This window comes from Halovulum marinum (assembly GCF_009697225.1).
GTDB lineage: Bacteria > Pseudomonadota > Alphaproteobacteria > Rhodobacterales > Rhodobacteraceae > Halovulum > Halovulum marinum.
Window position 1 is genome coordinate 217,960 of sequence record NZ_WIND01000001.1, and the last position, 223,511, is coordinate 441,470.

At 70.5% G+C, this 223,511-nt stretch carries 214 protein-coding genes, 2 tRNA genes and 1 pseudogene (2 of these 217 only partly in view); 125 read left to right on the plus strand and 92 right to left on the minus strand.

Features of this window, described 5'->3' with window-relative positions:
- Positions 1 to 415: the 5' portion of an N-acetyltransferase DgcN gene (dgcN, locus tag GE300_RS01170; RefSeq protein WP_154444073.1), read on the minus strand. It extends 581 nt beyond the left edge of the window; only the first 415 of its 996 coding nucleotides appear in the window; it begins with the start codon at positions 413 to 415; its stop codon lies off the left edge, out of view.
- An 88-nt stretch (positions 416 to 503) separates the two neighbouring features.
- The gene (locus tag GE300_RS01175; RefSeq protein ID WP_154444075.1) at positions 504 to 779 is read right to left on the minus strand and encodes a hypothetical protein; all 276 of its coding nucleotides are present in this window, start codon (positions 777 to 779) and stop codon (positions 504 to 506) included.
- 299 nt (positions 780 to 1,078) lie between these two features.
- Here GE300_RS01175 and GE300_RS01180 point away from each other — a divergent pair, with 299 nt between their 5' ends.
- A complete protein-coding gene (locus GE300_RS01180; protein WP_154444077.1) occupies positions 1,079 to 2,065 on the plus strand; it encodes a glutathione S-transferase family protein in 987 nt (328 codons plus the stop codon).
- A gap of 3 nt (positions 2,066 to 2,068) precedes the next feature.
- On the opposite strand, the gene GE300_RS01185 is transcribed toward GE300_RS01180, so the two are convergent.
- Positions 2,069 to 2,479: a hypothetical protein gene (locus GE300_RS01185; RefSeq protein ID WP_154444079.1), complete on the minus strand. Its 411-nt coding sequence runs from the start codon at positions 2,477 to 2,479 to the stop codon at positions 2,069 to 2,071.
- A gap of 185 nt (positions 2,480 to 2,664) precedes the next feature.
- On the opposite strand from GE300_RS01185, the gene GE300_RS01190 reads away from it, so the two are divergent.
- Positions 2,665 to 3,675, plus strand: coding sequence for a GGDEF domain-containing protein (locus GE300_RS01190; protein WP_154444081.1), 1,011 nt, complete (start codon positions 2,665 to 2,667; stop codon positions 3,673 to 3,675).
- Between the two features lie 132 nt (positions 3,676 to 3,807).
- Positions 3,808 to 4,989 carry a beta-ketothiolase BktB gene (gene bktB, locus GE300_RS01195; protein ID WP_154444083.1) on the plus strand — a complete coding sequence of 394 codons (1,182 nt, stop codon included), beginning with the start codon at positions 3,808 to 3,810 and terminating at the stop codon, positions 4,987 to 4,989.
- Positions 4,990 to 5,018: 29 nt separating this feature from the next.
- On the opposite strand, the gene GE300_RS01200 is transcribed toward bktB, so the two are convergent.
- Positions 5,019 to 5,801, minus strand: a complete 783-nt coding sequence (locus GE300_RS01200) for an alpha/beta fold hydrolase (protein WP_154444085.1) — start codon at positions 5,799 to 5,801, stop codon at positions 5,019 to 5,021.
- 160 nt (positions 5,802 to 5,961) lie between these two features.
- Here GE300_RS01200 and GE300_RS01205 point away from each other — a divergent pair, with 160 nt between their 5' ends.
- The 5 genes from GE300_RS01205 (at position 5,962) to GE300_RS01225 (ending at position 10,659) form a co-directional block, all read left to right on the plus strand.
- Positions 5,962 to 6,186, plus strand: coding sequence for a hypothetical protein (locus tag GE300_RS01205; RefSeq protein WP_154444087.1), 225 nt, complete (start codon positions 5,962 to 5,964; stop codon positions 6,184 to 6,186).
- Positions 6,187 to 6,651: 465 nt separating this feature from the next.
- Entirely contained in the window at positions 6,652 to 7,476 is an 825-nt protein-coding gene (locus GE300_RS01210; protein ID WP_154444089.1) for a sulfotransferase, read from the plus strand.
- Between the two features lie 6 nt (positions 7,477 to 7,482).
- Complete coding sequence (locus tag GE300_RS01215) at positions 7,483 to 8,313, plus strand: sulfotransferase (RefSeq protein WP_154444091.1); 831 nt, start codon at positions 7,483 to 7,485, stop codon at positions 8,311 to 8,313.
- A gap of 69 nt (positions 8,314 to 8,382) precedes the next feature.
- Positions 8,383 to 9,615 (plus strand): argininosuccinate synthase, encoded by a 1,233-nt coding sequence (locus tag GE300_RS01220; RefSeq protein ID WP_154444093.1) that lies wholly within the window; start codon positions 8,383 to 8,385, stop codon positions 9,613 to 9,615.
- A 246-nt stretch (positions 9,616 to 9,861) separates the two neighbouring features.
- Positions 9,862 to 10,659 (plus strand): GNAT family N-acetyltransferase, encoded by a 798-nt coding sequence (locus GE300_RS01225; RefSeq protein WP_154444095.1) that lies wholly within the window; start codon positions 9,862 to 9,864, stop codon positions 10,657 to 10,659.
- A 101-nt stretch (positions 10,660 to 10,760) separates the two neighbouring features.
- Here the strand turns inward: GE300_RS01225 and GE300_RS01230 are convergent, their stop codons facing one another.
- On the minus strand, positions 10,761 to 11,240 hold the full coding sequence (locus GE300_RS01230; RefSeq protein WP_154444097.1) for a DUF302 domain-containing protein: 480 nt from the start codon (positions 11,238 to 11,240) through the stop codon (positions 10,761 to 10,763).
- Positions 11,241 to 11,399: 159 nt separating this feature from the next.
- On the opposite strand from GE300_RS01230, the gene msrA (GE300_RS01235) reads away from it, so the two are divergent.
- Positions 11,400 to 12,020, plus strand: coding sequence for a peptide-methionine (S)-S-oxide reductase MsrA (gene msrA, locus GE300_RS01235; RefSeq protein WP_154444099.1), 621 nt, complete (start codon positions 11,400 to 11,402; stop codon positions 12,018 to 12,020).
- A gap of 3 nt (positions 12,021 to 12,023) precedes the next feature.
- On the opposite strand, the gene chrA is transcribed toward msrA (GE300_RS01235), so the two are convergent.
- From chrA to GE300_RS01250, 3 genes are all read right to left on the minus strand, one after another.
- Positions 12,024 to 13,262, minus strand: coding sequence for a chromate efflux transporter (gene chrA, locus GE300_RS01240; protein ID WP_325063053.1), 1,239 nt, complete (start codon positions 13,260 to 13,262; stop codon positions 12,024 to 12,026).
- Positions 13,259 to 13,690: a rhodanese-like domain-containing protein gene (locus GE300_RS01245; RefSeq protein WP_154444101.1), complete on the minus strand. Its 432-nt coding sequence runs from the start codon at positions 13,688 to 13,690 to the stop codon at positions 13,259 to 13,261. Before GE300_RS01245 ends, chrA begins: the two co-directional genes overlap by 4 nt.
- A gap of 170 nt (positions 13,691 to 13,860) precedes the next feature.
- Positions 13,861 to 14,139: a YggT family protein gene (locus GE300_RS01250; RefSeq protein ID WP_154444103.1), complete on the minus strand. Its 279-nt coding sequence runs from the start codon at positions 14,137 to 14,139 to the stop codon at positions 13,861 to 13,863.
- Between the two features lie 133 nt (positions 14,140 to 14,272).
- Between GE300_RS01250 and GE300_RS01255 the strand changes: the two genes are divergently transcribed.
- From GE300_RS01255 to GE300_RS01280, 6 genes are all read left to right on the plus strand, one after another.
- On the plus strand, positions 14,273 to 14,878 hold the full coding sequence (locus tag GE300_RS01255) for an acyl-CoA thioesterase (protein WP_154444105.1): 606 nt from the start codon (positions 14,273 to 14,275) through the stop codon (positions 14,876 to 14,878).
- Positions 14,879 to 15,359: 481 nt separating this feature from the next.
- A complete protein-coding gene (locus tag GE300_RS01260) occupies positions 15,360 to 15,854 on the plus strand; it encodes an RcnB family protein (protein ID WP_154444107.1) in 495 nt (164 codons plus the stop codon).
- A gap of 178 nt (positions 15,855 to 16,032) precedes the next feature.
- Positions 16,033 to 16,905, plus strand: a complete 873-nt coding sequence (locus GE300_RS01265; RefSeq protein ID WP_267905411.1) for a DMT family transporter — start codon at positions 16,033 to 16,035, stop codon at positions 16,903 to 16,905.
- Between the two features lie 38 nt (positions 16,906 to 16,943).
- Positions 16,944 to 18,266: an MFS transporter gene (locus tag GE300_RS01270; RefSeq protein WP_154444111.1), complete on the plus strand. Its 1,323-nt coding sequence runs from the start codon at positions 16,944 to 16,946 to the stop codon at positions 18,264 to 18,266.
- Positions 18,263 to 19,114, plus strand: a complete 852-nt coding sequence (mepA, locus tag GE300_RS01275; protein WP_154444113.1) for a penicillin-insensitive murein endopeptidase — start codon at positions 18,263 to 18,265, stop codon at positions 19,112 to 19,114. The genes GE300_RS01270 and mepA overlap by 4 nt, the downstream gene beginning before the upstream one ends.
- Complete coding sequence (locus GE300_RS01280; protein WP_154444115.1) at positions 19,093 to 20,064, plus strand: esterase-like activity of phytase family protein; 972 nt, start codon at positions 19,093 to 19,095, stop codon at positions 20,062 to 20,064. Before mepA ends, GE300_RS01280 begins: the two co-directional genes overlap by 22 nt.
- A 21-nt stretch (positions 20,065 to 20,085) precedes the next feature.
- On the opposite strand, the gene GE300_RS01285 is transcribed toward GE300_RS01280, so the two are convergent.
- Positions 20,086 to 20,901 (minus strand): LOG family protein, encoded by an 816-nt coding sequence (locus GE300_RS01285; RefSeq protein ID WP_154444117.1) that lies wholly within the window; start codon positions 20,899 to 20,901, stop codon positions 20,086 to 20,088.
- An 89-nt stretch (positions 20,902 to 20,990) separates the two neighbouring features.
- On the opposite strand from GE300_RS01285, the gene dapD reads away from it, so the two are divergent.
- The 6 genes and pseudogenes from dapD to GE300_RS01315 all read left to right on the plus strand — a co-directional run bounded on the left by dapD (position 20,991) and on the right by GE300_RS01315 (position 25,770).
- Positions 20,991 to 21,818, plus strand: coding sequence for a 2,3,4,5-tetrahydropyridine-2,6-dicarboxylate N-succinyltransferase (dapD, locus tag GE300_RS01290; protein WP_154444119.1), 828 nt, complete (start codon positions 20,991 to 20,993; stop codon positions 21,816 to 21,818).
- Between the two features lie 170 nt (positions 21,819 to 21,988).
- Positions 21,989 to 22,246: a GlsB/YeaQ/YmgE family stress response membrane protein gene (locus tag GE300_RS01295; protein WP_154444121.1), complete on the plus strand. Its 258-nt coding sequence runs from the start codon at positions 21,989 to 21,991 to the stop codon at positions 22,244 to 22,246.
- A gap of 64 nt (positions 22,247 to 22,310) precedes the next feature.
- Positions 22,311 to 22,625, plus strand: a pseudogene (locus GE300_RS01300) (hypothetical protein); the annotation flags it as partial.
- Between the two features lie 350 nt (positions 22,626 to 22,975).
- Positions 22,976 to 23,569, plus strand: coding sequence for a bifunctional nicotinamidase/pyrazinamidase (gene pncA, locus GE300_RS01305; protein WP_154444123.1), 594 nt, complete (start codon positions 22,976 to 22,978; stop codon positions 23,567 to 23,569).
- Complete coding sequence (pncB, locus tag GE300_RS01310; protein ID WP_154444125.1) at positions 23,566 to 24,858, plus strand: nicotinate phosphoribosyltransferase; 1,293 nt, start codon at positions 23,566 to 23,568, stop codon at positions 24,856 to 24,858. Before pncA ends, pncB begins: the two co-directional genes overlap by 4 nt.
- A 378-nt stretch (positions 24,859 to 25,236) precedes the next feature.
- On the plus strand, positions 25,237 to 25,770 hold the full coding sequence (locus tag GE300_RS01315) for a cupin (RefSeq protein ID WP_154444127.1): 534 nt from the start codon (positions 25,237 to 25,239) through the stop codon (positions 25,768 to 25,770).
- A gap of 13 nt (positions 25,771 to 25,783) precedes the next feature.
- Here the strand turns inward: GE300_RS01315 and GE300_RS01320 are convergent, their stop codons facing one another.
- The gene (locus GE300_RS01320; RefSeq protein WP_154444129.1) at positions 25,784 to 26,059 is read right to left on the minus strand and encodes a hypothetical protein; all 276 of its coding nucleotides are present in this window, start codon (positions 26,057 to 26,059) and stop codon (positions 25,784 to 25,786) included.
- A 104-nt stretch (positions 26,060 to 26,163) separates the two neighbouring features.
- Here GE300_RS01320 and GE300_RS01325 point away from each other — a divergent pair, with 104 nt between their 5' ends.
- The 5 genes from GE300_RS01325 to thiD all read left to right on the plus strand — a co-directional run bounded on the left by GE300_RS01325 (position 26,164) and on the right by thiD (position 30,989).
- Positions 26,164 to 26,820: an HAD hydrolase-like protein gene (locus GE300_RS01325; protein ID WP_154444131.1), complete on the plus strand. Its 657-nt coding sequence runs from the start codon at positions 26,164 to 26,166 to the stop codon at positions 26,818 to 26,820.
- 40 nt (positions 26,821 to 26,860) lie between these two features.
- On the plus strand, positions 26,861 to 27,898 hold the full coding sequence (locus tag GE300_RS01330) for a TIGR00341 family protein (RefSeq protein ID WP_233416692.1): 1,038 nt from the start codon (positions 26,861 to 26,863) through the stop codon (positions 27,896 to 27,898).
- 41 nt (positions 27,899 to 27,939) lie between these two features.
- On the plus strand, positions 27,940 to 29,082 hold the full coding sequence (gene dapE, locus GE300_RS01335; RefSeq protein WP_154444135.1) for a succinyl-diaminopimelate desuccinylase: 1,143 nt from the start codon (positions 27,940 to 27,942) through the stop codon (positions 29,080 to 29,082).
- Positions 29,075 to 30,016 carry a DMT family transporter gene (locus GE300_RS01340; protein WP_154444137.1) on the plus strand — a complete coding sequence of 314 codons (942 nt, stop codon included), beginning with the start codon at positions 29,075 to 29,077 and terminating at the stop codon, positions 30,014 to 30,016. The genes dapE and GE300_RS01340 overlap by 8 nt, the downstream gene beginning before the upstream one ends.
- A 166-nt stretch (positions 30,017 to 30,182) precedes the next feature.
- On the plus strand, positions 30,183 to 30,989 hold the full coding sequence (thiD, locus tag GE300_RS01345; RefSeq protein WP_154444139.1) for a bifunctional hydroxymethylpyrimidine kinase/phosphomethylpyrimidine kinase: 807 nt from the start codon (positions 30,183 to 30,185) through the stop codon (positions 30,987 to 30,989).
- Between the two features lie 149 nt (positions 30,990 to 31,138).
- Here thiD and GE300_RS01350 read toward each other — a convergent pair whose 3' ends face one another.
- The 3 genes from GE300_RS01350 to GE300_RS01360 all read right to left on the minus strand — a co-directional run bounded on the left by GE300_RS01350 (position 31,139) and on the right by GE300_RS01360 (position 34,906).
- Positions 31,139 to 31,924, minus strand: a complete 786-nt coding sequence (locus GE300_RS01350; RefSeq protein ID WP_154444141.1) for an FAD binding domain-containing protein — start codon at positions 31,922 to 31,924, stop codon at positions 31,139 to 31,141.
- A gap of 32 nt (positions 31,925 to 31,956) precedes the next feature.
- Positions 31,957 to 34,326 carry a xanthine dehydrogenase family protein molybdopterin-binding subunit gene (locus tag GE300_RS01355; protein WP_154444143.1) on the minus strand — a complete coding sequence of 790 codons (2,370 nt, stop codon included), beginning with the start codon at positions 34,324 to 34,326 and terminating at the stop codon, positions 31,957 to 31,959.
- Positions 34,327 to 34,423: 97 nt separating this feature from the next.
- Positions 34,424 to 34,906 (minus strand): (2Fe-2S)-binding protein, encoded by a 483-nt coding sequence (locus GE300_RS01360; protein WP_154444145.1) that lies wholly within the window; start codon positions 34,904 to 34,906, stop codon positions 34,424 to 34,426.
- A 230-nt stretch (positions 34,907 to 35,136) separates the two neighbouring features.
- On the opposite strand from GE300_RS01360, the gene mce reads away from it, so the two are divergent.
- From mce to GE300_RS01375, 3 genes are all read left to right on the plus strand, one after another.
- Positions 35,137 to 35,541, plus strand: a complete 405-nt coding sequence (gene mce / locus GE300_RS01365) for a methylmalonyl-CoA epimerase (RefSeq protein ID WP_154444147.1) — start codon at positions 35,137 to 35,139, stop codon at positions 35,539 to 35,541.
- A complete protein-coding gene (locus GE300_RS01370) occupies positions 35,538 to 35,810 on the plus strand; it encodes a DUF1467 family protein (RefSeq protein WP_154444150.1) in 273 nt (90 codons plus the stop codon). The genes mce and GE300_RS01370 overlap by 4 nt, the downstream gene beginning before the upstream one ends.
- An 88-nt stretch (positions 35,811 to 35,898) precedes the next feature.
- Positions 35,899 to 36,090, plus strand: a complete 192-nt coding sequence (locus tag GE300_RS01375) for a hypothetical protein (protein WP_154444152.1) — start codon at positions 35,899 to 35,901, stop codon at positions 36,088 to 36,090.
- A gap of 174 nt (positions 36,091 to 36,264) precedes the next feature.
- On the opposite strand, the gene GE300_RS01380 is transcribed toward GE300_RS01375, so the two are convergent.
- The 6 genes from GE300_RS01380 to GE300_RS01405 form a co-directional block, all read right to left on the minus strand.
- A complete protein-coding gene (locus GE300_RS01380; RefSeq protein ID WP_154444154.1) occupies positions 36,265 to 36,957 on the minus strand; it encodes an EI24 domain-containing protein in 693 nt (230 codons plus the stop codon).
- A 10-nt stretch (positions 36,958 to 36,967) separates the two neighbouring features.
- On the minus strand, positions 36,968 to 37,546 hold the full coding sequence (locus GE300_RS01385; RefSeq protein ID WP_154444156.1) for a nitroreductase family protein: 579 nt from the start codon (positions 37,544 to 37,546) through the stop codon (positions 36,968 to 36,970).
- A gap of 99 nt (positions 37,547 to 37,645) precedes the next feature.
- Positions 37,646 to 38,215 (minus strand): FMN-dependent NADH-azoreductase, encoded by a 570-nt coding sequence (locus GE300_RS01390; RefSeq protein ID WP_154444158.1) that lies wholly within the window; start codon positions 38,213 to 38,215, stop codon positions 37,646 to 37,648.
- 147 nt (positions 38,216 to 38,362) lie between these two features.
- Complete coding sequence (locus tag GE300_RS01395; protein WP_154444161.1) at positions 38,363 to 39,043, minus strand: GNAT family N-acetyltransferase; 681 nt, start codon at positions 39,041 to 39,043, stop codon at positions 38,363 to 38,365.
- A gap of 31 nt (positions 39,044 to 39,074) precedes the next feature.
- The gene (locus GE300_RS01400; RefSeq protein WP_154444163.1) at positions 39,075 to 40,265 is read right to left on the minus strand and encodes a DUF1501 domain-containing protein; all 1,191 of its coding nucleotides are present in this window, start codon (positions 40,263 to 40,265) and stop codon (positions 39,075 to 39,077) included.
- Positions 40,266 to 40,275: 10 nt separating this feature from the next.
- Positions 40,276 to 41,634 (minus strand): DUF1800 domain-containing protein, encoded by a 1,359-nt coding sequence (locus GE300_RS01405; protein ID WP_233416693.1) that lies wholly within the window; start codon positions 41,632 to 41,634, stop codon positions 40,276 to 40,278.
- A gap of 179 nt (positions 41,635 to 41,813) precedes the next feature.
- Here GE300_RS01405 and GE300_RS01410 point away from each other — a divergent pair, with 179 nt between their 5' ends.
- Entirely contained in the window at positions 41,814 to 43,307 is a 1,494-nt protein-coding gene (locus tag GE300_RS01410) for a carboxypeptidase M32 (RefSeq protein WP_154444167.1), read from the plus strand.
- On the opposite strand, the gene GE300_RS01415 is transcribed toward GE300_RS01410, so the two are convergent.
- Complete coding sequence (locus GE300_RS01415; protein ID WP_154444169.1) at positions 43,301 to 43,906, minus strand: methyltransferase domain-containing protein; 606 nt, start codon at positions 43,904 to 43,906, stop codon at positions 43,301 to 43,303. The two genes, GE300_RS01410 and GE300_RS01415, sit on opposite strands and share 7 nt — an antisense overlap.
- Positions 43,907 to 44,075: 169 nt before the next feature.
- On the opposite strand from GE300_RS01415, the gene GE300_RS01420 reads away from it, so the two are divergent.
- Positions 44,076 to 44,342, plus strand: coding sequence for a hypothetical protein (locus GE300_RS01420; protein ID WP_154444171.1), 267 nt, complete (start codon positions 44,076 to 44,078; stop codon positions 44,340 to 44,342).
- Between the two features lie 82 nt (positions 44,343 to 44,424).
- Here the strand turns inward: GE300_RS01420 and dapB are convergent, their stop codons facing one another.
- Positions 44,425 to 45,240: a 4-hydroxy-tetrahydrodipicolinate reductase gene (dapB, locus tag GE300_RS01425; RefSeq protein WP_154444173.1), complete on the minus strand. Its 816-nt coding sequence runs from the start codon at positions 45,238 to 45,240 to the stop codon at positions 44,425 to 44,427.
- A 106-nt stretch (positions 45,241 to 45,346) separates the two neighbouring features.
- Here dapB and rbfA point away from each other — a divergent pair, with 106 nt between their 5' ends.
- Both rbfA and truB read left to right on the plus strand, forming a co-directional pair.
- Positions 45,347 to 45,772 (plus strand): 30S ribosome-binding factor RbfA, encoded by a 426-nt coding sequence (rbfA, locus tag GE300_RS01430; protein ID WP_154444175.1) that lies wholly within the window; start codon positions 45,347 to 45,349, stop codon positions 45,770 to 45,772.
- A 4-nt stretch (positions 45,773 to 45,776) separates the two neighbouring features.
- Positions 45,777 to 46,715 carry a tRNA pseudouridine(55) synthase TruB gene (gene truB, locus GE300_RS01435; RefSeq protein ID WP_154444177.1) on the plus strand — a complete coding sequence of 313 codons (939 nt, stop codon included), beginning with the start codon at positions 45,777 to 45,779 and terminating at the stop codon, positions 46,713 to 46,715.
- 318 nt (positions 46,716 to 47,033) lie between these two features.
- On the opposite strand, the gene aspS is transcribed toward truB, so the two are convergent.
- Positions 47,034 to 48,899, minus strand: a complete 1,866-nt coding sequence (gene aspS / locus GE300_RS01440; protein WP_154444179.1) for an aspartate--tRNA ligase — start codon at positions 48,897 to 48,899, stop codon at positions 47,034 to 47,036.
- Positions 48,900 to 49,083: 184 nt separating this feature from the next.
- Here aspS and GE300_RS01445 point away from each other — a divergent pair, with 184 nt between their 5' ends.
- Positions 49,084 to 50,346 (plus strand): glycosyltransferase family 87 protein, encoded by a 1,263-nt coding sequence (locus tag GE300_RS01445; protein ID WP_154444181.1) that lies wholly within the window; start codon positions 49,084 to 49,086, stop codon positions 50,344 to 50,346.
- On the opposite strand, the gene GE300_RS01450 is transcribed toward GE300_RS01445, so the two are convergent.
- Complete coding sequence (locus GE300_RS01450) at positions 50,322 to 50,984, minus strand: CPBP family intramembrane glutamic endopeptidase (protein WP_233416694.1); 663 nt, start codon at positions 50,982 to 50,984, stop codon at positions 50,322 to 50,324. The two genes, GE300_RS01445 and GE300_RS01450, sit on opposite strands and share 25 nt — an antisense overlap.
- Positions 50,985 to 51,109: 125 nt before the next feature.
- On the opposite strand from GE300_RS01450, the gene GE300_RS01455 reads away from it, so the two are divergent.
- The 5 genes from GE300_RS01455 (at position 51,110) to carB (ending at position 59,333) form a co-directional block, all read left to right on the plus strand.
- Positions 51,110 to 52,342 (plus strand): SAM-dependent methyltransferase, encoded by a 1,233-nt coding sequence (locus tag GE300_RS01455; RefSeq protein ID WP_154444183.1) that lies wholly within the window; start codon positions 51,110 to 51,112, stop codon positions 52,340 to 52,342.
- Positions 52,343 to 53,027: 685 nt separating this feature from the next.
- A complete protein-coding gene (locus GE300_RS01460; protein WP_154444185.1) occupies positions 53,028 to 54,668 on the plus strand; it encodes a TadE/TadG family type IV pilus assembly protein in 1,641 nt (546 codons plus the stop codon).
- Positions 54,668 to 55,204 (plus strand): TadE/TadG family type IV pilus assembly protein, encoded by a 537-nt coding sequence (locus tag GE300_RS01465; RefSeq protein ID WP_233416695.1) that lies wholly within the window; start codon positions 54,668 to 54,670, stop codon positions 55,202 to 55,204. Before GE300_RS01460 ends, GE300_RS01465 begins: the two co-directional genes overlap by 1 nt.
- 10 nt (positions 55,205 to 55,214) lie before the next feature.
- A complete protein-coding gene (locus tag GE300_RS01470) occupies positions 55,215 to 55,868 on the plus strand; it encodes a TadE/TadG family type IV pilus assembly protein (RefSeq protein ID WP_154444189.1) in 654 nt (217 codons plus the stop codon).
- A 114-nt stretch (positions 55,869 to 55,982) separates the two neighbouring features.
- Positions 55,983 to 59,333, plus strand: coding sequence for a carbamoyl-phosphate synthase large subunit (gene carB / locus GE300_RS01475; RefSeq protein ID WP_154444191.1), 3,351 nt, complete (start codon positions 55,983 to 55,985; stop codon positions 59,331 to 59,333).
- A 34-nt stretch (positions 59,334 to 59,367) separates the two neighbouring features.
- On the opposite strand, the gene GE300_RS01480 is transcribed toward carB, so the two are convergent.
- Positions 59,368 to 59,856, minus strand: coding sequence for a hypothetical protein (locus tag GE300_RS01480; protein WP_154444193.1), 489 nt, complete (start codon positions 59,854 to 59,856; stop codon positions 59,368 to 59,370).
- Between the two features lie 2 nt (positions 59,857 to 59,858).
- A complete protein-coding gene (locus GE300_RS01485) occupies positions 59,859 to 60,263 on the minus strand; it encodes a helix-turn-helix transcriptional regulator (RefSeq protein WP_154444195.1) in 405 nt (134 codons plus the stop codon).
- 904 nt (positions 60,264 to 61,167) lie between these two features.
- Here GE300_RS01485 and GE300_RS01490 point away from each other — a divergent pair.
- The 3 genes from GE300_RS01490 to GE300_RS01500 all read left to right on the plus strand — a co-directional run bounded on the left by GE300_RS01490 (position 61,168) and on the right by GE300_RS01500 (position 62,700).
- Positions 61,168 to 61,347: a hypothetical protein gene (locus tag GE300_RS01490; RefSeq protein ID WP_154444197.1), complete on the plus strand. Its 180-nt coding sequence runs from the start codon at positions 61,168 to 61,170 to the stop codon at positions 61,345 to 61,347.
- 169 nt (positions 61,348 to 61,516) lie between these two features.
- The gene (locus tag GE300_RS01495; RefSeq protein WP_154444199.1) at positions 61,517 to 61,759 is read left to right on the plus strand and encodes a hypothetical protein; all 243 of its coding nucleotides are present in this window, start codon (positions 61,517 to 61,519) and stop codon (positions 61,757 to 61,759) included.
- Positions 61,760 to 62,103: 344 nt separating this feature from the next.
- Positions 62,104 to 62,700 (plus strand): thymidine kinase, encoded by a 597-nt coding sequence (locus tag GE300_RS01500; RefSeq protein ID WP_154444201.1) that lies wholly within the window; start codon positions 62,104 to 62,106, stop codon positions 62,698 to 62,700.
- Here GE300_RS01500 and GE300_RS01505 read toward each other — a convergent pair.
- The 3 genes from GE300_RS01505 to GE300_RS01515 form a co-directional block, all read right to left on the minus strand.
- Positions 62,679 to 63,641, minus strand: coding sequence for a 2-hydroxyacid dehydrogenase (locus GE300_RS01505; protein WP_233416696.1), 963 nt, complete (start codon positions 63,639 to 63,641; stop codon positions 62,679 to 62,681). The two genes, GE300_RS01500 and GE300_RS01505, sit on opposite strands and share 22 nt — an antisense overlap.
- Positions 63,641 to 63,979: a tRNA-binding protein gene (locus tag GE300_RS01510; RefSeq protein WP_154444203.1), complete on the minus strand. Its 339-nt coding sequence runs from the start codon at positions 63,977 to 63,979 to the stop codon at positions 63,641 to 63,643. The genes GE300_RS01505 and GE300_RS01510 overlap by 1 nt, the downstream gene beginning before the upstream one ends.
- A gap of 93 nt (positions 63,980 to 64,072) precedes the next feature.
- Positions 64,073 to 64,537 carry a phasin family protein gene (locus tag GE300_RS01515; RefSeq protein WP_154444205.1) on the minus strand — a complete coding sequence of 155 codons (465 nt, stop codon included), beginning with the start codon at positions 64,535 to 64,537 and terminating at the stop codon, positions 64,073 to 64,075.
- 274 nt (positions 64,538 to 64,811) lie between these two features.
- Here GE300_RS01515 and GE300_RS01520 point away from each other — a divergent pair, with 274 nt between their 5' ends.
- Positions 64,812 to 65,024 (plus strand): hypothetical protein, encoded by a 213-nt coding sequence (locus GE300_RS01520; protein ID WP_154444207.1) that lies wholly within the window; start codon positions 64,812 to 64,814, stop codon positions 65,022 to 65,024.
- A 2-nt stretch (positions 65,025 to 65,026) separates the two neighbouring features.
- Complete coding sequence (locus tag GE300_RS01525; RefSeq protein ID WP_154444209.1) at positions 65,027 to 65,479, plus strand: baeRF12 domain-containing protein; 453 nt, start codon at positions 65,027 to 65,029, stop codon at positions 65,477 to 65,479.
- Between the two features lie 13 nt (positions 65,480 to 65,492).
- On the opposite strand, the gene GE300_RS01530 is transcribed toward GE300_RS01525, so the two are convergent.
- From GE300_RS01530 to GE300_RS01545, 4 genes are all read right to left on the minus strand, one after another.
- Positions 65,493 to 66,005: a GNAT family N-acetyltransferase gene (locus GE300_RS01530; RefSeq protein WP_325063054.1), complete on the minus strand. Its 513-nt coding sequence runs from the start codon at positions 66,003 to 66,005 to the stop codon at positions 65,493 to 65,495.
- A 75-nt stretch (positions 66,006 to 66,080) separates the two neighbouring features.
- The gene (gene rpmG, locus GE300_RS01535; protein WP_008330537.1) at positions 66,081 to 66,248 is read right to left on the minus strand and encodes a 50S ribosomal protein L33; all 168 of its coding nucleotides are present in this window, start codon (positions 66,246 to 66,248) and stop codon (positions 66,081 to 66,083) included.
- Between the two features lie 87 nt (positions 66,249 to 66,335).
- A complete protein-coding gene (locus GE300_RS01540; RefSeq protein WP_154444213.1) occupies positions 66,336 to 67,025 on the minus strand; it encodes an NUDIX hydrolase in 690 nt (229 codons plus the stop codon).
- A 41-nt stretch (positions 67,026 to 67,066) separates the two neighbouring features.
- A complete protein-coding gene (locus GE300_RS01545; protein WP_154444215.1) occupies positions 67,067 to 67,474 on the minus strand; it encodes a DUF983 domain-containing protein in 408 nt (135 codons plus the stop codon).
- 214 nt (positions 67,475 to 67,688) lie between these two features.
- Between GE300_RS01545 and GE300_RS01550 the strand changes: the two genes are divergently transcribed.
- The 3 genes from GE300_RS01550 to GE300_RS01560 are packed head-to-tail and all read left to right on the plus strand — an operon-like array spanning position 67,689 to position 69,164.
- On the plus strand, positions 67,689 to 68,264 hold the full coding sequence (locus tag GE300_RS01550) for an RNA polymerase sigma factor (protein ID WP_154444217.1): 576 nt from the start codon (positions 67,689 to 67,691) through the stop codon (positions 68,262 to 68,264).
- A gap of 7 nt (positions 68,265 to 68,271) precedes the next feature.
- A complete protein-coding gene (locus GE300_RS01555) occupies positions 68,272 to 68,637 on the plus strand; it encodes a hypothetical protein (protein WP_233416697.1) in 366 nt (121 codons plus the stop codon).
- The gene (locus tag GE300_RS01560) at positions 68,634 to 69,164 is read left to right on the plus strand and encodes a periplasmic heavy metal sensor (protein WP_154444221.1); all 531 of its coding nucleotides are present in this window, start codon (positions 68,634 to 68,636) and stop codon (positions 69,162 to 69,164) included. The genes GE300_RS01555 and GE300_RS01560 overlap by 4 nt, the downstream gene beginning before the upstream one ends.
- 196 nt (positions 69,165 to 69,360) lie before the next feature.
- Here GE300_RS01560 and GE300_RS01565 read toward each other — a convergent pair whose 3' ends face one another.
- Positions 69,361 to 70,758: a diguanylate cyclase gene (locus tag GE300_RS01565; RefSeq protein WP_154444223.1), complete on the minus strand. Its 1,398-nt coding sequence runs from the start codon at positions 70,756 to 70,758 to the stop codon at positions 69,361 to 69,363.
- Positions 70,759 to 70,870: 112 nt separating this feature from the next.
- Here GE300_RS01565 and GE300_RS01570 point away from each other — a divergent pair, with 112 nt between their 5' ends.
- The gene (locus GE300_RS01570; RefSeq protein ID WP_233416698.1) at positions 70,871 to 71,161 is read left to right on the plus strand and encodes a DUF3572 domain-containing protein; all 291 of its coding nucleotides are present in this window, start codon (positions 70,871 to 70,873) and stop codon (positions 71,159 to 71,161) included.
- Between the two features lie 4 nt (positions 71,162 to 71,165).
- Here GE300_RS01570 and GE300_RS01575 read toward each other — a convergent pair whose 3' ends face one another.
- Complete coding sequence (locus GE300_RS01575; protein ID WP_154444225.1) at positions 71,166 to 71,678, minus strand: acyl-CoA thioesterase; 513 nt, start codon at positions 71,676 to 71,678, stop codon at positions 71,166 to 71,168.
- 197 nt (positions 71,679 to 71,875) lie between these two features.
- Between GE300_RS01575 and GE300_RS01580 the strand changes: the two genes are divergently transcribed.
- The 4 genes from GE300_RS01580 (at position 71,876) to GE300_RS01595 (ending at position 76,048) form a co-directional block, all read left to right on the plus strand.
- Positions 71,876 to 72,622, plus strand: a complete 747-nt coding sequence (locus tag GE300_RS01580) for an HAD family hydrolase (protein ID WP_154444227.1) — start codon at positions 71,876 to 71,878, stop codon at positions 72,620 to 72,622.
- A gap of 29 nt (positions 72,623 to 72,651) precedes the next feature.
- Positions 72,652 to 74,208: a trimethylamine methyltransferase family protein gene (locus GE300_RS01585; RefSeq protein WP_154444249.1), complete on the plus strand. Its 1,557-nt coding sequence runs from the start codon at positions 72,652 to 72,654 to the stop codon at positions 74,206 to 74,208.
- 152 nt (positions 74,209 to 74,360) lie between these two features.
- On the plus strand, positions 74,361 to 75,287 hold the full coding sequence (locus GE300_RS01590) for an ABC transporter ATP-binding protein (RefSeq protein ID WP_154444251.1): 927 nt from the start codon (positions 74,361 to 74,363) through the stop codon (positions 75,285 to 75,287).
- Entirely contained in the window at positions 75,287 to 76,048 is a 762-nt protein-coding gene (locus GE300_RS01595) for an ABC transporter permease (RefSeq protein ID WP_154444253.1), read from the plus strand. The genes GE300_RS01590 and GE300_RS01595 overlap by 1 nt, the downstream gene beginning before the upstream one ends.
- Before the next feature lie 12 nt (positions 76,049 to 76,060).
- Here the strand turns inward: GE300_RS01595 and GE300_RS01600 are convergent, their stop codons facing one another.
- The 6 genes from GE300_RS01600 to GE300_RS01625 all read right to left on the minus strand — a co-directional run bounded on the left by GE300_RS01600 (position 76,061) and on the right by GE300_RS01625 (position 83,798).
- Entirely contained in the window at positions 76,061 to 76,504 is a 444-nt protein-coding gene (locus GE300_RS01600) for a hypothetical protein (RefSeq protein ID WP_154444255.1), read from the minus strand.
- A 139-nt stretch (positions 76,505 to 76,643) separates the two neighbouring features.
- Positions 76,644 to 76,718: transfer RNA gene (locus tag GE300_RS01605), tRNA-Gly, on the minus strand.
- 77 nt (positions 76,719 to 76,795) lie between these two features.
- Complete coding sequence (locus GE300_RS01610; RefSeq protein ID WP_154444257.1) at positions 76,796 to 78,112, minus strand: MFS transporter; 1,317 nt, start codon at positions 78,110 to 78,112, stop codon at positions 76,796 to 76,798.
- A gap of 99 nt (positions 78,113 to 78,211) precedes the next feature.
- Positions 78,212 to 81,655: a pyruvate carboxylase gene (locus tag GE300_RS01615; RefSeq protein WP_154444259.1), complete on the minus strand. Its 3,444-nt coding sequence runs from the start codon at positions 81,653 to 81,655 to the stop codon at positions 78,212 to 78,214.
- A gap of 148 nt (positions 81,656 to 81,803) precedes the next feature.
- Entirely contained in the window at positions 81,804 to 82,691 is an 888-nt protein-coding gene (locus tag GE300_RS01620; RefSeq protein WP_325063055.1) for a GntR family transcriptional regulator, read from the minus strand.
- 81 nt (positions 82,692 to 82,772) lie between these two features.
- A complete protein-coding gene (locus tag GE300_RS01625) occupies positions 82,773 to 83,798 on the minus strand; it encodes a zinc-binding alcohol dehydrogenase family protein (RefSeq protein ID WP_154444261.1) in 1,026 nt (341 codons plus the stop codon).
- Positions 83,799 to 83,957: 159 nt separating this feature from the next.
- Between GE300_RS01625 and GE300_RS01630 the strand changes: the two genes are divergently transcribed.
- Positions 83,958 to 85,103, plus strand: coding sequence for a mannitol dehydrogenase family protein (locus tag GE300_RS01630; protein ID WP_233416699.1), 1,146 nt, complete (start codon positions 83,958 to 83,960; stop codon positions 85,101 to 85,103).
- Here the strand turns inward: GE300_RS01630 and GE300_RS01635 are convergent, their stop codons facing one another.
- Complete coding sequence (locus tag GE300_RS01635) at positions 85,104 to 87,149, minus strand: cation:proton antiporter domain-containing protein (RefSeq protein ID WP_325063056.1); 2,046 nt, start codon at positions 87,147 to 87,149, stop codon at positions 85,104 to 85,106.
- 3 nt (positions 87,150 to 87,152) lie between these two features.
- Complete coding sequence (locus GE300_RS01640; RefSeq protein ID WP_154444265.1) at positions 87,153 to 87,773, minus strand: NAD(P)H-dependent oxidoreductase; 621 nt, start codon at positions 87,771 to 87,773, stop codon at positions 87,153 to 87,155.
- Between the two features lie 142 nt (positions 87,774 to 87,915).
- Between GE300_RS01640 and GE300_RS01645 the strand changes: the two genes are divergently transcribed.
- Positions 87,916 to 90,303 carry an ATP-dependent helicase gene (locus GE300_RS01645; protein WP_154444267.1) on the plus strand — a complete coding sequence of 796 codons (2,388 nt, stop codon included), beginning with the start codon at positions 87,916 to 87,918 and terminating at the stop codon, positions 90,301 to 90,303.
- 244 nt (positions 90,304 to 90,547) lie between these two features.
- On the opposite strand, the gene GE300_RS01650 is transcribed toward GE300_RS01645, so the two are convergent.
- Positions 90,548 to 90,769: a DUF1127 domain-containing protein gene (locus GE300_RS01650; RefSeq protein ID WP_154444269.1), complete on the minus strand. Its 222-nt coding sequence runs from the start codon at positions 90,767 to 90,769 to the stop codon at positions 90,548 to 90,550.
- 396 nt (positions 90,770 to 91,165) lie between these two features.
- Between GE300_RS01650 and GE300_RS01655 the strand changes: the two genes are divergently transcribed.
- The 6 genes from GE300_RS01655 (at position 91,166) to GE300_RS01680 (ending at position 97,880) form a co-directional block, all read left to right on the plus strand.
- Complete coding sequence (locus tag GE300_RS01655) at positions 91,166 to 92,437, plus strand: MFS transporter (protein ID WP_233416700.1); 1,272 nt, start codon at positions 91,166 to 91,168, stop codon at positions 92,435 to 92,437.
- Between the two features lie 149 nt (positions 92,438 to 92,586).
- Complete coding sequence (locus GE300_RS01660) at positions 92,587 to 93,771, plus strand: ABC transporter substrate-binding protein (RefSeq protein WP_154444273.1); 1,185 nt, start codon at positions 92,587 to 92,589, stop codon at positions 93,769 to 93,771.
- 88 nt (positions 93,772 to 93,859) lie between these two features.
- Complete coding sequence (locus tag GE300_RS01665; RefSeq protein WP_325063079.1) at positions 93,860 to 94,642, plus strand: ABC transporter ATP-binding protein; 783 nt, start codon at positions 93,860 to 93,862, stop codon at positions 94,640 to 94,642.
- A gap of 223 nt (positions 94,643 to 94,865) precedes the next feature.
- Positions 94,866 to 95,570, plus strand: a complete 705-nt coding sequence (locus GE300_RS01670; RefSeq protein WP_154444277.1) for an ABC transporter ATP-binding protein — start codon at positions 94,866 to 94,868, stop codon at positions 95,568 to 95,570.
- Position 95,571: 1 nt separating this feature from the next.
- A complete protein-coding gene (locus GE300_RS01675) occupies positions 95,572 to 96,585 on the plus strand; it encodes a branched-chain amino acid ABC transporter permease (protein ID WP_154444279.1) in 1,014 nt (337 codons plus the stop codon).
- Positions 96,582 to 97,880: a branched-chain amino acid ABC transporter permease gene (locus GE300_RS01680; protein WP_154444281.1), complete on the plus strand. Its 1,299-nt coding sequence runs from the start codon at positions 96,582 to 96,584 to the stop codon at positions 97,878 to 97,880. Before GE300_RS01675 ends, GE300_RS01680 begins: the two co-directional genes overlap by 4 nt.
- On the opposite strand, the gene GE300_RS01685 is transcribed toward GE300_RS01680, so the two are convergent.
- Positions 97,843 to 99,063: a Bcr/CflA family efflux MFS transporter gene (locus GE300_RS01685; RefSeq protein WP_154444283.1), complete on the minus strand. Its 1,221-nt coding sequence runs from the start codon at positions 99,061 to 99,063 to the stop codon at positions 97,843 to 97,845. The genes GE300_RS01680 and GE300_RS01685 overlap by 38 nt on opposite strands.
- A gap of 26 nt (positions 99,064 to 99,089) precedes the next feature.
- Positions 99,090 to 100,103 (minus strand): LysR family transcriptional regulator, encoded by a 1,014-nt coding sequence (locus tag GE300_RS01690; RefSeq protein ID WP_154444285.1) that lies wholly within the window; start codon positions 100,101 to 100,103, stop codon positions 99,090 to 99,092.
- A gap of 279 nt (positions 100,104 to 100,382) precedes the next feature.
- Here GE300_RS01690 and GE300_RS01695 point away from each other — a divergent pair, with 279 nt between their 5' ends.
- The 4 genes from GE300_RS01695 (at position 100,383) to GE300_RS01710 (ending at position 102,275) form a co-directional block, all read left to right on the plus strand.
- On the plus strand, positions 100,383 to 100,817 hold the full coding sequence (locus tag GE300_RS01695; RefSeq protein WP_154444287.1) for a hypothetical protein: 435 nt from the start codon (positions 100,383 to 100,385) through the stop codon (positions 100,815 to 100,817).
- Between the two features lie 67 nt (positions 100,818 to 100,884).
- Entirely contained in the window at positions 100,885 to 101,523 is a 639-nt protein-coding gene (locus GE300_RS01700; RefSeq protein WP_154444289.1) for a GNAT family N-acetyltransferase, read from the plus strand.
- Positions 101,524 to 101,535: 12 nt separating this feature from the next.
- Positions 101,536 to 102,090, plus strand: a complete 555-nt coding sequence (locus GE300_RS01705) for an isochorismatase family protein (RefSeq protein WP_154444291.1) — start codon at positions 101,536 to 101,538, stop codon at positions 102,088 to 102,090.
- Positions 102,091 to 102,101: 11 nt separating this feature from the next.
- Positions 102,102 to 102,275 carry a hypothetical protein gene (locus GE300_RS01710; RefSeq protein ID WP_154444293.1) on the plus strand — a complete coding sequence of 58 codons (174 nt, stop codon included), beginning with the start codon at positions 102,102 to 102,104 and terminating at the stop codon, positions 102,273 to 102,275.
- 552 nt (positions 102,276 to 102,827) lie between these two features.
- Here the strand turns inward: GE300_RS01710 and pbpC are convergent.
- Together pbpC and GE300_RS01720 are read right to left on the minus strand one after the other, a co-directional pair.
- Positions 102,828 to 104,852: a penicillin-binding protein 1C gene (gene pbpC / locus GE300_RS01715; protein ID WP_154444295.1), complete on the minus strand. Its 2,025-nt coding sequence runs from the start codon at positions 104,850 to 104,852 to the stop codon at positions 102,828 to 102,830.
- The gene (locus GE300_RS01720) at positions 104,849 to 110,299 is read right to left on the minus strand and encodes an alpha-2-macroglobulin family protein (protein ID WP_154444297.1); all 5,451 of its coding nucleotides are present in this window, start codon (positions 110,297 to 110,299) and stop codon (positions 104,849 to 104,851) included. The genes pbpC and GE300_RS01720 overlap by 4 nt, the downstream gene beginning before the upstream one ends.
- A 176-nt stretch (positions 110,300 to 110,475) precedes the next feature.
- On the opposite strand from GE300_RS01720, the gene GE300_RS01725 reads away from it, so the two are divergent.
- From GE300_RS01725 to GE300_RS01740, 4 genes are read left to right on the plus strand one after another with little or no spacing between them, the layout of a single operon-like run.
- Complete coding sequence (locus GE300_RS01725; RefSeq protein WP_154444299.1) at positions 110,476 to 111,117, plus strand: ABC transporter ATP-binding protein; 642 nt, start codon at positions 110,476 to 110,478, stop codon at positions 111,115 to 111,117.
- Positions 111,114 to 113,546, plus strand: a complete 2,433-nt coding sequence (locus tag GE300_RS01730) for an ABC transporter permease (RefSeq protein ID WP_154444301.1) — start codon at positions 111,114 to 111,116, stop codon at positions 113,544 to 113,546. Before GE300_RS01725 ends, GE300_RS01730 begins: the two co-directional genes overlap by 4 nt.
- Positions 113,536 to 114,603 (plus strand): lipocalin-like domain-containing protein, encoded by a 1,068-nt coding sequence (locus GE300_RS01735; RefSeq protein ID WP_154444303.1) that lies wholly within the window; start codon positions 113,536 to 113,538, stop codon positions 114,601 to 114,603. The genes GE300_RS01730 and GE300_RS01735 overlap by 11 nt, the downstream gene beginning before the upstream one ends.
- Positions 114,596 to 114,991: a DUF2237 family protein gene (locus tag GE300_RS01740; RefSeq protein WP_154444305.1), complete on the plus strand. Its 396-nt coding sequence runs from the start codon at positions 114,596 to 114,598 to the stop codon at positions 114,989 to 114,991. The genes GE300_RS01735 and GE300_RS01740 overlap by 8 nt, the downstream gene beginning before the upstream one ends.
- A gap of 24 nt (positions 114,992 to 115,015) precedes the next feature.
- Here the strand turns inward: GE300_RS01740 and GE300_RS01745 are convergent, their stop codons facing one another.
- From GE300_RS01745 to GE300_RS01780, 8 genes are read right to left on the minus strand one after another with little or no spacing between them, the layout of a single operon-like run.
- Positions 115,016 to 115,780, minus strand: a complete 765-nt coding sequence (locus GE300_RS01745) for a crotonase/enoyl-CoA hydratase family protein (protein WP_154444307.1) — start codon at positions 115,778 to 115,780, stop codon at positions 115,016 to 115,018.
- Complete coding sequence (locus GE300_RS01750) at positions 115,777 to 116,640, minus strand: hydroxymethylglutaryl-CoA lyase (protein ID WP_154444309.1); 864 nt, start codon at positions 116,638 to 116,640, stop codon at positions 115,777 to 115,779. Before GE300_RS01750 ends, GE300_RS01745 begins: the two co-directional genes overlap by 4 nt.
- A complete protein-coding gene (locus GE300_RS01755) occupies positions 116,633 to 118,594 on the minus strand; it encodes an ATP-binding protein (protein WP_154444311.1) in 1,962 nt (653 codons plus the stop codon). Before GE300_RS01755 ends, GE300_RS01750 begins: the two co-directional genes overlap by 8 nt.
- 8 nt (positions 118,595 to 118,602) lie before the next feature.
- Entirely contained in the window at positions 118,603 to 120,177 is a 1,575-nt protein-coding gene (locus tag GE300_RS01760) for a carboxyl transferase domain-containing protein (protein ID WP_154444313.1), read from the minus strand.
- Positions 120,174 to 120,617 carry a hypothetical protein gene (locus GE300_RS01765; RefSeq protein ID WP_233416701.1) on the minus strand — a complete coding sequence of 148 codons (444 nt, stop codon included), beginning with the start codon at positions 120,615 to 120,617 and terminating at the stop codon, positions 120,174 to 120,176. The genes GE300_RS01760 and GE300_RS01765 overlap by 4 nt, the downstream gene beginning before the upstream one ends.
- The gene (locus GE300_RS01770; protein ID WP_154444317.1) at positions 120,614 to 121,375 is read right to left on the minus strand and encodes a flavodoxin family protein; all 762 of its coding nucleotides are present in this window, start codon (positions 121,373 to 121,375) and stop codon (positions 120,614 to 120,616) included. Before GE300_RS01770 ends, GE300_RS01765 begins: the two co-directional genes overlap by 4 nt.
- Positions 121,362 to 121,766: a DUF1622 domain-containing protein gene (locus GE300_RS01775; protein WP_154444319.1), complete on the minus strand. Its 405-nt coding sequence runs from the start codon at positions 121,764 to 121,766 to the stop codon at positions 121,362 to 121,364. Before GE300_RS01775 ends, GE300_RS01770 begins: the two co-directional genes overlap by 14 nt.
- 6 nt (positions 121,767 to 121,772) lie before the next feature.
- Entirely contained in the window at positions 121,773 to 122,936 is a 1,164-nt protein-coding gene (locus GE300_RS01780) for an isovaleryl-CoA dehydrogenase (protein ID WP_154444321.1), read from the minus strand.
- A 183-nt stretch (positions 122,937 to 123,119) separates the two neighbouring features.
- Here GE300_RS01780 and GE300_RS01785 point away from each other — a divergent pair, with 183 nt between their 5' ends.
- The 3 genes from GE300_RS01785 (at position 123,120) to hisH (ending at position 124,827) form a co-directional block, all read left to right on the plus strand.
- A complete protein-coding gene (locus GE300_RS01785; protein ID WP_154444323.1) occupies positions 123,120 to 123,452 on the plus strand; it encodes a GYD domain-containing protein in 333 nt (110 codons plus the stop codon).
- Positions 123,453 to 123,595: 143 nt separating this feature from the next.
- A complete protein-coding gene (gene hisB / locus GE300_RS01790) occupies positions 123,596 to 124,189 on the plus strand; it encodes an imidazoleglycerol-phosphate dehydratase HisB (protein ID WP_154444325.1) in 594 nt (197 codons plus the stop codon).
- Positions 124,186 to 124,827: an imidazole glycerol phosphate synthase subunit HisH gene (gene hisH, locus GE300_RS01795; RefSeq protein WP_154444327.1), complete on the plus strand. Its 642-nt coding sequence runs from the start codon at positions 124,186 to 124,188 to the stop codon at positions 124,825 to 124,827. The genes hisB and hisH overlap by 4 nt, the downstream gene beginning before the upstream one ends.
- 27 nt (positions 124,828 to 124,854) lie before the next feature.
- Here hisH and GE300_RS01800 read toward each other — a convergent pair whose 3' ends face one another.
- Positions 124,855 to 126,228, minus strand: a complete 1,374-nt coding sequence (locus GE300_RS01800; protein WP_325063057.1) for a multicopper oxidase family protein — start codon at positions 126,226 to 126,228, stop codon at positions 124,855 to 124,857.
- Between the two features lie 12 nt (positions 126,229 to 126,240).
- Positions 126,241 to 128,046 (minus strand): PHA/PHB synthase family protein, encoded by a 1,806-nt coding sequence (locus GE300_RS01805; protein ID WP_233416702.1) that lies wholly within the window; start codon positions 128,044 to 128,046, stop codon positions 126,241 to 126,243.
- A gap of 68 nt (positions 128,047 to 128,114) precedes the next feature.
- On the opposite strand from GE300_RS01805, the gene GE300_RS01810 reads away from it, so the two are divergent.
- From GE300_RS01810 to GE300_RS01845, 8 genes are all read left to right on the plus strand, one after another.
- A complete protein-coding gene (locus GE300_RS01810) occupies positions 128,115 to 128,444 on the plus strand; it encodes a hypothetical protein (RefSeq protein ID WP_154444329.1) in 330 nt (109 codons plus the stop codon).
- 77 nt (positions 128,445 to 128,521) lie between these two features.
- A complete protein-coding gene (locus tag GE300_RS01815) occupies positions 128,522 to 129,760 on the plus strand; it encodes an LL-diaminopimelate aminotransferase (protein ID WP_154444331.1) in 1,239 nt (412 codons plus the stop codon).
- Positions 129,757 to 130,095, plus strand: coding sequence for a hypothetical protein (locus GE300_RS01820; RefSeq protein ID WP_154444333.1), 339 nt, complete (start codon positions 129,757 to 129,759; stop codon positions 130,093 to 130,095). The genes GE300_RS01815 and GE300_RS01820 overlap by 4 nt, the downstream gene beginning before the upstream one ends.
- A gap of 75 nt (positions 130,096 to 130,170) precedes the next feature.
- Positions 130,171 to 131,460 (plus strand): homoserine dehydrogenase, encoded by a 1,290-nt coding sequence (locus GE300_RS01825; protein WP_154444335.1) that lies wholly within the window; start codon positions 130,171 to 130,173, stop codon positions 131,458 to 131,460.
- Positions 131,461 to 131,546: 86 nt separating this feature from the next.
- Positions 131,547 to 132,509 (plus strand): class II fructose-bisphosphatase, encoded by a 963-nt coding sequence (gene glpX, locus GE300_RS01830; protein WP_154444337.1) that lies wholly within the window; start codon positions 131,547 to 131,549, stop codon positions 132,507 to 132,509.
- Positions 132,506 to 132,811, plus strand: coding sequence for a hypothetical protein (locus GE300_RS01835; RefSeq protein ID WP_154444339.1), 306 nt, complete (start codon positions 132,506 to 132,508; stop codon positions 132,809 to 132,811). Before glpX ends, GE300_RS01835 begins: the two co-directional genes overlap by 4 nt.
- 68 nt (positions 132,812 to 132,879) lie before the next feature.
- Positions 132,880 to 134,559, plus strand: coding sequence for a single-stranded-DNA-specific exonuclease RecJ (gene recJ / locus GE300_RS01840; protein ID WP_154444780.1), 1,680 nt, complete (start codon positions 132,880 to 132,882; stop codon positions 134,557 to 134,559).
- A 76-nt stretch (positions 134,560 to 134,635) separates the two neighbouring features.
- Positions 134,636 to 134,711, plus strand: a tRNA-Glu gene (locus GE300_RS01845).
- A 477-nt stretch (positions 134,712 to 135,188) separates the two neighbouring features.
- Here GE300_RS01845 and GE300_RS01850 read toward each other — a convergent pair.
- Positions 135,189 to 135,887 carry a cyclic nucleotide-binding domain-containing protein gene (locus tag GE300_RS01850; protein ID WP_154444341.1) on the minus strand — a complete coding sequence of 233 codons (699 nt, stop codon included), beginning with the start codon at positions 135,885 to 135,887 and terminating at the stop codon, positions 135,189 to 135,191.
- A 255-nt stretch (positions 135,888 to 136,142) separates the two neighbouring features.
- On the opposite strand from GE300_RS01850, the gene GE300_RS23650 reads away from it, so the two are divergent.
- From GE300_RS23650 to GE300_RS01890, 8 genes are all read left to right on the plus strand, one after another.
- On the plus strand, positions 136,143 to 138,866 hold the full coding sequence (locus tag GE300_RS23650; protein WP_154444343.1) for a nitrate/nitrite transporter: 2,724 nt from the start codon (positions 136,143 to 136,145) through the stop codon (positions 138,864 to 138,866).
- A 64-nt stretch (positions 138,867 to 138,930) separates the two neighbouring features.
- A complete protein-coding gene (locus tag GE300_RS01860; protein ID WP_154444345.1) occupies positions 138,931 to 142,677 on the plus strand; it encodes a nitrate reductase subunit alpha in 3,747 nt (1,248 codons plus the stop codon).
- Positions 142,674 to 144,200 (plus strand): nitrate reductase subunit beta, encoded by a 1,527-nt coding sequence (gene narH, locus GE300_RS01865; protein ID WP_154444347.1) that lies wholly within the window; start codon positions 142,674 to 142,676, stop codon positions 144,198 to 144,200. The genes GE300_RS01860 and narH overlap by 4 nt, the downstream gene beginning before the upstream one ends.
- A complete protein-coding gene (gene narJ, locus GE300_RS01870; RefSeq protein ID WP_233416703.1) occupies positions 144,200 to 144,922 on the plus strand; it encodes a nitrate reductase molybdenum cofactor assembly chaperone in 723 nt (240 codons plus the stop codon). The genes narH and narJ overlap by 1 nt, the downstream gene beginning before the upstream one ends.
- Before the next feature lies 1 nt (position 144,923).
- Positions 144,924 to 145,709, plus strand: a complete 786-nt coding sequence (gene narI / locus GE300_RS01875) for a respiratory nitrate reductase subunit gamma (RefSeq protein WP_154444349.1) — start codon at positions 144,924 to 144,926, stop codon at positions 145,707 to 145,709.
- A gap of 5 nt (positions 145,710 to 145,714) precedes the next feature.
- Complete coding sequence (locus GE300_RS01880) at positions 145,715 to 146,509, plus strand: peptidylprolyl isomerase (RefSeq protein WP_154444351.1); 795 nt, start codon at positions 145,715 to 145,717, stop codon at positions 146,507 to 146,509.
- Positions 146,510 to 146,663: 154 nt separating this feature from the next.
- A complete protein-coding gene (locus tag GE300_RS01885; RefSeq protein ID WP_154444354.1) occupies positions 146,664 to 147,944 on the plus strand; it encodes a molybdopterin molybdotransferase MoeA in 1,281 nt (426 codons plus the stop codon).
- 11 nt (positions 147,945 to 147,955) lie between these two features.
- Entirely contained in the window at positions 147,956 to 148,468 is a 513-nt protein-coding gene (locus GE300_RS01890; RefSeq protein ID WP_154444356.1) for a DUF2478 domain-containing protein, read from the plus strand.
- A gap of 890 nt (positions 148,469 to 149,358) precedes the next feature.
- On the opposite strand, the gene GE300_RS01895 is transcribed toward GE300_RS01890, so the two are convergent.
- The 3 genes from GE300_RS01895 to GE300_RS01905 form a co-directional block, all read right to left on the minus strand.
- Positions 149,359 to 150,426, minus strand: a complete 1,068-nt coding sequence (locus GE300_RS01895) for a LysM peptidoglycan-binding domain-containing protein (RefSeq protein ID WP_233416704.1) — start codon at positions 150,424 to 150,426, stop codon at positions 149,359 to 149,361.
- An 85-nt stretch (positions 150,427 to 150,511) separates the two neighbouring features.
- Entirely contained in the window at positions 150,512 to 151,975 is a 1,464-nt protein-coding gene (locus tag GE300_RS01900) for a PstS family phosphate ABC transporter substrate-binding protein (RefSeq protein WP_154444360.1), read from the minus strand.
- A gap of 221 nt (positions 151,976 to 152,196) precedes the next feature.
- Positions 152,197 to 152,700 carry an MOSC domain-containing protein gene (locus tag GE300_RS01905; protein ID WP_154444362.1) on the minus strand — a complete coding sequence of 168 codons (504 nt, stop codon included), beginning with the start codon at positions 152,698 to 152,700 and terminating at the stop codon, positions 152,197 to 152,199.
- 74 nt (positions 152,701 to 152,774) lie between these two features.
- On the opposite strand from GE300_RS01905, the gene rimO reads away from it, so the two are divergent.
- Positions 152,775 to 154,166: a 30S ribosomal protein S12 methylthiotransferase RimO gene (gene rimO / locus GE300_RS01910; protein WP_154444364.1), complete on the plus strand. Its 1,392-nt coding sequence runs from the start codon at positions 152,775 to 152,777 to the stop codon at positions 154,164 to 154,166.
- Positions 154,167 to 154,170: 4 nt separating this feature from the next.
- Here the strand turns inward: rimO and GE300_RS01915 are convergent, their stop codons facing one another.
- On the minus strand, positions 154,171 to 154,878 hold the full coding sequence (locus GE300_RS01915) for a M48 family metallopeptidase (protein ID WP_154444366.1): 708 nt from the start codon (positions 154,876 to 154,878) through the stop codon (positions 154,171 to 154,173).
- A 117-nt stretch (positions 154,879 to 154,995) separates the two neighbouring features.
- Between GE300_RS01915 and GE300_RS01920 the strand changes: the two genes are divergently transcribed.
- Positions 154,996 to 155,235 carry a hypothetical protein gene (locus GE300_RS01920; protein ID WP_154444368.1) on the plus strand — a complete coding sequence of 80 codons (240 nt, stop codon included), beginning with the start codon at positions 154,996 to 154,998 and terminating at the stop codon, positions 155,233 to 155,235.
- Here the strand turns inward: GE300_RS01920 and GE300_RS01925 are convergent.
- The gene (locus GE300_RS01925; protein ID WP_233416705.1) at positions 155,208 to 155,504 is read right to left on the minus strand and encodes a DUF167 domain-containing protein; all 297 of its coding nucleotides are present in this window, start codon (positions 155,502 to 155,504) and stop codon (positions 155,208 to 155,210) included. The genes GE300_RS01920 and GE300_RS01925 overlap by 28 nt on opposite strands.
- A gap of 116 nt (positions 155,505 to 155,620) precedes the next feature.
- On the opposite strand from GE300_RS01925, the gene cobS reads away from it, so the two are divergent.
- The 13 genes from cobS (at position 155,621) to GE300_RS01990 (ending at position 166,204) form a co-directional block, all read left to right on the plus strand.
- Entirely contained in the window at positions 155,621 to 156,376 is a 756-nt protein-coding gene (cobS, locus tag GE300_RS01930; protein ID WP_154444370.1) for an adenosylcobinamide-GDP ribazoletransferase, read from the plus strand.
- Positions 156,367 to 156,891, plus strand: a complete 525-nt coding sequence (locus tag GE300_RS01935) for a histidine phosphatase family protein (RefSeq protein WP_154444372.1) — start codon at positions 156,367 to 156,369, stop codon at positions 156,889 to 156,891. Before cobS ends, GE300_RS01935 begins: the two co-directional genes overlap by 10 nt.
- A 63-nt stretch (positions 156,892 to 156,954) precedes the next feature.
- Complete coding sequence (parA, locus tag GE300_RS01940; RefSeq protein WP_154444374.1) at positions 156,955 to 157,569, plus strand: ParA family partition ATPase; 615 nt, start codon at positions 156,955 to 156,957, stop codon at positions 157,567 to 157,569.
- A gap of 10 nt (positions 157,570 to 157,579) precedes the next feature.
- A complete protein-coding gene (locus GE300_RS01945) occupies positions 157,580 to 158,695 on the plus strand; it encodes a class II histone deacetylase (RefSeq protein WP_154444376.1) in 1,116 nt (371 codons plus the stop codon).
- Positions 158,696 to 158,829: 134 nt separating this feature from the next.
- Positions 158,830 to 159,441: a hypothetical protein gene (locus GE300_RS01950; RefSeq protein WP_154444378.1), complete on the plus strand. Its 612-nt coding sequence runs from the start codon at positions 158,830 to 158,832 to the stop codon at positions 159,439 to 159,441.
- An 82-nt stretch (positions 159,442 to 159,523) separates the two neighbouring features.
- Positions 159,524 to 160,222 (plus strand): CoA transferase subunit A, encoded by a 699-nt coding sequence (locus GE300_RS01955; RefSeq protein WP_154444381.1) that lies wholly within the window; start codon positions 159,524 to 159,526, stop codon positions 160,220 to 160,222.
- 9 nt (positions 160,223 to 160,231) lie between these two features.
- The gene (locus GE300_RS01960; protein WP_325063058.1) at positions 160,232 to 161,305 is read left to right on the plus strand and encodes a GSCFA domain-containing protein; all 1,074 of its coding nucleotides are present in this window, start codon (positions 160,232 to 160,234) and stop codon (positions 161,303 to 161,305) included.
- A complete protein-coding gene (locus GE300_RS01965) occupies positions 161,302 to 162,135 on the plus strand; it encodes a hypothetical protein (RefSeq protein WP_154444383.1) in 834 nt (277 codons plus the stop codon). The genes GE300_RS01960 and GE300_RS01965 overlap by 4 nt, the downstream gene beginning before the upstream one ends.
- Positions 162,135 to 162,764 (plus strand): CoA transferase subunit B, encoded by a 630-nt coding sequence (locus GE300_RS01970; protein ID WP_154444385.1) that lies wholly within the window; start codon positions 162,135 to 162,137, stop codon positions 162,762 to 162,764. Before GE300_RS01965 ends, GE300_RS01970 begins: the two co-directional genes overlap by 1 nt.
- Positions 162,761 to 163,051: a GNAT family N-acetyltransferase gene (locus GE300_RS01975; protein WP_154444387.1), complete on the plus strand. Its 291-nt coding sequence runs from the start codon at positions 162,761 to 162,763 to the stop codon at positions 163,049 to 163,051. The genes GE300_RS01970 and GE300_RS01975 overlap by 4 nt, the downstream gene beginning before the upstream one ends.
- A 114-nt stretch (positions 163,052 to 163,165) precedes the next feature.
- A complete protein-coding gene (locus GE300_RS01980; protein WP_154444389.1) occupies positions 163,166 to 164,152 on the plus strand; it encodes a lysylphosphatidylglycerol synthase transmembrane domain-containing protein in 987 nt (328 codons plus the stop codon).
- On the plus strand, positions 164,142 to 165,470 hold the full coding sequence (locus GE300_RS01985) for an FAD-binding oxidoreductase (protein WP_154444391.1): 1,329 nt from the start codon (positions 164,142 to 164,144) through the stop codon (positions 165,468 to 165,470). The genes GE300_RS01980 and GE300_RS01985 overlap by 11 nt, the downstream gene beginning before the upstream one ends.
- Positions 165,467 to 166,204, plus strand: a complete 738-nt coding sequence (locus tag GE300_RS01990) for an SDR family oxidoreductase (protein WP_154444393.1) — start codon at positions 165,467 to 165,469, stop codon at positions 166,202 to 166,204. The genes GE300_RS01985 and GE300_RS01990 overlap by 4 nt, the downstream gene beginning before the upstream one ends.
- A gap of 10 nt (positions 166,205 to 166,214) precedes the next feature.
- On the opposite strand, the gene GE300_RS01995 is transcribed toward GE300_RS01990, so the two are convergent.
- Positions 166,215 to 167,642 (minus strand): UbiA family prenyltransferase, encoded by a 1,428-nt coding sequence (locus tag GE300_RS01995; RefSeq protein ID WP_154444395.1) that lies wholly within the window; start codon positions 167,640 to 167,642, stop codon positions 166,215 to 166,217.
- Positions 167,639 to 168,487, minus strand: coding sequence for a lytic transglycosylase domain-containing protein (locus tag GE300_RS02000; protein ID WP_154444397.1), 849 nt, complete (start codon positions 168,485 to 168,487; stop codon positions 167,639 to 167,641). The genes GE300_RS01995 and GE300_RS02000 overlap by 4 nt, the downstream gene beginning before the upstream one ends.
- A 423-nt stretch (positions 168,488 to 168,910) precedes the next feature.
- Here GE300_RS02000 and GE300_RS02005 point away from each other — a divergent pair, with 423 nt between their 5' ends.
- The 12 genes from GE300_RS02005 (at position 168,911) to GE300_RS02060 (ending at position 179,708) form a co-directional block, all read left to right on the plus strand.
- Entirely contained in the window at positions 168,911 to 169,096 is a 186-nt protein-coding gene (locus tag GE300_RS02005) for a Flp family type IVb pilin (RefSeq protein ID WP_154444399.1), read from the plus strand.
- A gap of 102 nt (positions 169,097 to 169,198) precedes the next feature.
- Positions 169,199 to 169,393: a pilus assembly protein gene (locus tag GE300_RS02010; RefSeq protein WP_154444401.1), complete on the plus strand. Its 195-nt coding sequence runs from the start codon at positions 169,199 to 169,201 to the stop codon at positions 169,391 to 169,393.
- An 86-nt stretch (positions 169,394 to 169,479) separates the two neighbouring features.
- On the plus strand, positions 169,480 to 170,322 hold the full coding sequence (cpaB, locus tag GE300_RS02015; RefSeq protein WP_154444404.1) for a Flp pilus assembly protein CpaB: 843 nt from the start codon (positions 169,480 to 169,482) through the stop codon (positions 170,320 to 170,322).
- A 332-nt stretch (positions 170,323 to 170,654) separates the two neighbouring features.
- A complete protein-coding gene (locus GE300_RS02020) occupies positions 170,655 to 172,049 on the plus strand; it encodes a type II and III secretion system protein family protein (protein WP_154444406.1) in 1,395 nt (464 codons plus the stop codon).
- Positions 172,050 to 172,054: 5 nt separating this feature from the next.
- Complete coding sequence (locus GE300_RS02025; protein ID WP_154444408.1) at positions 172,055 to 172,657, plus strand: OmpA family protein; 603 nt, start codon at positions 172,055 to 172,057, stop codon at positions 172,655 to 172,657.
- A gap of 390 nt (positions 172,658 to 173,047) precedes the next feature.
- A complete protein-coding gene (locus GE300_RS02030) occupies positions 173,048 to 174,274 on the plus strand; it encodes an AAA family ATPase (RefSeq protein WP_154444410.1) in 1,227 nt (408 codons plus the stop codon).
- Between the two features lie 18 nt (positions 174,275 to 174,292).
- Positions 174,293 to 175,720 carry a CpaF family protein gene (locus GE300_RS02035; protein ID WP_154444412.1) on the plus strand — a complete coding sequence of 476 codons (1,428 nt, stop codon included), beginning with the start codon at positions 174,293 to 174,295 and terminating at the stop codon, positions 175,718 to 175,720.
- A gap of 28 nt (positions 175,721 to 175,748) precedes the next feature.
- Positions 175,749 to 176,711, plus strand: a complete 963-nt coding sequence (locus GE300_RS02040; RefSeq protein ID WP_154444414.1) for a type II secretion system F family protein — start codon at positions 175,749 to 175,751, stop codon at positions 176,709 to 176,711.
- Positions 176,712 to 176,730: 19 nt separating this feature from the next.
- Complete coding sequence (locus GE300_RS02045; protein ID WP_325063059.1) at positions 176,731 to 177,696, plus strand: type II secretion system F family protein; 966 nt, start codon at positions 176,731 to 176,733, stop codon at positions 177,694 to 177,696.
- A 31-nt stretch (positions 177,697 to 177,727) separates the two neighbouring features.
- Positions 177,728 to 178,267: a tetratricopeptide repeat protein gene (locus GE300_RS02050; protein WP_407647670.1), complete on the plus strand. Its 540-nt coding sequence runs from the start codon at positions 177,728 to 177,730 to the stop codon at positions 178,265 to 178,267.
- A gap of 54 nt (positions 178,268 to 178,321) precedes the next feature.
- Positions 178,322 to 179,167, plus strand: coding sequence for a tetratricopeptide repeat protein (locus tag GE300_RS02055; protein ID WP_325063060.1), 846 nt, complete (start codon positions 178,322 to 178,324; stop codon positions 179,165 to 179,167).
- 34 nt (positions 179,168 to 179,201) lie between these two features.
- Positions 179,202 to 179,708 (plus strand): A24 family peptidase, encoded by a 507-nt coding sequence (locus GE300_RS02060; RefSeq protein ID WP_154444422.1) that lies wholly within the window; start codon positions 179,202 to 179,204, stop codon positions 179,706 to 179,708.
- Here GE300_RS02060 and GE300_RS02065 read toward each other — a convergent pair.
- Positions 179,674 to 181,302 (minus strand): hypothetical protein, encoded by a 1,629-nt coding sequence (locus GE300_RS02065; protein ID WP_154444424.1) that lies wholly within the window; start codon positions 181,300 to 181,302, stop codon positions 179,674 to 179,676. The genes GE300_RS02060 and GE300_RS02065 overlap by 35 nt on opposite strands.
- Positions 181,303 to 181,431: 129 nt before the next feature.
- Here GE300_RS02065 and GE300_RS02070 point away from each other — a divergent pair, with 129 nt between their 5' ends.
- The 4 genes from GE300_RS02070 to pdeM are packed head-to-tail and all read left to right on the plus strand — an operon-like array spanning position 181,432 to position 186,726.
- Positions 181,432 to 182,736 carry an ATPase gene (locus tag GE300_RS02070; protein ID WP_154444426.1) on the plus strand — a complete coding sequence of 435 codons (1,305 nt, stop codon included), beginning with the start codon at positions 181,432 to 181,434 and terminating at the stop codon, positions 182,734 to 182,736.
- 1 nt (position 182,737) lies between these two features.
- Positions 182,738 to 183,541 carry an NAD(P)-dependent oxidoreductase gene (locus tag GE300_RS23655; RefSeq protein WP_325063061.1) on the plus strand — a complete coding sequence of 268 codons (804 nt, stop codon included), beginning with the start codon at positions 182,738 to 182,740 and terminating at the stop codon, positions 183,539 to 183,541.
- A gap of 6 nt (positions 183,542 to 183,547) precedes the next feature.
- Complete coding sequence (locus GE300_RS02080) at positions 183,548 to 186,004, plus strand: ligase-associated DNA damage response DEXH box helicase (RefSeq protein ID WP_154444428.1); 2,457 nt, start codon at positions 183,548 to 183,550, stop codon at positions 186,002 to 186,004.
- Positions 186,005 to 186,048: 44 nt separating this feature from the next.
- Entirely contained in the window at positions 186,049 to 186,726 is a 678-nt protein-coding gene (pdeM, locus tag GE300_RS02085) for a ligase-associated DNA damage response endonuclease PdeM (RefSeq protein WP_154444430.1), read from the plus strand.
- Between the two features lie 18 nt (positions 186,727 to 186,744).
- On the opposite strand, the gene folD is transcribed toward pdeM, so the two are convergent.
- From folD to GE300_RS02145, 12 genes are all read right to left on the minus strand, one after another.
- Positions 186,745 to 187,647, minus strand: coding sequence for a bifunctional methylenetetrahydrofolate dehydrogenase/methenyltetrahydrofolate cyclohydrolase FolD (gene folD / locus GE300_RS02090; protein ID WP_154444432.1), 903 nt, complete (start codon positions 187,645 to 187,647; stop codon positions 186,745 to 186,747).
- 3 nt (positions 187,648 to 187,650) lie between these two features.
- Positions 187,651 to 188,370 carry a sulfotransferase family 2 domain-containing protein gene (locus GE300_RS02095; protein WP_154444434.1) on the minus strand — a complete coding sequence of 240 codons (720 nt, stop codon included), beginning with the start codon at positions 188,368 to 188,370 and terminating at the stop codon, positions 187,651 to 187,653.
- Positions 188,371 to 188,419: 49 nt separating this feature from the next.
- Positions 188,420 to 190,096: a formate--tetrahydrofolate ligase gene (locus tag GE300_RS02100; protein WP_154444436.1), complete on the minus strand. Its 1,677-nt coding sequence runs from the start codon at positions 190,094 to 190,096 to the stop codon at positions 188,420 to 188,422.
- 249 nt (positions 190,097 to 190,345) lie between these two features.
- The gene (gene ftsH / locus GE300_RS02105; RefSeq protein WP_325063062.1) at positions 190,346 to 192,268 is read right to left on the minus strand and encodes an ATP-dependent zinc metalloprotease FtsH; all 1,923 of its coding nucleotides are present in this window, start codon (positions 192,266 to 192,268) and stop codon (positions 190,346 to 190,348) included.
- Positions 192,269 to 192,347: 79 nt separating this feature from the next.
- The gene (tilS, locus tag GE300_RS02110) at positions 192,348 to 193,598 is read right to left on the minus strand and encodes a tRNA lysidine(34) synthetase TilS (protein ID WP_154444438.1); all 1,251 of its coding nucleotides are present in this window, start codon (positions 193,596 to 193,598) and stop codon (positions 192,348 to 192,350) included.
- A 4-nt stretch (positions 193,599 to 193,602) separates the two neighbouring features.
- Positions 193,603 to 194,730 (minus strand): tol-pal system protein YbgF, encoded by a 1,128-nt coding sequence (gene ybgF / locus GE300_RS02115; protein WP_154444440.1) that lies wholly within the window; start codon positions 194,728 to 194,730, stop codon positions 193,603 to 193,605.
- A gap of 34 nt (positions 194,731 to 194,764) precedes the next feature.
- A complete protein-coding gene (gene pal, locus GE300_RS02120) occupies positions 194,765 to 195,307 on the minus strand; it encodes a peptidoglycan-associated lipoprotein Pal (RefSeq protein ID WP_154444442.1) in 543 nt (180 codons plus the stop codon).
- 128 nt (positions 195,308 to 195,435) lie between these two features.
- The gene (tolB, locus tag GE300_RS02125) at positions 195,436 to 196,773 is read right to left on the minus strand and encodes a Tol-Pal system beta propeller repeat protein TolB (RefSeq protein WP_154444444.1); all 1,338 of its coding nucleotides are present in this window, start codon (positions 196,771 to 196,773) and stop codon (positions 195,436 to 195,438) included.
- Complete coding sequence (locus GE300_RS02130) at positions 196,767 to 198,077, minus strand: hypothetical protein (RefSeq protein WP_154444446.1); 1,311 nt, start codon at positions 198,075 to 198,077, stop codon at positions 196,767 to 196,769. Before GE300_RS02130 ends, tolB begins: the two co-directional genes overlap by 7 nt.
- Before the next feature lie 13 nt (positions 198,078 to 198,090).
- Complete coding sequence (gene tolR, locus GE300_RS02135) at positions 198,091 to 198,558, minus strand: protein TolR (protein ID WP_154444448.1); 468 nt, start codon at positions 198,556 to 198,558, stop codon at positions 198,091 to 198,093.
- A 2-nt stretch (positions 198,559 to 198,560) separates the two neighbouring features.
- Positions 198,561 to 199,265: a protein TolQ gene (gene tolQ, locus GE300_RS02140; protein WP_154444450.1), complete on the minus strand. Its 705-nt coding sequence runs from the start codon at positions 199,263 to 199,265 to the stop codon at positions 198,561 to 198,563.
- Positions 199,266 to 199,380: 115 nt separating this feature from the next.
- A complete protein-coding gene (locus GE300_RS02145) occupies positions 199,381 to 199,779 on the minus strand; it encodes a YbgC/FadM family acyl-CoA thioesterase (RefSeq protein WP_154444452.1) in 399 nt (132 codons plus the stop codon).
- 188 nt (positions 199,780 to 199,967) lie between these two features.
- On the opposite strand from GE300_RS02145, the gene GE300_RS02150 reads away from it, so the two are divergent.
- The 4 genes from GE300_RS02150 to GE300_RS02165 are packed head-to-tail and all read left to right on the plus strand — an operon-like array spanning position 199,968 to position 204,802.
- Positions 199,968 to 200,600 carry a paraquat-inducible protein A gene (locus GE300_RS02150; RefSeq protein WP_154444454.1) on the plus strand — a complete coding sequence of 211 codons (633 nt, stop codon included), beginning with the start codon at positions 199,968 to 199,970 and terminating at the stop codon, positions 200,598 to 200,600.
- Complete coding sequence (locus tag GE300_RS02155) at positions 200,597 to 201,235, plus strand: paraquat-inducible protein A (RefSeq protein ID WP_325063063.1); 639 nt, start codon at positions 200,597 to 200,599, stop codon at positions 201,233 to 201,235. Before GE300_RS02150 ends, GE300_RS02155 begins: the two co-directional genes overlap by 4 nt.
- Positions 201,232 to 204,237 carry an MlaD family protein gene (locus tag GE300_RS02160; RefSeq protein WP_154444456.1) on the plus strand — a complete coding sequence of 1,002 codons (3,006 nt, stop codon included), beginning with the start codon at positions 201,232 to 201,234 and terminating at the stop codon, positions 204,235 to 204,237. Before GE300_RS02155 ends, GE300_RS02160 begins: the two co-directional genes overlap by 4 nt.
- Before the next feature lies 1 nt (position 204,238).
- Positions 204,239 to 204,802 carry a PqiC family protein gene (locus tag GE300_RS02165; protein WP_154444458.1) on the plus strand — a complete coding sequence of 188 codons (564 nt, stop codon included), beginning with the start codon at positions 204,239 to 204,241 and terminating at the stop codon, positions 204,800 to 204,802.
- 127 nt (positions 204,803 to 204,929) lie between these two features.
- Here GE300_RS02165 and GE300_RS02170 read toward each other — a convergent pair whose 3' ends face one another.
- From GE300_RS02170 to ruvC, 8 genes are all read right to left on the minus strand, one after another.
- Entirely contained in the window at positions 204,930 to 206,543 is a 1,614-nt protein-coding gene (locus GE300_RS02170; RefSeq protein ID WP_154444460.1) for an ABC transporter ATP-binding protein, read from the minus strand.
- A gap of 1 nt (position 206,544) precedes the next feature.
- Positions 206,545 to 207,681, minus strand: a complete 1,137-nt coding sequence (locus tag GE300_RS02175; RefSeq protein ID WP_154444462.1) for an ABC transporter permease — start codon at positions 207,679 to 207,681, stop codon at positions 206,545 to 206,547.
- Positions 207,674 to 208,597 carry an oligopeptide ABC transporter permease OppB gene (oppB, locus tag GE300_RS02180; protein ID WP_154444464.1) on the minus strand — a complete coding sequence of 308 codons (924 nt, stop codon included), beginning with the start codon at positions 208,595 to 208,597 and terminating at the stop codon, positions 207,674 to 207,676. Before oppB ends, GE300_RS02175 begins: the two co-directional genes overlap by 8 nt.
- Positions 208,598 to 208,687: 90 nt before the next feature.
- Positions 208,688 to 210,277 carry a peptide ABC transporter substrate-binding protein gene (locus GE300_RS02185; RefSeq protein ID WP_154444466.1) on the minus strand — a complete coding sequence of 530 codons (1,590 nt, stop codon included), beginning with the start codon at positions 210,275 to 210,277 and terminating at the stop codon, positions 208,688 to 208,690.
- A gap of 254 nt (positions 210,278 to 210,531) precedes the next feature.
- Entirely contained in the window at positions 210,532 to 211,212 is a 681-nt protein-coding gene (locus GE300_RS02190; protein ID WP_233416706.1) for a hypothetical protein, read from the minus strand.
- Between the two features lie 79 nt (positions 211,213 to 211,291).
- Complete coding sequence (gene ruvB, locus GE300_RS02195; RefSeq protein ID WP_154444468.1) at positions 211,292 to 212,371, minus strand: Holliday junction branch migration DNA helicase RuvB; 1,080 nt, start codon at positions 212,369 to 212,371, stop codon at positions 211,292 to 211,294.
- A gap of 4 nt (positions 212,372 to 212,375) precedes the next feature.
- On the minus strand, positions 212,376 to 213,077 hold the full coding sequence (gene ruvA, locus GE300_RS02200; RefSeq protein ID WP_154444470.1) for a Holliday junction branch migration protein RuvA: 702 nt from the start codon (positions 213,075 to 213,077) through the stop codon (positions 212,376 to 212,378).
- Complete coding sequence (ruvC, locus tag GE300_RS02205; protein ID WP_154444472.1) at positions 213,074 to 213,580, minus strand: crossover junction endodeoxyribonuclease RuvC; 507 nt, start codon at positions 213,578 to 213,580, stop codon at positions 213,074 to 213,076. The genes ruvA and ruvC overlap by 4 nt, the downstream gene beginning before the upstream one ends.
- Positions 213,581 to 213,836: 256 nt before the next feature.
- On the opposite strand from ruvC, the gene GE300_RS02210 reads away from it, so the two are divergent.
- Positions 213,837 to 214,064, plus strand: a complete 228-nt coding sequence (locus tag GE300_RS02210) for a DUF1127 domain-containing protein (protein ID WP_154444474.1) — start codon at positions 213,837 to 213,839, stop codon at positions 214,062 to 214,064.
- Positions 214,065 to 214,106: 42 nt separating this feature from the next.
- On the opposite strand, the gene GE300_RS02215 is transcribed toward GE300_RS02210, so the two are convergent.
- Positions 214,107 to 214,979: a 50S ribosomal protein L11 methyltransferase gene (locus GE300_RS02215; RefSeq protein WP_154444476.1), complete on the minus strand. Its 873-nt coding sequence runs from the start codon at positions 214,977 to 214,979 to the stop codon at positions 214,107 to 214,109.
- A gap of 149 nt (positions 214,980 to 215,128) precedes the next feature.
- On the minus strand, positions 215,129 to 215,785 hold the full coding sequence (gene msrA, locus GE300_RS02220; protein WP_154444478.1) for a peptide-methionine (S)-S-oxide reductase MsrA: 657 nt from the start codon (positions 215,783 to 215,785) through the stop codon (positions 215,129 to 215,131).
- A 316-nt stretch (positions 215,786 to 216,101) separates the two neighbouring features.
- On the opposite strand from msrA (GE300_RS02220), the gene GE300_RS02225 reads away from it, so the two are divergent.
- Positions 216,102 to 217,697, plus strand: a complete 1,596-nt coding sequence (locus GE300_RS02225) for a phosphate ABC transporter substrate-binding/OmpA family protein (protein ID WP_154444480.1) — start codon at positions 216,102 to 216,104, stop codon at positions 217,695 to 217,697.
- Positions 217,698 to 217,717: 20 nt separating this feature from the next.
- Here GE300_RS02225 and GE300_RS02230 read toward each other — a convergent pair whose 3' ends face one another.
- From GE300_RS02230 to GE300_RS02245, 4 genes are all read right to left on the minus strand, one after another.
- Entirely contained in the window at positions 217,718 to 218,695 is a 978-nt protein-coding gene (locus GE300_RS02230) for an NAD(P)H-dependent flavin oxidoreductase (RefSeq protein ID WP_154444796.1), read from the minus strand.
- 361 nt (positions 218,696 to 219,056) lie between these two features.
- The gene (rpsD, locus tag GE300_RS02235) at positions 219,057 to 219,677 is read right to left on the minus strand and encodes a 30S ribosomal protein S4 (protein WP_325063064.1); all 621 of its coding nucleotides are present in this window, start codon (positions 219,675 to 219,677) and stop codon (positions 219,057 to 219,059) included.
- Between the two features lie 195 nt (positions 219,678 to 219,872).
- Positions 219,873 to 220,799, minus strand: a complete 927-nt coding sequence (locus GE300_RS02240) for a lipid A-modifier LpxR family protein (RefSeq protein ID WP_154444482.1) — start codon at positions 220,797 to 220,799, stop codon at positions 219,873 to 219,875.
- Between the two features lie 137 nt (positions 220,800 to 220,936).
- Complete coding sequence (locus GE300_RS02245; RefSeq protein ID WP_154444484.1) at positions 220,937 to 221,401, minus strand: Lrp/AsnC family transcriptional regulator; 465 nt, start codon at positions 221,399 to 221,401, stop codon at positions 220,937 to 220,939.
- A 128-nt stretch (positions 221,402 to 221,529) separates the two neighbouring features.
- Here GE300_RS02245 and GE300_RS02250 point away from each other — a divergent pair, with 128 nt between their 5' ends.
- Positions 221,530 to 223,511: the 5' portion of a transketolase-like TK C-terminal-containing protein gene (locus GE300_RS02250; RefSeq protein WP_154444486.1), read on the plus strand. The gene runs 376 nt beyond the window's last position; the window shows 1,982 of its 2,358 coding nt (coding positions 1-1,982); its start codon is at positions 221,530 to 221,532; its stop codon lies off the right edge, out of view.

The window sequence follows — 223,511 nt, forward strand, 5'->3', positions numbered from 1 at the left end:
TGCCGCTGCGCTTCCTGCCGTTGGCGATCGGATAGGCTTCGGACGGCACGCGCACGTCGTGCAGCCCCCGGCCGGTGCGCTCGGCCGCGGTGACCAGGTCGGGCTCGTCGCGCAGCAGCTTGTGCAGCCCGGACGCCAGGTCGAGCCCCGCCTCCAGCGCCTCGACCAGCACCTCTTTCCAGGCCGGAGAGATCACCCCGCCGCGGTTCGCCACGCCGATCACCATCGTCCTGGCCCCGGCGGCGGCGGCCTCGGCGGGCGTCATGTCGGGCAGCTTCAGGTCGGCCTTGCAGCCGTCCATGCGCAGCTGGCCGACGCAGTGTTCGGGGCGCCAGTCGCGGATCCCCTGCGCCACCTTGGCCGCCAGCGGGTCGGGCGCGTCCCCGAGAAACAGCAGATAGGGCGTGTCGATCATCGGCGCCTCCGGGATGGTCAGGATGCGCGCAGATGAACAGTTTCGCCCCAAAATGCCAAGGCGTTAAATCGGCCGGTACCGGAAATCCTCAGAACCGCGACGGGATCAGCGCCACCGGCGCGTCGGCGCCGCGTTCGTAGTCGCGCGGCGGCTCGTCGCCGGCGACCTGACGGGTCTTGAAGGCGAAGGTGCGCAGCGCGCCGCTTTCGCCCGTCGGATAGGCCAGACCGTGGAACAGGTGGCGGCTGCCGTCGTACACGTCGACGAAGCCGCGGCGGAACCGCGGCGCGTCGGCCTTGATCGAGAATCCGCCCTGCCAGATCTCGACGACGTCGATCTCGTCACCCCCGGCCCGCAGCCGCAACCGTCGCCTGCCTTTTGCGGCAACCCCGCGCGCGCCCTCGATCGCTGAGCGAACATCGCTCGGCAAATGGCTGTCCATCGTTACGCTTCCCCAACTTCACGCGTCGGCGCGGGTGGCGCCGCCGTACCCAACTCACTCCCCGGTTCACGGTAGTACGCACCCCATGCCCTGTCGAAGATTCTTTGCGCGCGCACCGATTGTTCACGGACCGTGAACGGAGCGGATCGGCCGGACCCCGTGCATTCTGGCCGGGAAGGACCTAGCTGGTCAGAAAACGGACACCGCAACGGGAGAATCGAATGGGCCAGCTGATCGACGGAACCTGGACGAGCGAACCGGCCGCCGCGGATACGGACGGCAGCTTCCGGCGCGCGCCGTCCACCTTTCGCAACTGGATCACCGCCGACGGCGCGCCCGGCCCCTCGGGCACCGGCGGGTTCGCCGCGGAAAGCGGGCGCTACCACCTTTATGTCAGCCTGGCCTGCCCGTGGGCGCACCGCACGCTGATCTTCCGCCGGCTGAAGGGGCTGGTGCAGCATGTCGGCGTCGACGTCGTGCACCCCGATCTGCTGGATCGCGGCTGGAGCTTCGCGACCGACTTCCCCGGCGCCACCGGCGATAGCGTCAACGGCAAGGCCTGGCTGCAGGAAGTGTACCTCAAGGCGGACCCGCGGGCCACGACCCGGGTGACCGTGCCGGTGCTGTGGGACAAGCGCAGCGGCCGCATCGTCTCGAACGAAAGCGCCGAGATCATCCGCATGTTCAATTCCGCATTCGATCATCTCACCGGCAACAAAGAGGATTTCTACCCTGCCGCGCTGCGGCCCGCGATCGACAGCCTGAACGCGCGGATTTACGAAACCGTGAACAACGGCGTCTACCGCGCCGGCTTCGCGCGCTCGCAGCGGGCCTACGACGCGGCGGTGACGGCACTGTTCGACACGCTCGACTGGCTCGAGGACCGGCTGTCCCGCCAGCGCTATCTCGCCGGCGACCGGGTGACCGAGGCCGACTGGCGCCTGCTGACCACGCTGCTGCGCTTCGACGTCGTCTACCACGGCCATTTCAAGTGCGCCCGCAACCGGCTGGTCGACTTCCCGTCGCTCTGGGCCTATGCGCGCGAGCTTTACCAATGGCCGGACGTGGCCGCGACCGTGGATTTCGACCACATCCGCCGCCACTACCACTACAGCCACGAGTCGCTGAACCCGCAGCGCATCGTGCCGATCGCGCCGCGGATCGACTGGACGGCGGCGCACGACCGCGACCGGCTGGCCGCGGCCTGATCCTCAGGCGCCGCGGATCCGCGCGCGGCCCGGCTGCGCCTCGCCCGGCGCGTGCCGGGCGTGGAAATGCTGCAGATAGGCCAGCAGGTCGTCGGGGCGCATCGGCGTGTGCATCACGCCGCAGGCGTTCGGGATCAGATCGAAGATCGACCCCTCGGTGAAGAACCGCGAGCCGGTCACCGCCAGGATGATGATGTCCGGATTGCGGAAGGTGGCGAGGTCCGCCACCGGCAGACCGCCGCCGCGCCCGTCCAGCACCGGATCGATCACCAGCGCGTCGTAGTCGCCGTCCTCCAGCGCGGCCAGCGCCTGGCGCTGGGTGCCGGCATAGTCGGCGGCGACCCCGTGACGGCGCAGGAACCGGCACCAGATGCGGCCGAGGTCCTCGCTTTCCTGGACCAACAGTATTCTCATGCTCAAGCCCCCCCAAAACGCGGAGCGATATCCGCAGGCTCAATGTGAACAATTTTCCAAAAATGCGCCCGAAACGTTAACGCACCGTTAATGCACCGGTACGGCCATCCCCTTTACCGTTTGGTCATGGGCCGGAGGTTACACCCAAGAACAGAGGATTGTATTGCGTATGCGCCGGGGGGCACATGATCGAAGACCGCAGGATCGCCAGTTCAGTCAAGGCCCGGCAAGCCATCGACCTGGCCGAGGAGCATGGCATCGCCGTCACCCCCGAGGTGTTCGAGATCCTGTCGCGACACATCGACGGGTCCAGCGCCGAGCTGTGCGCCGAGGTCGAGACCGCGCTGGCCGCCCCTGCCGATGAGCGGACGGCGCGGCTGATGCGCGTCCGTGCCGATCACTGCGGCGAGCAGAATTTCCCGAAGGAGCTGGAACGGGTGCGCGCGATGCTGGCCACCGAGCTGTCCGAGGTCAGCGCCCGGCTGACCGAGGGGATCCGGGGCAATCTGCGCATGACCGACGAGCTGCGCCGCAGCCTGCGCGACCTCGCCGGCTTCGTCACCCGCGAGGAGCTGCAGATGCTCTGCCGGCATCTCGTGCTGTCGGGGCGCGCGCATCTCGACGACACCCGCTCGGTCTCGGACCAGCTGGAACGGACCCGTGGCCAGCTGAAGTCGATGGAGCGCGAACTGGCGACGCTGCGCGAGGCCGCCTCGAAGGACCATCTGACCGGCCTGCCGAACCGCCGCAGCCTGGAGGAGCGGCTCGATATCCTGCTGGCCGAGGCCGATCCGTTCTGCCTGGCGCTGATCGACCTCGACAACTTCAAGGCGGTCAACGACGGCTGGGGACACGCCGCCGGCGACAACGTGCTGCGCGGCATCGGGCAGATCCTGCGGCGCGACACCAAGGGCAAGGATTTCGCCGCGCGCCTGGGCGGAGAGGAGTTCGTGCTGGTGCTGCCGGACACGCCCCTGCCCGGCGCCGCCAAGCTGTGCGAGTCGATCCGCGACGCCTTCGGCGAGATCATGTGGGTCAGCCAGTCGACGCGGCAGCAGATCGGCCATCTGACCCTGTCCGCCGGCGTCACCCGGCGGCGGCAGACGGACGACGCGCTGTCGCTGCTGGCGCGTGCCGACGGCTATCTCTACGAAGCCAAGAACGGCGGCCGGAACCAGATCTGCGCCGGCCCCTGACGCCGACCGGCCCCTGAAGCCACCCCTGACGCCGGCCCCTGACCGCGCGTCAGCCGCCCTTGTCCCCGCCCGCCCCGCGCCGCAGACTGGCGCCGGGACCGCCCCAGCGGCCCGCACCGGGAGGGACGAGACATGACCGACGACATCGTGATTCTGGACGGCGCCCGCACCGCCATCGGCACCTTCGGCGGCGCCCTGGCGGGAACGCCGCCGATCGCGCTGGCGCGCACCGTGGCGCAGGCCGCGATGGAGCGGTCGGGCATCGCGCCGGACCGGATCGGCCACGTGGTCTTCGGCCACGTCATCAACACCGAGCCGCGCGACATGTACCTCAGCCGCGCCGCGGCGATCGAGGCCGGGATTCCGGACAGCGTGCCGGCGATGAACGTCAACCGGCTGTGCGGCTCGGGCGCGCAGGCGGTGGTCTCGGCGACACAGGCGCTGCTGCTGGGCGAGGCCGACTTCGCCCTCGCCGGCGGCGCCGAGAGCATGTCGCGCGCGCCGCACGTCCTGCCCGCCGGCCGCTGGGGCGCGAAGATGGGCGACGTGGGCGCCCTCGACATGATGCTGGGCGCGCTCAGTTGCCCGTTCGGCACCGGCCACATGGGCGTCACCGCCGAGAACGTCGCGACCGAGCACCGGATCGGCCGCGAGGCGCAGGACGCCTTCGCGCTGGAATCGCAGACCCGCACCGCCCGCGCCCAGGACGAGGGCCGCTTCGACGCCCAGATCGTGCCGGTGGAAGTGACGGTCAGGCGCCAGACGGTGGCGTTCGACCGCGACGAGCACCCCAAGCAGACCACGGCCGAGGCGCTGGCCGGGCTGCGGCCGGCGTTCCAGAAGAACGGCACCGTCACCGCCGGCAACGCCAGCGGTATCAACGACGGCGCGGCGGCGCTGGTGCTGGCGCGGGCCGGCGCGGCCCGGGCCGCGGGGCTGAGGCCGCGCGCGCGCATCGCCGGCTATGCCCACGCCGGTGTCCGCCCCGAGGTCATGGGCCTCGGCCCGATCCCGGCGGTGCGCACCCTGCTGGAGCGCACCGGCTGGAGCCTGGATCAGGTCGACGTGATCGAATCGAACGAGGCGTTCGCGGCGCAGGCGCTGGCGGTGTCGGCGGAACTGGGGCTGGACGCCGCCCGGGTGAACCCCAACGGCGGCGCCATCGCGCTGGGCCATCCGGTCGGCGCCACCGGCGCGATCCTGGTGATCAAGGCGCTGGCCGAACTGCAGCGCGCCGCCAGCCGCCGCGCGATCGTCACCATGTGCATCGGCGGCGGCCAGGGCATCGCGCTGGCGCTGGAGCGGCTGGACTGACCGGGCGCGCGCCGCGCCCACCCGGGGAATCAGTCCAGGATCCGGCGCAGTTCCGCCTCGAAGCCGCGCGGATCCTCGGCGTGCGGCCAGTGGCCGAGCCCGTCCAGCGTCACCACCTCGACCCGCGGCAGCAACGCGCGCACCGCCGGCAGGCGGGCGTCGCCGACATAGTCCGACGCGCCGCCGCGCAGCAGCGCCGCCGGGCCCTCGAACGGACGCACATTCGCCGGAAAACCCATGATCAGCGGTATCTGCCCGGCCAGCGCCGCAAGATTCAGCTTCCAACGCGCGCCGCCATTCTCGATCGCCAGGCTCTGCAGCAGGAAGGCGCGCAGCGCCGGCTCCTCGACATGCGGCTTCAGCTGGGCGTCGGCGTCGGACCGGCGGCCCACCCGTCCGAGGTCGACCGCCTGCATCGCCGCCACCATCGGCGCCTGGCTGTGGGCGTAGGCCACCGGCGCGATGTCCGCGACGATCAGCCGGCGCACGCGGTCCGGCGCCTGCCCGGCCAGCACCATCGCCGCCTTGCCGCCCATCGAATGGCCCAGCACGTCGGCCACGCCGCCGAACCGGTCGATCACCCCGGCCAGATCCTCGGCCATCGCCGGGTAGGAATGGTCGTCCGACCACGGGCTGTCGCCGTGATTGCGCATGTCGACCGCGACCACCGGCCGGGCATCGCCGAGGCGCTTGGCGATGACGTTCCAGTTCCGCGCCGACCCGAACAGCCCGTGCGCGATCACCAGCGGCACGGCGCCGGGACCGGCGCCGGTTCCGCCGCCGGGACCGGGATACTCAAGAAGGTTCAACATCCGCGCGCTCCTCTGCCTGGGCGTCTGGCGGGGGCGGGCCTAGCACGTCGCCGACCGGACCGCCAGAACGGGACCGCGGCGCAACACCGCCATATTTGTCACCGGATTGTGCGCGACATTACTTCGGGAACCGTCGGGCAAGCTGGTACGTTACCTGAACATGTTGGAAGCCGCATTCATCATTCTGGTCTCGGGCTGCAGCCACGACGGCGCAACCTGTACCCCGGTCGACCGGATCGAGGTCGCCGCAAGCACGCGTGCAGCCTGCGAGCAGCAGCTGGACGCCGCGCTCGGCAGCGCCACCGCCGACTGGCCGGTGTTCACGGCAGAGTGCCGCCGCGCCGACACGTTGCCGCCCCTGCTGGTGGCGGAGCTTCCCGACTGAGCCACCGCTCCGCCGTCCGTCCGCCGCGGCGCGTGGACTTTGCCGGCCCGGGGTGTGACGATTGCTACATGCAGCCGGCGGGGTTCGCCTTACCATCGGTCCATCGACGCGCACCCGGGCGAACGCCCTTCCCGGTTCGGACGCACGGGCGGCATACCGGCGCATCGGTGTTCATACCGGACAGGCAACTGTCCACAATCATATTTTCAAGCTGCCGGACGGGGGGTCATTGCCGGCCCGCGACAACACCCGCCCGGCACCCCGGCGGTGTCAAGCGACGCCGCCGGGGCTCGCCGCGCTTCGGGTCGCGTTCCCAATCGCCGCAGCCCCGACCGGGCGCGTTTCCTCCGCCCGCCTGTCGCCGCAGGTGCGACACCGCCGCCGACGGCCCGCGCGGCGTCGGCAATGGTGCGTAAACCCGGAATGGGGTAAGCAATCTGCGATTCACCCGGACACGGATGCCCAATGCCGTCACAAGACAACATAACGCGCCCCATCTCGCTGATATCGCACGGCCGCTCCGGCACGTCGCTGGTGATGAACATCCTGCGCGGCCACCCCGGCATGGTCACCGTGGGCGAGACCGCGCAGATGATCTTCGGCATCTGGCATTCGCTGGAAAAGGCCAAGGGCATCATCCGCCCCGACCCCGAACTGGGCGGCGCCGACAACCACGACGCCCGCTGCGCCAAGGCGGTCCGCGCGGCGATGCTGGCGACATTTCCCGACACCGGTCACAAGGACTGGATGCAAAAGCCCATCAACCTGCCCTGGGTGATGCGCCACTTCCCGAAGACGATGAAGATGAGCGCCCGCTGCGCCTGGTACTGGAACGCCTTCAACACCTGCTTTCCCGACAGCCGCACGATCACCATCCTGCGCCATCCCTACGACGTGGTGCTGTCCTCGGCCGAGTACTGGAACGTGCCGCACCGCCGGGCCTGGCAGGGCGTGGTGCAGATGGCCGAAATCATCGATCACCCCGAATCGAACATCGACTTCGCGATCTCGCACGCGCGGCTGGCCGCCGACCCCGACCCCGAGATCGCCCGCCTGCTGGACCACCTGGGGCTGGAGCGCGCCGCAGCCTGCTTCCAGGCCGCCGACAAGGTCTACGTCCCGCGGCGGAAAGAGAACAACGTGCCCAAGAACGAACTGCCGGACCATGTCAGCCGCGGCTTCTCGCGCAAGGCCGACTGGGACAAGATCGACGTCTCGCAGTTCAGGGAAAACGAGCGCGAGATCGTCGAGCGGATGTGGGCCCGGTTCGGCGAATCCCTGGAGTTCTGAGCGCACGTGCCCAACCCCGACAACATCACGTCGCCGGTCACGCTGGTGTCCTACGGCCGGTCGGGCACCTCGCTGGTCCACCGCGTGCTGGGCGCGCACCCAGAGGTCGACGCCTGTGGCGAGACGCAACCGCTGATCTTCGGCACCTGGGAGGCGACCAGCCGGGTGCGCCACGTGATCCGCCGCGACACCCACCTGCCCGGGGGCGTCGATTTCGACGCGCGCTGCGCCAAGGCGGTGCGGGCGGTGTTCCTGGCCCATTTCGACGCGCCGGAAAAGCCGCGCTGGGCGCACAAGCCGATCAACCTGCCCTATACCTTCGACCGGCGGCAGAAGGACAACCCGCGCAAGATGGCACGCGCGCTGGACAGCTACTGGCCGATCATGAACGCCTGCTTCCCCGACGCCGCCAACATCACCGTGCTGCGCCACCCCTATGACGTGGCGCTGTCGGCGCAGGCCTATTGGGGTCACCCGATCGAGCGGATCTGGCGCCACATCGTGCGCATGGCCGCGGTCATCGACCACGCCGACAGCCCGATCCGCTTCGCCGTCAGCCACGCCCGCATGTCGCAAGAGCCCGAGGCCGAGATCGCCCGGCTGCTGGACCATGTCGGGCTGAGCCAGGACCCGGCCTGTTTCGCCGCCTCCGAAATGGTCTATGTCAGCAAGCGGGGCGCGGGGGCGAAGCCGAAGGCGAAGATGACCGACCACGTCGCGCGGGCGTTCTCGCACAAGGACCGCTGGTCCGAACTCGACCGGTCGAGCTTCACCGACGCGGACCACGAGGTGCTCACCGCCATGTGGGCGCGCTTCGGCGAGACCCTGACCTTCTGAGCCGCCCCCTTGCAACCGGGGCCAATCTTGACTACTCCGCAGCCCGTCCCGATCCGAAGGCGCAATTCCATGTCCACGCCCAAGAAAGTCGTCCTGGCCTATTCCGGCGGCCTCGATACCTCGATCATCCTCAAATGGCTGCAGACCGAATACGGCTGCGAGGTGGTGACCTTCACCGCCGACCTCGGCCAGGGCGAGGAGCTGGAGCCCGCGCGCAAGAAGGCCGAGCTGCTGGGGATCAAGCCCGAGAACATCTATATCGAGGACGTGCGCGAGGAATTCGTGCGCGACTTCGTGTTCCCGATGTTCCGCGCCAACGCGGTGTACGAGGGGCTGTATCTGCTGGGCACGTCGATCGCGCGGCCGCTGATCTCCAAGCGACTGGTCGAGATCGCCGCCGAGACCGGCGCCGACGCGGTCGCCCACGGCGCCACCGGCAAGGGCAACGACCAGGTGCGGTTCGAACTGTCGGCCTACGCGCTGAACCCGGACATCAAGGTGATCGCGCCCTGGCGCGAGTGGGATCTGTCCAGCCGCACCAAGCTGCTGGCGTTCGCCGAGGCGAACCAGATCCCGATCGCCAAGGACAAGCGCGGCGAGGCCCCGTTCAGCGTCGACGCGAACCTGCTGCACACCTCGTCCGAGGGCAAGGTGCTGGAGGACCCGGCGCAGGAAGCGCCCGATTACGTCTACCAGCGCACCGTCGATCCCGAGAAGGCGCCGGACACGCCGGAATACGTCGAAATCACCTTCAGGACCGGCGATCCGGTGGCGATCGACGGCGAGGCGCTGTCGCCCGCCGCGCTGCTGACCCGGCTGAACGAGCTGGGCGGCAAGCACGGCATCGGCCGGCTCGACCTGGTCGAGGGCCGTTTCGTCGGCATGAAGTCGCGCGGCATCTACGAGACGCCCGGCGGCACCGTGCTGCTGGAGGCGCACCGGGGCATCGAGCAGATCACCCTCGACCGCGGCGCGGCGCACCTGAAGGACGAGCTGATGCCGCGCTATGCCGAACTGATCTACAACGGCTTCTGGTTCAGCCCCGAGCGCGAGATGCTGCAGGCCGCGATCGACGCCAGCCAGGCGCACGTCGAGGGCACGGTACGGGTGAAACTGTACAAGGGCCGCGCGTCGGTCGTCGGGCGCCGGTCGGAGGCGACACTGTATTCCGAGGCGCATGTCACCTTCGAGGACGACGCCGGCGCCTACGACCAGAAGGACGCCGCCGGTTTCATCAAGATCAACGCCCTGCGGCTGAAGCTGCTGGCGGCCCGCGCCCGGCGCCTGTCCGGCAAGGGCTGAGCCCGGCCGCTCGGCCTCCCGCAGGAACCGGCCGAAAGATCCGGGCAGCCGCGCCGGCGCCGGTTCCGGGGCAGCCGCGCGCCCGGATGGAGACCCCGGCCCGGCGGCGGCGGTGCGGCATCGTCCGGATCGGAGACTGCCGTCGCGGTAGCGACCCGCGGCAGTTTCGCCGCTCGCGGCCGGAATCGCGTTTTTGGCTTTCCCGCCCGCGCGCATGCTGTGCTAGCCTTGGTCGGAAGCTCCGCCATGACCGTCGTTCTTGCACATCCGCCGATCCTGACCCCGCGCCTGCGGCTCGATCCGCTGGCGCCGGGCGATATCGAGCCGCTCGCCGAAACCGTGTTCTCCGACCCGGAGGTCATGCGGCACCTGGCCCATGACATGCGTGCGCCGGACGCCGCCCGGCACGCGGCGGCGCGATGGGCCTGCGGCCCGGGCAGCCCGTTCGCCGCGGTCTGGAACGGTGGCGGCCTGGGCCCGTTCGCGATCCGCTCGCGCAGCCCCGCGCTCGCCCCCCCCGGCCGGTTTCTCGGGGTGTCCGGCTTCTACCTGCCGCGCGACGGCGACCGGCTGTCGGGCGAGTTCTTCCACGCCCTCGGCCGCGCCTGGCACGGCCGCGGGATCGGCACCGAGGCGGCCCGCGCCGCCGTCGCCGCGGCGCGCCGCCGGGGCCGGCTGGGCACGGTCTATGCGGTGTGCTGGGACCGGCAGAACCCGGCCTCGGTACGGGTGCTGCGCCGCGCCGGGTTCCGGCCCTCGGGCCGGATCGAACTGCTGGAGGAATACAGCGCCGAGCGGCTGGAGGGGATCCGCGCGTGGGAGCTGGCGCGCTTCGCCGCGCAGCCGGCGGCGGCGCGGACGCGGGACGCGGCGGTCACCGCCGGCAAGCTGGCGATCATCGGCCGCGAGCTGGGCGCGGCGCGCGCGTGGCTGGACCGGCTGCTGGAGCTGACGCCGACGGCGGGGCACGACGCGGCGCGGCAAAGCTTCGCGGTCGAGGTGCAGACCGTCGGACTGGCCTATCTGCTGCTGCCGCCGCGCTGAGCCGGCCGGTGATCCTGCGGAGTCGCGGCGGTGCCGCGACACGCCCCCGAGCCCGCGCCGCCGGGGCGGCACGGGCGGCGGGTGGCGGCGCGACGCCCTACTCACTCGGCGGTCGCGGCCTCGGCCACGCCGGCGAACAGCGCGTCCAGCTCGGCCGCCAGCGACTCGAGCTCGGCGCCGCCCTCATCGGCGTAGGGTGCGAACACGAAACTGGGCTTCTTGTAGGACAGCGTCGCCGAGCCGTCCTCGTTCTCGGTGACGTAGAACCGCACCGGCGCCTCGATCATCGCCGCGGTCGACAGGTTCAGGATCTTCACCGCGTAGTCGTTGTTGAAGGCGCCGATCACCAGGTTGCCGGGAATCTCGACGCCCCGCTTCGCGGCGGCACCGGTGGGCCCGGCCTGGGTGACGACCGCCAGATCGGATTCGCCGATGGCGGCACGGGTCGCCGCGACCAGCTCGTCATGCGACTTCGGCGTGGGGCGCACCTCCCACCCGTCGCGCGGGGTCAGGTCGGCGGCGTCGGCGGTGGCCAGGCTCAGGGCAAGCACGGTTGCGGGGGCCAGCAGGTGGCGCAGCATCGGTGTCCTCCTCGGTCTGTGGGTGCGGGCGGGGCCCGCGTTGCGGTAAGACTAGCGCCCCGCGGCTCGCGCGCAGTGACAAAGCCGTGAGACGGCGGCGGCGGCGCTTGCCGCGGCGGCGCGCGGGCCGCAGTCTTTGCGCAAAGAGGGAGGACACCGATGAACCCGCTGCTCGCGACGCTGCCGATGCCGGTTCTCGTGCTGGCGCTGATGCTGGGAGCCGCGCCTGCGGCGCAGGCCGAGGATCTGCGCAAGATCGTCGTCGCCGGCGGCTGCTTCTGGTGCGTCGAGGCCGATTTCGATCAGGTCGAGGGGGTGACCGCCACCGTCTCGGGCTATGCCGGCGGAACCCTGGACGCGCCGACCTACAAACAGGTGGTCCGCGGCGGCACCGGGCACCTGGAGGTGGTCGAGATCAGCTACGACGCCGATGTCGTCAGCCACGAGCGCATAGTCGAGCTGTTCCTGCGCTCGATCGACCCGACCGACGCCGGCGGGCAGTTCTGCGACCGCGGCCACAGCTACACCACCGCGGTGTTCGCCGCCACGCCGGAGGAACGCGCCACCGCCGAGGCCGAGATCGCCGACGCGGCGGCGCTGATCGGCGCCGAGATCGTCACCCCGGTGCGCGACGCCGTCACCTTCTGGCCGGCCGAGGAGTATCACCAGGACTACTACCGCAAGAACCCGCTGCGCTACAAAAGCTACCGCCAGGGCTGCCGGCGCGACGCGCGGGTCCGGCAGCTCTGGGGCGACGAGGCGCCGTTCGCCGGCAGCTGAGCCTCAGATCGCCCCGGCGCCGAGCAGGGCCAGCCCGGCAACGGCGCCGGCGAGTACCAGCACGTGCATCGGCCAGGGCCGCCACAGCGCCGCCGCGGCGAACAGCGCCAGCAGCGCCAGCTTCGGCCGCTCCAGGCTGGCCGGACCGGCCGGCATCAGCGCCGCCTCGGCCAGGTAGACCGCAAGGTTCAGCACCACGCCGACCACCGCCGCCGAGACCCCGGCCAGCGCCCGGCGCAGCAGCGGCTGGCGCTCGACCGCGGCGACGTAGGGCGCGACCGCCAGGATCAGGGTGAAGCTGGGCGCGAAGGTGTAGAAGGTCGCCAGCGCCGCGGTCAGCGCGCCCTGCCCGCTGCCGGCCCCGGCGAAGAAGCCGGCATAGGTGGTCACCAGGATCAGCGGCCCCGGCGTCGCCTCGGCGATGGCCAGGCCGTTGAGCATCTGCGCCGGCGTCAGCCAGCCGTAGATCTCGACCGCGCGCTCGGCGACATAGGGCAGCAGCGCGTAGGCGCCGCCGAAGGACACGAACGCGGCGGTGGTGAACAGGTAGGCGATGCCGTCGAAGGGATCGGCGCCGAACAGCGCCCGCACCCCCAGCCAGACGGCGGCGATCAGCCCCAGCCCCGCCGCCAGCGTGCGCGCCACCTGGCCGGCGCTGAACGGGGCACCCGCCACCGGCTGCGGCGGCGCCTTCGGCGGCAGCAGCAGCCCGGCCAGCGCCGCCAGCCCGATGATCAGCGGAAACGGCAGCCCCGCGCCCCAGAGCAGCCCGAACGCCGCGCCCGCCAGCGCCCAGTCCGCCGGCCGGGCGAGCGCGCGCCGGCCGAGGTTGACCACTGCGCGGGCGACGATCACCAGCACCGCCGGCTGGATGCCGTAGAACACCGCCGCCACCAGCGGCATCTGCCCGTGCGCCGCGGCGATCCACGCCAGCAGGATCATCAGCGCCGCGCCCGGCAGGATGAACGCCAGCCCCGCCGCCAGCCCGCCGGCAAGCCCGTGCAGCCGCCAGCCCAGCCAGGTCGCCAACTGCTGCGCCTCGGGGCCGGGCAGCACCATCGCCACGCTCAGCCCGTTGGCGAAGTCGCCGTCGCGGACCCAGCGGCGGCGCTCGACGATCTCGTCGTGCATCAGCGCGATCTGTCCGGCCGGACCGCCGAAGGACAGCAGCCCGATCTTCAGGTAGATCGCCAGCGCCTGCGCAAGCCTGATCTTGCGCTCCGGCTCGCTCGCCGCGCTCACCGTCGCCCCTCCGTATCCGCCACCGGCGCGGGCTCCGGCAGCGGCGTCATCTGCGCGCCGGCCGCCGCCAGCGCCGCGAACCCGCCCCTGACATAGCGCGCCTCGCAGCCCGCCACCAGCGCCAGCGCGGTGGCGAAGCGGCTGACCTCGTGGCCGTGAACGCAGAAGAACGCCAGCGGCCCGGCCGCCAGGATCGGGTGGCCGAAGCCCAGCGTCAGCGGGTCGATCCACGCCGCCCCGTCGAGCCCCTGCCGCGACGCCGCCCGCACCGCCGCCTTGCGCACGTCCAGCAGGCGGACGCCGCCCGGTGCGCCGCGCAGCACGTCACCGGCCGAGACCGAGGGCAGCCGGAAGTCGTCACCGGCCGCCTCCGTGACGGCCGCATGTGGCAAGGTCGCGTTCGGGAGGTTCGCATCGTCGCACGTCATGGCGCACCCTTCGGTTCAGGGTTGCGCGATGCTTGGGCGCATGCCGGTGTCCAGGGGATCGCTGGCCCCGCGCGCCGAGTATCGGCCCGGCGCGGCCGGCGTGCAAGTCCCGTGGCGGCGTCTCGGGCGGACCGACCCGCGATCGGGCCCCGCCCGCAGGCGAACCCGCGTCAGAAGAAGTTCTGGGCGATGACGATGCGCAGCGCGTAGATCGCGACGATGACGATCAGCGGGGTGATGTCCAGCCCCGACATCTGCGGCAGCACGCTGCGGATCGGGCGGTAGATCGGCTCCAGCAGGCGGTTCAGCCCGGACCAGAACTGGTAGACCAGCGGCTGGCGCAGGTTCAGCACCTCGAAGCTGACCAGCCAGCTGATGATCACCTGCGCGAGCACCAGGAACCAGACGATGTCCAGCACCAGCAGCAGGATCTGTCCCAGCGATGTCATGCCCGTTCTCCTTGCGTCGGCCCGTTGCCCATGTAACCCCGGCCCGGCGGGCAGGCAAGCCCGCCCGGAAGCGGCGGGAAGGTGACGCGACGGCGCGCTTGACACCGGGCCGCCGCCGGCATCGCTTCGGCGCATGTACCCCGTCGGCCGCGCCCTTCTGGAACTCGCCCTGTCGCGTCGCCTGCCTCCGCTGGGGCTGGACCGGCCGCATGTCTCGCACCATCGCTGCTGGCCGTGGGACCTGGACATGCTGGGCGAGCTGAACAACGGCCGCACGCTGACGCTGTTCGACCTCGGCCGGCTGCCACTGTTCCAGCGCAGCGGCATGTGGCACGCGGCGAAGCGGCAGGGCTGGACAATGACCATGGCCGGGGCCAGCGTGCGCTACCGCCGCAGGGTGCGGGCGTTCGACCGGCTGAGCATGGTCAGCGGCTTTGCCGGCCGCGACGCGCGGTTCTTCTACATCACGCAAAGCTTCTGGCGCGGCGACGAGGCGACGACCTCGGCGCTGTACCGCGCGGCGGTGACGGATGCGGCGGGCGTCGTGCCACCGGACCGGGTGCTGCAGGCGATGGGCCGGCCGGGCTGGAACCCGGCGCTGCCGCGCTGGATCGTCGACAGGACCGAGGCCGAGGCCGCGCCTGTTCATGCGCGCTTCTTTTCACCGGATGTGACGGCTGTCAAGAACAGGGATCGTCACAAATTGTATGTTTACGAGTGCGGCCGCGAATGCAACTAAGAACGGCATGATAGACAGGCCCGACTACAGCGATATCGCCTTGAGATTGCGTGCGCTTCGCGAGGCGCACAACATGCCGCTGGCGACGTGGGCAGAGGTGAACGGCTTCAACCGGACCCAATATCACAACTGGGGAAAGCGGCGTTCGCCGGATCTCGCTCGACTGCGCCTACAGGCTGTGCGACCGGTACGGGGTCGACCTAGACTGGATATATCGCGGCAGGATGGACGGGTTGTCGGCTAGCGCACGGAAGCTGCTCTCATCGGTCAGGCCGGCGTGAGCGCCCCTGGCCGCCGGCGCCCGGCCCGGATCCGCGGCGGAATGCCGCGCTGGCCGCGCAATAGCCGAAACCGACTGCCCTCCGCGCGCGTTGGGCCGTATCAGGCGACGTTCCGCGCGTGCGCTGCGCTCCGCACCGCGCCCGCTTGCGCCCGAAGCGCCGCCGCCGCACTGTCGCGCCGACCCTTGAGGAGACACCGAATGCTCGTCCGCCCGATCCTGGCCCTGGCGCTCGCCCTGGCCCCCGTCTCGCTTCCCGCCGTGTCGCTGACCGCGGCGCACGCCCAGCCCGGCGGCTGCCCGCCGGGGCTGGCCAAGAAAAACCCCCCGTGCGTGCCCCCCGGGCAGGCCAAGAAGCGCGGCTATGTCGACCGCGACGATGACCGGGTGCGCTATCGCGACCGGCACGACGACGACGACCGGCACGACGACAACGACCATCACGACGACGATAATGGTCATGACCGCTGGCTGACGCGCGGCGACCGGATCATCGGCCCGGACGGCCGGGTCTACACCGTCGGCGATCGGCTGCCCGGCGGCTACATCGTGCTCGACCGCGACGACTGGGACCGCTACGGCGACCTGCCGCGGCTGCCCGAGGGTCACCGCTATGTGCGCATCGACAACGAGATCGTCGAGGTGATCGAAGCGACCAACACCATTGTCCGCTTCCTGCGCCTGCTGAGCAACTGAGCCGGCGCCCCTGGGCCGGACCCGGCGCCGTGACGGAAAAGGGGCGATACCGCCCCTTTTCCTTTCTTGCCGATGTGATAGGCCGGGCCCACGCATTTCCGCGGAGGCCGCGCTGACCGCCCCACCTGCATATTCTTCCGAACCCGCGCCGTTCGCCGACAACCTGCGCGGCGCGGCGCTGATGACCGCCTCGATGGCGGGCTTCGCGTTCAACGACGGCATGATGAAGATGGCGATGCAGACGCTGCCGCTGCTGCCGGCGATCCTGCTGCGCGGGCTGCTGATGTGCGCGCTGCTCGCCGCGATCTGCCTGGCCACCGGCGCGTTCCGGGCGCGGACGACGCGCCGCGACCGCCGCCTGATCGCGCAGCGCTCGGCGGCCGAGCTGGGCGGCACGCTGTGCTTCCTGACCGCGCTCAACAACATGCCGATCGCCAGCGCCACGGCGATCCTGCAGTCGCTGCCGCTGGCGGTGACGCTGGCCGCGGCGCTGTTCCTGGGCGAGCCGGTGGGCTGGCGGCGCGGGCTGGCGCTGGTGGTCGGCTTCGCCGGCGTGCTGCTGATCGTGCGTCCGGGCGCGGACAGCTTCGACCTCTACGCGCTGCTGGCGCTGGCGGCGGTCGGCTTCATGCTGGTGCGCGACCTGACGACGCGCGGCCTGTCGCCGGACCTGCCGTCGTCGCTGGTGTCGCTGGCGACGGCGGCGACGCTCAGCGTCGCGGCGGCGGTCGGCAGCCTGTTCGTCGACTGGCCGCCGGTCACCGCCGGCACGCTGGGCTGGATCGTCGCCGCGGCGCTGTTCCTGATCGTCGGCTACATGGCCGGCGTCGCCACCATGCGCGTCGGCGAGATCGGCTTCATCTCGCCGTTCCGCTATTCGATCCTGGTGTTCGCCGGGCTCACCGGCATCGCGCTGTTCGACGAGATCCCCGACGCGCTGTCGCTGGCCGGCGCGGCGCTGATCGTCGGCTCGGGGCTGTTCACCTTCTGGCGCGAGCAGCGCGTCGCCGCCCGCTTCCGCGCCGGCGCGCAGCCGCCGGCCCGAACGTGACGACGCCCGCGCGCCCGGCGCCCCGGCAGGCGGCCGCGATGTCCCCGGCCCGCGCCTGGATGCTGTTCGACTGGGCCAACCAGCCGTTCTACACGCTGGTGATCACCTTCGTCTTCGGGCCCTATTTCGCCACGCAGTTCGCCCCCGACCCGGTGAGCGGCCAGGCGCTGTGGGCCGACATGCAGCTTTACGGCGCGCTGGCGGTGGCGGCGCTGGCGCCGCTGCTGGGCGCGATCGCCGACGAGGCCGGGCCGCGCAAGCCGTGGATCGGCGGCTTCTCGGCGGTGTTCGTGCTGGGCTGCGCCGGGCTGTGGCTGGCCGCGCCCGGCGCGCCGCTGTGGCCGGTGATGCTGGCCTTCGTGCTGGCCTTCGCCGCGTCCGAGTTCAGCCTGGTGTTCGTCAACGCCATGCTGCCCGACCTCGGGCCGCGGTCCGAGCTGGGCCGCATCTCGGGCTCGGGCTGGGCGCTGGGCTACGTCGGCGGCGTGGCGGCGCTGCTGCTGGTGCTGGCGCTGCTGGCGCCGGCGGGCGACGGGCCGACGACGCTGGCCGGGATCGCGCCGCTGTTCGGGCTGGACCCGGCGCTGGGCGAGCCGGCGCGCGCCACCGGGCCGCTGACCGCGCTGTGGTTCGCGATCTTCGCGCTGCCGCTGTTCCGCCACTGCCCGGACGCGCCGCGCCGCAAGGGGCTGGCCCGCGCCGCCCGCGACGGCGCGCGCACGCTCGGCCGCACGCTGCGGGCGCTGCCCGGAACCGGCGGGCTGCTGCCCTACCTGATCGGCTCGATGATCTACCGCGACGGGCTGGCGGGGCTGTTCGCCTTCGGCGGCATCTACGCCGCCGGGGTGCTGGGCTGGGGGATCACGCAGCTGGGGATCTTCGGCATCGTCGCGGCGGCGGTCGGCGCGCTGGGCGCCTGGCTGGGCGGGCGCGCCGACCGCGCCTTCGGGCCGCGCCCGGTGATCGCCGCGGCGATCGTGCTGCTGATCGCGGTCTCGGTGGTGGCGCTGACCACCTCGCGGCAGTTGGTGCTGGGGGTGCCGGTGGCCGCCGGCAGCGGCCTGCCCGACCTGGTGTTCATGATCTGCGGCGGGCTGATGGGCGCCGGCGCCGGCGCGCTGCAGGCCGCCTCGCGCACGCTGCTGGTGCACCTGGCCGAGGGCCGGCTGCCGATGACCGAGGCGTTCGGCCTCTATGCGCTGTCGGGCAAGGCGACCGCCTTCCTGGCGCCGCTGCTGATCGGCCTGGCGACGCAGATCAGCGGCGATCAGGCACTGGGCGTCAGCCCGGTAATCGCCCTCTTCGCGGCGGGGCTGGTTATGCTACACTGGGCAAAACCCGCAAAAGAGGCACGAGCATGATCCGCACAGTCCTGGCCGCGCTGGCGTTGCTGACCGCCGCCGGCGCCGCCCCCGCGCAGACCCCCGCCAAGCAGCTGTTCGGCGCGATGCCGAACGCGTCCGAACACGCGTCGGCGGCCTTCGGCAGCTATTCCAGGGGCTGCCTGGCCGGCGCCGCGCAACTGCCCGAGACCGGGCCGACCTGGCAGGCGATGCGGCTGTCGCGCAACCGCAACTGGGGCCACCCGGACATCCTCGCCTTCATCCAGCGGCTGTCGATCGCGGCCAGCCGCGCCGGGTGGAACGGGCTTTACATCGGCGACATCAGCCAGCCGCGCGGCGGCCCGATGCTGACCGGGCACGCCAGTCACCAGGTGGGGCTGGACGTCGACATCTGGATGAAGCCGGCGATGGACCTGACGCTCGGCCGCACGGCGCGCGAAAGCCTGTCGTCGATCTCGGTGCGCAGCGCCGACCAGCGGCGCGTCAACGGCAACTGGACGCCCGCGCATCACCGCATCCTGCGCGCCGCCGCCAGCGATCCGGCGGTGGCGCGGATCTTCGTCACCGCCCCGGTCAAGCTGCAGATGTGCGCCGACGAGACCGGCGACCGCGGCTACCTGCGCAAGATCCGACCGTGGTGGAGCCACCAGTACCACTTCCACGTCCGGCTGAACTGCCCGGACGGCGACGGCGCCTGCCGCGAGCAGGATCCGATCCCGCCCGGCGACGGCTGCGACGAGGCGATCTGGTGGGTCACCGACGCGCTGAAGCCGGCCAAGCCCGACCCGAACGCGCCGCCGCCCAAGCCCAGGCCCGAGCTGACGCTGGCCGACCTGCCGCAGCAATGCGCCGCCGTCCTGCGTTGATCGCCGCGTTCGCCACCCTGCTGCTGGGCGGGCTGGGGCTGTGGGGCGAGGCCGCCACCGCCGAGGGCCCGCGCCTGGTCGAGGAGGCCGCCGTCACCTGGCGCGACCCGGCGGCGGGCTTCGGCTCGTGGTCGGGGATCGTGCTCGACGCCGACGGCGGCGGGCTGATCGCGGTCTCGGACAAGGGCAACTGGGGCCGCGCCACGCTCGAGCGCGCGCCCGGCGGCACGCTGACCGGCGTGCGTCTCGACGCGATCGGCCCGCTGCTCGACTCGCGCGGCCAGCCGGTGCGGCGCTTTGACGTCGACGCCGAGGGGCTGACGATCGGCGGCGACGGCCGGATCTACATCTCCTACGAGGCCAACCACCGCGTCGTCGTGCACGAGCGCATCGACGGGCCCGCGACGCTGCTGCCGCGCCCGGCCGAGTTCCGCGCGCTGCAGAACAACTCCGGGCTCGAGGCGCTGTTCACCGGCCCCGACGGGCGGGTGCACGCGATCCCGGAACGCTCCGGCGCGCTGGCGCGCCCGTACCCGGTGTTCCGGCTGGACGGCGAAGGCTGGTCGGTGCCGTTCAGCATCCCGCGCAGCGCGCCGCACCTGGTCACCGGCGCCGACCTCGGCCCCGACGGGCGGCTCTACCTGCTGGAGCGGGACTTCTCGGGGCTGCTGGGCTTTTCCACCCGCGTGCGCCGGTTCGAGCTGACGCCGGACGGGCTGAGCGGCGGCGAGGTGCTGCTGGACAGCCGCACCGGGCGCTTCGACAACCTCGAGGGCATCGACGTCTGGCGCGATGCGCAGGGCCGGATCCGCGCGACGATGATCTCGGACGACAACGGCAGCTTCTTCCAGGTCACGCAGATCGTCGAGTTCCTGCTCGAGGGCGACAGCGACGCGCCCGGGCCGCGGTCGACCTCGGCGCCGCGCCCGCGGCCGCGCCCGGACGGCTGAGCCGGCGGCGCGCGGGCGCCCTCAGCCCTTCCAGTCGCGGACGATCTCGAACGCCTCCTCGGCGGTCTCGACATAGCGGAACAGGTCCAGGTCGCGCGGGCCGATGGTGCCGGCCTCGGCCAGCGCCTCCCAGTTCAGGATCTTGTCCCAGAACTCCTTGCCGAACAGCAGGATCGGCAGCGGCGCCATGCGCCCGGTCTGCACCAGGGTCAGTGTCTCGAACAGCTCGTCCAGCGTGCCGAAGCCGCCGGGGAACACGGTGATCGCCTTGGCCCGCATCAGGAAATGCATCTTGCGGATCGCGAAATAGTGGAAGTTGAAGCAGAACTCCGGCGTCGCGTACAGGTTCGGCGCCTGTTCGTGCGGCAGCACGATGTTCAGGCTGATCGACTTGCCCCCGGCCTCGTCGGCGCCGATGCAGCCGGCCTCCATCACGCCCGGGCCGCCGCCGGTGATGATGACGTTCTCGTGGCCGCCGCCGCGCACGCTCTCCTCGGTGCAGAGCCGCGCGAACTCCTTCGCCTGGTCGAAATACTTCGCCAGCCCGGCCAGCGTCTCGGTGCGGGCGCCGTCGGCGTCCGCGGGCGCCGGGATGCGGGCGCCGCCGAACATCACGATGGTCGAGCGGATGCCGGCCTCGACCAGCGCCATCTCGGGTTTCAGTAGCTCCAGCTGCAGGCGCACGGGGCGCAGCTCGTCGCGCAGCAGGAAGTCCTGGTCGGCAAAGGCCAGCCGGTAGGACGGCGACTGCGTCTGCGGCGTCTGCGGCACGGTGGCGGCGGTCGACTTGTCCCGCTCGGCGTCGGGAAAACGCCGGTGCGACAGGCTTTCTGACATGCGAACCCTCCTCTGGCAGACAATTGCGCCCGCGTCCCCACCGGCTTATAGCCTGTGCTCGACTTTCACCAGCCCAACCGAGGATGCCCATGGACGTCGCCGCTCTGGAAACCGCCATCGAGACCGCCTGGGAGAACCGCGCCCAGATCACCCCCGAAACCGGGGGCGAGACCCGCGACGCCATCGAACATACGCTCGACGCGCTCGACAGCGGCAAGCTCCGCGTCGCCGAGCGCGGCAGCGACGGGAACTGGACCGTGAACCAGTGGGCCAAGAAGGCGGTGCTGCTGGGCTTCCGCATCAAGGACATGGAACCGCAGTCGGGCGGCCCGCAAGGCGCCGGCTGGTGGGACAAGGTCGACAGCAAGTTCCTCGGCTGGCAGGCCGACGACTGGAAACGGGCCGGCTTTCGCGCGGTGCCGAACTGCGTGGTGCGCAAGTCGGCGTACATCGCACCGGGCGTGGTGCTGATGCCCAGCTTCGTCAACCTCGGCGCCTATGTCGACGAGGGCACCATGGTCGACACCTGGGCCACCGTCGGCTCCTGCGCGCAGATCGGCAAGAACGTGCACCTCTCGGGCGGCGTCGGCATCGGCGGCGTGCTGGAGCCGATGCAGGCCGGCCCCACCATCATCGAGGACAACTGCTTCATCGGCGCCCGCTCCGAGGTGGTCGAGGGCTGCATCGTGCGCGAGGGCGCGGTGCTGGGCATGGGCGTCTACATCGGCAGGTCCACCAAGATCGTCAACCGCGAGACCGGCGCGGTCACCTTCGGCGAGGTGCCGCCCTATTCGGTCGTGGTCTCGGGCTCGATGCCGTCGAAGGGCGGCGTCAACCTCTACTGCGCGGTGATCGTCAAGCAGGTCGACGAGGGCACCCGCGCCAAGACCTCGATCAACGACCTGCTGCGCGACTGACCGCGCAGACCGGCCCGGCCCGCGCCTGACCGCAGTTCGCGGCGAGGCTCGATGCGCCGGGGCCGGTTTGCGTCGATCTGCCCGCGGACGGGAACAAATTCCGCCTCCCGCGACTGAGTCCGCGACGGGCGGCGCCGCCGCGCCGTCCCGCAACGCACAGGAGGACACCAATGTCGGGTATCGGTTGGATCGGGGCGATCATCATCGGCGGGCTCGCCGGCTGGGTTGCCGAGAAGGTGATGAACGCCGACCACGGGCTGCTGACCAACATCCTGCTCGGGATCGCCGGCGCGCTGGTGCTGAACGCCATCCTCGGCCTGCTGCTGGGCGGCACGCTGGGCGGCTGGATCGGCCAGTTCATCGTCGCCCTGGTCGGGGCCATCCTGCTGATCTGGGGCTGGCGCATGCTGCGCGCCCGCAGCAGCTGACGGCGGCGCGCCGCCGCGCGCAAACCGCTTGCTCCCGGCGTCCGCCTCTGGCAACGGGGGGCGCATGAAACAAGCGAAGAAACCGCAGCAGGTCTATACCCTGCTGGTCCAGGTCGGGCGCAGGCCCGGCGACGGCCTGCCCGACGACTGCGCCGGCGCCGGACTGCTTTGCTACGCCTCCGGCGTGGACGAGGACGAGGCCGTGCGCGAGACCGTCGCCATCCTGCGGCAGGCCGATCTCGCGCCGCTCGACGTGACCGGCTACGGCACCCTCGCCGAGCGCCTGGCCGAAGGCCATGAAATCGACGACGAGGAGCGCGCGCTGATGCAGCGCGCGCACGACGAGAACAGCGTGATCGTCGCGCAGATGACCCCGTTCGGCCCCGAGGAGGGGCTGGCGGGCGATCTCGAACCCGGTCCCGCGCCGGATCGGAAGCCGCACAAGACCCCGCACAAGACCCCGGACGCGCACGCCGCGCCGCGCCGCGGCCGCCGGCACTGAACGACCGGCGACGGCCGCGCCAGCACGCCGGCTCTCCGCCCCCGGCCCGACACGCGCGCCCCGGGCGCCCGCGGCGCCCCCGGCCGAAGGGGGCTCGATGCCCCCGCCCGGCCGGCGCCCCCCCGGTGCCGGCCGGTCTCTCCCTGTCCGCCCCCGCCCTTGACGCGCCCGGCGCCAGCGGCGAAAACCGCCCGGTGCCCGCCGGCGCGGGCTCTGGGAGGACGCGCATGAGCCAGGCCCTGCTGGTGATCGACGTGCAGAACGACTTCTGCCCCGGCGGCGCGCTGGCGGTCGCGGACGGCGATGCCGTCGTGCCGGCGGTGAACGCGATGATGGACCGGTTCGAGACCGTGCTCTACACCCAGGACTGGCACCCGGCCGACCATCTCAGCTTTGCCGACAACCATCCCGGCGCCGCGCCGTTCTCGACCACCGACATGCCGTACGGACCGCAGGTGCTGTGGCCGGCGCATTGCGTGCAGGGCACCGGGGGCGCGGCATTCCACCCCGACCTGCGGCTGAACGGCGACCTGATCCTGCGCAAGGGCTTCCGCGCCGGGATCGACAGCTATTCCGCCTTCCACGAGAACGACCGCACCACCCCCACCGGCCTCGCCGGCTACCTGCGCGAGCGCGGCATCACCGAACTGACCCTCGCCGGCCTCGCCACCGACTTCTGCGTCGCCTGGTCCGCGCTCGACGCGGTGCAATGCGGCTTCCGCGCCAGCGTGGCGCTGGACGCCTGCCGCGCGATCGACCTCGACGGCTCGCTCGACGCGGCGCTGGCCCGGCTGCGCGACGCCGGGGTGACGCTGGCATGATCGACCTCGCCAAACGCGTCCACGACCACACCTGGAAGATCGACCCGGTGGTGCGCTCGCTGCTGGACACGGATTTCTACAAGCTGCTGATGTGCCAGACGGTGCAGAAGCGGCACCCGGACGTGCGCGTCACCTTCTCGCTGATCAACCGCTCGGCGCATGTGCCGCTGGCGGACCTGATCTCCGAGCAGGAACTGCGCGAGCAGCTCGACCACGTCCGCACCCTGCGCCTGACCCGGGGCGAGATCACCTGGCTGCGCGGCAACACCTTCTACGGCAAGCAGCGCATGTTCACGCCTGAATTCATCGAGTGGTTCCGCACCTTCCGGATGCCCGAGTACCGGCTGGAGCGTGTCGGCGACCAGTACGAGCTGACCTTCGAGGGCCCCTGGGCCGAGGTCATGCTGTGGGAGGTGCCGGCGCTGGCGATCCTGATGGAGCTGCGCTCGCGCGCCGTGCTCCGCCGGCTGGGCAAGCTGGACCTGCAGGTACTCTACGCCCGCGCCATGACCCGCGTGTGGGAAAAGATCCAGGCGCTGAAGGACCTGCCCGACCTGCGGATCTCGGATTTCGGCACCCGCCGCCGCCACGGCTTCCTGTGGCAGAACTGGTGCGTGCAGGCAATGATCGAGGGGCTGGGCCAGTGCTTCACCGGCACCTCGAACTGCCTGATCGCGCTGCGCCGCGAGGTCGAGGCGATCGGCACCAACGCGCACGAGCTGCCGATGGTCTACGCCGCGCTCGCCAATTCCGACGCCGACCTTGCCGCCGCGCCGTACCAGGTGCTGGAGAACTGGCAGAAGGACTACGACGGCAACCTGCTGATCATCCTGCCCGACACCTATGGCACCAAGTCCTTCCTGGCGCGCGCGCCGGCGTGGATGACCTACTGGACCGGGATCCGCATCGACTCGGGCGATCCCGCGACCGGCGCGCAGACCGCGATCGACTGGTGGACGGCGAACGGCCAGGATCCGACCCGGAAGCTGGTGATCTTCTCGGACGGGCTGGACGTCGACAAGATCGAGGAGCTCTACGCCCGCTTCCACGGCAGGGTGAAACTGGCGTTCGGCTGGGGCACGCTGCTGACCAACGATTTCCGCGGCCTCGGCCCCGACGACGGGCTGGCGCCGTTCTCGCTGGTGTGCAAGGCGGTCTCGGCCAACGGCCGGCCGACGGTCAAGCTGTCCGACAACGTCGGCAAGGCGATGGGCCCGCCGGACCAGATCGCCCGCTACAAGCGCGTGTTCGGGATGGAATCGCAAAGCGACGAGGCGCTGATCGTGTGACCGGCACCCGAAGGATCACCGGGTGCGAGCGATGCCGCAGCCTGCCGGCCCAGTGCCAAGTGTTCGGGTAGCGGAATTTTCTCAGCAAAATACAGATCCGGAAGATCGGTCGGCGCGCGGCCACCCACGCGCGCCAGATTGGTGAACGTCAAAGTCTTTCGGAAAGCTCTCCAAAAAAATGTTCAATACCGCTTATCAGCGCCTTCTGGCGAACACTGGGCCACATTTACCTGCGCAACCGATATACTTCATACATGACCCAACGTCAGGTTGATAAGTACATGGCAACTGCTACACTCTATGGTTGACGGATTGAACCCATTGTGTGATCTAATGGAAAAAAAATTCATGCATGAATGAATCAGGGGAGTGTATCGTATGACTTCGGACAACACCGAAGCGCACATACTTTACTTTGCTCAGAACGGCTCTGTGCCGAACAATCCGTCGCTGCCGGTGATGCTGCTGCGCGGCGCATTTACCCCCGGTGCAGACTGTGCGCAAATCCGGCACCGCTTCGCCCGCAACGGCTGGGGCGGGGCCTGGGCCTGGCGGATCTTCGATCACCACCACTATCACCTCTCCGCGCACGAGGCGCTGGTCGTCCGGTCGGGTGCGGCGGACCTGTTGCTGGGCGGGCCGGGCCAGCAGGCGGTGCACCTGAAGGCGGGCGACGCGCTCGTCCTGCCGGCGGGCACCGGGCGCTGCCGGATCGCGGCGACCGGCGACTTCCAGGTCTGCGGCGCCTATGCGCCGGGACAGGACCGGTCCGAGGTGGTCGCCGCGTGCGGCCAGGTTCCGCGCCCGGGCGACCGCGACACCATCAGCAGCCTTCGGGTGCCGGCGATCGATCCGCTGTTCGGCGCCGACGGGCCGCTGGCGCAGCACTGGCGCTGCAGCGCGGCGGCCTGAGCCCGGCGCGGCGTCAGCCCTTGCGCGCACCGCCCCGCAGCGGGCCGGCGCCGGGGCCGGCCGGCGGCGCGGGCTTGCGCGGCGCGGCTGCGGAATAGTCGGTCATCATCTGCCGATGAGCCTCGCCCAGCCGCACGTTCAGGATGTCGAGCAGCATCCGCCGCCGCTCGGCGACGCGCGTCACGTCCTCGTCACCCTGCCGGTCCATCGCCCGCCCCGTGCTGCCCGCGCCGGTCCGCCCGGCGCCCGCGTCGTCCCGCAGTCTGGTGCCCTCGACGGCGGTCCGCAAGGCCGCTCGCGCCAACCCGTTAGCGCCGCGTTAACCCGCGGCCTTGCCGTCGGCGGTGCCGGCCTGTATCCGGGACGGGGCGCAGGCGGGGGGCGAACGATCACATGCTGACGGTCTTTCTGGACCTGGACGGGACGCTGATCGATTCGCGCGAGGGGATCGTGACCAGCCTGCTGCACGCCCTGCGCGAGATGGACGCCGAACTGCCGGCCCCGGCCGAGCTGATCTGGACCATCGGCCCGCCGATCTGGGAAAGCCTGGGCGTGCTGCTCGGACCCGGCGCCGATCTCGACGCCGCCGTCGCTGCCTACCGCGACCGCTTCGGCACCGTCGGCCTATACGAGGCGGACGTGTTCGACGGCGTGGGCGAGATGCTGTCCGACCTGCGCGACATGGACGCGCGGCTGTTCCTGGCCACCTCCAAGCCGCAGATCTACGCCGAGGAGATCGTCGCCCACTTCGGCCTCGGCCCCTGGCTCGACGGCGTCTTCGGCTCCGAGCTTGACGGCACCCGTGCCGACAAGCCCTCGCTGCTGGCCCACGCCCTGGCCGCGACCGAAACCGACCCCGCGCACGCGGTGATGGTCGGCGACCGCCGCCACGACATCGAGGGCGCCAAGGCCAACGATGTCTTCTGCATCGGCGCGCTGTGGGGCTTTTCCGACGAGGGCGAGCTGCACCTGGCCGAGGCCGACGCGCTGGCCGCCGAACCGGAGGAGGTACCCGACCTGGTGGTCGACCTGCTGGGCCTGGCGCCGTGAGCGCGGCACCGCCGGCGCGACTTGCTGCGGAGCGGGGCCGATGGCCACGCGGCTGATCCAGCTTCTGGTGCCGCGCGACGCGGTCGACGCCGCCTGCGGCGCGCTCGGCGACATCGACGCCGCGAACTGGTGGGTGACACCGCTGGCGGCCGACGCCGGGGGCGACGGCGACAACGGCAATGACGGCGACAACTTCCCGCATCGGCGACAGATCTTCGTGCTGCTCAAGCCGGGCCAGGCGCAGCAGGTGATGGACGCGCTGCAGGACGCGCTCGACGACCGCGAGGACTGGCGCCTGCTGCTGCTGCCGGTCGAGGCGATGGCGCCCGAGATCCTGACCGAAGAGGAACAGGAGGAGATGCAGCAGAGCGACCAGCTGCAAGTCCGCGAGGAAATGGTCAGCGAGGTGCAGGGCAACGCCACCCTGAACCGGAACTTCCTGCTGATGTGCGCGCTGTCGACGCTGGTCGCGGCGATCGGCCTGACGCTGGACAACATCGCCGCGGTGATCGGCGCGATGGTGATCGCGCCGCTGCTGGGCCCGCTGCTGGCGTTCTCGCTGGGCAGCGCGCTGGGTGCGCACCGGATGATGGGCCGGGCGCTGATGGCCACCGCCGCCGGGCTGGGCACCTGCATCGCCGCCAGCGCCACGCTGGCGCTGCTGCTGCCGTTCAACGAAGAGGCGCGGATGCTGGACTATTCCCAGCCGATCCAGCTGCGCACGCTGATCCTGCCGCTGGGCGCCGGCGCGGCGGCGGCGCTGCTGACCTCGGCGAACCAGTCCTCGGTGTTCGTCGGCGTCGCCGTCGCCGCCGCGCTGCTGCCGCCGATCGCCGCCGCCGGTCTGCTGATGGGCGCCGGCAACTGGCACGCCGGAGCGCGCGCCGCCTTCCTGGTGCTGACCAACGTCGTCGGCATCACGGTGGCGGCGCAGATCGTGTTCATGGCCAGCGGCGTCCGCCCGCGGCGCTGGTCCGAGCTGAAGGCGGCCGAGACCTCGCGCTGGATCCACCTCGGGGCGATGGCCGCGCTGGTGCTGGCGATGATGGCGCTGGTGTTCTTCTCGAACTGGGTCTGAGCCCGCTTCCCCCCCGCTCGCGGCGCTGCTAAGCACGGCCCATGACCACCGATCCCGTCGATCTCACCGCCCGCCTCGTGCGCTGCCCCTCGGTCACGCCCGAGGACGCCGGCGCGCTCGACGTCCTGGACCGGGCGCTGTCGGCCGCCGGCTTCGCCACCACCCGAGTCGACCGCGGCGGCATCCGCAACCTCTACGCGCGCTGGGGCGAGGGCCGGCAGGGCCGCCGCTTCGGCTTCAACGGCCATACCGACGTGGTGCCGGTGGGCGACCCGGCCGACTGGACCCACCCGCCGTTCGGCGCCGAGATCCACGACGGCTGGCTCTACGGGCGCGGCGCGGTGGACATGAAATCCGGCGTCGCCGCCTTCGCCGCCGCCGCCATCGACTTCGTGACCGACACGCCCCCGGACGGCGCGGTGATCCTGGCGATCACCGGCGACGAGGAAGGCGACGCACGCGACGGCACCCGCGCCCTGCTCGACTGGATGGACCAGGCCGGCGAGCGCATGGACGTCTGCCTGGTGGGCGAGCCGACCTGCCCCGAGCGCATGGGCGAGATGATCAAGATCGGCCGCCGCGGCTCGCTGTCGGCGTTCGTCACCGCGACCGGGGTGCAGGGCCACGCCGCCTACCCGCACCTGGCCGCGAACCCGCTGCCGGTGCTGGTGCGGCTGCTCGACCGGCTGGCCTCGACCCCGCTGGACGACGGCACCGAGCACTTCGACCCGTCGACGCTGGCGATCACCACCGTCGACGTCGGCAACCCGGCGACCAACGTGATCCCGGCGACGGCGCGGGCGACGGTCAACATCCGCTACAACGATGCGCACTCGGGCGCCTCGCTCACCGCCTGGCTGGACGAGCAGGCCCGCGCCGCCAGCCGCGGCACCGACGTCGCGCTGTCGGTCACGGTCAGGAATTCCGGCGAAAGCTTCGTCACCCCGCCGGGGCCGTTCTCGGATCTGGTCGCGCAGGCGGTACGGGCCGAAACCGGCGCCACCCCGGTGCTGTCGACCTCGGGCGGCACCTCGGACGCACGCTTCGTCAGAAAGCACTGCCCGGTGGTCGAGTTCGGCCTCGTCGGCCAGCGCATGCACGCGGTGGACGAGCGCGTGCCGGTGGCGGACGTGCACGCGCTCAAGGCGGTGTACACCCGGATCCTGCAGGGCTATCTTGCCTAGGGTCCAGCCGCTCGGCCCGCACACCGCCCCGGCACCGCGGGCGGGCGGCGACAACATCCCCGCCGGCATCGCGCTGATGATCACCTTCGCGGTGCTGGCGCCCTGGATCGACATCTTCGCCAAGCTGGCCTCGGGGATGGTGCCGCCGGTGCAGCTGACGCTGGCGCGGTTCGTGGTGCAGGCGGCGGTGCTGCTGCCGGTGCTGGCGCTGCGCCGGCGGCGACTGCGCCCGGCGCGCGGGCTGTGGCCGCTGCACGCGGCGCGCGGCGCGCTGATGGCGGTCGCCTCGACCGCCTTCATCGCCGCGGTACAGGCGATGCCGATCGCCGACGCGATGGCGATCTTCTTCGTCGCGCCGCTGCTGCTGACGGCGATCAGCGGTCTGGTACTGGGCGAGGAGGTCGGCTGGCGCCGGCTGACCGCCTGCACCGTGGGCTTCCTGGGGGCGCTGCTGGTGGTGCGCCCGTCGTTCGCGGAACTCGGGCCGGTGGCGCTGCTGCCGCTGCTGACCGCGTCCTGCTTCGTGCTCTATGTGCTGCTGACGCGGCGCGTGGCGCGCGACGAGGGGCCGGTGGCGATGCAGGCCTACGCCGGGATCTCGGGGGCGCTGGTGATGGCGCTGGCGCTGGCGCTGCTCCACGACAGCGGCTGGCCCGCCTTCGCCGCGGTGCGCCCGGCGCTCGCGGGCTGGGCGCTGATGGTCGCGGTCGGCGCCGCCGCCACCACCGCGCACCTGTTCCTGGTCGCCGCCTACGCCCGCGCGCCGGCGCCGCTGCTGGCGCCGCTGCAATACCTCGAGATCGTCTCCGCCACCGTGTTCGGCTACTGGCTGTTCGGCGACTTTCCCGACGCGCTGAAGTGGACCGGCATCGCGATCATCGTCGGCTCCGGCCTGTTCGTGATCTGGCGCGAGCGCCGCGCCGCGCGCGGCTGAGCCCGCCCACGCAGACTTGCCTTGCATTTCTGCCCCCGCGGCGGAACAATTTCCCCGCCCGCGCGTTTATCACCACGGGGGCGTGGCCCCCATGCGCACCGGCGCAGCTGGGGGGACACATGAGCATGACTTCGACGATCGGCACCGCACCGCGGCGGGGGGCGGCATGATTCCGAACCTTCTGACCATCGGCGCCTCGGATCCGACCGGCAGCACCGGCGTGCAGGCGGATCTCAAGACCTTCGGCGCACGCGGCGTCTACGGCATGGCCGTGATCACCGCGCTGACCGCGCAGAACACCCAGTGCAACGGCGGGCTGGACCCGGTCGCGCCCGATTTCGTCGCCGCGCAGCTGGCAGCGGTCGCCGCCGACGTGCGGCTCGACGCGATCAAGATCGGCATGGTGCCCAGCGCGCCGGCGGTGCACCGCATCGTCGAGGCGCTGCCGCCCGACGTGCCACTGGTGCTCGACCCCGAGATGATCTCGCCCACCGGCGCGCACCTGCTGCCGGACGAGGCGATGCAGGCGCTGATGAACGACCTGATCCCGCGCGCCGCAGTGCTGGTCGCGAACATCGACGAGGCGGCGGTGCTGCTGCACATCGATCCCGCCGCCAACACCCAGGAAATGGCTGCCCAGGCGCTGCGCCTGGCCGAGATGGGGCCGGGATGCGTGCTGCTGACCGGCGGCCGGCTGGGGCAGCCCAGCTGCGCCGACGTGATGGCCTCGGCCGAGGGGCTGCGCTGGTTCGAGGCGCCGCGCATCGACGCCGACACCACCCGCGGCTCGGGCTGCACGCTGTCCGCCGCGCTGGCCGCCGAGATCGCCCGCGGCGCCCTGCCCGGCGACGCCGCCGAGGCGGCGAAATCCTACCTGACCGGCTGCATTCGCGCCGGCGGTCGGCTCCGGGTCGGCGCGGGGTCCGGCCCGGTCAACCATTTCTACGCCCATTTCACCGACGTCGAGGCCTGATTTCACCGACGCCCGGGCCCGCGGCAGGGCCCGGTCCGGCCGCAGGCGGGACCGGGGTAAGGACAACGGCGCGCCAGCGCCTCCGGCTGACAGCACAGGGCCCCGGGCGCGTGCGCCCGGGTCCTTGGCTTTTCCGCGTGACGCCCAGCTCAGCTGGCGGCGACGGCGCGCTTCGTCAGCACCTTCACCAGGTGCGCGCGGTACTCCGGAGTGCCGTGCAGATCGCCGATCATGCCGTCGGCGGACACCGTCAGCCCGTCGACCGCCTCGGGCGCGTAGTTGCCCGACAGCGCGTCCTCGGCCTCGGTCCAGCGGAAAACGCCATCCTCCGACGCGCCGGTGACGCCGACCCGCACGCCGTCGGCGTGTTTCGCGACCATCACCCCGACCAGCGCGAAATGCGACGCCGGCTGCTCGAACTTCTGGTAGTTCGCGCGCTCGGGGATCGGGAACCGCACCTCGGTGATGATCTCGCCCTCGTCCAGCGCGGTGGTGAACATGCCGTCGAAGAACTCGTCGGCGGCGATCTCGCGGCTGTTGGTGACCACGGTCGCATTCGCCGCCAGCACCGCCGCCGGGTAGCAGGCGGACGGGTCGTTGTTGGCCAGGCTGCCGCCGATGGTGCCGCGGTTGCGCACCGCCGGATCGCCGATGCGCACCGCCATGCCGGCCAGACCGGGAAACTCCGCGGCCGCCTCGCGCGCCACCATGCCGTGGGTGGCGGTGCCGCCGACGCGCAGCGTGTCGCCGTCGCGGCGCACGAAGCGCAACTCCCTGATGCCGGTCAGGCTGACCAGCACCTCGGGCGCCGCCAGGCGCTGCTTGAGCGTCGGGATCAGCGTCTGCCCGCCGCCCAGCGCCTGCGCGTCCTCGGCCGACAGCGCCTTCACCGCCTCGTCCAGGCTGGTGGGCCGCGCGAACTGGAAATCGTACATGCGAATGTCCTTTCGTCTGATCTGTTCCGGGGTCAGCCCTGCATCGCCTGCCAGACCCGCGAGGGGCTGACCGGCATGTCGATGTGATCCACCTTGTGGCCGCCCGAGTTGAGCGCGTCGAGCACCGCGTTGACCACCGCCGGCGGGCTGCCGATCGCCCCGGCCTCGCCGCAGCCCTTCACCCCCAGCGGATTGTGGGTGCAGGGCGTCTGGCAGGAATGGTCGACGACGTACATCGGCAGGTCGGACGCGCGCGGCATCGCGTAGTCCATGTAGCTCGCCGAGATCAGCTGCCCGTTCTCGTCATAGGCGCAGTTCTCCAGCAGCGCCTGGCCGATGCCCTGGGCGATGCCGCCGTGTACCTGCCCCTCGACGATCATCGGGTTGATGACGTTGCCGAAATCGTCGGCGGCGGCGAACCGGTCGATGCGCACCTTGCCGGTCTCGGGGTCGATCTCGACCTCGCAGGCATAGGCGCCCGCCGGGAAGGTGAAGTTCGCCGGATCGTAGAACGCGGTCTCCTCCAGCCCCGGCTCGAGGTCCTCCAGCGGGTAGTTGTGCGGCACATAGGCCGCCAGGCACACGTCGCCCCAGGCCACCGTCTTGTCGGTGCCGGCGACGGTGAACGTGCCGTCCGCCAGATCGACGTCGGCCTCGGCGGCCTCCATCAGGTGCGCTGCGATCTTCTTGGCCTTGTTGATGATCTTCTCGGTCGCCCGCACCACCGCCGAGCCGCCAACCGCGATCGACCGCGAGCCCGAGGATCCCATGCCCATCGGCGTGTGCGCGGTGTCGCCCTGCACCACCTCGATCATGGTCTCGTCGATGCCGATCATCTCGGCGACCACCTGCGCGAAGGTGGTCTCGTGGCCCTGCCCGTGCGCCTTGGTGCCGGCCATCACCACCAGACCGCCGGTCGCGTTCACCCGCACTGTGGCGCTGTCGTAGAACCCGGCGCGCGCGCCGAGCTGCCCGACCAGGTTCGACGGCGCGATGCCGCAGGCCTCGATGTAGGTGTTGACCCCCAGCCCGCGCAGCAGCCCGTTCGCCTCGCTCTGCTTGCGCCGCGCCTCGAAGCCGGCAAGGTCGGCGATCTCGATCAGCTTGTCCAGTACCGCGCCGTAGTCGCCGGTGTCGTACTCGACCGCGACCGGCGTGGCATAGGGGAAGTCCTCGGGCTGGACGAAGTTGCGCCGCCGCAGCTCGATCGGGTCGATGCCCAGCTCGCGCGCCGCCTTGTCGATCACCCGCTCCAGCTGATAGGTCGCCTCGGGGCGGCCGGCGCCGCGATAGGCGTCCACCGGCACGGTGTTGGTGAACACGGTGCGGACGTTGACGTAGATCAGCGGCGTCTTGTAGTTGCCGGCCATCAGCGTGCCGTGCAGATAGGTCGGCGTGACCGAGCCGATGGTCGACAGGTACGCGCCCAGGTTGGCCAGCGTGTCGGTGCGCAGCGCCAGGAACGTGCCGTCGTCGTCGAGCGCCAGCTCGATCTTCGTCACGTGATCCCGGCCGTGCTTGTCGCTGACGAACGCCTCGGATCGGGTCGAGGCCCACTTCACCGGGCGCCGCAGCTGGATCGAGGCGAACATGCAGGCGACCTCCTCGTTGTAGAGGAAGATCTTCGAGCCGAACGCGCCGCCGACGTCCGGCGCCACCACCCGCAGCTTGTGCTCCGGGATCCCCAGCACGAACGCGCCCATCAGCAGACGGATCAGGTGCGGGTTCTGCGAGGTCAGGTACAGCGTGTGGTCGCCGGTCGAGGCGTCGAAGTCGGCGATGGCGACGCGCGGCTCCATCGGGTTCGCCACCAGGCGGTTGTTGACCAGCTCCAGGGTGGTGACGTGCGGCGCGTTGCGGATCGCCTCGTCGACGGCGTCGCGGTTGTCCTCGACGAAGCCCCAGTCGAAGCACAGGTTCGCCGGCACCTCGTCGTGCACCAGCGGCCCGTCGCCGGACACCGCGGCCTTCATGTCCAGCACCGGCGGCAGGTCCTCGATCTCGACCTCGACCGCCTCGGCGGCGTCGCGCGCCTGCTCGACGGTGTCCGCCACCACGAAGGCGATCGGCTCGCCGACATGCCGCACCTTGCCCTCGGCCAGCACCGGGTGCTTGGGCTCGTGCATCGGGTTGCCGAAGCGGTCGGTGATCTGCCAGCCGCAGGGCAGGCCGCCGGCCGATTCCAGGTCGGCGGCGGTGAACACCCGGTGCACGCCGGGCATCGCCGCGGCCGCTTCGGTGGCGACGCGCTTCAGCATGCCGTGCGCGACCTCGCTGCGCACGAAATAGCCGTGCAGCTGGCCCTGCAGGTTGATGTCGTCGGTGTACCTGCCCTTGCCGGTCAGAAACCGCACGTCCTCGCGGCGCTTGCTGCTGGCGCCGATCCCGAAATCCTTTGGCATGTCGCTTCACTCCCTGGCGGGGCGCTGGCGCCCCTTGTGCTGCCGGGATGGCGCGGCGCGCCGGCCGCGGTTCCCGGTTCGCTTTGCGATTGGTCGCCTATTCGGCAGCGACGGGCCGCATCTCGGCGGCGGCCGCCGCGATAGCCTTGACGATGTTGTGATAGCCGGTGCAGCGGCAGATGTTGCCCTGCAGGTACTCGCGGATCTCGGCCTCGGACGGGTCCGGATTCTCGGCCAGCAGCGCGTGCGCGCTCATCACCATGCCGGGGGTGCAGAAGCCGCACTGCAGGCCGTGATGTTCCTGGAACGCCTTCTGCACCGGGCTCATGGTGCCGTCGGCGGCGGCGATGCCCTCGATGGTGGTGACCTCGGCGCCCTCGGCCTCGGCGGCGAACATGGTGCAGGCCTTGACCGCCTGGCCGTCGACGTGGACCACGCAGGCGCCGCACTGGCTGGTGTCGCAGCCGATGTGGGTGCCGGTCAGGTGAAGGTCCTCGCGCAGGAACGTGGCCAGAAGGGTGCGCCCCTCGACCTCGCCCGAGACCGCCTTCCCGTTCACGGTCATGGATACCTTCGTCATGCGTCACCTCCTTGGCATTCCGGCCCCGCCGCGGTCCGGGCGGGCGCATTCATTGACGCAACCTTGCGCGGAATCGGCAGCGGGTCAAAGCCTTTTCCCGGCCTGCCCGCGCGCCGGCCGGGGCCGGTTTCGCGCGCGGTCGGCCCGGCGCTGCGCGCCCCCGGGCCCGGCGCGCGTGCGGCGGCCCGCCGCGCTTGGCAGCGGGCCGGGAATGGCGCATAAACCGTGGCATGATCGGACGTCTGAACCATGTCGCCATCGCCGTGCCCGACCTCGAGGCCGCGACCGCGCAGTACCGCGACACCCTCGGCGCGCAGGTCGGCCCGCCGCAGGACGAGCCCGACCACGGCGTCACCGTCGTGTTCATCACCCTGCCCAACACCAAGATCGAACTGCTGCAGCCGCTGGGCGACGACTCTCCCATTGCCGGGTTCCTGGCCAAGAACCCGTCGGGCGGGATCCACCACATCTGCTACGAGGTGAGCGACATTCGCGCCGCCCGCGACCGGCTGAAGGCGCAGGGCGCGCGCGTGCTGGGAACCGGAGAGCCGAAGATCGGCGCCCACGGCAAGCCGGTGCTGTTCCTGCACCCGAAGGATTTCGCCGGCACCCTGGTCGAACTGGAGCAGGCATGACCATCACCGGCGCCCTGGTTCTGTTCGCGGTGATCTGGTTCATGGGCCTGCTGGTGGCGCTGCCGCTGGGCCTGCGCACCCATGGCGACGAGGGCAGCGCGGGTGACGGCACCCCGGCCTCGTCGCCGGTCAACGCCAACATCCGGCGCAAGATGCTGCGCGTCACCGTCGTCACCGTGATCCTGTGGCTCCCGCTGAGCGCGCTGATCGCCTCGGGCTGGATCGGCATCGACGATGTCGACATCTGGGGCCGCTACTCCGATCGCTGACCGCCGCAGGGCGGCGGCGGTCCTCGGGATTGGAAACCGGGCCGGCAAATGCTATTCTCGGAAATCGATCACGGGAAGGAGCCTGCCGATGACCCGGACCGCCATCCTTACCGCCGCACTGCTGGCGCTGGCCGGCACCGCCGGGGCGCAGTGCTTCGGCGACCACAAGGCCACCACGGCGCAGACCGAGATGACGCCGGTCCCCACCGCCGAGGCCGAGCAGCCGACCGATCCGCTGCTGCTGCTGCAGGGGGCAGGGAAAGTTTCAGACGAGGGCTGACCGCCCTCCATGCGGTGATCAGACGGGGGCCCACGGCGTTCAGCGGCCGGAAATCTCCGCCAGCATCACCGCCAGCGCGACCGCGCGGATCACCTTGACCGCCCGGTCGCGCCCCGACCGCCCCACGATACACCGCACGATTGACCGCAGGCCGCGCGCCGCAGCCGGCCGCGCTCATCCCGCCGGGCGGCTCAGCCGGTGGAACATGTGCGTGTAGGCGGCGACGCCCAGCACCGGCACCAGCAGGTTGACCAGCGGCACGCTCAGCGGCACCGCCAGCAGCACGCCCAGCGCCCAGACCTGGCCGCGGTGCGCCCGGCGCAGCGCCGCGCCCGGACGGCGGCCCAGCCGGCGCTCGGCCACCAGCTGGAAATACTCGCGCCCCAGCAGGAAGCCGTTGACCACCCAGAACACCACCGGCGCGGCGAAGGTCGACAGCAGGTAGACCAGCAGCGCCGCCGCGTTCACCAGCACCACCAGCGCCAGCAGGCTGACCGCCTCGCGCAGCGCCGCCGGGATGCTCAGCCGCGGTGCCGGCGGCAGGTGCGGGTAGTGCTTCGCCTCGACCGCGTCGACGACGTCGTCGAGGAAGAAGCCGACGCAGACGAAGGCCACCGGCAGCATCAGGAACACCGAGGCCAGCGTCAGCAGCAGGATCCCGGCCCAGCTCAGCCAGTCGGCGGTCAGGCTGACCTCGCCGATCCAGGGCAACGCGAAACTGTCGGGAAACAGCCAGCCGAACAGGGCGAACAGCGCCCAGGACGCCGCCGCCAGCACGGCGATGGTGACGCCCAGCGCCTTCAGCACCGCACCCAGGAAGCGCGCATCGCCCAGCTGGCCCAGCGCACGGGCGACATCGCTCAGCATCGCCGCCGCCTCAGCCGTCGAGCCAGCGGATCTTGGCCGCCGGATCGGGGCGCGGGCGCTCGGGCGGGGCGGCGCCCTCGGTGCCGATCACCACATAGCCGGCGATCCGCGCCGGCGGCGCCAGCGCCAGCCCGTGCTCAAGGAAACCGGGCTCGGTGGCGGTCCAGCCGGTCAGCCAGTTCGCGCCCCAGCCCGCGGCCAGCGCCGCGTTCAGCACGCTCAGGCAGACGCAGGCGGCCGAGGCGCGCTGTTCGACCCGGGGGATCTTCGGGCTGTCGACCGGGCGCGAGACCACCGCCACGATCAGCGGCGCGTCGGCGAACATCGCCGCCTGCTTGGCGGTCTGCTCGGCGTCCTGACCGGCCCGCGGGCCGGCGTCGGTCACCGCCGCGGCCAGCCGGTCCAGCGCCGCGCGCTCCAGCACCAGCAGCTCCCACGGCTCCAGCTTGCCGTGGTCGGGCACCCGCAGCCCGGCCTCGAGGATCGGCGTCAGCGCGGCGCGGTCCGGCCCCGGCCCGTGCAGCGTCCTGGCCGGGCGCGAGCGGCGGGTGAGCAGGAAGTCGAGCACCTCGGGGCGGGAATCGGGCATCGGAAACCTCGGCACGGGAACGTCTGGAAATGCGAAGCGCGCCCCGCTGACCGGGGGCGCGCGCCCGTCTTCGGCCCCGCGGCGGGGGATGTCAACGCGTCAGGCGGCCTCGGCCCGGGTCAGCGCGTCGATGTGCGCGTTCGCCGCCTCCAGCGTCTTGTCGGCATCGTTGCCCAGCGCGTCGGCGGCGACGATCTCGACGTCGGTGATGCCGATGAAGCCCAGCACATGGCGCAGATAGGGCGTGGCGTGATCCCAGGCGCTGCCCACCGGCATGCCGCCCGAGGCGACCACCAGATAGGCGCGCTTGCCGGTCAGCAGCCCCTCGGGGCCGTCGGCGGTGTAGCGGAAGGTCTCGCCGGCGCGCGCCACCTGGTCGATCCAGGCCTTCAGCGTCGCCGGGATCGCGAAGTTGTAGACCGGGACGGCGATGACGATGGCGTCGTGGGCGCGCAGTTCGTCGATCAGCTCGTTCGAGACCTGCATCACCGCGCCGCCGGTGCCGGCGTCGCGGGCCGAAATCCAGTCCTCGGTGACGAAGGGCAGGCCGACGCTGACATCGCGGACGGTGACCGGATCGCCCAGCCCTTCGGCCAGCTTCTCGGCCAGCTGCCGGGTGACCGATGCATCGTGCCGCGCGCTCGATTGGATCAGAAGTGTCTTGGACATGATGCCCTCCGTTGTTCCTTGGATGAGCCTCATGTGATAGGCAGCGACAACTGATGCAATCAGGAGAAAGCCCACAGTTAATCCACAAAATGGAAACAGCAGGGCACCGGTCTGTGATCCGCGTGCGACAGACACGTCGCCCCGCGGTCACAGCGCCGGATCGGTGGCCGCCAGCAGCGGCGCGGTCAGCGCCGACAGCGCCCGGGTCTGCCGGCCGTCGGCGTCGAAGTTCCCGGCCGCCAGCCAGGCCGCGTGCCGGGCGCGCAGCGCCGGCCATTCGCCGTCGATGATCGAGAACCAGGCGGTGTCGCGGTTGCGGCCCTTCACGATCGCCGCCTGCCGGTGCACCCCCTCGAAGCTGAAGCCCAGCCGCTGCGCCGCCCGGCGCGAGGCGTGGTTCTGCGCGTTGCACTTCCACTCGACCCGGCGATAGCCCAGTTCGAAGGCGCGGCCGATCATCAGGCTCAGCGCCTCGGTCGCGGCGCGGCTGCGCTGCAGCCGCGGCGACAGCGCGATATGGCCGATCTCGACTATGCCGGACAGGGGCGTGATCCGCAGGTAGCTGGCGACCCCGGCCGGCCCGGCGCCGTCGTCGAGCGCGTAGAACAGCGGATCCCCCGCCGCGCCCGCCGCCATCGCCCACTCGGCATAGGCACCGGCGTCGCGGAACGGGCCGTAGGGCAGGAACCGCCAGATCCCGGGCGACAGCGCCCACGACATGTGCAGCGCGGCGCAGTGCCGCCGCTCGAGCGGCTCCAGCCGGACCGACGCGCCCTGCAGCACGCCGAAGCTGCGGCCCGGCACCTTCCAGGATGTGATCTCGGTCATCCCCTGCACCGATCACGCCGCGCCCGCGGCGTCAAGCGATCAGCTTGGGGTCCTTGCCCAGATCGACGCCGGGGAACAGCACGGTGTCCAACTTGCCCTTGTCGATGCCGAACAGGCCGCGCATCGCCCAGGCGGCGTAGCCGCGCACGTCCGCGGTCGGCATCAGGTCGCGGTCGCGGTACAGGTTTCCCGCCTTCAGACCCGGCCACTTGCCATGCACCGCCTGGCCGCGCAGCGCGCCGCCGGCGAAGATCGCCGCGCCGCCGGTGCCGTGGTCGCTGCCCCGGTTGCCGTTCTCGCGCACGGTGCGGCCGAACTCGGTCAGGCACAGCACCGCGGTCTTGCCCCAGGCCGGGCCCAGGCCCTGTTTCAGCGTCAGGATCGCGGTCTGCAGCTCCTTCAGCGCGCCGGCCAGCCCGCCGGGCTGGTTCTGGTGCGTGTCCCAGCCGTTCAGCGAGAACGCCGCCACCCGCGCCTGCCCCGACAGCTGCTGCGCGGCAAAGCCGGCCAGCGCCGCGGCGCGGGCGGCCTGGCGCGGGTTCATGGCGTTGCCGTCCTGCGCCGCGGCCAGGGTCATCGCCGCCTCGCCGGCCTGCCGGAACAGCGGGTCGTCGCGGTAGACCGCGTTCAGCAGCAGCTGCGCCTGCGGCGACAGCGCCATGTCGCTGTCCGGCGACCAGGCCGACGCCGGCGCGTCGCCCGACAGCAGCAGCAGGTTCTCGCGGCCCACGGCATAGGCGGTCTGCGCGCTGGCGCCGGGCAGCAGCGACAGCATCCGGTTCAGCCAGCCGTCGCGGCCCGGGGTCATGCCGCCGTCGGGCGAGTTGCCGCCGTTCTCCAGCAGGTCCTGACCGTCGAAATGGCTGCGCTTGTCGCGGTATGGCGTGGACACGGCATGGGCGAAGCTCAGCTCGCCCGCCTGCCACAGCGGCATCAGCCCCGAAAGCTCCGAGTGCAGCATGAAGAACCCGTCCAGATCGTGCGCGCCGCCCGCCTCGCCGGTGCTCAGGTTCCTGCGGTGACCGCGCAGCGCGCGGTCGCCGATCGGCTGCACCACGTCGAGCCCGTCCATCGCGCCGCGCAGCACGATCACCACCAGCCGGTTGTCGCCCGGCGTCACCGCCAGCGTCACCGGGGTGACGAACGGGCTGGCCGCGGCCGAGCAGCCCAGCGCCAGCGTGGTGCCCAGGAACCGGCGTCGGCTGAAATCCAGATCGGTCATTGTCGCCTCCTCAGCGGCGGTTGAACTCGGGCGAGGCCAGCACCAGCGCCACGCCCTCGTGCCGCGTCTCGGCGCCGGCCACGGCGCGGCGCAGCAGCTCCGGGGCCACCGGCCCCAGCGCGGTCTCCAGGAATTCGCGCGGATCGCGGTCGCGGGCGCGCTCCTGCGCCAGCGCCCCGGCCCAGCTGACCCGCGCGGCAAGGCCGGCGGGGGTGATCCAGGCCTCGGGCGCCTCGGGAAAACCGTCGGGGCCGCCGGGCTCCAGGAACGGCTGGCCCATGCGCATCATCGGCACCGTCAGCCAGGCCTCGAACTGCCGGCGGTTCAGCCCCGTCACCTCGCGCGGCGCGGTGCCCAGCGCGCGCAGCGACGAGACCACGAAGTCGAACGGTAGCTTGGCCTTCAGCAGCGGCAGCTCCCACGCGCGCGGCTCATCGACCAGCGCGCGGTACAGCGGCATCAGACCGCCGCCCTCGTCCAGGTAGACCCGGGCCAGCGCGTCGATGCGCGACGGCTCGGGCACACCGCCGATGAAGTGCACCCACAGCTTGCGCGCCAGGTGGCGCGCGGTCTGCGGATGCAGCGCCAGGTCCTCCAGCGCCCGGTCGACGTCGGCGACGTTGGCCTTGCCGCCGCCGTAGCGTGCGCCCAGCACCGTCTCGGCGCCGGGCTCGGCCAGCTGCGGGCGGAAGCGGAAGCCGTCCTCGTCCAGCCCCAGCCCGGTCAGCAGCTCGGCGAATTCGCGCACGTCCTTCTGCGTGTAGCCGGCGTCGACGCCCACGGTGTGCAGCTCCAGCACCTCGCGCGCCAGGTTCTCGTTCAGCCCGCGCTTGCCGCGCTTGCCGGCGATCGAGTTCGGCCCGGTCGAGCGCGCCTGGTTCAGGTAGACCAGCATCGCCGGGTGCTTGGTCACCGCCTTCAGCAGGTCGCCGAAACTGCCGGTCAGGTTCGGACGGATCGCCCGTTCGATCATGTCGTGGGTCAGCACCGCGCGGCGGCGGTTGCCGGCCTCGATGGCGAAATGGTCGGTCCAGAACATCGCCAGCCGCTCGAAGAACCCGGCCTCCGAGCCGACCGCCCGCGCCACCAGCCGCCGGCTGTCCTCGGTCACCGTGCCGACCAGCGCGCGCGAGGCTTCCTTGATCGCCTCGTCGGCGCCGGCCTCGTTGCGCCGGCGCATCCGGCGCGCCTTGAAGTTGGCGTCCAGCATCGCCATCCGGTCGTCCACCGCCGGGCCGGCGGGGGCGGCGTCGTTCCGCGCATCGCGCAGCTGCGCGATCAGCGCCTGCGGCCCGTCGGGCGGACGCTGGCCGGGGTGCAGGCCATAGCCGAATCGGATCGCCGCAAGGGCGGAGGTCAGCGGGGTCATGGGATGGCTCCTGCCGGACGTTTCGCCATTCATACGCGGCGCGGGCCGGGCTCCGTCGCCGCCGTCGCGCGCAGCCTGCCCGCAGCCGCGCCGCCGCGCAAGCGCCAGCGGGCTTGCGGCCGCGCCACGCCGCGCTAGGCTCGGCGGCGTTCCGCCACGCAAGCAGGATCCCGCCGACGATGACCGCCCCCTACGACGCGCTGATCGCCCACACCCGCGAAACCGTCGCCCTGATGCAGGCCGACGAGATGCTGGGCTGGGACCAGGAAACGATGATGCCGCCGCGCGGCGCGGCGATGCGCGCCGAACAGGCGGCGGCGCTGGCGACGGCGATCCATGCCCGCGCCACCGACCCGCGCGTCGGCGACTGGCTGGAGCGGATCGACGCCGCCGCCCTGCCCGGCCCGGCGCAGCGCAACGTGGCGCTGGTCCGCAGGTCCTACCGGCGGGCGACGCGGCTGCCGCAGGGCCTCGGCGCGGCGCTGGCGCGCGCCACCGCCGCCGGCGTCGCCGCCTGGGCGGCGGCGCGCAAGGCGCAGGACGCGGCGCTGCTGGCCCCGGCGCTGACCGCGATCGTGGCGCTGAAGCGGGACGAGGCGCAGGCCCTGGCCGAGCCGGGACAGGCGCCCTACGACGCGCTGCTCGACGATTACGAGCCGGGGATGTCCGCGGCCACGCTGCTGCCGATGCTCGAGGCGCTGCGCGCGCCGCTGTCCGGGCTGCGCGCCGCGATCGCCGCCCGGCCGGCGCCGCCGCGGCTGACCGGGCACTACCCGGCCGCGGCGCAGCTGGCGCTGGCGCGGCAGGTGGCGCAGGTATTCGGCTACGCGCTGGACGCCGGCCGCATCGACCTGGCGGCGCACCCGTTCTGCGCCGGCCAGGGCGGCGACGTGCGCATCACCACCCGCGTCGACGAGGCCGACCCGCTGAACTGCCTGCTGTCGACGATCCACGAGACCGGCCACGCGGTCTACAACCAGACCATGCCCGAGGACACGCTCTACGAGCCGATCGGCACCCACGCCTCGATGGGCGTGCACGAAAGCCAGAGCCGGATGATGGAGAACCAGATCGCCCGCTCGCGCACCTTCGCCGAGTTCCTGCAGCCGCTGCTGGCGCGGCACTTCCCCGATGCGGCCCCCGCCGACCCGCAGGCGCTGCACGCGGCGATGAACCGGGTCGAGACCGGCTTCATCCGCACCGAGGCGGACGAGGTACACTACAACCTGCACGTCATCCTGCGCACCCGGCTGGAATCGGCGCTGATCGACGGCAGCCTCGCGGTGGCCGACCTGGAGGAGGCGTGGAACAGCGCCTTCCACGCCGATTTCGGCGTCGCCGTGCCGACGCCGGCGCAGGGCGTGCTGCAGGACATCCACTGGCCCAAGGGCCTGTTCGGCTATTTCCCGACCTATGCGCTGGGCAACATCTACGCGGCCGAGCTGTTCGCCGCGCTGCGCGCCGACCTGCCGGACCTCGACGCGCGCCTCGCGCGGGGCGAGATGTCGGGCGTGCTGGACTGGCTGGCGGCGCGGATCCACCGGCCGGCCAACACCCTGCCCCCGGCCGAGCTGATCGCCCGCGCCGTCGGCCACGCCCCGACCGCGGCGCCGCTCGTCGCCTATCTGCGCGAAAAGTTCGGCGCGCTCTACGGGCTGGATGCGGCTCAGTAGATGCCGGGCTTGTCCGCCGCCGCGACGCCGGCATAGGCCACCGGGCGCAGCCCGGCCGGCAGCGGCCACCACCGGGACAGGCCGCACACCGCGCCGGGGGTCAGCCCGACCGCGGCCAGCATCTCGCGCGTCTCGGCGGGCGGCAGGCAGCCCGGCGGCCGGGCCCGGGCCAGCAGCGGCGGCGCGACCGCATCGTACAGCAGCCGGCCGCGGTGCTTCAGCACGCGGGCGGCCTCGGCCAGCAGCCGCTCGGCCGGCGCCGGCTGCGCCGCCAGCCGCGGGCACAAGACCAGCTCGAAACTCGCCTCGCGGAACGGCAGCAGGTCGCGCCGGTCGGCCGACGCCGCGGCGACGCCGTGCCAGTGCGCCCGCGCGCCCAGCCTTGCCGCCGCCGCCGCCAGCCCGCTGTCGTCGTCCTCCAGCACCAGCACCTGTAGACCGCTCCAGCGGCGCGCGGACAACTGCCGGAAGCGGCGCATGCGGGCCGCGGTACGGGGCCGGCGCGGCGGCCGCGACTCGGCGGCAGCGTCCGCGGTGGCGGCCGAGGTGGCGCCCGCGGTGGCGCCCGAGGTGGCGTCCGAGGCATCGCGGGCGTTCATGCGGCCGGACCCGCGCGGCCGCATCGGCGCGGCATCATCTCTACAGATCGCATTGTTTGAACCTGATCGCGCAAGATCTTGATCACGCCCCGGCGGAAGTTCGCAACATCCCGTGTTCGCCACATTTAAACCACATTCCTTCCGCGAACTTGCACGCAGGAGTAGCGTAATGATGTTCTTCGTCTGTGCCCTCGCCGGAATGATCGGCGCCAGCATGGCGGCAGGTATCCTGCCCGGCCAAAGCATTCATGGCGTGCCGAACCTCGCTCTCGGTGCCCTCGGCGGTACCGTCGCCTTCGCCGCGACGGTCGAGTTGCTGCTGCTCGAACCGGGCGTCTCGGTGTTCCTGCAGTTCCTGGTCATCGGCGGCATCTCCGGCGCGCTGATGACGCTTGCCATCGGCAGCCTGCGCAACATCCTGCGCAACGGCCACTGACGCGCTGCCGACACCGACACCACATTCGCCGCCTCCGCCGGCGCACTCGCGGCGTCGGCCGGGCGGCGCGGGCGCCGGCACCTCACCCGCCGAGCCCCAGCACGTCGAGCATGTCGTAGCCCCCCGGCGGCCGGCCGTGCCCCCACAGCGCCGCCTTCAGCGCACCGCGGGCAAAGATCATCCGGTCGGTGGCGACATGGCGCAGCACGATGCGCTCGCCGTCGGCGGCGAAGATCACGTCGTGCTCGCCCGCGACATCGCCGCCGCGCAGCGCGGCGAAGCCGATGTCGCCCCGGGTGCGCGCCCCGGTCTGCCCGTCGCGGCCGCGATCGGCGGCGTCGGCCAGCCGCACGCCGCGGCCCGCGGCGGCGGCCTCGCCCAGCATCAGCGCCGTGCCCGAGGGCGCATCGACCTTGTGCCGGTGGTGCATCTCGACGATCTCGATGTCGAAATCCGCGTCCAGCGCCGCGGCGACCCGTTTCGTCAGCAGCGTCAGCAGGTTCACCCCCAGGCTCATGTTGCCGGCGCGGATCTGCACCGCGTGACGCTGCGCCGGGGCCAGCGCCGCGACCTGCGCCTCGGTCATGCCGGTGGTGCCGATCACATGCACGCAGCGCGCCTGCGCCGCCAGCGTGGCGTTCTCCAGCGTCGCCTCGGGGGTGGTGAAGTCCAGCACCGCGTCGGCGCCGGCGAACACCTCCAGCGGGTCGGCGCTGACCACCACGCCGCGCGCGGCGCCGCCCATCGCCTCGCCCAGGTCGCGGCCGATCCAGGCGTGGCCGGGGCGCTCGGTCACGCCGGTCAGGTGCGCGCGGTCGCTTTCGCCCACCGCGCGTATCAGCATCTGCCCCATGCGGCCGGCGCCGCCCAGCACCGCCACCCTGATCGCATCGCCCATCTCGCTGTCCTTTCCGGCCCTCGGTTCCGGCCCAACCCATAGCGCGGGCCTGACCGCTTGGCAAAGCCGCCCGTCTGGCCTAGATGGAGCGAAAGCGAGGTATCCCATGGCACGAAACACTCACAGCGGCGGCGCGCCCAGCCAGCGCCAGCTGCGCGTGGCCGAGCTGATCCGCCGCGCGCTCTCGGACGCCTTCGCGCGCGGCGACCTGCACGATCCGGACCTGGCCGGCACCTCGATCACCGTCGGCGAGGTCCGCACCAGCCCCGACCTGAAGCACGCCACCGTGTTCGTGCTGCCGCTGGGCGGGCGCGACGTCGGGTTCGTCCTCGAGGCGCTGAACCGCAACCGCGGCGAGCTGCGCCGCCACGTCAACCGCGCGGTGACGCTGAAATACTCGCCCGAGCTGAAGTTCGTCGAGGACCGCAGCTTCGACCAGATGGACCACACCCGCCGGCTGCTGTCGGACCCGAAGGTGCAGCGCGACCTGTCGGCGCACGACGCCGACGCACAACACGACCCCGAGGAGTGACGCCATGGCACGTCGCAAGAACGGCCGGGACCTGACCGGCTGGCTGCTCGTGGACAAGCCCGCGGGCCCGACCTCGACCGATATCGTGAACCGCGCCCGCTGGCTGCTGCAGGCGAAGAAGGCCGGGCATGCCGGCACGCTGGACCCGGCGGCGACCGGGCTGCTGGTGATCGCCTTCGGCGAGGCGACCAAGGCCCTGCCCTACATTACCGACGCGCTGAAGGCGTACCGCTTCACCGTCGCCTGGGGCGCGGCCACCAACACCGACGACGCCGAGGGCGAGGTGATCGAGACCTCGGACCGGCGCCCGACGCCCGACCGGATCCGCGCCGCGCTGCCCGCGTTCACCGGCGACATCGAGCAGGTGCCGCCGGCGTTCTCGGCGGTCAAGGTGGACGGCCAGCGCGCCTATGCCCTGGCCCGCAAGGGCGACGCGCCCGAGCTCGAGGCGCGCCCGCTGTTCGTCGACCGGCTGGAGCTGATCGAGACCCCCGACGCCGATTCGGCGGTGCTGGAGATGGTCTGCGGCAAGGGCGGCTACGTGCGCGCCATCGCCCGCGACCTGGGGCGCGAGCTGGGCTGCCTGGGGCACACGCGGAGCCTCCGCCGGCTGTGGTCCGGGCCGTTCTCGGTCGCGGACGGGCAGGACGAAGGCGGGCAGGACGAAGGCGGGCCCGCGCTGGCCTGGTCGGAAGAGCTGACCGCCGGGCAGGTCGAATCGGCGCTGCTGCCGCTCGAGGCCGGTCTGGACGAACTGGCGCGGTGCCGCTGCGACCAGGCCGCCTACGGCCGCCTGCGCAACGGCAACGAGGCGCCGGTGATTTCCACCGACGCCGCGAATGGCGATGATTGCTGGGCAAGTGTTGGCGGGCGCCCAGTGGCGCTCGGCACCTACAGGTTCGGGCATTTCTACCCCAACCGTGTCTTCAACCTGCCGGCCTAGGATCGACAGATCAGAAGATCGGTGCCGGCGTCACCCCCCATGCGGCGCCCGCCAGAACCAGGACCAAGGCGCCGATCACGCAAACCCGCGCCGCATCCATCAAGTCTGACTGATTTACCATTTAAGATCCCCTGAGGTACCGCTGAATAACGACTCACACTCACAACACCGCAGCCCCCTCACGGTAGCCACATTTATACCAAATTTGCGCCGAAAAAGAAGCTAAAATCGGGTTAACGGGTGCGAAGCCTCACACCCAAGACGCGAACGCGGCCCCCGAAGGAGCCGCGTTTTCGTTTTGAATCAAGGGGTTGAGCGTCAATCGCGCGGGATCAGCCGCAGGCCGAGTTCGCGCAGCTGCTCGTTCGTGGGATCGCTCGGGGCCTGCATCATCAGGTCCTCGGCGCGCTGATTCATCGGGAACATGATCACTTCGCGGATGTTCGCGGTGTCCGCCAGCAGCATCACGATGCGGTCGATTCCCGCCGCGCAGCCGCCGTGCGGCGGGGCGCCGTACTGGAACGCGTTGACCATGCCGCCGAACCGCTTGCGCACCTCGTCCTCGCCGTAACCGGCCAGCGCGAACGCCTTCAGCATCACGTCCAGCTTGTGGTTCCGGATCGCGCCCGAGACGATCTCGTAGCCGTTGCAGGCCAGGTCGTACTGATAGCCCAGCACCTGCAGCGGATCGCCCTCGAGCGCCTCCAGCCCGCCCTGCGGCATCGAGAACGGGTTGTGCGAGAAATCCACCTTCCCGCTCTCGGGTTCCTTCTCGTACATCGGGAAGTCGACGATCCAGGCGAAGGCATAGCGGTCCTGCTCGGTCAACCCCAGCTCGTCGCCGATCACGGTGCGCGCACGCCCCGCCACCGGCTCGAACGCCGCCGGTTTGCCGCCCAGGAAGAACGCCGCGTCGCCGACGCCCAGGCCAAGCTGCTGCCGGATCGCTTCGGTCCGCTCGGGACCGATGTTCTTGGCCAGTGGCCCCGCGGCCTCCATGTATTTTTCAGTCTCGAGCCTTAGGTCACCCGTCTCAGCGTCACGAACAACCATTGTTGGAGCCGGTGGCGCATCTGGCGTTCCCAAAGTGCGCTTTTCCGCTTCGCGCCAGAAAATATAGCCCATGCCCGGCAGACCCTGCTGCTGGGCGAACTTGTTCATCCGGTCGCAGAACTTGCGGCTGCCGCCGGTCGGCGCGGGGATGGCGCGGATCTCGTTGCCGTCCTGCTCCAGCAGGCTGGCGAAGATCGCGAAGCCCGAGCCGCGGAAATGCTCGGACACGTCCTGCATCCGGATCGGGTTGCGCAGGTCCGGCTTGTCAGTGCCGTACCACAGCGCCGCGTCGGCATAGCTGATCTGCGGCCACTCGGCGTCGACCTTGTGGCCCTCGCCGAATTCCTCGAACACGCCCTGCAGCACCGGCTGGATGGTGTCGAACACGTCCTGCTGGGTGACGAAGCTCATCTCCATGTCCAGCTGGTAGAAGTCGGTGGGGCTGCGGTCGGCGCGCGGGTCCTCGTCGCGGAAACAGGGCGCGATCTGGAAGTACTTGTCGAAGCCCGAGACCATGATCAGCTGCTTGAACTGCTGCGGCGCCTGCGGCAGCGCATAGAACTTGCCCGGATGCAGCCGGCTGGGCACCAGGAAGTCGCGCGCGCCCTCGGGGCTCGAGGCGGTTATGATCGGCGTCTGGTACTCGCGAAAGCCCTTGTCCCACATCCGCTTGCGCATCGAGGCGACGACATCCGAGCGCAGCGTCATGTTGCGCTGCATGTGCTCGCGCCGCAGGTCGATGTAGCGATAGCGCAGCCGGGTCTCCTCGGGGTAGTCCTGCTCGCCGAACACCGGCAGCGGCAGCTCCTCGGACGCGCCCAGCACCTCCATGTCGCGGATGAAGACCTCGATCTCGCCGGTGGGGATGTTCGGGTTCACCAGGTTCGCGTCGCGGGCCTTCACCTCGCCGTCGACGCGGATCACCCACTCGCTGCGCACCTTCTCGACCTCGGCGAACACCGGGCTGTCGGGATCGGCCAGCACCTGGGTAACGCCGTAGTGGTCGCGCAGGTCGATGAACAGGATGCCGCCGTGGTCGCGCACCCGGTGGACCCAGCCCGACAGGCGGACGGTCTGGCCGACATCGGCCTTGGTCAGCGCGGCGCAGGTGTGGCTGCGGTAAGGATGCATGTGCGGAACTCCGGGGGTTCTGGGACGCGGGCCGGTACACAGGCTTGCGCCCCGATTGTCAAGCGCCGCGCGCGCCCGCACGGCGTGCGCCCGCACCGGGCGCGGTGCGGCCGGGTGCGGGCGTGGCCGGCGTTGACGGGCGTTGGCGATTGCGCGCCGGCGGCCGGCGCGGCTAGATGGAGCCATGGCCACCGCCCTCGCCCTCGGACCCGCGGACCGCCGCGCCGATCTCGCGCTCTGCCTCGGGCTGGCGGTGGCGTTCGCGGTCTGGATCCAGGCAGCCTACGGCGGGCGGATCTCGGCCGACCTGGCGTCGCTGTACATCGCCGCGCGGCTGGTCGATGCCGGGCAGTGGGCGGACGTCTACTGGCAGGGCACCGGCGGCGCCTCGGCCGGCTGGCTGGCCGAGGCGCAGGCCGCCGGCGAGACGGTGCGCGCGCACACCTTCCTGTACCCGCCGCTGTGGCCGCAGGCGCTGGCGCCGGTGGCCGCGGCGCTGTCGCCCGAGAGGTTCGCGGCGCTGTTCCTGGGGCTGAACACCGCCGCGCACCTGGGCAGCGCGCTGCTCGCCTGGCGGCTGTTCGACCGGCCCGGGCCGCTGTGGCCGTGGATCGCCACCGCCGCAGGCATGGTGCCGCTGACGGTGATCGGCGGCTCGGCGTTCTTCTACAACCAGCCGCAGCCGCTGCTTGGTGTGGCGATCCTGGCGGGGCTGTGGCTGGCGGTCACCGACCGGCCGCACCGGGCGGCGCTGCTGTTCGCGCTGGCCGCCTCGGTGAAGATCTACCCGGTGCTGTTCGCCGCGATCTTCGTGCTGCGCGGGCAGTGGGCGGCGCTGGCGACCGCCGCCGCCGCCGGCGCGGCGCTGCTGGCGGCCAGCCTCGCCGCCGGCGGGCTCGACGCCAACCTGGCCTACGCCGCGCTGCTGGCCGAGCTGCAGGGCAAGATCTCGGTGGCGATGAACAACCTCGGACTGCCGGGGGTGCTGGCGCACCTGCAGGCGCTGCTGACCGGCGAGGCGCTGCCGCGCGCGAACTTCGTGCCCGGCCGCGGCTGGATCCGCGCCGCCGACCTTGCGGTGCTGGCCGCGGGCGTGGCGCTGCTGGCGCTTGCCGGCCGCGGCCAGCCGCCGGCGTGGTGGCGGCAGGGCGCGGTGCCGGCGCTGTTCCTGCTGGTCTCGCTGGCGGTGCCGCTGGCCTGGACGCATTATTTCACCCCGGCGCTGTGCCTGCTGCCGGGGCTCTATGTGCTGCTGCCGGCGCGGCGCGCGACGCTGGTCGCGGCGGCGGTGCTGGTGCCGCATTCCACCGCCTTCTTCGCCGGCATTGCCAAGCCCGCCGCCAGCGCCGGGATCTACCCGCTGGCCGGCTTCCCGGCGCTGGCGCTGCTGGGCGTTGTGTTCGCGCTTGCGGCGCGGCGGCGTCAGCGCCCGACCGCGCCCGAGTAGAACAGGATCCCCAGTCCGGTGGTGAACAGGATCTGCCCGGCGACCGCGTGCAGCAGCAGCGCCGCGCCGAAGCTGCCGCGGACCGCGTACAGCCAGCCGAACAGCCAGCCGCCGGCGAAGGTGATCCCCATCACCAGCGGGTCCGCGTACATCAGATGCGCCACCGAGAACAGCAGCGCGTTCGCCCACACCGCGATCCGCACCGAGGGGAACAGCTGCCCGTAGCGGCGGAAGAACAGCGGCCGGAACAGCAGCTCCTGCGGCAGCGCCGACAGCAGCGGATACAGCACCAGGATCATCAGCCACAGCGACGGCTGCTGCTTCGGCAGGAAGAACAGCATGTGCGGGAACAGCGCCAGGGTGCCGGCCACGCCGACCGCGGCGGTCAGCGCCAGCGCCGCCAGCAGCACCGGCCACGGCACCGGCCCGCGCAGCAGCTCGGCCCAGTCGAATCCCGGCGTGCGGTGCAGCAGCAGGATGCCGACGCCGGTCATCACCCCCAGCACGGTGAACATCGCCGTCGGCGGCAGCAGGAACGCCAGCGTCAGCGGCACGCCGACGAACAGCGCCGAGAACTCGATCACCAGCCGCAGCCTGCGCCGCCGTGCAGGATCCATCGTCACTGCGATCTCGGTCATCCCCGACACTCCCGTCCGCGCCCGAGGTTAATGATAACGCAGACATTCCGCCGCGCCAGTGCCGGCGCGGCTTGCGCCGCCGCGATCCTGCCCCGATAACGGGGCCGCCGACCAAGGAGCCGCTGATGGAAGACACGCTGCACCGCCTGCTCTCGACGATCATCGGCGACGGCAGGCTCGAGGTCGCCTACCCCTCGGGGCGGCGCGAAAGCTACGGCCGCGGGCCGCTGGAAAGCGCGGTACGCTTCACCGACCGGCGGGCGATGGCGCGGGTGGCGCACGACCCGACGCTGGGCGTGGGCGAGATGTACATGGATGGAAGGCTGATCGTCGAGCATGGCTCGATCTACGACTTCCTGTCGGTGACCAAGCGCAACGCCTCGCCCCGGGCGGCGACGCCGGGGGCGATCGGCCACCACCTGTGGCGCGCCGCCGGGGCCTCGGTCCGGCGCCGCGCCGGGCTGAGCCGGGCGCGGCGCAACATCGCCCACCACTACGATCTGGACGAGCGGCTGTTCCGCCTGTTCCTGGACCCGGACCTGAACTACTCCTGCGCCTATTTCGAGCATGACGGGCAGGATCTGGACGACGCGCAGCTGGCCAAGCAGCGGCACATCGCCGGCAAGCTGCTCAGCCGGCCGGGCGGGCGCGCGATCGACCTGGGCTGCGGCTGGGGCGGCATGGGCCTGTACCTGGCCGAAGTCGCGCAGCAGTCGGTCACCGGCGTCACCCTCAGCGCCGAGCAGGCCCGCGTCGCCCGCACCCGCGCCCGCGCCCGCGGCGCCAACGCCTGCTTCCTGCACCGCGACTACCGCCACGCCGCCGGGCAGTACGACCACGTCGTCTCGGTCGGCGTGCTGGAGCATGTCGGCCTGCCGCAGATGCAGACCTTCTTCGACAAGGTGGCGGCGCTGCTGGACAAGAAGGGCACCGCCGTCATCCACTCGATGGGGCGCACGAAACCGGCGCCCTATTCGCAGCCCTTCGGCGAGAAGTACATCTTCCCCGGCGGCTATATCCCCGCCCTGTCCGAGGTGATCCCCGCGGCCGAGCGCGCCGGGCTGCTGGTCAAGGACGTCGAGATCCTGCCGCTGCACTACGCCCGCACCTGCCGGCTGTGGCGCGAGCGGTTCCTGGCCAACCGCGATGCGGTGCTGGACCTCTACGACGAGCGTTTCCTGCGCATGTGGGAGATCTACCTCGCCGCCTCCGAGGCCAGCTTCCGCCACGACCGGATCTTCGTCTTCCACCTGCTGCTGGCCCGCCACCAGGACCGCGTGCCGGTGCGTCGCGGCTGGCTGGAGCCCGAGAAGGAGCGGCTGCAAACGCTCGAAGCCGCGCGCCCCGGCATCGGCTGAGACCGGCGCGGCGGACCGTGCGGGGCCGTGCGGCCGTAGCGGCCGAGCGACCCGAGCTTACCCCGACACCTAAAATTGCGCGCGCCGACGCGCCGCGTCCGCTCGCTCCGGGCGCACTCGGGCCGGGTTCGGGCCGGGTTGAGCCGGGTTCGGGACGGGCTCGGGACGGGCTCGGTGGGCTGAGGGCCTCCGGGCGACGCGGCGGCGGAAACATGGCCGGCGTGCGGCCGCAGGACGGATCGCACGCCGAGGTTGCCGAATCAGTGCTCCGGATCGCTTGGCTCCGGCTCGCAGATTGGCAATAAACCGTGGTTTAGGCGCGCGCCTCGGCTATCAACCATTTATGTAAGCAAAAAAATAAATCAGCTCGCTTCGGCTGCTCGACAGCGCCCCGCACCTACATATTGTAGGATTTAACCATAACTCATCATAGATTTTCTGTCATTCAAATATCGCACTATGTGTTGACGCTCTTCGGCATGTATTCATCACGTTCTATTCCCGCAGCCGGCGCCACTTTTCGGTCACATTTCCCGCGACAACCTTTGCTGGTCTGATCCGGGTGGGGTCAGGGTGAGCCGGCGGGCGTGGGCGACGATTGGGGGGCATCGTCATCCGGAATACGGCGCCCGCCGGCAGCCAGGCGGTCGCACCGGACCGGCGCGACGCGCGGGAGTGGGTGGACATGGGCATTATCTTGCACCGGCGGCTGGAAGAGTTTCGCAACGACGAGGACGGGTCGATCATCGCCTTCGTGGTGATCCTGTTCCTGCTGATGGTCGTGGCCTCGGGCATGGCCGTCGACTTCATGCGCCACGAGACGGCGCGCGCCGACCTGCAGAACGCGCTAGACCGCGGCGTGCTGGCGGCCGCGGCGCTGTCGCAGGACTACGTCGAGGAGAAGATCGCCGCGGACCCGTCGCTGAGCGACGACGAACAGACCCGCAACGAACAGTACGCGCTGCTGGTCAAGTCCTACATGGCCTCGCGCAGCTTCCCGGCCGAGCCGCAGCTGAACGTGACCGTGCAGCCGGCGCTGAACGGCAAGACGATCATCGCCGATGCCGAGTACGACCTGAACACCTTCTTCCTGCGCATCGCCGGCATGAGCCGCATGAAGGTGCCCGCCCGCGCCTCGGCCACGCAGATCGCCCACGACGTCGAGATCTCGCTGGTACTGGACATCTCGGGGTCGATGTACAGCAACGCGACCACCTATGTGGACGACCAGGGCGACAGCGATCCGGACAACGACGTCACCTACAACGAAACCCGCGCCAACATCCTGAAGAAGGAGGCGAAGCGCTTCGTCAACCACATGATCGACGCCGACCCGTCCGAGACGAAGAACAAGACCACGATCTCGGTCGTTCCATACTCGCACCAGGTCGCGCTGCCGGCAGTGATGGCGGCCGAATACGCCACCTTCGATCCGGCGCAGAACCCGGATCTGCACGACCGCAGCTACTGCATCGATTTCGAGGATGCGCAGTTCACCGACACGCTGGTCGACCCGATCGCGGTCTACAAGCAGACCCGCCACTTCTGGTACCGGGGCAACAGCACGAACAAGATCTACGGCTGCTCGAGGGCCGGCAACGCCGTCCTGCCGTTTTCGAACGACAAGACCGCGATCGGGCAGATGATCGACGGGCTGTCGCAGGAATACTGGACCGCTATCTACCAGGGCATGAAGTGGGGCGTCTCGATGCTGGACCCGGGCACCCGCCCGGTGATCCGGGCGCTGGCCGACGGCGGCACGGTCGACGGCCAGTTCCGCGACCTGCCCCGCGACTGGGACGCGGCGAACGCGCTGAAGGTGGTGGTGCTGATCTCGGACGGCGCCAATACCCGCCAGCCCCGCGTGGCAGAAAGCAAGTACTTCACGCTGCCGCCGGAGGAAACCGATCCCGTCTCCTGGTGGGACACCAACAAGGAGGACGCGCTGGGTGCGGCCAACTGCGACGACAGCAATGCCAGCAACTCGCGCCCGATCTGGTGGGCGAACAATTCGGACTACAGCGGCGGCTCGCCGCGCTGCCCGAACTATGTCGGCGAATTCACCAGCTACGCCCCGCCGCTGACCAAGGACAACAGCGGCCAGGCGATCAGCGTCGGCGACGCGCGGCTCTACGAGATCTGCAAGGTCGCGAAACAGTACGGCATCCTGGTCTACACCATCGGCTTCAACGCCGGCAGTCGCGCCGAGCGCGCGCTGCGCGAATGCGCCGACGCCGGCCGCGCCCATGTCGCCGACGGCACCGATCTGCGGGACGTGTTCAAGACCATCGCCGCGGACATCGAGAACCTGAAGCTGATCAACTGATGGCCACCATGAAACAGCTGCTGCGCCGCTTCTTCCGTGACCGCCGGGGCGCGTCCACGGTCGAGTTCGTGATCATCTTCCCGGCCGTGATCGTGCTGGTGTTCTCGGTCATCGAGTCCGGGTTCCTGATGACCCGCTACATGATGCTGGACCGCGGCGTCGATATCGCGGTGCGCGACCTGCGGCTGGGGCGGATCGACGATCCGGTGAACCACGACAAGATCCGCCAGCGCATCTGCACCTACGCCCGCATCCTGAAGGACTGCGACACGACGCTGATCGTCGAACTGGTGCCCGCCGCCTCGGCCCCGGCCGACTTCCCGCACAACGCGGCGAACTGCCTCGACCGCAGCGGCACGGTGGCGCCGGTGCTGTCCGCCGACGACGGCGGCCGCGGCGACATCATGTACCTGCGCGCCTGCGCGCTGACCGAGCCGATCGTGCCGGGGCTGGGGCTGGGGCTGATGCTGCCCAAGGATGCCACCGGCGCGCACCGGATGATCACCTACACCGCGTTCATGAACGAACCGGTCTGAGGGGCAGGCGATGAACGCATTCCGTACCCTCGACCGGGCCGCGCGCGACGAGGACGGCACCGTCTCGATCGAGTTCGTGCTGACCTTCCCGCTGCTGGCGCTGTGGTTCATCGGCAGCTTCGTGTGGTTCGACGCCTTCCGCTCGAACAGCCTGACCGCGAAGACCGCCTACACGCTCAGCGACATCGCCTCGCGCTGGGCGGCGGACGACGACTCGCCCTATGTCACCCTGGCCGAGCTGGACGACCTGTTCGCGGCCCACAAGGTGCTGCTGCCGCCGCGCATCGACGACGGCTGGCTGCGCGTGTCCAGCATCTGCTTCAACGGCACCGGCAACCGGGTGCTGTGGTCGTACCTGGGCGACGACACCTATGCCGCGGCGATGGCCGATCCGGACGACGACATGGACCCGCGCATCGGCTATCTGACCGACGAGACGATTCCCGCCAGCATCATCCCGCCGATGTCGGTCAACGACACCGTGATCCTGACCGAGGTCTTCGCCACCTGGACGCCGCTGGCCGACTGGGTCGGGCTGGAGGAATCGGACTGGCGCAACCGGCTGGTCACCCGGCCCCGGTTCCGCACCGTGGTGCCGCTGGATCCCGCCGACACCATCCCCGGCTATCCCGACGCGCACGCCCTGGTCTGCCCCGGCAGCTGACCGGCGCCGGCGCCGCGCCCTCGCGCCCGACGGGCCGCCCTGCCCCCTTGCTTCCACCGCGCCCTGCCCGTAAGTCACGGCCAGTTTTGCGCGACGCTTGCAACGGGACGGGACATGCCGAAAAGAACCGATATCAGCTCCATCATGATCATCGGCGCGGGCCCCATCATCATCGGCCAGGCGTGCGAGTTCGACTATTCCGGCGCCCAGGCCTGCAAGGCGCTCCGCGAAGAGGGCTACCGGGTGATCCTGGTGAACTCGAACCCGGCGACGATCATGACCGACCCGTCGCTGGCCGACGCCACCTACATCGAGCCGATCACCCCCGAATTCGTCGCCAAGATCATCGAGAAGGAGCGCCCCGACGCGCTGCTGCCGACGATGGGCGGGCAGACCGGGCTGAACACCGCGCTGAAGCTGGACGATCTGGGCGTGCTGGAGAAATTCGGCGTCGAGCTGATCGGCGCCAAGCGCGCCGCGATCGAGATGGCCGAGGACCGCAAGCTGTTCCGCGAGGCGATGGACCGGCTCGGCATCGAGAACCCGCGCGCCACGATCATCTCGGCCCCCAAGACCGCCGACGGCCGTCACGACATCAACGAGGGCGTGCGCCTCGCCGTCGCCGCGCTGGACGAGGTCGGCCTGCCGGCGATCATCCGCCCCGCCTACACGCTGGGCGGCACCGGCGGCGGCGTCGCCTACAACCGCGCCGACTATGAACGCATCTGCCGCTCGGGCCTCGACGCCTCGCCGGTCGCGCAGATCCTGGTCGACGAGTCGCTGCTCGGCTGGAAGGAATTCGAGATGGAGGTGGTGCGCGACACCGCCGACAACGCGATCATCGTCTGCTCGATCGAGAACGTCGATCCGATGGGCGTGCACACCGGCGATTCGATCACCGTCGCCCCGGCGCTGACGCTGACCGACAAGGAATACCAGCTGATGCGCACGCACTCGATCAACGTGCTGCGCGAGATCGGCGTGGAAACCGGCGGCTCGAACGTGCAATGGGCGGTGAACCCGGTCGACGGCCGCATGGTGGTGATCGAGATGAACCCGCGGGTGTCGCGCTCCTCGGCGCTGGCGTCGAAGGCCACCGGCTTTCCGATCGCCAAGGTCGCGGCGAAACTGGCCGTCGGCTACACCCTGGACGAGCTGGACAACGACATCACCGGCGTCACCCCGGCGTCGTTCGAGCCGTCGATCGACTATGTCGTCACCAAGATCCCGCGCTTCGCCTTCGAGAAGTTCCCCGGCGCCGAGCCGAACCTGACCACGGCGATGAAATCCGTCGGCGAGGCGATGGCCATCGGCCGTTCGATCCACGAATCGTTCCAGAAGGCGCTGGCGTCGATGGAGACCGGCCTGACCGGTTTCGACGAGATCGAGATCGACGGCATCCCCCCCGCCGACGCGCTGAAACCGGACACCGACGCCGACGGCATGGCGATCGCCGTGGGCGCCGACGCGACCGCGCAGCAGGCGCTGGACAAGGCGGTGACCCGCGCGCTGGCGCTGGCCACGCCCGACCGGATCCGGGTCATCGCCCAGGCCATGCGCCACGGCTTCTCGGACGCCGAGATCAACGAGATCACCCACTACGACCCCTGGTTCCTGGCCCGCATCCGCGAGATCGTCGCCGCCGAAGCGCGGATCCGCCGCGACGGCCTGCCGCGCTCGGAATCCGGCCTGCGCAAGCTCAAGATGATGGGCTTCACCGACGCCCGGCTGGCGATCCTGACCGGCCGCGACGAGGCCCAGGTGCGCCGTGCCCGCGCCAACCTGGGCGTGCGGGCGGTGTTCAAGCGCATCGACACCTGCGCCGCCGAGTTCGAGGCGCAGACGCCCTACATGTACTCGACCTACGAGGCCGACGCGCAGGGCTTCGTCGAATGCGAATCGCGCCCCACCGACGCGAAGAAGGTCGTCATCCTCGGCGGCGGGCCGAACCGCATCGGCCAGGGCATCGAGTTCGACTACTGCTGCTGCCACGCCTGCTATGCGCTGACCGCAGCGGGCTTTGAGACGATCATGGTCAACTGCAACCCCGAAACCGTGTCGACCGACTACGACACCTCGGACCGGCTGTACTTCGAGCCGCTGACGCTTGAGCACACGCTCGAGATCCTCGCCAAGGAAATGTCCAACGGCACGCTCGCCGGGGTCATCGTCCAGTACGGCGGCCAGACGCCGCTGAAACTGGCGCGCGGGCTCGAGGCCGAGGGCATCCCGATCCTCGGCACCACCCCCGACGCCATCGACCTGGCCGAGGACCGCGAGCGGTTCCAGCAGCTGCTGAACAGGCTCGGTCTGGCCCAGCCGCGCAACGCGCTGGCCCGCACCGACGAACAGGCCCGCACCCGCGCCGCCGAGATCGGCTATCCGCTGGTGATCCGCCCCTCCTACGTTCTGGGCGGCCGCGCGATGGAAATCGTCCGCGACCAGGAGCACCTGGAACGCTACATCCGCGACGCGGTGGTGGTGTCCGGCGACAGCCCGGTGCTGCTCGACAGCTATCTCTCCGGCGCGGTCGAGGTCGACGTCGACGCGATCAGCGACGGTACCGACGTGCACGTCGCCGGCGTGATGGAGCATATCGAGGAAGCCGGCGTACACTCCGGCGACAGCGCCTGCTCGCTGCCGCCCTACTCGCTGGACACGGCCACCGTGGCCGAGCTGAAACGCCAGGCCGAGGCGCTGGCCCGCGGGCTGAACGTCGTCGGGCTGATGAACGTGCAGTTCGCGGTCAAGGACGGCCAGATCTACGTGATCGAGGTCAACCCGCGCGCCTCGCGCACCGTGCCCTTCGTCGCCAAGGCCACCGGCAGCCCGATCGCCGCTATCGCCGCGCGGGTCATGGCGGGCGAGAAGCTGAACACCTTCCCGCTGATCGATCCCGACCTGATCGGCAAGTTCGCCGTCAAGGAGGCGGTGCTGCCCTTCGCCCGCTTCCCCGGCGTCGACACGCTGCTGGGCCCGGAGATGCGCTCGACCGGCGAGGTCATGGGCCTCGACACCACCTTCTCGGCGGCGTTCCTGAAATCCCAGCTCGGCGCGGGCAGCGACCTGCCGTCGAAAGGGACGGTGTTCATCTCGATCAAGGACGCCGACAAGGGCCCGCTGATGGAAGAGGCCGCGAAAACGGTCGCCGACCTCGGCTTCCACATCCTGGCGACCCGCGGCACCGCGAAATGGCTGACCTCGCTGGGCCTGAGCGCCGAGGTGATCAACAAGGTCTACGAGGGCCGCCCTGACATCGTCGACCGGCTGAAGGACGGCGGCGTGCAACTGATCTTCAACACCACCGAGGGCGCCCAGGCGATCGAGGACAGCCGCGAGATCCGCGCCGTCGCGCTCTACGACAAGATCCCGTACTACACGACGGCAGCCGGCTCGCGCGCCGCGGCCCGGGCGATGAAGGACCGGGTCGAGGGCGGTCTAGGGGTGATGGCGTTGCAGGGGTGATAACCGATGCACCCCGAACCAATGCGGCGGTAGCCTAGTCGACTCGATCCGTTAGCGATGGCAACGGATTGAGTGAAATGTTTGAGTTGCCCACCTGCATTGAAAACAGCGTTCTAAAATACGGATAGGACGTAAATCTAGCTATCTTATCGAAGTACAGGCGAACGTACCGCTCATCCTTCTCCCGCAAACCACCGTAAACGAGAAGATAAGACGCCTTGAGCTTCAAAGCCTTTTGCCGGCCATGGCGAACTTCTGCCTTCCAATTGTACTCACCGACTACAACGCCGGTCTCGGGCCGGAAATTCATCTCACCCGGCTCGCCGGAGAACGCATGTTTTAGCTCGGACTCATCGCTCATAGCCTGCCAAAACAACACCGGTTTCGCTTGATAATCAGACTGCGTTAAGCAGATGTCCCGTAGCCTAGCGGACCGCGAGACATCTGCATAAACCTTTTGACTGAAGTTTTTGCTAGAAAAGCCAAGTATTGCTTGCTTTTCGTCAGATACAACGTCGCCCATCCTTAGGCAACCAAAGCGTCAGGGAAGCGATTAACATTAGCTGTCTCATCGACCCAAGCACTATCTCCATCGCAATAGGGCAAATTTCGCATGGGAACTACATTCGCCGCACCCCTTTCGCTAATCTTCGCAACGCGCTTCTTAGGAAGAATCTCAAATTCTTCATCGAGCGCGCGCGAAATACGTGCAATAGTACGAACGGTCAAGTTGGCACCCTGCGAAGAAAGTATCTGAGAAACTCGCGCAGCGCTAATGCCAAGCTTTCTTGCCAAGTCTTTTTGGCTAACACCTCTTTCGTTCATACAAGCTTGGAGAGCAAGCTGGATTGACAAAGCCAATTCCTCAATCCAGTCCTCTTCGCGTTCTTCCTCATTTTGAGGTTCGAACAGATCTTTCAAAGTCGACATTTAACTCTCCCAAGGCCTTAGCGACCCGCTTAAGCTGATCCTGATCAGCTTTACCACGCTGCTTTCGCGCGCCTTCAATGCACAAGAAGGCCCTAACCCCGTCGCAACTGAGGAACCCGCCATATACACGCAATTGCTTCGCTTTTACGGCGTATACTGTGACTCGATTCCCCGCCGCATCTCCTGCTGGAAACTTCCCCTCCGAGCGGAATTGCTCAGTATTGTTCACGCTAGATAGTCCTCCCTGAGATAGCCTCCTCAGGATCTGTCCCACCTTTCTAACGTGCTTTCTCTCCTGCGCGTTCCGCACGGCCTGATCTTCAAGAAACGCCTTGACCGAATCTGACACGAGCACATCGCATGTTTCTCCTCCATCAAGCGCCTCAAACCCGTCTAACACGCGTCGAATCTTTCATCAGAATTAAGATACACCTTAAGTTTTGCCAAGGCCTTAACGTTCAATGTGAACCCTTGATCCTAAATTTGGCTCTACACGCAAAAAGAGCTTCCGATGCAGACGGCCCGTGCGCCCTAGGACACTGCTTGCAATCCCTAGGAGAATCAAGCCGCATGTCCTGCCCGCTTGTGACGAAACCGATTGGGTTTCTAACGCCCTGAATATTAACGGATAAACACACTAGCGGAAAAAACTCGCCCGGTCTCAGCCTTACCCGAATGCTATCAAGTCTTCACCTTTGCCACCGCTTGATTAGCAAGCGTAGGCAGGGCTTCAGCCCACCACCCCACCGCCGTCCGGCAGCCAACGAACGCCCTGACTTCACCACAACCTGTAGCCAGATTTACCGTCGGCGCGCGCAACCACGAAGTGCGTCATGAACCGCGTTAACCTCAGGGCCCACCCATTTTGCCCCCCCCCGACACTTTGATCCTCCTGAAGAACCCGATGCACTTCAACATCCTCGCCGCGATGGTGTTGGCCCGGCTCGCCGATGCGCTGCGCCCGCCCCCGGCCCCGCGTGCGCGGCGGCGCGGCAGGCGGGCGGACCCGCCGCTGACCGCGCCGGACCGCGCCACCCGCCCCGCGGGCGAGCCGCCGCTGACCGCCGGACCACAGCCGGGCTGAGGCTGAGGCTGAGGCTGAGGCTGAGCGGCGGCGCCGACCCCGATCCGCGTCAACCCGCGCACGCCGCGCGTACACGCCAGCGTGATCGCCCGGCGCGGGCGGCTTGGGCTATCATCGCGCGGCGCCCGGGCGCGTGCCCGCGGCGTTTTGTCAATGGGGGAGAACATTCATGAGACTGACGATCACCGCCGCCGTGCTGGCGCTGCTGGCCAGCCCGGCCCTCGCCGCCGAATGTCCCGGGCACATGGGCGACATCGACGCGGCGCTCGAAGCGGGCACCGAACTGTCGGCCGAGGATCTGGCCCGCGTCGAGGAACTGCGGATGCAGGGCGAGGAGCAGCATGCCTCCGGCGACCACGGCGCCTCTGTGGCGAGCCTGGCCGAGGCGAAGATGCTGCTGGGCATCGAGTGACAGCGGCCGCCGCGGGGGGCCTTGGCGCCCCCCCCGCGGCGCGTTCTGAAAGTTTTCATACTTTTTTCAGCTTATCTTTCAGTATGTTAAGCGGGTTTTCACGGTGAAATGCCGCGAAATCCCGCCCCTTGCGCGGTGCCGCCCCGCGCCGTCGGCGGCAGCGCCACAGCGCCGGGCGGAACCGCGCGCAGGGGCTTTCGCCTGTCCGGCGGTCGGGCTAGACCGGCGGGACACGCTACAGGAGCAGCCCCCATGATCCGTCGCCTTCTCGCCGTCTCGGCCCTTCTCGCCCTCGCCGCCTGCGACGTGCCGCTGGTGCCGCTGATCTGAGCCCGGCCCCGCGCATGGCGAAACTCTACTTCAACTACTCCACCATGAACGCGGGCAAGAGCACGGTGCTGCTGCAGGCCTCGTACAACTACAACGAACGCGGCATGCAGACCTACCTGCTGACCGCGGCCCTCGATCACCGCTCCGGCCCCGGGCGCATCGCCAGCCGGATCGGCATCTCGGCGCCGGCCGACCGCTTCGCCCCGGACACCGACCTGTTCGCGAAGATCGCGGCGCGGCTGGACGCGGGGACCGTCGCCTGCGTGCTGCTGGACGAGGCGCAGTGGCTGACCGAGGACCAGGTCTGGCAGCTGGCGCGCGCCGTCGACGATCTCGACATGCCGGTGATGTGCTACGGGCTGCGGGTGGATTTCCGCGGCAGGCTGTTCCCCGGCTCGGCCGCGCTGCTGGCGCTTGCCGACGAGATGCGCGAGGTGCGCACCATCTGCCACTGCGGCCGCAAGGCGACCATGGTGGTGCGCATGGCCGCGGACGGCACGGCGCTGCGCGAGGGGCCGCAGATCCAGGTCGGCGGGAACGAGACCTACGTCTCGCTCTGCCGCCGGCACTGGCGCGCGGCGACCGGCGATCAGACCACCCGCGAAGGGTAATCCTGCGCGCCGAAATGCGCGGCGATGTTGTCCACCGCCAGCATCCCCATCGCGGTCCGCGTTTCCACCGTGGCCGAGCCGATGTGCGGCAGCAGCGCCACGTTGGGCAGGTCCAGCAGCGCATGCGGCACCTGCGGCTCGGCCGCGAACACGTCCAGCCCGGCGCCGGCGATCCGCCGCGTGCGCAGCGCCTCGATCAGCGCCGGCTCGTCCACCACGTCGCCGCGGGCGGTGTTGATCAGGTAGGCCGTTGGCTTCATCAGCCCGATCCGCTGTGCCGAGATCAGCCGCGCGTTCCCCGCCCCGCCCGGCAGGTGCAGCGAGATCACGTCGGCCTCGGCCATCACCGCGTCGATGCTGCCGCGCGCCGCGGCCTCGACCCCCGCGTCGGCGACGGGGGAGCGGTTGTAGTAGATCACCTTCATCCCGAACCCCAGCGCCGCGCGGCGGGCCACCGCCTTGCCGATCCGGCCCATGCCGATGATGCCCAGCACCTTGCCCTGGAGCGCGCTGCCCAGCAGCAGCGTCGGGCTGAAACCTTGCCAGCGCCCCTGCCGCAGCAGCGCCTCGGATTCCGGCACCCGCCGGGTCACGTTCAGTATCAGTGTCAGCGCCACGTCGGCGGTGGCGTCGGTCAGCACGCCGGGGGTGTTGGTCACCACCACGCCCTCGGCCCGCGCCGTGTCGAGGTCGATGTTGTTCACGCCGACGGCGAAATTGGCGACGATGCCGGCCCTGCGCCTGCCGCCCGCCGCCAGCACCGTCGCGTCGAAGCGGTCGGTCACGGTGCCCAGCACGGCGTCGGAGTCGCGCATCGCCGCGATCAGCCGGTCGGCGGCGAAGGGGGTGTCGTCCGCGCTCAGCCGGGCGTCGAACTCGGCGCTCAGCCGCGCCTCGACCGCCTGCGGCAGGCGGCGGGTGACGGTGACGACGGGCGCCATCAGTGCATCCTCTGGCCGGGGGCGACGTCCTGGTCGGGCGCGATCAGCACGATCTCGCCGTCGGCGTCGGCGACGCCCAGCACCAGCACCTCCGAGCGCACCGGCCCGATCTGCCGCGGCGGGAAGTTGACCACCGCCATCACCATCCGCCCCGGCAGCGTCTCGGGGCCATAGTGCGCGGTGATCTGGGCCGAGCTTTTCTTCACCCCGATCTCGGGACCGAAATCGATCCACAGCTTGAGCGCCGGCTTGCGCGCCTCGGGGAACGGCTCGGCACGGGTGATGCGGCCGGCGCGGATGTCGACCGCCATGAAATCTTCGTAGGAAATCTCGGGCATCCGGCCCCTCCCTGCAGCTTCGGGACCGGGCCTAACGCAAACGGCGCGCCATGGCAAAGCCACGACGCGCCGTTCATTCCTGCTCGGCAGGTGTTACTTCCTGGTCTTCAGCTGGTCCGCCAGCGAGCGCAGCTCGTCGACCGATTCCTTCACCCGGGCCGAGACGATCTCGTAGGCCTCGGTGTTGGCCTTCTGGGCGGTGTCGGCCAGATCCTTCATGTTGGCGATCGCCTTCTCGAAGGCGGCCTTGGCGACCTCGCCCTGGGCGGCGGCGGTCTTGCTGTCCACCTTCAACTCCATGTCCTGGATCTGCTTCTGCGCTTCCGAGATGGTCTCCTCGAAGATCGCCATCTGCTTCTTGAACAGGTCCTGGTAGCCGGCGGCGGCGGCCTTGTTGGCCTCGACCAGCGCGTCCATGTTCTTCTTCTGCGCGGCGAACAGCGCCTCGGTGTCGAAGTTCGGCAGCTTGGCGTCGGTGAACGCGCGGGTGAAGTCGTTCTGCTTGAAGAATTCCATCATCTTGTCCGGGTCGAACCCGAAAGTCGATTTGTCAGCCATGTGATCCTCCGGGAATTGGCGTTACGCCATCTGATATTGTGCAGTGCACAATAAATTTCAAGGGGCGCTTTTGTGCGATGCAGCATTTTTCCGCGGCGCCCGCAGATCGGATCGGTCTGCCCCTGACAGCCTGACGCACATTCGCCGCGATTGCGAGGAGCAATTCGCGCCCGCGCCGCCCGGCCGCGCGGCAGGCCCGGGCGGCACGGCGGAACCGCGCTTCGCGCCCGGGCGTTTTCCCCTCGACGACATTCCGGTAAAAGGGAGATGCCCGATGACGGAGCGCAAGCGATGCAACACGCGGGACCGCGACACCGACAAGGTGCTGGGCGAGCCCGGCGGCGTGTCGCAGCAGGGCCGTGCGGGGGGCCGGCTGCCCCGCAACGTCGGCTCGAAGGACGAGCTGAAGCGCGCGACCGAAAGACCGGCCGGCGCGACGCGGGTCACCAAGAGCCTGGCGGACGAAGGCGACGAGGGGGACGACTGACCATGGCAATGCTCAAGACCGGCACCTGGGTGCTCGTGGCGGACAGCGAAAAGGCGCTGTTCCTGGAAAACGTCGGCGACACGCGGGATTACAAGCTGAAGGTTCGCCGCAAGGAAACCCACGACAACCCGCCCTCGCGGGAACAGGGCGCCAACCGGCCCGGACGCTACAACGACGGGCCCAACGTGCAGAAATCGGCGATGGACGACACCGACTGGCACGAGCTGGAGAAGGAACGCTTCGCCGAGGACCTGGCCGAGATGCTGTACCGGCGCGCCCACAAGGGCGAGTTCAAGCAGATCGTGCTGGTCGCCGCGCCGCACACCCTGGGCCACCTGCGCCCGGCGCTTCACCCCGAGGTGACGCGCTGCGTGATCGGCGAGATCCCGAAGAACCTGACCAACGAGCCGATCGAGAAGATGGAGGCGCACATCCACGAGGCGCTGGAACGCTGAGCGCGGCGGCGGCTTACCGCAGCCGCCGCCGCATGCGCACCGCCGGGAACGTGATCCCCGGCCGCAGTTCGATATCGACCTCGCCCAGCGCCTCGAACCCCTCGGCGGCATAGAACGGCACCGCGGTGCGGGTCGCGTGGCACTGCATCGCCCGCAGCCCCGCCGCCGAGGCGTCGGCGATGCTGCGCTCCATCAGGCGGTGACCGACGCCCTTGCGCAGCAGCAGCGGCTCGGTGACGAAGTGGCGGATGTTGCCGGTTGCCGCCTCGGGCGGCGCCGACGCGGGATCGTGCAGCGTCCAGCCGCCGGCGCCGATGATGCCGTGTTCGCCCGCGTCGGCGACGTAGTAGGTGCCGCAGCCGACCAGCCCCGGCTGCGCCCGCGCGATCAGCGGCACCGCCGTCACCAGCACCGAGGGCGGGTAGTCGGCCTTCAGCAGCTGCGGGTAGCAGCGGCGCAGCAGGTCGTCCACGGCGGGCACGTCGGCCTCGGTCGCCGCCCGGATGAAATAGCGGATCTCGGCCACGCCCCCTCCCAGAATGGCGAAAGGGGCCGCGCGTCGCCGCGCAGCCCCTCGACATCACGTCGGACGGCGAAGATCCTACTTGATCTTGCCTTCCTTATATTCAACGTGCTTGCGCGCGACCGGGTCGTACTTCCGCACGGTCATCTTCTCGGTCATCGTGCGCGCGTTCTTCTTGGTCACGTAGAAGTGGCCGGTATCCGCGGTGGAGTTCAGCCGGATCTTGATCGTGGTGGGTTTCGCCATCTGTCGCTCTCCTCGCGGGGCGCTGCGCCGCCCGCGGTTGTGTCTGAACCCCGCGTTCTACACGGCAAGGCGGCGGAGTCAACCCGCTCAGAGCGCGCGGAAGCGGGAAACCCCGGCGCCATGCTCGAAGAACGGCACCGGACGCTCGGCGCCGGGCGTATCCAGCAGCGCCTGCAACTCGCCAAGGGCGATGCGGGTGACGAACGGCGTCTCCAGCGCGCGCGCCGCGTCCAGCGGCAGCCAGCTCAGGTGGCTCAGCTCGTCGCCGGCGGCGGCGAAATCGTCCGGATCGCCCCACAGCGCATCCGCCTCGCACAGGAAGAAGCGGGCGTCGAACCGGCGCGGCCGGCCCGGCGGCGTGACCGCGCGCAGGAAGAACCGCAGCGCCGCGGCGTCGGGCGCCAGCCCCGGATCGCAGAACGGCCCCCACTCCGGCGCCGGGGCATAGCCGTCGGGCGCGCGCACCGCCAGCCGCAGGCCGGCCTCCTCCCACAGCTCGCGGATCGCGGCGGCGGCCAGCGCCGCGGGCGCGGCGGCGCTGTCGGTGGCCAGCCGCGCGGCCTCGGGCTGCGCCAGCGGGCGGCCCAGCGCCACGCCGGCGTCGGCCTCGTCGACGCGGCCGCCGGGGAACACGAACTTGCCGGGCATGAACACCGCCCCGGCGCCGCGCTGGCCCATCAGCACGCGCGGGCCGTCACCGGTGCGGCGCACCAGCACGATGGTGGCGGCATCGCGGACCGGCTGCGCGGCGGCGCTGGGATCGGGGGCGGCACTCATGGCGCGCATCCTCGCCGCATCGGCGCCGGCTTGTCCAGCGCTCAGGCGGCGCCGGCGAAGCCGTGCATCCGCCGCGCCCACTGAAAGCCGACGAACATGCCCTTGAGCCGCGGCAGCAGGTACAGCGCCAGCACCGTGAACAGCAGCGAGAAGCCGACCGCCATTTCCCACGCCTGCGGGCGCCACGCCACATAGATCGCGATCATCAGCGGCGCCAGGATGTGGCCGGCGATCAGGATCGTCGCCCAGGCCGGGCCGTCGTCGGCGCGGTGGTGGTGCAGATCCTCGCCGCAGACCGCGCAATGGTCCTGGATCTTCAAATAGCCGATCATCAGCGGCCCGGCGCCGCAGTTCGGGCAGCGGCGGCGCCAGCCCCGCAGCACCGCCGCGCGGGTGTCCCGCTCCCCGTGCCGCGCCGGGATGCCGGTCTCGTTCTTGAAATCACGCATGAGTCTCTCCGTTCTCACCCGAACATAGTACCACGGACCTGCGGATGCCCTGCGCCAGGCTGTCTTGCGGCGCCATGTCGCAAAAACCGGCGACGGAATGCGCCGGGCCGCGCGTTTGACGAACAGACGACAACGGGGGGCGCGGGATGCGCAACGGACACGCCGCCGCGGGGGCGGGCTGGCAGCGGCGCGGAACCATGGTTAACTGGGGCGCATGACGGACGAGCCGGATCCCGAGCGCGCGCGCGACGCCGCACTGCTGGCTGCCTACGCGGCGGGCGACGCCCGCGCCGCGCGCTCGCTGGTCGAGACCCACGCGCCGCGCGCGCTGGCGGTCGCGCGGCGGATGCTGGGCAGCGCCGCCGAGGCCGAAGAGGTCGCCCAGGAGGCGATGCTGCGGCTGTGGCGGATCGCGCCCGAGTGGCGCGCGGGCGAGGCGCGGATCTCGACCTGGCTCTACCGGGTGGTCGCCAACCTGTGCACCGACCGGCTGCGGCGGGCGCGCACCGTGCCGCTGCCCGAGGGTCACGACCCGCCCGACGAGCGGCCCGGCGCGGTCGCCGGGCTGATCGAGGGGCAGCGCGCCGCGGCGCTGGCGCGGGCGCTGGCGGACCTGCCCGAGCGGCAGCGCCTGGCGGTCACGCTGCGCCACCTGGAAGAGCGGCCCAACCCCGAGATCGCCGCGATCATGGGGCTGTCGGTCGATGCCGTCGAAAGCCTGCAGGCCCGCGGCCGCAAACGTCTGCGCGCGCTGCTGGCCGGCACGGAACTGAATTATCACGAGGGGTGAGATGAACATGACCTACCGACCCGACCGCACCCCGCCCGAGGGCCCGGACCTCGACGCCGCCTTCGCCGAACTGCGAGCCGCCGAGCCGCCGCCGCGCCCGGCGTTCATGGAAACGCTGATGGCCGACGCGCTGGCGGCGATGCCGGCGGCGGCGGTGCCGCGCCGGCGCGGCGCGGGGCGGATGCTGCTGGCCGCGATCGGCGGCTGGGTCGGCGGCGCGGCGCTGGCCGGCGCCGCCGTCGGCGGCATGGCGGTCGGCTACCTGGACCCGGTGGGGCTGTCGCCGGTGCTGTCCGACGGCGATCTTGCCTATGAGGCCGCCGACGCGCCCGCCGACGCGCTGCTGGCCTTCGCCGAGGAGGCCGGACTGTGAGCACGCCGTCCGCCCCCACCCCCGAGCCCATCCCGCGGCGGATGCCGCGCTGGGCCAAGCTGGCGCTGGTCGGATCGCTGGCGCTGAACCTGGCGGTGCTGGGCGTCGTCGGCGGCGCGCTGCTGCGCGGCGCCGACCGGGGCCGGCCGCTGTACCTGCCGATCGAGGGCTTTCGCAGCATCAGCGCCGCGATGCTGCCCGAGGACCGCGCCGCGCTGCGCCGCGACCTGCGCGCCCGCCGTGACGAGATCCGCGACGCGCGGCGCACGCTGCGCCGCTCGCAAGGCGAATTCATCGCCGCCCTGCGCGCCGACCCGTTCTCGTCCGAGGCGCTGGCCGCGGCGCTCGACTCGCACGCGGAGCAGTGGGAGCAGTTCGGCAGGCGCACCCGCGAGATGCTGGTGCGGCGCATTTCCGAAATGTCGCCCGAGGCCCGCGCCGCCTTCGCCGCCAACCTGGAATCGCACCTGTCCGAGCGGCGGGGGGCGCGGTCCGGCCCGAAGGCGCGGCGGGAGGCGGAGCGCTAGGGTTTCGGGCGCAATCCCGGTGCCTGGCGCCGGCGCAGGGCCGGCCGGCCGCCACCACGGCGCCTGGGGCCGGTGCTCCCGCGACATCGGCGGCCCGGGTGGGGGCGGGGCCGCGCCGGCGATGGCTGCCGCGACATCGACCCGAAGGCGTGCCGCGGCCCGGTCCCGGCAACCGCGGCCGCCGCGCCGGCCCGTCTCAGGCGGCGGCGCTGGCGAAATGGACGCAGTTTCGCCCGGCGAGCTTTGACTCGTAAAGCGCCCGGTCCGCCTCGGCGCAGAGGCGCTCGAACGACGGCTGGCGGCCGGGCATCGCCACCGCGACCCCGACGCTGATCGTGACCGACAGCGGCGGCAGCGCCGGCGCCGGCCGGATGCGCAACGCCGACACCGCCGCGCGCAGCCGCTCGGCCGCCCTGGCGCCGGTCTCGGGCGCGGTGTCGGGCATCGCGATCAGGAATTCCTCGCCGCCCTGCCGCGCCACCAGATCGACGCTGCGCACGTTGTCGCGCAGCCGTTCGGCCACCGCCCGCAGCACCCGGTCGCCGCAGCCGTGGCCGTGGCCGTCGTTGATCGCCTTGAAATTGTCCAGGTCCAGCATCATCAGCGTGAATGCCCGCTCCGCGGTCCCCGACCGGGCGAGCAGCCGCGGCACGTGGCGGTTGGCGTAGTGCCGGTTGTAGAGCCCGGTCAGCGGGTCGGTGATCGCCATCCGCATCCCCGAGCGCACCTGGTCGCGCAGCAGCGCCGACAGTATCCGCCGCCGGTCCAGCGCGTCGATCCGCGCCACCAGCTCGGCCATCGGCACCTCCGGGGTGACGAAATCCGCCGCGCCCATGTCCAGCGCCCGGCTTGCCATCGCCTCGTCCCCCACCGGCACCACGGCCAGCACCGGGGTGTGCCGCAACGCCGGGTCGGCCTGCATGTTGCCGATCAGCCGGAAGCCCAGATCGGCAGCGCGCGGGCCGGTCATCGCCGCCAGCACCGCCGCCACCGGCTGCGCGCCGCAGGCCGCAAGCGTCTCGCCCGGCGAGCCGCAGCGCAGCACCGGCCGCGCCATGCTGGCGGTCAGCCGCCCGCCCAGGGCGGCCAGCGCCCGCGGCTCGGGGTCCAGCACCACCAGCGGCGCGGGCGGGCCCTGCCAGCCAGCGCCCGGCTCGGCCATGCCGGCGCAGCCGGCTAGCAGGTCGGCAGTGTCGCCGCGCAGCGACAGCTCGTCGTGCATCCGTTTCAGGCGCAGGAACATGCGCATGCGCGCGTGCAGCGCGACCGCCGAATAGGGCCGGGTCATCACGTCGTCGGCGCCGGCGCGGAACGCCGCGGTCAGCGCCTCGTCGCCCGCCGCGTGCCTGGGCACGGTGACGATCACCGGCAGGTGCGCGGTGTGCGGCGTCCGCTTCAGCGCCTGCAGCAGCGCGTCGGCGCCGGCGCAGCCACCCTCGATGAACACCAGGTCGACATCGCCGGCCCGCGCCGCGGCGTCGGGCGCGGCGGCGTCGGACAGGGTGTCGACCGCGCAGTAGGCGGCCAGCAGCAGGCTTTTCAGAAGCAGCCTGTTCCCCGGATTCGGATCTATGATAAGAACGCGCCCAGCCATGTCGCCGCCTTCGGAGTTGCACGGCCCGCGGCCGCCGCCGGCGTCCTGCCGACGTCTCCGAGACTACGCGCGGCGTGGTTAACGGAATCTTTCGGCAAGGGGCGAAACAGCGATGCGCATGACGATGTCGGAAGATCGGGCCGAGGCGATCGCGCTTGCCGCGCTGGGCTGGATCGCGGCCGAGCCGGAGCGCGCGGGCGCGTTCCTCGGCGCCAGCGGCGCCGCGCCGGACGAGCTGCGCCAGCGCGCCGGCGATCCGATGTTCCTGGGCTTCGTGCTGGATTTCCTGCTGCAGGACGACGGCGGCGTGCAGGACTTCGCCGCGCAGATGCCGTGCCACCCCGAGGAGGTGCTGCGCGCCCGCGCCGCCCTGCCCGGGGGCGATCTGCCGAACTGGACCTGAAGCCTCAGCCGCGCCGCAACGCGCCCAGCGCCGCGCGCAGCCGCTCGGGCAGCGGCACCGGGCGGCGGCTGTCGCGGTCGACGTAGACATGGGTGAAGCGCGCCTCGGCGGCGGCGCTGTCGTCGCGCGCACGGAACATCCCGACCTCGTACTGGACCGAGGAATTCCCGACCCGCGACACCCTGAGCCCGGTCTCGACCTGGTCCGGATAGGCCAGCGCGTCGTGGTAGACGCAGGCGCTCTCGACCACCAGGCCGATCACCGGCCCGGCCGGCAGCTCCAGCCCGGCCGCGTCGATCAGCCAGCCGTTCACGCAGCTGTCGACGAACTCGTAGTAGACCACGTTGTTGAGGTGCCCGTAGACGTCGTTGTCGCGCCAGCGGGTCGTCACCGGCCGGAAGGCGGCGTAGTCCGACCGGCGCGCGCGCGGGCGGCGCTCGCGCGTCTGCGGCCGGACGACCGAGGTCGCGGCCGTCTCGGCGGTGTCGGCGGCGTCGGTGGAGGTGGAACTGTGCATCGCCTGTCCTGCGGTGTGCCCGGTGGTCTTGCTCCGTGTTCGGCACGCAGGTTAGCCCGTTTGCGCGCAAAGGCAATCGCCGGCGCAGCGTGACACGGCACCGCGCCGGTGTTGGCGCGGGGCTGGACGCGGCCCCGAACGGGGCGGTAGACGGGGCGTCGGGGGCGGCCCGACGCCGGCCCCGGAAAGGCAGACACATGAGCGAGATCTCCGCGATCCTGTTCGACAAGGACGGGACGCTGTTCGACTTCGGACTGACCTGGGGGCCGTGGACCGCGCGCTTCATCCGCGAGCTGGCCCGCGACGCCGCCCACGCCGACGCGCTGGCGCAGGCGATGCGCTTCGACATGCGCGCCGAGCGGCACCTGCCCGACAGCCCGTTCGTCGCCGGCACGGTCGACGACTGGATGCCGGTGCTGCTGCCGCTGCTGCCCGAGCACGGCGCCGAGTCGCTGCTGCGCCATATCGGCGCGCGCGCGGCCGGAACCCCGCAGGTGCCCGCCGCGCCGCTGCCGCCGCTGCTGCAAGGGCTGCGCGATGCGGGCTACCGGCTGGGGGTAGCGACCAACGACGGCTTCGCGCCGGTCTCGCAGCACCTGGCCGAGGCCGGGGTGGCGCATATGTTCGACTTCGTCGCCGGCTACGACAGCGGCCACGGGCCGAAGCCGGCGCCGGGGATGCTGCTGGCGTTCAGCCGGCACACCGGGGTGGCGACGGACGCGACGCTGATGGTCGGCGACAGCCTGCACGATCTGACCGCCGCGCGCACCGCCGGCATGCCGGCGGTGGCGGTGCTGACCGGCTCGGCCCCGGCCGAGGTGCTGGCGCCGCACGCCGAGGCGGTGCTGCCGTCGATCGCTTCGCTTCCCGACTGGCTGAAACAGCGGAAAACCGGCACCCCGCCGTCGCAAACGGGACGGACCGGGCTGCGCATGGCGGATTGACTGGACCCAGCCGCTGCCGAGAGGATCTCATGTCGGACCGAAAAGGCCACCGCTCGGGCGGGCGCGCCTCCGCCCACCGCCGCCAGACCGGCCACGCGATCGCCCAGCCGCCCTGGCGCATCCCGGTGAACCCCGACCACCCGACCGAGCCGCTGCCGCCCGAGGGCGTCGCCGCGATCCACGAGGCGGCAATGCGCGTGCTCGAGGAGATCGGCATCGAGTTCCTGCACCCCGAGGCCCGCGACGTGCTGGCCCGCGCCGGCTGCGCGGTCGAGCCGGACGGCTGCAACGTGCGCATGGACCGCGCCTGGGTGATGGAGAAGGTCGCGCTGGCCCCGGCCGAGTTCACCATCACCCCGCGCAACCCGGACCGGGCGATCCGCATCGGCGGGCCGCACATGGTATTCTCGGCGGTCGCCTCGCCGCCGAACGTGATGGATCTGGACCGCGGCCGCCGGGTCGGCGACTTCGCCAGCTTCCGCGACCTGACCAAGCTGACGCAGTACTTCAACTGCCTGCACGTCGCCGGCGGCTACCCGGTCGAGCCGGTGGATCTGCACGCCTCGATCCGGCACCTGGACTGCATCCACGCCGCGCTGACCCTGACCGACAAGGTCAGCCACGCCTATTCGCTGGGCCCCGACCGGGTCGAGGACGTGCTGGAGATGGCCCGGCTGGCCAGCGGCCTGCCCGCGGACGAATTCTTCGCCATCCCGCGGCTCTACACCAACATCAACTCGTCGTCGCCGCTGAAGCACGACTGGCCGATGCTGGACGGGGCGATGCGCTTTGCCCGGCGCGGTCAGCCGGTGATCGTCACCCCGTTCACCCTGGCCGGGGCGATGGCGCCGGTGACGATGGCGGGCGCGGTGGTGCAGTCGGTGGCCGAATGCCTGGCCGCGGTGGCGCTGCTGCAGCAGATCAACCCGGGCACGCCCTGCGTCATGGGCACCTTCACCTCGAACGTCGACATGAAGTCCGGCGCGCCGGCCTTCGGCACGCCGGAATACATGCGCGCGACACAGATGTCGGGGCAGATGGCGCGGTTCTACCGGCTGCCGCTGCGCGCCTCGAACGCCTGCGCGGCGAATGCGCCCGACGCGCAGGCGATGTGGGAAAGCATGAACTCGCTGTGGGCGGCGGTGCAGTCGCGGACCAATTTCGTGTTCCACGGCGCCGGCTGGCTGGAGGGCGGCCTGATCGCCAGCTACGAGAAGCTGGTGATGGACTGCGAGGCGATCCAGCAGATCCAGCGCTATTTCGAGCCGGTGCTGGTCGACACCTCGGCCGACGCGCTGGCGCTCGAGGCGATCCGCGAGGTCGGCCCGAACGGCAACTTCTTCGGCGCCAGCCACACCCAGGACCGCTATGCCACCGCCTTCTACGCGCCGTTCCTCAGCGACTGGCGCAACTTCGAGGCATGGAGCGGCGCCGGCGCGACCTGGACCGCCGAGCGCGCCAACCGGATATGGAAGAAGATCCTGGCCGAGTACGAGCCGCCGCCGATGGATCCCGACGCGCGCGAGGCGCTGGACGACTTCGTCGCCCGCCGCAAGGCCGAAGGCGGCGCCGAGACCGACTTCTGAGCGGCCGCGCCCGGAACAGAGCGCGGAACAGAACACTGAACTGAACGCCCGTTCACGCGATTGGCAGCAGACCGCCGCCGCGGTGCAGTTCGGCATTGCCTGGCGCGCCAGCCCCGCTAGGGTGCCGCGGAGCGATTTCTCGGGGTATTTTCATGACGGCGATCGTAGACATCCGCGACCTGACCAAGACCTATGGCTCGGGTCACCAGGCATTGAAGGGCGTCAGCCTGCAGATCGCGCAGGGCGAGATCCTGGCGCTGCTGGGACCGAACGGCGCCGGCAAGACGACGATGATCTCGGTGATCTGCGGCATCACCAACCCGACCTCGGGCACGGTGACGGTGGCCGGGCACGACATCATCCGCGACTTCCGCGCCGCCCGCGCGACGATCGGCCTGGTGCCGCAGGAGGTGGCGCTGGAGCCGTTCGCCAATGTCGCGGACACCGTCGCCTATACCCGCGGCCTGTTCGGCAAGGCGCCGGCCCCGGACCGGATCGAGGCGATCCTGCGCAACCTGTCGCTGTGGGACAAGCGCAACGCGCAGGTCAACGAGCTGTCCGGCGGGATGAAGCGCCGGGTGCTGATCGCCAAGGCGCTCAGCCACGAGCCGCGGGTGCTGTTCCTGGACGAGCCCACCGCCGGCGTCGACGTCGAGCTGCGCAAGGACATGTGGCGGATCGTGGGCGAGCTGCGCGAAGGCGGCGTGACGATCATCCTGACCACTCACTACATCGAGGAGGCCGAGGCCATCGCCGATCGCGTCGGGGTGATCAACCACGGCCAGCTGCTGCTGGTCGAGGACAAGGCCACGCTGATGGCCCGGATGGGCCGCAAGGAGATGCTGATCGAGCTGCAGGAGCCGGTCTCGGCGCTGCCCGAGGCGCTGTCCGGCTATAGCCTGGAGCGCAACGGCGCCGGCGACGTGCTGACCTATGCCTATGACAGCCAGGCGGCGCGCACCGGCATCACCCGGCTGCTGTCGGACCTGAACGCCGCCGGTCTGAACGTGCGCGACGTACAGACCCGGCAAAGCTCGCTGGAGGAAATCTTCGTCGGCCTGGTGAAGGAGGACGCGTGATGAACTGGCAGGCGATCCGCGCGATCTACACCTCCGAGATGGGGCGCACCGTGCGCACCCCGCTGCAAAGCCTGGTGTCGCCGGTGATCTCGACCTCGCTCTATTTCGTGGTGTTCGGCTCGGCGATCGGCAACCGCATCCAGCAGGTCGAGGGCATCGAGTACGGCGCCTTCATCGTGCCGGGGCTGATCATGCTGACGATCATGATGCAGTCGGTGTCGAACGCGTCGTTCGGGATCTACTTTCCCAAGTTCATCGGCACCTTCTACGAGCTGCTGTCGGCGCCGATCACCTATCTCGAGATCGTGATCGGCTTCGTCGGCGCGGCGGCGACGAAATCGCTGGTCATCGGGCTGATCATCCTGGCGACGGCGGCGTTCTTCGTCGAGCTGCGCATCGCGCACCCGGTGCTGATGCTGTCCTTCCTGGTGCTGACCTGCGTGACCTTCGCGCTGCTCGGCTTCATCATCGGCATCGTGGCGCGGAACTTCGAGCAGTTGCAGCTGGTGCCGCTGCTGGTGGTCACGCCGCTGGTGTTCCTGGGCGGCAGCTTCTATTCGGTGGCGATGCTGCCGCCGTTCTGGCAGACGGTGACGCATTTCAACCCGGTGCTGTACCTGATCAGCGGCTTCCGCTGGAGCTTCTACGAGGTCTCGGACGTCGGCGTCGGCGTCAGCCTGGCGGCGATCGCCCTGTTCCTGTTCGCCTGCCTCGCCGTCACCTGGTGGCTGTTCCGCACCGGCTACCGGATCAAGAGCTGACCGCAGGTCGACTCAGCCGTCCTGAAGACGATAATCCAGGCGGGGCCAGTCCGGCCCTGCCAGCCAGCCACCAAGGTCCGCGCGGAACGCCGCCCTGTCGGCGCCGGTGCCGGTCCGCCACCACCACCGGACCCGTGCGGCCTTCTCGCCTTTCAGCGACGGATAGACGTAGAGACAGCCCAGATAGGTACCGTCACCGCCCTCGATCACCCAGGCGAAGCTGCGGCGGCAGTCGAATTCTCGCTGGTGCCAGGCCAGGTCGAGGTAATTTTCCTCGGCTGTCAGCCCGTCTGGCCAGGTCATGTTCGGATTGGCGGCCCGGATGTCGGCCGCGCTTTCCATCACCGCCGCGTAGTCGCGGTCCTGATCCGCGACGCCCAGCGCCCTGAGGCACACCGTGCCCAGGTCATGCTCTCGGGGGATCTGCCATCCGGCAAACTCCGGATGCGGTTCCATTGGACGCTCCAGCCCGTCTCGACGGTCAGGCATATGATGCCTGCGGCGAGGTCAATCTGTCAGCAACGAAAAGGGGCCGGAAACGACATAGGGCCGCTGCCGCGGCCCTGTCATGCTTTCTTTGAAAGCGCCTGAAATCTGGAGCGGGCGATGAGATTCGAACTCACGACCCTTACCTTGGCAAGGTAATGCTCTACCCCTGAGCTACGCCCGCGCTCCGATTTCGTTTCGCCGTTATAGAGATTCGCGATCCGGCTGCAAGCGGAAAAGCGGCGGTCGGCGGCAAGATTGTCAGCCGTCGCCGGGCTGCGGATCGGGGCGGTTTTCCGGCCCCGCTCCGGCGTCGCTGCCAGCCCGGGCGGCGGTTTCCGGCGCCTCCTCGATCGCCGGGTTCAGCAGGTTGGTCTGCGGCGTGGTCTGCGTTCCCACCGGCGCGGTGTGGAACGCGGCCTTGTCGCGCGGGCCCGGCGCATCGCGGCGGCGGATCCGCCAGGCGCCGTAAACGATCAGCAGCGCGTGCGCCGCCAGCGAGTTCATGAACAGCCCCGCCGGGCCGGTCAGGTTCATCAGCAGACCGCCCATCAGCGGCCCGGCGATCGAGCCGATGCCGAACAGCAGCAGCAGCCCGCCGCTGGTGCGCAGGAAATAGTTCTCGGGGGCGTGGTCGTTGGCGTGGGCGACGATCACCGGGTACATCGCGTAGACCGCCGCGCCGAACACGCTGGCCAGCGCCAGCACCAGCATCGGCGCGGTCGGCGCGATGAACACGAAGGTCACGTCGACCGCCGCCGCCACCGCGCCCAGCCCCAGCAGCACGAAGCGCCGGTCCATGCGGTCGGACAGGAAGCCGACCGGCACCTGCAGCGCCGCGCCCGCGACCACCGCGATCGACATGAAGATGGCGATGGTGCTGACATCCAGCCCGATGCGCGCGCCATAGACCGCGCCCAGCGTGCCGAAGGCGCCGTTCGAGACCCCGACCAGCACCACCGCGACCACCGCCAGCGGCGAGTTGCGCCACAGCGCCGGCAGGTCCAGGCTGGCGGCGACCATCGGCTGCGGCGCGATCTGCTGCGTCACCGCCGTCGGCAGCAGCGCCAGCGCATAGAAGATCGCCGCCAGCACGAAGAAGGCGTAGCCGCCGGTGTCGCCGGTCATCAGCAGCATCTGCCCGGCGGTGGTCGCGGCAAGGTTGACCATCGTGTAGACGCCGAACACCCCGCCGCGCGCCTCGCCCGGGGTGCGCTCGTTGATCCAGCTCTCGACGATCATCGCCGCGCCGGCGAAGCAGTAGCCGGCCAGCGCGCGCAGCACGATCCAGGCCCAGGCGTGGATGAACAGCAGCGACAGCAGGATCGACACCGCCGCCAGCCCGGCCATCACCGAGAACGCGCGGATGTGCCCGACCCGGCCCACCAGCCGCGGCACCGACAGGCAGCCGCTGACATAGCCCAGCGCCCAGCCGGTGCCCAGCAGGCCCAGCGAGAGGGACGAGAACCCCTCCTCGGCGCCGCGCAGCGGCAGGATCAGCCCGTTGATGCCGCCGGCGAACATCAGCGCCGCCGATCCCATCAGCAGCGCCCCGATGGTGCCGAAGTGCCTGTGCATGCCGCCCTCCCCGCCGGTCAGCCCGGCGCCGTACCGGTCGCCGTACCGGTCCCGTCGTGATACCGCACCGGCGGCGGCGCGCAAGTCTCACGGCGGGGATCAGCCGTGCTCCAGCTCGACCAGCAGGTCCTTGGCGTCGATCTGCGCGCCGGCGCCGACGTGTACCGCCGTCACCGTGGCCGCGCGGTCGGCATAGAGCCCGGTCTCCATCTTCATCGCCTCGATGGTCAGCAGCAGGTCGCCCTCGGCCACCGCCTGCCCCGCCGCGACCGAGACGCTGGCCACCACGCCGGGCATCGGCGCGCCGACGTGGCCGGCGTTGGCCGGGTCGGCCTTGGCCCGCGCCACCTCGCTGCCGGCGACCTGGCGGTTCGGCACCCGGATCGTGCGCGGCTGGCCGTTCAGTTCGAAGAACACCCGGACCTGGCCCTCGGCATTTGTCTCGCCGACGGTCTGCAGCCGTATCTCGAGGATCTTTCCCGGGTCGATCTCGACCGAGATTTCCTCGCCCGGCTCCATGCCGAAGAAGAACACCGGCGTCGGCAGGGTGCGCACCGGGCCGTAGATCGCGTGCCGCTGGCGGTACTCGGTGAACACCTTGGGGTACATCAGGTAGCCGCACAGATCCTCGTCGTCGACCTCCTCGCCGTCGAGCCTGGCGACGATCTCGGCGCGCGCCGCCTCCAAGTCGACCGGCGGCATCTTCGCGCCGGGGCGGCCGGTCTCGGGCGTCTCGCCGCGCAGCACCTTCTTCTGCAGCGCCTTCGGCCAGCCGCCCGGCGGCTGCCCCAGGCTGCCGCGCATCATGTCGACCACCGAATCCGGGAACGAGACGTCGCGCTCGGGGTCCTCGACCTCGGCGCGGGTCAGGCCCTGGGCGACCATCATCAGCGCCATGTCCCCGACGACCTTGGACGACGGCGTCACCTTCACGATGTCGCCGAACATCCGGTTCACCTCGGAATACATCCGGGCGACCTCGTGCCAGCGCGTCTCCAGCCCCATCGAACGCGCCTGCGCCTTGAGGTTGGTGAACTGCCCGCCCGGCATCTCGTGCAGGTAGACCTCGGAGGCGGGCGCCATCAGCCCGCTCTCGAAGGCGGCGTACTTGCGGCGCACCGCCTCCCAGTAGTCGGACATCTCGCGGATCGCCGCGGGATCGATGCCGGTGTCGCGCGGGGTGTTGCGCAGCGCCTGCACGATCGAGCCCAGGCAGGGCTGCGAGGTGCCGCCCGACAGCGCGTCCATCGCCGCATCGACCGCGTCGGCGCCGGCCTCGGCCGCGGCCAGCACCGTGGCGCCGGCGATCCCCGAGGTGTCGTGCGTGTGGAAGTGGATCGGCAGCCCGACCTCCTCCTTCAGCGTGCGGATCAGCGTGCCGGCGGCGGCGGGTTTCAGCAGCCCGGCCATGTCCTTCAGGCCCAGAACGTGCGCGCCGGCGGCCTTGAGCGCCTTGCCCATCTCGACATAGTACGTCAGGTCGTACTTCGCCCGGTCCGGATCGAGGATGTCGCCGGTGTAGCAGATCGTGCCCTCGCAGATCTTGCCGGTGTCCAGCACCGCGTCCATCGCCACGCGCATGTTCTCGACCCAGTTCAGGCTGTCGAACACGCGGAACACGTCGACACCGCTGTCGGCGGCCTGCGCCACGAAGCGCTGCACCACGTTGTCGGGGTAGTTGGTGTAGCCGACGCCGTTCGAGGCGCGCAGCAGCATCTGCGTCAGGATGTTCGGCATCCGCGTGCGCAGGTCGCGCAGCCGCTGCCACGGGCATTCCTGCAGGAACCGGTAGGCGACGTCGAAGGTGGCGCCGCCCCAGCACTCGACCGAGAACAACTCGGGCAGGTTGTGGGCATAGGCGTCGGCGGCCTTGACCATGTCGTAGCTGCGCATCCGCGTGGCCAGCAGGCTCTGGTGGCTGTCGCGCATCGTGGTGTCGGTCAGCAGCACCCGCTGCTGCGCCAGCATCCAGTCGGCGACCGCCTGCGGCCCCTTCTCGTCCAGCAGCGTCCTGGTGCCCGGCGGCGGCGCGTCGGTGCGCAGCGCCGGCGGGCGCGCCTGACTTTCGGCCGGGCGGGCATGGCCCTGGGTCTCGGGATGGCCGTTGACGGTGATGTCGGCGATATAGGTCAGCACCTTCGAGGCGCGGTCGCGGCGGGCTGCGAACTCGAACAGCTCGGGCGTCGAGTCGATGAACTTGGTGGTGTACTGGTTGTTCAGGAACACCGGGTGCTTCAGCAGGTTCTCGACGAAGGCGATGTTGGTAGAAACGCCGCGGATCCGGAACTCGCGCAGGGCGCGGTCCATGCGGGCGATCGCCATCTCGGGCGTCGGCGCCCAGGCGGTGACCTTTTCCAGCAGCGAGTCGTAGTAGCGGGTGATCACCGCGCCGGAATAGGCGGTGCCGCCGTCCAGCCGGATGCCCATGCCGGTGGCGCCGCGATAGGCGGTGATCCGGCCATAGTCGGGGATGAAGTTGTTCTGCGGATCCTCGGTGGTGATCCGGCACTGGATCGCGTGGCCGTTCAGCTTCACCTCGGCCTGGCTGTCGGCGCCGGTCGCCTCGGCGATGGTCTTGCCCTCGGCCAGCAGGATCTGCGCGCGGACGATGTCGATGCCGGTCACCTCCTCGGTGACGGTGTGCTCGACCTGGACCCGCGGGTTGACCTCGATGAAGTAGAACTCCTCCGAATCCATGTCCATCAGGAACTCGACGGTGCCGGCGCAGTGATAGCCGACATGGGCGCAGATCTTGCGGCCCAGCGCGCACAGCGCCTCGCGCTGGTCCTGGCCGAGGTAGGGCGCGGGCGCGCGCTCGACGACCTTCTGGTTGCGGCGCTGGACCGAGCAGTCCCGCTCCCACAGGTGATACATGCCGCCGAACTGGTCGCCGAGGATCTGCACCTCGACGTGGCGCGCGCGCAGGATCATCTTTTCCAGATAACCCTCGCCGTTGCCGAACGCGTTCTCGGCCTCGCGCCGGCCCTCCAGCACCTTGTCCTCCAGCTCGTCTGGGCCCATCACCGGGCGCATGCCGCGCCCGCCGCCGCCCCAACTGGCCTTGAGCATGAACGGATAGCCGACCTCGTCGGCCATCCGGCGCACCTCGTCCATGTCGTCGGGAAGCACCTCGGTCGCCGGGATCACCGGCACCCCGGCCTCCAGCGCCACGCGCCGGGCACTGGCCTTGTCGCCCAGCGCGCGCATGGTCTCGGCCTTCGGTCCGATGAAGGTGATGCCGGCGTTGTCGCAGGCGTCGACCAGATCCGGGTTCTCGGACAGCAGGCCGTAGCCCGGGTGGATCGCGTCGGCGCCGGACATCCTGGCGACGCGGATGATCTCGGGGATCGACAGATAGGCGGCGACCGGCCCCAGCCCCTCGCCGATCCGGTACGCCTCGTCGGCCTTGAACCGGTGCAGCGACAGCTTGTCCTCTTCCGCAAAGACCGCGACCGTGCGCTTGCCCATCTCGTTCGCGGCCCGCATCACGCGGATGGCGATCTCGCCACGGTTGGCGATCAGGATCTTGCGGAAAGTTTTCATCGGACAGCGCCTCTCGCGGGGATTATTTCGCGGCAAGCTATCGTACCGCAGTGCAACATACAATCGGACTCGCCGCCGACTAACCGCCGAATCGCCGCCGATCGGCCCGCCTTGCACGCCCGCGCCGACGCGATCGACCGCGGTGCGCTCACTCGAAGGCGGCGGAGTCCATCATCGTGCGCCGCGCGGTCTGCAGATGCGCCTCGAATGCCCGCCGGGCGCGCGGGATGTCGCCGTCCAGCAGCGCCTCGATCACCGCCAGGTGCTCGTGCAGCGCGGCCAGGTTGCGGTCGCGCTCGTTCGTCTTGTTCCAGCGGTAGTGGAAGTGGAAGATCAGCGACACCAGCTCGTAGAAATCGTCCACGAACCGGTTGTCGAGCCGGTCGAGAAGCAGCCGGTGGAACTGTTCGTCCATGCGGGGGAACTTCAGGAATTCGGTGTCGATGCTGGCCGCAAGCGCGCGATGGCTTTCGGCCAGCGCCTGCAGCGTCCCGGTCACCGCCGACGGGTCGCGGGCCAGCCGCTCGAAGGCGCGGGTCTCGAACATCTCGCGGACGTCGAACAGGTCGGTGGCGAAGTCGCGGGTGAAGCCGTGCAGAACCCAGTGGCGGTTCGGCTCCTTGCGGATCAGCCCGAAGCGCGAGAAGCGGATCAGGTACTCGCGGATCGCCGACGAGCTGACGCCGAACTCGCGCGCCAGCTCGCTTTCGCGCAGGATCGCGCCGGGTTTCAGATCGCCGCCCAGGATGTATTCCATGAACTGGGTCTCGATCCGCTCGCTGGCGGACTTGGTCTCCTCCTCGGGGAAGAAGTCGGCCTTCAGCGGCCGGCGCAGCACCAGCTTGCGGCGGCCCTCCCAGTCGATGATGCCGCTGCTGCTCAGGTGTTCCAGCACCGCGCGCACGGTGGTACGGCTGCTGTTCAGGATCTCGGCCAGCTCGGCCTCGGGCGGCAGCTGCGCACCCCGCCCCATGTCGCCGATATGCACCAGGCACCGGTTGTAGGCTTCCTTGTAGACACTGTTGCTGCGCGACACGCCGGCTCCCCGCTGTTCGGCCAGTAGTTATGCACCGCGGGCTTGCGGGCGCAATCCGAAACCCTCCCGCCGCGGGCGCGTTCAGACCGCGGTCAGGTCCACCATGATCTTCAGCGTCTCGCTGCGGTGCGCCTCCCACCAGGGCAGCGCCGCGTCGGCCTCGTCCCAGCGGCACATGCGCGAGATCAGCCGGTCGCCCACCCCCGGGTTGGCCTCGAGAAAGCCGATCACGGTCTCGAAGTCCGCCCGCGTGGCATTGCGCGAGCCGTGGATGTCCAGCTCCTTCACGTTGAACAGCGCGGTGTCATAGCTGACCTCGGACTTGGCGTAGCCGACATAGACCACCCGGCCGGCGGCGGCGACCAGATCGATCGCGGCGCGGAAGGTCTGCGGCAGCCCGACCGCCTCGATCACCACCGACGGGCCGTGGCCGCCGGTCAGCGCGGCCAGCGCCTCGGCCTGATCGGCGGCGCCGGGATCGATCACCGCCTCGGCGCCCAGCGCCCGCAGGCTGTCGTGCTTGGCGGCGCTCGGCTCGACCGCCAGCACCCGCGCGCCCCGCGCCCGCGCGCCCAGCATCGCGCCGACGCCGATCATGCCGCCGCCCAGCACGGCGACGGTGTCGTCCGCCGTCACCCGGCCGCGGCCGACGGCGTGAAAGCCCACCGACAGCGGCTCGACCAGCGCCAGGTGCGGCGCCGGCAGGCTGTCGTTCAGGATCAGCCGGTCGTGGCGGGCGACGATGCGCTCGGCCAGCGCGCCGTCCTGCTGCACGCCCAATGTCCTGTTGTGCCTGCAGGCGTTGACCCGGCCGGACAGGCAGGCCGCGCAGGCCCCGCAGGTGGTGTAGGGGATCACCGTCACCCGCCGGCCGGCGGCGAACTCCGCCGGCACCTCGGGGCCGGCGCCCAGGATCACGCCGCCGATCTCGTGCCCCGGAATACGCGGCAGCGCCGCCAGCGGGTTGGCGCCGCGAAACGTGTTCAGGTCCGAGCCGCACAGCCCGACGTGACGCACCTCGACCAGCACCTCGCCGGGCCCCGGCCGGGGGGCGGCGATCTCGGCGAACTCGGTCCTGCCGACCGCGGTGATCCTCAACGCTCTCATGGCCACCTTTCTGGTGCGGCGGTGCCGGCGCCCGTCGAAAGTCGCTTTCCGGCCCGCCTATAGTCCGCTATGCTTAAAAAACACAGGGCGCGAAGTCAAAGTCTTTCTCGCCCGACCACCCTCGCAGACCACCCTTGCAGAACACTGTCGGAGACCGCCTTGCCCGAAGCCCCAAACACGGCCACAGACACAGACAGCCCCGTCACCCCCGTCGTGCAGTTCGGCACCAGCCGCTTCCTGCAGGCCCATGTCGACCTGTTCATCGACGAGGCCCTGGCCCGCGGCCGCGCCGCCGGGCCGGTCACCGTGGTGCAAAGCTCGGGCGATCCGGCGCGGGCGGCACGGCTGGCGGCGCTGGCCGACCCGGCCGGCTACCCGGTGCGCATCCGCGGCCGCGAGAACGGCGCCGAGGTCGACCGCCAGCAGATGGTGCGCTCGGTGCGGCGCACGCTGTCCACCGCCACCGACTGGCCGCAGCTGGTGCGGATCGTCTGCGACCAGGCCCGGTACCTGATCTCGAACACCGGCGACGCCGGCTACGATCCGCGTCCCGCCGACGCCGCGGACAGCTTCGACCAGGCCATGTCGTTTCCGGCCAAGCTGCAGCTGCTGCTGCGCGCGCGCCACGACGCCGGCGCGCGGCCGCTGACGGTGATGCCGGCCGAGCTGATCCCCGCCAACGGCGCGCGGCTGAAGGCGCGGGTGCTGGAACTTGCCGCGCTCGCCCCCGCCGCCTACCGCGACTGGCTGCGCGACCGGGTGATCTGGGCCAATTCGCTGGTCGACCGCATCGTCTCGGAGCCGCTGCACCCCGCCGGCGCGGTGGCCGAGCCCTACGCGCTCTGGGCGATCGAGGCGCAGCCGGGGCTGGTGCCGCCCTGCGAGCATCCCTGCGTGCAGCTGGTCGACGATCTGGAACGCGCCGAGGCGCTGAAGCTGTTCATCCTGAACCTCGGGCACAGCTGGCTGGTGTCGCGCTGGCAGGCGACGCCTGGCGCGCCGGCGCTGGTGCGGCAGTTCCTCGACGACCCGGCGGTGCTGGCCGAGTTGCAGCACCTCTACCGGGCCGAGGTGCTGCCCGCCTTCGCCGCCGCCGGGCTGGGCGCGGCGGCGGAGGACTACATCGCCACCACGCTCGACCGGATCCGCAACCCGTTCCTCGATCACCGGCTGGCCGACATCGCCGAGAACCACGCCGAAAAGGTCCGCCGGCGGGTCGGCGGCCTGCTGGACTGGGCGCAGAAGAAGGGCGACGCGACGCCGCGGCCGCGGCTGGCGGCGCTGGCCGCCGCGGCGGCCGGCTGATCAGTCGCCGGCCTGCGCCGGGTCGGCCGGTGCCGCGGCTGTGCCCGCGTCCGCATCGCCGCCGCCGTCATTGTCGCCGCCGTCATTGTCGCCGTCGTCGTCTGCGAACACGTCGCCGACCGGCGGCGGCGTCCACGACCGCTCGGCCTTGACGTGCAGGCTGCGGCGCAGCCCCATCATCGACTCGTTCAGCCGCTGGTTGATCTCGCGCGCCTTGTCGGCATAGGCCTCGTTCTCGAACATCGACAGCTCCGGATCCCACAGCCGCGCAAGGTCGGCCAGATCGGACCGGTCCTGCTTGACGTACATCCGCGCGGCGCGCTCGGCCTCGAACGGGTGGTGGCCCATCGCCAGCATCGCGTAGCGCCCGGCGCGCACCGAGCTGTCGAAGGTCTCGCGCACGATGTCGCGCGCCCCGGCGGCGTACAGCCGGTAGACATGCTCGCGGTCGTAGGCGCGGGCGACGACGTGCACATGCGGATGCTCGCGGGTGACATAATCGACCATCTTCACCGAGGCGTCGCGGTCGTCCACCGCGATCACGATCACCCGCGCGTCGCGGATCCCGGCGGCCATCAGCAGCTCGGGCCGGCTCGGATCGCCGAAGAAGGCGCGCACCCCGAACCGGCGCAGGTCCGAGATCAGCTCGTTGTGGTGGTCCAGCACCACGGTCTTGTGGCCGTTGGCCAGCAGCATCCGGTTCACCACCTGGCCGAAACGGCCCAGCCCGGCGATGATCACCGGGCCGACCTCGTCGATCTCGTCGTCCTCGACCGGCTCGTCGGCGCTGCCGATCGCGCTCAGCCGGTCGTGGGCGATGAACAGCGCCGGGGTCAGCAGCATCGACAGGGTGACGATCATGCTCAGCGTCAGCCCCAGATCGCCGGGGATCACCGCGTTCTGCGTGGTGAAGCTGAGCAGCACGAAGCCGAACTCGCCGGCCTGCGCCAGGCTGAGGGTGAACAGCCAGCCGGCCGAGCCGCGGATCCGGAACAGCCTGGCCAGCCCGAACAGCACCCCGGCCTTCAGCGCCATCAGCCCCAGCGTCAGCCCGACGACCAGAAACGCCTGCTGGGCGAACAGCTCGAAGTTCATCCCCGCGCCCACGGTGATGAAGAACAACCCCAGCAGCAGCCCCTTGAACGGCTCGATATCGGCCTCCAGCTCGTGCCGGTATTCCGAGTTCGCCAGCACCACGCCGGCCAGGAAGGTGCCCAGCGCCGGCGACAGCCCGACCACGATCATCAGCAGCGCGATGCCGATCACCAGCAACAGCGCCGCGGCGGTGAAGATCTCGGGCAGCTTGGCCAGCGCCAGGAAGCTGAACATCGGCCGGGTCAGGAAATGCCCGCCGCCGACGATCACCCCGACCGAACCCAGGACCACCAGGGTGACGATCCACCCCGGCTGGCCGTCGAGCATGCTCGCCGCCTCCTCGACCACCTCCTCGCCGGTGCCGCCGCCCGCGCCGCCATCGCCGGCGGTGAAGATGATGTCCGACAGCGCCGCCTGACCGCCGCCGCCCATCATCTCCGGAGCGGCCAGCAGCGGGATCAGCGCCAGCATCGGGATCACCGCGATGTCCTGGGTCAGCAGCACGCTGAACGTGGCGCGGCCGCCGTCGGTGCGGGTAAGGCCCTTCTCGCCCAGGGTCTGCATCACGATCGCCGTCGACGACAGCGAGAAGGTCAGCCCCACCGCCAGCGCCACCGACCAGTACAGCCCCATCGCCAGGGCGGCGACGGTGATCAGCAGCGTGGTGAGCGCGATCTGCAGCCCGCCCAGCCCCAGCAGCCGGTGCCGCATGCCCCACAGCGCCCGCGGCTCCATCTCCAGCCCGATCAGGAACAGCATCATCACCACGCCGAACTCGGCATAGTGCTGCAGGTCCTGGGTCTCGGCGCCGACGATGCCCAGGATCGGGCCGATGACCATGCCCGCGATCAGGTAGCCCAGCACCGAGCCCAGTCCCAGCCGCTTGGCGATCGGCACCATCACCACCGCCGCGACCAGATAGACGAACGCCTGGTACAGGAATGTCTCCACCGCTCAGCCCTCCGCGATCAGCCGGCGCCGGGCCGGGTCCAGCCGGTCCGCCTGCTGCGCCAGCTCCAGGTCCAGCCGGTCGTGCACCAGCGCCTCGAGCAGATCCTCCCAGACCTCGAGATGCGCCTCGACGACGCCGCGCGCCCGCGCCGTGCGCGAGCCGTGCAGCACGAACGGCGGCAGGTAGCGCATGCCGCACAGCGCCGCCATCTGCTCCAGCGGGACCAGCAGTTGCCGGACGGTGAAGTTGTTGTAGCCGCCGGGCCCGAAGGCGTCGCCGCCGGCGCCGGTGGTGCAGGCGGAAAAGAACGTCTTGCCGGCCAGCGCGCCGCCGCCCTCGCCGTAGGCGAAGCCGTGCTCCAGCACCAGGTCCTGCCATTCCTTCAGCATCGCCGGCGTCGAGTACCAGTACATCGGGTGCAGGAAGATCAGCGTCCCGTGCTCCCTCAGCCGGGCCTGTTCGGCGTCGACGTCGATGTCGAGATTCGGATAGTCGGCATACAGGTCGACCAGGGTCACCCCCGGCACCCATTCGGCCACGCGGGCCATCGGCACCACCACCTGCGAGCGACGCGGCGACGGGTGGGCGAAAAGGATCAACACCTTGTTGCGTAGGGGCGCCATGCACAGCCTCGATTGCGGTTCGCACCAACCTATGCCGCCGCCGCGGCGGCGTCGACCGCCCAGGCGGCGGCGGCACGCGCCCGCGCGGAACATCTGGCGAACATGCTTTTCTTTCCCGGCCGATGCCGCTAAATCTGGGGGCATGAGCAGTTGGCAACACGATGAATCGCGCGCCTTCGAGCAATGGGAACGGCGGCCGCTGTCCGAACGCGCGATGGCGGCACCGCCCAGCCCCTATCTTGACGGGCTGAATTCCGCGCAGCGCGCCGCGGTCGAGGCGCTGGACGGCCCGGTGCTGGTGCTGGCGGGCGCCGGCACCGGCAAGACCCGGGCGCTGACCGCGCGCATCGCGCACCTGCTGACCACCGGCCGCGCGCAGCCGAACGAGATCCTCTCCGTCACCTTCACCAACAAGGCCGCGCGCGAGATGAAGGACCGCGTCGGCCAGCTGGTCGGCGGCCGCGTCGAGGGCATGCCGTGGCTGGGCACGTTTCATTCGATCTGCGTCAAGCTGCTGCGCCGCCACGCCGAGCTGGTCGGGCTGAAGACCAACTTCACCATCCTCGACACCGACGACCAGCTGCGGCTGCTGAAACAGCTGATCCGGGCCGAGAACGTCGACGACAAGCGCTGGCCCGCGCGCATGCTGCTGCGGCTGATCGATCGCTGGAAGAACCGCGCCTGGACGCCCGACAGGGTGCCCGGCGCCGAAGCCGGCGCGTACAACCACCGCGGGACCGAGTTCTATGAACAATATCAGGATAGGTTGAAGATCCTGAATGCCGTCGATTTCGGCGATCTACTTCTGCACATGGTGCGGATCTTCCAGGAACATCCGGATGTTCTTGGAAAGTACCAGAAATGGTTTAAATACATTCTTGTAGACGAATATCAAGATACGAACGTCGCCCAGTACCTCTGGCTGCGGCTGCTGGCGGGCGGGCACAGGAACATTGCCTGCGTCGGCGACGACGATCAGTCCATCTATGGCTGGCGCGGCGCCGAGGTGGGCAACATCTTGCGGTTCGAGAAGGATTTTCCCGGCGCGACGGTGATCCGGCTGGAGCAGAACTACCGCTCGACGCCGCACATCCTTGCCGCCGCCAGCGGCGTGATCGCCGCGAACGAATCGCGACTCGGCAAGACGCTGTGGACCGATGCCGACGAGGGCGACAAGGTCCGCCTGATCGGTCACTGGGACGGCGAGGAGGAAGCCCGCTGGATCGGCGAGGAGGCAGAGGCCTACCAGGCCGGCACCCGCGGCCACGAGCCGCTGTCGCTGGACGACGTGGCGATCCTGGTGCGCGCCAGCTTCCAGATGCGCGCCTTCGAGGACCGGTTCCTGACCATCGGCCTGCCCTACCGGGTGATCGGCGGCCCGCGTTTCTACGAGCGGCTCGAGATCCGCGACGCCATGGCCTATTTCCGCGTCGTGGTCAGCCCGGACGACGGGCTGGCGTTCGAGCGTATCGTCAACGTGCCCAAGCGCGGCATCGGCGACAAGGCGCAGCAGACCCTGAACCAGGCCGCGCGGATGAACGGCGTGTCGCTGCTGGAAGGCGCGCGCATCGCCCTGGCCGACGGCCGGATCAAGGGCAAGGCGGCGGGCGAGCTGCGCGCGCTGATCGACGGCTTCGACCGCTGGTCGGCGCTGCTGAAGGACGGCGCGCTGGGCCATGTCGAGCTGGCCGAGACGATCCTGGACGAGTCCGGCTACACCGCGTTCTGGCAGAACGACAAGACCCCCGAGGCCCCCGGCCGGCTGGAGAACCTGAAGGAGCTGATCAAGGCGCTGGGCGAGTTCGAGAACCTGCAGGGCTTTCTGGAACACGTCAGCCTGGTGATGGAGAACGAGCAGGAGGACGCCGCCGCCAAGGTCTCGATCATGACGCTGCACGCCGCCAAGGGGCTGGAATTCCCGTGCGTGTTCCTGCCCGGATGGGAGGACGGTCTGTTCCCGTCGCAGCGCACGATGGACGAAAGCGGGCTGAAGGGCGTCGAGGAAGAGCGCCGGCTGGCCTATGTCGGCATCACCCGCGCCGAGCGGCACTGCACGATCAGCTTCGCCGCCAACCGCCGGGTCTACAACCAGTGGCAGTCCGCGCTGCCCTCGCGCTTCATCGACGAGCTGCCGGCCGAGCATGTCGAGGTGCTGACGCCGCCCGGCCTTTACGGCGGCGGCTACGGCGCCGCGGCCCCGGCGGCGCACGAGATCCCCGGCGTGATGCGCGCCAGCGACCTGCCGGAGAAGGCGTCGCGCGCCGACGTCTACAACTCGCCGGGCTGGAAGCGGATGCAGGCCCGGGCCGGGCGCCGCGGCGTGTCGCAGCCGCAGGAGGCGCGCAACATGGTGATCGACGCCCAGGCCGCGCCGGCGTTCGCGCTGGGCGAGCGGGTGTTCCACCAGAAGTTTGGCTATGGCGCGGTGATCGAAATCGAGGGCGACAAGATGACCGTCGCGTTCGAGAAGGCGGGCACCAAGAAGGTCGTCGCCTCCTACCTCAACGCGGCGGATTCGATCCCGTTCTGAGCCGGCCGCCGGCGCCGCCGGCGTCCGCGTCCGCCCGCAGCCGGCACCGCGGCCGCCGGAACCCGAAGCGATGATCGTCCTTGACCTGCGCCGGGCCGGCAGGGCGGGCCCGCCCTTGGCTACTCCGGGCCGCGGGACAGGCGACACGGTCCGGTCTTGCCGGCCGGGCCGGACGGCGCCGACCGCAAACGAAAACGCCCGGCCGAAGCCGGGCGTTCCCTGTCATTCCTTGTGCGGCCCGACCTTACAGGCTGCGAACGCTGTCCCGGGCGATGCGCGGGATATCGAAGCGCGAGATGCCCAGATCGGCCAGGTCGCGGTCGTTCAGCGCCGACAGTTCGCGCTCGGTGCGGCGAACCATCTTGTTTTCCTCGTGGCGCGCGCGCAGGTTCTGCAGCAGCGCGGCAAAGCGATCGGCCAGGGCCGGACGGGTGGCGATCGCGGAGTGATGCGTCGTGGTAGCCATGTCAATCTTCCTTTCGTGCGGGCCCTTCGGCCCTGCTTAGTTGCTGCTCGACGACCCGTATCGGCATGCGGCCGTTCGCGGCGTCTCGGGCGGTGCGGCCGTTGGGCCGCGGTTGATCCAAGTTGCGGGGCCTGCGCCCCCTTCGACAGTGATGGGGCGTTCTGCCCCGTCCTCCCGGTGCGCGGTGCGTCCCGCGCTTGGTGTGCGACCTCTGTTGCCCGCCGTGACGGGGCATCGGCCGCGACCGGACCGGACTGGCGCTGACGGCACGACATGCTATCTAGGTCGTGTCGCCCAGCCCCGATCGGGTTTTTCCGCCCGACCTTCCGGCCCCTGCTGCACTGCAATATGGATGCTTTGGCGAAAGCCACAACCGTCCGCTTTGGAAAAGCCGTTATGCGTTTGGTTCATAGCCTCGACAGCACCTCGCCCGGCGCGCCCCGGCCGCCGCGCGGGCCGCGCAAGCCCTTGAAATTCGGCCTGAACCTGTCGGCGTTCCGCTCGCGCGACTTCCGCCTCTACCTGTTCGGCAACGCGTTCTCGCTGCAGGCGATGTGGATCCAGCGCATCACCTTCGCCTGGCTGGCATGGCAGATGTCGGGCTCGGCGGCGTTCGTGGGACTGGTCGCGTTCCTCGGTTTCGCGCCGACGATGCTGTCCGGGCCGGTGTTCGGCGCGCTGATCGACCGGGTGCCGCTGCTGCCGGCGGCGCGCACCGCGCAGGCGCTGCTGTTCGCCCTGGCGCTGCTGACCGCCGGGCTGCACGCCGCCGGGCTGCTGGGCCAGGGCACGCTGGCGGCGCTGGCGCTGGGCTACGGCGTGGTGATGTCGGCGCACCACCCGGTGCGGATGAGCCTGGCGCCGCTGCTGGCGCCGCGCGGCAGCATCTCGTCGGTGATCGCCACCACCTCGATCAACTTCAACCTGGCGCGCAGCATCGGTCCGGCGCTGGGCGGCGCGCTGATCCACGCCGGGGGGCCGGGGGCGGCGCTGTGGGTGGTCGCCGCCTGCCTGCTGCCCTACCAGATCGTGCTGCGGCTGCTGCGCCCGCGCGAGCGCGCACCGCTGGACGAGGCGCCCGGCTCGCTGCTGCACGGGCTGGCACAGGGCCTGCGCTATGCCTGGCGCGACCGCTTCACCCGGCTGATCCTGCTGCTGACCGGCGGCTTCGCGCTGCTGGGCCGCGGCATGCTCGAGATCCTGCCGCTGGTCGCCGACGGGCTGTTCGCGCGCGGCCCCACCGGGCTGGGCACGCTGACCTCGGTCGCCGGGCTGGGCGCGCTGGCGGCCGCGGCGCTGGTGATCGCGCTGCCCGCGCCGCTGCCCGGCCGGGTGCCGCGCGCCAGCCTGGTCTCGGCTGGGCTGGGCGTGGCGCTGACGCTGGTGGTGGCGCTGTCGCGCAACTGGCCGGTCACCGTCGCCGCGGTGGCGGCGCTGGGCGGCGCCGGCACGGTGCTGGGCGTGTCGGTGCAGTCCGCGCTGCAGCAGGCGCTGGCCGACGGCTATCGCGGCCGGGTGATGAGCCTGTGGGTGATGACCGGCATCGGCGGCTCGGCGCTGGGCGCGCTGCTGCTGGGCGGGCTGGCCGACGCGCTGGGCCTGGCCTGGGCGGCGGCGATCGTGCTGGCGCTGGCGGCGCTGCCGCTGTCGATGGCGCGGGCGCGCTGATCGCCCTGACCCGGCCGCCGCCGGACCGCGGCCGACCTGACGTGGCGGCCGCCCGCCATGGCCTTGCGTGGCAAGTGCAAAGCGATATTGTTTCGGCAGAGGAATCCGGCCGGACGCTCGAACCGCCGGCCACACAGGGAGAGCACTACATGCGGAAATTTCTTCTCGCTTCCGCCGCCAGCGCGCTGGTCGGCACCGGCGCCCTCGCGCAGGAGGCGAATATCGGCATCATCTTCGGCTTCACCGGGCCGATCGAATCGCTGACCCCGAACATGGCGGCCAGCGCCGAACTTGCCCTGAAGGAGGTATCGGACAGCGGCAAGCTGCTGGACGGGCTGACCCTGACCCCGGTGCGCGCCGACTCGACCTGCGTCGACAGCGCCGCCGCCACCGCCGCGGCCGAGCGGCTGGTGACCTCGGACAACGTCGTCGCCATCGTCGGCGCCGACTGCTCGGGCGTGACCACCGCCGTCGCCAACAACGTCGCGGTGCCCAACGGCGTGGTGATGGTGTCGCCCTCGGCGACCTCGCCGGCGCTGTCCAGCATCGACGACAACGACCTGTTCTTCCGCGTCGCCCCGTCGGACGCCCGCCAGGGCGAGGTGCTGGCGAACATCGTCAAGGACAACGGCCATGACGAAGTGGCCGTGACCTACACCAACAACGACTACGGCAAGGGCCTGTCGGACAGCTTCATCCAGAACTACGAGGCGCTCGGCGGCACCGTCACCATCAACGCCGCACACGAGGACGGCAAGGGCGACTACTCGGCCGAGGTGGGCGCGCTGGCGTCGGCCGGCGGCAGCGCGCTGGTGGTGCTGGGCTACGCCGATCAGGGCGGTGTCGGCGTCGTCCGCGCGGCGCTGGACACCGGCGCCTTCGACACCTTCGCCTTCGGCGACGGCATGTTCGCCGACACCCTGCTGGACGCGCTGGGCGACAGCCTGGAAGGCTCGATCGGCTCGGTGCCCTGGTCCGAGGGCGAGGGCGCCGACACCTTCGCCGAGGTCGCCGAGGCCGCTGGCGTCGACCCGTCCTCGACCTTCACCCGCGAAAGCTACGACTCGGCGGCGCTGATCGCGCTGGCGATCCAGAAGGGCGGCGAGGCCAGCCGCGAGGCGGTCGCCGCCAACCTGCTGGACGTGGCCAACGAGCCGGGCGAGAAGATCATGCCGGGCGAGCTGGCCAAGGCGCTGGAAATTCTTGCCGAGGGCGGCGACGTCGATTATGTCGGCGCCACCAACGTCGAGCTGATCGGCCCCGGCGAGGCCGCCGGCACCTATCGCGACTACGTCATCGAGGGTGGCGAGTACAAGACCGTCCAGTTCCGCTGACGGCCGCGACGATCCAACCTGGGGGACCCGAGGCGCGGCCGCGCCTTGGGTCTTTCCATAACTGGAAGAGCCTGGCATGGCCCGACCCATCATCGAGGTGCGCGACCTGCACATGCACTTCGGCGGCATCCGCGCCGTCGACGGCGCCAGCCTCTCGATCGCCGAGGGCTCGATCACCGGGCTGATCGGCCCCAACGGCGCCGGCAAGACCACGCTGTTCAACGTCGTCGCCGGGCACTACGCGCCGACCTCGGGGCAGGTGCTGCTCGACGGCCAGGACATCACCGGGCTGCCGCCGCACGAGCTGTTCGGCCGCGGCCTGCTGCGCACCTTCCAGATCGCGCACGAATTCTCCACCCTGACGGTGCGCGAGAACCTGATGATGGTGCCCGCTGGCCAGTCCGGCGAAGGGTTGTGGGACGCCTGGTTCCGCTACGGCAAGGTCAAGGCCGAGGAACGCGCGATCCGCGCCAAGGCAGACGAGGTGATCGAGTTCCTCGAGATCTCCCGCGTCGCGGACGAGCTGGCCGGCAACCTGTCCGGCGGGCAGAAGAAGCTGCTGGAGCTGGGCCGGACGATGATGGTCGACGCCAAGATCGTGTTTCTGGACGAGGTCGGCGCCGGCGTGAACCGCACCTTGCTGAACACCATCGGCGACGCGATCCTGCGGCTGAACCGCGAACGCGGCTACACCTTCTGCATGATCGAGCACGACATGGATTTCATCGGCCGGCTGTGCGATCCGGTGATCGTCATGGCCGAGGGCCGCGTGCTGACCGAGGGCACGGTGGACGCGGTCAAGTCCGACGAGCGCGTGATCGAGGCGTATCTGGGCACCGGCCTGAAGAACAAGCCGGGGATGGGCGCATGATCCCCGCCGCCGCGGCGCGGCCCGCGCTTCGGGCCGCCGAAGGTCAGGGGCATGGCCCCCGGCGGGCTGGATTGGCTGCGGCAGGAGGCGTGATGACTCCGGCATCGCGCCCCGCGCGAGAACGCGCTTACGAAGTCTTCATGAACAGTCTGCCTTTCCGATCAACAGATTACTTGGGTTTTCACGGTGAAATCCCCGCATTTTCACGAAACGGGGGCGCGCCATGGCTTTCCTGATCGGCGAGGCCATGACCGGTGGCTACGGCGGCGCCGACATCCTTCACGACTGCACGATCTCGGTCGAGAAGGGGCAGATCGCAGTGATCGTCGGGCCCAACGGCGCCGGCAAGTCGACCGCGATGAAGGCGGTGTTCGGCATGCTCGGGCTGCGCCAGGGCCGGGTGCTGCTGGACGGGCGCGACATCACCGCGCTCAGCCCGCAGGACCGGGTCGCGGCGGGCATGGGCTTCGTGCCGCAGAACGCGAACGTCTTCACCTCGCTGACGGTGCGCGAGAACCTCGAGATGGGCGCCTACCTGCGCCAGGACGACTATTCCATCACGATGGAGCAGGTGTTCGACCTGTTCCCGATCCTGCAGGAAAAGGCCGCCCAGCCGGCGGGCGAGCTGTCCGGCGGCCAGCGCCAGCAGGTCGCCGTCGGCCGCGCGCTGATGACCCAGCCCTCGGTGCTGATGCTGGACGAGCCCACCGCCGGCGTCTCGCCGATCGTGATGGACGAGCTGTTCGACCGCATCCTCGAGGTCGCCGCCACCGGCATCGCCATCCTGATGGTCGAGCAGAACGCCAAGCAGGCGCTGAACATCGCCGACCGCGGCTTCGTGCTGGTGCAGGGCCGCAACCGCTTCACCGACACCGGGCAGGCCCTGCTGGCCGACCCCGAGGTCCGCGCCAGCTTCCTGGGGGGTTGAGATGACCGACGTGCTGAACGCCCTGGTCCTGTTCGCAAACTTCGTGCTGGTTCCCGGCGTCGCCTACGGCGCGCAGCTCGCGCTCGGTGCGCTCGGGCTGACGATGATCTACGCAGTGCTGCGCTTCACCAACATCGCCTACGGCGACACCATGGCGTTCGGCGCGATGTGCACCGTGTTCGCGACCTGGTGGCTGCAGGCGGCCGGGATCACCATCGGCCCGCTGCCCACCGCGCTGCTGGCGCTGCCCGCGGGCATCGTCGGCGCGGTGCTGCTGTGCCTGCTGTTCGACCGCACGGTGTATCGCTTCTATCGCAGGCAGAAGGCGCCGCCGGTGGTGTTCCTGATCGCCTCGATCGGAGTGATGTTCATGACCAACGGGCTGGTGCGGCTGATCATCGGCCCCGACGACCGGCGCTTCGCGGACGGCGGGCGTTTCATCGTGCAGGCCCGCGAGTTCAAGGAGATGACCGGCCTGGCCGAGGGTCTCGCCGTCCGCTCGACGCAGGCGCTGACGCTGGCGGTGGCGGTCGTGGTGGTGATCGCGCTGTTCTGGTTCCTCAACCGCACCCGCATGGGCAAGGCGATGCGCGCCTATTCCGACAACGAGGACCTGGCGCTGCTGTCCGGCATCAACCCCGACCGGGTGGTGTTCTGGGCCTGGGTGATCGCCGCCGGGCTGGCGACCGTCGCCGGGGTGCTCTACGGGCTCGACAAGTCGTTCAAGCCTTTCACCTACTTCCAGCTGCTGCTGCCGATCTTCGCCGCCGCGATCGTCGGCGGCATCGGCAACCCGGTCGGGGCGATCGCCGGCGGCTTCCTGATCGCCTTCTCCGAGGTGACGGTGACCTATGCCTACAAGCGCTTCCTGAGCTACCTCGCGCCCGACGGCTGGGCACCGGACGGGCTCGTGCAGCTGCTGTCGACGGACTACAAGTTCGCCGTCAGCTTCGTGATCCTTGTGGTGGTGCTGCTGTTCCGGCCCACCGGCCTGTTCCGGGGGCGCGTGATATGATCCGCAACGGCTTGCTGTTCGCCGCCATGGCCGCGGCGCTGATCCTGGTCGGCCTGTTCCAGAGCTGGAACGTCGCGCTGGCGATCCTGAACCTGCAGCTGATCTCGGCGGTAATGGCGCTGGGCACCAACATGCAATGGGGCTACGCCGGGCTGATCAACGTCGGCATCATGGGCTTCGCCGCGGTGGGGGGGATTGCCGCGGTGCTGGTCTCGATGCCGCCGGTGCCCGAGGCCTGGCGCGCGGGCGGCGCCGGCGTGCTGCTGGCGGGGCTGGCGCTGGCCGCGACGGTCGCCGTCACGGTGCTGGCGCGGTCCCGGCTTGAGGGCCGGGCGAAGATGCTGGCCACGCTGCTGGTCGTCGCCGTCGGCTATTTCGTCATCCGCCGCTTCTACGATCCGGCGGTGGACGCGATCGAGGCGGTGGATTCGGCCCGAACCGGCTATCTGGGCGGTCTCGGCCTGCCGATCCTGCTGGGCTGGCTGGCCGGCGGCGTCGCCGCCGCGGGCGTCGCCTGGGTGATCGGCAAGGTGGCGCTGGGGCTGCGCTCGGACTATCTGGCGATCGCCACGCTGGGGATCTCGGAGATCATCATCGCGATCCTGAAGAACGAGGACTGGCTGAGCCGCGGCGTCAAGAACGTCACCGGCCTGCCCCGGCCCGTGCCCTACGAGGTGCAGCTGCAGCGCGAGGCCTGGTTCCAGGACCTGGCGGCGCGTTGGGGGCAACAGCCCGAGCTGTTCTCGGGGGTGACGGTCAAGGCGCTGTACGCGGTGCTGTTCCTCATCGTGCTGCTGGCGGTCTACGCGCTGGCGCAGCGCGCGCTGGCCTCGCCCTGGGGGCGGATGATGCGGGCGATCCGCGACAACCGCGACGCGGCCGCGGCGATGGGCAAGAACGTCAAGCGGCGGCACCTGCAGGTGTTCGTGCTGGGCTCGGCCGTGGTCGGCATCGGCGGCGCCATGCTGACCACGCTGGACGGGCAGTTCACACCCGGCAGCTACCAGCCGCTGCGCTACACCTTCCTGATCTGGGTGATGGTGATCGTCGGCGGGTCGGGCAACAACACCGGCTCGATCCTCGGCGCGTTCGTGGTCTGGTTCGTCTGGGTCGAGGCCGAACCCGCCGGCATCCTGCTGATGGAGGCGGTGTCCGCGGTTCTGCCGCGCGGCTCGGCGCTGTCGGCGCAGTTGATGGACGCGGCGCCGCACCTGCGGCTGTTCCTGATGGGCCTGATCCTGCTGGTGGTGCTGCGCTTCAGCCCGCGCGGCCTGATCCCCGAGCCGCGCCGCTGAGCGGCGCGACCAGGATCAGCGCCGCGCCCAGCCCCACGCACAGCGCCATCACCAGCGCCATCGGCAGCGCCGTGCCGTCGTAGAACTGCGCCGACAGATACCCCGCCGCCGCCGACAGCCCGAGCTGGAGCGAGCCCAGCAGCGCCGCCGCCGGACCCTGCGGCGCGTCGGCCACCACCCCCAGCACCTCGAGCGGGCCGGCGGCCAGCACCAGCGCCAGGCTGCCGGCGTAAAGGCCGACCGGCACCAGCATCGTCACCACGCCCAGTTGCCCCGCCGCCAGCGGCAGCACCAGCAGCACGCTGGCCGCCAGCGTCACCAGCGCGCCCAGCCGCAGCAGCCGTGCCGCCGTCACCCGCCGCCCCAGCCGCGAGGCGATCGCGTTGCCGGCGACGAAGGCCGCGACCACCGCCAGGTTGGTCAAGCCATAGCGCTCGGTCGGCAGGCCGATCAGGTCGATGAACACCACCGGCGCGGTGGTGACATAGGCATAGAGCGCCGCGAAGATCAGCGACACGCCCACCGCCGGCTGCAGGAAGCGCCTGTTCGACAGCAGCGCGCCATAGCCGCGCAGCGTGCCGCGCAGATGCAGGCGGTGCGATACCGACAGCGATTCCGGCACCTGATGCCACAGCGCCGCGGCCACCAGCAGCGCCAGCGCGGCGACGAACCAGAACCCCGCCTGCCAGCCGAACCAGACGTGGAGATAGCCGCCGATCAGCGGCCCCACCGCCGGCGCCATGCCCAGCGCGGCGCCGTAGATCGCCATCACCGCCAGCGCCCGCGACGGTCCGTACAGCTCGCGGATCATCAGCACGATCACCACCGAAGGCACGCTGGAGAACAGCCCCTGCATGAACCGTCCCGACAGCAGCCAGCCGATGTCCGGCGCCAGCGCGCTGGCCGCCGAGGTCAGCGCGAAGGCGACGAACGCCCCCAACAGCAGACGGCGGCGGCCGATCGCGTCGGCCACCGGCCCGTGCACCAGCTGCGCCAGTGCATAGGCGGCCAGGTTGATGCTGACGGTCAGCTGAGCGGCGGTGATCGAGGTTCCGAACGCGTCGGGCAGGTCGGGGATCGACGGCGTGATCAGGTCGGTGGACAGGATGCTGACCGCGGTGCACGCGGCCAGGATGTAGGGCACGGTGCGGCCCGGCGCGGGCCGCGTCATCGTTGTGGACAAGACAGCGGCCTCACAAGACAGGGGCCTCAGCCGATTTCCCGAAGGTTTCCGGTGGCGGCGAACCCGCGAGCCGTGCTGTCCTGCCAGTGCCGGCTGTCGAACTCGCCGAAGGCGCTGGGGTGGATGAACTCATCGCGGAACCAGGGATACTTGCTGGCATCGAAGGCGCCGATCAGCCAGTCGATGATGGTGGCGATCCGCGGCGTCCTGCGCGCGTCCGGGTGATAGGTCATCCAGATGTCGATGCGGTGGTGGACGCCGATGTCGATCGGCACCAGGTCCGCGCCCAGCGCCGAGGCGAAGGTCGGCAGGCCGCCGATGCCGGCGCCGCGCTCGACCGCGTAGAAGTGCGCCGCGGACGAGTTGGTGCGGATGCCGACCACGCCCTCGATGTCCTCGATCCCGAGGTAGCGCGGCCAGGCGCCCTGGTCCAGCTGCGGGCCGACCTGGTCGACCAGCCGATGGTCCAGCATCTCGGCGCGGCTTTGCGGCACGCCGTAGACGTCGATGTAACGGCGCGAGGCGTAGGGATAGACGTGCAGCGAGGCCAGCCGGCGGCGCATCACGTGCGGGTTCTGCGGTTCGGCGAACTGGATCGCGACGTCGGCCTCCATCCGGCTGACGTCGACCGGCACTTCTGCGGCCTTCAGGTCGATCACCATCATCGGGTTGCCGCGCTGGAACTCGATCAGCCGCGGCATCAGCCAGTACGAGCCGATGCCCTCGGTCGCGGCGATGCGAACGATGCCGCGCTTGTTCGGATCGAAGGTCTCGATCCGGCGCTGGAAATCGAACGCGCCCTGTTCGATCTGGTTCGCTGACGACACCAGCCGCGACGCCTCGCGCGTCAACTGCACGCCGTTGGGCAGCCGGTCGAACAGCTGGAATCCCAGCTCTTCTTCGAGGGCGCTGATTCTCCGCACAACTGTAGAGCTGGTCAGGCCCAGTTTCTTTGCGGCCGCCCTGAAGCTCAGAGCACGCGCACAGGCCAGAAATACCTTCAAATCATCCCAGGAAGGGTCCGGAGTCGCGTGTTTCATGTCGCCCCGCTGCAATTCCGCATCAGTCCGTTGCAAACACTATGCGCTGCAAAGGCGAATTCGGCAAGCTAATTTTCAACCGTAAATACTCGTGTGCGGCAGAATTAAGGAGGAATTTTGGTCTTTTTGGCCGAATAGATTGAGCCGATGATGCACCTCGCCAAGGAATTCGACACTCTGGACCCGGAACCGGCAAGACGCCGCGTTCTCGTGACACGGGCCCGTCACGTCGAATTACGCGCAATCTATCCCCGGGCGGCTGCCGCGCTGATGCAGCGCATGGCCAGCCTGGATACCTGCGAGAGTATACGAAAACGGCATCTGGACAACCTCTGGTCGATCTTCGACCGGCGGAGCGGCGATCTGATCGGCATGTACGCGATGGCGATGCTGACCGAGGAAGGGCGCGCCGCCCTTCTGGACGGAAGCTTCGAGGCGCACGATCCGCGACTGTCGCACGTGGCGGCCACCGGCGAGCCGGTGTCGGCGATCTACAAGTGGGGCGTGTTCGCACCGGCGATGGCCGCGGCGGCGATCCCGCTGATCGCGGAACGGCTGTCGACGCCCGACTATCGCGATCTGGACCTCTACGGCAACGGCTCCACCCCCGCCGGGCGCCGCATCATGCGGTCGGTCGGCTTCAAGCCGGTCGACGATCCGCGCTCACCCAACCTGTATCTGTACCCGCGCCTGTCCAGACGTCCGCGCGGCTGAGTAAACCGTCACCCCTGTTCGGGGACACATCTGCAATCGAAAACCGCCTGCTCCAGGAGACTCCCCAATGCCCGACGGTCAAATCGCATTCGGCGCCGACCCGCACTCCGCCGCCCCCGCTCGCCCGCGCCCGAAACTTGCCGTGACCACGGCCAAGACCATCGAGGACATCATGCGCGTCACCACGATCCGCGCCGCCGTCTACATGGCCGAGCAGGACTGCCCCTACGAGGAAGAGTTCGACGGCAACGACTTCTGCGCCACCCACATGATCGGCTGGGTCGACGGCGAGCCGGTGGCCTGCGTGCGCATCCGCTATTTCGGAGGCTTCGCCAAGATCGAGCGGCTGGCGGTGCGTCCGCGCTATCGCAAGTCGCGCATCGCCTTCAAGATGATCCGCGCCGCGTTCGACCACTGCCTGCGCAAGGGGTTCACCAAGATCCTCGGCCACGCGCGAAACGAGCTGATCCCGCTTTACAAGATGTTCGGATGTCGCGTGGCAGACACGGGCCGTAGCCTGGTGTTCTCCGATTACTCCTACACCGAAATGATCTGGGAGGGCGAATTGCCCGAGAACGCCATCACGCTGGAAAGCGATCCCTACGAGCTGCTGCGCCCCGAGGGCGAGTGGGACCGGCGCGGCGTGCTGGAGGACTCGGTCGACCGCAGCGCCGAGCAGGGCAGCTATGCGATCGCGGCGGAATAGGGAGCGCGCGCCATGAGCATCATCATCAGGCCGTCCGACAGCGTCTTCAAGCGCACCACGCCGCTTGTCCTGATCTTTGGCGCCTACCGGCGATTCGAGCTGGACCCGCCGCTGTCGCAGGAGGAACTGGACACGATCACCCAGGTCGTCGCGCTGTCGCGGCGCCTGCGGGCACCGCTGGCGTTCTCGCGCCTGGTGCCCGAGGATCGCGCACCGGAAGCGGGTGTCTGGCTGCCGGACTGCCGCCCGAAGATCACCGACCGGGTGTTCGACCACGCCCCGGGCTCGATGTTCCAGAACCGGGAATTCGCCAACGCGTTCAGAAGCATAACCCGGCGCGACCTGGTCCTGACCGGACCCCGGAGCGATTCGTCGCTGATGGCCACCGCCCGCGATTCCCGCCCCTATGGCCGCGACGCGCAGGTGGTTTTGCCCGATGGCGCGCTGCATATACGCAGCACGGCGACACGGGCCGTTCGCGAGGTCGCCGCGGTGATGCCACAATCTGGGCGAATTTCCACAGTCAACTTCAGCGAGTGGGAGCAATCCGTCTGTGTCTTTGAGTAGCGAGGCCCTCGTTGGATCAGACGCCAAGAAGAAACAAAGAGCATGAGGCCATCCTGAGAATGATGGTCTATATGCAGGGCGAACTATTCAGGTGCGGCCTCGACAAAGAGGCCGGTATTATTTCTGAAGTCATAGCAAGTATTGAAGAATTGCGCGGCGCCAGAACTGTCGCCGCCGACGCCTAAGCCGAATCGTGCACTTTCTCACACTCGGCATTATCGCTGCCGATGCAAAAATGCACATTCTGGCGCGCTGCGAGATTATCCCTATAATTTGAATCGTCGCCTGAACGGGCGGATCGGCAGGGCCCCCTCATCTTACCAAGGGGGATGCGTAATTGGGCCCTGCCAGGGATCCGGACGTGCAGCGACCGGTGGGCCGGGTGTGTCGGACCGCTGGTGTAGCGAGTGCTTGGTCGGGCCCCTTTTCGGGGTCGGCAGGGTCGTTTGCTTTGGTGACGATCTGCCCGTGACCGGCCGCTTGGACGGTTCCGTGCCCGGCAGTGGGGGCTGCCGGCGATGCGGAACGGACGGAGCACTGTGGCTCCGTCCCGCCCTTAGTAGTTGCTTTCGGAGCGTAGGTTGCGTTGCTCCTTGTACAGGGCGAAGCCGCTCAGGCGCGGACACGCTGACGCGTAGAGAATTGCCCGGGCTCGCGGGGGTGGGCCCGGGCATCCTGATTCCAGCCCGCGCCGCGATCGACGCCCAGCCGCGCGTCGCAGCAGGGGGGCTGCCCGCTCAGGGCCGCTGCACCAGCACCGTGGCCCGGGCCGAGGTTCCCGCCGCATCCAGCACCGTTACGGTCACGAACCCCGGGTCCGCCACCGGCCACACCAGGCTGCGCGCCTGCCGGTCCCACGCGATCACCCGCTGGTCGATCATCCAGGTGAAGGGCGGCGTGCCGCGCTCCAGCTTGGCCACCAGATGCGCCGCGTCGCCGCCGGCGGGCGCGGCCAGCTGCAGCGTCGCACCGGCGGGCGGGTAGGCCAGCGCCACCCCCAGGCCTTCGTCGGCGCCGCCGCCGAGGACACGCAGCGGCGCCGGCAGGTCGGCGAGCCCGCCGGTCAGCGCGGCGGGCGGCGGGCCGGGCAACGCCGCCCGCCGCGGCCCCAGCCGCCCGAACGCCTGGAACAGCAGCGGTGCGGCGGTGCCCTGCCCGGACAGGCCCGGCACACTGCCGCCGTCCGGTCGACCGACCCAGATCCCGACCACATGCGCGCCGTCGTAGCCCACCGCCCAGGCGTCGCGGTAGCCGTAGGAGGTGCCGGTCTTGAAGGCGATGTCGCCCCCCGCGCCGGCCTCGGGCGGGGGCGCACCGCGCAGGATGTCGGTGACGTACCAGGCCGCCGCCGGATCCAGCAGCCGGCGGCCCTCGGCGTCCTGCCCGCCCCGCGCCAGCACCGCATACAGCGACACCAGGTCCTGCAGGCTCAGGCCCAGTCCGCCCAGCGCCGCGGCCAGCCCCGGCGCCGCCCCGTCGGGGGTGTGCGGCGACGCGCCCGCCCGGTTCAGGAACGCCACCAGCCGGCGCGGGCCCAGCGCGTCCAGCAGCGCGACCGCCGGCACGTTCAGCGACGCCTGCAGCGCCTGCCGCGCCGACACCGGCCCGCGAAACCCGCCGTCGAAATTGCGCGGCGCATAGCCGCCGAAATCGGTCGGCCGGTCGTTCAGCCGCGTCTCGGGGTGGGCGAGACCATCGGCGAAGGCCAGCGCGTAGACGAAGGGCTTCAGCGCCGAGCCCGGCGAGCGCACCGCCCGCGTCATGTCGATATAGCCGCCGCGCGCGGCCCGCCCGGCGCGCGCCGCGCCGACCTGCGCCAGCATCTGGCCCGCGCGGTGGTCGTAGACGGTCGCCGCCGCGGCCACCCCCGGCGGCAGGCCCTCGACGGCGCGCGCCAGCAGATCCTCGATCGCGCCCTGGGCGCCGGCCTCGACCGGCAGCCGGTGCACCGGGGCGGCGGGCGCGTCGGCGCGGGCGCGGTCGGCCAGGTGCCAGGCGCGGTCGGGAAAGGCGCGGCGCCGGCTGGGGACCGGCGCGGCGCGGGCACGGTCCAGCAGCGCGGGATCGAGCGCGCCGGCGGCGGCGGCGCGGCGCAGCACCGCGTTGCGGGCGGCGCGGGCGACGCCGGGCGCGCGGTCCGGACGCCGCGCCTCGGGGGCCTGCGGCAGCGCCACCAGCAGCGCCGCCTCGGCGGGCGCCAGCCGCCGGGCGTCCTTGCCGAACCAGCTGAAGGCGCCGGCGCGCACGCCCTCGATGTTGCCGCCGAACGGCGCGCGGGAAAGGTAGATCTCGAGAATCTCGCGCTTCGACAGCACCCGCTCCAGCGCCAGCGCCAGCCGGATCTGCCGCAGCTTGCCCGTCCAGCGCCCGGTGGTGCCGTCGTCCAGCAGCCGCGCGACCTGCATGGTCAGCGTCGAGCCGCCCGAGACGATCCGTCCGGCCAGCAGGCTGTCGCGGGCGGCGCGGGCCAGCGCCAGCGGATCGACGCCCGCGTGACGGTAAAAGCGCTTGTCCTCGTAGGCGATCAGCATCTCCAGATAGGCCGGATCGACCGTGTCCAGCGCCACCGGCAGCCGCCAGCGGTCGTCGGCGGCGAGGAACACGCGCAGCGGCACGCCGTGCCGGTCGGCGGCCAGCACCGAGGTCGGCGCGGCCAGCGGCGGCAGCGGCGTGGCCGCGACCCAGCGGTCGGCCGCCAGCGCCGCGCCCGCCGTCAGCGCAGCACCGGCCAGCGCCGCGCGCAGCGCGCGGCGGCGGCTCATCCGCCCGCCGTCACCGTCACCCGCCCGGTGCCGGTGCGGGCGCGGTAGGCGGGGCGGTACATGTCCTCGACCGAAGCCGCGGGCTGGCGGAAGCTGCCGGGCGAGACGGCCCGGACCACGTAGGCCAGCCGGAACGGCCGGGTGCCGCGCCAGTCCACCGCCGCGGTGAAGCGGTCGGTCTGCGCCGAGCGGTAGTGCGCGACATCGTCCAGATCCAGCCAGCCCAGCGCCGCGGTCCCGCCGCTGGAGACGAGGTTCGGGTTCTCGATCTCGAACCCCGCCGGCACCGGATCCTCGACCATCAGCCGCGCCTGCGCCGGGCGTTCTGGGGCGATGCGCAGCACGACCACCAGCCGGTCGTTGCGGGCGATCTGCCCGTCCTCGACCGGCGTGCCGTCAAGCCGGTAGAGCGCCCGCTCGATGCGATAGCCGTTGCCCTGCGCCGGTGCGTCCGTGGCCGGGGTGCCGAACACCGACAGCACCACCGGCACCGCGGCGGCGCCGTCGTTGCGCAGCTCGACCGGCGCGGCAAGCTGCGCCGCGTCCAGCTGCCGCGCGGCAACGGCGCCGAGGTCCTGCCCGCCGAGCGTCAGCCCGGGCATGCCGGCCTCGGCGCCCAGCGCGTGCGCGGCCAGCACGGTCCACAGCTTCTCCTGGGTGGAGGACGCGGCGCGGGCCGGGCCGGCGGCGTTCGCCACCGCCTGCGACAGGCGGGCACGGTCGACGGCCTCGGTTCCGGCCTCGACCGCAAGCGTCAGCACCGCCGCCCGGTCGCGGGCGACGCTGCCGTAGTCGGCACGCCAGCCGGTGTCCGCCGCCGCGTTCCCGTCCAGCCGGCCGGCGGCGGCGCGGAACATCGCGTCGGCCCGGCCCGGATCGCCATAGGCGGCCAGCGCCGCGCCCAGCTGCGCCAGCGCCAGCGGCGTGGCGAAGGCGTCGGCGCGGGCGTCGGCGTAGTAGCGCAGATCTCCGATCGACGCCGCCCCCTCGCGCGCCAGCACCAGCAACGCATAGGCGATGCCCTCGCCGCCCGCCTCGAAATCGGGCGCGGCGTTGACCTGGTTCGACAGGTTGTCGAGCGCCGCGCGGAACGCCCGCTCCGGCACCGCGTGCCCGGCGGCACGGGCGCGCGACAGGAAGTCGGTGACGTAGGCGTCCAGCCACAGCGTCTCGGAGCCGGCGGACCACATGCCGAACCCGCCGTTGCGCGCCTGCCGGCCCAGCACCGCCTCGATCGCCTCGGCCAGCCGCTGGCGCAGCGCGTCGCGCCCGCCGAGGTCCAGCGCCCCGGCCAGCCGGTCGTAGTAGACCAGCGGCAGCGCGCGCGAGGTGATCTGCTCGGTGCAGCCGTAGGGATAGGTGTCGAGCGCGGTCAGCAGCCCCGGCACGTCGAACCGCGCCAGCGGCCCGGCCGACAGCAGCACCCGCCCGGTGCCCGGCACCAGCCCGGCGAACAGCTCGGGGCCCAGCGACAGCCCGCCGCCCGCGGCCAGTTCCAGCCGGGTCTGGCGCGCGATCTCGGGATCGTTGGCGCGGATCCCCAGCGTCAGCGTCTTGGTCAGCACCCGGCCGTCCGGCGTGGTCACCGCCAGGTGCAGGCGGTTGTCGCCGACGGCGCCCGCCTGCAGCGGCACCGAGATGTCCGCGCGCGCGCCCGCGTCCAGCGTCACGGATTGCGGCTGCTGCGGCAGCGGCACGTCCTCGGTGCCGGTGAAGGCCACCTGCATCTCGCCGGCGGGCCCCGAGACATGCGCCAGCGCAAGGCTCAGCGTTGCCCGGTCGCCGGGGGCGAGAAAGCGCGGCAGGCTGGCGCTGAGCACGACCGGGTCGCGCACCAGCAGGTCCTGCGCCGCCTGCCCCACGCCGCTGTCCGACCAGACCACCGCCGCCAGCCGCACGGTGCCGTTGAAGTCCGGCAGGTCGACCGGGACCGTCACCCGGCCGTCGGCGCCGACCTGCAGCGGGCCGGAGAACTGCGCCACCGGCGTTTCTGTCGGCGGCGGCGACTGCCGCCCCATGGCGCCGCCATCGCCGCCCTGTCGCAGCGCGCCCGGCGTGCCGCCGAACCCGTCGATCAGCCGGCCGTAGACGTCTCGCAGTTCCACCCCCAGCCGCCGCTGGCCCAGGTAATGGCCCTGCGGGTCGGGATCCCGGTGGCCGGTGACGTTCAGGATGCCCACGTCGACCGCCGAGACGGTGGCCCAGACGGTCTGGCCCGGCTGTACGCCATCGACCTGCAGCACCGCCCGGTGGACGCCGCGCGGGTCGGCCTCGGCCGCCGAGACGAAGCGGGCGGCCAGTGCCCGCGGCCCCGGATCGACGCCGACCCAGCCGAGCCCGAGCGCCCGCGCCGGGTTCTGCCCGGCGGCCGGATCCAGCGGCCGGACATGGCTGGCCAGCACATAGGCGCCCGGCCCCCAGGCGTCGGTGACAGGCAACGCCAGCTCCAGCGGCCCGGCCTTCGTCGCGGTGACGCTGCGCCGGTCGATCAGCCCGCCGGCCAGCACCGTGACCTGGATCTCGCCCGGCGCGCGCGGCTCCAGCCGCAGGGTGGCGGTGTCGCCCGGCGCATAGCGGTCGCGGTCGAGCGACAGCTCCAGCAGGTCGGGCGTTTCGGTACCGGCACCGGCGGCATACCAGCCGGCGTCGAAGGTCAGCAGTGTGCGGGCGTAGCCGCCCTGCCCGCCGGCGATCTGCAACTCGTAGTGGCCCCAGTCCACCGGCGCCTGCAGCCGTGCGGGCGCCTGCGCCGGGATGTCGAGCGTGCCGTCGGCGACCCGCTCGCGCGTGGTGATCGGCTCGTAGTTCCAGTTGCCGCCGACCTCGTACCACTGGTGGTCGGTGCGGACGCGGAACAGCTCCCACCGCAGGCCGTCGCGCGCGGTGCGCGCACCGCCGGCGGCCAGCGCGATCACCTCGAAGCCGGCGGCGGCGCCCTGCTGCGCCGCGCCGTCGAACAGCGGCCGGATCCCGATCAGCGGCGCGGGCGGCGCGACCGGCCGGGTCTCGCGCCGCTCGACCGGGCGGCCCGATGCGTCGCTCAGGCGCACCGTCAGCCACGCCTCCAGCGGGCCGGTGACGGTGCCGGGCATCGGCAGGGTCAGATCCAGCCGGGCGCTGCCGTCGGCGCCGGTGGTGCCGCCCGGCAGCAGCGTCTCCAGCGGCTCGGCCGGCGCGTCCGGCGCGCCGAAGCGAAAACCGGTCCAATCCGGCAACGTGTCGGCCGGGCCGACGCGCAGCTCGCCCTCGATGCCCAGATCCGCGCCCGGCGCGCCGTAAAGGTAGCGCGCCGAAATCGTCAGCGGCAGCGGCGCCGCGGGGTCGAGCGCGCCCGGCGGCAGGCCCAGGTCGAAGTCGATCCGCTCGGGCACGAAATCCTCGACCAGCACCGCGGCACGGGCCAGCGCCGGGGCTTCGGGGTCGGCGTACACCGCCAGCGTCCAGGTGCCGCGCTGCGCGCCCGGCGGCAGCTCCAGCGCCAGCGCGCGGCCCCCCGCGCCGGCATCGGGCAAGACGCGGCGGTCATGCTCGACCCCGTCGGGGCGGGTGGTGATCACGGTCAGCGGCAGGCCCGGGATCGCCCGCGCGTCGGTATCGCGCGCCAGGATCGTGGCGTGGAGCGTGTCGCCGGGGCGGTAAATGCCGCGCTCGGTGGCCAGGAACACGTCCACCGGCGGCGGCGCGGCGCGGCCGTCAACACCGCGGTCCGACAGGTCCAGCCCGGCCTCGGTCAGGTCCAGGTAGGCGTAATCGCCCTGCGGGCCGGTCGCCGTCAGCAGCGCCGGCGAATCGCCCCCGGTGCCGCGGGTCAGCGCGGCGGGGAAGGCGGCATAGCCCTCGGCGTCGGTCGTCGCGGTGCCCAGCGTCGCGCCCGAGCGCGCTGCCAGCGTCAGCTCGACACCGGCCAGCGGCGCGGCGCTGCCCAGCGCGCGGACGAAGGCATGCAGTCCGTCCTCGCCCTGCATCGTCGCCAGGCCGAGGTCGGTGACGATGAACCACTGCGTCGCGACGCTCTGCCATTCGCCGGTGCCGGGCAGGCTGGCGGTCATCGCGTAGACGCCCGGCTCGAAACCGGCGACCGCCTCGCCCACCGGCAGCGTGGCGGTGACGTCGAGGTTGAGCCGCGTCTCGACGCGCGCGGTGCCGGTCCAGACCGCCGCGCCCAGGCTGTCGGCGATGCGGCGCTGGTCGTTGGCCGAGATCTGGCTGCCGACCAACTGCTCGCGCAGCGCGGCACGCAGCCCGGCGTCGGGGATGCGGTGGATCGAGACCTGCACCTCGGGCGCGTTGACGCTGACCAGCGGGATCGCGGCGCTGTCGGTGCGCGGCAGCACGTAGGCGCGGCCGGGAAACCGGGCCGAGGGCGCGCGGTCGCGGACATAGACCGACTGCTCGACGCTGCGGCCGAGGCTCTCGCCGCTGATCGCGGGCAGGCCGGCGCGCAGGGTGAAGGACAGCCGCGCGCCGTGCGCCACGCCCTCGACGCACAGCTGCCGGTCGCGGGCGCTGACCGTCAGGTCGGCGTCGGGCAGCTGCACGTAGTCGGCGTAGTCCACCGCGCCCGCGACCAGCGGCTCCGAGAAGGTCAGGCACACGCGCGGGCTGGCGGCGTCGCTGTCCACGGTGGTGTCGATGACGCGAAAGCCGAACAGCCGCCGGGCGCGCTCCAGCGCCGCCTCCAGGTCGCGGCGCGGGCCGCTCTCCAGCGCCAGCCGCAGCGCATCGATCGCGCGGCGGCCGTCGTCCGCCGCCTCCAGCGCCTCGGCCAGGCGCTGCGCCGCGGCGGCCTGCGCCGGGCCGTCGGGGGCGCGCAGCCAGCCGTTGACCGCGGCCAGCAGCGCCTCCTCGCGCAGGCGGCGTTGCTCGGCGTAGTCGTCGGTCTCGACCGCGCTGGCGTATTCCGAATAGGCCAGCCACATGTCATGCCGGTCGACCAGCGCCACGGCGACGGCGGCCTGCTGCATCGCCCCGGCCGGATCGCCGGCCTGTGCCAGCGACCGCGCCTGCGCCAGCCGCGCCGCGGCGTCCGAGCCGCCGCGGAAGTCGAAGGCCAGCCGCTCGGCCTGCGCGCGGGCGGCATCGATCCGCCCCGACGGCAGGAAGTCCAGCCGCTCGCCCTGCGCCTGCGCGCGGGACAGCGCGTCCGGCGCCGCCGGCACCATCATCGCCGAGACCGCGCCCAGGTACGGATCGCGCCGGCTGACGTCGGTCTTCAGGAAACAGGCCGCGGCGCGGGTGTTGTAGGTGAACGCCCGGCAGTCGCCCTCGGCCGCGCAGGCGGTGCGGCACAGCCCCAGCGTGGTGTCGAAGATCGCCCGCAGATCGCCGCCGTAGAAGTCCACGTCCCATTCGAACACCGGGCGCTTGGCCGGCACCGGCGCGGTCTGCGCGATCGCTCCGCCGGCGACGGCACCAAGCAGCAACAGGATCAGGACGAGACGAGGCATCGGTGTTCCCTCCGGGCATGAGCCTACCCGGAGACTGTCCCACCGCCCGATTCCCCACAAGGCCGACGCGGGGCCCCGGCAGCGCGGTTGCGCGGTGGACCGTCGCATGCGCGTCGCCAGCCTTGGCTTCCGCCCGCCGGGTGCTACCGTCGCCGGTGAACCCGAGGGACCGGCCGATGCTCGACGTCCAGAACCTGACCAAGCGGTACGGCGCGCTGACCATCCTCGACGGGGTGAGCCTGACGCTGGGCGCCGGCGAGACCATGGCGCTGGTGGGCGAATCGGGCAGCGGCAAAAGCACCCTGCTGCACCTGATCGCGGGGCTGGACGCGCCCGATGCCGGGCGGGTGGTGCTGGACGGGCGCGAACTGGCCGCGCTGGACGACGCCGGCCGCGCCGCCGCCCGCCGCGACCTGGTCGGCCTGGTGTTCCAGCAGTTCAACCTGGTGCAGAGCCTGACGGTGGCGCAGAACATCGCGCTGCAGGCCCGGCTGGCCGGGCGCCACGACGCCGGGCGTGCCGCCCGGCTGAGCGAGCGGCTGGGCCTGACCGGGCTGGAGGCGCGCTTTCCCGAGCAGCTGTCCGGCGGCCAGCAGCAGCGCGTCGCCATCGCCCGCGCGCTGGCCGCGGCGCCGCCCCTGCTGCTGGCCGACGAGCCGACCGGCAACCTGGACGAGGCCACCGGCGACCGGGTCATGGACCTGCTGCTTGAACTGGTCGCCGAGGCCGGCATGGCGCTGATCCTGGTGACGCACTCGCCGCGGCTGGCCGGCCGCCTGCGCCGGGTCGAGCGGCTGCACGCCGGGCGGCTGGAATGACCGGCTTCGGCACGCTTCTGGCGACGCTGCTCAGCCACTGGCGCCGGCGACCGTGGCAACTGCTGGCGCTGGTCGTCGGGCTGGCGGCGGCGACCGCCCTGTGGAGCGGGGTGCAGGCGCTGAACGCGCAGGCGCGCGCCTCGTACGATCGCGCCGCCGCGGTTCTGGGCGGCGACCGGTTCGCCGCGATCACCGGCCCCGGCGGGCAAGCGGTGTCGGTTGCGGACTACGCCGCGCTGCGCCGCGCGGGCTGGCGGGTCTCGCCGGTGCTGGACGGCAGCTGGCAGGCCGGCGGCGACCGGTTCCGCCTGCTCGGGGTCGAGCCACTGACGCTTCCTGCCGGCGCACCGGGCGGCGGGCGGATCGGAACCGAGGCCGACCTGGTCGCCTTCGTCACCCCGCCCTACCGGCTGATCGGCAGCCCCGAGACGCTGGCGCGCCTGCCCGCGGGCGCATGGGCCACGCGGGCCGATCCGGAACTGCCGCCGGGCGTGCTGATCGCCGACATCGCGCTGGCCGACCGCCTGCTGGCCCGCGACGGGCGCATCGACCGGCTGCTGGTGGCACCGGAGCAGCCCGGGGGCCTGCCGCCGCCGGACACGCTGACCGGCACCGGGCTGACGCTGACGCCGCCGGACGAGAGTTCCGACCTAGCGCAGCTGACCGACAGCTTTCATCTGAACCTGACCGCGTTCGGCTTCCTGTCGTTCGTCGTCGGCCTGTTCATCGTGCATTCCACCATCGGCCTTGCGTTCGAGCAGCGCCGGCCGATGGTGCGCACGCTGCGCGCGCTGGGCGTCGGGCGCTGGCGGCTGACCGGCGCGCTGCTGGCCGAGCTTCTGGTGCTGGCCACGGTCGCGGCCGCGCTGGGCATGGCGCTGGGCTATGGCATCGCCGGGGCGCTGCTGCCCGATGTCGCCGCCAGCCTGCGCGGGCTCTACGGCGCGGAGCTGCCGGGCGAACTTGGACTGAGGGCCGGCTGGTGGCTGACGGGCTTCGCGATGGCGCTGGCCGGCACGCTGGTCGCGGCGCTGTCGGCGCTGTGGCGGCTGCACCGGCTGCCGGTGCTGGCCGCGGCGCAGACCGAGGCGTGGTACGGCGCGCAGCTGCGCACGCTGCGGCTGCAGGCGGCGCTGGCCGCGGCGCTGGCGCTGGCCGCCGCCGCGCTGGCGTGGCGCGGCGAGGGGCTGGGCGCGGGCTTTGCGCTGATGGCGGCGGTGATGCTGGCGGCGGTGCTGGCGCTGCCGCCGGTGCTGGCGCTGGTGCTGACGCTGGCGCGGCGCCGGGCGCGGACGCCGGTGGCCGAATGGTTCGTGGCCGAAAGCCGCGCGCAGATCGGCGGCGTCAGCCTGGCGCTGATGGCGCTGCTGCTGGCGCTGTCGGTGAACATCGGCGTCGGGGCGATGGTGTCCAGCTTCCGCGCGACGTTCCTCGACTGGCTCGACCAGCGGCTGGCGGCCGAGCTGTACGTCCGCGGCGCCGACGCCGGGCAGGCCGCCGCGATGACCGCCTGGCTGCAGGACCGCCCCGAGGTGCTGGCGGTGCTGCCGATCCAGAGCGTGGAGCTGTCCCGCGGCGGCTATCCCTATTTCCTGCACGGCATTCGCGACGACGCCATGTACCGCGAATCCTGGCCGCTGCTGCAGGCGGCGGAGGCACCCTGGGACCGGGTTGCGGACGGCAGCGGCGTGCTGGTCAGCGAGCAGTTCGCCCGCGCCGCCGGGCTGGCCCTGGGCGACCGGCTGACCCCCGGCGGCGCCGGCCCCGCCTGGACCCCCGAGGTGGTGGGCATCTACCCCGACTACGGCAATCCCACCGGGCAGGCGATCACCTCGCACGCGCGGCTGACCGCGCGCTGGGCGCTGCCGCCGCCGACCCGCTTCGCGGTGCGGCTGACGGACGGGGCCACGCCACAAGTGGTGGCGGCGCTGAACCAGCGGTTCGCGCTGGGGCCGGAACAGGCGGTGGACCAGGCGGCGCTGAAGGCGGTGTCGCGGCAGGTGTTCGAGCGCACCTTCGCGGTGACGCTGGCGCTGAACGTGCTGACCTTCGCGGTGGCGGGGCTGGCGCTGCTGATCAGCCTGCTGACGCTGGCCGGGATGCGCCTGCCGCAGCTGGCGCCGCTGTGGGCGCTGGGGCTGACACGCGCGCGGCTGGCGCGGCTGGAGCTGGTCCGGGCGTTGCTGCTGGCGCTGGTGACCGCGGCGCTGGCGGTGCCGCTGGGCGTGCTGGTCGCGTGGATCCTGCTGGCGGTGGTCAACGTCGAGGCGTTCGGCTGGCGCATCCCGCTGCGTCATTATCCGGGCCAGTGGCTGCAGCTTGGTGCGCTGGCGATGGTGACCGCGAGCCTGGCCGCCGCGCTGCCGGCCCGGCGGCTGGGGCGCACCCCGCCGGCGCTGCTGCTGAGGGTGTTTTCCGATGCGCGCTAGGCTGCTTCCGATGCTGGCGGGGGTGCTGTTCGCCGCCGCCGCCCACGCGCAGGGCTATGCCGGGCTGGGCACCGATGCCGAGGGTTACGGCGTCGTCTCGCCCGACTACCGGCTGACGTTCCCGCGCGACCACCAGCCGCATCCGGAGTTCCGGATCGAGTGGTGGTACGTGACCGCGAACCTGAGCGGCCCGGACGGCGCCCCGCTGGGCCTGCAATGGACGCTGTTCCGCCAGGCGGTGCGCCCGCCCGGCGATACCGACGCGGACGGCTGGGCCTCGCCGCAGGTCTGGATGGGGCACGCAGCGGTGACCACGGCGCGAGAACACCGCGTCGCCGAGACCTTCGCGCGCGGCGGTGTCGGTCAGGCCGGCGTCACCGCCGGGCCGTTCGAGGCCTGGATCGACGACTGGGCGATGACCGCCGCCGATGACAGCCTCGACCGGCTGCGGCTGCGGGCGCGAGGCGCGGATTTCTCCTACGACCTGACGCTGCGCGCCGAGGGGCCGCTGGTGCCGCAGGGACAGGACGGCTATTCGGTCAAGTCCGCGGCCGGGCAGGCCTCGCACTATTACAGCCAGCCGTTCTACAGCGCCCGGGGCACGGTGACGCTGGATGGCCGCGGCATCGACGTCTCCGGCCGCGCCTGGCTCGACCGGGAATGGTCCAGCCAGCCGCTGACCGGCGCGCAGACCGGCTGGGACTGGTTCGCGCTGCACCTGCCGGACGGCGCGAAGCTGATGGCCTATCGCCTGCGCAGCGCCGACGGCAGCGCCTATGTCCCCGGCACCTGGATCGCCGCCGACGGCACGCCGACGCCGCTGGCCGACGGCGTGCTGGAGATCGAGCCGCTGGCCTGGCATCGCGCCGAGGGCGGCGAGATCCCGGTGCGCTGGCGCGTGCGCTATCCCGACCGGGGCCTCGACCTCACCGTCGCGGCGCTCAATCCCGACAGTTTCATGACCACCGCTTTTCCGTACTGGGAAGGCCCTGTAAGCTATACCGGCACCCACCGGGGCGAGGGCTATCTGGAGATGACCGGGTACCGCGATGACTGAGCGCCGCGAAGGCCAGGACGCGCCGCTGAACGTGCTGGGCGGGCGGCTGCAGGAATGCTCCGCCGCGCCCGTGACCGGCTTCTGGCGCGACGGCTGCTGCAACACCGGCCCGCAGGACGTCGGCCGGCACACGGTGTGCGCGGTGATGACCGCGGCGTTCCTCGCGTTCTCGCGCAGCCGCGGCAACGATCTGAGCACGCCTGCCCCCGAGGCCGGCTTTCCGGGGCTGAAACCCGGCGACCGCTGGTGCCTGTGCGCCGCGCGCTGGGCCGAGGCGCTGGAAGCGGGAATCGCCCCGCCGGTGATGCTGGACGCCACCCACGCGGCCACCCTGCGCGTCGTCGGCCTGGCCGATCTGCGCCGGCACGCGGTGGTCTCGCGCGCCTGACGCGGCCGGCCGGCGCCGCGGCGGCTAACGCTCCAGGAAGGCCGCGATCCGCTCTGCCGCCTCGGGCCGCTCCCAGCAATCGGCAAGCGCGGCGATGGTCTGCTCGATCGCCGCATCGTCGATCACCGGCCCCAGCCGGCGCGCCAGCCGCTTGGCCTCCGCCACCGCGCCGGGAACCGCCGCGCGATAGGGCGCGACCTCGTCCGTGACGGCGGCGTCCAGCGCCTCGGGCGGAACCACCCGCGCCGCCAGCCCCAGCGCGGGCAGCTCGTCTGCCCCGAAGACGCGGCCGCTCATGAACACCCGGCGGGCGCGGCCCTCGCCGATCCGCGCCAGCACGTAGGGCGCGATCGTGGCCGGGATCAGCCCCAGCCGGGTCTCGGTGAAGCCGAACCGGCCGCCCGATGCGGCCACCGCCACGTCGCAGACCGCCATCAGCCCCAGACCGCCGCCCATCGCGGTGCCGTTGATCCGCCCGATCAGCGGCTTCGACAGCGTGTTCAGATCGCGCAGCATGTGCGCCAGCGCCCGGGCCTCGGCCAGCCGCGTCGCGCGGTCGGCGGCGAACTGCGCACGCATCCAGCCCAGGTCGGCCCCGGCGCAGAACGATCGCCCCGCGCCGGTCAGCACCACCGCGCGCACGTCCGCGTCGCCGTCCAGCCGCGCGGCGGCGTCGCGCAGCGCCGCGATCATCCCGGCGGACATGGCATTGTGCCGGTCCGGGCGGTTCAGCGTCAGCCGTGCGACGCCGTCTTCGCCGGTCTCGATCCGCAGGGTTTGCTCGCTCATGCTTCCGCTCCGCGTTTCAGGCTGCGCGCGAAGCGCGCGGCGCCGGCCAGCAGGCCCGCGTCGACGCCGGTGGCGTGGCCCAGCCGGTGCAGATGCGCCACCAGCGCCTCGGTTGCCAGGTTGCCGGCGGCGCCGGGCGCATAGGGGCACCCGCCAAGCCCGCCCAGCGCGGCGTCGAAAACGCGCAGCCCGCGCGCCAGCGCCACGTCGACATTGGCAAGCGCGCCGCCGCCGGTGTCGTGAAAATGCCCCGCCAGCCGCGCCGCCGGCACCACCTTCAGGACCGCGTCCAGCATCGCCGCGACCTGGTCCGGCGTGCCGCGTCCAAGGGTTTCGCCCAGGCTGACCTCGGCCGCGCCCTCGGCCAGCAGCCGCCCGGCCACCGCGGCGACCGCCGCGGTCGCGACCCGGCCCTCGTAGGGGCAGTCGGTGACGCAGGACACATAGCCGCGCACCGGAATGCCGTCGGCCCGCGCGGCGCGGAACACCGGCGCGAAGCGCGCGAAGCTCTCGTCGATCGAACAGTTGATGTTGGCCCGCGAGAAGCCCTCGGTGGCCGAAGCGAACACCGCCACCCGGTCCACCCCGGCGGCGCGGGCCCGTGCATAGCCGGTCTCGTTCGGCACCAGCGCGGTGATGGCCACCCCCGGCACGCGGCCGACGCCGGCCATCACCTCGGCCGCGTCGGCCAGCTGCGGCACCGCGCGCGGCGAGACGAAGCTGGTGACCTCGATCTGCCGCAGCCCCGCGGCCACCGCCCGCGCCACCAGCGCGATCTTGTCGGCGGTCGGGATCGTGCCCGGCTCGTTCTGCAGCCCGTCGCGGGGCCCGACCTCGCAGATCGTCACCGGCTCAGTCATCGCCGTCGTCCTCGGCGCGCAGCGTGATCAGCAGCGCACCGCGCGCCACCTGGTCGCCCTCGGCGACGTCGACCCGCGCGACCGAGCCGCGGCGCGGCGCGCGCAGCGTGTGTTCCATCTTCATCGCCTCGAGCACCAGCAGCGGATCGCCCTCCTCGACGTGGGCTTCGGCCACCACCGCCACCCTGCGCACGAAGCCGGGCATCGGCGCGGTCAGCGTGTCGGTGGCGTCCGCGGCCTCGGCGGCGCGCACCGGATCGGCGCGGCTTACGGTCAGTGGCTGGCCGTCGGGTGCCAGCGTCACCGCGGCGCCGTGGAGCGTCACCGGCATCGCCCGCCGCCGGTCGCCCCAGGTCCAGCGCCAGTGCGGCGTACCCGGCTCGATCGCGCAAAGTTCGGTGACCCCCTGCGGCAGCGCGACCTCGAACAGCCCGGGCCTAGGCTGCCGGATCATGGCGGTGATCGTGCCGCCGTCCAGCACCATCCGCACCGGCTGCCGCAGCGGCGTCCAGAGGTGGAAGCCGTCGGCGCCCTCGCGCGGCAGCCCGGCCAGCGCCACGGCGGCCAGCGCCAGGATCTCGGGCTCCGGCGCCGGCTCGGCGGTCAGCGCGGCGCCGCGCCGGTCGATCAGGCCGGTGTCCAGCCGCCCGGCGGCGAAATCCGCATCGTCCAACAGCCGCACCAGAAAGCCCATGTTGGTGACCGAGCCGGCCAGCCGCGCCCCCGCCAGCCCGCGGCGCAGCGCCGCGATCGCCGCGGGCCGGTCGGCGCCGTGCGCGATCACCTTGGCGATCATCGGATCGTAGTGCGGGCTGATCTCGTCGCCCGCCCGCACGCCGCTGTCCACCCGCACGCCGGGCCCGAAGTCGACCTCGGCCAGCCGGCCGGTCGCGGGCAGGAAGCCGTTCGCCGGGTCCTCGGCGTAGACCCGCGCCTCGATGGCGTGGCCGCGGGCGCGGATCCCGTCCTGGCGCGCGGTCAGCGCCTCGCCGGCGGCGATGCGCAGCTGCCACTCGACCAGATCGATGCCGGTGACGGCCTCGGTGACCGGATGCTCGACCTGCAGCCGGGTGTTCATCTCCATGAACCAGAACCCGTCCTCGCGCAGCGGCCCCGAGCCGTCGGCGATGAACTCCACCGTGCCGGCGCCGGCATAGCCGATGGCCTCGGCGGCGCGCACCGCCGCCGCGCCCATCGCCGCGCGGACCGCGTCGGTCATGCCCGGCGCGGGGGCTTCCTCGATCACCTTCTGGTGCCGCCGTTGCATCGAGCAGTCGCGCTCCCAAAGGTGCAGCGCGCGGCTGCCGTCGCCCACCACCTGGATCTCGATGTGCCGGGGCCGGGCGACGAACTTCTCGATCAGCACGTCGGCGTTGCCGAACGCCTGCCGCGCCTCGCGCCGCGCGCCCGCCAGCGCGTCGGCGAAATCCCCGGCGCGGTCGACGCGGCGCATGCCCTTGCCGCCGCCGCCGGCCACCGCCTTGATCAGCACCGGCCAGCCGATCGCCTCGGCCTGCGCCGCCAGCAGCGCGTCGTCCTGGTCGCGGCCGTGATAGCCCGGCACCACCGGCACCCCGGCTTCGGCCATCAGCGCCTTGGCGCGGTCCTTCAGCCCCATCGCCCGGATCGCCGCCGCCGAGGGGCCGACGAACACCAGCCCGGCGGCGACGACCGCCTCGACGAACTCGGGGTTTTCGGACAGGAAGCCATAGCCCGGATGAATCGCCTGCGCGCCGGTGGCGCGGGCGGCTGCCACAATGGCGGCGCCGTCCAGATAGCTGCGGGTTGCCTCGGCCGGGCCGATGCGCACCGCCTCGTCGGCCATCTCGACGTGCAGCGCGTCCGCGTCGGCGTCCGAATACACGGCGATGCAGCGGAGACCCATCCGCCGCGCGGTGCGGATCACGCGGCAGGCGATCTCGCCGCGGTTGGCGATCAGCAGGCTCTCGAACATCGCGGGCCTCACATCCGGAACACGCCAAAGCGCGTGGGCGGCACCGGCGCGCCGTCGCAGGCCGCCAGCGACAGGGACACGACGCGGCGGGTGTCGCGCGGGTCGATCACCCCGTCGTCCCACAACCGCGCCGAGGCGAACAGCGGGTTCGACTGCAGCTCGAACTGGTCGAGGACCGGCTGCCTGAACGCTGCCTCCTCCTCGGCACTCCAGCTGCCGCCGCGCCGCTCGATCCCCTCGCGGCGCACGGTGGCCAGCACGCCCGCGGCCTGCGCCCCGCCCATCACCGAGATGCGCGAGTTCGGCCAGGACCACAGGAACCGCGGCTGATAGGCGCGGCCCGCCATGCCGTAGTTGCCGGCGCCGAACGAGCCGCCGATCAGCACGGTGATCTTCGGCACCGCGACGGTGGCGACAGCGGTGACCAGCTTGGCGCCGGCGCGGGCGATACCGCCATGCTCGGCGTCCCGGCCGACCATGAAGCCGGTGATGTTCTGCAGGAACAGCAGCGGCGTGCCGCGCTGCGCGCAAAGCTGGACGAAATGCGCGCCCTTCTCGGCGCTTTCCGAGAACAGCACGCCGTTGTTGGCCAGGATGCCCACCGCCCAGCCGTCGATATGCGCGAAGCCGGTGACCAGGGTCTCGCCGTACCGTGCCTTGAACGCGTCGAACGCGCCGCCGTCCACCAGCCGGGCGATCGCCGCGTGCACGTCGTAGGGCTGCCGCAGGTCCGCCGGCACGATGTCCAGCAGACCGTCCGGATCCGCCGCCGGCGCAGCCGGCGGTCGCCGGGCGAGCGCCCCCGCCTGCGGGGGCCCGAGCCCGGCGACGGCCTGGCGGGCCAGCGCCAGCGCATGGGCGTCGTCCTCCGCCAGGTAGTCCGCCACGCCCGACAGCCGGGTGTGCACGTCGCCGCCGCCCAGCGCCTCGGCGCTGATCTGCTCGCCGGTCGCGGCCTTGACCAGCGGCGGACCGGCCAGAAAGATCGTGCCCTGCTCGCGCACGATGATCGACACGTCCGACATCGCCGGCACATAGGCCCCGCCGGCGGTGCACGAGCCCATCACCACGGCGATCTGCGCGATGCCCCGCGCGCTCATGTTGGCCTGGTTGTAGAAGATCCGCCCGAAATGGTCGCGATCCGGGAACACCTCGTCCTGGTTCGGCAGGTTCGCCCCGCCCGAATCCACCAGATAGACGCAGGGCAACCGGTTCTCGGCGGCGATCTCCTGCGCCCGCAGGTGCTTTTTCACCGTCATCGGATAATAGGTGCCGCCCTTCGCGGTGGCATCGTTGCACACCACCATCACCTGCCGGCCGGCGACCGTGCCGATGCCGGCGATCACCCCGGCGCAGGGCGCCGCGCCGTCGTACATGCCGTGCGCCGCCAGCGCGCCGACTTCCAGGAACGGGCTGCCCGGATCGAGCAGCGCGCCGATCCGGTCGCGCGGCAGCATCTTGCCGCGGCTTTCGTGCCTGGCCTGCGCCTCGGCGCCGCCGCCGACCGCCGCCGTGCGCGCTGCCGCGGCGACCTCGTCCAGCATCCGCAGATGTTCGGCCCGGTTCGCCGCCGCGTCGATCATGTCTCGTGCTCCGTTTCGATCAGGGCGCGCCGCAGGTGACAGACCTCGAGATGCGCGCGCATCAGCGCGCAGCGCGCGGCATGGCCGGCAGGTCGTCCGGACGGCGCGCTGCAGAACCGGGCCGCCGTCCGGTCCGCCCCGGCGCGCAGCCCGGTCGCGGTCGGCCCCGCGCCCAGGGCGCGCAGGCGGGCGGCCAGCGCCGCCGCCTGCGCTTCGAGCCCAGCCGCCAGCGCGGCCCGGCAGGCGGTGAGGCCGCGCAGGTCCTCCGCGATGTCCAGGCGATGCCCCGCCAGGATGCCGGCGCAGACGGCGCTGTCGCCGCCCGCGTCGGCGCACTGCGCATGGCGGCGCAGCGGATCCGCCAGGCCCGCGTCCTGTGCCGCGGCCGGACCGGCCGGGGCGGACAGCATGGCCAGCAGAACCGCCGCGCGCGCGTTCACGCCCGATGCTCCGGGTTCTCGTAGTCGAACCGGCAGCCGGCCTTCCACGCGTTGCGGTCGTTGCCGTGGTTCGGCAGCCCGCCGGCATCCTTCAGCATCCGCGCCAGATGCAGCAGGTTCCACGTCATGATCGTGGTGTTGCGCTGGGTGAAGTCGTTGCCGAACCCCGCGCGCGTGCCGTCGTCCATCTCGTCGCCATAGCTGGGCCCCGGCCCGGCCTCGCCGATCCAGCCGCAGTCGGCCTGCGGCGGGACGGTATAGCCCAGATGCCCCAGCGCATAGAGCAGCGTCATCGACGCGTGCTTGATCCCGTCCTCGTTGCCGGTGATCACGCAGCCGCCGACCTTGCCGTAGAACAGGGACTGCCCCTTGTCGTTGAGCATGCCCGACATGCCGTAGAGCCGCTCGATCAGCACCCGGCAGACCGAACTTTCCTCGCCCAGCCACAGCGGCGAGCCGATGATCAGGATCTCGGCCGCCTTCACCTTCTCCCACAGCGCCGGCCAGTCGTCTCGGTCCCAGCCCTGTTCGGTCATGTCAGGGTAGACCCCCGGCGGCACCTGGTGCGAAAGCATGTGCACATGCTCCACCATGACGCCGTTCCGTTCCATGATCTCGCCGGCCACGTTCAGCAGCAGCTTGGTGTGGCTCTCGGACGGTTGGCGCTTCAGCGAGGTGTTCACGATCACCGCCTTCAGATCGGAGAAGTCGGTGGTGTTGTCGTCGCACAGCTTCTTCTGCTGGTCAGTCAGGGTCATGGGCCAGTTCCTTTCGGATGTCCTTGATCTCGCGGTCCAGGAAGAAGCTGATCACCGAACGGATCAGCACCAGAAGGCCGAGGAACAGCAGATCCTCGAGCCGCAGGCTGAGGGCCGTGTGGATGATGTCCGACACGATCAGCAGCTCCAACCCTGCAAGAATGTAACGCCCCAGCTCCATCCGCGCAGCGCCGATGCCGTGCACGCGGCTCAAGCCTGCGTGAGCGAACTCGGCGCGCAGGTAGCCGATCAGGAACCGCGCGGTGCCCACCAGCATCAGCAGGATCGCGATGATGTCGATCCCCGCCGCGACCCACTCCAGCAGATACACCATGCCGGGCAGCTCGGCATGGAGGATGTCCGTCTGCGCGCCGTCCCCACCGTCTTCCATGCCGGCCTATTCCGTCGCCTTCATCAGCTCGCGCCCGATCAGCATCCGGCGGATCTCGGAGGTGCCGGCGCCGATCTCCATCAGCTTGGCGTCGCGCATGATCCGCGCCAGCGGCGAGTCGTTCATGTAGCCTGCGCCGCCCATTGCCTGGACGCCCTGCACCGCCATCTCCATCGCCTTTTCCGAGGCGTAGAGCACGCAGCCCGCCGCATCCTGCCGCGTCACCTGGCCCCGGTCGCAGGCCTTGGCGACCTCGTAGACATAGGCCCGGCAGGCGTTCATCGTCGAGTAGATGTCGGCGATCTTGCCCTGCATCAGCTGGAACTCCCCGATCTTCTGCCCGAACTGCTTGCGCTCGTGCATGTAGGGCATGATGTGATCGAGGATCGCGTGCATCAGGCCGATGCCGATGCCCGACAGCACCACGCGCTCGTAGTCGAGGCCCGACATCAGCACCCGCACGCCCTGCCCTTCCTGCCCCAGCACGTTCCCGAACGGCACCTCGACGTTGTCGAAGGTGATCTCGGCGGTGTTCGATCCGCGCATGCCCAGCTTGTCGAAATGCGGCCCGACCGAGAATCCGGTCATCTCGCGCTCGATCAGGAAGGCGGTGATGCCCTGCGCGCCCGCGTCCGGGTCGGTCTTGGCGTAGACCACCAGCACGCCGGCGTCCGGGCTGTTGGTGATCCAGTATTTCGAGCCGTTCAGCACATAGCGGTCGTTGCGTTTCTCGGCGCGCAGCCTCATCGACACCACGTCCGAGCCGGCCCCGGCCTCGGACATCGCCAGGCTGCCGACCGTCCGCCCCGAGATCAGCCCCGGAAGGAAGGCCGCCTTCTGCTCCGGCGTGCCGTTCAGCGCGATCTGGTTGACGCACAGGTTGGAATGCGCGCCGTAGCTGAGACTGACCGAGGCCGAGGCGCGGGCGATCTCCTCGACCGCGACGACATGCGCCAGATAGCCCATGCCCGCGCCGCCGTCGGCCTCGGGAACGGTGATGCCCAGCAGGCCGAGCTCGCCCATCTCGGACCAGAGCGCGTTCGGAAACCGGTTGTCGCGGTCGATCTGCACCGCAAGCGGCGCCACCCGCTCCTGCGCCCAGCGGTGTACCATGTCGCGCAGCGCCTCGACATCCTCGCCGCAGTCGAATCGCATCGACGCCGTGAACATGCGCCGTCCTCCCCTTTTTCTAGAACTGAACAGATGTTCATATAGATTTCAAGCCCGCTGTTGGCGCGCTGCCCGATCCCGGCCGCGCGCACCGTCGGCAGCCGTCCAGCCGGAGGGGCGGAAAACGTGGTATCCTGCAGGCCCCGACGGTCCGTCGGGATCAGTAACGAGGGAGCGATCGTCATGACCAGATACCTGACCCAGTTCCGGTATTCGTCCAACTCCGTCGCAGCGATGGTGAAGAAGCCGCAGGACCGCCGCGCCGCCGCCGAAAAGCTGTTCGGCGCCGCGGGCGGCGAGATCGAATGCATGTACTTCTGCTTCGGCGAGTACGATGGCCTGGTAATCACCGAGTTCCCGACCGACGTGGCGGCGGCCTCGGCGCTGCTGGCGGCGGGGTCGAGCGGAGCGTTCTCGGCGCTGAAGACCACGGTGCTGATCCCGAACGAGCGCGGGATCGAGGCGATGGAGGCCGCAGGCAAGGTTGCGCGCGAGTACACGCCCCCCACCGGCTGAGCCGGCACCGGCCAGGCGCGGCGGTCGGCAACCCGCCGCCCGCCGCGTGGCCCGCAGACGGGATTCTGGCAAGGTGATCGAAGCCGGGCTTCCCCCCGCTCCGGCGCCCCGCTACAACGCGGTGCGACCAAAGCGAGGGCCCCATGCGCAAAGCGACGGTAGAACGGAACACGGCAGAGACGAAGATCCGCGTCGAAATCGACCTGGACGGGACCGGGCACTTTGAAAACGCGACCGGCGTGGGGTTCTTCGACCACATGCTCGACCAGCTGGCCCGGCACGCGCTGATCGACCTGAAGGTCGCGGCCGAGGGCGACACCCACATCGACGACCACCACACCGTCGAGGACGTCGGCATCGCCATCGGCAAGGCCCTGTCGCAGGCGGTCGGCGACAAGCGCGGCATCCGGCGCTACGGCGCGTGCCTGCTGCCGATGGACGACACGCTTGTGCGCGCCGCGCTGGACCTGAGCGGGCGGCCGTTCCTGGTGTGGAAGGTGGCGTTCACCGCCCCCACCATCGGCGCCTTCGACACCGAGCTGGTGCGCGAGTTCTTCCAGGCGCTCAGCACCCACGGCGGCATCACCCTGCACGTCGAGCGGATCGACGGCGTCAACAGCCACCACATCGCCGAGGCCGCGTTCAAGGCGGTGGCGCGCGCGCTGCGCGACGCGCTGGAGACCGATCCGCGCACCGCGACATCGGTGCCGTCCACGAAGGGCACGCTGAGCGAATGAGCACGGTCATCATCGACTACGAATCCGGCAACCTGCACTCGGCCGAGAAAAGCTTTCAGCGGATGGCGGCGGAAACCGGCGCCGGCGCGGTGGTGGTGACCTCGGACCCGGACACCGTGCGCGGCGCGGACCGCATCGTGCTGCCCGGCGTCGGCGCCTTCGCCGACTGCCGCGCCGGGCTGGACGCGATCCCCGGCATGGTCGATGCGCTGGAGGAACGGGTTCTCGCCGGCGGCGTGCCGTTCATGGGCATCTGCGTCGGCCAGCAGCTGATGACCACCATCGGCCGCGAGCATGGCGCCGACGCCCCCGGCTTCGGCTGGATCCCGGGCGAGTGCGTGCGCATCGCCCCCGAGGACCCGGCGCTGAAGATCCCGCACATGGGCTGGAACGCGCTGGAGAACCTTGCCCCGCACCCGGTGTTCGCCGGGCTGGCCGAGGGCGATCACGCCTATTTCGTGCACTCCTATCACGTGAAGCCGACGAACGCGGACGACGTGCTGGCGGTGACCGATTACGGCGGGCCGATCACCGCCGCGATCGGCCGCGACAACATGATCGGCACCCAGTTCCACCCCGAGAAAAGCCAGCGCACCGGCCTGCTGCTGATCGCGAACTTCCTGATCTGGAAGCCCTGAGCACTGCCGCCGGCGATGCCGCGCCGTCTAGACGACGCGGATCCAGGTGCCCATGCCGGCGGCATGGTGCGACAGCATGTGGCAGTGGAACAGCCAGTCGCCCGGGTTGTCCAGCAGCACCGCGATCTCGCGCACGCTGCCCGGATCGACCAGGAACGTGTCCCGCGCCGGGCCCATGCCGCCGGTGGGCAGCACCTCGCGGACGTGATGGCCGTGCAGGTGCATGGCGTGCGGAAACGCGGTCTGGTTGACGATCGGGATGCGCAGCGTCTCGCCGCGGGCCACCTCGGCCATGGGATCGGGGGGCGCGCCGGCCTGCCCGTTCAGCGCCCAGAAGATGCCCTGCTGCGCCAGCGCCTGACCGTCGAGCGTCTCGCCCCGGAACACCGCCTCGCGCAGGCCGCGCATCGCGCCGCCGTCTATCCGCAGCGGCACGCTGCGCGCCTCGCCCGGTTGCGGCAGCGCCAGCTGCGCCGGGTTCGGCGGCAATGCCGCCAGCGCACCGCGCCGCGCGCCACCGCCGTCCTCGATCGGGAACGCGGCCAGCGCGAAGCCCTCGCCCTGGAAGATCTCCAGCACGAACGCCTCCTGCCCGACCTCGCCGGTGACGTCGGCGATCAGGTCGACACGGCCGCCGGGGGCGACGAACATCTGCCCGATCGGCAGCGGCTGCTCCAGCGGCATGCCGTCGACCGCCGCGATCCAGCCGCTGAGCCCCTGCACCGACAGCTCGAAGATGCGGCCCGGCGCGGTGTTGATCAGCCGCAGCCGCAGCCGCTCGTGCCGGCGCACCGGCTGGCTGTAGGCGGCTTCGCCGTTGGTGGTGACGAAATTGCCGATCCGGCCGGCGTGCGCGGCGTCGTGCATGTTGTCGAAATCGCCGCTGATCGCGGCCGGATCGATCAGCCGCCAGTCGGACAGCGTCAGCACCAGGTCGCGGTCGACCTCGGGCGGTTCCGGCTCGTCGACGATCAGCGGCCCGGCCAGCCCGCGCGACACCTGCTCGATCGCCTTGAAGTGCGAGTGGTACCAGTAGGTGCCCGCGTCCGGCACGGCGAAATCGTAGGCGAAGCGCCCGCCGGGCGCGACCGCCTCCTGCGTCAGGCCGGGCACGCCGTCCATCGCGTTCTCCAGCCGGATGCCGTGCCAGTGCACGGTGGTCGGCCGCGGCAGGTCGTTGACCAGCTCGCGCGACACGCGCCCGCCCTGTGCCGCCCGGATCAGCGGGCCGGGCGCGGACCCGCCGTAGACCCACATCTCGGTCGCCGGGTATTCGGCCGGCGCCAGCTGCACCTGGCCGACCGCGGCCCGCAGCTCCTGGGTTCCTGCCCGCAGCGGGCCCCGCGGCAGGACAACCCCCGCCGCGATGCCGCCCAGCATCGCGCGTCGCGTCAGCTTCACCTTGACCTCATCTCAGCGCTTGTCGAAGCGCACCCTGACATATTCGCCCGGCGCATCGGCGAGCGCGCCCAGCGTCTTGCCCGGCTCGCGGGCGTTCACCTTCCGCCCCGAGCGCGCGGCCAGCCACTTGTCCCAGTCCGGCCACCAGCTGCCCGGCGTTTCCTCGGCCGCGGCCATCCACTCGGCGATGTCGGCGTGGGACATGTCCTCGTTGGTCCAGTACTGGTACTTCTGCGCCGCCGGCGGGTTCACCACTCCGGCGATGTGCCCCGAGCCCGACAGCACGAAGCGCACCTTGGCCTTGGTCATCAGCCGCGCGCCGCGATAGACCGACGCCGCCGGCGCGATGTGATCCTCGCGGGTGGCGACGTGATAGACCGGCCCCTTGATGTCGGCCAGCGTCACCGGCGTGCCCAGCACCCGGGTCCGCCCCGAGGCGAAGTCGTTGTCGTCGTAGAAATGGTCCAGGTAGAAATGATGGACCTTGGCCGGCATCGCGGTGGAATCGGCGTTCCAGTACAGCAGGTCGAACGGGAACGGGTCTTTGCCCAGCATGTAGTTGTTGACGACGTAGGACCAGATCAGGTCGTTCGACCGCAGCATGTTGAACGCCTGCGCCATCTTGTTGGCGGGCAGGTACCCTTTCTCCATCTCCTCGCCGACGGCGCGGATCGTCTGGTCGTCGACGAACACCTGCAACTCGCCCGCGTCGGCGAAATCCAGCTGCGCGGTGAAGAATGTGGCCGACGACACGCGCTTGTCGCCGGTCTTGCCGAAATAGGCCATCAGCGTGCCGGCCAGCGTGCCGCCGATGCAGTACGACGCCAGGTTCAGCGACGTCTGCCCGGTCTCTTCCAGCGCCTTGTCGATCGCGGTGATCGCGCCCTTGGTGATGTAGCTGTCCCAGGTCTCGTCGCGCTGGCGCTCGTCCGGGTTGACCCACGAGATCATGAACACGGTGTGGCCCTGCGCCACCAGCCACTTCACCATCGACTTCTTCTCGTTCAGGTCCAGCACGTAGTACTTGTTGATCCACGGCGGGATGATCAGCAGCGGCCTGGCATGCACCTTCTCGGTCGTCGGGGTGTACTGGATCAGCTCCAGCAGATCGTTGCGGAACACCACCTTGCCCGGGCTGATCGCCATGTCGCGGCCGACCTCGAACGCGTCCATGTCGGTCTGCCGGATCAGCAACTGGCCCTTGCCGCGCTCCAGGTCCGCCAGCATCATCTTCAGCCCGCGCACCAGGTTCGCGCCCTTCTCCTCGGCGGTGGCCTCGAGGACCTCGGGGTTGAGGGCGAAGAAATTCGCCGGGTTCATCGCCTCGACGAAGTTGCGGGTGTAGAACTCGGCCTTCCTGCGCTCGCGCGGGTCCATGTCGCCCAGGTTGTGGACCGTGTGGTTGATCCAGCCGGCGGTCAGCAGGTAGTTCTCCTTCAGATAGTCGAACAGCGCGTTCTCGGACCATTCCTTGTGCTGGAAGCGCTTGCCGGGGTCGGCCCTGCGCGGCAGGTCCGGGGTTTCGGCGTCCTTCGCGCCCAGCCATTTCAGCGTCGCCGCCTGCCACAGCGCGGCCTGGTCGGCCCACAGGTCCAGCGTCGCGTCGGCGACGTATTTCGGATTCTCGTACATGGCGCGGGCCAGTGCGATCCAGGCCGGCATCGTGTTCAGCGGGTCGGCGTTGCGCGGCATCCCCTCGCCGGCCTGCGCCTCGATGAAGCGTTTCCAGATCTTGTGCGAGATATCCATGACCTCGGTCATGTTCGCCGCGGTCTCGGCGCTCTGCCCCAGCAGCGTCTGGTCGGTATCGCTGGTCATGTTCCGGTCGCTTCCTTGCAGGTCATTTCCCCCGGCCCTATCCTCGCCGCAGTTTCGGAGACGCGGACATGGGCTCACTGACATCGTTTGTACCGCAACTGCGCGGACGCGTCACCAACGCGGCGTGGCTGATCCTGTGCGGCATGATCGCCGGCTGCGGCCTGCAGGCGCCCGACACCGGCTATGCGCCATCGGCGCAGGCGCGGGCGGCGGCGTTCCCGGCGCTGCTGCCGCAGCCGCAGGTCGAGTCGGCGATGGCGCCGGCGCCGCCCGCGGCCGACCTCGGCCCGCTGGCGGGCCGGGCCGAGGCGCTGCGGGCGCGCGCGCAAAGCCTGTCCGCGCCGGTACTGGACCCGGCGGCGCGGGCGCGCCTGCAATCGGCCGGCGGCGCCGGCTGAGCCGCGAAAACCGCTGGCGTTGATTGCGCCGCGGTCCTAAAACCCGCACACTTCACCCGCATCAAGAGGCCTGTCCGATGCCCGAGGAATTCTACCGCATCAAGCGTCTGCCCCCCTACGTGTTCGCCGAGGTGAACCGGCTGAAGGCAGAGTACCGCGCGGCAGGCATGGACATCATCGATTTCGGCATGGGCAATCCGGACATGGATACCCCCAGCCACATCGTCGACAAGCTGTGCGAGACGGTGCGCCGGCCGCGCACCCACCGCTATTCCGCCTCGAAGGGCATCCCCGGCCTGCGCCGCGCCCAGGCCGGCTATTACCAGCGCCGGTTCGGCGTCAAGCTGGACCCGGAATCCGAGGTGATCGCCACCCTCGGCTCGAAGGAAGGGCTGGCGAACCTGGCGATGGCGATCACCGCGCCGGGCGACGTGATGCTGGTGCCGAACCCCAGCTACCCGATCCACCCCTACGGCTTCATGATCGCCGGCGGCACCCTGCGCCACATCCAGACGCTGGAAGCCGACGGCAGGTTCCGCCCGGACGCCTACCTGCGCGCGCTGGAGCGGGCGGTGATGCACTCGGTGCCGAAGCCGGTGGCGGTGGTGGTCAGCTTCCCGTCGAACCCGACCGCACAGCTGGCCGACCTCGACTTCTATGCCGAGCTGGTGCGCTTCGCCCGCAAGCACGATCTGTGGGTGCTGAGCGATCTGGCCTATGCCGAAATCTATTTCGACGGCAACCCGCCGCCCTCGATCCTGCAGATCGACGGCGCCAAGGAGGTGGCGGTCGAGTTCACCTCGCTGTCCAAGACCTATGCCATGCCGGGCTGGCGCATGGGCTTCGCCGTCGGCAACAGCCGCCTGATCGGCGCGCTGACCCGGATCAAGAGCTATCTCGACTACGGCGCCTTCACGCCGGTGCAGGTCGCCGCCGCCGCGGCGCTGAACGGCCCGCAGGACTGCGTCGAGGAGATCCGCGGCATCTACCGCTCGCGCCGCGACGTGCTGGTCGAGTCGATGGCCCGCGCCGGCTGGGACATTCCCGCCCCGCCCGCGACCATGTTCGCCTGGGCGCCGATTCCGCCGGCCTTCGCCGACATGGGCTCGATGGCGTTCTCGAAAATGCTGCTGAAGGAGGCCGAGGTCGCGGTCTCGCCCGGCATCGGCTTCGGCGAATACGGCGAGGGCTACGTCCGCATCGGCCTGGTCGAGAACGAGCAGCGCATACGCCAGGCCGCCCGCAACATCCGCCAGGTGCTGAACGATCCGGAAAGGATGCTGGCCCGGCACGCGCCGGTCGAGGCCGCGGAATGACCGCGGCCGAGGACGCCTGGGACTGGGAGCATCAGCAGGCCGTCACCCGGTTGACCGTGCAGCGCATCCTGTCCGAATCCGGCCTGGCCGAGGGGGTCGCGGTCGAGCTCGACCTCGACTTCGTGCCCACCGACGCCGCGGACCGCGCCGCGGCGGTGCGCAAGCTGGGCATGTTCGGCTACGGCGTCGAGGCCGCCGAGGACGGTGCCCTGCGCGTCGCGGCCGGTTCGGTGCCGCTGGAGGCGGACGCCATCTGGCAGCACGAGGAACGCACCAGCCGGATCGCACTGATCCACGGCTACGAACCCGACGGCTGGGGCTTCGCCGAGCCCTGAGGCCGCCCCGGGCCTTGGGCTTGCGGGAGGGGCCGCCCTCGACTAAGGGAACGCGCGGGCAAACAGGGGACTTCCATGACCGCACCGCTGCGCATCGCGATCGCCGGACTCGGGACCGTCGGCAGCGGGCTGATCCGCATTCTGCAGACCCATCCGGACCTGCTGGCGCGCCGGGCCGGCCGCCCGATCGAGATCGTCGCCGTCACCGCCCGCTCGCGCGGCAAGGACCGCGGCGTCGAGCTGTCGGGCTACGGCTGGGAGGACGACCCGGTGGTGCTGGCCCGGCGCGACGACATCGAGCTGTTCGTCGAGGTGATGGGCGGCGAGGACGGCCCCGCCAAGGCCGCGACCGAGGCCGCGCTGGCCGCCGGCAAGCACGTCGTCACCGCCAACAAGGCGATGCTGGCGCGGCATGGCTTCGCGCTGGCCCGGCAGGCGGAAGACAGCAACGTCGCGCTGCGCTTCGAGGCCGCCGTCGCCGGCGGCATCCCCTGCGTCAAGGCGCTGACCGAGGGGCTGGCCGGCAACGCCGTCTCGCGCGTGCTGGGGGTGATGAACGGCACCTGCAACTACATCCTGACCGAGATGGAGCGCACCGGCGGCGACTACGACAACATCCTCGCCGACGCGCAGCGGCTGGGCTACGCCGAGGCCGACCCGTCGTTCGACGTCGGCGGCCAGGACGCGGCGCAGAAGCTGGCGCTGCTGTCCGCGACCGCCTTCGGCACCCAGGTCGACTACGACGGGATCAAGATCGAGGGTATCGAGCGCATCACCCTGACCGACATCCGCTACGCCCGCGATCTGGGCTACCGGATCAAGCTGCTCGGCGTCGCCGCGCAGACCGGCGAGGGGGTCGAGCAGCGGATGCAGCCCTGCCTGGTGCCGATGTCCTCGCCGCTGGGCCAGCTCGAGGGCGTGGCCAACATGGTGGTGCTGGAGGGCGACGCCGTCGGGCAGACCGTCTACCAGGGGCCGGGCGCCGGCGCCGGTCCGACCGCCTCGGCGGTGATGGCCGACATCATCGACATCGCCCGCGGCCTGGTGATCCCGGCGTTCGGCGTGCCCACCGCCGATCTGGCCGCGCCGGTGCGCAGCGGCAGCTCGGCCGGCGCGCCGTACTACCTGCGGCTGGAGCTTGCCGACCGGCCGGGAACGCTGGCACAGGTCGCCGACGCGCTGGGACAGGCCGGCATCTCGATCGACCGCATGCGCCAGATCCAGCACGAATCGGACGCCGCGGCGCCGGTGCTGATCGTCACGCACGGCTGCACCCGCGCCGCGCTCGACGGGGCGCTGCGCCGGATCGGCGCGCTGGACGTCGCCACCGCCGCGCCCGTCGCCTACCGCATCGAGCCGGTTTGAAGCCGGCGCGCCGCGCTGCGGCCTTCCCCGCGCGGCGACACCCGTGTAGACCCGGTAGCTGAACGGTCCGCATCAGGAGGAACTCAATGGCCGACGAACTCTTCGCCGACAGGATGCTGTCGCTGGGCCTTGCCCGCGTCTCGGAAGCCGCGGCGATCGCAAGCGCCAAGCTGATCGGCACCGGTGACGAGAAGGCGGCCGACCAGGCGGCCGTGGACGCCATGCGCAAGCAGCTGAACATGCTGGACATTTCCGGCGTCGTCGTCATCGGCGAGGGCGAGCGCGACGAGGCGCCGATGCTGTACATCGGCGAAGAGGTCGGCACCGGCGACGGGCCGGGTGTGGACATCGCGCTGGACCCGCTGGAGGGCACCACGCTGACCGCCAAGGACATGCCGAACGCGCTGGCGGTGATTGCCATGGGGCCGCGCAACTCGATGCTGCACGCGCCCGACGTCTACATGGACAAGCTGGCGATCGGCCCGGGCTATCCCGAGGGCCTGCTGCACCTGGACATGAGCCCGTCGGAGCGGGTGGCGGCGCTGGCCAGGCACCGCGGCTGCAGCCCGCGCGACATCATGGTCTGCGTGCTGGAGCGCCCGCGCCACACCGACCTGATCGCCGAGCTGCGCGACACCGGCGCCCGCATCCGCCTGATCACCGACGGCGACGTGGCCGGCGTGATCCACACCGCCGAGGCTCGCAAGACCGGCATCGACATGTACATGGGCGCCGGCGGCGCCCCCGAGGGCGTGCTGGCGGCCGCGGCGATGAAGTGCATGGGCGGCCAGATCCAGGGCCGGCTCATGTTCCGCAACGACGACGAGCGCGGCCGCGCGACCAAGGCCGGGATCACCGATTTCGACCGGGTCTACTCGCGCGACGACATGGTTACCCAGGACGTGATCTTCGCCGCCACCGGCGTCACCGACGGCAGCCTGGTGTCGGGCGCGCGCCGCGACGGCGACTACCTGGAGACCGAGACCATCCTGATGCGCTCCAAGACCGGCTCGGTCCGCCGGCTGTTCTACCGTCAGAAGAACCAGTGACCCGCAAGGTCGGATACGGCGACAGCACCGACCCCGCGGCCGCCCGCGCGGCGGCCGGGCCGGACGCGCCCGCGGAGCGCGGCCCCCGCTTCCCGCGCGGCGCCGTGATCGCGGCGCTGGCCTTCGCGGCCGGCGGCGCGGTCTGCCTGTTCCTGGCCCTGCGCGCGCTCGACGACGGCACCGTCGAACGCTTCGCCCTGTTCGCCGTCCTGGGCATCGGCCTGCTGGTCACCGGGCTGTCCCGGCTGCTGAAGATGGCGCTGGGGCTGGCCCCGGGCGGAGGCCCGCGAGGCCGCCGGTGAGCGATCCCTTCCTCGGTGTCGCGCGCTCCCTGACCGGCCGGCGCTGGACCGGCCCGCCGGCCGACCACATGCGCCTGGCGCAGGCGCTGGCGCAGCAGACCGGTCTGGCCGAGTCGATCTGCCTGATCCTCGCCCGCAGCGGCGTCTCCGCGCCCGAGGCCGAGGCCTATCTGGCCCCGACCCTGCGGGCGCTGATGCCCGATCCGTCGACGCTGAAGGACATGGACCGGGCGACCGAGATCGCTGCCGACCATCTGCAGCGGGGCAGCCGGGTCGCGATCTTCGCCGACTACGATGTCGACGGCGCCGCCTCGGCCGCGCTGCTGCACGACTGGCTGGGCCGGGTGGGGGTGCAGCCGACGATCTATGTCCCCGACCGCGTCGACGAGGGCTACGGGCCGAACACCCCCGCCATGCAGCAACTGGCCGCCGATCACGCGCTGATCCTCTGCGTCGATTGCGGAACGCTGTCGCACGCGCCGATCGCCGCCGCCCGCGCGGCCGGCGCCGAGGTGATCGTGCTGGACCACCACCTGGGCGGCGAGACCCTTCCGGACGCCGGCGCGGTGGTGAACCCGAATCGCCAGGACGAAGACGGCGAACTGGGCCATCTGTGTGCGGCCGGCGTCGTGTTCATGTTCCTGGTGTCGCTGAACCGCGCGCGCCGCGACGCGGGCGCCGCGACCCCCGACCTGATGGCGATGCTGGACCTGGTGGCGCTGGCCACCGTCGCCGACGTGGCGCCGCTGGTCGGCCTGAACCGGGCGCTGGTGCGGCAGGGGCTGGCGGTGATGGCGCGCCGGGCGCGGCCGGGGCTGGCCGCGCTTGCCGACACGGCCGGGCTGTCCGCGCCGCCCGCGCCCTACCACCTGGGCTATGTGCTGGGCCCGCGCATCAACGCCGGGGGCCGGGTCGGGCAGGCCGATCTGGGCACGCGGCTGCTGACCGAGACCGACCCGCAGCGCGCGGCGGCGCTGGCCGCCCGGCTCGACGCCTTCAACGTCGAGCGCCGCGCGATCGAGGCCGAGGTGCAGGCCCGGGCCATCGCCCAGGCCGAGGCGCGCGGCACCGACGCGCCGCTGGTCTGGGCCGCCGGCGAGGGCTGGCATCCGGGTGTCGTCGGCATCGTCGCCGCCCGCCTGAAAGAGGCGTTCAACCGGCCGGCGGTGGTGATCGGGCTGGACCGGGGCATCGGCAAGGGCTCCGGCCGGTCGGTGCCGGGCGTGGACCTGGGCGCCGCGGTCGCGGCCTGCACCGCCGAGGGCCTGCTGATGCGCGGCGGCGGCCACCGCATGGCGGCCGGCCTTACGGTCGCCGAGGCGCAATTGCCCGAGGCGATGGCGCGCCTGTCGGCGCTGCTGGCGCGGCAGGGCGCCGGAACCGCCGGGCCGGCGGACCTGCAGATCGGCGGCGTGCTCAGCGCCACGGCCGCCAGCGCCGACTTCGTCGAACTGCTGGAGCGCGCCGGCCCGTTCGGCGCGGGCGCGCCGCAGCCGCGCTTCGCCCTGCCCGACGTCCGGATCCGCAACGCCCGCCGCGTCGGCGAGACGCATCTGAGCCTGCGCGTGGGCGACGGCGCGGCGCAGATCCAAGCGATGGCGTTCGGCGCGTTCGACGGCCCGCTCGGCGCCGCGCTGTGCGCCGGCGACGGCACCGGCTGGCACCTGGCCGGGCGGCTGGAGATCGACGACTGGGGCGGGCGACGCAAGGCGCGGCTGCGGCTCGAGGATGCCGCTCCGGCAAACTGAAAAAAACGGATCGACCTGCAAAAATGCGCTTGAACCCCATCGGCTAAGACAGTAGCTAGAGCGCCACGAAAGCGGAGCGCCCATCGTCTAGTGGTCTAGGACGCCGCCCTTTCACGGCGGAAACACGGGTTCGAGTCCCGTTGGGCGTGCCACTTTCGTATTCGACCCCTGGAATCGTCGGGTTTCCCGAAAAAACGTGGCCCACGAATTCGGCGTGGGGCCACCTTCGCCACGCATGATTCCGCATCACGTTCATCGCCAGTTCCGCCATCCGGCGGCGTCCTTCGTGTAGACTGCGGCGGTCTCGGCCTTGGTACATGCGAGTACCGGCGGCCCTCGGTGGTGGCGCCCGTCGCCGCCGGCCTGTGGCCCGAATTGGCGGGACCGCTCAACGTTGCAGCGGGGCTTGGCTGGATGGCGGTCTTCGCGGGGGGCACCGTCCTCTACGGTTCCCTGTTGCTACGGTTGCCTGCAGCGAGGCGGATCTGACGGTTCAAGGCGACGGGTTGGCTCGCGTTCATCCTGGGTTATGCGGTTCACGTTCGATCGGCCTAGTCAGCACGGCGACGGCCTTGCAAACATCGGGATGCGCCCCGGCGATGCCGGGCATGGGTTTCGTTGTCAGGCCATCAGCTTGAATGATCGTCGATCAGCGGATTGGGTTTGGCGAAGTGCTCAAGATCCGCCTGATTGCCGATGGTGATGCGGGTTCCGTTCACAGCTACACCGTAAGGTTGCAGGCTCTTGAAGGCACGAGAGAGGTTTTCCGGGGTCATGCCCAACACCGACGCGAGCCGGCGCTTCTCGAAATCGAGCTCGAAAACAGCCCCGCCGCCAGCGTGCTTCTGTTGTCTGAGCAGGTAATTCGCAAGCCGCTCGAGCGACGTTCGGAGCTTCAGGTCCTTCTGGGCCCTGATGACGGAGCGATAGCCCTGCGCCAGTTCCGTGACGATCGCGCGGGCAAAGTTGCCGTCGGCGTCGAAAACCGCACGCACGTCCTGGCTGGGGATCAGGGCGATCCGGCTTTTTTCCAGCGTGCGCGCCGACATCAGATAAGGCGCGTCCTTGATCGTTGCGGCAAGGATGAAGGTCGAAACGGGGCGAACGGTCGCCATGCTCGTTTCCCGGCCGTTCCACGAAGAGAACAGATCGACCGAACCCGATATCACGATGTGGAAAAAGTCGCTGGGATCCCCTTCAGTGATCAATTCCATCTGTGCAGGAAAGTTCTGCACATAGGCGCCACGCATCAGGGATGCGAAATTCTCATCCGCCATCCGCGAGAAGAGGTTCAGCTTTCGCACATCCTGGTATTCTGAACCGGGCATGTCATCCCCTGCGCCTCGATTGATTAACAATCGTCATAAAGATGATTGATTAATATCAACCCATAAGCCGGCCTGTGCAGCTTGAACACTTGATCCGCATCGCGTGCCGGGCGGCAAATTTATGCCATCCATTTTTTTTCGCCATCGTTTTCGTCATTTCATGATCCAGATCAAGTCGTCCGCGCCGCTCCGGCCTCAGGTCTGTCGCCAAGCCCCGTGCAGGGGTGACAGCGTCCTTCTTGCCGGAGCCCTGCCATGCAGACCGCAGCCACAGCTACCCGCGCCGATCAGACGCGCGCCCTTGGCCTGAGCACGATTTCCTTCACCGCCTGTTTCGCGGTGTGGACGATCTTTTCAATCATCGGTGTCGCCATCAAGGCCGAGCTGGGACTGAGCGAATCCGAGTTCGGTCTGCTGGTGGCAACGCCGATCCTGACCGGGTCCATCACCCGGTTGTTCCTGGGCGTCTGGACCGAGAAATACGGCGGACGTCTGGTGTTCTCGGCGCAGATGATCCTGACGGCGATCGCCACCTGGGCGCTCACGCTGGCGGACAGCTACGTCATGTACCTGGTCGCGGCCCTCGGGATCGGCCTGGCGGGCGGGTCCTTCATCATCGGCGTGGCCTATGTCAGCCGCTGGTACGACGCCGGCCACCAGGGCACGGCGCTGGGTATCTTCGGCGCGGGCAATGTCGGCGCGGCCGTCACCAAGTTCGTCGCCCCCTTCGTCATGGTCGCCTATGGCTGGCACGGCGTGGCCTATGTGTGGGCCGCGGGACTTGCCGTCATCGGTGTGCTGTTCTTCCTGCTGGCCAAGGACGATCCGGAACTGGTGGAACGGCGCAAGACCGGGGCAAGGGCGCCCTCGCTCGCCCAGCAGTTCGCGCCGCTGAGGAACCTGCAGGTCTGGCGGTTCTCGCTCTACTACTTCTTCGTCTTCGGCGCGTTCGTGGCGTTGGCGCTGTGGATGCCGCACTACCTGATCGGCGTCTACGGCGTGGACGTGAAGACGGCGGGCATGGCCGCGGCCTCGTTCAGCCTGTCGGCTTCGCTTTTCCGCGCCTATGGCGGACATCTGAGCGACAAGTTCGGCGCGCGCCAGGTCATGTACTGGACCTTTGGCTTCGCGCTGGTCCTGCTGTTCATGCTGTCCTACCCGCCGACCGACTACGTGATTCAGGGCAAGGACGGCACGATCACCTTCTCCACCTCGATGGGATTCTGGCCGTTCATCGCTGTCCTGTTCACGCTCGGGTTCTTCATGAGCCTCGGCAAGGCAGCGGTGTTCAAGCACATCCCCGTCTACTATCCGAACCATGTCGGCGCGGTCGGTGGCCTTGTCGGCATGATCGGTGGGCTTGGCGGCTTCGTCCTGCCGATCATCTTCGGCGCGGCGCTGGATCTGACCGGCATCTACACCTCGGCCTTCGCGATCCTGTTCGGCCTTGTCGCCCTTGCGCTTGCCTGGATGCACCTGTCCATCCGCGCCATGGAACGCGCGGCCCAGGGCCGGGCGCTCGACGACCTGCCGAGCCTGCCCGAATTGCAGGACATCCACGTTCCGGGCAAGACGGTCATGCCACGGGTGCTGCAGGACTGGTGGCCGGAAGATCCCGAGTTCTGGAATGAAAGGGGCCGGGCGGTCGCCCGCCGCAACCTCTGGATCTCGATCCCCGCGCTGCTGCTGGCGTTCTCGGTCTGGATGGTGTGGTCGGTCGTCGTCGCGCGCCTGCCCGCCATCGGGTTCGACTTCACGCCGGGCCAGCTGTTCTGGCTGGCGGCGCTGCCGGGGCTTTCGGGCGCGACGCTGCGGATCTTCTACAGCTTCATGGTGCCGGTTTTCGGCGGGCGGCTGTGGACGACGCTTTCGACCGCCTCGCTGCTGCTGCCCGCCATGGGCATCGGATACGCGGTGCAGAATCCCGACACGCCTTACCTGATCTTCCTCGTCCTTGCCCTTCTGTGCGGTTTCGGCGGCGGCAATTTCGCCTCCAGCATGGCCAATATCGGTTACTTCTTCCCGAAGGCCGAAAAGGGCAATGCGCTGGCGCTGAATGCAGGCCTGGGCAACCTGGGCGTGTCGGTGATGCAGTTCCTCGTGCCCATCGTCATCACGGCGGGTGTGTTCGGTGCGCTCGGCGGACAGCCGCAAACCATGTCCGACGGTGGACAACTGTGGATGCAGAACGCCGGTTTCGTCTGGGTGCCCTTCATCCTTGCCGCCACCATCGCCGCCTGGCTGGGCATGAACGACATCGCCGACGCGCGCGCCAGCTTCGCCGACCAGGCGGTGATCTTCGGCCGCAAGCACAACTGGCTGATGTGCGTCCTCTACACCGGCACCTTCGGCAGCTTCATCGGCTACTCGGCTGGCTTCCCGCTGCTGACCCGGCTTGCCTTTCCGGATGTGAACGCGCTCAACTACGTTTTTCTCGGGCCGCTGGTGGGCGCGCTCAGCCGCGCCGGAACCGGCTGGGTCAGCGATCGCTTCGGCGGGGGCCGGGTGACGTTCTGGACCTTTGGCGCGATGATCGCGGCCACCTTCGGCGTGATCTTCTTCCTCGGCGTCGGCTCGTTCATCGGCTTCTTCGCCTGCTTCATCGCGCTGTTCTTCCTGACCGGTGTCGGCAACGCATCGACCTTCCAGATGATCCCGGTGATCATGGGCCGCGAAGTGCCGCGCCTGATGCCGCATCTGGGTCTCGACGAACGCAAGCGCCAGATCGCCATGGAGTCGGGCGCGATCACGGCCTTCACGTCGGCGATCGCGGCCTACGGCGCCTTCTTCATTCCCAAGGCCTACGGCACCTCCATCGCGATGACCGGCTCGGCCGTCGGGGCGCTGTGGGCCTTCCTGGCCTTCTATGTGATCTGCATCGCGATCACCTGGGCCGTCTACACGCGTCCCGGCGGCCTGCTGCACGACATCGAACACGGGCGCGGCACCACCGGCGCCACCGCCCAGCCCGCGCAATGATCCGACAGAACGGACGCGCGCCGTTCGCCGTCACCCGGACCCGGATACCCGAAAGGACTGCAAGATGAGCCATCTGCTCGACAGGCTGAACTTCTTCCAGAGCAAGGAACTGGAGCAATTCTCGGACGGCTGGGGTCAGACCACCCGCGAGAACCGCGACTGGGAGGACACCTACAGAAACCGCTGGCGCCACGACAAGATCGTGCGTTCCACCCACGGCGTGAACTGCACCGGGTCATGCTCGTGGAAGATCTACGTCAAGTCAGGCATCGTGACCTGGGAGACGCAGCAGACCGACTATCCGCGCACCCGCGCCGGCCTGCCCAACCACGAGCCGCGCGGCTGTGCGCGCGGCGCCTCCTACAGCTGGTATCTCTATTCCGCCAACCGGGTGAAGAACCCGCTGATCCGGGGCACGTTGATGCGTGCCTGGCGCAAGATGCGCGAGACGATGACGCCGGTGGCCGCGTGGGCCGCGATCCAGAACGACCCCGCCCTGCGCAACGCGATCAACAAGACCCGCGGCAAGGGCGGGTTCGTGCGGGCAAGCTGGGACGAGGCGACCGAGATCATCGCCGCCGCCAACGCCCATACCGCGAATACCTACGGCCCCGACCGGGTGTTCGGCTTCTCGCCGATCCCGGCCATGTCGATGGTAAGCTACGCCGCCGGGTCGCGCTATCTGAGCCTGCTGGGCGGAACCTGCATGTCGTTCTACGACTGGTACTGCGACCTGCCGCCGGCCAGCCCGCAAACCTGGGGCGAGCAGACCGACGTGCCGGAATCGGCTGACTGGTACAATGCCGGCTTCCTGATGCTCTGGGGCTCGAACGTGCCCCAGACCCGGACCCCCGACGCGCATTTCTACACCGAGGTCCGCTATCGCGGCACCAAGTCCGCCGTGGTCAGCCCGGACTATTCCGAGGCCGCCAAGTTCGGCGACATCTGGCTGAACCCGCAGGCCGGCACCGATGCGGCGCTGGCGATGGCCATGGGCCATGTGATCCTGCGCGAATACCACCTGGACCGGCAGGCCGACTATTTCGAGGACTACGCGCGCAAATACACCGACATGCCGATGCTGGTCCGGCTGGACGGCAAGGACGGCCGCCTGGTGCCGGGCCGGATGCTGCGGGCCGAGGACTTCGATGACAAGCTGGGAGAGGCCAACAATCCCGACTGGAAGACCGTGGCCTTTGACGAGACGTCCAGTCAGATCGTGGCCCCCAACGGCTCGATCGGTTTCCGTTGGGGCGAGACAGGCGAGTGGAACCTTGAAGAGCGCGCCGGGGATGCCGAGACCCGTCTGCGCCTGAGCCAGATCATGGACGGCGACCACGATGAGGTCGTGGGTGTCGATTTCCCCTATTTCGGCGGTGCCGCGACGGGCGACTTCGTCAAATGCGACCACCCCGAGGTGCTGACCCGGAACGTTCCCGCGCGTCGCGTCAGGCTGGCCGACGGCAACGAGGCGCTGGTCGCCACCGTGTTCGACCTGTTCTGCGCGAACTACGGTCTTGATCGCGGTCTGGGCGGCGACTGGGCGTCGAAGGATTTCAACGACGACAGCCCCTACACCCCCGCCTGGGCGGAAAGGATCACCGGCGTCGATCGCGAGAAGATCATCGCGGTCGCGCGCGAGTTCGCATCCAATGCCGAAAAGACGCATGGCAAGTCCATGGTCATCCTCGGGGCCGGTCTGAACCACTGGTACCACATGGACATGAACTATCGCGGCATCATCAACATGCTGGTGATGTGCGGCTGTATCGGCCAGGAAGGCGGCGGCTGGTCGCATTACGTCGGCCAGGAGAAACTCCGCCCGCAGACCGGCTGGCAGCCGCTGGCCTTCGCACTGGACTGGAACCGCCCGCCGCGGCACATGAACTCGACCTCCTGCTGGTATGCCCATACCGACCAGTGGCGCTATGAGACACTCCGGGCTGGCGAGATCCTGTCGCCGACGGCCCCCGAGGGCGACTGGGACATTTCCCTGATCGACTACAACATCCGGGCCGAACGCATGGGCTGGCTGCCGTCCGCGCCGCAGCTGAAGACCAACCCGCTGGAAGTGTCGAAGGCCGCGAAGACGGCCGGCAAGGAGATCAGGGATTACGTCGCCGAACAGCTGAAATCGGGCGAGCTGGAAATGTCCTGCCAGGACCCGGACGCGCCGGAGAACTGGCCGCGCAACCTGTTCGTCTGGCGCTCGAACCTGCTGGGCTCCTCGGGCAAGGGGCACGAGTACTTCCTCAAGCACCTTCTGGGCACCGATCACGGCGTGATGGGCAAGGACCTGGGCGAGGAAGGCGGGGTGATGCCGAAAGAGGCCGTCTGGCACGAGCAGGCGCCGAAGGGCAAGCTCGACCTGCTGGTCTGCATCGACTTCCGCATGTCCACGACGGCGGTCTATTCCGACATCGTTCTGCCAACCGCCAGCTGGTACGAGAAGGACGACCTGAACACGTCCGACATGCACCCGTTCATCCACCCGCTGCAGGCGGCCGTGGACCCGGCCTATGAAAGCAGGTCGGACTGGGAGATCTTCAAGTCGATCGCGGCCAAGTTCTCGGAGATCGCGCCCGAGGTGCTGGGCGTCGAGACCGACATCGTCCAGCTTCCGCTGCTGCATGACACTGCCGCCGAACTGGCGCAGGCCCATGTGAAGGACTGGAAGAAGGGCGAGTGCGAGCTGATCCCCGGCAGGACAGCGCCGAACTACATCGCGGTCGAACGGGATTACCCGAACCTCTACAAGAAGTTCACCTCGGTCGGACCGCTGCTGGAAAAGCTCGGCAACGGCGGCAAGGGGATCACCTGGGACACGAAGACCGAGGTCAGGCATCTGCGCGACCTGAACGGCGCGGTACAGGACGAAGGCGTGTCGCAGGGCCAGCCAAGGCTCGAAACCGCGATCGACGCGGCCGAGATGATCCTGATGCTGGCGCCCGAGACCAACGGCGAGGTCGCCGTCAAGGCCTGGGAACAGCTGGAAAAGCCCACGGGCCGGCACCACGCGCACCTGGCCGAAGGCGCGCATCATACCAAGATCCGCTTCCGCGACATCGCGGCGCAGCCGCGCAAGATCATCTCCAGCCCGACCTGGTCGGGGATCGAGAGCGAGGAGGTCTGCTACAACGCCGGCTACACCAACGTCCACGAACTGATCCCCTGGCGTACCCTGACGGGCCGCCAGCAGCTCTATCAGGATCACGAATGGATGCGGGCCTTCGGCGAAGGCTTCGTCAGCTACCGCCCGCCCGTGGATCTCAAGACCATCACCGCCGCCGTCAACAACGACGCCGCCGAGGGCAGCCCGCATGTCGTGCTGAACTTCATCACGCCGCACCAGAAATGGGGCATCCACAGCACCTATACCGACAACCTGCTGATGCTCACGCTCAACAGGGGCGGGCCGGTGGTCTGGATGTCCGAGGTGGACGCGCGGAAGGCGGGGCTGGTCGATAACGACTGGGTCGAGGCCTACAACACCAACGGCGCGCTGACCGCGCGCGTGGTCGTCAGCCAGCGGATCAAGCAGGGCACGCTGTTCATGTACCACGCGCAGGAAAAGATCGTGAACACGCCCGGTTCCGAGAAAACCGGCAATCGCGGTGGCATCCACAATTCGGTCACCCGCGCCACGCTCAAGCCCACGCACATGATCGGCGGCTACGCGCAATTGTCCTACGGCTTCAACTACTACGGCACCGTGGGCAGCAATCGCGACGAGTTCGTGATCGTGCGGAAAATGAAGAAGATTGATTGGCTGGATCAGCCCGCAACCCGGAACGTGGAGGCAGCGGAATGAGAGTTCGCGCGCAAATCGGCAAGGTCCTGAACCTCGACAAATGCATCGGCTGTCACACCTGCTCGGTCACCTGCAAGAACGTTTGGACCACGCGCGAAGGCGTCGAATACGCATGGTTCAACAACGTCGAAACCAAGCCCGGCACCGGCTATCCCACGGATTGGGAAAACCAGAAACGCTGGAACGGGGGCTGGGTGCGGTCGGCCAGCGGCAAGCTGCACCCCAAGCAGGGGTCGAAGTGGCGGATTCTGGCGAACATCTTCGCCAACCCCTCGATGCCCGAGATCGACGACTATTACGAGCCGTTCGATTTCGACTACGACCACCTGAAATCCGCGCCCGACATGAACGCCTTTCCCACCGCGCGGCCCCGGTCCAAGGTCTCCGGCGAGCGGATGGAGAAGATCGAGAAGGGCCCGAACTGGGAAGAGATACTCGGCGGCGAATTCGCAAAGCGGTCGGCCGACTACAACTTCGAGGATGTGCAGAAGGAGATCTATGGCGAGTACGAAAACACCTTCATGATGTACCTGCCGCGCCTGTGCGAGCACTGCCTCAACCCGACCTGCTCGGCCTCCTGCCCCTCGGGCGCGATCTACAAGCGCGAGGAGGACGGCATCGTCCTCATCGACCAGGAGAAATGCCGCGGCTGGCGGATGTGCATCTCGGGCTGCCCGTACAAGAAGGTCTATTACAACTGGGACACCGGAAAATCCGAAAAGTGTACCTTCTGCTATCCGCGCATCGAAAGCGGCCAGCCGACGGTCTGTTCGGAAACCTGCGTCGGCCGCATCCGCTATCTGGGCGTGATCCTCTATGACGCCGACAAGATCGAGGCGGCGGCAAGCAGCGAACGCGAGACCGATCTCTACGGCGCGCAGCTGGACGTGTTCCTCGACCCCGATGACCCCGAGGTGATCGCCGCGGCGCGCCGCGACGGCGTGCCCGAGGACTGGATCGAGGCGGCGAAGGTCAGCCCGGTCTGGAAGATGGCGATGGACTGGAAGGTCGCGTTCCCGCTGCATCCCGAATACCGGACGCTGCCGATGGTCTGGTACATCCCGCCGCTGTCGCCGATCCAGAACGCGGCCCAGGCCGGCCAGATCGCGATGAGCGACCAGATGCCCGACGTGCGCAGCCTGCGCATCCCGGTGAAATACCTCGCCAACATGCTGACGGCGGGCGACGAGGAGCCGATCGTTCACGCACTGGAACGCATGTCGGCAATGCGCCTCTACATGCGGGCGCTCAGCGTGGACGGCGTGCGCGACGAGGCGATCGCCACCCGGGTCGGCATGTCCGGCCGGGTGATCGAGGACATGTACAAGATCATGGCCATCGCCGATTACGAGGACCGTTTCGCGATCCCCACGGCACACCGCGAACAGAACGAGGATGGCGCCGACATCCGCGGTGGCTGCGGCTTCACCGACGGCAACGGATGCTCCACCGGCGACGCGGGCAAGACCACCCTGTTCGGCGGCAAGAAGAAAAGCTTCGCCCTTCCGCAGGAGACCTTCTGATGCTGGACCGCTCACTCAAGGCCCTGTCGCTGATCCTGAGCTATCCCTCGCGGGAGCTGCAGCAAGCCATGCCCGAGATCGGGGCCGTCCTCGACGCCGACGCCCGCATCGCCGGCGACACGCGGGCTGCGCTGCGGTCGTTGGCCGGTGACTTCGCGAAAGCTGACATTTACGATCTGCAAGAGCGCTTCGTGATGCTCTTCGACCGGTCGCGCACGCTGTCCCTGAACCTGTTCGAGCATGTCCACGGCGAAAGCCGTGACCGCGGCGGCGCGATGGTCGACCTGATCGAAACCTACCGGAAGGGCGGGTTCGAACCCGCGAGCTCGGAACTGCCGGACCATCTGCCGGTGCTGCTGGAATTCCTGTCGCTGCGTCCCGTCGCCGAAGCGCAGGAAACCCTGGCGGACGCGGCGCATATCCTGGATGCAATCGGCGCGCGGCTCGTCCGCCGCGAAAGCGAATATGCCGCTGCGTTCGCCGCCCTCGTGCAGCTGTCCGGGGTCAAGGCCGACGCCGAAGCGGTGGCCGCCATGCTGGCCCGGCCCGATGACGACCCGACCGACCTCACGGCGCTCGACGCCGTCTGGGAGGAAACCGAGGTCACCTTCGGGCCGGATCCGAACGCCGGCTGTCCGCAGGTCCGCGACATGCTTGCGGCGATGGACCAACCCGCTTTCGGTGCGCCCCCCGCCCCCAACCCATTGAACAGGAGCGCATGAAATGTTCGGCGACTTCGACATCAACTTCGTCATCTTCGGGGTCATGCCCTATGTCGCGCTGACGATTTTCCTCGTGGGATCGGTCGTGCGCTACGAACGCGACCCTTTCACCTGGAAAAGCTCTTCCAGCCAGCTGCTGCGCCGCAAACAGCTGATCTGGGGCTCGGTCCTGTTCCATGTCGGAATACTGACGGTTTTCTTCGGACACCTCATCGGCCTGTTCACACCGGTCTGGGTGCTGGATGCCCTCGGCATCCCCTATTGGCTGAAGCAATGGATGGCCGTCCTAATCGGTGGCCCGGCAGGGATCGCGGCCCTGATCGGCTCGACCATGCTGCTGCACCGTCGCCTCGTCGATCCGCGCATTCGTGTGACGTCGACGTTTCCCGATGTCCTGATCATGGTTCTGATCTGGCTTCAGCTGGCGATCGGCCTTCTGACCATCACCCAGACCCTGCAGCACATGGACGGCGCCGAAATGGTCCGCTTCATGACCTGGTCGCAAAGCGTCGTGACGTGGAACATCAACGCCTGGGTCACGGTGGTTGACGTGCATTGGCTCTACAAGCTGCACATCTTCCTGGGCCTGATCATCACCATGCTGTTTCCGTTCACCCGGCTCGTGCACATCTGGTCCGGCTTTGCCGCACCGTTCCGCTACCTGCTGACGCGGCCGGGCTACCAGATCGTTCGCTCGCGCCGGACCCGTCCGCTGGAAGAACGACGCCGCGCCTATGATCGCCTGCAAGCCAAGCGTGGCCCCTCGGCCACGACCCCGGCGGAGTGACGGCGATGAATGTCGCGCTTTTCCCGGATGTCGTCGTCAACGGCGAAACGATCCCCTCGGCGGCCATCGCCGCCGAGGCCCAGAACCACAGCGCGCCCAGGAACAAACCCGGTATCGCCTGGCGCAAGGCGGCGCAGGCGCTGGCGATCCGCGCCCTGCTGCTGCAGGAGGCGCGGGCGCGCGGGCTGGTGCCCGACCCACTGGAATTGGCCCCCGGGCGTTTCGAGACCGAAGACGAGGCGCTGATCCGCGCCCTTCTGGACGACGCGCTGACCATCGCGCCCGTCACAGATGAGGCGGTGCGTGCCGAATGGGCGAAGGATCCCGCCCGCTACCGGTCCGCGCCGCTTTGGGATGTCTCGCACATCCTGTGCGCCTGCGACCCGCGCAACGAGCAAGAGCGTATGGCGGCCGAGGAACGGGCCGCTGCCCTGCTGGCGCGACTTGACGGCGACGCCAAGGGCTTCGCCGCCGCCGCGCGTGAAAGCGATTGCGGCTCCAGGGCATCCGGCGGTCATCTGGGTCAGCTTGGCCCGGGCGACACCGTGCCCGAGTTCGAGGCGGCGCTGCGCAGCCTGCCCGAGGGCGCCATCAGCCCCGCACCCGTTCTCTCGCGGCACGGCTGGCACATCATCCGACTGAACGCCACGGCGCCGGGGCAGGTGCTGCCCTATGAAACCGTCCGCCCCAAGATCGCTCAGGCGCTCGAAAAGGCGGCCTGGGCCAGGGCGTCGCGGGACTTCGTGGAGCATCTGGCACACGGCGCACGGATCAGCGGCGCAAGCCTTGCGCCGATCTGAACCACGCGAAAGGACATGTCATGCACCCGTCAGCGCCAGTGCAGCGTGGAAGCGGTGACAGACCGACACGCCCGCGCCTGCTTGCAGATCCTCCGGATCTCATCCGCGAGGACCACCTTTTCCGGACCGGGCTTTCCATACAGAAGGCGGCAAGATGACGGTTCATGAATCTGTCGCGTCGCCGGGGTGCGGCTGCGACCGGCGGGACATGCTCCCTTCCCTGATCAGCATCGACGAGGCCCTTGCCCGGATTGCGGCGCATGCAGCACCTGCCGGCCAAACCGGGACCGTGGCGCTCGACAGCGCCGTCGGTCGCGTTCTCGCCCGGCCGGTCCGGTCCCGTTCCATGGCACCGGCCTTCGACAACGCGGCGATGGATGGCTACGCGGTCGCAACATCGGCCCTCAGGGGCCCCGGTCCCTGGTTGCTGCAGGTGGTTGCGCGCGTGCCTGCCGGGCAGCCGGCGACGACATCGGTCGCGGGGGCTGTGGCCGCCCGCATCTTCACGGGTGCACCGATCCCGGCTGGCGCGGACGCCGTCGTGATGCAGGAGGACGTCGTGCGCGACGGGGAGGTGATTCACCTGTCCCGCCGTCCCGCACCTGGCCTGAACATCCGCCCCGCGGGCAGCGACATGGCCAAGGGCGCGACCGTGCTGGACAAGGGCCACAGGCTCGGCCCAGGGGAAATTGCCGCTTGTGCCGCAGCCGGTGCCGGGTTCCTGCAGGTCCAGCGCAGACTTCGCGTGGCGCTGCTGGTCACCGGCGACGAGGTACGGCACGCCGGCGACGCGCGCAAGCCGGCCCAGATTTGGGACGTGAACACGCCGATGCTGACAGCAAGCCTGGCCGCCGCCGGGGTAGAGATTGTCGCGTCCGCACATGGCGGGGATGATCCTTCGGGCCTTGTCAGCCAGCTGAGCGGCATGGCGGCGCGGGCCGACCTTGTCATCACCACGGGCGGCATCTCGGTGGGGGAAGAGGATCATGTGAAGCCCGCCCTGGCGGCGCTGGGGGGCGAAATCCTGTTCAGCGGCGTGGCGATCAAGCCGGGCAAGCCGGTATCGTTCGGGCGCATCGGGAAAGCGAGCTGGCTCGGTCTGCCCGGCAACCCGCTTGCGGCGTTCGTCACCTGGCAGATCTTCGGCATCGCGCTGATCCGTGGTTTGAGTGGTGAGGTGGCCCATGCCCGCACCAGACGCCACGTCGTCACGGCGACCGAACTTCGCCGCAAGCCGGGGCGCTGCGAACTCAGACCGGCAACGATCGCCGGGTTTGACGCCCATGGCCGCGAGATCGTACGGTTCGAAGATGCCACGCATTCGGCTCGTGTCGGACGCCTTCCGCTGGCGGACGGGCTCGTGTTCCTGCCCGCCGATGCGGAGAGCCTGCCCATTGGGGCGCTTGTTGAATTCCAGCCCTTCTGCCGATCCTGAGGAGGCCAGAGATGAAACTTGCCTGCACCATGGCGCCGGGACGCGGCGACACGGACCTGCTGCTCGAGCGGTTGGCAACCGAACTCGGTGGCCGGGGCCTTGGCTGCTGTGGAGTTGTCCAGATCAACAGCGAACGCGCTGATGCAGGTCCCTGCGATATGGATGTCCGGGTGTTGCCGGATGGTCCGGTTCTGCGCATCAGCCAGGACCTTGGTCCGCAGGCCAGAGGCTGTCGCCTTGACCCGGCCGCGCTGGAGACGGCGGCCGGGCTCGTCGCGACCAGTCTGTTGTCAGGCGCGGACCTTCTGATCATCAACAAGTTCGGCAAACATGAAGCCGAGGGGCGGGGGTTTCGCAATGTGATCGCCAAGGCTGTCGCCATGAATGTGCCCGTACTGGTCGGCCTCAACGAGTTGAACCGAGACGCTTTCGAGGCCTTTGCGGGGGACATGCCCGTCCGGCTCTCGTCGGATATCGAGGTCCTCATGGAATGGGCGAGCAGCGTGACGGTTCTGGCTGCGTAGGAAACCGCGCCCACCGGATTTCGCCGGTCGAGCGGCAACACCGGCGTGCATCTGCACAACGGAACGCCGGCGCAAAACGCAAGCACTGCGTGTGGTCGGTTTCGCATCGGCAGCAAAGGGGTGGGAGGGGCGGCGCAAGAGCGCCGGCGGCTATCCGGCGATGAGACAAGAAGTCGCGCTGTGGGGGACAACTTTTCCGGGCGCTTCCGGTATCGGGCCCGGAATCGGCCCTTGCCTTAACAAAGCCTTAATTCGTCTCGCCTTCCGCCTGTGGATAAGTTTGGGGAAAAACTTTCCCCGGATCCGGGCGGCTTCCGTTTCGGCACGGGGGCTGGCTGTCGGGCCGTCCGCGTCCGTCGCTCAATCAGCCGTAGAGAGTACGTATACCTTCGGCGATACTCTGACTTTCCGGCGCCCGGTGGCGACGATCCGAGGTTCGCGGCGTCCGAACGTCGGCCGGTGAATACGACCGACCGGTGTTGTCCGTCGGCTCGTGTGGATCCGGTGGCTTCTTGTTGCCGGTCATGTCCTGCTCTCCTTCCGTTCACGCATGACTATTAACGCATGCAAATGTGGCGAAACCCGAGGCCTTGGCCGCCATGATGTGACAATGATGTAGAATGGTTATTACCTCGTTGCCGGATCGCCACTACTCCGTGACCGCGCGGTCACCATTGCTCATCTTTCTGGCGAAACTCCTGGCGGAGATTCGCGTTTGACGCTTGCCCGCCGGCACCTTGTCCCGCCGCCCGGCCCGGAGATGCGAATCATCATCGCCGCTCCGGTTCGGCGCCTCGTCAGCAAATCAAACGCATGAAAAGAGAATAGGTTGCAGCGGCGGACCGTTGCCGGTCATCGGCGCGCGCGTCCCGCGATGTGCTCGGCGCCTGTCAGCCGCGCATCATGTACTCGGACAGATGGCGCCGCACGATCTCGAACCACTCGCCACTGTCCTTGATCTCGTCGATTCCCTCGTTCAGCAGCGTCAGGTACTCCTGGGCCTTCGGATTGTTCTTCGAGATCACCACGTGCAGCGTCGCGACGGTGTCCAGCGCATCCTGCTTTACCACCCGGTCGGCGGCGTCGAGATCGGAGATGACGTCGCGCGCGACATCTTCGGCCAGGGCCACGACGTCTGCCTCCCCCGCCAGCAGCGCCTCGAAGCAGTCCGAGGGCGTCACCGGCTGCAGCAGGGTCACGTTCGGTTCGACCAGGTCGCGTTCCTCGAGCATGAACGACGAGTACCCGGCCGGCCGGCACAGGCGCGCGCCGAACAGATCGCCATGCGACAGCGGCGTGGCGAAGTCGTCGGTGGTGTAGAACCCGATGATCTGCTCGTAGATCGGTTCGGACCAGAACAGGTTGTTGCAGCGGAACTGCGAGCCCTCGCCCAGCTTCTCGATCACGTCGCAGTTCGGTCGGAACCACGGGAAGCCGAAATCATAGGCGTTGTCGGTCAGCAGCGGCTGAAGATGCGCGCCCCAGTCGTTGATGAAGTCGATCTGGTAGTCCTCTGCCGGCCGGACCTTCGACATCGCGGTGTTGACCACCTCGGTCATCATCCCGCCCTGCGCCTGCTCCTCGTCCGAGAACGGCGCCCAGTCGCTGGCGGTCACGAACCGGATGCCGCCCTTCAGCGGCGGGGGCAGCGGCGCGCTGGTCTCCTCGCGGCGGATCGGCTCGACGCTCGCCGTCGGCTCGGCGGCGTCCTGCTCCAGGCACGGAATGGTCAGCGGCTGGCCGATCTCGATCGCGCTGGGATTGCGGCCGATCAGGTCGCGGTTGACGCTGTAGATCAGCCGCCAGCCGTCGTCGTCGCCATAGGCGCGGCGCGAGATCCGGTGCAGCGTGTCGCCGCGCTGCACGCTGTAGACCTCGCCGCAGGTGATGTCCTGCGCTGCGGCCGCATCCGCGACGCCGGACAGGATTGCCGCCACGGCCAGGATGGTGAGTTTCATGTGTCGCTCCGTTGCTGCCTGCTGCCGGTATGAGAGGATCATACCGGACCGTGGCGCCGGCAGCCATGCCGGACCGAACCCCGGTTCAGCCCTCGGCCAGCGGCCGCGACCAGATCTGCACGGTGATGCCGGCATCCGCGCCGCAGGGCGCCGTCGCCGCGGCATCGGCGGGTAACGCGCGGAAGCCGACGGTCAGACGTTCCTCGATGTCCGGGTACGAGGCGAACAGCAGCGACAGCAGCTCGCGCGCGGCGGCCGGGCCGTCCTCGCCGTGGCTGACGAACAGCAGTTCCTCGCCCTCGGCGCGCCCGGACCGGACGTAATCGGCAAGGAATTCCAGTTCCAGCCGGTCGCGCGCGTCGAGCGGCTCCGTCCCCTCGCGCAGGCGGAACGTCGTGCTCAGCCGCCGCGCCTCGTCGCCGGCCCAATCCGGAGCGGGAAGCCGGTCCGGTCCGGCTTCGGGTCGCAGGTCGATGTAACCGGCCAGCGCCAGGATTTCCTGACCGGCCGATGTCTGGGCGAAATCCACCATCCCGCGCGCATGGACCGAGATGTCGCCCTTCGCCGCGTAGACGTAGACGGCGCTGCCCAGCGGGTATTCCCCGGTCTTCACCGTAAAGGCGGTCGGCGGCACCGCGGTGCCGCAGGCGTCGAGGATCGGCAGCGGGTCGCGGTCGACGATCGCGCCAAGATCGGTGAAGCCGATGCTGTTGGGGAAGGTCGCAACCGCGGCGTTGAGGCTTTCGTCCGAATCGAGGGCGATGACATCGTCGCGGAACGCGGCGTCGCGCGGACGCAGAAGCAGCGTGTCGATGATCTCGCGCAGGTCCGCGCCCTCTTCGCGGGTGAACACGCTGATCGGCAGGTCGCTGCCGCCAACCTCGGACCAGTTCCGGATGTCGCCGGACAGGATCGCCGCCAGCTGGTCCGGCGACAGCGCGTCGACCCCGGCCTGCGCCCCGGTGGTGACCGCGATGGCGTCGAGCGCCAGGATCCGCTCGAGCTTCAGGCGGTGCAGCGCGGCCGCGTCGCGGCCGGTGATCTCCGCGGCCTCTTCCGCGCTCGCCTGGCGGTGGCTGAACACGAGGCTGGCCTCGCCGCGGGCCAGGTCGGCGAAGGCGGCCGCGCCGTCGCGTTCCACCAGTTCCACGTCGACGATCGATTCGCCCTGGTACGAGAGCAGTTCGTACAGCGCGTTGCCGTCGGCGGTGGTGCCCCGGCTGATATCGGTGTCGACGCCCAGGCTGTAGGCATCCAGAAGCTCCGGCACCAGCAGGCGCTGAACCAGCGGGCCGCCGGCGATCTTGAATGCCGACGCCACCTCGTTCACGTCGGGACAGGCCGCCCCGACGCAGGTCACCTCGTCCGCCGGAAAGGTCAGCGTGCCCAGGCTGCTGCGCAGCGTGTAGCGCGCGCCGTCGAAGGCCAGCAACTCGCCCCGGAAGTCGAACAGGCCGTTGGTGGTGACAAGCTGAACCTCCTCCGCGGCCGCCGGCGCGGACGCCATCGCTCCGAGGACCAGCAGCACAAACATTCTCGCCGTGCGCATGTACCCCAACTCCCCCTCATCCGCGCCGGTCGTTCCCGCAGTATGCGCGATTTCCGGCACCGGCTACCGACCAAACATATCGCGTTCTTCGAATTCTAGGTCCGTCTAGTTGGCAAAACTTTGGCAACAAAGCGGTGCGCCCGCCTCGTTCCGCATATCCTGCCGCGGCCGGGTTAATTTTTTCATGCCCGAGCCGCGCGATTCTGCGCGCAGCCGCCGCGTCAGCAGCCCTCGTCCGGCAGGTGCGGCCCGTCGACCAGCGGCCAGACCCGGTCGCCGACCTCGATTCGGCCGGGACGAATCACTTCGGCGATCATGCCGCCGTGGCCGCGCACCGCGGCGTAGCCGCCGTGGCCCAGGGCCTCCTCCATCCGCGAGCACGGCGCGCAGGGGCCGGTTATGGCGAGGACGAGTTCGCCGATCCTGATCCGGCGGTCGCGCAGCGCCAGCAGGTTGATCCCGGCGACCGCCAGGTTCCGGCGCAGATCGGCATAGACGACGCGGTCGTTCGCCGCCAGCGCCCGGATCACCGGCAGATGTTCGGCCTGGATCAAGGTGATGGCGCGCTTGCCGGGGCGCTGGCGGTGATCGCCCGCCAGCCCGCTCTCGGTCACCTCCACCGCCGAGGGGCACTGCACCGGCGCCCGGCGCGCCGGTCTGACGCCGATCCAGACCAGAAGACCGGGGCGCGCGGCGCGGGAGGTAAGCTCGGTCACCGTCAGCATGGCACCCGGCTATCGCCCGCCGCGCCGCGAGGCAATGCTTTTCAACCGCGCGCAAAGCGGATACTGCGCGCGGGATGAGCACCAACCCGCCCGATCTGCGCCCCGACCTGGCCGCCGCCCGCCTGACCGAGCCCGCCCCGCGGCAGGGTCAGCCGCGCATCGGCATGGTCAGCCTGGGCTGCCCGAAGGCGCTGGTCGACAGCGAGCGGATCCTGACCCGGCTGCGCGCCGAGGGCTATGCGATCTCGCCCGACTACGCCGGCGCCGAGGCCGTGATCGTGAACACCTGCGGCTTTCTCGACAGCGCCAAGGCCGAGAGCTTGGAGGCGATCGGCGAGGCGCTGAGCGAGAATGGCCGCGTCATCGTCACCGGCTGCCTGGGCGCCGAGCCGGACTACATCACCGGCGCGCACCCGTCGGTGCTGGCGGTCACCGGGCCGCAGCAGTACGAGCAGGTGCTGGACGCGGTCCACGCCGCGGTGCCGCCGGCGCCCGACCCGTTCATCGACCTGCTGCCCGCGCGCGGCGTGTCGCTGACGCCCCGGCACTACAGCTATGTGAAGATCTCGGAGGGCTGTAACCACAAGTGCAGGTTCTGCATCATCCCCGACATGCGCGGCCGGCTGGTCTCGCGCCCCGCGCACGCGGTGCTGCGCGAGGCCGAGAAGCTGGTCGCGGCCGGGGTGAAGGAGCTGCTGGTGATCAGCCAGGACACCTCGGCCTACGGCGTGGACCGCAAGCACGACGCGCATCCGTGGAAGGACGGCGAGGTGCGCAGCCACGTCACCGACCTGGCGCGCGAGCTGGGCCGGCTGGGCGCCTGGGTGCGGCTGCACTACGTCTATCCCTACCCGCATGTGCGCCAGCTGATCCCGCTGATGGCCGATCCGGCGAACGGCGTGCTGCCCTACCTGGACATCCCGTTCCAGCACGCCCACCCGGATGTGCTGCGGCGCATGGCCCGCCCGGCGAAAAGCGCCGACACCCTGGCCGAGATCGCCCGCTGGCGCGCCGATTGCCCGGACATCACCCTGCGCTCGACCTTCATCGTCGGCTATCCCGGCGAGACCGAGGAAGAGTTCCGGTACCTGCTGGACTGGCTGGGCGAGGCGCGGCTCGATCGGGTCGGCTGCTTCCAGTACGAGAACGTCGCCGGCGCCCGCTCGAACGATCTGCCCGGCCATGTGCCGGCCGAGGTCAGGCAGGACCGCTGGAACCGGTTCATGGAGGTCGCGCAGGCGATCTCGGCCGAGAAGCTGGCGGCCAGGGTCGGCCGGCGCATGACCGTGATCGTCGACGAGGTCGACGCCGAGGCCGCGACCTGCCGCACCATGGCCGACGCGCCCGAGATCGACGGCAACCTGTTCATCGACGAGGGCTTCGAGGCCCTCGCCCCCGGCGACATGGTCGAGGTCGTGGTGGACGAGTCCGGCGACTACGACCTCTGGGGCCGGCTGGCCGGCTGAGGGTTCAGCGCCCCACCGACCGCCGCACGGCATCCATCCGGTCCGCGTTGGGCGGGTGGCTGCCCAGGAAGCGGTTGCCGGGGTCGGGGATGCGGGTGAAGTATTCGGCGCCGCGGATCGGATTGAAACCCGCCCGCTGCGCGATCTGCGCGCCCAGCGAATCCGCCTGCAGCTCGAAATCCTTCGAGAACCGCCGCGAGCCGACGAAGCCGCCCAGCTGGCCGGCGGTGTCGACGCCGGAGGTGTCCGCGCCGACGACGGTGGCCAGGATCGCGCCGATCGCGGCGCCCGCGGTCGCGGTGGCCTGCGCCCGCGGAATGTGGCCGCGGATGTGGTGCGCGGCCTCGTGGCCCATGATGAACGCCAGCTCGTCCGAGTTCTGCGCGTCGACGATCAGCGGCAGGGTGAAGATCAGCACCGGCCGGCCGTTCTCGACCGTCTGGTAGGCGTTGGGCGGGGCGTTGCGGCTTTGATCGACGACGATCCTGAAATCGCAGTTCATCCGCGGGTTGCGCGCGCGGCAGGTCGACTCGGCGACCGGCTCGACCCGGCGCACGACGCCGGAAAAGCTGTCGAGCCTGCGCTGCACCTCGGCGGCGGTGGCCGTGCGGCTGGTCTGCTGCGGACGCACGGTCTGCGGCCCGCCGGTCTGCACCACCACCGGGGCGCAGCCTGCCAGCAGCAGGGTCAGGACGGCGAATATCCGGGTCATTCTCGATTCCTGTTCATTGGCCTTATCCCCATCAGATATTCCGTGGCGCCGCGCTGGCAAAGATGCTGCGTGATGTGCGGGCTTGCAAAGCGCGGATCAGCGCATAGGCTCGGCCGCATGTTTACCATCGAGCACGAATTCGACGCGTCGGTCATCACCCTGGTCGACGACAACGCGACCCCGGGCGCCGAGGACGTCACCATCACCTGCTTCGACGATTCGGTGACGCTCGAGCAGCTGGACGTGCAGAGCGGCGAGGTGATGCGCGTGGTGCTGACCATGGCGCAGGTCGAGGACCTGCGCGCCGCGCTCGACCTGCCCGAGGGCGCCTATGTGCGCCGCCCGGCGGGGGGCTGATCCCGCACCCGGAAGACCTTGTCGCGGGCGGCCGCGCCGCGCACCAGCTCCAGCGCCGACTTCGGGCATCCCAGGGCCCGCGCGATCAGCCGGATCACCGCCGCGTTCGCCCTGCCGCCCTCGGCCGGGGCGGTGACCCGCACCGCCAGGCGATCGCCGCAGGCCGCCACCGCGTCGCGCCCGGCGCCGGCGCTCACCCGCACCTGCAGCAGCCCAGTGCCGTCCAGCAGCGCGCCGATCTCGGCAGCCATCGCGCCTCGCGTTGACATTCCCCGCTCCGCTGCCTTCAGTGATCCCTCGCCCGGCCGATGCTGCCGTGCCGCCCGCCCGTGTCGCGACTGTATCGCGCAGCCCGTCCAAGTCGATCCCCAAGGACCGCCCGCCGATGCCTCCCGCCGGAACCGAGTTCCACCACGCCCTCAACGCGCTCCGTTTCCTGACCCGGCTGCCGGTGCCGGCGGGCGGGATCGGCGACTGGAGCCTGGCGCGCGCCGCGCGCTGGTTCCCGCTGGCCGGGCTGGTGGTGGGGGTGCTGGCGGGCGCGGCCTGGTGGCTGGCAAGCGCCATCGGCCTGCCGCCGCTGGCCGCCGCCGGACTGGCGCTGACGGTGCAGGCGCTGCTGACCGGCGGTCTGCACGAGGACGGGCTGGCCGACCTCGCCGACGGGCTGGGCAGCGGCGCCGGGCGCGCGCGCGCGCTGGAGATCATGCGCGACAGCCGGATCGGCGCGCACGGGGCGCTGGCGCTGGGCCTGTCGCTGCTGCTGCGCACGGCGGCGCTGGCGGCGCTGGCGCCCGCGGCCGGCCTGGCGGCGCTGGCGATCGCCAACATCCTGTCGCGCGCAGCGATATCGCTCAGCCTCGGCACGCTGCCCTACGCCCGCCCCGCCGGGCTGGCACAGGACGGCCGCGACCACGATCCGCGGGCGCTGGCGCTGACGGTGGGGCTTGCCTGCGTCGCGGCGCTGCTTCTCGGTGGGCTGACCGGCGTGCTGGCGATCGCCGCCGCCGCGATCGGCTGGGCGGCGATCAGCTGGCGGCTGGTCCGCAGCCTGGGCGGGCACACCGGCGACGGGCTGGGCGCGACCGAACAGGTGGTGCAGGCCGCCGTGCTGCTGGTGCTGGCGGCGGCATGGGGCTGACCCTGCTGCGTCATCCCAGCGTCTCGGTCAGGGGGATCTGCTATGGCCGCGCCGAGGTGCGGCTTGCCGCGGGACACGCGGGCCAGATCGCGCGCGCGGTGGCGCTGACGCCGCCGCCGCGGCGGGTGGTCGCCAGCCCCGCGATCCGCTGCCGCGGCCTGGCCCAGGCGCTGTGCAGGGCACACGGGCTGGGCGCGCCGACCTGGGATCCCCGGCTACTGGAGCTGGACTTCGGCGACTGGGAGGGGCGCCCGTGGTCCGCGATCCCGCGCGGCGAAAGCGACCCCTGGGCCGAGGATCCCGTGCACCGCGCGCCTCCGGGGGGCGAGCGTTTCGTCGATCTACAGCGCCGCGTCGTCGAAGCCCTCGCGGGGCTGGAGGATGCCGCCGTCGTCACCCATGCCGGCCCGATCCGGGCGGCGCTGATCGCCGCCGGGCAGGCCGACTTCGCGCAGGCCTTCGCGACGCCGGTGCCGCACGCCGAACCGATCGCCCTGCCCGCGGCGCGCGGCTGAGCCGCTTGCGCGCGGCGCGGGCTTGTGCTGCTGTCTGCCGGGAAAGTGGGAAGGACCCTTGGCATGATCATCGCGTTCGCGCAGCAGAAGGGCGGCGCCGGCAAGACCACGGTGCTGGCGCATCTCGCCCATGCATGGGCGCGCGCCGGGCGCTCGGTCGGGCTGGCGGACCTGGATCCGCAGCGGTCGCTGGCGCAGTGGGTCGCGCACCAGGACGCGCACCCGTTCACCTGTATCGAAAGCGCCGGCTGGCGCGCCGGCTCGGACATCGGCGATCTGGCCCGCAAGCACGACGTGACGCTGATCGACTGCCCCGGCAACGCCTCGAACCTGCTCGAGGCGGCGCTGCGCGCCTCGCACCTGGTGCTGGTGCCATGCCAGCCCTCGGTGCTGGACGCCTGGGCGACGGCGCCGGTGCTGCAGATGGCCGGCCGCGAGAAGACCCCGGCGCGGGTGCTGCTGAACCGGGTGCCGCCGCGCGGCGGGGCGGCGGACGCGATCCGGCAGAAGCTGGAGCAGGACGGCGCGACGGTGCTGGACAGCACGCTGGGCAACCGCGTCGCCTTCGCCAACGGGCTGGCCGCGGGGACGACGGCGCTGGGCCTGGCCGCACGATCCGCCGCAAGCCGCGAGGTCGAGGCGCTGCGCGCCGAGATCGAAACCCTGCTGGCGGCCTGAGCCGGAAGCGATGCGCCGCACCGGCTTTTTCTGGGACGAGCGCTGTCTCTGGCACGGCGGCGGGACCTATGCGCTGACCGTGCCGGCGGGCGGCCTGGTGCAGCCGTTCGCCGCCGGCGGCCATCCCGAAGGCCCCGAGACCAAGCGACGGCTGGTGAACCTGCTGCGCGCCACCGGGCTGGAGCGGGACCTGCTGATGCGCGGCGCCGAGCCGGCGTCGCGCGCGCAGTTGCTGCGTGTCCACCCGGCCGCCTATCTCGACGCCTTCAAGGCGCGCTCCGACGCGGGCGGCGGCGAGATCGGCCTGCGCACGCCGTTCGGGCCCGGCGGCTACGAGCTTGCCGCGCTTTCGGCGGGGCTGGCGGTCGCCGCGCTGACCGCGGTGCTGCGCGGCGAGGCCGACAACGCCTATGCGCTGTCGCGCCCGCCCGGGCACCACTGCCTGCCGGACTGGTCCAACGGCTTCTGCCTGCTGGCCAACATCGCCATCGCGATTCGCGCGGTGCAGGCGCAGGGTCTGGCGCGGCGCATCGCGGTCGTCGACTGGGACGTGCACCACGGCAACGGCACCGAGGCGATCTTTCTCGACGATCCGGACGTGCTGACGATCTCGCTGCACCAGGAACGGAACTACCCGCTCGACACCGGCGACAGCGCGGACCGCGGCCGCGGCGCCGGGCTGGGCGCCAACCTGAACCTGCCGCTGCCGCCGGGCGCCGGCCACGCGAGCTATCTGGCGACGATGGAACGCGCGGTGGTTCCGGCGCTCGACGCCTTCGGACCGGAGCTGATCGTCGTTGCCTGCGGCTTCGACGCCTCGGGGGTCGACCCGCTGGCGCGGATGCTGTGCAGCGCCGAGACCTTCCGGCACATGACCGCGACGGTGATGGACGCCGCCGACCGGCTGTGCGACGGGCGGCTGGCGATGGTCCACGAGGGCGGCTATTCCGAGCTGCACGTGCCGTTCTGCGGCCACGCGGTGCTGCAGCAGCTGTCGGGATCCGCGATCGCCGCCCCTGACCCGCTGCAGGCGCGGATCGCCGCGCACCAGCCCGCGGCGGATGTGCAGGCCGCGTTCGACGCCCGCCTCGACGGCATGATCGCGGCGCTCGATCCACCGCTCTGAGCGGCACATTCGGCCCCCGGTCGGACCGCAAATCACCCCATTCGCGTCACAGCGCCGCCCCGCCGCACCCGCATGACGGTCGTCGCGGCCCCGGACGCGGCGCTTCCCGCGTTTTCCGACCGGCCGACGCCGAAATGGAGTTCCGCTTGCGCGTCTCGTGCCTGCACACCTCGCTCGCCAGCATCGCCGCCTACGAGGCGGCGGCGCCCAAGGGCATGCGGCTGACGCACCACCTGCGCACCGATCTCGAGCACCGGGCCCGCACCGCGGGCATCGACGACGGGCTGGCCGAGGAACTGCGCATGCACCTGCAGCGGATCGGCGCCGGCAATGACGCCGTGCTGCTGACCAGCCTGCACCTGGCGCGCGCCGCCGGCCCGGGCCTGGCCGCGGACGTGCTGCTGGCCGAGGAACTGGCGGCGCGCGCGCAGGGCAAGCACGTCGACGTGCTGCACTCCGATCCGGCCGACACCTTCGCCGTCGGCCGGCTGTTCGGGGCGACCGTGGGGGCGGCCTCGGTCCGGCTGATTGCGGTGCCCGACGCGCACCAGCGCCTGCTGGCCGGCGACCGGATCGGGCACGACCGGGCGATCCGGGACGCGATCGGGAACAGCACCGCCGACCTGGTCGTGCTGGCGAACCCGCAGATGGCGCAGGTGGCGTCGCCCGGAAGCCGTGTTTTCTCGGCCCCGCGGGTGGCGCTGCGCCGGATCGCCGAGCGCGCGCCGCACCTGCGCGGCGGCTGACCGGCCCCGACAGGGGTTGACGCCTTCTTCGCAGGTGCAGAAAGTCGGCCACGACGAGCGGCACCAAAGGGGAATCGAACAGATGCACAAGGTCTACGACTCGGCGGCCGCGGCCCTCGACGGCTTGCTGCAGGACGGGATGCTCATCGCGGCCGGAGGGTTCGGCCTGTGCGGCATCCCCGAACTGCTGATCGCGGGCATCCGCGACTCGGGCGTCAAGGATCTGACCGTCGCGTCGAACAACGCCGGTGTGGACGACTTCGGCCTCGGGCTGCTGCTGCAGACCCGGCAGGTGAGGAAGATGATCTCGTCCTATGTCGGCGAGAACGCCGAGTTCATGCGCCAGTACCTGTCGGGCGAGCTGGAGCTCGAGTTCAACCCGCAGGGCACCCTGGCCGAGCGCATGCGCGCCGGCGGCGCGGGCATCCCCGGCTTCTACACCAAGACCGGCGTCGGCACCCAGATCGCCGACGGCAAGGAGGTGAAGCAGTTCGACGGCCAGGACTACATCCTGGAGCGCGGCATCTTCGCCGACCTGGCGATCGTGAAGGCCTGGAAGGGCGACGCGCAGGGCAATCTGGTCTACCGCAAGACCGCGCGGAACTTCAATCCGGACGCCGCCACCTGCGGCCGGATCTGCATCGCCGAGGTCGAGCAGATCGTCCCCGTCGGCAGCCTCGATCCGGACAACATCCACACCCCGGGCATCTTCGTCGACCGCATCGTCCAGGGCGAGCACGAGAAGCGCATCGAGAAACGCACCCTGCGCGAAGCCTCGTAGGGGCGGCAGGTGGATCGTCCCGCTTCCCCGTATCGCGACCTGCCGCCGCGCGCCTACTGGCGTTCGGCGGTCGCCGAGCGCGCGCCGCTGGATCCGGGCGATCTGTACCGGCCGCGGTTTCCGGTGACCCGCGACATGCGCATCGTCACCGCCGGCAGCTGCTTCGCCCAGCACGTCGGCCGCGCGCTGCGGACCTCGGGCTTCAACGTGATGGACTTCGAGCCGCTGCCGGCACGCGTGCGCGACGAGACCGCGCGCCGCTACGGCTACCGCCTGTTTTCCGCGCGCTACGGCAACATCTACACCGCGCGGCAGCTGGCGCAGCTGCAGGCCGAGGCGGACGGCGCCCTGAGCCCGGCGCTGCCGGTGTGGCGCAAGGGCGATCGGTTCGTGGACGCGCAGCGCCCCGGCGTCGAGCCCGACGGGCTGGAGAGCGAGGCGCTGGTGCTGCGCCACCGCGAGGCGCACCTGACCTGCGTGCGCAAGGCGTTCCGGAGCGCGGACCTGTTCGTGTTCACCTTCGGCCTGACCGAAGCCTGGTGCCACCGCGACAGCGGCACCGTCTACCCGACCGCGCCCGGCACCATCGCCGGCAGCTTTGATCCGCAGCAATTCGCGTTCCGCAACTTCGACGTGCCCGCGGTGCTCGCGGATTTCTGCACCTTCCGCGAGACGCTCAGGCAGTCCCGGCCGGACGCCCGTTTCCTGGTCACCGTGTCCCCGGTGCCGCTGACCGCGACCGCCACCGGACAGCATGTCGAGGTTGCAAGCTGCTACTCCAAGTCGGTGCTGCGGGCGGTCTGCGGCATGCTGACCGAGCGGTTCGAGGACGTCGACTACTTCCCGTCGTTCGAGATCATCACCTCGCAGAACGCGCGCGGCGCGTACTACGAGGCGAACCTGCGCAATGTCGCGCCGCAGGGCGTCGAAACCGCGATGGGCGCCTTCCGCGCCGCACACGGCATCGGCGACGCGCCCGAGCCCGAGCCCGACGAGCCGCGGCGCCAGCGGCGGCGCAGGCGCGAGGACCGGACGGAAGACGTGGTGTGCGAGGAAGTCCTGCTGGAGGCGTTTTCCCGATGAGGCGCACCCATGTCATCGGCACATCGCACGTCGGTGCCATTCGCGAGGGCTGGCAGACGGTCGCGGACCGTTTCCCCGACGAGGAGATGGAATTCTTCGCCGCGACCCGGCCGCTGTTCGAGCGGCTTCACCTCGACGACCGCCATCGGCTCTACCTGCCGGACGCCGTCGCCGCGCGCGTGCCGCAGGTGCGGAACACGCTGATGAAGATCAACGGCACGCTTTCCGCCGATCTGCATAATTCGGACACCGTGCTCTGGGCCGGGTTCAGGTGGCCGATGCAGGAAATCGGGCGCATCCTGGCGGACCAGGACATCGACGACATCCGCGTGGCGGGCGCCGACCGCCGGATGTCGCGGCGCGCGTTCGCCGCGGTCTGCCGCGACCTCGCCGCCGGATTCCTGCCCGACGCGCAATGGCGCGGCTGGCGCAAGCCGGCGCTGACCGTCCTGCTGATGCCGTTCCGCTCGGAATCCGCGCTGAGCGCGCCGAAGATGGAGGTCTGGAACGCGCTGACCGCGCGCGACGACGGTGTCGATACCGCGTTCGAGGCGTTCTTCGACCAGATGGCCGAGGTGTTCGCCGACCACGGCATCGCCGTGCTGCGCCCGCCGGCCGAGGCGCGCCGGCCGTTCGGCATGACCAGGGCCGAGTACGGCGTCGGCTCCCGCGGGTTGCGCGGGCCGGAACATTCCGACGAGGACTACGTGCACATGAACGCCGACTACGGCGCGCTGTGCCTGCAGCACTATTTCGCCGGCGCGCCCGAGGGCGCGCTCGGCGATCCGATGCAACCGCAACCGAAGATTCACGCGACGGGAGAATGTTGATGCCCTGGGACCGCAATCAGATGGCCGCCCGCGCCGCGCAGGAGCTGCAGGACGGCATGTACGTCAACCTCGGGATCGGGATCCCGACGCTGGTGTCGAACTACATCCCGGACGGCATCGACGTGACGCTGCAGTCCGAGAACGGGATGCTGGGCATGGGTCCGTTCCCGACCGAGGACACCATCGACCCGGACCTGATCAACGCCGGCAAGCAGACCATCACCGAGCTGGACCGGACTTCGTATTTCTCCTCCGCCGACAGCTTCGCGATGATCCGTGGCGGTCATATCGACATGGCGATCCTCGGCGCGATGGAGGTGGCCGAGAACGGCGACCTGGCGAACTGGATGATCCCCGGCAAGCTGGTCAAGGGCATGGGCGGCGCGATGGACCTGGTCGCCGGCGTCAAGCGCGTGGTGGTGATCATGGACCACACCAACAAGGCCGGCGAGCCGAAGCTGCTGAAGGAATGCACGCTGCCGCTGACCGGCAAAGGCGTGGTGCACCGGATCATCACCAACCTCGGCGTCTTCGACGTGGTCGAGGGCGGTCTGAAGATCGTCGAGCTTGCCCCCGAGGTCACCGCCGACGAGGCGCGCGCCTCGACCGAAGCCGCGATCGTCGGATGAGCGAATTTGACATCGCGCGCGAGGTCGACGGATCCAAGGGCCGCTACGTCCTGCGTCATCCGCAGGGATCGGCGGAGCTGACCTTCTCGATCGCCTCGCCGCAACTGGTGATCGCGGACCACACCGAGGTCGACGACGCGCTGCGCGGCACCGGCGCCGGCCGGGCGCTGGTCGAGCGGCTGGTCGCCGACGCCCGTGCCGAGGGCGTGAAGATCGTGCCGCTGTGCCCGTTCGTCAACGCCCAGCGCCGCCGCAACCCGGACTGGGCCGACGAGTTCCAGACCTGAACCCGCCGCGGATGCCGCCGCCGATGCGGAACATATTCGCGTCTTGCCATTGTTCTGCCCGAAGCGGCCTGTAACGCTGCCGGAACGGCCCGCTTCGGGCAGCACGGGAATGCCATGACGGACGCGACCCACCCGACCCATCCCGCCCGCCCGCGGCGCGACGTCTGGCTGACGGCCGGGCTGGTGGCGGTGATGGTGCTCGGCCTGGCGGGCCTCGCCGCGGCGACCGGCTGGCAGGAGACCTGGGCCTCGATCGGTCGGCTGACGCCGGGGCAGGTGGCGCTTCTGCTGCTGCTCGCCTTGGCCAACTACATGCTGCGCGCGCTGCGCTGGCAGCTCTACTGCCGGGTGCAGCGCATCCCGGTCACGTTCCGCCAGACGCTGCGCCACTACCTCGGCGGGTTCGCGATGACCGCCACCCCCGGCCGGGTCGGCGAGCTTGTGCGGCTGCGCTGGATCACGCAGGAGACCGGCACCCCGCTGGAACGCTGCGCCGCGCTGGTCGTGGTCGACCGCGCCGCCGATCTGGCCGCCATCGGCCTGCTGACCGCCGTGGCCGTGGCGTTCAGCACCGCCGGCCTTGCCGGGGGGCTGCCGGTGGCCGTGCTGTCGGTGGTTGCGGCGATCATGGTGACCCGCGCCAGCCTGCTGACCGCGGCGCTGGAGCTGGGCTGGCGGCTGCTCGGGCGCTGGCCGCGGCTGTTCGGCCGCGCGCGGCGGGCGGCGCAGGCGCTGCGCCCGTTCTCGGCCTGGCAGGTGGTGCTGCCGGCGCTCGCGCTCGGCGGTCTCGGCTGGCTGGCCGAGGGGCTGTCGTTCCACCTGCTGCTGGGCTGGATGGGCGCCGAGGTCTCGCTGTGGACCGCGGTCGGGATCTTCCTGATCGCCATGGTCACCGGCGGCGCCACCGGCGCGCCGGGCGGGCTGGGCGGCGCCGAGGCGGCGATGGTCGCGCTGCTGACGCTCGAGGGCGTGCCGCTGTCGGTGTCGATCCCGGCCACCGCCGTGATCCGCCTGACCACGCTCTGGTTCGCCATCGCCATCGGCCTGGCGATGTTCCCCCTGGCCACCCGCGCCGCAACGAGAGGAGCGCATGCCGCTTAATTCCGCCCCGTACACCGGATGGGGGCGCGTGCTGTCGGCGAATGCCGGCCGCGCCCGCCCCGAGAAGGTCGCCGCGCTGCGCCGCCACCTGGCCGAAACGCCGGGCCCGGCGCTCGGCGCGCTCCGCTCCTACGGCGATGCCGCGCTGTCGGGCCGCCGCGCGGCGGTCGACATGACCCGGCTCGACCGGATGCTGGCGTTCGACCCGCAGACCGGCGTGCTCGAGGCCGAGGCCGGCGTTCGGCTTTCGGACATCCTGGCGCACATGGCACCGCGCGGCTGGATGCCCGCGGTGCTGCCCGGCACCGGCCACGTCACGCTGGGCGGGGCGATCGCCGCCGACGTCCACGGCAAGAACCACCACCAGATCGGCAGCTTCGGACAGCACGTCGAATCGCTGCGCCTGCTGGGCCCGGACGGCACCCCCCGCGAGGTATCCGGGGACACCGAGCCCGAGCTGTTCCGCGCGACGCTGGGCGGCATGGGGCTGACCGGCGTGATCGAAAGCGCAGCGATCCGGCTGGCGCCCTGCCCGTCCGGAACCGTCGAGGTCAGCGAACGCCGCATCGCCGGCCTCGACGCCTATCTCGACGCCTTCGCCGCCAGCACCGCGCCGTTCCAGGTCGGCTGGATCGACGCCACCGCCAGCGGCGAGGCGCTGGGCCGCGGCGTGCTGGAGGAGGCCGAATTCTCGCCGCCCGGCGCACCCTATGTCCCGGCGCGCAAGCACCGCGCGATCCCGATGGACGCGCCCGGCTTCCTGCTTTCGGGCGCGGTGGTCCGCGCGTTCAACACCCGCTACTTCCGCCGGATCCCCGCAGCCGGGCGCAGCCGCCGCCGGCCGCTGGCCGGCTTCCTGTTTCCGCTCGATTCCCTGTCCGGCTGGAACCGGCTGTACGGCAAGCGCGGCTTCCACCAGTTCCAGTGCGTGCTGCCGACCGACACCGCCCGCGACACGCTGCGGGCGATGCTGTCCGAGATCGCGGCCTCGGGGCTGGCCGCGCCGCTGGCGGTGCTGAAACGGATGGGACCGGGCCGCGCCGGGCCGCTGTCGTTCCCGATGCAGGGCTACACGCTGGCCGTCGACTTTCCCGCCCGGCCCGCCGCCGCCGCGCTGATCGCGCGGCTTGTCGAGCGCACCGCCGACGCCGGCGGCCGCGTCTACCTGGCCAAGGATTCGCTGGCGCGGCCGGAGCATGTCGCGCGGATGTACCCCGAACTGGACAGCTTCCGCGCCAGCGTGCGCGCGGCCGATCCGGACGGCGTCTTCGAAACCGATCTCGCGCGCCGGCTGGCGCTCAGGGGGAACAGCGCATGACCGAAACCTGGATCATCGTCGGCGCCAGCTCGGCCATGGCCCGCGCGCTGGCGCGCGCCACCGCGCCGCGCAGCGCGACGCTGCTGCTGTGCGGCCGCGACACCGAGGATCTGCAGCGCGACGCCGCCGACCTGCGGCTGCGCGGGGCGCAGGCGGTCGAGGTGCTGGCCTACGACACCCGCGATCCCGGCACGGAAGCCGCGCTCGTCGCCCGCGCCGCCGCGCTGGAGGGGCCGTTCAACGTCGCGGTGTTCGCCGGCGCGATGCCGCCGCAGACCGAGGTCGAGGCCGATCCGTCGCTGCTGGCCGGCGTGGTGCAGGACAACTTCACCGCCACCGGCACGCTGCTGCTGCGGCTGGCGCCGTTGATGGAGGCCCGCGGCGCCGGCACCGTGGTCGGCGTGGCCTCGGTCGCCGGCGACCGCGGCCGGCTGGGGAACCATGTCTACGGCGCCGCCAAGGCCGGCTTCGCCACCCTGCTGTCGGGCCTGCGCAACCGGCTGGGCCGCAGCGGCGTGCACGTGGTGACGGTGAAACCCGGCTTCGTCGACACCGCGATGACCTGGGGGCTGGACGGGATGTTCCTGGTCGCCGCGCCCGAGGCGGTCGCGAAGGACATCCTCGCCGCCGTGCGCCGCCGCCGGAACGTGGTCTACACGCCGTGGTTCTGGGCCGGGATCATGGCGATCATCCGCTCGGTGCCCGAGCCGATCTTCAAGAAGCTGCAGATCTGAGCCGCACGGCTCAGGTCCCGGAATAAAGCAGCAGCGCCGCGGACAGCGCGACCAGCACCACGCCCTGCCGGTCGGTGATCGCGAAGATGATCGGGTCGTAGTCCTGCTGGCCCTTCCAGCCGGTCCAGATCATCCGCACCAGCCAGACCGACAGCAGCAGCGCCACCGCCCAGAGCGCGCGCACCGGATCGTAGAGGCTGGCGGCCGTGTCGCTGAGCGAATAGGCGACGAACACCGTGACCGAGGCGATGCCCGAAATGATCGACACGTTCAGCAGGTCGTCCCGGTCTCGCGGCTGGTACCTGCGGCCCGGCAAAAAGCCGTCGCCGCGGGCGCGCGATAGCTCGGTCAGGCGCTTGACGCAGCCCAGCGACAGGAACACCGGAAAGATGAAGCCGAACAGCCAGCCCGAGGCCGCCACCCCGCCGGCGACGGCGCCGGCGACGACGCGCAGCGTGTACAGCCCGGCCAGCATGGTCACGTCGACCCAGCGCACCCGCTTGAGGTGCATCGAGTAGGACAGCGTCGACACCAGGTAGACCAGCAGCACCAGCATCATCCAGCCGCCGAGGACCGCGCCCAGCGCCATGCCCAGCAGCCCCAGCCCCAGGCTGGCCGCCATCCCGATCTTGATCGGCACCCGGCCGCTGGCGAACGGCCGGTTCCGCTTGCTCTCGTGCAGCCGGTCGGCGTCCAGGTCGATCAGGTCGTTGACGATGTAGATCGACGAGGCCAGCGCCGAGAACGCGACGATCCCCAGCACGACCGCCGAGATGCCGGCCGCGTCGGTCCGGTGCGCGGCGATCAGCGGCAGGAACAGCAGCATGTTCTTCAGCCACTGGTGCGGGCGCAGCGCGCGCAACAGGTCGCGCGTGCGCCAGGGCGCCCCCACCGGCGCCGGCTCCAGGCCTTTCAGCTTCAGCAGCCGCAGAAACGCCGGCCTGGGCCTGGCGACGAACCCTTTGCGGGCCGCCTGCCAGACCGGGATGTCCGCGACCGAATCACCGACATAGTCGAACCCCCGGTGTCCGAACCGTTCGGTCAGCCGCGCCGCCTTGCGGTGCGCGGTCAGGTTGCCGTCGCGATCCGACCCGTCGATGCCGTCGAACGGGCCGTAGAGACCGGCGATCTCCTCGACCAGCCCGCGGGTCGCACCCGACACCAGATGCACCTTGCGCCCCTGCTGGCGGGCGGACGCCAGCAGCGCGATCACGTCCTCGTCCAGCGGAATCGTTCCGGGCTCGGGTCTGGCGATCTCGGCCAGGGCGTGCTTCAGCGCGGCGCGGCGGCGGAACAGCCGCAGCGCGGTCGCCACGGTCCTGACCGGGGCGACCCCCATCCCCTTCCAGAAGCATTCCAGCAGCGTGTCCGAGCGGATCAGCGTGCCGTCAAGGTCGGCGACCAGCGGCGGCGCCGTGTCGACGTCGACCCGGTTCATCGGGCCGCGATTTCCAGTCCGGTGAACAGGCAGCCATCGGTCACCCGGACCGGCGGCGCCAGGCACAACGCGCGCGCCTGGCTCCAGGCCGCGACGACCTTTGGCACATAGGCGCGGGTTTCGGTGTAGTTCGGTACGCCGCCGTTGCGCCGCACGGCGCCCTCGCCGGCGTTGTAGCCGGCCAGGGCCAGCAGCGCGTCGCCGCGGAACTCGTCGAGCAGGAACGCCAGATAGGCGACGCCGGCGCGGATGCTCTGCGCCGGATCGGTCCGGTCGGTGACGCCGAAGCGGCGCGCCGTCGCCGGCATCAGCTGCATCAGGCCGACGGCGCCGGCGCGGCTCTTGGCGGTCGGGTTGCCGGCGCTCTCGATCGCGATCACCGACGCCACCAGCGCCGGCGACACCTGGGTGCCGGCGGTCGCCTTCAGGATCTCCGCGCCCCAGGTCTCGACGATCCTGGCGACGAGCGCGGGATGCGGCGTCATCGCCGCCGATTCGACGGTGTGCGCCCCGAGCACCTGCACCGCGCGCGACATCTTCGAGAAACCCGCATCGCTCAGCGCCGGCGACATCAGCGCCCAGAACCACGATGCCTCGCCGGCGGAGGACGGGGCGGTGACCGCCTTGCGCCTGATGCCGATCGCGACGGGCGGCAGATCCGGCTTGTGGTCCAGCACCGCCACCGGTTTCACCACGGGTTCGATCTGGATCGTGATCAGCTTTCCGGCCCCGGCCGGCGGCGGCTTCACGCGCTTGAAGGTGAATCCGGAAGGTTCCTCGGCCGCGGCCGTCACCGGAAACGACAGGCAGATGGCGAAAGCAATACGGGTGAAGAATTCGCGCAACGTATTGCTCCCCTGAAAGGCGCGCCGCCCTGCCTAGTTACTACTCCTATGCGAACACAGCGTGCCTGTGCAATCCGGCGATTCTCCGAGATCCGAAATTCTACGTGTCTAAACCGCAACAAATCGGGCGCGGCACACGCAGAACCCTGCCGCCCGCCCCGCCTTCGACGAGGCGCAAGCTCACTTACCGCGCTGGAATTAACGGATAATGTGCTCGCCGGCGAATTATCATCAAATCCCCACAACGCGTCATTTTTCTGCCCGATTTCTCGCGTGTATTGCAGGTGTTCGCTGAGTAACGACGTTTGTGAAGGAACGGAACGAAGGAAAGCGGCAGGGCGGCGAAACGACGTACGGCCCGGGCGTCTGGAAATTGAACCGTTGCGATAAGCAGCAATCATCTACCCCCTGGAGGTACTCTAAATGAAACTGTTCAAGCTGAAGAAGAACTTCGTCAAGGATGAAGACGGCGCCGTGACCGTGGACTGGGTCGTGCTGACCGCAGCCATCGTCGGCATCGGCCTGGTCGTGCTGAACATCATCCGCGGCGGTGTCTACGATGCCGCGTCGGACATCTACTCGTCGCTGACCGACGCCATCACCCAGTAATCGAAAGCTGGGCTGGGGTTTCCGGGGCAGCCCTACAAAGGGCTGCCCCGTTCGGTTTGAAACCGCCGCCAACGCCGACACCAAGTTGCGGGAGGCAGGACCATGCGTCTGTTCGACATTGCACGAAACCTTCGGCAACGCGCCGCGGAAGATGAAGACGCAGCCGTCACCGTCGACTGGGTGGTCCTGACGGCGTCGATCGTCACGATCGGGCTGGTCGCGATCAGTGTCATTCGCGGGGGCGTTTACGCGACCGCATCTGACATCTACACTAAGGTCCGCTCCTCCACCCAGTGACCGCTGGCAGGCGGGCGACGCCACGGACAGCGGCCGCGTCTTGCGCGCACCGCCGACGGACCTGGGAAAACAAGGGTGACTCCAACATGAGAATCGTCTTCGCGCTCGTCTTTCTCGTCGGTATCGGCATCGCCGGATTCGCGGTGTACATGGCGATGGAGCAGTTCCGCGCCCTGCAATACGAGAACAGCGTCCTGCGCGCGAAGGCCAGCAAGGTCGTCGACACCACGCCGGTTCTGCTCGCGACGCGGGAATTGCGCTACGGGCAGGAGTTGCGCGAGGGCGACGCGGTCGAGGTCCGGTTCCCGAACGACGCCGTGCCCGAGACCGCCTTCACCTCGCTCGAGGCGCTGTTCGGCAACGAGGATACCGAGCCGCGCCAGATCGTCCGCACGATGGAGCCGGGCGAGATCATCATGGCGACCAAGGTCACCCGATTCGGCCAGGACGCGGGCGTGTCGTCGCGGCTGAACAAGGGCATGCGTGCATACACCATCAACGTGAACGTCTCGACCGGCGTGTCCGGCTTCCTGCAGCCGGGGGACCGCGTGGACATCTACTGGTCGGGAACGCAGGGCGGGCAGGCGGTCACCAAGCTGCTGCTCGAGGACATCGACCTGATCGCAATCGACCAGATCGCCGATCAGGACACGCGGCGCCCGACCGTGGCGCGCACGATCACCCTCGAAGTGCCGCCGATCACCGTGGCGACGCTGGCGCAGGCGCAAGCGTCCGGCAAGCTGTCGCTGTCGCTGCGCGGCTCGGAAGAGGAAGAGATCCTCGGCCCGCTGCAGGTCACCCAGCGCGACCTGCTCGGAATCCAGGAAGTAGAGGTCGAGAAGCAGCGGAAGTGCTTCAACCGGATCCGGCGCGGCCTGCAGATCACCACTCTCGAGGTTCCCTGCCCCGACGAGGAGGCGACGCAGTAAAGAGCGTCCGCCGCGGCCGGCCTACACTGCAGAGATTCTTTCGCGCCCGGCCCTTGTCCGGGCGCTATTCTTTTCCGAACCGCCGGACATCGGCTTACTTCAGACATGTTCCTAAATCCGGCAGTCCCTCATCGGCCGGTTTTCAGGCCCCTCTGCAGCGCGTTGCCCCCTTGAAAAACAAGGGAAAAACATTCCTGTGTGGCATCGGAACATCAAGTGGCACCCGCAAGACATTGATTATTGAGTAAAATCGAATTTCCCGACATTTTTGTCACCATGGGCGACGACCGTATGGCGGACCGCCTGACCCATTCGTTTGGAGAGGCAGGACTATGAACTGGAACCGACTGATAAAGGCGAGCCTCTTGGGGTTCGTTCTGTCGGCACCTCTTGTGTCGGATGCGTCCGCACAAAGCGTGCTGCAGGTGATGCGGGGGGCGACCTCCGACAACATCTCCGTGTCCGTGAACCGGGCGATCGTCATGGAAGCGGACCGTCCGTTCGCCGAACTCTCCGTGGCCAACCCGGCCATCGCCGACATCGCGACGCTGGGCGAGCGCACGATCTATGTGCTCGGCAAGACCCCCGGCCGCACCACGCTGACCATCCTCGGCCCCGAGGGCGAGCTGATCACCAACGTCGAGGTCGTGGTCACGCCCGATCTGGTCGAGTTCAAGGAACGGCTTCGCGACATCCTGCCGAACGAGCCGATCGAGGTGACCGCCGCGGCCGGTGGCATGATCCTCAGCGGACGTGTCAGCGGGGCCCGCAAGGTTTCCCGCGCGCTCGAGCTGGCAGAACGCTACGCGCCGGGGCAGGTGACCAACCTGATGATGGTCGGCGGCACCCAGCAGGTGATGCTGAAGGTCCGCTTCGCCGAGATGTCGCGCACGGTCGCGAAATCGCTCGGCACCAACCTGGGCACGACCTTCGCCGGCAACGACGCCGCCGGCGGCGCCTTCGGCGGCGACGGCCAGGCGCTGGGCATCGTCGATTCGGGCTTCGGCAGCCCGGGCGACTTCCTGATCGATCCGACCTCGACCGGTGTCTTCGGCCTCAGCCTGTTCGACCTCGGCGACTTCACCGTGAACCTGCTGATCCAGTCGCTGGAAGACAAGGGCATGGTCCGCACCCTCGCCGAGCCGAACCTGGTCGCCGTCTCCGGCGAAAGCGCCAGCTTCCTGGCGGGCGGTGAATTCCCGGTCCCGGTCGATTCGGGCGACGGCGTGACCACGATCGAGTTCAAGCCGTTCGGCGTTCAGCTGCAGTTCACCCCCACGGTGATCGACGAGGACCTGATCCGGCTGGAACTGACCACCGAGGTCAGCGACATCGAGGAAGTGATCGAAGGCGCGCCGACGATCTCGACCCGCAACGCCTCGACCGTGGTCGAGATGCGCGACGGGCAGAGCTTCGCCATCGCCGGCCTGCTCGAGGACGACTTCACCGACAACGTGAACCAGGTGCCCTGGCTCAGCGACGTGCCGGTGCTGGGAGCGCTGTTCCGCTCGTCCAGCTTCGCCCGGCGGCAGAGCGAGCTGGTCATCATGATCACCCCGCACCTGGTTTCGCCCACCGACGGCGACCTGCTGTCGCTGCCGACCGACCGGATGCGGATCCCGACCGAACTCGAACTGTTCTTCAACGGCTCGATCGAAGGCTCTCCGGTCGTCCGCGACGTGGCACGTCAGGACTTCCAGGGCTCCTACGGCTACGTGATGGAGTGAGCGACATGAAATCCCTTCTGAAGACAACGACCGTCCTGGGCGTCGTGGCCGTACTTGCCGGCTGCGAGGGGCAGGTGGCCGGCGACCTGAAGCGCACCACCGCGTTCGGCGGCGCCACCACCAGCAACCTGCTCGCCCAGGCCGTCAGCCTGCAGGGCCAGTTGCTGGTCGACCTGCAGGCGCAGTTCAGGGCCTCGGCGCCGGACATGATCAACTTCGCCTTCAACCAGTCGACGCTGGACGCCGAAGCCCGCGCCGCGCTGGACCAGCAGGCGGCGTGGATCCGGGCCAACCCGGCGATCAAGTTCCGCGTCTACGGGCACACCGACCTGGTCGGCTCCAACGCCTACAACCAGCGGCTCGGCCTGCGCCGCGCCCAGTCTGCGGTGAACTACCTGATCGCCCGCGGCGTGCGCCGCGGACAGGTCGAGGCGGTGGCGTCGCTGGGCGAAACCCGACCGCTGATCGCGACGCCGAACCCCGAACGGCTGAACCGTCGCACCGTCACCCAGATCGTCGGCTTCGACCGCCGGTTCCTGGGCTACGATTTCGACGGCAAGGTCGCGCACAACATCTACCAGGGCTACATTTCGGCGGACGAGCAGTAAGTCCGTCTCTCCGATCGCGAACCGAAACCGCCGGCCCTCGGGCCGGCGGTTTTCCTTTGCGGCGGCCGCATTGCGCGCGGCCCCGACCGCCGGGTCGGCGCGGTGCCGCGCGCGGCCTCGGAAGCGGCACAAATCTGGCTGTGCCGGACAGCAGATTTTCCCTAACATCCAGTTAACGCAAGATTCACTTACCGGAGTCGCACTTTCGCCACTTTTGATATCGAAAAATCATGTTTTGTTAGGCCCTGTAGGGTTTTGGATGTGTAATCGGACTCGGGTATGACCTATGGTGTTTCTGAAAACCTGTAGTGAGTCCCGCGGCGCAGCATGCAGCCGCGGCTGCCGTCCCAAGGGACGTGTCAGGTGTCCGATTGGAATCGAGGTGTCGACATGGGCCTGCTAAAGGTTAAGGCGGACGAAACCGAAATTTTCGTGATCGCGCGGAACATCCAGGAGTTCCCTGCCCTCGTCGAGGATCTCGACCGGGAGCTGTCCGGCCGCTGGGCGCCGATGGCGCTGAAGGGCGGCGAGGCCGCGCTCAAGGCCGGCGCCGGTGCCGATCTGGAAATCGCCATCGTCGCCGTCTCCTCGGACGAAGAGCCGGAGCTGGACGCCGCGGTCCGCGTGGTCCAGACGGCGCGCGACCACGGCCTCAAGGTCCTGCTGATCGTCAAGGACGTCTCGCCCCAGTCCCTGCACCGCCTGCTCAAGGTCGGGGCCGACGACTTCGCCCCCTACCCGATGGCCGAGGGCGCGCTGGCGGACTCGATCACGCAGATGCGCTCGATCGTCAAGGAGAACATCGCCCAGCCGCAGAAGGGCAAGCAGCGCAAGCGGCACGGCCTGGTGATCCCGATCTACGGCATCTCCGGCGGCGTCGGCGCCAGCACCTTCGCCGTCAACATGGCCTGGGAGCTGGCGCTGCTGACCAAGAAGACCGACAAGCGCGTCTGCATCCTCGACTTCAACTTCCAGTACGGCTCGGTCTCGACCTACCTTGACCTGCCGCGCCGCGAGGCGATCTACGAGCTGATCTCGGACCCCGACAGCATCGACCACAACGCGCTTGCCTCGGCCCTGACCTCGTACAAGACCCGGCTTGCGGTGCTGACCGCGCCGATGGACACGCTGCCGCTGGACATCATCGCCCCCGAGGACATCGCCCGCCTGATCGAGATCGCGCAGGCGTCCTACGACTTCGTGATCATCGACATGCCACAGGCACTGGTGCACTGGTTCGATCAGGTGCTGCGCATGTCCGAGACGTTCTTCGCGGTGATGGAGGTCGACATGCGCTCGGCCCAGAACTGCCTGCGCTTCCTGCGCGCGCTGAAGGCCGAGGACCTGCCCTACGAGAAGGTGCAGTTCGCGCTGAACCGCGCGCCGGGGTTCGCCGACATGAGCGGCAAGGCCCGCGCCAAGCGCCTGGCCGAAAGCCTGGGCGTCGAGATCAACATCATGCTGCCCGAAGGCGGCAAGCAGGTCGCATCGGCCTGCGACGAGGGGGCGCCGCTGGGCGAGAGCGCCCCGAAGAACGCGCTGCGGCGCGAGATCAAGAACATCGCCCAGACCATTTTCGACGCCGTGATCGCCGAAAAGGCCGCGGTCGCCCAGTAAGCCCGGAGGGTCCTACGCATGTTCCGACGCTACCAGCGCGCCCAAGACGCACCGGCGCCACCGAAGATCGAGGTCGATCCCGCCGAAAAGGCCCTGAAGACCAAGCAGCGCGTCGAGAAGGCGAAGAAGGCGATGAGCGCCGGCGAGATCGCCGACATCCAGCGCGAGGCCAAGCGGCAGGAGCGTCTGCTCGACATCCGCATGGAGTTGCACAAGCGGCTGCTGGAGACGCTGAACCTGGGCGCGCTGGAAAAGGCGACGGAACAGGACCTGCGCCGCGAGATCGGCTCGATCATGCGCGAGGGCCTGCGCGAGAATGGCGTCGTGCTCAGCGCCGTCGAGAGCGAGCAGATGACCCAGGATCTGTTCGACGAGATCACCGGGCTCGGCCCGCTCGAGGTGCTGCTGAAGGACGAGACCGTCAACGACATCCTGGTCAACGGGCCGCAGCAGATCTTCGTCGAGCGTCAGGGCAAGCTTGAACTGACCTCGGTCCGGTTCCGCGACGACCGGCACCTGATGCGCGTGATCGACAAGATCGTCTCGGCGGTCGGCCGCCGCGTCGACGAAAGCCACCCCTATGTCGACGCCCGCCTGCAGGACGGCTCGCGCTTCAACGCGATGGTCCCGCCCTGCGCCGTCGACGGCGCGCTGGTGTCGATCCGCAAGTTCAGCAAGGACAAGCTGTCGATCGACGAGCTGGTCGACTACGGCGCATTCACCGAGGAAATGGCCGCCTACCTGCAGGCGGCGGTCGCGACCCGGCTGAACATCATCGTCTCGGGCGGAACCGGCTCGGGCAAGACCACCAACCTGAACGCGCTGTCATCGTTCATCGACGACCACGAACGCATCGTGACCATCGAGGACACGGCGGAACTCCAGCTTCAGCAGATCCACGTCGGCCGGATGGAAAGCCGCCCGCCCAACGTCGAGGGCAAGGGCGAGGTCAGCCAGCGCGACCTGCTCCGCAACGCGCTGCGCATGCGCCCCGACCGCATCATCGTCGGCGAGACCCGCGGCAACGAGGTCATCGACATGCTGCAGGCGATGAACACCGGCCACGACGGCTCGATGACCACGATCCACGCGAACTCGGCCCGCGACGCGGTCAGCCGGCTCGAGAACATGATCGCCATGGCCGGGGTCGAGATGCCGATCAAGGCGATGCGCGCGCAGATCGCCTCGGCGGTGAACCTGATCGTCCAGGTCAGCCGCCTGCAGGACGGCTCGCGCCGGATGCTGTCCATCACCGAGGTGACGGGGATGGAAGGCGACATCATCTCGATGCAGGAAATCTTCCGTTTCGAGCGGCTGGGTCTTGGCGAGGGCGGCCAGATCATGGGACGCTTCACGCCGACCGGCATCCGGTCCAAGTACGCCGAGCGCTTCAAGCAGTGGGGCTACGACCTGCCGGCGTCGATCTACACGGTGCCGCAGTCATAGCGCTGGCCGCACCCGGAGGAACGAGAGCATGAGCATCGAACCACTCATCTACGCCGCCATCTTCGTGGGCGTGTTCTTCATGATCGAGGGCATCTACCTGCTTGTCTTCGGCAAGTCGGTGCGCCTCGAGAGCAAGGTCAACCGCCGTCTCGAGCTGCTCGAGAAGGGCGAATCGCGCGAAGAGGTGCTGGAGACGCTGCGTCGCGAGCGCGAGCAGCACTCCGGCAACCAGGGCCTGCCGGTGCTGGCGCCGCTCAGCGCCAAGGCGGCGCAGGCGAACATCGCGTTCTCGCCGACCGGGCTGCTGATCGTGATGGTGGTGATCGGCATCACCGGCTTTCTGGGCCTGACCTTCTTCACCGGCGCCGGGCTGACGATCCGCATCGGCCTTGCGGTGGTGATGGGCTACGGCGCCGTTTACCTGTGGCTGAACAACAAGGCCAAGAAGCGCATCGCCCTGTTCGAGGAACAGCTGCCCGACGCGGTGGAGCTGATCGTGCGCAGCCTGCGCGTCGGCCACCCGTTCTCGTCCTCGATCAACATCGTGGCGCAGGAGATGCCCGACCCGCTGGGCACCGAGTTCGGCATCGTCGTCGACGAAAGCACCTACGGCATGGAGGTGACCGAAAGCCTGAACACCATGGCCCAGCGCATCGACATCCAGGACGTCAAGTTCCTGGCGGTGGCGGTGGCGATCCAGAGCCAGTCGGGCGGCAACCTGGCCGAGATCCTGGACGGCCTGGCCAAGGTGATCCGGGCGCGGTTCAAGCTGTTCCGCCGGGTGAAGGCGATCACCGCCGAGGCCCGCTGGTCCGGCTGGTTCCTGTCGATCTTCCCGCTGGCGGCGCTGGTGTTCATCCAGCTGATCCAGCCCGACTACTACGATGATGTGAAGAACACGACGGCCTTCGTGCCGGCCGCGATCATCGTCGCGATCATGCTGTTCATCAACGTGATCTTCATGCGTATGATGGTCAACATCAAGGTCTGAGAGGCGCTGCAGGATGGAAATGCTGAGGCTTGGATGGGAGTTCACCCACGCGGCCCTGGGACCGCTCGGGCCGCTTTACGTTCTGGGGTTCTTCGGGTTCCTGATGATCCTGATGACGGCCCCGATGCTGTTCCGCACGAAGCCGGACCCGCTGAACAAGCTCAAGGGCTCCGGCGTCTACCAGCCGAAGAAGGGCAAGGAGGACGGCGCGGTCCGGCTGCGCTATGACAGCGGCGGTCGCCAGCTGGAGCGGTTCAAGCCCTATCTGGAGCCGACCGACGCCAAGGAACTCAGCCAGACCCGGCTGAAGCTGATGCAGGCCGGCTACCGCTCGCGCAACTCGGTGTCGACCTATCACCTGTTCCGGTTCGTGCTCGGCGTCACCCTGCTGGCGGTCGGCACGCTGACCGTGCTGATCCGCCCGGACGAGCCGGGGCTGACCACGGTCATCCTCAGCGTCCTCGGGCCGGGCCTGATCGGCTACTACGCCCCCGACTACTGGGTGGAACGGCGCAAGCAGGTCCGCCAGGAGGACATCACCAACGGCTTTCCGGACGCGCTGGACCTGATGCTGGTCTGCGTCGAGGCCGGCCAGTCGCTGGACCAGGCGATCCTGCGCGTCGCCACCGAGGTGCAGAAGTCCTACCCGACGCTGGCCGAGGAGTTCGAGATCGTCTCGAACGAGATGCGCGCCGGCAAGGACCGCGTGACCGTGTTGCGCGACATGGGCGAGCGCTGCGGCGTCTCGGACATCTCGGCCTTCGTCACCGTGCTGGTGCAGTCGGCGACCTTCGGCACCTCGATCGCCGACGCGCTGCGGGTGTACGCCTCCGAGATGCGCGACAAGCGCGTGATGCGCGCCGAGGAAAAGGCCAACAAGCTGCCGACGAAGCTGACGCTGGGCACGATGATGTTCACCGTGCCGCCGCTGCTGATCATCCTCGTCGGTCCGTCGCTGCATGAAATCGGCCGCGTCCTCTTCTGAAACCCTCCTGCGGAGGTTCGGCGCCGTGCCCCTGCTGGGCGCGGCGCTGTTGCTTGCGGGCTGCGCCGGCGACCGGCTGTCGGACACCTCGACCGGGCCGGGCGGCGTGCCGGCCTCGCGCCGGCTGCAGGGCGACGACGGGCTGGCGATCGGCCACCGGCTGATGGCGTCCGGCGAGTACGAACTGGCGCTCGACGCCTATTACGCCGCCGGCGTGCAGCTCGGGCTCAACGCCGACGTGCTCAGCGCCGTCGGCTCGGCGAACCTGAAGCTGGGCCGGCTGAACCAGGCCGAGAAGGTCCTGCGCCGCGCCATCGACGAGGACGACCGCTTCGTTCCGGCCTGGAACAACCTGGGCATCGTGCTCTACAACCGGGGCGAGCTGGGCGAGGCGCGCGAGGCATTCCGCGTCGCCTTCGCCCTGGACAGCGGCGCCAGCCCGGAAATCCGCGACAACCTGCAGCTGCTTGACGCAAAGCTGGCACAGGTCGTGCCCGAGCAGGAGCCCGATGCCGATTTTCGATTGGTCAGGCGGGGCAATGGGCGGTATCTTCTGCTGGGAAACAACTAACCCCCCGAGCAGAGGTACAGGCTTATGTTTTCATGGACTTCCCACCTGCCAAAGGTGGCCGTCCTCGCCACGCTGGTCGTAGCCGGGTGTGACAACCAGGCGGCCAGCGACGCCGCCCGCGAAGAACTCGCCAATCTCGACAGCCTGAACGTCATCGACGAGAGCAATCTCAACGAGTTGATGCTGAATTTCGCGGACCCGAAGCAGTCCGTCGCCTATTTCCAGCGCGGGCTGGCGAACGACCCGACCCGGGTCGAGTTCCAGCGCGGTCTGGCGAAGTCGCTGCTGGCCGCCGGGCGCCCGGCGGAATCCGCCTCCGCCTACCGCGAGATGGACCGCCAGGGGAACCTGACCGCCGCCGACCGGCTGGAGTTCGCCGAGGCGCTGATCCAGACCGGCGAATGGGACGCGGCGCGCACCCAGCTCGGCCAGATTCCGCCGACCGTCGAGACCTACGACCGCTACCGGCTCGAGGCGATGGTGGCCGACAACCGCAAGGAATGGAAGCGCGCGGATTCCTACTACCAGCAGGCGCGGGAGCTGACCACGCGGCCGGCCTCGATCTACAATAACTGGGGCATCTCCAAGCTGGCGCGCGGCGACCGCACCGGCGCCGAGGAGATGTTCATCAAGGCGATCAGCTACGACAGCAAGATGTTCTCGGCGAAGAACAACCTGGCGATCAGCCGCGCCACGCGCCGGGTCTACGACCTGCCGATCGTGCCGATGTCGAAGACCGACGAGGCCGAGCTGCTGCACAACGTCGCGCTGCAGGCGATCCGCAACGGCGACGTGGACATCGGCCGGGGCCTGCTGGAAAAGGCCGTCGAGACCCATCCCCGGTATTTCGAGCAGGCCGCGACCAAGCTGGCGGCGCTGAACCGCTCGGTGCTGCGCTGACACCCCCAGACCCAGACCCGGAGGCGATGCGCCCATGGTGATGCCCGAGGCCGCCTTCTTCTTCCTCACGCTGCCGTTCGCGATCTGGGCGGCGTGGGGGGATCTGAAGCGGATGAAGATCTCGAACGTGTTCAACCTGACCCTGTTCGGGGTCTTCCTGGTGTCCGGGCTGTTCCTGGTGCCGCTGCCGGAATACGGCATGCGCCTGGCGATCGGCCTCGCCGCGCTGGTGGTCGGTTTCGTGCTGAACGCGCGCGGCAATCTGGGCGGCGGCGACGCGAAATACATCGCGGCGTTCCTGCCCTTCGTCCGGCCCGAAGACCTGTCGGTGTTCTTCCTGGTGCTGGCGATGTGCCTGCTGGCGGCGCTGCTGGTGCACCGGACCGCACGTCGCACGGCATGGGTCCGGGCACAGGCGCCGGACTGGAAATCCTGGACCGCGCAGAAATTCCCGATGGGGCTCGGCCTGTCCGGCGCGCTCAGCTTCTACCTGGCGATGCGCGCCTTCAGCCTGCCGCTTGCTGCCGCCGCAGCAGGATGAACAGGTCGGTGCGCAGCACCTCCTCCAGGGTCTCGCCCGAGGCTTGCAGATCCTCCAGCTTCATCGCCCGGGCCCGCGACGAGACCGCGCACAGCGGCACCATCACGAACGCCACCTCGGCCAGGTCGCCGTCGGCGCCGTAGTACCACGGCCCGGCGCCGCGGGTCGGGCGGAACGGGCCGAACAGCCACAGGAAATCGTGGATGTCGGCGACGTAGACCTGCTGGCCGACGGCCTCGGGCACCTCCGCCAGCTGCGCCGCCGCCTTCCACAGCCAGCCGACCACCGGCCCGGTCATGACGCAGTCGGCAAACGTCTCGCCCGCGATCTCGAAGCTTTTCGTGACCGGCTCTTCGGGGGCCTCGCCCTCGGGATAGCCGACCCGGCTGAACGGCATCTCGACGCCGCCGGTGTACTTGCGCTCGGCTGCGATCAGGATGTCCTGCCGGCCCGCCAGCGGAAAGATCGGCGACATCTCCTTGGTATCGTAGGTCAGGTTGCGCATCCCCGAGGTCGCCAGGTTCGACATGCTGGGAAAGAACAGCAGGAAGGCGAACAGCCCCAGCACCGTCGCCACCGCCCGCGGCGAGAACCCGCGGATCGGCGGCGCGTCCGCGCGCGGCCGGTGCGCCAGCAGCACCACCCCCAGCAGGAACAGCCATTTCGGGTCGTTGCCCCAGTTCTGGTAGGTGATGTAGACGAAGCCCGGCGCCAGCAGCAGCAGGTACAGGCCCTGCCCCTCCATCCCGGCGCGGCGCCACAGCACCACGGTCGCCATCAGCAGCGCGCTGATCGGCAGGAACCGCGGGCTGGCGACGATGTCGCCCAGCGCCAGCCCCGGGTGCGGCCGCACGCGCCCGGCGGACACCTCGAGCAGGTCGGCGGCGTAGGCCTGCCAGAAACCGGCGCCGCCATAGCCGACCGTCACCGCCGCCAGCACCGCCAGCGCGGTAATCGCCCCCGCCCCGGCCAGCACCATCTGCCGCTCGCGCAGCACGAACACCAGCACCGCCGGCAGCAGCGCGATCGCGAACGTCACCTTGATCATCACCAGCGCCGCACCGGCGACGCCCATCAGCGCGCCGTCGACCAGCGGCGCGCGCCAGCCGTCGCGCGGCGGCAGCAGCATCGGGAACACGATGAACGAGGTCAGCACCCAGGCCCAGCGGTTGTAGTACATCGACAGCGTCAGCGCCGGGTTCTCGCCGCCGAAGATCAGCGCCATCGCCAGCATCACCATGCCGATGCCGTACAGCGGCCGCACCCAGCCGCCGAGCCGGCTGATGCCGATCCACCAGATCCCCGGCAGCAGCAGCATGCCGACCATGGTCTGGGCCAGCAGGAACGCCATCCCCGGGCCATAGCCGCGCTCCAGGAACATCTGCACCGGCAGGAAGGCGAACATGCCCAGCGGGGTCATGAAATCGACGTGCGGCCGGGCACCGTCGGCCAGCCGGTAGGCGATGTCCAGCGAGTGGATCGTGTCCACCTCGTGCCCGGTCAGCCGCAGCGAGCCGGGCGCGAGCGAGATCGCCGCCAGCGCCAGGAACACCCCCGCCAGCACCAGCGCGAAACGGAAGGATTGAATTGTCATCTGCCTGCCCGATCGTCGTTTTTCTTCAACGTGACGGTATTGCCGGCGGCAGGCAACGCAGAATTGCCTTTTTTCGGTCGTACGTGTTCCCTACGATTCGATGACATTCGGATATCTGCGGGGATCCACATGAACGAGATGACATCGCTCCCGACCGGGGTAAAGGCACCGGTCATGCCGCTGCGGGTCGAGGACCTCGGGCTCGAGATCGTCATGATGCGGGATGTCCTCCTGAAGACCTTCTTCCGGCGCAACCTGACCAGCCTGACCGACACCGCCGAGGCGCTGTGCGTCACGCCGCCGATCGCGCAGGACCTGATCGACCGCTGCCGCGAGAACGGCCTGATCGAGACGCTGGGCAACCGCGGCGCCTCGCAGACCGCCGAACTGCGCTACCAGCTGACCGAAACGGGCCGCGCCCGGGCGCTGGACGCGCTGCAGCAGTCCGAATACTACGGCGCGCTGCCGGTACCGCTGGAGGCGTACTGGAAGCAGACCGCGCGGCAGTCGATCTCGGACGCGGTGATCACGCAGGAGCGGCTGGAAGGCTCGATGGGCCACCTGGTGCTGCCGGCGGGAATGCTGGACCAGCTGGGCCCGGCGGTGAACTCGGGCCGCTCGGTGCTGCTGTACGGCCCGCCGGGCAACGGCAAGTCGTCGATCTCGAACGGCATCCGCGATGCGCTGGGCGACAACATCTACGTGCCGCAGTTCCTGGAATACGCCGGCCAGGTGATCTCGGTGTTCGATCCGATCGTGCACACGCTGGCCAAGGTCGAGCGCACCGAAAGCAACAGCCTGCGCCGCAGCGACGTCGAATTCGACAAGCGCTACGTGCTGTGCCGGCGCCCGTCGGTGATGACCGGCGGCGAGCTGACCCTGGACATGCTGGATCTGAATTTCAACGTCACCAGCCGCACCTACCAGGCGCCGCTGCAGCTCAAGGCCAGCGGCGGCGTGTTCATCGTCGACGACCTCGGCCGCCAGACCGAGCCGCCGCAGGCGCTGATCAACCGCTGGATCGTGCCGATGGAAAGCTCGTTCGACATCCTGTCGCTGCAGTCCGGCCAGAAGTTCATGGTGCCGTTCGACACGCTGGTGATCTTCTCGACCAACTTCGCCCCGTCCGAGATGTTCGACGGCGCCGCGCTGCGCCGGATCTACTACAAGATCAAGGTCGACAACCCGAACCGCGAGGATTTCATCAAGGTGTTCGTGAAGACCTCGCGCGCCTACAAGATCCACCCGGACGAGGAGGTGCTGACGCATCTGCTGAAGCACCGCTACCCCGAGGTCGGCAACAGCTTTGCCAACTACCACGCGCCGTTCCTGATCGACCAGATGCTGTCGATCGCCGACTACGAGGGGCGCGAGCGCAAGATGACCATCGACCTGGTGGACCGCGCCTGGGCGAACCTGTTCGTCGAAGAGTGACGTGCGCACCGCCGTCGTAGGCTGCGGCCAGATGGGCCGGCCGATGGCCGAGGCCCTGCAGGCCGCGGGCTTCGATCTGCGCGGGCTGGACGTGCTGCCGCCCGACGGCTTCGGACCGCTGGCGCCGGTGATGAGCACCGATCCCGGCGCGCTGGCGGACCGCGAGGTGGCGATCACCGTGGTCCGCGACGCGGCGCAGACCGATGCGATCCTGTTCGGCCCCAACGCCTTCCTGCCCCGCGCCCGCCGGCTGCGCGCGCTGGTGGTCAGCTCCACCCTGTCGCCGCGCTATGTCCGGGCGCTGCGCGACCGGCTGCCCGCCGGCCTGGCGCTGGTCGACGCGCCGATGTCCGGCGCCCCGATCGCCGCGCAGGAGCGGCGCTTGAGCTTCATGCTGGGCGGCGAGGCCGCCTGGATCGACCGGCTGATGCCGCAGTTCCGCGCCATGGGCAGCAACTTCCACCACATGGGCGACGTCGGCGCCGGGATGACCGCAAAGGTGCTGAACAACCTGATCGCGGCCAGTTCCACCGCCGCCACCCGCACCGCGCTGGCCTGGGGCCGGGCGCTGGGGGTCGAGGACGCGCGCCTGCGCGCGGTGTTCGAGGACAGCTCGGGGCAGACCTGGTTCGGCAGCAATTTCGACCGGATCTCCTGGGCGCGCGAGGGGTTCGACCCGGCGAACACCATGGGCATTCTGGCGAAGGACGTCGCGGCGGCGCTGGATGCCGCCCCGGCGGACGCGGACCGGGACTTGCCACAGGCGATCATCGACGCCATCTCTCGCCTCGACAGGTATGATTGAGACGCGATGCTCCCGGAACGCTTCGCGGAGTGGTTCGCCGCGCGCGGCTGGTCTCCGCATCCCCACCAGCTGGCCCTGCTGGACCGCGCGGCCGCGCCCGCGACGCTGCTGGTCGCGCCGACCGGCGGCGGCAAGACGCTGGCCGGGTTCCTGCCGACGCTGGTCGAGCTGGCGTCCGGCGCGCACCGCGGCATGCACACGCTCTACGTCTCGCCGCTGAAGGCGCTGGCGGCCGACATCCGCCGCAACCTGCAGGCCCCGGCGGACGAGCTGGGGCTGGACATCCGCATCGAGGACCGCACCGGCGACACCCGCGCCGCGGCCCGCGCGCGGCAGCGGGTGGACCCGCCGCAGATCCTGCTGACCACGCCGGAAAGCCTGGCGCTGCTGCTCAGCTACGAGGACGCGCCGCGCATCTTCGCCGGTCTGCGCCGCGTTGTCGTCGACGAGATCCACGCCCTGGCCGAAGGCAAGCGCGGCGACCAGCTGATGCTGGGCCTCTCGCGGCTGCAGGCGCTGCGCCCCGGTCTGCGCCGCGTCGGCCTGTCCGCCACCGTCGAGAACCCGCCGCGGCTGGCCGAGTTCCTGGCGCCGGCGCGCGGTGCCTGCGGCATCATCCACGCCGATCCCGGCCCCGACCCCAACATCGCGCTGCTGGAGACGCCCGAGCCGCCGCCCTGGGCCGGCGCCGGCGGGCGCTATGCCGCCGCCGCGGTGATGGACCGGATCCGCGCGGCGCGCACCACGCTGGTGTTCATCAACACCCGCGCCCAGGCCGAGCTGTTCTTCCAGGCGCTGTGGGCCGAGAACCACGAGGCGCTGCCGATCGCCATCCACCACGGCTCGCTGGCCCGCGAGGCGCGCGAAAAGGTCGAACGGGCGATGGTCGCTGGCGATCTCAAGGCCATCGTCTGCACCGGCTCGCTGGACCTGGGCATCGACTGGGGCGACGTCGACCTGGTGATCCAGATCGGCGCGCCGAAGAACGTCAAGCGGCTGGTGCAGCGCATCGGCCGCGCCAACCACCGCTACGACGAGCCGTCGCGGGCGCTGCTGGTGCCGGCGAACCGGTTCGAGGTGATCGAGTGCCGCGCCGCGCTCGAGGCGGTGTACGCCCGCGATCTGGACGGCGACGGGCGCGGCGACGGTCCGCTGGACGTGCTCTGCCAGCACATCCTGCTGACCGCCTGCGCCGGCCCGTTCGACGCCGACACGCTGTACCACGAGGTGCGCGGCGCCGGGCCCTACCGCGATCTCGGCCGCGCCGATTTCGACGACTGCGTCGCGTTCTGCGCCACCGGCGGCTACGCGCTGCGGGCGTACGACCGCTGGCAGCGGCTGAAGCGGACCGACGGCCGCTGGCACCTGCGCGACCCGCGCACCGCGCGGAACCTGCGGATGAACATCGGCACCATCGTCGAGACCGAGACCCTGGCGGTGCGCATGCGCGGCCGCGGCGGCGCGCCGCTGGGCGAGGTCGAGGAGGCCTTCGCCGCCACCCTCACCCCCGGCGACACCTTCCTGATCGGTGGGCAGACGGTGCGCTACGAGCGCCTGCGCGAGATGGTGGTCGAGGTCACCCGCAAGCCCGACCGGCAGCCGATGATCGCGGTGTTCTCGGGGGTGAAGATGGCGACCTCGGTCGAACTGGCGCACCGCGTCGTGTCGATGCTGTCGGACCCGGCGCGCTGGCACGACCTGCCCGCCCACACCGCCGAGTGGCTGCAGCTGCAAGCCCGGATCTCGGCCCTGCCCCGGCCCGACCGGCTGCTGGCCGAGACCTTCGAGCGCGCCGGCCTGGACCATCTGTGCCTCTACACCTTCGCCGGTCGCAACGCGAACCAGACGCTGGGCCTGCTGGTGACCCGCCGGATGGAAGATGCCGGGCTCGACCCGGTCGGCTTCGTCTCGACCGACTACGCGCTGCTGATCTGGGGGCTGCGGCGGGTGACCGACCCGGCGGCGCTGCTGCGTCCCGAGAACCTGCGCGCCGGGCTCGACACCTGGCTGTCCGAGAACGCCGTGATGAAGCGCACCTTCCGCACCGCCGCGGTGATCGCCGGGCTGATCGAACGCAACATCCCCGGCCGCCGCAAGACCGGGCGGCAGGCGACGTTCTCGTCGGACATCCTCTACGACACGCTGCGCAAGTACGACCCCGACCATCTGCTGATGCGCATCACCCGCGCCGAGGCCGCCCGCGGCCTGGTCGACTACGGCCGCATCGAAGAGATGCTGCGCCGCATCGAAGGCCGGGTCGATCTGGTCGCGGCACCGCACGTCACGCCCCTCGCCGCGCCGCTGCTGCTGGAGATGGGCAAGGTCCCGATCAAGGGCGCGGCGCAGCAGACGGCGCTGGAAACCGAGGCCGGACAGCTGATGCAGGAGGCCGGCCTGACGCCCGAGGCGAAGCCGGCGGGGGATCAATTCTCACGGCATGTGACTTCCCGGCATCACAGCTGAGAGTTGCACTTGCATCCCGTCCTGTGTTCTTGTTTTGTATTTGCATGACCGACACCCCGTTCACCCTCTGCGGCGCCAGTCTGACCGCCCGGCCGTCGGGCGCGCTCTGGTGGGCCGAGGCCGGCATCCTGTGCGTGGCCGATCTGCACCTGGGCCGGTCCGAGCGGATGGCCCGACGCGGCGGAACGCTGCTGCCGCCCTACGAAACGCGGGCCACGCTGGACCGGCTCGAGGCCGAGATCGCGGCGCTCGATCCGCGCAGCGTGATCTGCCTGGGAGACAGCTTCGACGACCAGCGCGTACCCGACGCGCTCGACGAACCGGTGCGCTGGCAACTGGGCACGATGATGTCGGGACGCCGCTGGATCTGGGTGGCCGGCAACCACGACCCGCAGGCGCCGGACATCGGCGGCACCGCGATGGAGGAAGTCGCGCGCGGGCCGCTGACCTTCCGCCACATCGCCCTGCCGCGTGCCGCCGCCGGCGAGGTTTCCGGGCACTACCACCCGAAGACCCGGGTCCGCACCCGCGCCGGCGCAGTGGCGCGGCCCTGCTTCGTGCACGATTCACGGCGGCTGATCCTGCCCGCGTTCGGCACCTACACCGGCGGGCTCAACTGCACCTCGGACGCGCTGCAGACCCTGTTCGAGGATGACGCGGTGTGCATCCTGACCGGCAACGCCACCACCACCGTCCCGCTCCGGCGCCGCGAATCGGCCTGACCGGCGGCGCGCGGCGGCTCAGGCCGTCAGGCCCTCGGGCTCCGGCAGGCCGTGGATCCGGCAGCACGCGGTCAGCGTGTTCGCCAGCAGGCAGGCGATGGTCATCGGCCCGACGCCGCCGGGCACCGGCGTGATCGCGCCCGCGACCTGCGCCGCGCTGTCGAAATCGACGTCGCCCACCAGCCGGTGCTTGCCCGCGCCGCGCTCCGGCGCCGGGATCCGGTTGATGCCGACGTCGATCACCGTGGCGCCGGGCCTGATCCACTCGCCGGTCACCATCTGCGGCCGCCCGACCGCCGCCACCAGGATGTCGGCGCGGCGGCAGACCTCCTGGAGGTCGCGGGTCCGCGAATGCGCGACGGTGACGGTGCAGCTGTCGCGCAGCAGCAGGTTCGCCATCGGCTTGCCGACGATGTTCGAGCGCCCGAGCACCACCGCGTTGCGCCCGCTCAGATCGCCCAGCCGGGCGCGCAGCAGCATCAGGCAGCCCAGCGGCGTGCACGGCACCATCGCCTTCTGCCCGGTGCCCAGCAGACCGACGTTCAGGATGTGGAACCCGTCCACGTCCTTTTCCGGCGCGATCGCGTTGATCACCAGGTCGCTGTCGATGTGGTCCGGCAGCGGCAGCTGCACCAGGATGCCGTGGATCGACGCGTCGGCGTTCAGCTGCGCGATCAGCGCCAGCAGATCGTCCTGCGACGTCGCGGCGTCCAGCTTGTGCTCGACCGACTTCATCCCGGCCTCGAGCGTCTGCCGGCCCTTGTTGCGGACATAGACCTCGCTGGCCGGATCCTCGCCCACCAGCACCACCGCCAGGCCGGGGCGCAGGCCGTGATCGTCGCGCAGCCGGGCGACCTCCTGCGCGACGCGGGCGCGCATCTCGGCCGCGAAGGCCTTGCCGTCGATGATCTCTGCGGACATGCGCTATCTTGCCTGTCTTGCCGCCCGGACCGGCTTCCGCCACCGGGCCCCGGTGCCACTGGTCTTGCCGGACGATCTTGTCGGGGACTCCAGCAGGGCATAATCGGCCCGGTAGATCTCCCGCACCCGCGCCTGCTGCGCCGGGGTCAGGGTGATCTCGGCCCGGTCGTCCTTCTTCTTCTTGTGCGGAAAGGCGATCTTCGCGCCGATCCGCGCGTCGAGAAACGCCTCCAGCGTCGCGAACTGCTCCAGCCGGTAGACGTGATCGAACCAGCGCAGGTTGCGGCCCAGATAGAAGCTCATCGGCCGGAAATGCCGCTTCAGCATGCCGGACCGGGCCATGTACTGGTCGAAATTTTCCAGGAACGCGTCGATGTCCGGCCGGCTGGGCAGCGTGCTGTCGCGCACCACCGGGCCGTTCTCCAGCCGCTCCAGCTGCCCGTCCAGGATCTTGTTGCGGAACCCCGAGACGAAGCGCGCGAGCGGATCGCGCACGATCGCCAGGGTCTCGTAGTCCGGGTGCCGCTGTGCGCGATCCGCCTTCGCGACCTTGTGGAAGCGGGCGCGGATCTCGGGCCGGGTCTTGTCCGCGCCGCGATGCGCGTCGACCCGGTCAAGATCCAGCCCGTTGTTGATCGTGTAGAGGACCGACCGCATCGTCGACGAGCCGACCTTCGGCACGGGAAAATAGGCGATCCTCAACCGCTCGCAGTATATCGGCATCCGCCGCTCCACTTGCTGTTCCGGGCGGCACGTTCGTCCAGTTCGGCGGTCAAAACAACCCCTCGATCTGGCCGGCGTCGTTGAAGCGGATCTGCTCCGCCGAGGGTACCCGCGGCAGGCCGGGCATGGTCATGATCTCGCCGCAGATCACCACCACGAAACCCGCGCCCGCCGACAGCCGCACCTCGCGCACCGGCACCGAGTGCCCGGTCGGCGCGCCGCGCAGGTTGGGATCGGTCGAGAACGAGTACTGCGTCTTCGCCATGCACACCGGCAGATGGCCGTAGCCGGCGTTTTCCCAGGCGTGCAGCTGGTCGCGGATCCGCTTGTCGGCCAGCACCTCGTCGGCGCGGTAGATCCGCTTGGCGATGGTCTCGATCTTGTGGAACAGGCTCATCTCGTCCGGGTACAGCGGCGCGAACTGCGCCATGCCGCTGTCGGCCAGCTGCGCCACCCGGCGCGACAGGTCGGCGATGCCGGCGCTGCCCTCGGCCCAGTGCCGGCAGACGATCGCCTCCGAGCCCTGCCGGTCGACATAGGCCATCACCTCGTCGATCTCGGCCTCGGTGTCGGTGACGAAGTGGTTGATGGCGACCACCGCGGGCACCCCGAACGAGCGGATGTTGGCGATGTGCCGGCCCAGGTTCTCGCAGCCCTTGTGGACCGCGGCGACGTTCTCTGCGCCCAGGTCCTCCTTCTTCACGCCGCCGTTCATCTTCATCGCGCGCACGGTGGCGACGATGACCACCGCATCGGGGGCCAGATCCGCCATCCGGCACTTGATGTCCATGAACTTCTCGGCGCCCAGATCGGCGCCGAAGCCGGCCTCGGTCACCACATAGTCGGCCAGCTTCAGCGCGGTCTTGGTGGCGATCACGCTGTTGCAGCCGTGGGCGATGTTGGCGAACGGGCCGCCGTGCACGAAGGCCGGGTTGTTCTCCAGCGTCTGCACCAGGTTCGGCTGCATCGCCTGCGCCAGCAGCACGGTCATCGCGCCGTCGGCCTTCAGGTCGCGCGCCGAGACCGGCTCGCGCTCGCGCGTATAGGCGACGATGATCCGGCCCAGCCGCTCCTGCAGGTCCCTGATGTCGGTCGCCAGGCACAGGATCGCCATCACCTCCGAGGCGACGGTGATGTCGAATCCGCCCTGCCCCGGGAAGCCGTTGGCGACACCGCCCAGGCTGGTGACGATCTCGCGCAGGGCGCGGTCGTTCATGTCCATCACCCGCCGCCAGACGATGCGGCGCTGGTCGATGCCCAGCTCGTTGCCCCAGTAGATGTGGTTGTCGATCATCGCCGACAGCAGGTTGTGGGCGCTGGTGATGGCGTGGAAATCGCCGGTGAAGTGCAGGTTCATGTCCTCCATCGGCACCACCTGCGCCAGCCCCCCGCCGGCGGCGCCGCCCTTCATGCCGAAGCACGGACCCAGGCTGGCCTCGCGGATGCAGATCGCGGCGTTCTTGCCGATCGCGTTCAGCCCGTCGCCCAGCCCGACCGTGGTCGTGGTCTTGCCCTCGCCCGCCGGGGTCGGGTTGATCGCGGTGACCAGGATCAGCTTGCCGTCGGGCCGGTCCTTCTGCGCGGCGATGAACTCGGCCGAGACCTTGGCCTTGTCATGGCCGAAGGGCAGCAGTTCGGTCTCGGGGATGCCCAGACGGGCGCCGATCTCCTGGATCGGTTTCTTTTTGGCTTCGCGGGCGATCTCGATGTCGGTCTTGTAGGCCATGAAGTGGCGGGCTCCCTGTGTCCGGCGGCGCGTCCTCGGGCCATAAAGCGGCAAGCGGGGGCCGGGCGGTAGCGGGATAACGACCCAACGGCCGGCGAAATCGACGATCGCGGGCGCTTCGGGTTTCACAACGGAAACCCGCGGCCGTCTGCGGCACCAGATGGCACCATGCGATGCGTGCCGGGAAACGCGAAACCCCGGGCCTTGCGGGGCCCGGGGCTGCGGTGGGATCGTGCCGGCGCGGCCGGTTCAGGTCGGCTCCGGCTCCAGCCCGGAATCCTCGCCCGGGCGGCGGCGCGGGCGGCCGGTCTTCGGGATCGCGGCGACGCTGGGCTTGTCATCGTCGCCCGAGTCCTCCTCCTCGTCCGAGCCGCGGTTCAGCGGCTCGCCGTTGATCACGCGGGTGATCTCGGCGCCGGTCAGGGTCTCGTACTCCAGCAGGCCCTCGGCCAGCCGCTTCAGATCGTCGGCCTTCTCGGTCAGGATCCGCTTGGCGGTTTCGTAGCCCTCGTCGACCAGCCGGCGGACCTCCTGGTCGATCACCTCCTGGGTGTCGGGGCCGGCGTTGACCCCGCCCTGCTGCGGGCCGAGATAGCTGAACTGCTCGTTGGCATAGTCGATGTTGCCCAGCGTCTCGGACATGCCGAAGCGGGTGACCATCGCCCGCGCGATCCGCGACACCTGCTGGATGTCGCTGGCCGCGCCGCTGGTCACGTTGTCCGCGCCGAAGGTCAGCTCCTCGGCGACCTTGCCGCCCATCGCCATGGCGATCTGGCTCTTGTACTTCGCCTTGGTCACCGACAGCTGGTCGCGCTCGGGCAGGCTCAGCACCAGCCCCAGCGCGCGGCCGCGCGGGATGATCGTCGCCTTGTGGATCGGATCGTGCTGCGGAACGTTCAGCCCGACCACCGCGTGCCCGGCCTCGTGATAGGCGGTCAGCTTGCGCTCGTCGTCGGTCATCACCATCGAGCGCCGCTCGGCGCCCATCATCACCTTGTCCTTGGCGTTCTCGAAATCCTCCATGGTCACGAACCGCTTGCCGGTGCGCGCGGCCATCAGCGCCGCCTCGTTCACCAGGTTCGCCAGGTCCGCGCCCGAAAAGCCGGGCGTGCCGCGGGCGATGATCCGCAGGTCGACGTCGGGACCCAGCGGCACCTTGCGGGCGTGGACCTCCAGGATCTTCTTGCGGCCGTTGATGTCCGGGTTGGTCACCTGCACCTGGCGGTCGAAGCGGCCGGGGCGCAGCAGCGCCGGGTCCAGCACGTCGGGGCGGTTGGTGGCGGCCAGCAGGATCACGCCCTCGTTGGCCTCGAAGCCGTCCATCTCGACCAGCAGCTGGTTCAGGGTCTGCTCGCGCTCGTCGTTGCCGCCGCCGTAGCCGGCGCCGCGATGGCGGCCGACGGCGTCGATCTCGTCGATGAAGACGATGCAGGGCGCGTTCTTCTTCGCCTGCTCGAACATGTCGCGCACGCGCGAGGCGCCGACGCCGACGAACATCTCGACGAAGTCCGAGCCCGAGATGGTGAAGAAGGGAACCCCCGCCTCGCCGGCGATCGCCCGCGCCAGCAGCGTCTTGCCGGTGCCCGGCGGGCCGACCAGCAGCGCGCCCTTCGGGATCTTGCCGCCCAGGCGGCTGAATTTCTGCGGGTCGCGCAGGAATTCGACGATCTCTTCCAGCTCCTCCTTGGCCTCGTCGATGCCGGCGACGTCGTCGAATGTCACCTTGCCCGACTTCTCGGTCAGCATCTTGGCCTTGGACTTGCCGAAGCCCATCGCACCGCCCTTGCCGCCGCCCTGCATGCGGTTCATGAAGAAGATCCACACCCCGATCAGCAGCAGGAACGGCAGCCACAGCGACAGCGTCGCCATGAATGTCGACTGCTCCTGCGGCACCACCTCGATGTTGACGTCGGCGCCGCGCAGTTCGGGAAGTGGATCGGCGTTGCGCGGCTGCACGGTCTGCAGCGTCCGGTTGTCGCGGGTCGCGACGATGACGTTCTCGCCGTCCAGCTTGACCGAAGAGACCTGATCGGATTCGACCAGGTCCAGGAACTCGGAATAGCTGATGTCGCGCGCCGACTGGGTCGGGCCGCCGTTGCTGAACACGTTGAACAGCGCCAGCATCAGTACGAAAACGATCACCCAGAAGATGATGTTCTTAGAATTTCCCACGAGGGCTTCTCCCGCTCGGATCGGGCGCTGCGCGCCCTGTTCCCGTCTGCGTTACCACATAAGGGGTGTCGCAAAGGTTTCAACTTGGACCAAGTGCCGCAAGGAACCGGCCAGGCTCCGTCAAAAGCCAAGCATGACAGGGTTCCCGGGGCAATGCAAAGGGTGCGGCAATCAGCGCGCCGCGCCTGCGGAACGCCGGCAGCGCGGCCAGCGCCAGCCGCGGGTGGCCGGTCGCACGCCAGTCCGGCAGCTCGGCCAGCCCCGCTTCGCCCAGCGCCGCGACGGTCACCCCCGGCTCCGCCGGCCCGGTGCCCCAGCGGCCGTCCCAGACCTGCCCCGCCGGCACCGCGGGGCCGGTGCGTTCCGCCTCGCGCAGCACGGTCACGGAGCCGCCGCCGCGCTCGACCACGCAGCCGTGCAGCGTGCGGCGCGCCGGCGCCGCGTCGGCGTCGTCCCATGCCCAGGCGTCCAGCGCCTGCAGCTGCGCCAGCCGCGGGGTGTAGTCCGCGCCCGAGACCCAGCGCAGCGCCTCGGCCAGCAGGCGCAGGCGCAACTCCGGCTCGGCGGCGCGCAGCCGGGCGCGGTCGAGCCGCAGGTATCCGGCGGCGCTGGGCTCCGCCGCACTTCGCGCCAGTTCGGCCACCGCCGCCCGCACCACCCGCGCCGCCCGGTCCAGCGCCGCGGCGGTCTCGGCGAGGCGCTCGACGCCCAGCCCCAGCCGGTCCAGCTCGGGCATGGCGGCGCGCAGCCGGGCACGGTCGAAGCGCGGATCGCGGTTGCCGGGGTCCTCGGCCCAGTCCAGCCCGCGCGCGCGCAACTCGTCGCGCAGCGCCTCGCGGCGCAGCGACAGCAACGGGCGCACCCAGGTCACGCCCGCCGCCTGCTGCACCGGCTTCATCCCGGTCAGCCCGTAAAGCCCCGAGCCGCGCGCCAGCCGCAGCAGGAAGGTCTCGGCCTGGTCGTCCCGCGTGTGCCCCAGCGCGATCAGGCCGATGCGGTGCCGTGCCGCCCAGCCGCCGATCAGCGCCCGCCGGGCGCGGCGCGCCGCGTCCTGGAGATTGCCCGAGGGGCGGTCGGTCCAAGGCAGGATGTCGTGGGCGATGCCCAGCCGCGCGGCGGCGTCCGCCGCCTGCCGCGCCTCGGCCGCGCTGTCCGGGCGCAGGCCGTGATCCACGGTGACGGCGCGCAGCGGGCGGCCCTCGGCGCATTCGGCCAGCAGCACCATCAGCGCCAGCGAGTCGCCGCCGCCCGAAACCGCGACGCCGAGCGGGCCGCCCGGAATCGCCGCCAGCGCGGCGGCCAGCCGCCGGCCGACCGTCCCCGCCGCCATCGGCTCAGCCGCAGCTGAGCGCGCGCCGCTCGCTGCCTGCCTTTTGCAGCAGGTCGGGCGCGGCGCCGGGGAACCGGATGCCGACCTCGGACAGGGTCAGGCAGGCTTCCTCGACCCGGCCGATCCGCCCCAGCGCGACGCCCAGACGGTACAGCGCCTCGGGCGCCTTCGCCCCTTCGGGCGAGCCGGAGAAACTGTCCAGGTAGCTGCGCGCCGCGTTGCTCCAGTCGCCCTGCGCCGCCAGCGCCTCGCCGCGCCAGAACGCGGCCTCGCCGGCCAGCGGGCCGCCGGGATAGTCGGTCAGGAAGTCGCGGAAGCCCTGCGCGGCGGCGCCGAAGTCGCCGCTGCTGAACGCCGCCATCGCCGCCTCGTAGGCGTCGCGCTCGGCGATCGCCAGCTGCGGCGCGTCCGCGCCCCCCGGCAGCGCCGGCTCGGGCCCGCCCGCCTGCGGCGCGGGCTGCGGCGACACCGGCGGCAGCTCCGGCGCGGGCGCTGGCTGCGTCTCCGGCAGCGGCACGATCCCCGTCTGCGTACCCGTCTGCGTACCCGTCTGCGTGCCCGTCTGAGATCCCGTCTGAGATCCCGTCTGCGTGCCCTCCGCCGGAACGCCCTCGGACGGGCCCCCGGCCGGATCCCGGTCCGAGCGCAGCACCGGACGCACGGCGCCGGGCTCGGTGCGGGTGCCGCCGGCGGCCGCACCCGCCTCGGGGCGGTCCTCGGCGGCACGATCTTCGACCGCGGGCGCGCCCTCGCCCAGCGGCACGGTCTCGCCCAGCGTCGAGAAGTCGCCGCCCTCGAGCTCGGTCAGGCGGAACTCCAGATCGCCGATCCGGTTGGTGCCGTCGGCGACGATGCTGTCGATGCGGTACCGCAGCGCCTCGATCTGCGCGGTCAGCCGGCGCACCTCCTCCTCCAGCAGGCCGGCGCGCTCCAGCAACGGGGCGGCGTTGACCACGCCGGTGGTCGCCGGATCGGCCACCTGCAGCTCGAACCGCAACTGGCCGATCTGGTCGCGCAGGATCTGCAGTTCGGACCGGATCTCGCCCAGGGTCCGGTCGTCCGGCGCGGGTTGGGCGACAGCCGCCGCCGCCCCCAGCCAGATGGCGGAGACGGCCATCAGGATGGATCGCATGCTCAAGCTCCCTTGCTGCTTCGGGTTCGGCGGGTCAGACCCCGAGCCCGCCGGTGACCACGGTCACCGCGCGCCGGTTGCGCGACCAGCACGATTCGGCCGAGCAGGTCGCGACCGGCCGCTCCTTGCCGAACGGGATCGTCGACAGCCGGTTGTCGGGAAGGCCTCGGGTCACCAGGTAGTCGCGCACCGCGCTGGCGCGGCGCGCCGACAGGCGGAAGTTGTACTCGCGCGTGCCCTGCTCGTCGGCGTGCCCCTCGATGGTGATCGCCATCGACGGCCGCGCCAGCAGCCAGGCGGCCTGCTGGTCCAGGGTCTGCTTGGCCTCGGCGGTCAGGTCGCTCTGGTCGACGGGGAACAGCACCCTATCGCCGATGATCTGGTTGAAATAGGCCACCGAGTTCACCTCGATCGGCCGGCCGTCCGGCCCGATCACCGTCCCCGAGGTGGCCGAGGGATCGAGCCCCATGCCGCCGGGCCCGCCGGCACCGTCCGCGAACAGCGCGTCGGGATCCTCGCCCTGCGAACAGGCGCCCAGCGCCAGCGCCGCGAAAACAACAAATGCTGTCGGTTTCATCACTGCTTCACCTCTGATCGTATCCTTGCACGACGTGCGTTCCGTTCCGCGCCCTGTGTCCGCCGGGGCTTGCGGGGCGTTCTAGCATTTTTCCGGCAGGCCGCCTACTGCGCATCGCCCGGCCGCGATCAGGGCAGCAGCGACGACCAGCTGGGATCCGAGGCGAAATCCGGCGTCGGCAGCCGCTTCAGGTTCCGCCCGGTGATGTCGACGGTGAAGATGCCCGGCGCGCCGCTGTCGCCCGCGGACTCGCGGAAGAACGCGATCACGCGCCCGTTCGGCGCCCAGGTCGGACCCTCGTCCAGGAAGCTGGCGGTCAGCAGCCGCTCTTCCGAACCGTCGAGCCGCATCACGCCGATGTGGAACCGGCCGCCGACCATCTTGGTGAACGCCACCAGATCGCCCCGCGGCGACCACACCGGGGTGCCGTAGCGCCCCTGCCCGAAGCTGATCCGACGCGCCTCGCCGCCGGTCGCGGGCATCACGTAGATCTGCTGGCTGCCGCCGCGGTCGCTCTCGAACACGATCTGGCTGCCGTCGGGCGAGAAGCCGGGCTCGGTCTCGATCGCCGGGGTGTCGGTCAGCCGGCTGGACGCGCCCGAGGCCAGGTCCAGCACGTAGATGTCCGAGTTGCCCGCCTCGCCGGCGGCATAGACCACGCGCCGCCCATCGCGCGAGAACCGCGGCGCCGAGGTGAAGCCCGACACGCCCTGCAGCGGCTGCTTCTGCAGCGTGCGGGTGTCCAGGACGTACACCCGCGGCGCACCGGATTCGTACGACGTATAGACGATCCGGCTGTTGTCCGGCGACCAGCGCGGCGAGAACACGATGGCGCTGTCGTCGGTCAGGTAGCGCACGTCGGCGCCGTCCTGGTCCATCACCGCCAGCCGCTTGCGCCGGTTGTCCTTCGGGCCGCTCTCGGCGACGAACACGATCTTGCTGTCGAAATAGCCCTTCTCGCCGGTCAGCCGGGAATAGACCTGGTCGGCGACCTTGTGCGCCATCCGCCGCCAGTCATCGGCGCTGCCGACGAACTGCTGGCCCTCGCCAAGCTCGTTGTTGGCGAACACGTCGTGCAGGCGGAACTTCACCGCGACGCGGCCGTCGCCGGTGGCCGACACCGCGCCGGTCAGCAGCGCCTGGGCGTTGATCACCGTCCAGTCGCTGTACTGCACCGGCTGGTTGAAGTTGGTGATCCGCCCGATGTGCGCCGAGGCCGGCACCTCGCGGAACAGCCCCGAGCCGGTCAGATCGCGCGCGATCACCGCGGTGATGTCGGCGGCCAGGTTGGCCGATTCCGCGGTCTCGGCGACGAACTGCGGCAGCGCGATCGGCAACGGCTCGATCACGCCCTCGGTGATCTCGATGCGCAGCGGCCCGCCGCCCGACTGCGCCTGCGCGGCGGCGGCCGAAGCGGTTGCGGCGATCAGCGTCGCCGACAGCAGGGCGATCAGGTGTCTTACCATCTGGACAACATCCCTTCCGGGTCGAAAGCGACCTCGAGGTTTTTCCACTGGGCGTATTTCTCGCGCGGCAGCTGATAGCCGCCGGCCTGACAGCGAAGTAGCGCGCGGCGCGCGGCTTCAAAGGCGACGCGGATCTCGGGCCGGCTGGAGCTGGTCGGCTCGATCAGCCGCGGCGCGCCGATGATGCGCCCGTCCGGGGCCAGTTCCACCGCCACCACCACGCGCAGATCCTCGGCGTTGGCCAGGCCGGCGGGCACGTTCCAGCAGCGCTGCACGGCCAGGCGCAGCGCGTCCTTCTCGCCGGCGGTCAGCGGCGGACCCTGCGGCACCTCGGCGGCCGCCGCCGGCGGGGCGCTGGCGGGGGCGCTGGACGGGGCCGACTGCGGCTGCTCCGCGGCCGCGCTGACCGCGGCGGCGACCGCCGCGGCCTCGGCCTCGGCGCGGCGGCGCTCCTCTTCGGCGGCGCGGCGGGCGCGTTCGGCCTCGGCGGCGCGGGCCTGCTCCTCGCGCGCCTGCTCGGCGGCGGCGATCTGCGTCTCGAAATTCCGCGGCCGCGCGGGCGGAGCGGTCGAACGCAGCAGCGCATTGCCCTGCTCGGCGCCGCTTTCCTGCTCGGACGGCGGCGCCGGCGCGGATTCGGGCGCCTGCGCCGGCGGCTCCGGCGGCTGCGCCGCGGCCTGCTCGATCTCGTCGGGCGAGGCTTCGGGCGTTGCGTCGCGCTGCGCCGGCGGGCTGGGCGGCGCCGGCGGGGTGAAATCGGCGATCCGCGGCGCGGCGCGCGGCGCTGGCGGTGCCGCCAGCTGCGGGCCGCGCGGCGTCTCGGTGCGGTTGTCGAGGCCGCTGTCGGCGGGCGCCGCCATCGCCGGCGGCGCGGCGTCGGGCTGCGTGTCGGATTCCGCCGGCGCATCGACATCCACCGCCACCTCGGGCTGCGCCACCTGTTCCAGCAGGGCGCTGAGATCCGCCTCGCCGTCGCGCGCCGAGGGATCCTCGATCAGATCCTGGACGGTCTCGGACGGCGCCTGGTCGGCCGCCGGCGGCGGGCCGGCGTCGGCGCTGAACTCGGGCGCGTCGATCGACGCCACCTGCGTGTCGGCGACGCGCGGCGCCGCCTCGGGCGGCGGCGGTGCGTCCTCGGGCGGCGGCGGCGCCTGGCCCTGCGCGCCCGGCGGCGCGGTGACGATCGACACCTCGGTCACGCGGGTCACGTCGCGCAGGCGGTCGGCCTGGTACGGAACGACGAACAGTCCGGCCGCGATGGCGGCCAGGTGCAGGCCGATGGATATCTTCCAGCCCGTTCGCATCGCGGTCTCGAAACTACTCCGCTTCGGTCAGCGTCGGGCCGCCGCCATCGGTCACCAGACCGATGTTGCGGAATCCCGCCGCGTTGAGCGCGCCCATGACCTGCATCACGTCCGAATAGGACACCTGGCCGTCGGCGCGCAGAAACACTTTCCCGTCCGTGCGCTCGCCGGCGACGCTTGCCAGCAGCGTCACCAGCCGGTCCCGCGGGACCTCGGAATTCTGCACCATGATGCTGCCCTCCGCGGTCATCGCGATGGTCAGCGGCTCCTGTTCTTCCTGCTGCAGCGGCGTCGCCGCGGTCTCGGGCAGCTCGATCGGCACGCCGACCGTCAGCAGCGGCGCGGCGACCATGAAGATCACCAGCAGCACCAGCATCACGTCGACGAACGGCGTGACGTTGATCTCGGCGATGGGCCGCGCCCGCGGCCGGCCCCGGCCGCCGCCCCGCGCGCCCCGGCGCTGCATCACTCCGGCGGCCATGCTCAGGCCTCCTGGGCTTCAAGCTGGCGCGACAGGATCACCGAGAACTCGTCGGCGAACGACTCGTAGCGGGCCGAGATGGCGTCGGCGTCCGACGACAGCTTGTTGTAGAAGATCACCGCCGGGATCGCCGCCAGCAGGCCCAGCGCGGTCGCCAGCAGCGCCTCGGCGATGCCGGGCGCGACCACCGCCAGGTTGGTCGACTGCTGGATCGCGATCTCCTCGAAGGCGTACTTGATGCCCCAGACGGTGCCGAACAGGCCGACGAAGGGCGAGATCGAGCCCACCGTCGCCAGCACCCCGAGGCCGCCGTTGATCACGTCCTGCTCGCGGGCGATGGCGATGTTCATGGCGCGGTCGATCCGCGCCTGCGCCCCGGCGATCAGCCCGCCCTGCAGATTGTGCGACTTGCGCCACTCGCGCATGCCGGCGACGAAGATCTTCTCGGGCCCGCCCTCGGGCTCTTCCTCCAGTTCCTCGAAGACCTCGTCCAGCGGCTGGCCGGACCAGAACGCATCCTCGAACTCCAGCGCGCGCGTGCGCGCCTCGCGGAAGTTGAGGTGCTTCTGGATGATGATCGCCCACGACCAGACCGAGGCGAGAATCAGCAGGAACATCACGATCTTCACCGTGAGCGTCGCCCGCAGGAACAGGCCAAGCAGCGAGAAATCAATCTCGCTGGCCGATGCCAGAATTTCCGTATCCATCGCTGCTGCTCATTTTCTAGGGTCTGCCCGCGCCGGTCCCCGCCGGCTTGGGCGCACCATATCGGATTAAGCGGCGTTTGTGACCAAAATTCGCCCCGAAGTCCAGCGACCCGTGCTAATCCGCGTCGATCGCGGCAAGGGCTGCGCGAACCTCCGCCGGAAAGCGCGCGGCACGACCCTCGGTCGTCATGCAGATCACCCGCGTCAGCGCGTCGACCACCGAACGCTCGCCGACGCGGATCTGCTGCGGCAGGGCCAGGGTGGCGCCGCCGATGCGGCCCAGCCGGGTGCGGACCTGCACCAGCTCGCCGAACCGCGCCGGCGCGCGGAAGGTGACCTCGACCCGGGCGACGGCGAACACCAGCCCGTGCGCGCGCATCCGCAGCTGGTCGATGCCGGCCTCGCGTACCAGGTCCGAGCGTGCGCGCTCCAGGTACTTCAGGTAATTCGCATAGTAGACGATCCCGGCCATGTCGGTGTCTTCGTAGTAGATGCGGTATTCCGAAACGTGCATGCGCAGGTCCCTCCGATCGGCGCGTCCTGCTTGGGCATTGCCGCGCGTCGGGTCAAGCACCGCTTGCCCTCGCGCGGTGGGCCACTATGGTCGTCGAGGCGCCGCCATGGTCGTCGAGCCGCCGCCGCCCGCGCGGCCGGCGGCCGGCGGCGGCGCCAACAGGGCCGATACAGGGGCCGATATAGGGAATGACCGCCATCGCCGAGGTCCCGATCGAGACGCTGATCGCCTGCCACCAGTGCGACGCCCTGCACCGCGCCGCCGAGCCGCCGACGGGCGGCAAGGCGCGCTGCCGGCGATGCGGGACGGTGCTGATCGCGCCGCGCCGCGGCGCGCTGGTGCGGGTGCTGGCGATGGCGATCACCGTCGCAGTGCTGATGCTGGGGGCGACCTTCTTCCCGTTCCTCGGCATCACCGCCGCCGGCGTGACCAACGAAAGTTCGGTGTTCGACGCGGCGCTGGCGTTCTCGGCCGGGCCGATGGTCGGCCTGTCGATCGCGGTGGCGGCGCTGATCGTGTTCGTGCCGCTGCTACGGATGCTGCTGCTGATCTATGTGCTGGGCCCGCTGGCGGCGGGTCGCGCGGCGGCGCCGCAAGCCGCCTGGGCGTTCCGCACCGCCGAGGCGCTGCGGCCCTGGTCGATGGCCGAGATCTTCCTGATCGGCGTCGCCGTGGCGCTGGTCAAGGTCGCCGGGCTGGCGACGGTCGTCCTGGGCCCGGCGTTCTGGATGTTCGTGGCGCTGGTGATCGTGGCGGTGCTGAAGGACGGCTACATGTGCCGGTGGTCGATCTGGCAGGCGCTGGAACGGTCGGCGCGGTGACCGGAGCTGTGACCGGAGCGGCGATCAGCGCGCGCGACGCCGGGCTGGTGGCGTGCACGCGCTGCACGCGGGTCTGGCCGCAGGGCCAGGCGCGCTGCGGGCGCTGCGGCAGCCGGCTGCGGTCGCGCGATCTGCACAGCATGCAGCGGGTCTGGGCGTGGTGGGCGGCCGGGCTGCTCGCCTATGTGCCGGCGAACCTCTACCCGATGCTGCGCACCCACACCCTGTTCACCACCCAGGAAAACACCATCGTCGGCGGCGCGGTGGAACTGGCCGCGGGCGGCTCGCTGGGCGTCGCCGCGGTGATCCTGATCGCCAGCGTCGCGATCCCGGTCGGCAAGTTCGGCGCGATCGCCTTCCTCGCGATCTCGATCCACGGGCGGCAGCGGCATTCCGGCCACCGGCGGCACCGGCTGTACGAGATGGTCGAGTTCGTCGGCCGCTGGTCGATGATCGACGTGTTCGTGGTCGCGATCCTGTCGGCGCTGGTCCAGCTCGGCTCGCTGGTCAGCATCCGGCCCGGACCGGCGGCGGTCACCTTCGCGCTGTCGGTTGTGTTCACCATGCTCTCGGCGCAAAGCTTCGATTCACGCTTGATCTTCGACCAGACCGGACAGGAGCAGGACGCCGCATGACCGACCAGATCCCCGAGCCGCAGATGTCGGGCCCGCGTCCCGGCCCGCTGCAGCGGCTGTCGCCGGTCTGGCTGGTGCCGTTGGGCGCGGTGGTGATCTCGCTGCTGCTGGCGTGGCAGAACTACGCCAGCCGCGGCCCGGTGATCGAGATCCTGTTCGAGAACGCCTCCGGTGTCGTCGCCAAGCAGACCACGCTGCGCTACCGCGACGTGCCGGTGGGCGTGGTCGAGAAGGTGCAGTTCGCCGCCGGGCTGGAATCCGTGGTCGTCGCGGTGCGGCTGGATGCCGACATCGCGCCCTTCGTCGACGAGGGCAGCCAGTTCTGGGTGGTCCGGCCGCAGGTCACCGCGCGCGGCGTCAGCGGGCTCGATACGGTGATCTCCGGCGTCTACATCGAGGGCGTGTGGGACACCGAACCGGGTCGCGCCGGCAGCCGTTTCACCGGGCTGGAGCAGGCGCCGACGGCGCGTTCGGACCAGGAGGGGCTGACGGTCACCCTGCGCTCGCGCGGCGGCGAGGGCCTGTCCGAGGACACGCCGGTGCTCTACCGCGGCATCGAGGTCGGCCGCGTCGGCCGGCCGGAACTGGCGCAGGACGGCCAGTCGGTGATCGCCGAAGCGTTCATCCGCGCGCCCTACGCGCAGCACGTCAGCAGCGCGACCCGGTTCTGGAACACCTCCGGGTTCCGGCTGACCTTCGGACCGCGCGGCGCCCAGCTCGACGTGTCCAGCCTGGCGTCGCTGGTCTCGGGCGGGGTCAGCTTCGACACCGTGATCAACGAATCGCAGGCGGTGGCGCCGGGCGAGGTGTTCGAGCTGTTCGGCTCCGAGGAGGACGCGCGCTCCAGCCTGTTCTCCGGCACCGGGACCGAGCCGGTGCGCCTGTCGATGGTGTTCGAGGGCGACACCGGCGGGCTCGACGCCGACGCCAGCATCGAGCTGGGCGGCGTCGTCGTCGGCGCGGTCGCCGCGGTCGGCGGGCTGGTGGACGAGGACCGGTTCGGCGACCGCCGGGTGCGGATGCTGGCCACTGCCGAGCTGGACCCGGGCAAGCTCGGCTTCGCCGGCCCCGACGCCGAGGCCGAGACCTACAACTTCCTTGCCGGCTCGGTAGAGCGCGGCATGCGCGCCCGGCTGACGCCGGCCAGCATCCTGACCGGCGGGCTGAAGGTGGTGATCGAGCAGGTCGAGCAGGCCGCGCCGGCGGCGCTGGGCGGCAGCGAAACCCCGTTCCCCGAATTCCCCACCCTGCCCTTCGACGGCCAGGGCGACGGCAACTCGGTCGAGGGGCTGATCGACCGCGTCGCGGCGCTGCCGTTCGAGGAACTGCTCGACCAGACCATCGGCGTGCTGGACAACGCCAACCGGATCCTGGCCGACGACAACCTCCGCCGGGTCCCGCGCGAGGCCGCCGATCTGCTGGCCTCGGCGCGCGAGGTGGTCGCCTCGGACCAGCTGCAGGCGCTGCCGGGCCAGGTCGGCAACCTGCTGGGCAGCCTGGAATCCGCCGCCGGCCAGGCCGAGGGCCTGATCGCGCAGCTTGCCGAGGCCGACGCCGCCGGGCGGCTGGCGCAGGCGCTGGACGCCGCCGCGCGGGCGGCCGACGGCATCGCCGCCACCGCCGACGACCTGCCGGACCTGGTCGCCGACCTGCGCGGGCTTGCCGCACGGGTGCAGGAACTGCCGCTCGACGACGTGGTGGCAAGCGCCGACGGCCTGCTGGTCGACGCCCGTGCGGTGCTGTCCGACCCGGCGATCCAGGGCATTCCGGCGCAGGTCGGATCGGCGCTGACGGACTTGGGCGCGGCGGTCGCCGACGCCCGCGCGCTGGTCGCGGGCATCGCCGAGGGCGGCGCCGCCGACGATCTGACCGCCACGCTGGCCGGCGCGCGCCGGATCGCCGACGATCTCGCCGCCGCGTCCGGGCAGGTGCCGCAGCTGGTCGGGCGGCTCGACGCCGTCGCCGCCGACGTGCAGTCGATCGCGCTGGCCGAGATCGCGGCCAACGCCGACGGGCTGCTGACCGACGCGCGCAGCGTACTGGGCGATCCGGCGATCAAGGCCATCCCGGCGCAGGTCGGGACCGCGCTGGCCGATGTCGGCGCCGCGGCCGCGGACGCCCGCGCCGCGCTCGCCACGGTCACCGACACAGGCGCGGTCGAGGATCTGGCCGCGACGCTGGCCAGCGCGCGCGCGGTGGCCGACGATCTTGCCGCCGCCTCGGACCGGGTGCCGGCCCTGCTCGGCCGCATCGACGCCGCCGCCGCCAACGTGCAGGACCTGCCGCTGGAGCGGATCGGCACCGAGCTTGCCGCCGTGCTGGAGAACCTGCGCGGGATCACCGCCTCGGACGCCGCGCAGGCGCTGCCGGCGCAGGCCGCCGACGCGCTCGCCACGCTCGACGCCGCGCTGCAGCGCGCGCGCGATCTGCTGTCCGCGGTCGACGCCGAGCAGCTGTCGGCGGACCTGAGCCTGACGCTGACCGATGCGCGCCGCGCCGCGGCCTCGGTCGCCGACGCCACCGATGCGCTGCCGGGCCTGACCGCGCGGCTGGACAACATCGCCGCCCGGGTCGAGCAGGTGCCGCTGGACCAGCTCGCCGCCGAGGCCGAGGCGCTGCTGGCGGACGTGCGGCGGGTGGTCGGCACCGACGACGCACGGGCGCTGCCCGGCGCGCTGAACGGTGCGCTGGCGCAGGTCGAGGCGATGCTGGGCGATCTGCGCGAGGGCGGCGTGGCCGAGAACACCAACGCCACGCTGGCCGCCACCCGCGAGGCCGCCGAATCGATCGCCGCCGCCGCGGAAAGCCTGCCGGCGCTGGCCGGGCGGCTGCAGGTGCTGTCCGATCAGGCGCGGACGACGCTGTCCTCGCTCGACGCCGAATCGCGGCTCTACGCCGAGATCCGCGCGATGCTGGGCGCGGTCGAGACCGCCGCCCGCGCGGTCAACTCGCTGACCCGCTCGATCGAGCGCAATCCGAATTCGCTGCTGCTGGGACGATGACATGACATCAAGAATTGCCACCACCCTGCTGGCGCTGGCCCTGGCCGGCTGCGGCTCGACCGAGGGCCCGCTGCGCTACGAGGTGCCGATCCCCGCCCCGCAGGAGCGGGTGCGGATCGCCGCCGGCTCGGTCGAGCTGCGCGAGGTGACGCTGCCGCTCTATGCCGAGCTGGAGACGATCCACTACGCCGCCGCCGACCGCAGCCTGCGCTCGGACACCGAGGTCCTGTGGGCGGACGATCCGGTGCGCGCGGTGGCGCGCGGGCTGGTCGAAAGCCTGTCGGCGCTGACCGGCGCGCGGGTCGCGGAAAGCCCCTGGCCGCTGGCCGAGCAGCCCGACGCCGAGCTCGAGGTGCGCTTCGACAGGCTGGTGGCGGATGCCGACGGCATCTTCCGCGCCTCGGGGCAGTACTACATCGCGCGGCGCGGCGCGGACGGGGCCGACGTCGCCCGGAGCTTCGCGGCGTCGGCGCCCTATGCCGGCACCGACCTGTCCTCGCTGGCGGCGGCGAAGGGCGCGGTGATCGCCCAGGTGGCGCGCCAGATCGCCGAAGGCGGGCTGTAGCCGGGCTTGGCCGGACTGCGGGCGGGGGGGGCCGCCCCTGCGGGGCGGCGGATGCCTCCGGCGGGGATATTTCGGGGACGTGGAAGGGCGCGCGCAGAGCGCCCCGCCGGGGCCGTCCGCGGCGGCGTCAGGCGCGGGCGGCGGCGCGGTCCAGCACCGTGTTCAGGCGGAACGCGGCCTCGATCAGCTCGCGGGTGTAGGCGCTTTGCGGCGCGTCGAAGATCCGGTCCACCGGGCCCTGTTCGACCACCTTGCCCTCCTTCATCACGATCACCGTGTCCGACAGCGCGCGCACCACCGCCAGGTCGTGGCTGATGAAGATGTAGCTCAGGCCGAACTCGCGCTGCAGGTCGCGCAGCAGCTCGATCACCTGCGCCTGCACCGAGCGGTCCAGCGCCGAGGTCGGCTCGTCCAGCACCACCACCTTGGGCCGCAGGATCACCGCGCGGGCGATGGCGATGCGCTGGCGCTGCCCGCCCGAGAACTCGTGCGGGAAGCGGTTGCGCATGTTCGCCTCGAGCCCGACCGCCTTCAGCGCCTCGGCGGCGCGCGCCTCGCGGTCCCGGCCGGACAGCTCGGGCTGGTGCACCAGCAGCCCCTCGGTGATGATCTCGCCCACGGTCATCCGCGGCGACAGCGACCCGTAAGGGTCCTGGAACACCATCTGCAGCGCCTTGCGGTGCTTGCGCATCGCCGACCTGTCCAGCCCCGAGATCCGCGCGCCCTGAAACACCACCGTGCCCTCGGACGGCAGCATCTGCAGCAGCGCCCGCCCGAAGGTGGACTTGCCCGAGCCGGATTCGCCGACGATGCCGATGGTCTGCCCCTCGCGCAGCTGGATGTCCAGCCCGTCGACCGCGCACAGCTCGTCATGGCCGAACAGGCCCTTGCTGCGGGTGAAGGTCACGCGCACGCCGTCGGCCTGAAGCAGCACCGGCGCCGACGGCACCGGGTCCTTGCGGCCGTGCGGCTCGGCCGCCAGCAGCATCTTCGTGTACGCGTGCTGCGGGTCGGCGAAGATCCGCGTCACCGGGCCCTCCTCCATCACCGCGCCCTTGCGCATCACGTAGACCCGGTCGGCGAACGCCTCGACGATGGTCAGATCGTGGGTGATGAACAGGATCGCCATGCCCAGCTTCTTCTGCAGCTGCGCCAGCAGCGCCAGGATCTCGGCCTGGATGGTCACGTCCAGCGCGGTGGTCGGCTCGTCGGCGATCAGCAGGTCCGGATCGCCCGACAGCGCCATCGCGATCATCACCCGCTGGCGCTGGCCGCCCGACAGCTCGTGCGGATAGGCGCGCAGCTTGCGCTCGGGCTCGGGGATCATCACCAGCTTCAGCAGCTCCAGCGCGCGGGCGCGGGCCCTGCGGGCGCTCAGGCCCTCGTGCTCGATCATCGGCTCGATCAACTGGTCGCCGATCCGGTACAGCGGATCCAGCGAGGTCATCGGCTCCTGGAAGATCATGGTGATCTTCTTGCCGCGCAGCTGGTTCAGCTTGCGCGGGCTCAGGCCCAGCAGTTCCTGATTGCGGAACCTCGCCGAGCCCTGCGCCCTGCCGTTGGACGACAAAAGACCCATCGCCGCCATCATGATCTGGCTCTTGCCCGAGCCGCTTTCGCCGACCACCGCGACGGTCTCGCCGGGATCGACGTGCATCGAGGTGCCGCACACCGCGTGCACCTCGCCGTCGGGGGTGTCGAAGCGCACATGCATGTCGGTCAGCTTGAAGATCGGCGCCATCTCAGCGGTCCTTCGGATCGAGCGCGTCGCGCAGGCCGTCGCCCAGGAAGTTCAGCGCGAACAGCAGCAGGGTCAGCGTGGCGGCGGGGAAGAACAGCATGTAGGCGTCGCCGCGCATGTTCTTGGCCCCTTCCGAAATCAGCACCCCCAGCGAGGTCAACGGCTCCTGCACGCCCAGGCCCAGGAACGACAGGAACGATTCCAGCAGGATCACCTTGGGGATCAGCAGCGTCATGTAGATGATCACCGGCCCCAGCGTGTTGGGAATGATGTGCCGCCGCAGGATCCCGGCGGACCGCACCCCCAGCGCCTCGGCCGCCTGCACGAACTCGCGGTTCTTCAGGCTCAGCGTCTGGCCGCGCACGATCCGCGCCATGTCCAGCCATTCGACCGCGCCGACGGCGATGAACATCAGCACCACGTTGCGGCCGAAGAACACCACCAGCAGGATCACGAAGAAGATGAACGGCAGCGAGTACAGCACGTCGACGACGCGCATCATGAAATTGTCCACGCGCCCGCCGACGAACCCGGCGGTGGCGCCGTAAAGCACGCCGATCAGCAGCGCGACACTTGTGGCCAGCGCGCCGATCATCAGCGACACCCGGACCGAGATCAGCGTCCGCGCCAGCAGGTCGCGGCCGTTCGCGTCGGTGCCGAAATAGAAGTGCAGCCGTTCGACGTCCGCCTCCATCACCACCGACTGCCCGTCGGCCGAGGTCTCGGCGATGCGCGAATTCGCGAACAGGTCCGAGCGGTCCAGGTAGCGGGTCACCCGCGGGTCGATCTCGCGCGACGAGGACGCCTCGACGCGGATCGTGCCGCCGTCGACGGTGATCTGCCCCAGATCCAGCCGGGCGCGGGCCAGCGCGCTTTCGGCCAGCGCCGGGATCTCGTCGGATTTCGGATAGCCCTCCAGGCTGGCCGGCACCTTCACGAACTCCGGATAGACCTCGGCGTAGTGGTGGTTGGTGATCTCGGGGCCGATGATCCCGGCAAGAATATAGAAGATCAGCACGGCCAGCGAGATCATCGCCAGCGTGTTGCGCTTCAGGCGCAGGAAGGCGGTGGCCCAGAGCGAGCGGGACGGACGCGCGGGCGCCTCCTGGTCCAGCGACAGGGCGGTGCGGTCAGTCATAGCAAACCCTCGGATCCAGCGCGGCGTAGGCCAGATCGACAAGCAGATTGAACAGGACGACAAAGACGGCGACGATGATCACCGTGCCCATCACCAGCGTGTAGTCGCGGTTCAGCGCGCCCTGCACGAAATAGCGGCCGATGCCGGGGATGCCGAAGATCTGCTCGACCACGATCGAGCCGGTCAGCAGCGCGGCGGCGGCCGGGCCAAGATAGGTGACGGCGGGCAGGCTGGCGGCGCGCAGCGCGTGGTAGATCACGATCCGCCGGGTCGGCAGGCCGTAGGCGCGCGCGGTGCGGACATGGTCCGAGCGCAGCGCCTCGATCATCGCGCCGCGGATCAGCCGGGCGACCACCGCGACCTGCGGCAGCGCCAGCGTGACCACCGGCAGCAGCATGTGCTCGGGGCTCCAGTTCTGCCAGCCGCCGGCGGGCAGCAGGTCCAGCCAGACCGCGAAGATCAGCGCCAGCACCGGCGCGACGACGAAGTTCGGCACGGTGATGCCGAAAGTCGCGACCGAGATCACCAGATAGTCGACCCAGGAATTCTGCCGCAGCGCCGCGACGCAGCCCAGCGTGGCGCCGACGATGAACGCCAGCAGCAGCGCCGACAGGCCCAGCTGGATCGACACCGGCAGCCCCGAGCCCAGCAGCTCGTGTACCTTGAAGTCGCGATAGACGAAGCTCGGCCCCATGTCGCCGCGCGCCAGGTTGCCCAGGTACATCAGGTACTGCTCGTGCAGCGGGCGGTCGAGGCCGAATGTGGCGTTCAGGTTCGCCATCACTGACGGCTCCAGCGTGCGCTCCTGGTCGAACGGGCCGCCGGGGGCGACGCGCATCAGGAAGAACGCGGCGGTGATGATGAAGAACAACGTCGGAACGGCGCCCAGCAGGCGCTTGAGGGCATAGGACAGCATGGGCCGGGGCTCTCCTGCAACGGGTCGGGCAACATGCCCGGCGAGCCGCCGGCGCCCCGGGCGGACCCGGGGCGCCGGCAATGGCTCGAATCACTCGGCGATCGACATCCAGCGCGTCGCGTGCGCGTTCTGGATGTTGTCCTCCCAGCCCTGCAGCTTGTCCGAGACCAGGCTGCGCGAGGAGTAGAACAGCAGCGGGATCTGCGGCAGGTCGCGCAGGAACACCGCCTCGGCCTCGGCCAGGATGTCGGCGCGGGCGGCCAGGTCGGTCTCGGCGGCGGCCTTGTCCATCAGCGCGTCGTATTCCGGGTTCTCGTAGTTGCCGTAGTTGAACCCGGTGTTGTGCGACTCGTTGAGGAACAGGAAGTTCTGCGGGTCGGAATAGTCGCCGATCCAGCCGGCGCGGGCCACGTCATGCACCTTGTCGTCGCGCAGCATGGCGTAGTGCGCCGAGGCGTCGCGCACGTTGAAGGTGGTCTCCACCCCCAGCGTCGCCCACATGTCCGCGATCGCGGTCGCGGTGTTCTTGTGGTTCTCCGAGGTGTTGTAGCTGATCTCGATCTGCAGCGGGTTGTCGGGGCCGTAGCCGGCCTCTTCCATCAGCGCGATGGCCTGGTCCTCGCGGTCCAGCATCGAGGTCTCGGCATAGTCCAGCTGCGGCGCGTCCTCGGTGTAGTTGCCGATCCCCGGCGGCACCCAGCTGTAGGCGGGCACCATGGTGCCGCTCCAGATCTCGTCGGCCAGGAACTCGCGGTCGATGACCATCGACAGCGCCTGGCGCACCTTCGGATCGGACAGGTGCTCGCGCTTGGTGTTGATGCCGTAGTAGTAGACGCCCAGGTACGGCGCGATGCGCAGCTGCTCGCCCAGCGTCTCGCGCAGGCGCGGGATCTGCTCGCCCGGCACGTCCGAGCAGGAATGCACCTCGCCGGCCTCGAAGCGGCGCACGCAGGTGGCGCGGTCCTCGAACGGGGTGAACTCGATGCGCTCGATCGAAACCTGGTCGGCCTCGCGGAAGCTGTCCGACCTGGTCAGCACGATCTTGTCGTTGGGCACGAACGATTCCAGCGTGTAGGCGCCGTTCGAGACCATGTTCTCGGGCTGCACGAAATCGGCGCCGTACTCCTCGACGCTCGCCGGATGCACCGGCAGCGCGGTCTGGTGCTGCAGCAGTTCGACGAAATAGGGCGTCGGCTGCTCGAGGGTGATCTCCAGCGTGCGCTCGTCCACCGCCCTCACGCCCAGGGTGTCGATCTCGGCCTCGCCGGCGTTGATCGCCTCGGCATTCTTGATCGGGTAGAGGATGCTGGCGTACTTCGCCGCCGTCGCCGGATCCTGGATCCGCTTCAGCGAGTAGACGAAATCCTCCGCCGTCACCGGATCGCCGTTCGACCAGGTGGCGTCGTCGCGCAGGTTGAAGGTGTAGGTCAGCCCGTCCTCGCTGATGTCCCAGCTTTCGGCCACGCCGGGAATGATCTGCGCCTTCTCGTCGTAGACCACCAGCCCCTCGTAAAGGTCGCGCAGCAGGTTCGCCTCGGTCACGGTCGAGGTCTTGTGCTGGTCCAGCGTCTCGGGGTCGCCGTCGGTGCCCCGGATGTAGGTCTGCGCCATGGCGGGACCGGCCAGCGCGGCGGTGATCGCACCCGCCGCCGCAAAGGCGCTGAATTGCCTGAACAGCATATCGTTCTCTCCCTTCAAAAATCGTTGGGTGGCCGCATGCTGGCACAAGCCCCGAGGCTTCACAATGTTGCCACCTGCGCTGACGTGACGGCACGTCAACCGGTGCGAAGATGACGCTTTCGTGACGTGCGGAATGTTGCCGCAAGGCGGGCGCGCGCGCACGGAAATTCCGGCCGCCCGCTGCGTACGGAAACCGGGCCGTCGGCGGCGCGGATTCTCTCGCAGTTGCACACAGGCGGGTTTCCGCCCGAGGCTCAGCCCCCGGGGCGGCCCAGCAGCAGCCCGGCGCGGGCCGCCAGCCGGTGCGCGTGCGCCGGCTCGGTGCTGGCGGCGGGCAGCACCGGGTCGTAGGCCGCCCGGATCAGCGCCGCGATGTCCGGCCGCGCCGCGGTGTGGCCGCTGCCGGTCACGGTGGCCAGCGGGCTTTCGGTGGCGAAGGCGGTGTCGGACCACAGCAGCATGCTCTGCACCATCTGCCCGCTGGCCAGGGTCTGCGCCGGCAGCGCCGCCAGTGCGGCGTCCATCCGCAGCAGGATGGTGCACAGGCTGATCGCGCCGTCGGCGTCGAAGCGGAAGCTGCGGTACTGGTTCGCCCGCGCCCGCCGCAGCCGCTCCAGCAGCGGCGCCAGATCGGGCAGCAGCCGGTCCAGGTTCGGCACTCCCGCCAGCTCGGCCCAGTCGCGGACGAAGAAGATCAGCAGGTTCGCGCCGAACTCCGGGTCGGTTTCGGCGACCGGCAGATCGCCCAGCGCCGCGGTGGCGCGCAGCGCGTCCTTGATCGGGTCCAGCGAGGCGTCTTCGGTGCCGAACACCACCGGCGCCAGCGGCCGGCCCCAGCGGGCGAAGCGGAAGCTGCCGTCGCCGCGGGTGAACAGCGCCTCGACGGTCTCGGGGGTGATCCGGGGGATACTGGCGGGAGTCATGGCGGGGGTCATGGCGCGGGCCTCCTTCGCGGTCGCGCCGGTCATAGGGCGCGCGCCGCGGGCGGTAAACCCGTCGCGCCCGCCGCGGGCACTACTTGCCGCCGAACAGCGAGGGCTGCTCGCGCGGCGCCGGCGCCGCCAGCCCCAGGTGCCGCCACGCCGCCGCGCCCAGCTGCCGGCCGCGCGGCGTGCGCTGCACCAGCCCCTGCTGCAGCAGGAACGGCTCGATCACCTCCTCGATCGCGTCGCGCGCCTCGGACAGCGCGGCGGCGATGGTCTCGACCCCGACCGGCCCGCCGCCGTAGTGCTCGGCCAGCAGGCCCAGGTAGCGGCGGTCGGCGCTGTCGAGGCCAAGCTCGTCGACCCCCAGCCGGGTCAGCGCGCGGTCGGCGATGGCCTGCGTCACCTTGCCGTCGCCCTCGACTACGGCGAAATCGACCACCCGGCGCAGCAACCGCCCGGCGATCCGCGGCGTGCCGCGGGCGCGGCGGGCGATCTCGCGCGCGCCGTCCGGCGTCGCCTCGGCCTGCAGCAGGCGGGCGCCGCGGGTGACGATGCTGACCAGCTCGTCGACGGTGTAGAACTCCAGCCGCACCGGGATGCCGAAGCGGTCGCGCAGCGGCGTTGTCAGCAGCCCCAGCCGGGTGGTGGCGCCGACCAGCGTGAACGGCGGCAGGTCGATGCGCACGGTGCGCGCCGCCGGCCCCTCGCCGATCACCAGGTCCAGCGCGTAATCCTCCATCGCCGGATACAGCACCTCCTCGACCACCGGGTTCAGCCGGTGGATCTCGTCGATGAACAGCACGTCGCGGGCTTCGAGGTTCGTCAGGATCGCCGCCAGGTCGCCCGCCTTCGCCAGCACCGGCCCCGAGGTCATGCGGAAGCTGACGCCCAGCTCGCGCGCCATGATCTGCGCCAGCGTGGTCTTGCCCAGGCCGGGCGGGCCGTAGAACAGCGCGTGGTCCATCGCCTCGCCCCGGCGGCGGGCGCTCTCGATGAACACGGCGAGGTTGGCGCGCGCCTCGGCCTGGCCGGTGAACTCGGCCAGCGACTGCGGGCGCAGCGCGCGGTCGGCGTCCTCGGGGCGGGCGGTGCCGCGCAGCGCCGGGTCGGGCAGCGCCGGATCGGGCCGGGCCGGATCGGGCCGGGTCGGGTCGGGGGCGTCGGTCATCGGCTCATCCCTTCGGCGCCAGCAGGCGCAGCGCGCCGCGGATCAGCCCGGCGGCATCCGCGGCGCCGGCATCCTCGGCCTCGGCGACGGCGGTGGCGGCGTCGCCGTGCCCGTAGCCCAGGTTGACCAGCGCCGACAGCGCGTCGGCCCGGGCGCCGGCCATCGGCGCCACTTCCGGCGCGGGGCGAAAGGCCATCGCCGCCGCATCCTGCGGCGGCGCCTCCGGCGGGCCTGCCGCCGGAGCGGGGCCGGCCGTGGCCGGCCCCATGGCCGGGGTGGCGCCCGCCGCGCCCAGCGCCAGCACCGAGGGCGCCTTGTCGCGCAGCTCCATGATCACCCGGTTCGCGGTCTTCGGCCCGACCCCCGGCGCCGCCTTGATCGCGCTGGCGTCGCCCAGCGAGATCGCCCGGCCGACGCCGTCCGCGCCCAGCGTGCCGAGGATCGCCATCGCCCCCTTGGCGCCGATCCCCTGCACCGAGGTCAGCAGCCGGTGCCATTCCCTCTCGGCCAGCGTCAGGAAGCCGAACAGCGTGATCGCGTCCTCGCGCACCAGCATCTCGGTGAACAGCGACACCCACTCGCCCTGCCCCGGCAGCGCCGCCAGCGTCCGCTCCGAGCAGTACACCACATAGCCCACGCCGCCGGCATCGATCAGCGCGTGATCGCTGGCGCGATAGCCCAGCCGCCCGGTGACCCGCCCGATCATGCGCCCGCCTTCGCCAGCGCCGCGTCCAGCTTGCCGGCGAACTGCAGGTGATGCGCGTGGCACAGCGCGATCGCCAGCGCGTCGGCGGCGTCGGGGCCGGCGATCTGCGCCTGCGGCAGCTGCAGCCGCACCATGTGCTCGACCTGGCGCTTGTCGGCGTGGCCGACGCCGACCACCACCTTCTTCACCGCGTTGGGCGCGTATTCCGCCACCGGCAGCCCGGCCTCGGCCGGCGCCAGCAGCGCGATGCCGCGGGCCTGGCCCAGCTTCAGCGTGCCGGCGGCGTCCTTGTTGACGAACGTCTGCTCGACCGCGGCGCGCTCGGGCGCGTGGGCGGCGATCACCGCGGCCAGCGCGCGGTACAGCGACAGCAGCCGCAGCGCCAGGTCGGCGCCGGATGATTCGCACACGCCGTTGCCGACGTGGCTCAGCCGCGTGCCGTGCACGTCGACGATGCCCCATCCGGTGCGCCTCAGCCCCGGGTCGATGCCAATGACGCGCATGCGCGATCCTTGTGCCTGCTCATGTTCTTGTTACCGCGGCCTTAGCACGAAGCGCGAACATCTGCCAAAGGAAAAGGCTTGCGCTTCAAAAGCGACGTGATAGGACATCATTTGCGACATCCCCGCTAACTCCCTGCAAGACATGCATAAATTGCATATCTGCTATGCAGAAAACGACTTTGCGGCGGAGGCGATTCATCGCTAGGTGCGGATTATTGGCAAGGTAGCCAAGTGCGCCCAGAGAAGGATCGTGCCGATGGCCACGTCGACCCCTCCCCATCCCGCGCCGTTCGGCGCCCATGTGATCTACCGGCTTGTCCGCGCGGTCGAGGATCTGACCGGCGCGTACCACCGCTGGACCCGCCGCCAGCGCACCGCCGAGATGCTGGCGGCACTGTCGGATCACGAGCTGGACGACGTCGGCATGATCCGCGGCGAGCGCATGGCGCCGCGCTACTCGATGCTGGCCGCGCGCAAGCTCTGAGAGGCGGCGGGCGCTGCCCCGACACTGCATCGCGGGCCGCGGTCACCACCGCGCCAGCGTCAGCGTCACCCACTCGCCCAGCTGCTGCCGGTGCCGGACCGCCATCCGGTGCCCGGCATAGTGGGTCTCGACCCGCCGCGCCTGCCGCGCCAGGATCCCCGACAGGATGATCGCGCTGCCCGGCGCGGTGTGCGCGGCCATCTGCGGCGCCAGCCGGCACAGCGGCCCGGCGAGGATATTGGCGAACACCAGATCGTAGGGCGCCCGCGCGTGCAGCGCCGGGTGCCGGAAGCCGGGCGCGCAGACCACCGGCACCGCGCCGCCGGCGCGGTTGGCGGCCAGGTTGGCGCGCGCCGTCGCCACCGCCACCGGATCGATGTCCGAGGCGATCACCTGCCGCCGCCACAGCCGCCGCGCCGCCATCGCCAGCACCCCGGTGCCGCAGCCGATGTCGGCGGTGCGCCCGGCCACCAGCCCCTGCCGCGCCAGCCGCTCCAGCGACAGCAGACAGCCCCTGGTGGTGCCGTGGTGGCCGGTGCCGAACGCCATCGCCGCCTCGATCTCCAGCCCGACGCGGTTGATCGGCACCGCGCCGCGGTCGTGCCCGCCGTGGACCACGAACCGGCCCGCCGGCACCGGCGTCAGCTCGCGCCGGACCTGGGCCACCCAGTCGCGGTCGTCGAGCCTGCTGACCGCGAACGGCCGCGCGCCGTGCACCGCCGCCAGCAGGTCCAGCGCGACCGGGTCGGGGCGCTCGGTGAAAAAGGCGCCGACCTCGCGCGCCCCCGAGCCGTCCTCGATCTCGAACACGCCGACGCCGATCGGCGCCGGGTCGGCCAGCGCCTCCAGCGCCTCGGCCAGGGCGGCGGCCGGGCCTGCGCCCGGCAGGGTGGTCAGCGCGGTGAACGTGGTCATGGCGGGGTCCTCGGCTGGCGCAGGCCCCGCGATTAGACCGCCCGCGCGCATCGCGTCAAGCGCCCGCGGCGCCCCGCGCCCGGCCGCCCGCCGCCGCCATCCGGCGCCGGGTGGTCACCGGGACCGCCGGCCTCGCCCGGCCCGCGGCCTCAGCCCGCGGCGACGCCGGTGCCGAGCGGGCAGCTCACCCCGGTGCCGCCCAGACCGCAATAGCCGCCGGGGTTCTTCTCCAGGTACTGCTGGTGGTAGTCCTCGGCGTAGAAGAACGGCCCGGCCTCGGCGATCTCGGTGGTGACCGGCCCGTAGCCGGCATCGCGGAACTGCGTGCGCATCAACTCCAGCGACGCCTCGGCCGCGGCGCGCTGCGCCGGCGTGGTCCAGTAGATGCCGGAGCGGTACTGCGTGCCGACGTCGTTGCCCTGGCGCATGCCCTGGGTCGGGTCGTGCCCCTCCCAGAACACCTTCAGCAGGTGCTCGAAGCCGACCTGCGCCGGGTCGTAGACCACCAGCACGGTTTCGTTGTGGCCGGTCTGCCCCGAGCAGACCTCGCGGTAGGTCGGGTTCGGCGTCTGCCCGGCGGAATAGCCGGCGGCGGTCACCCAGACCCCGGGCAGCTGCCAAAACATCCGCTCGACGCCCCAGAAGCAGCCCATGCCGAACTGCACCTGCTCCAGCCCGTCCGGGAACGGCCCCTTCAGCGGCCGGCCGGTGACAAAATGGGTCTCGGCGGTGGGGATGGGCTCGGCCCGGCCGGGCAGCGCGGCGCCGGGGGCGGGCATTTCGGACTTCTTGCCAATGCCGAACATCGGGTTTCCTTTCGTGGTCAGGTGCTGAATCTAGGGCGCGCGGCGGCGCATACCAAGGGGCATCGCCCGGCGGCACGCGCCCGGCACGCCGCGAACACCGTCTCGTGACCGGGGCGCGATCGGCGCGGTGGCGCCGCCGGCGGCGGTGAGTACGTCTTTCACCCCGCCGGCGCCCGGCGACGCGCCCGAACCCCCGGCCCGCCGCGGCGGTTCGGCCACGCGCGGCGAAATCCCCTGTGCCGGGTCCAAATTCCGCCAAGATCGGCAATCATATCATCGGTCTAGCGTAACGATTTGCGAAGGAGGGATCGGCTGCATGCGCGCCGGCACCAAACACAGCGTTTCCCGACCGCGCGGCATCCGGGCGCTGTGCCTCGCCGCCATCGTCGCGGCGGGCGCAAGCGCCGGCGCCGCCGCCCAGACCGTGAAGCTGGTCAGCCCCTCGGGCGGGGTCGACCTGAGCGGGCGTCTGGTCGCGTTCGAGGACGGCGTCTATACGCTCGAGACACTGTTCGGCACCATCTCCGTCGCCGCCGCGCGGGTCCGCTGCATCGGCGATCCCTGCCCCGAGACCGGGCTCGACGACAGCCCCGGGGCGATCCGCATCGCCGGCGCCGACCGGCTGGCGGCGCGCGCCGTGCCCGGCCTGCTCGAGGGCTTCGCCGCCAGCCTCGGCGGCGTCGCCGCGGCGCAGGACATCCCCGGCGGCACGCTGTGGCGCGGGCTGACCGCCACCGACGCGCCGCCGCTGTTCGCCGCCGAGCTGCGCGATCTTTCCGGCGCCGACAGCCTGTCGGACACGCTGCAGGGCGGGTACGACCTGACCGTCACCGCGGTCCCGCCGCTGGGCGTGCCGCTGACCGAGGCCGACGCCGCCGCCATCGACCGGCTGGAGCGGGACGGCGCGGCCACCACCGTGGCGCTGCAGGGCGTGCTGCTGGTGGTGCACCCGCGCAACCGCATCGACAACCTGACCCCCGAGGAGATCTCGGCGCTGCTCACCGGCCGGATCGACAACTGGTCGCGGCTGGGCGGGGCCGACCTGCCGGTGCGCGTGGTCGCGCAGCCCGGCGGCGGGCTGGTCGGCGCGATCCTGCGCGACCGCTTCCTCGACGGCGGCGCGCTGGCGCTGGACGCGGACGCGCAGGTGCTGGCCGACGACGCCGCGGTCGCGGACGAGGTCGCCGAGACCCCCGGCGCGATCGGCGTCGTCGGGCTCGAGGGCGCCGGCCCGGCCAAGCCGGTCGGCATCACCGTCGCCTGCGGCCTGACCGCCGAGCCGGGAACCTTCTCGGCCAAGACCGGGGAATACCCGCTGCATCACCGGCTGGTGCTGCTCCAGACGGACGACGCCGGCGACCCCGCGCGCGCGCTGCGCGAATATGCGGCGTCCGAAGCGGCGGACGCGACGCTGCGCCGGCTCGGGCTGCTGGACATGTCGGTGGTGCGCCACGACCAGCTTGCCGCCGCGCGCCCGGTGCGGGCAGCGATCGACATCTCGCCGGACGAGGGCCAGGTGAACCTGCTGCGCGAGCTCTACATCGACATGCTGGAATGGGACCGGCTGTCCACCACCTTCCGCTTCGACCCCGACCAGCCGCTGGCGCTGTCGGCCGGCTCGGGTCCGGCGCTGGAACGTCTGGGCGCGTACCTGCGCCAGCTGCCCGCCGGCACCGAGATCGCCTTCGTCGGCTTCACCGACGGCAGCGGCAGCTTCGACGAGCGTCTGCGCCGCGCGCAGTTCCGCGCCGACGTGGTGATGAGCGCGCTGGCCGAGACGGTCGAGCCCGGTGCCCTGTCGCGGCTGCGGATCACCGGCAAGGGCTATGCCGACCTCAAGCCGGTGGGCTGCTTCGCCGACGAGCACGGCCGCCGCCTGAATCGCCGGGTCGAGGTCTGGGTCAGGCGCTAGGCGCCGCCGGCGGCGCATGGTCAGCCGTTCAGGATTTCTCCCGCCTGCTCGCAGATCGTGCGGACGATCTCGGCGACCGGTCTGATCGCGGCGATCTGGTCCACGGACTCTCCGGCCCAGATCGCCGTCTTGTCGATATCGCCCTGGGTTAGCGACAACAGGTATTCGGGCAGGATCTGATCGAGCCGCGCACGAAGCGATGCCTCGTTGCCGTGCCAGGTGCGCAGGAAATCGTTGCGGATCGCTCGGCCGGCGATCCGGTCCGGCCAGGGCGGGATCCCGAAGGCCGCGACATCGAGAATGTCGAAAACCTCGGTGAACACGGTGTCCTCGCTGCGCGCGGCGACAAGCTGCCGCTTGTACGCATCGGCAACCTCGTGACATTCCGGCGTGGCGAGCATCGCGGTGCCAAGCCATGCCCCGTCCGCGCCGGCGGACAGCACCGCGGCAAGCGCCCGCCCGCTGGCGATGCCACCGGCGGCAAGAACCGGCACCTCCGGAAATTCAGCGATCGCGCGCAGCAGAAGCGGGAACAGGTTCGAGCTGCCGGTATGGCCCCCGGCCTCGTTGCCCTGAACGACCAGGACGTCGGTGCCGGCGCGCACCGCCTGCTCGGCACTCGCGATCTCCTGAACCTGACAGATCACCCTGGCGCCCGCCGCCTTCGCGCGCGCGATCCAGGGCGACGGATCGGCGAAGGAGAACGCGAACACCGGCACCCGTTCCTCCAGCGCGACGTCGAACATGGTGGGGAAAACCGGGATCAGATGGGTGATGAAACCGACGCCGAACGGCCCGCCTTCGCTCAGATCCCGGGCCCGGGCGATCTCGTCGCGAAGCCACGCATCCCCGGCGGGGTTGGTCGCCCCGAAGAGGCCAATACCGCCGGCCTTCGTCATCGCGCCGGCCAGTCGTCCGCCACTGTGGCGGCTCATCGGGGCCGACATCAACGGGTACGACACGCCGAACAGGTCTGTAAGTCTTGTCTGGAGGCCCATCGATCCTCCATCCGATCCTTGAAATGAAGGCAAAGCCCGGCCGAGTATGCGCCACGCGCCTGTGAAGATCAACGCGGCCGGCCTACCGGAAACCGGGCTTGCGCGGGACTCGCGGCGCCCGCACCGGGGCGCGCTGCCGGAGCCGTCTCCAGGCGCAGTTTCAGGCCGGGACCGGACGCCCGCACCCCCGCATTCCGCGCATCAACACTGTTTCAGGAAACAGTTCCCCTTTTCGCTCAATGGCTTAGGGGGTTTTCACAGTGAAATCCGCGGTTTTCACGCCGCACTGCCGCTGGACGGCAAAAGGGCGCCGGCAGATGCCGGCGCCCCAAAGCGGCGTCCGATCCGGCCCGCGGGCCGATCAGTTCTTGGCGTAGAATTCCACCACCAGGTGGGGTTCCATCACCACCGGGTAGGGCACGTCCGACAGCGTCGGCGTGCGGGTGAACTCGGCGGTCATCTTGTTGTGGTCGGCGCTGATGTACTCGGGCACGTCGCGCTCGCCCAGACCGGTGGCCTCAAGCACCACCGCCAGCTGCTTCGAGCGGTCGCGGACCTCGATCACGTCGCCTTCCTTGACCCGGTAGGACGGGATGTTGACGCGCTGGCCGTTCACCTTGACATGGCCATGGTTCACGAACTGGCGCGCGGCGAACACGGTGGGCACGAACTTGGCGCGGTAGATGACCGCGTCCAGCCGGCGCTCCAGCAGGCCGATCAGGTTCTCGCCGGTGTCGCCCTTGATCCGCTCGGCCTCGGCGTAGATGCGGCGGAACTGCTTCTCGGTGATGTCGCCGTAGTAGCCCTTCAGCTTCTGCTTGGCGCGCAGCTGCAGGCCGAAATCCGACATCTTGCCCTTGCGGCGCTGGCCGTGCTGGCCCGGGCCGTACTCGCGGCGGTTGACGGGCGACTTCGGGCGCCCCCAGATGTTCTCGCCCATGCGGCGGTCGATCTTGTACTTGGCAGACGTGCGTTTGGTCACGGCTGGATCCTTTCATCGTGCGTGAAAGGTGCTTTCCTTTGCCTCCCCCGTCAGGTGGGTTCGGCCGACAGGCATCCCCTCGCGGGGGCCGCAAACACCAAATGATCCGCGGTCCACCGACCCCGGAAACCCGCGCGTTATACCCGCCGTCGCCCGGATGTCAACGCACCGCGGCACGCGCCGGCGCGCCGCCGGTCAGAACCGCAGGTTCATGGTGATCGCGCCGACCCGCTGGCCCGCCTCCTGCTCCTCGAACTCGGGGCCCAGCCAGGCGTTGCCGAAGAACAGCCAGCCCGGCCCCGCGTCCAGCCTGACCCCGGCGCGCAGCCGGTGCCGCAGGCGGCGCAGCGTGACCGGGCCGCCATCGGGCAGCAGCACCGAATCGCCCACCGCCGCGATGTCCGCGCCCAGCATCAGCGTCACCCCCCGCCCGGCCTTGCCCATCAGCGCCGGATAGCGGAAGCCGGTGGCCGGATCGCGCGCCGCCAGCACCGGCCCCGGCGCGCCGATCTCGAGGTCGAGCCCGACCCGCGCCAGCGTCTCGTAACCCAGCTGCGCCGCGCCGAACGGCCGCGCCCGCACCGGCGCCGCGCCCAGCGCCAGCGTCCGCCCCCATTCGGCGGACAGCGTGGGATAGGCGCCGTCGGCGACCTGCTCGCGCGGCAGCGGGGTCGCGGCGCCCTCCAGCACCCGGTGCAGGTCGGACTGGAACCGGTCGATGCCGGTGGCGGGCCCGGTCAGGACCAGATCCGCACCGGCGCGCAACTCGCCGCCGATGCCGAGGTCTGCGCCGGTGAAATAGGTGTGCGCGCCGAACGACAGGATCCCGGCATACAGCCGGTCGGCCGCCGCCGGGCGCGCAAGGTTCGCCGGGGCGATTCCTTCCGCGTGGAAGCGCAGCTCGACCAGCGCGCCGGGCCGCGCCGGCAGCGCCGCCGTGCCCTCGGGGCCGAGGACCACGCTCAGCGTGTAGCTGCCGGTGCGCCAGCGGTCCTGGCCGTCGCCGAGCCTGTCGTTGGTCACGAAGCCGCCCCAGCCCAGCGGGCGCAGCCGCGCCTCGCCGGCCTGGGCCAGACTTGCGGCGAGCGTCAGCAGCGCCAGAATCCCCAGTCGTCCGATCATTTGCGGCCCACACCCTGTCCAGATCCGTTCCGGGCGGTGATAGCGCGACGCGCCGACGCGCGGGTTACGCCGGCCGGACAATTGCCGCGAGTGCGGCAAACCGGCCACGCGCGGCCGCGGCAACGGCGGCGCCGCACTTACAGCAGACGCGCGGCCTGGTACTTCACCCGGCGGATCGGGATCGACGACTCGAGCGAGGCGACGCCGTCGATCCGCGTCAGGCGCGAGGTCAGGAAGCGCTCGAACTCGTGCAGGTCGCGCACCGCGACACGCAGCAGGTAGTCGAAGCTGCCGGTCATCAGCCAGCAGTCGACGACCTCGGGGCAGCGCGCGACCTCGTGCTCGAAGGTCACCAGCCGGTCGTCCACCTGCCGGTCCAGCCGCACCGAGACGAACACGCTGAAGTCGAAGCCCATCTTCCGCTCGTCGATGCGCGCGCCGTAGCCGGTGATGTAGCCCCCGGCCTCGAGCTTGCGGATCCGGCGCGCGCAGGGCGAGGGCGACAGGCCGACGCGCTCGCTCAGCTGCTGGTGCGTCAGCCGGCCGTCGCGCTGAAGCGCGGACAGGATCCTGCGGTCGAGATCGTCGAGGTCGCTGGACATGAACGCCGATTATCCCCACTGAATCGATAATTCGCGCTGGAAGTCTGCGCGATGACCCGCGTTCACTAGCATGTTCGACGCCAATTGCTACGAAAAACGGCGTATGCAGGCTGCGAGGGAGGATTTCGATGGCCGCAGGCACGCATCTGAAGACCATCGAGCAGCGGCTGCTGTGGCTGTCGCACTGGATGATCCACAACGCCAATCACGTCCGGCCCAAGGTCGACGGGATCAAGACCGGCGGCCACCAGGCCAGTTCGGCCTCGATGGTGTCGATCATCACCGCGCTGTACTTCTCGGCCCTGCGCCCCGAGGACCGGGTGGCGGTCAAGCCGCACGCCTCGCCGGTGTTCCACGCCATGCAGTACCTGATGGGCAACCAGACACGCGAGAAGCTGGAGGCGTTCCGCGGCCTCGGCGGCGCGCAGAGCTATCCCAGCCGCACCAAGGACGCGGACGACGTGGACTTCTCGACCGGCTCGGTCGGGCTGGGCGTCGGGATCACCGCGCTGGCGTCACTGGTGCAGGATTTCATCGCCGCCAAGGACTGGGGCCGCGATATCGCCGCCGGGCGCATGGTGGCGCTGGTCGGCGACGCCGAGCTGGACGAGGGCAATGTCTACGAGGTGCTGCAGGAGGGCTGGAAGAACGGCCTGCGCAACACCTGGTGGATCATCGATTACAACCGCCAGTCGCTGGACGGGATCGTCCGCGAGGGCCTGTTCGAGCGGGTCGAGAAGATCTTCGCCGCCTTCGGCTGGGAGGTGGTGCGGGTGAAGTACGGCGCGCTGCAACGCGCCGCCTTCGACGAGCCCGGCGGCGGGGCGCTGCGCGACTGGATCGACGCCTGCCCGAACGTCGAATACGCGGCGCTGACCTACATGGGCGGCGCCGTCTGGCGGCAGCGGCTGATGGACGATCTGGGCGACCAGGGCGACGTCACCGCGCTGATCGAGCGGCGCAGCGACGCCGAGCTTGCCGCGCTGATGGAAAACCTCGGCGGCAACTGCGTCGCGACCATGGCCGAGACCTTCGCCGCCATCGACCACGACCGGCCAACCTGCTTCCTGGCCTACACGATCAAGGGCTGGGGCACGCCGATCGCCGGGCACAAGGACAACCACGGCGGGCTGATGACCAAGGCGCAGATGGCCGAGTGGCAAGCGCACATGGGCGTGCCCGCGGGCCGGGAGTGGGAGCCGTTCGCCACCGTTGCCAACCTCGGCGCGCTGAAGGATTTCCTGGCGCGGGTGCCGTTCTTCGCCGCCGGCCGCCGGCGGTTCGGCGTCGCGCGGCTGGCGGTGCCGGCCATCGCCGTGGACGGCAGCCGCGAGATCTCGACCCAGACGGCGTTCGGCAAGATCCTCGACGATCTGGCGCGCGGCGACAGCGACCTGGCGGCGCGGATCCTGACCACCTCGCCCGATGTCACCGGCACCACCGGGCTGGGGCCGTGGGTGAACCGGCGCGGGCTGTTCGCGCGCGCGGCGCAGAAGGATGCCTTCATCGAGCACCGCATCCCGTCGACCGCGAAGTGGAACTTCGCGCCCGGGGGCCAGCACCTGGAGCTGGGCATCGCCGAGATGAACCTGTTCCTGCTGCTGGGCGCCGCCGGGCTGGCGCACAGCCTGTGGGGCAAGCGGCTGATCCCGGTGGGCACGGTATACGACCCGTTCGTCTGCCGCGGTCTCGATGCGCTGAACTACGCCTGCTACCAGGACGCGCGGTTCCTGATCGCGGGCACGCCGTCGGGGGTGACGCTGGCGCCCGAGGGCGGCGCGCACCAGTCCGTCGGCACGCCGCTGATCGGCCTGAGCCAGGACGGGCTGGCGGCGTTCGAGCCGGCCTTCGCCGACGAGCTGGCGGTGATCATGGCCTGGGCGTTCGACTACCTGCAACGCGATGGCGAGGGCGATCCGGACGAGCGCACCTGGCTGCGCGACGAGACCGGCGGCTCGGTCTACCTGCGGCTGACCACCAAGCCGCTGGAGCAGCCGGGCAAGCGCGGCGACGACGCCTTCCGCCAGGGCGCGATCGACGGCGCCTACTGGCTGCGCCGGCCCGGCCCGAACGCCGAGGTGGTGATCGCCTACCAGGGCGCGGTGGCGGA

Excerpts from the sequence above, each read along its gene's own strand:
- GE300_RS01180 (WP_154444077.1), top strand. The coding sequence starts at position 1,079 with ATGGGCCAGCTGATCGACGGAACCTGGACGAGCGAACCGGCCGCCGCG.
- GE300_RS01185 (WP_154444079.1), bottom strand. The coding sequence starts at position 2,479 with ATGAGAATACTGTTGGTCCAGGAAAGCGAGGACCTCGGCCGCATCTGG.
- GE300_RS01190 (WP_154444081.1), top strand. The coding sequence starts at position 2,665 with ATGATCGAAGACCGCAGGATCGCCAGTTCAGTCAAGGCCCGGCAAGCC.
- bktB (WP_154444083.1), top strand. The coding sequence starts at position 3,808 with ATGACCGACGACATCGTGATTCTGGACGGCGCCCGCACCGCCATCGGC.
- GE300_RS01200 (WP_154444085.1), bottom strand. The coding sequence starts at position 5,801 with ATGTTGAACCTTCTTGAGTATCCCGGTCCCGGCGGCGGAACCGGCGCC.
- GE300_RS01205 (WP_154444087.1), top strand. The coding sequence starts at position 5,962 with ATGTTGGAAGCCGCATTCATCATTCTGGTCTCGGGCTGCAGCCACGAC.
- GE300_RS01210 (WP_154444089.1), top strand. The coding sequence starts at position 6,652 with ATGCCGTCACAAGACAACATAACGCGCCCCATCTCGCTGATATCGCAC.
- GE300_RS01220 (WP_154444093.1), top strand. The coding sequence starts at position 8,383 with ATGTCCACGCCCAAGAAAGTCGTCCTGGCCTATTCCGGCGGCCTCGAT.
- GE300_RS01225 (WP_154444095.1), top strand. The coding sequence starts at position 9,862 with ATGACCGTCGTTCTTGCACATCCGCCGATCCTGACCCCGCGCCTGCGG.
- GE300_RS01230 (WP_154444097.1), bottom strand. The coding sequence starts at position 11,240 with ATGCTGCGCCACCTGCTGGCCCCCGCAACCGTGCTTGCCCTGAGCCTG.
- msrA (WP_154444099.1), top strand. The coding sequence starts at position 11,400 with ATGAACCCGCTGCTCGCGACGCTGCCGATGCCGGTTCTCGTGCTGGCG.
- GE300_RS01245 (WP_154444101.1), bottom strand. The coding sequence starts at position 13,690 with ATGACGTGCGACGATGCGAACCTCCCGAACGCGACCTTGCCACATGCG.
- GE300_RS01250 (WP_154444103.1), bottom strand. The coding sequence starts at position 14,139 with ATGACATCGCTGGGACAGATCCTGCTGCTGGTGCTGGACATCGTCTGG.
- GE300_RS01255 (WP_154444105.1), top strand. The coding sequence starts at position 14,273 with ATGTACCCCGTCGGCCGCGCCCTTCTGGAACTCGCCCTGTCGCGTCGC.
- GE300_RS01260 (WP_154444107.1), top strand. The coding sequence starts at position 15,360 with ATGCTCGTCCGCCCGATCCTGGCCCTGGCGCTCGCCCTGGCCCCCGTC.
- GE300_RS01270 (WP_154444111.1), top strand. The coding sequence starts at position 16,944 with ATGTCCCCGGCCCGCGCCTGGATGCTGTTCGACTGGGCCAACCAGCCG.
- mepA (WP_154444113.1), top strand. The coding sequence starts at position 18,263 with ATGATCCGCACAGTCCTGGCCGCGCTGGCGTTGCTGACCGCCGCCGGC.
- GE300_RS01280 (WP_154444115.1), top strand. The coding sequence starts at position 19,093 with ATGCGCCGCCGTCCTGCGTTGATCGCCGCGTTCGCCACCCTGCTGCTG.
- GE300_RS01285 (WP_154444117.1), bottom strand. The coding sequence starts at position 20,901 with ATGTCAGAAAGCCTGTCGCACCGGCGTTTTCCCGACGCCGAGCGGGAC.
- dapD (WP_154444119.1), top strand. The coding sequence starts at position 20,991 with ATGGACGTCGCCGCTCTGGAAACCGCCATCGAGACCGCCTGGGAGAAC.
- GE300_RS01295 (WP_154444121.1), top strand. The coding sequence starts at position 21,989 with ATGTCGGGTATCGGTTGGATCGGGGCGATCATCATCGGCGGGCTCGCC.
- pncA (WP_154444123.1), top strand. The coding sequence starts at position 22,976 with ATGAGCCAGGCCCTGCTGGTGATCGACGTGCAGAACGACTTCTGCCCC.
- pncB (WP_154444125.1), top strand. The coding sequence starts at position 23,566 with ATGATCGACCTCGCCAAACGCGTCCACGACCACACCTGGAAGATCGAC.
- GE300_RS01315 (WP_154444127.1), top strand. The coding sequence starts at position 25,237 with ATGACTTCGGACAACACCGAAGCGCACATACTTTACTTTGCTCAGAAC.
- GE300_RS01325 (WP_154444131.1), top strand. The coding sequence starts at position 26,164 with ATGCTGACGGTCTTTCTGGACCTGGACGGGACGCTGATCGATTCGCGC.
- GE300_RS01330 (WP_233416692.1), top strand. The coding sequence starts at position 26,861 with ATGGCCACGCGGCTGATCCAGCTTCTGGTGCCGCGCGACGCGGTCGAC.
- dapE (WP_154444135.1), top strand. The coding sequence starts at position 27,940 with ATGACCACCGATCCCGTCGATCTCACCGCCCGCCTCGTGCGCTGCCCC.
- thiD (WP_154444139.1), top strand. The coding sequence starts at position 30,183 with ATGATTCCGAACCTTCTGACCATCGGCGCCTCGGATCCGACCGGCAGC.
- GE300_RS01350 (WP_154444141.1), bottom strand. The coding sequence starts at position 31,924 with ATGTACGATTTCCAGTTCGCGCGGCCCACCAGCCTGGACGAGGCGGTG.
- GE300_RS01355 (WP_154444143.1), bottom strand. The coding sequence starts at position 34,326 with ATGCCAAAGGATTTCGGGATCGGCGCCAGCAGCAAGCGCCGCGAGGAC.
- GE300_RS01360 (WP_154444145.1), bottom strand. The coding sequence starts at position 34,906 with ATGACGAAGGTATCCATGACCGTGAACGGGAAGGCGGTCTCGGGCGAG.
- mce (WP_154444147.1), top strand. The coding sequence starts at position 35,137 with ATGATCGGACGTCTGAACCATGTCGCCATCGCCGTGCCCGACCTCGAG.
- GE300_RS01370 (WP_154444150.1), top strand. The coding sequence starts at position 35,538 with ATGACCATCACCGGCGCCCTGGTTCTGTTCGCGGTGATCTGGTTCATG.
- GE300_RS01375 (WP_154444152.1), top strand. The coding sequence starts at position 35,899 with ATGACCCGGACCGCCATCCTTACCGCCGCACTGCTGGCGCTGGCCGGC.
- GE300_RS01380 (WP_154444154.1), bottom strand. The coding sequence starts at position 36,957 with ATGCTGAGCGATGTCGCCCGTGCGCTGGGCCAGCTGGGCGATGCGCGC.
- GE300_RS01385 (WP_154444156.1), bottom strand. The coding sequence starts at position 37,546 with ATGCCCGATTCCCGCCCCGAGGTGCTCGACTTCCTGCTCACCCGCCGC.
- GE300_RS01390 (WP_154444158.1), bottom strand. The coding sequence starts at position 38,215 with ATGTCCAAGACACTTCTGATCCAATCGAGCGCGCGGCACGATGCATCG.
- GE300_RS01395 (WP_154444161.1), bottom strand. The coding sequence starts at position 39,043 with ATGACCGAGATCACATCCTGGAAGGTGCCGGGCCGCAGCTTCGGCGTG.
- GE300_RS01400 (WP_154444163.1), bottom strand. The coding sequence starts at position 40,265 with ATGACCGATCTGGATTTCAGCCGACGCCGGTTCCTGGGCACCACGCTG.
- GE300_RS01405 (WP_233416693.1), bottom strand. The coding sequence starts at position 41,634 with ATGACCCCGCTGACCTCCGCCCTTGCGGCGATCCGATTCGGCTATGGC.
- GE300_RS01410 (WP_154444167.1), top strand. The coding sequence starts at position 41,814 with ATGACCGCCCCCTACGACGCGCTGATCGCCCACACCCGCGAAACCGTC.
- GE300_RS01415 (WP_154444169.1), bottom strand. The coding sequence starts at position 43,906 with ATGAACGCCCGCGATGCCTCGGACGCCACCTCGGGCGCCACCGCGGGC.
- GE300_RS01420 (WP_154444171.1), top strand. The coding sequence starts at position 44,076 with ATGATGTTCTTCGTCTGTGCCCTCGCCGGAATGATCGGCGCCAGCATG.
- dapB (WP_154444173.1), bottom strand. The coding sequence starts at position 45,240 with ATGGGCGATGCGATCAGGGTGGCGGTGCTGGGCGGCGCCGGCCGCATG.
- rbfA (WP_154444175.1), top strand. The coding sequence starts at position 45,347 with ATGGCACGAAACACTCACAGCGGCGGCGCGCCCAGCCAGCGCCAGCTG.
- truB (WP_154444177.1), top strand. The coding sequence starts at position 45,777 with ATGGCACGTCGCAAGAACGGCCGGGACCTGACCGGCTGGCTGCTCGTG.
- aspS (WP_154444179.1), bottom strand. The coding sequence starts at position 48,899 with ATGCATCCTTACCGCAGCCACACCTGCGCCGCGCTGACCAAGGCCGAT.
- GE300_RS01445 (WP_154444181.1), top strand. The coding sequence starts at position 49,084 with ATGGCCACCGCCCTCGCCCTCGGACCCGCGGACCGCCGCGCCGATCTC.
- GE300_RS01450 (WP_233416694.1), bottom strand. The coding sequence starts at position 50,984 with ATGACCGAGATCGCAGTGACGATGGATCCTGCACGGCGGCGCAGGCTG.
- GE300_RS01455 (WP_154444183.1), top strand. The coding sequence starts at position 51,110 with ATGGAAGACACGCTGCACCGCCTGCTCTCGACGATCATCGGCGACGGC.
- GE300_RS01460 (WP_154444185.1), top strand. The coding sequence starts at position 53,028 with ATGGGCATTATCTTGCACCGGCGGCTGGAAGAGTTTCGCAACGACGAG.
- GE300_RS01465 (WP_233416695.1), top strand. The coding sequence starts at position 54,668 with ATGGCCACCATGAAACAGCTGCTGCGCCGCTTCTTCCGTGACCGCCGG.
- GE300_RS01470 (WP_154444189.1), top strand. The coding sequence starts at position 55,215 with ATGAACGCATTCCGTACCCTCGACCGGGCCGCGCGCGACGAGGACGGC.
- carB (WP_154444191.1), top strand. The coding sequence starts at position 55,983 with ATGCCGAAAAGAACCGATATCAGCTCCATCATGATCATCGGCGCGGGC.
- GE300_RS01480 (WP_154444193.1), bottom strand. The coding sequence starts at position 59,856 with ATGGGCGACGTTGTATCTGACGAAAAGCAAGCAATACTTGGCTTTTCT.
- GE300_RS01485 (WP_154444195.1), bottom strand. The coding sequence starts at position 60,263 with ATGTCGACTTTGAAAGATCTGTTCGAACCTCAAAATGAGGAAGAACGC.
- GE300_RS01490 (WP_154444197.1), top strand. The coding sequence starts at position 61,168 with ATGCACTTCAACATCCTCGCCGCGATGGTGTTGGCCCGGCTCGCCGAT.
- GE300_RS01495 (WP_154444199.1), top strand. The coding sequence starts at position 61,517 with ATGAGACTGACGATCACCGCCGCCGTGCTGGCGCTGCTGGCCAGCCCG.
- GE300_RS01500 (WP_154444201.1), top strand. The coding sequence starts at position 62,104 with ATGGCGAAACTCTACTTCAACTACTCCACCATGAACGCGGGCAAGAGC.
- GE300_RS01505 (WP_233416696.1), bottom strand. The coding sequence starts at position 63,641 with ATGGCGCCCGTCGTCACCGTCACCCGCCGCCTGCCGCAGGCGGTCGAG.
- GE300_RS01510 (WP_154444203.1), bottom strand. The coding sequence starts at position 63,979 with ATGCCCGAGATTTCCTACGAAGATTTCATGGCGGTCGACATCCGCGCC.
- GE300_RS01515 (WP_154444205.1), bottom strand. The coding sequence starts at position 64,537 with ATGGCTGACAAATCGACTTTCGGGTTCGACCCGGACAAGATGATGGAA.
- GE300_RS01520 (WP_154444207.1), top strand. The coding sequence starts at position 64,812 with ATGACGGAGCGCAAGCGATGCAACACGCGGGACCGCGACACCGACAAG.
- GE300_RS01525 (WP_154444209.1), top strand. The coding sequence starts at position 65,027 with ATGGCAATGCTCAAGACCGGCACCTGGGTGCTCGTGGCGGACAGCGAA.
- rpmG (WP_008330537.1), bottom strand. The coding sequence starts at position 66,248 with ATGGCGAAACCCACCACGATCAAGATCCGGCTGAACTCCACCGCGGAT.
- GE300_RS01540 (WP_154444213.1), bottom strand. The coding sequence starts at position 67,025 with ATGAGTGCCGCCCCCGATCCCAGCGCCGCCGCGCAGCCGGTCCGCGAT.
- GE300_RS01545 (WP_154444215.1), bottom strand. The coding sequence starts at position 67,474 with ATGCGTGATTTCAAGAACGAGACCGGCATCCCGGCGCGGCACGGGGAG.
- GE300_RS01550 (WP_154444217.1), top strand. The coding sequence starts at position 67,689 with ATGACGGACGAGCCGGATCCCGAGCGCGCGCGCGACGCCGCACTGCTG.
- GE300_RS01555 (WP_233416697.1), top strand. The coding sequence starts at position 68,272 with ATGACCTACCGACCCGACCGCACCCCGCCCGAGGGCCCGGACCTCGAC.
- GE300_RS01565 (WP_154444223.1), bottom strand. The coding sequence starts at position 70,758 with ATGGCTGGGCGCGTTCTTATCATAGATCCGAATCCGGGGAACAGGCTG.
- GE300_RS01570 (WP_233416698.1), top strand. The coding sequence starts at position 70,871 with ATGCGCATGACGATGTCGGAAGATCGGGCCGAGGCGATCGCGCTTGCC.
- GE300_RS01575 (WP_154444225.1), bottom strand. The coding sequence starts at position 71,678 with ATGCACAGTTCCACCTCCACCGACGCCGCCGACACCGCCGAGACGGCC.
- GE300_RS01580 (WP_154444227.1), top strand. The coding sequence starts at position 71,876 with ATGAGCGAGATCTCCGCGATCCTGTTCGACAAGGACGGGACGCTGTTC.
- GE300_RS01585 (WP_154444249.1), top strand. The coding sequence starts at position 72,652 with ATGTCGGACCGAAAAGGCCACCGCTCGGGCGGGCGCGCCTCCGCCCAC.
- GE300_RS01590 (WP_154444251.1), top strand. The coding sequence starts at position 74,361 with ATGACGGCGATCGTAGACATCCGCGACCTGACCAAGACCTATGGCTCG.
- GE300_RS01595 (WP_154444253.1), top strand. The coding sequence starts at position 75,287 with ATGAACTGGCAGGCGATCCGCGCGATCTACACCTCCGAGATGGGGCGC.
- GE300_RS01600 (WP_154444255.1), bottom strand. The coding sequence starts at position 76,504 with ATGGAACCGCATCCGGAGTTTGCCGGATGGCAGATCCCCCGAGAGCAT.
- GE300_RS01610 (WP_154444257.1), bottom strand. The coding sequence starts at position 78,112 with ATGCACAGGCACTTCGGCACCATCGGGGCGCTGCTGATGGGATCGGCG.
- GE300_RS01615 (WP_154444259.1), bottom strand. The coding sequence starts at position 81,655 with ATGAAAACTTTCCGCAAGATCCTGATCGCCAACCGTGGCGAGATCGCC.
- GE300_RS01625 (WP_154444261.1), bottom strand. The coding sequence starts at position 83,798 with ATGAGAGCGTTGAGGATCACCGCGGTCGGCAGGACCGAGTTCGCCGAG.
- GE300_RS01640 (WP_154444265.1), bottom strand. The coding sequence starts at position 87,773 with ATGGCGCCCCTACGCAACAAGGTGTTGATCCTTTTCGCCCACCCGTCG.
- GE300_RS01645 (WP_154444267.1), top strand. The coding sequence starts at position 87,916 with ATGAGCAGTTGGCAACACGATGAATCGCGCGCCTTCGAGCAATGGGAA.
- GE300_RS01650 (WP_154444269.1), bottom strand. The coding sequence starts at position 90,769 with ATGGCTACCACGACGCATCACTCCGCGATCGCCACCCGTCCGGCCCTG.
- GE300_RS01655 (WP_233416700.1), top strand. The coding sequence starts at position 91,166 with ATGCGTTTGGTTCATAGCCTCGACAGCACCTCGCCCGGCGCGCCCCGG.
- GE300_RS01660 (WP_154444273.1), top strand. The coding sequence starts at position 92,587 with ATGCGGAAATTTCTTCTCGCTTCCGCCGCCAGCGCGCTGGTCGGCACC.
- GE300_RS01670 (WP_154444277.1), top strand. The coding sequence starts at position 94,866 with ATGGCTTTCCTGATCGGCGAGGCCATGACCGGTGGCTACGGCGGCGCC.
- GE300_RS01675 (WP_154444279.1), top strand. The coding sequence starts at position 95,572 with ATGACCGACGTGCTGAACGCCCTGGTCCTGTTCGCAAACTTCGTGCTG.
- GE300_RS01680 (WP_154444281.1), top strand. The coding sequence starts at position 96,582 with ATGATCCGCAACGGCTTGCTGTTCGCCGCCATGGCCGCGGCGCTGATC.
- GE300_RS01690 (WP_154444285.1), bottom strand. The coding sequence starts at position 100,103 with ATGAAACACGCGACTCCGGACCCTTCCTGGGATGATTTGAAGGTATTT.
- GE300_RS01695 (WP_154444287.1), top strand. The coding sequence starts at position 100,383 with ATGGCCAGCCTGGATACCTGCGAGAGTATACGAAAACGGCATCTGGAC.
- GE300_RS01700 (WP_154444289.1), top strand. The coding sequence starts at position 100,885 with ATGCCCGACGGTCAAATCGCATTCGGCGCCGACCCGCACTCCGCCGCC.
- GE300_RS01705 (WP_154444291.1), top strand. The coding sequence starts at position 101,536 with ATGAGCATCATCATCAGGCCGTCCGACAGCGTCTTCAAGCGCACCACG.
- pbpC (WP_154444295.1), bottom strand. The coding sequence starts at position 104,852 with ATGAGCCGCCGCCGCGCGCTGCGCGCGGCGCTGGCCGGTGCTGCGCTG.
- GE300_RS01720 (WP_154444297.1), bottom strand. The coding sequence starts at position 110,299 with ATGCCTCGTCTCGTCCTGATCCTGTTGCTGCTTGGTGCCGTCGCCGGC.
- GE300_RS01725 (WP_154444299.1), top strand. The coding sequence starts at position 110,476 with ATGCTCGACGTCCAGAACCTGACCAAGCGGTACGGCGCGCTGACCATC.
- GE300_RS01730 (WP_154444301.1), top strand. The coding sequence starts at position 111,114 with ATGACCGGCTTCGGCACGCTTCTGGCGACGCTGCTCAGCCACTGGCGC.
- GE300_RS01735 (WP_154444303.1), top strand. The coding sequence starts at position 113,536 with ATGCGCGCTAGGCTGCTTCCGATGCTGGCGGGGGTGCTGTTCGCCGCC.
- GE300_RS01740 (WP_154444305.1), top strand. The coding sequence starts at position 114,596 with ATGACTGAGCGCCGCGAAGGCCAGGACGCGCCGCTGAACGTGCTGGGC.
- GE300_RS01745 (WP_154444307.1), bottom strand. The coding sequence starts at position 115,780 with ATGAGCGAGCAAACCCTGCGGATCGAGACCGGCGAAGACGGCGTCGCA.
- GE300_RS01750 (WP_154444309.1), bottom strand. The coding sequence starts at position 116,640 with ATGACTGAGCCGGTGACGATCTGCGAGGTCGGGCCCCGCGACGGGCTG.
- GE300_RS01755 (WP_154444311.1), bottom strand. The coding sequence starts at position 118,594 with ATGTTCGAGAGCCTGCTGATCGCCAACCGCGGCGAGATCGCCTGCCGC.
- GE300_RS01760 (WP_154444313.1), bottom strand. The coding sequence starts at position 120,177 with ATGATCGACGCGGCGGCGAACCGGGCCGAACATCTGCGGATGCTGGAC.
- GE300_RS01770 (WP_154444317.1), bottom strand. The coding sequence starts at position 121,375 with ATGACCCTGACTGACCAGCAGAAGAAGCTGTGCGACGACAACACCACC.
- GE300_RS01775 (WP_154444319.1), bottom strand. The coding sequence starts at position 121,766 with ATGGAAGACGGTGGGGACGGCGCGCAGACGGACATCCTCCATGCCGAG.
- GE300_RS01780 (WP_154444321.1), bottom strand. The coding sequence starts at position 122,936 with ATGTTCACGGCGTCGATGCGATTCGACTGCGGCGAGGATGTCGAGGCG.
- GE300_RS01785 (WP_154444323.1), top strand. The coding sequence starts at position 123,120 with ATGACCAGATACCTGACCCAGTTCCGGTATTCGTCCAACTCCGTCGCA.
- hisB (WP_154444325.1), top strand. The coding sequence starts at position 123,596 with ATGCGCAAAGCGACGGTAGAACGGAACACGGCAGAGACGAAGATCCGC.
- hisH (WP_154444327.1), top strand. The coding sequence starts at position 124,186 with ATGAGCACGGTCATCATCGACTACGAATCCGGCAACCTGCACTCGGCC.
- GE300_RS01805 (WP_233416702.1), bottom strand. The coding sequence starts at position 128,046 with ATGACCAGCGATACCGACCAGACGCTGCTGGGGCAGAGCGCCGAGACC.
- GE300_RS01810 (WP_154444329.1), top strand. The coding sequence starts at position 128,115 with ATGGGCTCACTGACATCGTTTGTACCGCAACTGCGCGGACGCGTCACC.
- GE300_RS01815 (WP_154444331.1), top strand. The coding sequence starts at position 128,522 with ATGCCCGAGGAATTCTACCGCATCAAGCGTCTGCCCCCCTACGTGTTC.
- GE300_RS01820 (WP_154444333.1), top strand. The coding sequence starts at position 129,757 with ATGACCGCGGCCGAGGACGCCTGGGACTGGGAGCATCAGCAGGCCGTC.
- GE300_RS01825 (WP_154444335.1), top strand. The coding sequence starts at position 130,171 with ATGACCGCACCGCTGCGCATCGCGATCGCCGGACTCGGGACCGTCGGC.
- glpX (WP_154444337.1), top strand. The coding sequence starts at position 131,547 with ATGGCCGACGAACTCTTCGCCGACAGGATGCTGTCGCTGGGCCTTGCC.
- recJ (WP_154444780.1), top strand. The coding sequence starts at position 132,880 with ATGCGCCTGGCGCAGGCGCTGGCGCAGCAGACCGGTCTGGCCGAGTCG.
- GE300_RS01850 (WP_154444341.1), bottom strand. The coding sequence starts at position 135,887 with ATGCCCGGTTCAGAATACCAGGATGTGCGAAAGCTGAACCTCTTCTCG.
- GE300_RS23650 (WP_154444343.1), top strand. The coding sequence starts at position 136,143 with ATGCAGACCGCAGCCACAGCTACCCGCGCCGATCAGACGCGCGCCCTT.
- GE300_RS01860 (WP_154444345.1), top strand. The coding sequence starts at position 138,931 with ATGAGCCATCTGCTCGACAGGCTGAACTTCTTCCAGAGCAAGGAACTG.
- narH (WP_154444347.1), top strand. The coding sequence starts at position 142,674 with ATGAGAGTTCGCGCGCAAATCGGCAAGGTCCTGAACCTCGACAAATGC.
- narJ (WP_233416703.1), top strand. The coding sequence starts at position 144,200 with ATGCTGGACCGCTCACTCAAGGCCCTGTCGCTGATCCTGAGCTATCCC.
- narI (WP_154444349.1), top strand. The coding sequence starts at position 144,924 with ATGTTCGGCGACTTCGACATCAACTTCGTCATCTTCGGGGTCATGCCC.
- GE300_RS01880 (WP_154444351.1), top strand. The coding sequence starts at position 145,715 with ATGAATGTCGCGCTTTTCCCGGATGTCGTCGTCAACGGCGAAACGATC.
- GE300_RS01885 (WP_154444354.1), top strand. The coding sequence starts at position 146,664 with ATGACGGTTCATGAATCTGTCGCGTCGCCGGGGTGCGGCTGCGACCGG.
- GE300_RS01890 (WP_154444356.1), top strand. The coding sequence starts at position 147,956 with ATGAAACTTGCCTGCACCATGGCGCCGGGACGCGGCGACACGGACCTG.
- GE300_RS01895 (WP_233416704.1), bottom strand. The coding sequence starts at position 150,426 with ATGAAACTCACCATCCTGGCCGTGGCGGCAATCCTGTCCGGCGTCGCG.
- GE300_RS01900 (WP_154444360.1), bottom strand. The coding sequence starts at position 151,975 with ATGCGCACGGCGAGAATGTTTGTGCTGCTGGTCCTCGGAGCGATGGCG.
- GE300_RS01905 (WP_154444362.1), bottom strand. The coding sequence starts at position 152,700 with ATGCTGACGGTGACCGAGCTTACCTCCCGCGCCGCGCGCCCCGGTCTT.
- rimO (WP_154444364.1), top strand. The coding sequence starts at position 152,775 with ATGAGCACCAACCCGCCCGATCTGCGCCCCGACCTGGCCGCCGCCCGC.
- GE300_RS01915 (WP_154444366.1), bottom strand. The coding sequence starts at position 154,878 with ATGACCCGGATATTCGCCGTCCTGACCCTGCTGCTGGCAGGCTGCGCC.
- GE300_RS01920 (WP_154444368.1), top strand. The coding sequence starts at position 154,996 with ATGTTTACCATCGAGCACGAATTCGACGCGTCGGTCATCACCCTGGTC.
- GE300_RS01925 (WP_233416705.1), bottom strand. The coding sequence starts at position 155,504 with ATGTCAACGCGAGGCGCGATGGCTGCCGAGATCGGCGCGCTGCTGGAC.
- cobS (WP_154444370.1), top strand. The coding sequence starts at position 155,621 with ATGCCTCCCGCCGGAACCGAGTTCCACCACGCCCTCAACGCGCTCCGT.
- GE300_RS01935 (WP_154444372.1), top strand. The coding sequence starts at position 156,367 with ATGGGGCTGACCCTGCTGCGTCATCCCAGCGTCTCGGTCAGGGGGATC.
- parA (WP_154444374.1), top strand. The coding sequence starts at position 156,955 with ATGATCATCGCGTTCGCGCAGCAGAAGGGCGGCGCCGGCAAGACCACG.
- GE300_RS01945 (WP_154444376.1), top strand. The coding sequence starts at position 157,580 with ATGCGCCGCACCGGCTTTTTCTGGGACGAGCGCTGTCTCTGGCACGGC.
- GE300_RS01950 (WP_154444378.1), top strand. The coding sequence starts at position 158,830 with ATGGAGTTCCGCTTGCGCGTCTCGTGCCTGCACACCTCGCTCGCCAGC.
- GE300_RS01955 (WP_154444381.1), top strand. The coding sequence starts at position 159,524 with ATGCACAAGGTCTACGACTCGGCGGCCGCGGCCCTCGACGGCTTGCTG.
- GE300_RS01965 (WP_154444383.1), top strand. The coding sequence starts at position 161,302 with ATGAGGCGCACCCATGTCATCGGCACATCGCACGTCGGTGCCATTCGC.
- GE300_RS01970 (WP_154444385.1), top strand. The coding sequence starts at position 162,135 with ATGCCCTGGGACCGCAATCAGATGGCCGCCCGCGCCGCGCAGGAGCTG.
- GE300_RS01975 (WP_154444387.1), top strand. The coding sequence starts at position 162,761 with ATGAGCGAATTTGACATCGCGCGCGAGGTCGACGGATCCAAGGGCCGC.
- GE300_RS01980 (WP_154444389.1), top strand. The coding sequence starts at position 163,166 with ATGACGGACGCGACCCACCCGACCCATCCCGCCCGCCCGCGGCGCGAC.
- GE300_RS01985 (WP_154444391.1), top strand. The coding sequence starts at position 164,142 with ATGCCGCTTAATTCCGCCCCGTACACCGGATGGGGGCGCGTGCTGTCG.
- GE300_RS01990 (WP_154444393.1), top strand. The coding sequence starts at position 165,467 with ATGACCGAAACCTGGATCATCGTCGGCGCCAGCTCGGCCATGGCCCGC.
- GE300_RS01995 (WP_154444395.1), bottom strand. The coding sequence starts at position 167,642 with ATGAACCGGGTCGACGTCGACACGGCGCCGCCGCTGGTCGCCGACCTT.
- GE300_RS02005 (WP_154444399.1), top strand. The coding sequence starts at position 168,911 with ATGAAACTGTTCAAGCTGAAGAAGAACTTCGTCAAGGATGAAGACGGC.
- GE300_RS02010 (WP_154444401.1), top strand. The coding sequence starts at position 169,199 with ATGCGTCTGTTCGACATTGCACGAAACCTTCGGCAACGCGCCGCGGAA.
- cpaB (WP_154444404.1), top strand. The coding sequence starts at position 169,480 with ATGAGAATCGTCTTCGCGCTCGTCTTTCTCGTCGGTATCGGCATCGCC.
- GE300_RS02020 (WP_154444406.1), top strand. The coding sequence starts at position 170,655 with ATGAACTGGAACCGACTGATAAAGGCGAGCCTCTTGGGGTTCGTTCTG.
- GE300_RS02025 (WP_154444408.1), top strand. The coding sequence starts at position 172,055 with ATGAAATCCCTTCTGAAGACAACGACCGTCCTGGGCGTCGTGGCCGTA.
- GE300_RS02030 (WP_154444410.1), top strand. The coding sequence starts at position 173,048 with ATGGGCCTGCTAAAGGTTAAGGCGGACGAAACCGAAATTTTCGTGATC.
- GE300_RS02035 (WP_154444412.1), top strand. The coding sequence starts at position 174,293 with ATGTTCCGACGCTACCAGCGCGCCCAAGACGCACCGGCGCCACCGAAG.
- GE300_RS02040 (WP_154444414.1), top strand. The coding sequence starts at position 175,749 with ATGAGCATCGAACCACTCATCTACGCCGCCATCTTCGTGGGCGTGTTC.
- GE300_RS02045 (WP_325063059.1), top strand. The coding sequence starts at position 176,731 with ATGCTGAGGCTTGGATGGGAGTTCACCCACGCGGCCCTGGGACCGCTC.
- GE300_RS02060 (WP_154444422.1), top strand. The coding sequence starts at position 179,202 with ATGGTGATGCCCGAGGCCGCCTTCTTCTTCCTCACGCTGCCGTTCGCG.
- GE300_RS02065 (WP_154444424.1), bottom strand. The coding sequence starts at position 181,302 with ATGACAATTCAATCCTTCCGTTTCGCGCTGGTGCTGGCGGGGGTGTTC.
- GE300_RS02070 (WP_154444426.1), top strand. The coding sequence starts at position 181,432 with ATGAACGAGATGACATCGCTCCCGACCGGGGTAAAGGCACCGGTCATG.
- GE300_RS02080 (WP_154444428.1), top strand. The coding sequence starts at position 183,548 with ATGCTCCCGGAACGCTTCGCGGAGTGGTTCGCCGCGCGCGGCTGGTCT.
- pdeM (WP_154444430.1), top strand. The coding sequence starts at position 186,049 with ATGACCGACACCCCGTTCACCCTCTGCGGCGCCAGTCTGACCGCCCGG.
- folD (WP_154444432.1), bottom strand. The coding sequence starts at position 187,647 with ATGTCCGCAGAGATCATCGACGGCAAGGCCTTCGCGGCCGAGATGCGC.
- GE300_RS02095 (WP_154444434.1), bottom strand. The coding sequence starts at position 188,370 with ATGCCGATATACTGCGAGCGGTTGAGGATCGCCTATTTTCCCGTGCCG.
- GE300_RS02100 (WP_154444436.1), bottom strand. The coding sequence starts at position 190,096 with ATGGCCTACAAGACCGACATCGAGATCGCCCGCGAAGCCAAAAAGAAA.
- tilS (WP_154444438.1), bottom strand. The coding sequence starts at position 193,598 with ATGGCGGCGGGGACGGTCGGCCGGCGGCTGGCCGCCGCGCTGGCGGCG.
- ybgF (WP_154444440.1), bottom strand. The coding sequence starts at position 194,730 with ATGCGATCCATCCTGATGGCCGTCTCCGCCATCTGGCTGGGGGCGGCG.
- pal (WP_154444442.1), bottom strand. The coding sequence starts at position 195,307 with ATGAAACCGACAGCATTTGTTGTTTTCGCGGCGCTGGCGCTGGGCGCC.
- tolB (WP_154444444.1), bottom strand. The coding sequence starts at position 196,773 with ATGGTAAGACACCTGATCGCCCTGCTGTCGGCGACGCTGATCGCCGCA.
- GE300_RS02130 (WP_154444446.1), bottom strand. The coding sequence starts at position 198,077 with ATGCGAACGGGCTGGAAGATATCCATCGGCCTGCACCTGGCCGCCATC.
- tolR (WP_154444448.1), bottom strand. The coding sequence starts at position 198,558 with ATGGCCGCCGGAGTGATGCAGCGCCGGGGCGCGCGGGGCGGCGGCCGG.
- tolQ (WP_154444450.1), bottom strand. The coding sequence starts at position 199,265 with ATGGATACGGAAATTCTGGCATCGGCCAGCGAGATTGATTTCTCGCTG.
- GE300_RS02145 (WP_154444452.1), bottom strand. The coding sequence starts at position 199,779 with ATGCACGTTTCGGAATACCGCATCTACTACGAAGACACCGACATGGCC.
- GE300_RS02150 (WP_154444454.1), top strand. The coding sequence starts at position 199,968 with ATGACCGCCATCGCCGAGGTCCCGATCGAGACGCTGATCGCCTGCCAC.
- GE300_RS02160 (WP_154444456.1), top strand. The coding sequence starts at position 201,232 with ATGACCGACCAGATCCCCGAGCCGCAGATGTCGGGCCCGCGTCCCGGC.
- GE300_RS02165 (WP_154444458.1), top strand. The coding sequence starts at position 204,239 with ATGACATCAAGAATTGCCACCACCCTGCTGGCGCTGGCCCTGGCCGGC.
- GE300_RS02170 (WP_154444460.1), bottom strand. The coding sequence starts at position 206,543 with ATGGCGCCGATCTTCAAGCTGACCGACATGCATGTGCGCTTCGACACC.
- GE300_RS02175 (WP_154444462.1), bottom strand. The coding sequence starts at position 207,681 with ATGACTGACCGCACCGCCCTGTCGCTGGACCAGGAGGCGCCCGCGCGT.
- oppB (WP_154444464.1), bottom strand. The coding sequence starts at position 208,597 with ATGCTGTCCTATGCCCTCAAGCGCCTGCTGGGCGCCGTTCCGACGTTG.
- GE300_RS02185 (WP_154444466.1), bottom strand. The coding sequence starts at position 210,277 with ATGCTGTTCAGGCAATTCAGCGCCTTTGCGGCGGCGGGTGCGATCACC.
- GE300_RS02190 (WP_233416706.1), bottom strand. The coding sequence starts at position 211,212 with ATGACCCCCGCCATGACTCCCGCCAGTATCCCCCGGATCACCCCCGAG.
- ruvB (WP_154444468.1), bottom strand. The coding sequence starts at position 212,371 with ATGACCGACGCCCCCGACCCGACCCGGCCCGATCCGGCCCGGCCCGAT.
- ruvA (WP_154444470.1), bottom strand. The coding sequence starts at position 213,077 with ATGATCGGGCGGGTCACCGGGCGGCTGGGCTATCGCGCCAGCGATCAC.
- ruvC (WP_154444472.1), bottom strand. The coding sequence starts at position 213,580 with ATGCGCGTCATTGGCATCGACCCGGGGCTGAGGCGCACCGGATGGGGC.
- GE300_RS02210 (WP_154444474.1), top strand. The coding sequence starts at position 213,837 with ATGGCCACGTCGACCCCTCCCCATCCCGCGCCGTTCGGCGCCCATGTG.
- GE300_RS02215 (WP_154444476.1), bottom strand. The coding sequence starts at position 214,979 with ATGACCACGTTCACCGCGCTGACCACCCTGCCGGGCGCAGGCCCGGCC.
- msrA (WP_154444478.1), bottom strand. The coding sequence starts at position 215,785 with ATGTTCGGCATTGGCAAGAAGTCCGAAATGCCCGCCCCCGGCGCCGCG.
- GE300_RS02225 (WP_154444480.1), top strand. The coding sequence starts at position 216,102 with ATGCGCGCCGGCACCAAACACAGCGTTTCCCGACCGCGCGGCATCCGG.
- GE300_RS02230 (WP_154444796.1), bottom strand. The coding sequence starts at position 218,695 with ATGGGCCTCCAGACAAGACTTACAGACCTGTTCGGCGTGTCGTACCCG.
- GE300_RS02240 (WP_154444482.1), bottom strand. The coding sequence starts at position 220,799 with ATGATCGGACGACTGGGGATTCTGGCGCTGCTGACGCTCGCCGCAAGT.
- GE300_RS02245 (WP_154444484.1), bottom strand. The coding sequence starts at position 221,401 with ATGTCCAGCGACCTCGACGATCTCGACCGCAGGATCCTGTCCGCGCTT.